192 protein-coding genes, 26 tRNA genes, 1 other RNA gene and 6 pseudogenes (2 of these 225 only partly in view) are annotated in these 230,686 nt (G+C 39.7%); 133 read left to right on the plus strand and 92 right to left on the minus strand.

Annotated elements, in window-relative coordinates; genetic code table 11:
* Together MTP24_RS04630 and MTP24_RS04635 are read left to right on the plus strand one after the other, a co-directional pair.
* Positions 1 to 2,311, plus strand: partial view of a PilC/PilY family type IV pilus protein gene (locus MTP24_RS04630; protein WP_243532996.1) — the 3' portion only. The gene continues 875 nt to the left of window position 1, outside the view; 2,311 of the gene's 3,186 nt are visible here — the last part of the coding sequence; the start codon falls outside the window, past its left edge; its stop codon occupies positions 2,309 to 2,311.
* Positions 2,312 to 2,320: 9 nt separating this feature from the next.
* Positions 2,321 to 2,737, plus strand: coding sequence for a type IV pilin protein (locus MTP24_RS04635; protein ID WP_008132544.1), 417 nt, complete (start codon positions 2,321 to 2,323; stop codon positions 2,735 to 2,737).
* 2 nt (positions 2,738 to 2,739) lie between these two features.
* Here the strand turns inward: MTP24_RS04635 and MTP24_RS04640 are convergent, their stop codons facing one another.
* Both MTP24_RS04640 and MTP24_RS04645 read right to left on the minus strand, forming a co-directional pair.
* Positions 2,740 to 3,267, minus strand: a complete 528-nt coding sequence (locus MTP24_RS04640) for a GspH/FimT family pseudopilin (protein ID WP_033019175.1) — start codon at positions 3,265 to 3,267, stop codon at positions 2,740 to 2,742.
* 78 nt (positions 3,268 to 3,345) lie between these two features.
* The gene (locus MTP24_RS04645; RefSeq protein ID WP_243532999.1) at positions 3,346 to 3,897 is read right to left on the minus strand and encodes a GspH/FimT family pseudopilin; all 552 of its coding nucleotides are present in this window, start codon (positions 3,895 to 3,897) and stop codon (positions 3,346 to 3,348) included.
* 159 nt (positions 3,898 to 4,056) lie between these two features.
* Between MTP24_RS04645 and glnB the strand changes: the two genes are divergently transcribed.
* Positions 4,057 to 4,395: a nitrogen regulatory protein P-II gene (glnB, locus tag MTP24_RS04650; protein WP_006792790.1), complete on the plus strand. Its 339-nt coding sequence runs from the start codon at positions 4,057 to 4,059 to the stop codon at positions 4,393 to 4,395.
* Between the two features lie 56 nt (positions 4,396 to 4,451).
* Here the strand turns inward: glnB and MTP24_RS04655 are convergent, their stop codons facing one another.
* Positions 4,452 to 5,216, minus strand: a complete 765-nt coding sequence (locus MTP24_RS04655; protein ID WP_006792791.1) for an outer membrane protein assembly factor BamD — start codon at positions 5,214 to 5,216, stop codon at positions 4,452 to 4,454.
* Positions 5,217 to 5,357: 141 nt separating this feature from the next.
* Here MTP24_RS04655 and rluD point away from each other — a divergent pair, with 141 nt between their 5' ends.
* The 3 genes from rluD to clpB all read left to right on the plus strand — a co-directional run bounded on the left by rluD (position 5,358) and on the right by clpB (position 9,740).
* A complete protein-coding gene (gene rluD / locus MTP24_RS04660; RefSeq protein WP_006792792.1) occupies positions 5,358 to 6,335 on the plus strand; it encodes a 23S rRNA pseudouridine(1911/1915/1917) synthase RluD in 978 nt (325 codons plus the stop codon).
* On the plus strand, positions 6,335 to 7,066 hold the full coding sequence (pgeF, locus tag MTP24_RS04665) for a peptidoglycan editing factor PgeF (protein ID WP_243533001.1): 732 nt from the start codon (positions 6,335 to 6,337) through the stop codon (positions 7,064 to 7,066). The genes rluD and pgeF overlap by 1 nt, the downstream gene beginning before the upstream one ends.
* Before the next feature lie 97 nt (positions 7,067 to 7,163).
* Positions 7,164 to 9,740, plus strand: coding sequence for an ATP-dependent chaperone ClpB (clpB, locus tag MTP24_RS04670; protein ID WP_006792794.1), 2,577 nt, complete (start codon positions 7,164 to 7,166; stop codon positions 9,738 to 9,740).
* Between the two features lie 64 nt (positions 9,741 to 9,804).
* Here clpB and MTP24_RS04675 read toward each other — a convergent pair whose 3' ends face one another.
* Positions 9,805 to 11,352 carry a PAS domain-containing methyl-accepting chemotaxis protein gene (locus tag MTP24_RS04675; RefSeq protein WP_243533666.1) on the minus strand — a complete coding sequence of 516 codons (1,548 nt, stop codon included), beginning with the start codon at positions 11,350 to 11,352 and terminating at the stop codon, positions 9,805 to 9,807.
* A gap of 441 nt (positions 11,353 to 11,793) precedes the next feature.
* On the opposite strand from MTP24_RS04675, the gene gshA reads away from it, so the two are divergent.
* Positions 11,794 to 13,371, plus strand: coding sequence for a glutamate--cysteine ligase (gene gshA, locus MTP24_RS04680; RefSeq protein WP_243533003.1), 1,578 nt, complete (start codon positions 11,794 to 11,796; stop codon positions 13,369 to 13,371).
* A gap of 135 nt (positions 13,372 to 13,506) precedes the next feature.
* Entirely contained in the window at positions 13,507 to 14,121 is a 615-nt protein-coding gene (locus tag MTP24_RS04685) for a transglycosylase SLT domain-containing protein (RefSeq protein WP_243533005.1), read from the plus strand.
* Positions 14,122 to 14,164: 43 nt separating this feature from the next.
* On the opposite strand, the gene MTP24_RS04690 is transcribed toward MTP24_RS04685, so the two are convergent.
* Both MTP24_RS04690 and ccsA read right to left on the minus strand, forming a co-directional pair.
* Entirely contained in the window at positions 14,165 to 15,436 is a 1,272-nt protein-coding gene (locus MTP24_RS04690; RefSeq protein ID WP_008132535.1) for a CNNM domain-containing protein, read from the minus strand.
* Positions 15,437 to 15,497: 61 nt separating this feature from the next.
* On the minus strand, positions 15,498 to 16,304 hold the full coding sequence (gene ccsA, locus MTP24_RS04695; RefSeq protein ID WP_006792799.1) for a cytochrome c biogenesis protein CcsA: 807 nt from the start codon (positions 16,302 to 16,304) through the stop codon (positions 15,498 to 15,500).
* Between the two features lie 249 nt (positions 16,305 to 16,553).
* Between ccsA and ffh the strand changes: the two genes are divergently transcribed.
* The 6 genes from ffh to tyrA all read left to right on the plus strand — a co-directional run bounded on the left by ffh (position 16,554) and on the right by tyrA (position 21,736).
* Positions 16,554 to 17,933 carry a signal recognition particle protein gene (gene ffh, locus MTP24_RS04700; protein WP_006792800.1) on the plus strand — a complete coding sequence of 460 codons (1,380 nt, stop codon included), beginning with the start codon at positions 16,554 to 16,556 and terminating at the stop codon, positions 17,931 to 17,933.
* Between the two features lie 260 nt (positions 17,934 to 18,193).
* A complete protein-coding gene (gene rpsP, locus MTP24_RS04705; protein ID WP_006792801.1) occupies positions 18,194 to 18,442 on the plus strand; it encodes a 30S ribosomal protein S16 in 249 nt (82 codons plus the stop codon).
* Positions 18,443 to 18,459: 17 nt separating this feature from the next.
* The gene (gene rimM, locus MTP24_RS04710; RefSeq protein WP_006792802.1) at positions 18,460 to 18,996 is read left to right on the plus strand and encodes a ribosome maturation factor RimM; all 537 of its coding nucleotides are present in this window, start codon (positions 18,460 to 18,462) and stop codon (positions 18,994 to 18,996) included.
* Positions 18,996 to 19,763 carry a tRNA (guanosine(37)-N1)-methyltransferase TrmD gene (trmD, locus tag MTP24_RS04715; protein WP_033019178.1) on the plus strand — a complete coding sequence of 256 codons (768 nt, stop codon included), beginning with the start codon at positions 18,996 to 18,998 and terminating at the stop codon, positions 19,761 to 19,763. The genes rimM and trmD overlap by 1 nt, the downstream gene beginning before the upstream one ends.
* Before the next feature lie 33 nt (positions 19,764 to 19,796).
* The gene (rplS, locus tag MTP24_RS04720) at positions 19,797 to 20,156 is read left to right on the plus strand and encodes a 50S ribosomal protein L19 (RefSeq protein WP_008132530.1); all 360 of its coding nucleotides are present in this window, start codon (positions 19,797 to 19,799) and stop codon (positions 20,154 to 20,156) included.
* 446 nt (positions 20,157 to 20,602) lie between these two features.
* The gene (tyrA, locus tag MTP24_RS04725; protein WP_243533007.1) at positions 20,603 to 21,736 is read left to right on the plus strand and encodes a bifunctional chorismate mutase/prephenate dehydrogenase; all 1,134 of its coding nucleotides are present in this window, start codon (positions 20,603 to 20,605) and stop codon (positions 21,734 to 21,736) included.
* A gap of 60 nt (positions 21,737 to 21,796) precedes the next feature.
* On the opposite strand, the gene MTP24_RS04730 is transcribed toward tyrA, so the two are convergent.
* Positions 21,797 to 22,954, minus strand: a complete 1,158-nt coding sequence (locus tag MTP24_RS04730) for a chorismate mutase (RefSeq protein ID WP_243533009.1) — start codon at positions 22,952 to 22,954, stop codon at positions 21,797 to 21,799.
* A 359-nt stretch (positions 22,955 to 23,313) separates the two neighbouring features.
* Here MTP24_RS04730 and MTP24_RS04735 point away from each other — a divergent pair, with 359 nt between their 5' ends.
* Positions 23,314 to 26,325, plus strand: a complete 3,012-nt coding sequence (locus MTP24_RS04735) for an EAL domain-containing protein (protein WP_243533012.1) — start codon at positions 23,314 to 23,316, stop codon at positions 26,323 to 26,325.
* A gap of 15 nt (positions 26,326 to 26,340) precedes the next feature.
* On the opposite strand, the gene MTP24_RS04740 is transcribed toward MTP24_RS04735, so the two are convergent.
* A complete protein-coding gene (locus MTP24_RS04740) occupies positions 26,341 to 26,670 on the minus strand; it encodes a translation initiation factor (RefSeq protein WP_006794680.1) in 330 nt (109 codons plus the stop codon).
* 134 nt (positions 26,671 to 26,804) lie between these two features.
* Here MTP24_RS04740 and MTP24_RS04745 point away from each other — a divergent pair, with 134 nt between their 5' ends.
* The 4 genes from MTP24_RS04745 (at position 26,805) to MTP24_RS04760 (ending at position 30,743) form a co-directional block, all read left to right on the plus strand.
* Entirely contained in the window at positions 26,805 to 27,110 is a 306-nt protein-coding gene (locus tag MTP24_RS04745) for an STAS domain-containing protein (RefSeq protein ID WP_006794681.1), read from the plus strand.
* A complete protein-coding gene (locus MTP24_RS04750) occupies positions 27,110 to 28,762 on the plus strand; it encodes a fused response regulator/phosphatase (protein ID WP_243533014.1) in 1,653 nt (550 codons plus the stop codon). The genes MTP24_RS04745 and MTP24_RS04750 overlap by 1 nt, the downstream gene beginning before the upstream one ends.
* Positions 28,763 to 28,818: 56 nt before the next feature.
* Positions 28,819 to 29,472: a GAF domain-containing protein gene (locus tag MTP24_RS04755; protein ID WP_039036804.1), complete on the plus strand. Its 654-nt coding sequence runs from the start codon at positions 28,819 to 28,821 to the stop codon at positions 29,470 to 29,472.
* Between the two features lie 80 nt (positions 29,473 to 29,552).
* The gene (locus MTP24_RS04760; RefSeq protein ID WP_006794684.1) at positions 29,553 to 30,743 is read left to right on the plus strand and encodes an amino acid aminotransferase; all 1,191 of its coding nucleotides are present in this window, start codon (positions 29,553 to 29,555) and stop codon (positions 30,741 to 30,743) included.
* Between the two features lie 87 nt (positions 30,744 to 30,830).
* Here the strand turns inward: MTP24_RS04760 and MTP24_RS04765 are convergent, their stop codons facing one another.
* Positions 30,831 to 32,036 (minus strand): aromatic amino acid transport family protein, encoded by a 1,206-nt coding sequence (locus tag MTP24_RS04765; protein WP_243533016.1) that lies wholly within the window; start codon positions 32,034 to 32,036, stop codon positions 30,831 to 30,833.
* A gap of 326 nt (positions 32,037 to 32,362) precedes the next feature.
* Between MTP24_RS04765 and MTP24_RS04770 the strand changes: the two genes are divergently transcribed.
* Complete coding sequence (locus tag MTP24_RS04770; RefSeq protein WP_243533019.1) at positions 32,363 to 33,250, plus strand: DMT family transporter; 888 nt, start codon at positions 32,363 to 32,365, stop codon at positions 33,248 to 33,250.
* Positions 33,251 to 33,347: 97 nt separating this feature from the next.
* Here the strand turns inward: MTP24_RS04770 and MTP24_RS04775 are convergent, their stop codons facing one another.
* Positions 33,348 to 34,226 (minus strand): OmpA family protein, encoded by an 879-nt coding sequence (locus MTP24_RS04775; RefSeq protein ID WP_006794687.1) that lies wholly within the window; start codon positions 34,224 to 34,226, stop codon positions 33,348 to 33,350.
* A gap of 205 nt (positions 34,227 to 34,431) precedes the next feature.
* Between MTP24_RS04775 and rnt the strand changes: the two genes are divergently transcribed.
* A complete protein-coding gene (gene rnt, locus MTP24_RS04780; RefSeq protein WP_243533021.1) occupies positions 34,432 to 35,115 on the plus strand; it encodes a ribonuclease T in 684 nt (227 codons plus the stop codon).
* Here the strand turns inward: rnt and MTP24_RS04785 are convergent.
* On the minus strand, positions 35,099 to 36,724 hold the full coding sequence (locus MTP24_RS04785; RefSeq protein WP_243533023.1) for a FapA family protein: 1,626 nt from the start codon (positions 36,722 to 36,724) through the stop codon (positions 35,099 to 35,101). The two genes, rnt and MTP24_RS04785, sit on opposite strands and share 17 nt — an antisense overlap.
* A gap of 267 nt (positions 36,725 to 36,991) precedes the next feature.
* Here MTP24_RS04785 and ssrA point away from each other — a divergent pair.
* Positions 36,992 to 37,348, plus strand: a transfer-messenger RNA (tmRNA) gene (ssrA, locus tag MTP24_RS04790).
* Between the two features lie 95 nt (positions 37,349 to 37,443).
* Here ssrA and MTP24_RS04795 read toward each other — a convergent pair.
* The 4 genes from MTP24_RS04795 to mnmC form a co-directional block, all read right to left on the minus strand.
* Positions 37,444 to 38,502, minus strand: coding sequence for a hypothetical protein (locus MTP24_RS04795; RefSeq protein WP_243533025.1), 1,059 nt, complete (start codon positions 38,500 to 38,502; stop codon positions 37,444 to 37,446).
* A 469-nt stretch (positions 38,503 to 38,971) separates the two neighbouring features.
* On the minus strand, positions 38,972 to 39,607 hold the full coding sequence (locus MTP24_RS04800) for an SDR family oxidoreductase (protein ID WP_138740452.1): 636 nt from the start codon (positions 39,605 to 39,607) through the stop codon (positions 38,972 to 38,974).
* A gap of 173 nt (positions 39,608 to 39,780) precedes the next feature.
* Entirely contained in the window at positions 39,781 to 40,110 is a 330-nt protein-coding gene (locus MTP24_RS04805; protein WP_006793328.1) for a hypothetical protein, read from the minus strand.
* 59 nt (positions 40,111 to 40,169) lie between these two features.
* Positions 40,170 to 42,179, minus strand: a complete 2,010-nt coding sequence (gene mnmC / locus MTP24_RS04810) for a bifunctional tRNA (5-methylaminomethyl-2-thiouridine)(34)-methyltransferase MnmD/FAD-dependent 5-carboxymethylaminomethyl-2-thiouridine(34) oxidoreductase MnmC (RefSeq protein WP_243533027.1) — start codon at positions 42,177 to 42,179, stop codon at positions 40,170 to 40,172.
* A 178-nt stretch (positions 42,180 to 42,357) separates the two neighbouring features.
* Between mnmC and fabB the strand changes: the two genes are divergently transcribed.
* On the plus strand, positions 42,358 to 43,569 hold the full coding sequence (fabB, locus tag MTP24_RS04815) for a beta-ketoacyl-ACP synthase I (protein ID WP_243533029.1): 1,212 nt from the start codon (positions 42,358 to 42,360) through the stop codon (positions 43,567 to 43,569).
* A 71-nt stretch (positions 43,570 to 43,640) separates the two neighbouring features.
* Here the strand turns inward: fabB and MTP24_RS04820 are convergent, their stop codons facing one another.
* A complete protein-coding gene (locus MTP24_RS04820; RefSeq protein WP_006793331.1) occupies positions 43,641 to 44,009 on the minus strand; it encodes a hypothetical protein in 369 nt (122 codons plus the stop codon).
* Between the two features lie 50 nt (positions 44,010 to 44,059).
* On the opposite strand from MTP24_RS04820, the gene MTP24_RS04825 reads away from it, so the two are divergent.
* Together MTP24_RS04825 and ggt are read left to right on the plus strand one after the other, a co-directional pair.
* Complete coding sequence (locus tag MTP24_RS04825; RefSeq protein WP_243533031.1) at positions 44,060 to 44,605, plus strand: GNAT family N-acetyltransferase; 546 nt, start codon at positions 44,060 to 44,062, stop codon at positions 44,603 to 44,605.
* Between the two features lie 139 nt (positions 44,606 to 44,744).
* The gene (gene ggt / locus MTP24_RS04830; protein WP_243533033.1) at positions 44,745 to 46,418 is read left to right on the plus strand and encodes a gamma-glutamyltransferase; all 1,674 of its coding nucleotides are present in this window, start codon (positions 44,745 to 44,747) and stop codon (positions 46,416 to 46,418) included.
* Between the two features lie 64 nt (positions 46,419 to 46,482).
* Here ggt and MTP24_RS04835 read toward each other — a convergent pair whose 3' ends face one another.
* Genes MTP24_RS04835 through MTP24_RS04870 form a run of 8 tightly spaced genes read right to left on the minus strand, consistent with a single transcriptional unit; the run spans position 46,483 to position 54,727 of the window.
* On the minus strand, positions 46,483 to 47,235 hold the full coding sequence (locus MTP24_RS04835; RefSeq protein WP_243533035.1) for a DUF3379 family protein: 753 nt from the start codon (positions 47,233 to 47,235) through the stop codon (positions 46,483 to 46,485).
* Positions 47,235 to 47,792 (minus strand): sigma-70 family RNA polymerase sigma factor, encoded by a 558-nt coding sequence (locus MTP24_RS04840; protein WP_021032391.1) that lies wholly within the window; start codon positions 47,790 to 47,792, stop codon positions 47,235 to 47,237. Before MTP24_RS04840 ends, MTP24_RS04835 begins: the two co-directional genes overlap by 1 nt.
* 60 nt (positions 47,793 to 47,852) lie before the next feature.
* Complete coding sequence (locus MTP24_RS04845; RefSeq protein ID WP_243533037.1) at positions 47,853 to 49,508, minus strand: BatD family protein; 1,656 nt, start codon at positions 49,506 to 49,508, stop codon at positions 47,853 to 47,855.
* Positions 49,502 to 51,406, minus strand: coding sequence for a VWA domain-containing protein (locus MTP24_RS04850; RefSeq protein WP_243533040.1), 1,905 nt, complete (start codon positions 51,404 to 51,406; stop codon positions 49,502 to 49,504). The genes MTP24_RS04845 and MTP24_RS04850 overlap by 7 nt, the downstream gene beginning before the upstream one ends.
* A complete protein-coding gene (locus MTP24_RS04855; protein ID WP_039036625.1) occupies positions 51,406 to 52,392 on the minus strand; it encodes a VWA domain-containing protein in 987 nt (328 codons plus the stop codon). The genes MTP24_RS04850 and MTP24_RS04855 overlap by 1 nt, the downstream gene beginning before the upstream one ends.
* Positions 52,385 to 52,819: a DUF4381 domain-containing protein gene (locus tag MTP24_RS04860; RefSeq protein ID WP_006793339.1), complete on the minus strand. Its 435-nt coding sequence runs from the start codon at positions 52,817 to 52,819 to the stop codon at positions 52,385 to 52,387. Before MTP24_RS04860 ends, MTP24_RS04855 begins: the two co-directional genes overlap by 8 nt.
* A gap of 3 nt (positions 52,820 to 52,822) precedes the next feature.
* On the minus strand, positions 52,823 to 53,767 hold the full coding sequence (locus MTP24_RS04865; protein ID WP_008126933.1) for a DUF58 domain-containing protein: 945 nt from the start codon (positions 53,765 to 53,767) through the stop codon (positions 52,823 to 52,825).
* 3 nt (positions 53,768 to 53,770) lie between these two features.
* Complete coding sequence (locus tag MTP24_RS04870; protein WP_058428589.1) at positions 53,771 to 54,727, minus strand: MoxR family ATPase; 957 nt, start codon at positions 54,725 to 54,727, stop codon at positions 53,771 to 53,773.
* Positions 54,728 to 55,033: 306 nt separating this feature from the next.
* On the opposite strand from MTP24_RS04870, the gene fadI reads away from it, so the two are divergent.
* Positions 55,034 to 56,344: an acetyl-CoA C-acyltransferase FadI gene (fadI, locus tag MTP24_RS04875; protein ID WP_006793342.1), complete on the plus strand. Its 1,311-nt coding sequence runs from the start codon at positions 55,034 to 55,036 to the stop codon at positions 56,342 to 56,344.
* Entirely contained in the window at positions 56,344 to 58,563 is a 2,220-nt protein-coding gene (gene fadJ / locus MTP24_RS04880) for a fatty acid oxidation complex subunit alpha FadJ (RefSeq protein WP_243533041.1), read from the plus strand. Before fadI ends, fadJ begins: the two co-directional genes overlap by 1 nt.
* 83 nt (positions 58,564 to 58,646) lie before the next feature.
* Here fadJ and MTP24_RS04885 read toward each other — a convergent pair whose 3' ends face one another.
* Positions 58,647 to 59,042 (minus strand): MmcQ/YjbR family DNA-binding protein, encoded by a 396-nt coding sequence (locus MTP24_RS04885; protein ID WP_006793344.1) that lies wholly within the window; start codon positions 59,040 to 59,042, stop codon positions 58,647 to 58,649.
* Between the two features lie 193 nt (positions 59,043 to 59,235).
* Here MTP24_RS04885 and yeiP point away from each other — a divergent pair, with 193 nt between their 5' ends.
* Together yeiP and MTP24_RS04895 are read left to right on the plus strand one after the other, a co-directional pair.
* A complete protein-coding gene (gene yeiP, locus MTP24_RS04890; protein ID WP_006793345.1) occupies positions 59,236 to 59,808 on the plus strand; it encodes an elongation factor P-like protein YeiP in 573 nt (190 codons plus the stop codon).
* Positions 59,809 to 60,210: 402 nt separating this feature from the next.
* Positions 60,211 to 60,405, plus strand: coding sequence for a hypothetical protein (locus MTP24_RS04895; protein ID WP_010555963.1), 195 nt, complete (start codon positions 60,211 to 60,213; stop codon positions 60,403 to 60,405).
* Here the strand turns inward: MTP24_RS04895 and MTP24_RS04900 are convergent.
* Positions 60,402 to 62,660 (minus strand): EAL domain-containing protein, encoded by a 2,259-nt coding sequence (locus MTP24_RS04900; RefSeq protein ID WP_006793347.1) that lies wholly within the window; start codon positions 62,658 to 62,660, stop codon positions 60,402 to 60,404. The two genes, MTP24_RS04895 and MTP24_RS04900, sit on opposite strands and share 4 nt — an antisense overlap.
* 53 nt (positions 62,661 to 62,713) lie before the next feature.
* Entirely contained in the window at positions 62,714 to 65,437 is a 2,724-nt protein-coding gene (locus tag MTP24_RS04905; RefSeq protein WP_243533043.1) for an insulinase family protein, read from the minus strand.
* 190 nt (positions 65,438 to 65,627) lie between these two features.
* Here MTP24_RS04905 and sixA point away from each other — a divergent pair, with 190 nt between their 5' ends.
* From sixA to MTP24_RS04920, 3 genes and pseudogenes are all read left to right on the plus strand, one after another.
* Positions 65,628 to 66,098 (plus strand): phosphohistidine phosphatase SixA, encoded by a 471-nt coding sequence (sixA, locus tag MTP24_RS04910; RefSeq protein ID WP_008126942.1) that lies wholly within the window; start codon positions 65,628 to 65,630, stop codon positions 66,096 to 66,098.
* Between the two features lie 14 nt (positions 66,099 to 66,112).
* A pseudogene (locus MTP24_RS04915) lies at positions 66,113 to 66,435 on the plus strand (RidA family protein).
* 36 nt (positions 66,436 to 66,471) lie between these two features.
* Positions 66,472 to 67,210, plus strand: a pseudogene (locus MTP24_RS04920) (SDR family oxidoreductase).
* Between the two features lies 1 nt (position 67,211).
* On the opposite strand, the gene MTP24_RS04925 reads toward MTP24_RS04920, so the two are convergent.
* Positions 67,212 to 68,141, minus strand: coding sequence for an AEC family transporter (locus tag MTP24_RS04925; RefSeq protein ID WP_243533046.1), 930 nt, complete (start codon positions 68,139 to 68,141; stop codon positions 67,212 to 67,214).
* A gap of 27 nt (positions 68,142 to 68,168) precedes the next feature.
* On the minus strand, positions 68,169 to 68,726 hold the full coding sequence (gene smrB, locus MTP24_RS04930; protein WP_006793353.1) for an endonuclease SmrB: 558 nt from the start codon (positions 68,724 to 68,726) through the stop codon (positions 68,169 to 68,171).
* Positions 68,727 to 68,878: 152 nt separating this feature from the next.
* Between smrB and prmB the strand changes: the two genes are divergently transcribed.
* The 8 genes from prmB to MTP24_RS04970 all read left to right on the plus strand — a co-directional run bounded on the left by prmB (position 68,879) and on the right by MTP24_RS04970 (position 76,034).
* Positions 68,879 to 69,814 (plus strand): 50S ribosomal protein L3 N(5)-glutamine methyltransferase, encoded by a 936-nt coding sequence (prmB, locus tag MTP24_RS04935; protein ID WP_243533048.1) that lies wholly within the window; start codon positions 68,879 to 68,881, stop codon positions 69,812 to 69,814.
* A 103-nt stretch (positions 69,815 to 69,917) separates the two neighbouring features.
* A complete protein-coding gene (aroC, locus tag MTP24_RS04940) occupies positions 69,918 to 71,015 on the plus strand; it encodes a chorismate synthase (RefSeq protein WP_010555971.1) in 1,098 nt (365 codons plus the stop codon).
* A gap of 121 nt (positions 71,016 to 71,136) precedes the next feature.
* Complete coding sequence (locus tag MTP24_RS04945) at positions 71,137 to 71,529, plus strand: DUF4112 domain-containing protein (protein ID WP_138740442.1); 393 nt, start codon at positions 71,137 to 71,139, stop codon at positions 71,527 to 71,529.
* A 68-nt stretch (positions 71,530 to 71,597) separates the two neighbouring features.
* Positions 71,598 to 72,245: a glutathione S-transferase family protein gene (locus MTP24_RS04950; RefSeq protein ID WP_243533050.1), complete on the plus strand. Its 648-nt coding sequence runs from the start codon at positions 71,598 to 71,600 to the stop codon at positions 72,243 to 72,245.
* Between the two features lie 107 nt (positions 72,246 to 72,352).
* Positions 72,353 to 72,907, plus strand: a complete 555-nt coding sequence (locus MTP24_RS04955; RefSeq protein ID WP_243533052.1) for an elongation factor P hydroxylase — start codon at positions 72,353 to 72,355, stop codon at positions 72,905 to 72,907.
* On the plus strand, positions 72,897 to 74,060 hold the full coding sequence (locus tag MTP24_RS04960) for an ATP-NAD kinase family protein (protein ID WP_010555974.1): 1,164 nt from the start codon (positions 72,897 to 72,899) through the stop codon (positions 74,058 to 74,060). The genes MTP24_RS04955 and MTP24_RS04960 overlap by 11 nt, the downstream gene beginning before the upstream one ends.
* The gene (locus tag MTP24_RS04965) at positions 74,057 to 74,332 is read left to right on the plus strand and encodes a YfcL family protein (protein ID WP_243533054.1); all 276 of its coding nucleotides are present in this window, start codon (positions 74,057 to 74,059) and stop codon (positions 74,330 to 74,332) included. The genes MTP24_RS04960 and MTP24_RS04965 overlap by 4 nt, the downstream gene beginning before the upstream one ends.
* 145 nt (positions 74,333 to 74,477) lie before the next feature.
* A complete protein-coding gene (locus tag MTP24_RS04970) occupies positions 74,478 to 76,034 on the plus strand; it encodes an AbgT family transporter (protein ID WP_006793363.1) in 1,557 nt (518 codons plus the stop codon).
* Positions 76,035 to 76,263: 229 nt separating this feature from the next.
* Here MTP24_RS04970 and MTP24_RS04975 read toward each other — a convergent pair whose 3' ends face one another.
* The 3 genes from MTP24_RS04975 to MTP24_RS04985 all read right to left on the minus strand — a co-directional run bounded on the left by MTP24_RS04975 (position 76,264) and on the right by MTP24_RS04985 (position 79,111).
* Positions 76,264 to 78,066, minus strand: coding sequence for a DEAD/DEAH box helicase (locus MTP24_RS04975; protein WP_006793364.1), 1,803 nt, complete (start codon positions 78,064 to 78,066; stop codon positions 76,264 to 76,266).
* A 159-nt stretch (positions 78,067 to 78,225) separates the two neighbouring features.
* A complete protein-coding gene (locus MTP24_RS04980; RefSeq protein WP_010555975.1) occupies positions 78,226 to 78,489 on the minus strand; it encodes a GrxA family glutaredoxin in 264 nt (87 codons plus the stop codon).
* Between the two features lie 127 nt (positions 78,490 to 78,616).
* Positions 78,617 to 79,111 (minus strand): TlpA disulfide reductase family protein, encoded by a 495-nt coding sequence (locus MTP24_RS04985; protein ID WP_243533056.1) that lies wholly within the window; start codon positions 79,109 to 79,111, stop codon positions 78,617 to 78,619.
* A gap of 300 nt (positions 79,112 to 79,411) precedes the next feature.
* Here MTP24_RS04985 and MTP24_RS04990 point away from each other — a divergent pair, with 300 nt between their 5' ends.
* Together MTP24_RS04990 and MTP24_RS04995 are read left to right on the plus strand one after the other, a co-directional pair.
* Complete coding sequence (locus MTP24_RS04990; protein ID WP_039036640.1) at positions 79,412 to 79,939, plus strand: redoxin family protein; 528 nt, start codon at positions 79,412 to 79,414, stop codon at positions 79,937 to 79,939.
* A 309-nt stretch (positions 79,940 to 80,248) separates the two neighbouring features.
* Positions 80,249 to 80,695: an Hsp20 family protein gene (locus MTP24_RS04995; protein ID WP_010555978.1), complete on the plus strand. Its 447-nt coding sequence runs from the start codon at positions 80,249 to 80,251 to the stop codon at positions 80,693 to 80,695.
* Between the two features lie 64 nt (positions 80,696 to 80,759).
* Here MTP24_RS04995 and MTP24_RS05000 read toward each other — a convergent pair whose 3' ends face one another.
* Positions 80,760 to 82,316, minus strand: a complete 1,557-nt coding sequence (locus MTP24_RS05000) for a cryptochrome/photolyase family protein (RefSeq protein WP_243533058.1) — start codon at positions 82,314 to 82,316, stop codon at positions 80,760 to 80,762.
* Between the two features lie 167 nt (positions 82,317 to 82,483).
* Positions 82,484 to 82,945 (minus strand): globin, encoded by a 462-nt coding sequence (locus MTP24_RS05005; RefSeq protein WP_008128088.1) that lies wholly within the window; start codon positions 82,943 to 82,945, stop codon positions 82,484 to 82,486.
* A gap of 392 nt (positions 82,946 to 83,337) precedes the next feature.
* Here MTP24_RS05005 and MTP24_RS05010 point away from each other — a divergent pair.
* The 17 genes from MTP24_RS05010 (at position 83,338) to MTP24_RS05090 (ending at position 101,330) form a co-directional block, all read left to right on the plus strand.
* Positions 83,338 to 83,414: transfer RNA gene (locus MTP24_RS05010), tRNA-Met, on the plus strand.
* 282 nt (positions 83,415 to 83,696) lie between these two features.
* Entirely contained in the window at positions 83,697 to 84,152 is a 456-nt protein-coding gene (gene rimP, locus MTP24_RS05015; protein WP_006793371.1) for a ribosome maturation factor RimP, read from the plus strand.
* Between the two features lie 39 nt (positions 84,153 to 84,191).
* Complete coding sequence (nusA, locus tag MTP24_RS05020) at positions 84,192 to 85,691, plus strand: transcription termination factor NusA (RefSeq protein ID WP_006793372.1); 1,500 nt, start codon at positions 84,192 to 84,194, stop codon at positions 85,689 to 85,691.
* Between the two features lie 25 nt (positions 85,692 to 85,716).
* Complete coding sequence (gene infB, locus MTP24_RS05025; protein WP_006793373.1) at positions 85,717 to 88,374, plus strand: translation initiation factor IF-2; 2,658 nt, start codon at positions 85,717 to 85,719, stop codon at positions 88,372 to 88,374.
* 109 nt (positions 88,375 to 88,483) lie between these two features.
* Entirely contained in the window at positions 88,484 to 88,930 is a 447-nt protein-coding gene (gene rbfA, locus MTP24_RS05030; protein ID WP_243533060.1) for a 30S ribosome-binding factor RbfA, read from the plus strand.
* Between the two features lie 14 nt (positions 88,931 to 88,944).
* Complete coding sequence (gene truB, locus MTP24_RS05035) at positions 88,945 to 89,889, plus strand: tRNA pseudouridine(55) synthase TruB (protein WP_010555981.1); 945 nt, start codon at positions 88,945 to 88,947, stop codon at positions 89,887 to 89,889.
* Between the two features lie 109 nt (positions 89,890 to 89,998).
* Positions 89,999 to 90,268 carry a 30S ribosomal protein S15 gene (rpsO, locus tag MTP24_RS05040; protein ID WP_006793376.1) on the plus strand — a complete coding sequence of 90 codons (270 nt, stop codon included), beginning with the start codon at positions 89,999 to 90,001 and terminating at the stop codon, positions 90,266 to 90,268.
* A gap of 330 nt (positions 90,269 to 90,598) precedes the next feature.
* Positions 90,599 to 92,725: a polyribonucleotide nucleotidyltransferase gene (gene pnp / locus MTP24_RS05045; RefSeq protein WP_006793378.1), complete on the plus strand. Its 2,127-nt coding sequence runs from the start codon at positions 90,599 to 90,601 to the stop codon at positions 92,723 to 92,725.
* A 209-nt stretch (positions 92,726 to 92,934) separates the two neighbouring features.
* Entirely contained in the window at positions 92,935 to 93,813 is an 879-nt protein-coding gene (nlpI, locus tag MTP24_RS05050; protein WP_010555983.1) for a lipoprotein NlpI, read from the plus strand.
* Position 93,814: 1 nt separating this feature from the next.
* A complete protein-coding gene (locus tag MTP24_RS05055; RefSeq protein WP_243533062.1) occupies positions 93,815 to 94,924 on the plus strand; it encodes a hypothetical protein in 1,110 nt (369 codons plus the stop codon).
* A gap of 200 nt (positions 94,925 to 95,124) precedes the next feature.
* Positions 95,125 to 97,917 (plus strand): monovalent cation/H+ antiporter subunit A, encoded by a 2,793-nt coding sequence (locus MTP24_RS05060; protein WP_033025209.1) that lies wholly within the window; start codon positions 95,125 to 95,127, stop codon positions 97,915 to 97,917.
* Positions 97,917 to 98,270 (plus strand): Na+/H+ antiporter subunit C, encoded by a 354-nt coding sequence (locus tag MTP24_RS05065; RefSeq protein WP_006793383.1) that lies wholly within the window; start codon positions 97,917 to 97,919, stop codon positions 98,268 to 98,270. The genes MTP24_RS05060 and MTP24_RS05065 overlap by 1 nt, the downstream gene beginning before the upstream one ends.
* The gene (locus MTP24_RS05070) at positions 98,267 to 99,784 is read left to right on the plus strand and encodes a monovalent cation/H+ antiporter subunit D (protein WP_243533064.1); all 1,518 of its coding nucleotides are present in this window, start codon (positions 98,267 to 98,269) and stop codon (positions 99,782 to 99,784) included. Before MTP24_RS05065 ends, MTP24_RS05070 begins: the two co-directional genes overlap by 4 nt.
* Complete coding sequence (locus tag MTP24_RS05075) at positions 99,784 to 100,320, plus strand: Na+/H+ antiporter subunit E (protein ID WP_006793385.1); 537 nt, start codon at positions 99,784 to 99,786, stop codon at positions 100,318 to 100,320. The genes MTP24_RS05070 and MTP24_RS05075 overlap by 1 nt, the downstream gene beginning before the upstream one ends.
* A complete protein-coding gene (locus tag MTP24_RS05080) occupies positions 100,314 to 100,583 on the plus strand; it encodes a K+/H+ antiporter subunit F (protein WP_006793386.1) in 270 nt (89 codons plus the stop codon). The genes MTP24_RS05075 and MTP24_RS05080 overlap by 7 nt, the downstream gene beginning before the upstream one ends.
* 9 nt (positions 100,584 to 100,592) lie before the next feature.
* Positions 100,593 to 100,925, plus strand: coding sequence for a Na+/H+ antiporter subunit G (locus MTP24_RS05085; RefSeq protein WP_006793387.1), 333 nt, complete (start codon positions 100,593 to 100,595; stop codon positions 100,923 to 100,925).
* A 189-nt stretch (positions 100,926 to 101,114) separates the two neighbouring features.
* The gene (locus MTP24_RS05090; protein WP_243533066.1) at positions 101,115 to 101,330 is read left to right on the plus strand and encodes a TIGR02450 family Trp-rich protein; all 216 of its coding nucleotides are present in this window, start codon (positions 101,115 to 101,117) and stop codon (positions 101,328 to 101,330) included.
* Positions 101,331 to 101,486: 156 nt separating this feature from the next.
* Here MTP24_RS05090 and MTP24_RS05095 read toward each other — a convergent pair whose 3' ends face one another.
* Positions 101,487 to 101,729, minus strand: a complete 243-nt coding sequence (locus MTP24_RS05095; RefSeq protein ID WP_006793389.1) for a hypothetical protein — start codon at positions 101,727 to 101,729, stop codon at positions 101,487 to 101,489.
* 220 nt (positions 101,730 to 101,949) lie between these two features.
* Between MTP24_RS05095 and MTP24_RS05100 the strand changes: the two genes are divergently transcribed.
* Positions 101,950 to 103,227: a VCBS domain-containing protein gene (locus tag MTP24_RS05100; RefSeq protein WP_243533068.1), complete on the plus strand. Its 1,278-nt coding sequence runs from the start codon at positions 101,950 to 101,952 to the stop codon at positions 103,225 to 103,227.
* 85 nt (positions 103,228 to 103,312) lie between these two features.
* On the opposite strand, the gene lipA is transcribed toward MTP24_RS05100, so the two are convergent.
* From lipA to leuS, 13 genes are all read right to left on the minus strand, one after another.
* A complete protein-coding gene (gene lipA / locus MTP24_RS05105; RefSeq protein WP_004585911.1) occupies positions 103,313 to 104,278 on the minus strand; it encodes a lipoyl synthase in 966 nt (321 codons plus the stop codon).
* Positions 104,275 to 104,928 carry a lipoyl(octanoyl) transferase LipB gene (lipB, locus tag MTP24_RS05110; protein WP_006793391.1) on the minus strand — a complete coding sequence of 218 codons (654 nt, stop codon included), beginning with the start codon at positions 104,926 to 104,928 and terminating at the stop codon, positions 104,275 to 104,277. The genes lipA and lipB overlap by 4 nt, the downstream gene beginning before the upstream one ends.
* A gap of 19 nt (positions 104,929 to 104,947) precedes the next feature.
* Positions 104,948 to 105,226, minus strand: coding sequence for a DUF493 family protein YbeD (gene ybeD / locus MTP24_RS05115; RefSeq protein WP_006793392.1), 279 nt, complete (start codon positions 105,224 to 105,226; stop codon positions 104,948 to 104,950).
* Positions 105,227 to 105,395: 169 nt separating this feature from the next.
* Positions 105,396 to 106,559: a serine hydrolase gene (locus MTP24_RS05120; RefSeq protein WP_008128128.1), complete on the minus strand. Its 1,164-nt coding sequence runs from the start codon at positions 106,557 to 106,559 to the stop codon at positions 105,396 to 105,398.
* A gap of 100 nt (positions 106,560 to 106,659) precedes the next feature.
* Complete coding sequence (locus MTP24_RS05125) at positions 106,660 to 107,424, minus strand: septal ring lytic transglycosylase RlpA family protein (RefSeq protein WP_243533070.1); 765 nt, start codon at positions 107,422 to 107,424, stop codon at positions 106,660 to 106,662.
* Entirely contained in the window at positions 107,424 to 108,530 is a 1,107-nt protein-coding gene (gene rodA / locus MTP24_RS05130) for a rod shape-determining protein RodA (protein ID WP_243533072.1), read from the minus strand. The genes MTP24_RS05125 and rodA overlap by 1 nt, the downstream gene beginning before the upstream one ends.
* The gene (mrdA, locus tag MTP24_RS05135; RefSeq protein ID WP_243533074.1) at positions 108,527 to 110,407 is read right to left on the minus strand and encodes a penicillin-binding protein 2; all 1,881 of its coding nucleotides are present in this window, start codon (positions 110,405 to 110,407) and stop codon (positions 108,527 to 108,529) included. The genes rodA and mrdA overlap by 4 nt, the downstream gene beginning before the upstream one ends.
* Before the next feature lie 9 nt (positions 110,408 to 110,416).
* The gene (rlmH, locus tag MTP24_RS05140) at positions 110,417 to 110,887 is read right to left on the minus strand and encodes a 23S rRNA (pseudouridine(1915)-N(3))-methyltransferase RlmH (protein WP_002958522.1); all 471 of its coding nucleotides are present in this window, start codon (positions 110,885 to 110,887) and stop codon (positions 110,417 to 110,419) included.
* Positions 110,888 to 110,924: 37 nt separating this feature from the next.
* The gene (gene rsfS, locus MTP24_RS05145) at positions 110,925 to 111,242 is read right to left on the minus strand and encodes a ribosome silencing factor (protein ID WP_006793397.1); all 318 of its coding nucleotides are present in this window, start codon (positions 111,240 to 111,242) and stop codon (positions 110,925 to 110,927) included.
* A 55-nt stretch (positions 111,243 to 111,297) separates the two neighbouring features.
* On the minus strand, positions 111,298 to 111,933 hold the full coding sequence (gene nadD, locus MTP24_RS05150) for a nicotinate-nucleotide adenylyltransferase (RefSeq protein WP_243533076.1): 636 nt from the start codon (positions 111,931 to 111,933) through the stop codon (positions 111,298 to 111,300).
* A gap of 24 nt (positions 111,934 to 111,957) precedes the next feature.
* On the minus strand, positions 111,958 to 112,995 hold the full coding sequence (holA, locus tag MTP24_RS05155) for a DNA polymerase III subunit delta (protein WP_243533078.1): 1,038 nt from the start codon (positions 112,993 to 112,995) through the stop codon (positions 111,958 to 111,960).
* Positions 112,995 to 113,486 (minus strand): LPS assembly lipoprotein LptE, encoded by a 492-nt coding sequence (lptE, locus tag MTP24_RS05160; RefSeq protein ID WP_243533080.1) that lies wholly within the window; start codon positions 113,484 to 113,486, stop codon positions 112,995 to 112,997. Before lptE ends, holA begins: the two co-directional genes overlap by 1 nt.
* 1 nt (position 113,487) lies before the next feature.
* Positions 113,488 to 116,076 carry a leucine--tRNA ligase gene (gene leuS, locus MTP24_RS05165; protein WP_243533082.1) on the minus strand — a complete coding sequence of 863 codons (2,589 nt, stop codon included), beginning with the start codon at positions 116,074 to 116,076 and terminating at the stop codon, positions 113,488 to 113,490.
* A gap of 290 nt (positions 116,077 to 116,366) precedes the next feature.
* On the opposite strand from leuS, the gene MTP24_RS05170 reads away from it, so the two are divergent.
* From MTP24_RS05170 to MTP24_RS05180, 3 genes are all read left to right on the plus strand, one after another.
* Complete coding sequence (locus MTP24_RS05170; RefSeq protein WP_243533084.1) at positions 116,367 to 116,825, plus strand: zinc ribbon-containing protein; 459 nt, start codon at positions 116,367 to 116,369, stop codon at positions 116,823 to 116,825.
* A 77-nt stretch (positions 116,826 to 116,902) separates the two neighbouring features.
* Positions 116,903 to 119,341 carry an ATP-binding protein gene (locus tag MTP24_RS05175; RefSeq protein ID WP_243533086.1) on the plus strand — a complete coding sequence of 813 codons (2,439 nt, stop codon included), beginning with the start codon at positions 116,903 to 116,905 and terminating at the stop codon, positions 119,339 to 119,341.
* Between the two features lie 2 nt (positions 119,342 to 119,343).
* Complete coding sequence (locus tag MTP24_RS05180; RefSeq protein WP_243533088.1) at positions 119,344 to 119,820, plus strand: FKBP-type peptidyl-prolyl cis-trans isomerase; 477 nt, start codon at positions 119,344 to 119,346, stop codon at positions 119,818 to 119,820.
* Positions 119,821 to 119,869: 49 nt separating this feature from the next.
* On the opposite strand, the gene MTP24_RS05185 is transcribed toward MTP24_RS05180, so the two are convergent.
* Complete coding sequence (locus MTP24_RS05185) at positions 119,870 to 120,394, minus strand: CIA30 family protein (RefSeq protein ID WP_243533090.1); 525 nt, start codon at positions 120,392 to 120,394, stop codon at positions 119,870 to 119,872.
* 325 nt (positions 120,395 to 120,719) lie between these two features.
* On the opposite strand from MTP24_RS05185, the gene MTP24_RS05190 reads away from it, so the two are divergent.
* Together MTP24_RS05190 and MTP24_RS05195 are read left to right on the plus strand one after the other, a co-directional pair.
* Positions 120,720 to 121,733, plus strand: a complete 1,014-nt coding sequence (locus tag MTP24_RS05190) for an RDD family protein (RefSeq protein ID WP_243533092.1) — start codon at positions 120,720 to 120,722, stop codon at positions 121,731 to 121,733.
* Between the two features lie 28 nt (positions 121,734 to 121,761).
* Positions 121,762 to 122,634, plus strand: coding sequence for an alpha/beta hydrolase-fold protein (locus tag MTP24_RS05195; RefSeq protein WP_243533094.1), 873 nt, complete (start codon positions 121,762 to 121,764; stop codon positions 122,632 to 122,634).
* A gap of 62 nt (positions 122,635 to 122,696) precedes the next feature.
* On the opposite strand, the gene MTP24_RS05200 is transcribed toward MTP24_RS05195, so the two are convergent.
* From MTP24_RS05200 to miaB, 8 genes are all read right to left on the minus strand, one after another.
* Positions 122,697 to 123,371 carry a hypothetical protein gene (locus tag MTP24_RS05200; RefSeq protein WP_006793408.1) on the minus strand — a complete coding sequence of 225 codons (675 nt, stop codon included), beginning with the start codon at positions 123,369 to 123,371 and terminating at the stop codon, positions 122,697 to 122,699.
* Positions 123,368 to 124,111: a hypothetical protein gene (locus tag MTP24_RS05205; protein WP_235420593.1), complete on the minus strand. Its 744-nt coding sequence runs from the start codon at positions 124,109 to 124,111 to the stop codon at positions 123,368 to 123,370. Before MTP24_RS05205 ends, MTP24_RS05200 begins: the two co-directional genes overlap by 4 nt.
* Before the next feature lie 15 nt (positions 124,112 to 124,126).
* Positions 124,127 to 124,711 carry a MalM family protein gene (locus MTP24_RS05210; RefSeq protein ID WP_039036654.1) on the minus strand — a complete coding sequence of 195 codons (585 nt, stop codon included), beginning with the start codon at positions 124,709 to 124,711 and terminating at the stop codon, positions 124,127 to 124,129.
* A gap of 156 nt (positions 124,712 to 124,867) precedes the next feature.
* The gene (gene lnt, locus MTP24_RS05215; protein ID WP_243533097.1) at positions 124,868 to 126,418 is read right to left on the minus strand and encodes an apolipoprotein N-acyltransferase; all 1,551 of its coding nucleotides are present in this window, start codon (positions 126,416 to 126,418) and stop codon (positions 124,868 to 124,870) included.
* Complete coding sequence (corC, locus tag MTP24_RS05220) at positions 126,399 to 127,283, minus strand: CNNM family magnesium/cobalt transport protein CorC (RefSeq protein WP_006793412.1); 885 nt, start codon at positions 127,281 to 127,283, stop codon at positions 126,399 to 126,401. Before corC ends, lnt begins: the two co-directional genes overlap by 20 nt.
* 22 nt (positions 127,284 to 127,305) lie before the next feature.
* Entirely contained in the window at positions 127,306 to 127,764 is a 459-nt protein-coding gene (ybeY, locus tag MTP24_RS05225; protein ID WP_243533099.1) for an rRNA maturation RNase YbeY, read from the minus strand.
* Positions 127,765 to 127,768: 4 nt separating this feature from the next.
* Complete coding sequence (locus MTP24_RS05230; protein WP_006793414.1) at positions 127,769 to 128,827, minus strand: PhoH family protein; 1,059 nt, start codon at positions 128,825 to 128,827, stop codon at positions 127,769 to 127,771.
* A gap of 51 nt (positions 128,828 to 128,878) precedes the next feature.
* Positions 128,879 to 130,327 carry a tRNA (N6-isopentenyl adenosine(37)-C2)-methylthiotransferase MiaB gene (gene miaB / locus MTP24_RS05235; RefSeq protein WP_010556002.1) on the minus strand — a complete coding sequence of 483 codons (1,449 nt, stop codon included), beginning with the start codon at positions 130,325 to 130,327 and terminating at the stop codon, positions 128,879 to 128,881.
* 244 nt (positions 130,328 to 130,571) lie between these two features.
* Here miaB and MTP24_RS05240 point away from each other — a divergent pair, with 244 nt between their 5' ends.
* Positions 130,572 to 131,753: an FAD-dependent monooxygenase gene (locus MTP24_RS05240; protein ID WP_243533102.1), complete on the plus strand. Its 1,182-nt coding sequence runs from the start codon at positions 130,572 to 130,574 to the stop codon at positions 131,751 to 131,753.
* A gap of 427 nt (positions 131,754 to 132,180) precedes the next feature.
* Positions 132,181 to 133,515 (plus strand): bifunctional diguanylate cyclase/phosphodiesterase, encoded by a 1,335-nt coding sequence (locus tag MTP24_RS05245; protein ID WP_243533104.1) that lies wholly within the window; start codon positions 132,181 to 132,183, stop codon positions 133,513 to 133,515.
* A 303-nt stretch (positions 133,516 to 133,818) separates the two neighbouring features.
* Here the strand turns inward: MTP24_RS05245 and MTP24_RS05250 are convergent.
* The 16 genes from MTP24_RS05250 to lolB form a co-directional block, all read right to left on the minus strand.
* Positions 133,819 to 133,893: transfer RNA gene (locus MTP24_RS05250), tRNA-Gln, on the minus strand.
* A 39-nt stretch (positions 133,894 to 133,932) separates the two neighbouring features.
* Positions 133,933 to 134,017, minus strand: a tRNA-Leu gene (locus MTP24_RS05255).
* 38 nt (positions 134,018 to 134,055) lie between these two features.
* Positions 134,056 to 134,130: transfer RNA gene (locus MTP24_RS05260), tRNA-Gln, on the minus strand.
* A 40-nt stretch (positions 134,131 to 134,170) separates the two neighbouring features.
* Positions 134,171 to 134,255: transfer RNA gene (locus tag MTP24_RS05265), tRNA-Leu, on the minus strand.
* Between the two features lie 66 nt (positions 134,256 to 134,321).
* A tRNA-Gln gene (locus MTP24_RS05270) sits at positions 134,322 to 134,396 on the minus strand.
* 40 nt (positions 134,397 to 134,436) lie between these two features.
* Positions 134,437 to 134,521, minus strand: a tRNA-Leu gene (locus tag MTP24_RS05275).
* 94 nt (positions 134,522 to 134,615) lie between these two features.
* A tRNA-Met gene (locus MTP24_RS05280) sits at positions 134,616 to 134,692 on the minus strand.
* A gap of 5 nt (positions 134,693 to 134,697) precedes the next feature.
* Positions 134,698 to 134,772: transfer RNA gene (locus MTP24_RS05285), tRNA-Gln, on the minus strand.
* 40 nt (positions 134,773 to 134,812) lie between these two features.
* Positions 134,813 to 134,897 (minus strand) — tRNA-Leu (locus tag MTP24_RS05290).
* 47 nt (positions 134,898 to 134,944) lie between these two features.
* A tRNA-Met gene (locus MTP24_RS05295) sits at positions 134,945 to 135,021 on the minus strand.
* 318 nt (positions 135,022 to 135,339) lie between these two features.
* Positions 135,340 to 136,431 (minus strand): redox-regulated ATPase YchF, encoded by a 1,092-nt coding sequence (gene ychF, locus MTP24_RS05300; RefSeq protein WP_243533106.1) that lies wholly within the window; start codon positions 136,429 to 136,431, stop codon positions 135,340 to 135,342.
* Positions 136,432 to 136,484: 53 nt separating this feature from the next.
* Positions 136,485 to 137,069 carry an aminoacyl-tRNA hydrolase gene (gene pth, locus MTP24_RS05305; protein WP_008133146.1) on the minus strand — a complete coding sequence of 195 codons (585 nt, stop codon included), beginning with the start codon at positions 137,067 to 137,069 and terminating at the stop codon, positions 136,485 to 136,487.
* Positions 137,070 to 137,087: 18 nt separating this feature from the next.
* Positions 137,088 to 137,705, minus strand: a complete 618-nt coding sequence (locus MTP24_RS05310; RefSeq protein WP_008133144.1) for a 50S ribosomal protein L25/general stress protein Ctc — start codon at positions 137,703 to 137,705, stop codon at positions 137,088 to 137,090.
* A 150-nt stretch (positions 137,706 to 137,855) separates the two neighbouring features.
* Positions 137,856 to 138,803, minus strand: a complete 948-nt coding sequence (locus MTP24_RS05315; protein WP_008133143.1) for a ribose-phosphate pyrophosphokinase — start codon at positions 138,801 to 138,803, stop codon at positions 137,856 to 137,858.
* Between the two features lie 88 nt (positions 138,804 to 138,891).
* Positions 138,892 to 139,749, minus strand: a complete 858-nt coding sequence (gene ispE / locus MTP24_RS05320; protein ID WP_243533109.1) for a 4-(cytidine 5'-diphospho)-2-C-methyl-D-erythritol kinase — start codon at positions 139,747 to 139,749, stop codon at positions 138,892 to 138,894.
* A 2-nt stretch (positions 139,750 to 139,751) separates the two neighbouring features.
* Complete coding sequence (lolB, locus tag MTP24_RS05325) at positions 139,752 to 140,339, minus strand: lipoprotein insertase outer membrane protein LolB (RefSeq protein WP_243533111.1); 588 nt, start codon at positions 140,337 to 140,339, stop codon at positions 139,752 to 139,754.
* Positions 140,340 to 140,422: 83 nt separating this feature from the next.
* On the opposite strand from lolB, the gene hemA reads away from it, so the two are divergent.
* The 12 genes from hemA (at position 140,423) to rlmM (ending at position 151,840) form a co-directional block, all read left to right on the plus strand.
* The gene (gene hemA / locus MTP24_RS05330; RefSeq protein ID WP_170865573.1) at positions 140,423 to 141,679 is read left to right on the plus strand and encodes a glutamyl-tRNA reductase; all 1,257 of its coding nucleotides are present in this window, start codon (positions 140,423 to 140,425) and stop codon (positions 141,677 to 141,679) included.
* A 7-nt stretch (positions 141,680 to 141,686) separates the two neighbouring features.
* Positions 141,687 to 142,772 (plus strand): peptide chain release factor 1, encoded by a 1,086-nt coding sequence (prfA, locus tag MTP24_RS05335; protein ID WP_006794503.1) that lies wholly within the window; start codon positions 141,687 to 141,689, stop codon positions 142,770 to 142,772.
* 2 nt (positions 142,773 to 142,774) lie between these two features.
* Positions 142,775 to 143,614, plus strand: a complete 840-nt coding sequence (gene prmC, locus MTP24_RS05340) for a peptide chain release factor N(5)-glutamine methyltransferase (protein WP_243533113.1) — start codon at positions 142,775 to 142,777, stop codon at positions 143,612 to 143,614.
* 56 nt (positions 143,615 to 143,670) lie between these two features.
* A complete protein-coding gene (locus MTP24_RS05345; RefSeq protein WP_006794505.1) occupies positions 143,671 to 145,212 on the plus strand; it encodes a DUF3369 domain-containing protein in 1,542 nt (513 codons plus the stop codon).
* Positions 145,213 to 145,240: 28 nt separating this feature from the next.
* The gene (locus MTP24_RS05350; protein WP_243533115.1) at positions 145,241 to 145,615 is read left to right on the plus strand and encodes a SirB2 family protein; all 375 of its coding nucleotides are present in this window, start codon (positions 145,241 to 145,243) and stop codon (positions 145,613 to 145,615) included.
* Positions 145,616 to 145,759: 144 nt separating this feature from the next.
* A complete protein-coding gene (locus MTP24_RS05355) occupies positions 145,760 to 146,587 on the plus strand; it encodes a tetratricopeptide repeat protein (protein ID WP_243533669.1) in 828 nt (275 codons plus the stop codon).
* A 14-nt stretch (positions 146,588 to 146,601) separates the two neighbouring features.
* On the plus strand, positions 146,602 to 147,855 hold the full coding sequence (locus MTP24_RS05360; protein WP_058428627.1) for a DUF819 family protein: 1,254 nt from the start codon (positions 146,602 to 146,604) through the stop codon (positions 147,853 to 147,855).
* A 9-nt stretch (positions 147,856 to 147,864) separates the two neighbouring features.
* Positions 147,865 to 148,719 (plus strand): 3-deoxy-8-phosphooctulonate synthase, encoded by an 855-nt coding sequence (gene kdsA, locus MTP24_RS05365; RefSeq protein WP_006794509.1) that lies wholly within the window; start codon positions 147,865 to 147,867, stop codon positions 148,717 to 148,719.
* A gap of 118 nt (positions 148,720 to 148,837) precedes the next feature.
* The gene (locus MTP24_RS05370) at positions 148,838 to 149,734 is read left to right on the plus strand and encodes a transcriptional regulator GcvA (protein WP_006794510.1); all 897 of its coding nucleotides are present in this window, start codon (positions 148,838 to 148,840) and stop codon (positions 149,732 to 149,734) included.
* A gap of 2 nt (positions 149,735 to 149,736) precedes the next feature.
* Entirely contained in the window at positions 149,737 to 150,369 is a 633-nt protein-coding gene (locus MTP24_RS05375; RefSeq protein ID WP_243533117.1) for an alpha/beta fold hydrolase, read from the plus strand.
* Positions 150,369 to 150,737, plus strand: coding sequence for a DUF423 domain-containing protein (locus MTP24_RS05380; protein WP_243533119.1), 369 nt, complete (start codon positions 150,369 to 150,371; stop codon positions 150,735 to 150,737). The genes MTP24_RS05375 and MTP24_RS05380 overlap by 1 nt, the downstream gene beginning before the upstream one ends.
* Before the next feature lie 17 nt (positions 150,738 to 150,754).
* Positions 150,755 to 151,840, plus strand: coding sequence for a 23S rRNA (cytidine(2498)-2'-O)-methyltransferase RlmM (rlmM, locus tag MTP24_RS05385; RefSeq protein WP_008133126.1), 1,086 nt, complete (start codon positions 150,755 to 150,757; stop codon positions 151,838 to 151,840).
* Between the two features lie 75 nt (positions 151,841 to 151,915).
* Here rlmM and cysZ read toward each other — a convergent pair whose 3' ends face one another.
* On the minus strand, positions 151,916 to 152,644 hold the full coding sequence (gene cysZ, locus MTP24_RS05390) for a sulfate transporter CysZ (RefSeq protein ID WP_039036810.1): 729 nt from the start codon (positions 152,642 to 152,644) through the stop codon (positions 151,916 to 151,918).
* 245 nt (positions 152,645 to 152,889) lie between these two features.
* Here cysZ and MTP24_RS05395 point away from each other — a divergent pair, with 245 nt between their 5' ends.
* The 5 genes from MTP24_RS05395 to speB all read left to right on the plus strand — a co-directional run bounded on the left by MTP24_RS05395 (position 152,890) and on the right by speB (position 160,042).
* Positions 152,890 to 153,351 carry a GNAT family N-acetyltransferase gene (locus MTP24_RS05395; RefSeq protein WP_006794515.1) on the plus strand — a complete coding sequence of 154 codons (462 nt, stop codon included), beginning with the start codon at positions 152,890 to 152,892 and terminating at the stop codon, positions 153,349 to 153,351.
* Positions 153,352 to 153,556: 205 nt separating this feature from the next.
* The gene (locus MTP24_RS05400; RefSeq protein WP_243533121.1) at positions 153,557 to 155,797 is read left to right on the plus strand and encodes an EAL domain-containing protein; all 2,241 of its coding nucleotides are present in this window, start codon (positions 153,557 to 153,559) and stop codon (positions 155,795 to 155,797) included.
* Between the two features lie 200 nt (positions 155,798 to 155,997).
* Complete coding sequence (locus MTP24_RS05405; RefSeq protein ID WP_243533123.1) at positions 155,998 to 156,867, plus strand: MYG1 family protein; 870 nt, start codon at positions 155,998 to 156,000, stop codon at positions 156,865 to 156,867.
* 328 nt (positions 156,868 to 157,195) lie between these two features.
* Positions 157,196 to 159,109 (plus strand): biosynthetic arginine decarboxylase, encoded by a 1,914-nt coding sequence (gene speA / locus MTP24_RS05410; RefSeq protein WP_243533125.1) that lies wholly within the window; start codon positions 157,196 to 157,198, stop codon positions 159,107 to 159,109.
* A gap of 3 nt (positions 159,110 to 159,112) precedes the next feature.
* The gene (gene speB, locus MTP24_RS05415) at positions 159,113 to 160,042 is read left to right on the plus strand and encodes an agmatinase (protein WP_243533127.1); all 930 of its coding nucleotides are present in this window, start codon (positions 159,113 to 159,115) and stop codon (positions 160,040 to 160,042) included.
* 43 nt (positions 160,043 to 160,085) lie between these two features.
* Here speB and MTP24_RS05420 read toward each other — a convergent pair whose 3' ends face one another.
* Genes MTP24_RS05420 through MTP24_RS05430 form a run of 3 tightly spaced genes read right to left on the minus strand, consistent with a single transcriptional unit; the run spans position 160,086 to position 162,612 of the window.
* Positions 160,086 to 160,484, minus strand: a complete 399-nt coding sequence (locus MTP24_RS05420; RefSeq protein WP_243533129.1) for a DoxX-like family protein — start codon at positions 160,482 to 160,484, stop codon at positions 160,086 to 160,088.
* A complete protein-coding gene (locus MTP24_RS05425) occupies positions 160,471 to 161,493 on the minus strand; it encodes a M48 family metallopeptidase (RefSeq protein ID WP_243533131.1) in 1,023 nt (340 codons plus the stop codon). Before MTP24_RS05425 ends, MTP24_RS05420 begins: the two co-directional genes overlap by 14 nt.
* A gap of 9 nt (positions 161,494 to 161,502) precedes the next feature.
* Entirely contained in the window at positions 161,503 to 162,612 is a 1,110-nt protein-coding gene (locus MTP24_RS05430) for a YjgN family protein (RefSeq protein WP_243533133.1), read from the minus strand.
* A gap of 167 nt (positions 162,613 to 162,779) precedes the next feature.
* Here MTP24_RS05430 and MTP24_RS05435 point away from each other — a divergent pair, with 167 nt between their 5' ends.
* From MTP24_RS05435 to msrB, 7 genes are all read left to right on the plus strand, one after another.
* Positions 162,780 to 163,511 carry an RNA methyltransferase gene (locus tag MTP24_RS05435; RefSeq protein WP_203984129.1) on the plus strand — a complete coding sequence of 244 codons (732 nt, stop codon included), beginning with the start codon at positions 162,780 to 162,782 and terminating at the stop codon, positions 163,509 to 163,511.
* A gap of 67 nt (positions 163,512 to 163,578) precedes the next feature.
* Positions 163,579 to 166,983 carry an AAA family ATPase gene (locus tag MTP24_RS05440; protein WP_243533135.1) on the plus strand — a complete coding sequence of 1,135 codons (3,405 nt, stop codon included), beginning with the start codon at positions 163,579 to 163,581 and terminating at the stop codon, positions 166,981 to 166,983.
* Positions 166,984 to 167,057: 74 nt separating this feature from the next.
* Complete coding sequence (gene zipA, locus MTP24_RS05445) at positions 167,058 to 167,825, plus strand: cell division protein ZipA (RefSeq protein ID WP_039036671.1); 768 nt, start codon at positions 167,058 to 167,060, stop codon at positions 167,823 to 167,825.
* A gap of 77 nt (positions 167,826 to 167,902) precedes the next feature.
* The gene (ligA, locus tag MTP24_RS05450) at positions 167,903 to 169,921 is read left to right on the plus strand and encodes an NAD-dependent DNA ligase LigA (RefSeq protein ID WP_243533137.1); all 2,019 of its coding nucleotides are present in this window, start codon (positions 167,903 to 167,905) and stop codon (positions 169,919 to 169,921) included.
* Positions 169,922 to 169,931: 10 nt separating this feature from the next.
* Positions 169,932 to 170,453 carry a DUF2919 domain-containing protein gene (locus tag MTP24_RS05455; RefSeq protein WP_138741031.1) on the plus strand — a complete coding sequence of 174 codons (522 nt, stop codon included), beginning with the start codon at positions 169,932 to 169,934 and terminating at the stop codon, positions 170,451 to 170,453.
* Entirely contained in the window at positions 170,453 to 170,899 is a 447-nt protein-coding gene (locus MTP24_RS05460) for a hypothetical protein (protein ID WP_138741030.1), read from the plus strand. The genes MTP24_RS05455 and MTP24_RS05460 overlap by 1 nt, the downstream gene beginning before the upstream one ends.
* Before the next feature lie 131 nt (positions 170,900 to 171,030).
* Entirely contained in the window at positions 171,031 to 171,471 is a 441-nt protein-coding gene (gene msrB, locus MTP24_RS05465; protein ID WP_243533139.1) for a peptide-methionine (R)-S-oxide reductase MsrB, read from the plus strand.
* Here msrB and MTP24_RS05470 read toward each other — a convergent pair.
* From MTP24_RS05470 to MTP24_RS05505, 8 genes are all read right to left on the minus strand, one after another.
* Positions 171,468 to 173,105 carry a response regulator gene (locus tag MTP24_RS05470; RefSeq protein ID WP_243533141.1) on the minus strand — a complete coding sequence of 546 codons (1,638 nt, stop codon included), beginning with the start codon at positions 173,103 to 173,105 and terminating at the stop codon, positions 171,468 to 171,470. The two genes, msrB and MTP24_RS05470, sit on opposite strands and share 4 nt — an antisense overlap.
* Before the next feature lie 779 nt (positions 173,106 to 173,884).
* Positions 173,885 to 173,960, minus strand: a tRNA-Val gene (locus tag MTP24_RS05475).
* Positions 173,961 to 174,014: 54 nt separating this feature from the next.
* Positions 174,015 to 174,090: transfer RNA gene (locus MTP24_RS05480), tRNA-Val, on the minus strand.
* 33 nt (positions 174,091 to 174,123) lie between these two features.
* Positions 174,124 to 174,199: transfer RNA gene (locus tag MTP24_RS05485), tRNA-Val, on the minus strand.
* A 45-nt stretch (positions 174,200 to 174,244) separates the two neighbouring features.
* A tRNA-Val gene (locus MTP24_RS05490) sits at positions 174,245 to 174,320 on the minus strand.
* Between the two features lie 151 nt (positions 174,321 to 174,471).
* Positions 174,472 to 174,547 (minus strand) — tRNA-Val (locus tag MTP24_RS05495).
* 43 nt (positions 174,548 to 174,590) lie between these two features.
* Positions 174,591 to 174,666: transfer RNA gene (locus MTP24_RS05500), tRNA-Val, on the minus strand.
* A gap of 148 nt (positions 174,667 to 174,814) precedes the next feature.
* A tRNA-Val gene (locus MTP24_RS05505) sits at positions 174,815 to 174,890 on the minus strand.
* 727 nt (positions 174,891 to 175,617) lie between these two features.
* Between MTP24_RS05505 and MTP24_RS05510 the strand changes: the two genes are divergently transcribed.
* The 10 genes from MTP24_RS05510 to MTP24_RS05555 all read left to right on the plus strand — a co-directional run bounded on the left by MTP24_RS05510 (position 175,618) and on the right by MTP24_RS05555 (position 180,310).
* Positions 175,618 to 175,693: transfer RNA gene (locus tag MTP24_RS05510), tRNA-Ala, on the plus strand.
* A gap of 36 nt (positions 175,694 to 175,729) precedes the next feature.
* Positions 175,730 to 175,805, plus strand: a tRNA-Glu gene (locus tag MTP24_RS05515).
* A 141-nt stretch (positions 175,806 to 175,946) separates the two neighbouring features.
* Positions 175,947 to 176,022 (plus strand) — tRNA-Glu (locus tag MTP24_RS05520).
* Between the two features lie 90 nt (positions 176,023 to 176,112).
* A tRNA-Glu gene (locus tag MTP24_RS05525) sits at positions 176,113 to 176,188 on the plus strand.
* A gap of 90 nt (positions 176,189 to 176,278) precedes the next feature.
* Positions 176,279 to 176,354 (plus strand) — tRNA-Glu (locus tag MTP24_RS05530).
* Positions 176,355 to 176,444: 90 nt separating this feature from the next.
* Positions 176,445 to 176,520 (plus strand) — tRNA-Glu (locus tag MTP24_RS05535).
* 90 nt (positions 176,521 to 176,610) lie between these two features.
* Positions 176,611 to 176,686: transfer RNA gene (locus MTP24_RS05540), tRNA-Glu, on the plus strand.
* Between the two features lie 90 nt (positions 176,687 to 176,776).
* Positions 176,777 to 176,852 (plus strand) — tRNA-Glu (locus tag MTP24_RS05545).
* A gap of 194 nt (positions 176,853 to 177,046) precedes the next feature.
* Complete coding sequence (locus tag MTP24_RS05550) at positions 177,047 to 179,914, plus strand: pitrilysin family protein (RefSeq protein WP_243533143.1); 2,868 nt, start codon at positions 177,047 to 177,049, stop codon at positions 179,912 to 179,914.
* A 129-nt stretch (positions 179,915 to 180,043) separates the two neighbouring features.
* Complete coding sequence (locus MTP24_RS05555) at positions 180,044 to 180,310, plus strand: DksA/TraR family C4-type zinc finger protein (RefSeq protein WP_243533145.1); 267 nt, start codon at positions 180,044 to 180,046, stop codon at positions 180,308 to 180,310.
* A gap of 49 nt (positions 180,311 to 180,359) precedes the next feature.
* Here the strand turns inward: MTP24_RS05555 and gloA are convergent, their stop codons facing one another.
* On the minus strand, positions 180,360 to 180,746 hold the full coding sequence (gene gloA, locus MTP24_RS05560; RefSeq protein WP_010558060.1) for a lactoylglutathione lyase: 387 nt from the start codon (positions 180,744 to 180,746) through the stop codon (positions 180,360 to 180,362).
* Between the two features lie 728 nt (positions 180,747 to 181,474).
* Between gloA and MTP24_RS05565 the strand changes: the two genes are divergently transcribed.
* From MTP24_RS05565 to MTP24_RS05625, 13 genes are all read left to right on the plus strand, one after another.
* On the plus strand, positions 181,475 to 182,353 hold the full coding sequence (locus tag MTP24_RS05565) for an NAD(P)-dependent oxidoreductase (protein ID WP_243533147.1): 879 nt from the start codon (positions 181,475 to 181,477) through the stop codon (positions 182,351 to 182,353).
* Positions 182,354 to 182,498: 145 nt separating this feature from the next.
* Complete coding sequence (locus tag MTP24_RS05570; protein WP_243533671.1) at positions 182,499 to 184,757, plus strand: polysaccharide lyase 6 family protein; 2,259 nt, start codon at positions 182,499 to 182,501, stop codon at positions 184,755 to 184,757.
* A 4-nt stretch (positions 184,758 to 184,761) separates the two neighbouring features.
* Entirely contained in the window at positions 184,762 to 186,969 is a 2,208-nt protein-coding gene (locus MTP24_RS05575; protein WP_243533150.1) for a heparinase II/III family protein, read from the plus strand.
* Positions 186,970 to 186,980: 11 nt separating this feature from the next.
* Positions 186,981 to 187,325 (plus strand): cupin domain-containing protein, encoded by a 345-nt coding sequence (locus MTP24_RS05580; RefSeq protein ID WP_006794594.1) that lies wholly within the window; start codon positions 186,981 to 186,983, stop codon positions 187,323 to 187,325.
* A 2-nt stretch (positions 187,326 to 187,327) separates the two neighbouring features.
* On the plus strand, positions 187,328 to 188,635 hold the full coding sequence (locus MTP24_RS05585; RefSeq protein WP_243533152.1) for an MFS transporter: 1,308 nt from the start codon (positions 187,328 to 187,330) through the stop codon (positions 188,633 to 188,635).
* Positions 188,636 to 188,706: 71 nt separating this feature from the next.
* Positions 188,707 to 189,639 (plus strand): sugar kinase, encoded by a 933-nt coding sequence (locus MTP24_RS05590; RefSeq protein WP_243533154.1) that lies wholly within the window; start codon positions 188,707 to 188,709, stop codon positions 189,637 to 189,639.
* 56 nt (positions 189,640 to 189,695) lie between these two features.
* Positions 189,696 to 190,313, plus strand: a complete 618-nt coding sequence (eda, locus tag MTP24_RS05595; protein ID WP_006794597.1) for a bifunctional 4-hydroxy-2-oxoglutarate aldolase/2-dehydro-3-deoxy-phosphogluconate aldolase — start codon at positions 189,696 to 189,698, stop codon at positions 190,311 to 190,313.
* A gap of 14 nt (positions 190,314 to 190,327) precedes the next feature.
* Positions 190,328 to 191,410, plus strand: coding sequence for a class II fructose-bisphosphate aldolase (gene fbaA, locus MTP24_RS05600; protein WP_243533156.1), 1,083 nt, complete (start codon positions 190,328 to 190,330; stop codon positions 191,408 to 191,410).
* Positions 191,407 to 192,372: a class 1 fructose-bisphosphatase gene (locus MTP24_RS05605; protein WP_243533158.1), complete on the plus strand. Its 966-nt coding sequence runs from the start codon at positions 191,407 to 191,409 to the stop codon at positions 192,370 to 192,372. Before fbaA ends, MTP24_RS05605 begins: the two co-directional genes overlap by 4 nt.
* 434 nt (positions 192,373 to 192,806) lie before the next feature.
* Positions 192,807 to 195,542: a poly(beta-D-mannuronate) lyase gene (locus MTP24_RS05610; protein WP_243533160.1), complete on the plus strand. Its 2,736-nt coding sequence runs from the start codon at positions 192,807 to 192,809 to the stop codon at positions 195,540 to 195,542.
* 299 nt (positions 195,543 to 195,841) lie between these two features.
* Positions 195,842 to 198,874 carry a TonB-dependent receptor gene (locus MTP24_RS05615; protein ID WP_243533163.1) on the plus strand — a complete coding sequence of 1,011 codons (3,033 nt, stop codon included), beginning with the start codon at positions 195,842 to 195,844 and terminating at the stop codon, positions 198,872 to 198,874.
* 627 nt (positions 198,875 to 199,501) lie between these two features.
* Positions 199,502 to 202,459: a TonB-dependent receptor gene (locus tag MTP24_RS05620; protein WP_243533165.1), complete on the plus strand. Its 2,958-nt coding sequence runs from the start codon at positions 199,502 to 199,504 to the stop codon at positions 202,457 to 202,459.
* A gap of 315 nt (positions 202,460 to 202,774) precedes the next feature.
* Positions 202,775 to 204,163: a sensor domain-containing diguanylate cyclase gene (locus MTP24_RS05625; RefSeq protein ID WP_243533167.1), complete on the plus strand. Its 1,389-nt coding sequence runs from the start codon at positions 202,775 to 202,777 to the stop codon at positions 204,161 to 204,163.
* Between the two features lie 107 nt (positions 204,164 to 204,270).
* On the opposite strand, the pseudogene MTP24_RS05630 reads toward MTP24_RS05625, so the two are convergent.
* Positions 204,271 to 204,702 (minus strand): annotated as a pseudogene (locus MTP24_RS05630) (AraC family transcriptional regulator); the annotation flags it as partial.
* Here MTP24_RS05630 and MTP24_RS05635 point away from each other — a divergent pair.
* From MTP24_RS05635 to MTP24_RS05650, 4 genes are all read left to right on the plus strand, one after another.
* Positions 204,654 to 204,845 (plus strand): hypothetical protein, encoded by a 192-nt coding sequence (locus MTP24_RS05635; protein ID WP_243533171.1) that lies wholly within the window; start codon positions 204,654 to 204,656, stop codon positions 204,843 to 204,845. The pseudogene MTP24_RS05630 and the gene MTP24_RS05635 sit on opposite strands and share 49 nt — an antisense overlap.
* A 432-nt stretch (positions 204,846 to 205,277) precedes the next feature.
* Positions 205,278 to 205,778, plus strand: coding sequence for an RNA polymerase sigma factor (locus MTP24_RS05640; RefSeq protein ID WP_243533173.1), 501 nt, complete (start codon positions 205,278 to 205,280; stop codon positions 205,776 to 205,778).
* A gap of 1 nt (position 205,779) precedes the next feature.
* The gene (locus MTP24_RS05645) at positions 205,780 to 206,439 is read left to right on the plus strand and encodes a hypothetical protein (protein ID WP_243533175.1); all 660 of its coding nucleotides are present in this window, start codon (positions 205,780 to 205,782) and stop codon (positions 206,437 to 206,439) included.
* A 168-nt stretch (positions 206,440 to 206,607) separates the two neighbouring features.
* The gene (locus MTP24_RS05650; RefSeq protein ID WP_243533178.1) at positions 206,608 to 209,019 is read left to right on the plus strand and encodes a PAS domain-containing hybrid sensor histidine kinase/response regulator; all 2,412 of its coding nucleotides are present in this window, start codon (positions 206,608 to 206,610) and stop codon (positions 209,017 to 209,019) included.
* A gap of 284 nt (positions 209,020 to 209,303) precedes the next feature.
* On the opposite strand, the gene MTP24_RS05655 is transcribed toward MTP24_RS05650, so the two are convergent.
* From MTP24_RS05655 to MTP24_RS05665, 3 genes and pseudogenes are all read right to left on the minus strand, one after another.
* On the minus strand, positions 209,304 to 211,214 hold the full coding sequence (locus MTP24_RS05655) for an aminotransferase class V-fold PLP-dependent enzyme (protein WP_008131420.1): 1,911 nt from the start codon (positions 211,212 to 211,214) through the stop codon (positions 209,304 to 209,306).
* A 205-nt stretch (positions 211,215 to 211,419) separates the two neighbouring features.
* A pseudogene (locus MTP24_RS18980) lies at positions 211,420 to 211,550 on the minus strand (endonuclease III); the annotation flags it as partial.
* A 262-nt stretch (positions 211,551 to 211,812) separates the two neighbouring features.
* Positions 211,813 to 212,052, minus strand: a pseudogene (locus tag MTP24_RS05665) (endonuclease III); the annotation flags it as partial.
* 71 nt (positions 212,053 to 212,123) lie between these two features.
* On the opposite strand from MTP24_RS05665, the gene MTP24_RS05670 reads away from it, so the two are divergent.
* Positions 212,124 to 213,773 carry a recombinase family protein gene (locus MTP24_RS05670; protein ID WP_004589241.1) on the plus strand — a complete coding sequence of 550 codons (1,650 nt, stop codon included), beginning with the start codon at positions 212,124 to 212,126 and terminating at the stop codon, positions 213,771 to 213,773.
* Positions 213,774 to 213,850: 77 nt separating this feature from the next.
* Here MTP24_RS05670 and MTP24_RS05675 read toward each other — a convergent pair whose 3' ends face one another.
* Complete coding sequence (locus MTP24_RS05675; protein WP_004589242.1) at positions 213,851 to 214,054, minus strand: hypothetical protein; 204 nt, start codon at positions 214,052 to 214,054, stop codon at positions 213,851 to 213,853.
* A gap of 578 nt (positions 214,055 to 214,632) precedes the next feature.
* On the opposite strand from MTP24_RS05675, the gene MTP24_RS05680 reads away from it, so the two are divergent.
* The 3 genes from MTP24_RS05680 (at position 214,633) to MTP24_RS05690 (ending at position 217,112) form a co-directional block, all read left to right on the plus strand.
* Entirely contained in the window at positions 214,633 to 215,025 is a 393-nt protein-coding gene (locus MTP24_RS05680; protein ID WP_004589243.1) for a hypothetical protein, read from the plus strand.
* Positions 215,026 to 215,154: 129 nt separating this feature from the next.
* Positions 215,155 to 215,439, plus strand: a complete 285-nt coding sequence (locus MTP24_RS05685; protein WP_004589244.1) for a hypothetical protein — start codon at positions 215,155 to 215,157, stop codon at positions 215,437 to 215,439.
* A 704-nt stretch (positions 215,440 to 216,143) separates the two neighbouring features.
* A complete protein-coding gene (locus MTP24_RS05690; protein WP_243533180.1) occupies positions 216,144 to 217,112 on the plus strand; it encodes a replication initiation protein in 969 nt (322 codons plus the stop codon).
* A 16-nt stretch (positions 217,113 to 217,128) separates the two neighbouring features.
* On the opposite strand, the gene MTP24_RS05695 is transcribed toward MTP24_RS05690, so the two are convergent.
* Positions 217,129 to 218,007, minus strand: coding sequence for a hypothetical protein (locus tag MTP24_RS05695; RefSeq protein ID WP_243533181.1), 879 nt, complete (start codon positions 218,005 to 218,007; stop codon positions 217,129 to 217,131).
* 812 nt (positions 218,008 to 218,819) lie between these two features.
* On the opposite strand from MTP24_RS05695, the gene MTP24_RS05700 reads away from it, so the two are divergent.
* The 11 genes and pseudogenes from MTP24_RS05700 to MTP24_RS05750 form a co-directional block, all read left to right on the plus strand.
* Entirely contained in the window at positions 218,820 to 219,029 is a 210-nt protein-coding gene (locus MTP24_RS05700; RefSeq protein ID WP_064664176.1) for a hypothetical protein, read from the plus strand.
* Positions 219,030 to 219,881: 852 nt separating this feature from the next.
* Positions 219,882 to 221,057, plus strand: a pseudogene (locus MTP24_RS05705) (IS4 family transposase).
* Between the two features lie 119 nt (positions 221,058 to 221,176).
* Positions 221,177 to 221,536 (plus strand): hypothetical protein, encoded by a 360-nt coding sequence (locus MTP24_RS05710; RefSeq protein ID WP_004589251.1) that lies wholly within the window; start codon positions 221,177 to 221,179, stop codon positions 221,534 to 221,536.
* Positions 221,537 to 221,643: 107 nt separating this feature from the next.
* Complete coding sequence (locus MTP24_RS05715; RefSeq protein WP_004589252.1) at positions 221,644 to 222,141, plus strand: DUF411 domain-containing protein; 498 nt, start codon at positions 221,644 to 221,646, stop codon at positions 222,139 to 222,141.
* Positions 222,141 to 223,568, plus strand: a complete 1,428-nt coding sequence (locus tag MTP24_RS05720) for a TolC family protein (protein ID WP_243533183.1) — start codon at positions 222,141 to 222,143, stop codon at positions 223,566 to 223,568. Before MTP24_RS05715 ends, MTP24_RS05720 begins: the two co-directional genes overlap by 1 nt.
* Positions 223,568 to 225,310 carry an efflux RND transporter periplasmic adaptor subunit gene (locus tag MTP24_RS05725; RefSeq protein WP_243533184.1) on the plus strand — a complete coding sequence of 581 codons (1,743 nt, stop codon included), beginning with the start codon at positions 223,568 to 223,570 and terminating at the stop codon, positions 225,308 to 225,310. The genes MTP24_RS05720 and MTP24_RS05725 overlap by 1 nt, the downstream gene beginning before the upstream one ends.
* A gap of 14 nt (positions 225,311 to 225,324) precedes the next feature.
* Positions 225,325 to 228,489 carry an efflux RND transporter permease subunit gene (locus MTP24_RS05730; RefSeq protein WP_243533187.1) on the plus strand — a complete coding sequence of 1,055 codons (3,165 nt, stop codon included), beginning with the start codon at positions 225,325 to 225,327 and terminating at the stop codon, positions 228,487 to 228,489.
* A 53-nt stretch (positions 228,490 to 228,542) separates the two neighbouring features.
* On the plus strand, positions 228,543 to 228,890 hold the full coding sequence (locus MTP24_RS05735) for a copper resistance CopC family protein (RefSeq protein WP_010558032.1): 348 nt from the start codon (positions 228,543 to 228,545) through the stop codon (positions 228,888 to 228,890).
* A gap of 19 nt (positions 228,891 to 228,909) precedes the next feature.
* Positions 228,910 to 229,797 carry a CopD family protein gene (locus MTP24_RS05740; protein ID WP_058552471.1) on the plus strand — a complete coding sequence of 296 codons (888 nt, stop codon included), beginning with the start codon at positions 228,910 to 228,912 and terminating at the stop codon, positions 229,795 to 229,797.
* Between the two features lie 15 nt (positions 229,798 to 229,812).
* Positions 229,813 to 230,283, plus strand: a complete 471-nt coding sequence (locus tag MTP24_RS05745; protein ID WP_008467847.1) for a nuclear transport factor 2 family protein — start codon at positions 229,813 to 229,815, stop codon at positions 230,281 to 230,283.
* A gap of 27 nt (positions 230,284 to 230,310) precedes the next feature.
* A protein-coding gene (locus tag MTP24_RS05750; RefSeq protein ID WP_138529298.1) for a copper resistance system multicopper oxidase crosses the window boundary here: on the plus strand, positions 230,311 to 230,686 show its 5' end (the start). The gene runs 1,448 nt beyond the window's last position; only the first 376 of its 1,824 coding nucleotides appear in the window; the start codon lies at positions 230,311 to 230,313; its stop codon lies beyond the right edge, outside the window.

The following is a 230,686-nucleotide window of genomic DNA, read 5'->3' on the forward strand; positions in this document are numbered from 1 at the left end:
TACCATTGGTTTTGGTACAGGTATGAGTGAAGACGGTATTAAATTACTAGAGGGAGCGGCTTCTGTTGGTGGCGGCCAGTACTTAGAAGCTCGGACATCTGAGGCGTTATCTGAAGCACTCAAAAATACAATTTCTCGTATTAGAGAGGTAAACGACAGCTTTTCATCGCCTTCTGTGGCAAGTAATAACGTGGATCAAACCCGAAGCCGCGACGCAATATATTTTGCTATGTTTTACCCTGAAACCGGTGCCCGTTGGCGCGGTAACCTAAAAAAGTTAAAAGTATCAGGCAGTCAAATTGTTGACTCAACAGGTAACCAAGCTCTTGATGAAAATGGACTTATTGACGAAAGTGCCAAAACGTTTTGGTTACCTAGCGGTGAAGCTGCTGATGGTAATTTGGTGGCCCAAGGTGGAGTAAATCTTCATTTAACTAATCTTGATTCAGACAGCCGTAACTTATACACAGAGAATCAAGGACAAGTTATTACGTTTAATACAAGTACTGTAACAGACATTCTTGATTTGGTTGACGATAACCCAATTAGTTTATCGAGTAATGATATTAAATGGGCAATGGGTATTGACGTAGACGATGAAGATGGCGATGGATCTCGCGTTGATCAGCGAAATGATATATTTGGCGACCCTTTACATTCTAAGCCCGTTGCTATCGATTATGGTAACGATGATATTAGGGTTTTAATTGGCACTAATGCAGGCTTTTTACATATGTTTAAAGATTCTGATACCAGTGTGAGTGAAAGCTGGGCATTTATTCCTTCAGCCTTATACGACATTATTGAGCCGCTTAGGAATAACCAAGCCGATACAAAAGTTTACGGTATGGATGGACCCATTAGTGTTTATTTTAGTAATAAAAACCTAAACAGCGATGGATTAAATGATGGCATTATTGATGCCAGTGGGGACGACAAAGTTTGGGCGTTTGCAGGTATGCGCCGCGGTGGAGAAAACTACTATGCGCTTGATATTACTAACCCTGATGAGCCTAAAAAACTGTGGGATAACCCAATTGAAGGCGGTAAAGGTCAATTTCAAGAGCTGGGGCAAACATGGTCTAAGCCACAGATAGCTTATATCAAAGCATTTGGTGATAAACCATTACTTGTATTTGGAGCTGGCTACGATACAAATAAAGATGAAGCTATTCGAAGTAATGATAGTATTGGCCGAGGTATATATATTGTTGAGGCTGAAACAGGTAAACCAGTGTGGGCATTGACGCCTAACATTAATGGGTTTAAGGGCAAGCACAGCATTGCTGCAGATATTACTACGTTAGATTCTGACTATGACGGCTACATAGACAGAATATACGCAGCCGACACAGGCGGTGATGTGTGGCGTATAGATATGCCAGGCACAAATACCAATGATTTTAGTCATTTTAAACTAGCAGAACTTGGCAGTAACAAAGCAACAGAGGATAGACGCTTTTTTTACAAGCCGCTTGTTGCGCGTACTATTTACAGCAAAGTATCAGAAACGACGGTTAACGGTAAAAAAGTGATTACACGTTTAGATACACCGTATGATGCAATAGTTATTGGTAGTGGTAACCGTTCTAAACCAACGGGTACAAATGAGCAAGACCAACTGTTCATGATAAGAGATGAAAACACAGTTACACAAACGTTTAAAACTAACGCACAAGACACCATTAAACCAGATGATTTGATGCTGATGAATTCAGACCCGTTTGGTAATGCACTTGATGATGTGGACGATTTTGTAGACCTAGAAATAGATTTAGCAAAATTCAATGGTTGGCGCTATGAGTTAGGCACAGGTGAGAAATCGCTTGCCGCTTCGACGGTAGTGGGTGGTGTTGCGTACTTTACTAGCTTTACTCCAGCGTCAGAAACATCAACAGAAAACCAATGTTCGCTTAGTGGCGGGGGGGGCTCATTGTATGCTTTCCACCTGCATTACGGGACAAAAGTGTATGACGACCTGAAATTTTCAACCAGTTACGATGTACCAGATACACCGCAACTTTACTTTGGAGAAGGTCCTTCGTGTGCAGATGGTAATGGCGATGGTAAGTGTGATGACAACCCAACATTATCTGTAACACAAGAAAGCCAATTTTATCTTATTGGACCGGGTATAAAAGGGGAAAATGCACAAAACCCAATGAAGCCAGTTGAGATCACAGGCCCAGGTTTAAATGTGGTTGATGGTAAAGTACAGCTTGTGAACCCTGATAATACATTAGGCTTTGGATTTAGAACGCAGCAAACGTATATCTATAAGCGTGAAGAAAATGATGAAGTTGGAAATTAAGGAATAAAAATGAATAAGCAACGTGGATTTACCTTGATTGAGCTGATGATAGCGGTGGCTATTGTTGGCATTATAGCGGCTGTGGCAGTGCCCAATTACACTGAATATGTAAAGCGGGCATCAAGAGCAGAAGCTGCTGCAGCACTTTTAGATACAGCTAATAAGCAAGAGCAGTTTTTTGTTGATAACCGTGAATATACAGAAACATTTGCAGACTTAGGACTTCAAGATAAAACCGAAAATGGACATTTTGAATTATCCATTGATGTCGTTGATGGCAATGCATTTACAATAAAAGCAAAGCCAATAGCAGGTGCAGTAAAGGGTGATAACGACTGCAAGGAGTTATCTATTACCGATACAGGTCTAAAGGGTGCTAAAGGCGCTAAAGGTAACTCAGATATTGACTATTGCTGGGGCCGTTGAGTTTAATTTTTTTGACACTTATCGGTTGATTTAATTCTTATTCTGCCAGTTTGACTCACTGACAAAGCCAACCCTTCGAGGTTGGCTTTTTCATTTGGGCAGTAAATAAACGTCCCATTTTGAAAACCGTTTAATGAGCCATCAGGGCGAAACGTAATTGCAGTGCGAGGGTATTCAAGCGCATCAGCCTCATTTATTCTTTCAAAGGTACTAAGTAACAATTCATCGTCATCTAATGTTGTTGATTTATCTAGATCGATAAACAAGGACATTTGACCATCCCATTCATCTTTTGAGCATTCGCCTTCGTTTAACGAGCAAAGAGTAACGTAAGTACTATTTTCAATTGCGTAAAGTCGCCCATAATTAATGGTTCGATGCAGAAGATTAACGTGGTTCTCTAGTCGGTTTTTTGCTAGAAATTCTGGGTAGTACCACATAGAAATTTGACTGATAATGCTTACAACAGCGAGTGTAAGCATTAGTTCAAGAAGCGTGATCCCTTTACATTTCGATATTGATAACCTCATCCCTGAAGTCCTAAATTAATTATCTTTTAATTTAGTTTAGTAAATGAATAAAATATGACAAGCTAAATCGGTTGTTTTTTAACCGCAAGTTTTTGCACTATCACCTAAATAAAACGCTGTACCAGATTGAGAAACGCTGAGGGCTTTATTGTTATCTGTGCCGTTGTTAGGACAAAAAACAAACTCTCCTGGGTTTGTTGTAATTCGGCCACTGGTATTAAACCGTAGCCGCCTTGAGTTACCTGTAAATTTAACTTTATCTTCTAGGCTAATTTTTTCCATAACGCGTAATAATGAGTCGGTGGATTTGTTGTAGTGGCCACTGTTATCAGAGTCGATAAAAACAATAATAATTTTATTTATATCCCATTGGTCTTGGCATTGCATATTATCGTTTTGGTTTTTTACTTCACCATGCTCCGCTGCACATATTACAACTATTTCATCGGTGCTTGCAGCTTGAGAACGCGCGTAGCTAATGTTTCTTTTCAGCTCAAGTAAAAAGTTTTCAGCACGGTTTTCTTCTAACATGTCGCTACTATTCCAAAAAGCGATAGATGCTATAATTCCAACAATTGCGACGGTTACCATTAATTCTAAAAGTGTGAATCCTGATTGTTTAATCTTCATAACGATCTCATTTACAGCTAATTTTTATATTACGATTCTTATATGGCCAAAATTATATCATGGCTGATTAATTTATCACCGTAATTCAATTGCTTTGTTTGCTATGAACCTTATGATTGTCTAAAATCGTGGCATCTAAGGCTTTAAAAAGTAATTAATATGAAAAAAATAGAAGCAATTATAAAACCGTTTAAACTTGATGATGTACGCGAGGCTCTGTCAGAGGTAGGCATTAACGGCATGACCGTGAGTGAAGTAAAAGGCTTTGGTCGTCAAAAAGGGCACACTGAACTTTATCGTGGTGCTGAATATATGGTTGATTTTCTGCCAAAAGTGAAGCTTGATATAGTACTTGCTGACGAAAGTGTTGATCGCGCGATTGAAGTTATTGTTAAAACTGCACAAACCGGAAAAATTGGTGATGGTAAAATATTTGTCACTGAGGTTGAGCGTGTAGTTCGTATTCGTACCGCTGAGGAAGATGAAGACGCAATCTAATTTAAGCTTAAATAGCTTAGTCAGTAAAAAGGCGCTTTAAGGCGCCTTTTTTGTATTTACTGTGTTCTTTTATTCAGCGCTTGTGCTTTTTTAGCGTTTTGACTTAATTCGGTTAAACCTAATTTTTCATAGCTTTTTTGCATCATATCAAGGGCTGCATTTAAATAACTACTTTGAGAGTAGTGTTCAACTACAAATTTACCACGGTTAGCAGCTGCTAAGTACGCTTCGCGCTCATAGTAGTATGTAGCTACTTTTAGCTCGTATCGTGCCATACGGTTTAATAACCATACTAAACGACGTTTTGCTTCTGGTGCGTAACCGCTTTGTGGAAAACGTTTTACAAGTGTTGATAAATCAGTAAAAGCAACGCGGGTTCTGTTCGCGTCCCTGTCTGCTCTATCAATACCAAAGTATTCTTGGAACGCGTTTTTGTCTGCTTTAATATTTACCAAACCACGCATGTAATACATGTAATCTAGATCTTTATGATTTGGATTCAAACGGATAAAACGGTCAATGGTTGCTAATGCTTGTTCAGTGTTACCCGACTGGTAATGAGCATACACTAAATCCATTTGCACTTGTTTTGAAAATGGCCCAAATGGGTAGCGCGAATCAATCGCTGATAAAAGCTCAATTGCACGGGCATATAAACCTGAATCTAGTGTTTCTTTTGCATCTTCGTATAAAGCTTGTGCTGATCTATTTGGTACACGTTGAATGTCTTCTTGGTCAGGTGCTGACGAACAGGCACCTAAACTAAGTACCGAAACTGAAAAAACGATGGCAAATGCACGTTTCCCTATTTTATTTATCATTTTATTTGTTACCTTCGATGTCTTCGGCTAGGCCAAGTCGGTAAAACCGAGTAAACTATACGTATTATATTATGCTTTTATTAAAAGCGATTCTAACCCAGTCGAGCAAAGCTTGCACTGGTAAATTGGGTAAAGTTACGAATGACAGAGCAAATTTCTCTTCAAGCCGAGGTTCCAACCGACTTAGGTGGTAAACGTCTAGACCAAGTATTAGCGCAATTGTTCCCTGATTATTCACGTTCACGTATAAAAACTTGGATTTTGGATGATAAAATCACCGTTGATGGCGAAATATTAAACACACCGCGTACAAAACTGTTAGGCGGTGAAGTGTTAAATGTTGAAACAACCATTGAAGCACCGCGTGAATACCTTGCACAAAATATCGACTTAAACATTGTTTATGAAGATGACCATATTTTAGTTATTAATAAACCTATGGGATTAGTGGTTCATCCTGGTGCTGGTAACCCAGATGGCACAGTGCTTAATGCATTATTACACCATTACCCTGACATTATTAATGTGCCACGAGCAGGTATTGTGCACCGCTTAGATAAAGATACAACAGGTTTAATGGTTGTTGCTAAAACAATTCAAGCGCAAACACACCTTGTTAAGGCACTACAAAAGCGTGAAAACTTCACTCGTGAATACGAAGCGCTTTGTAACGGCACTATGACAGCGGGTGGTATGGTCGAAAAACCAATTGGTCGTCATGCAACACAGCGTACTCATATGGCTGTGCATGAAATGGGTAAGCCTGCTATTACTCATTACCGTGTTGCTGAAAAATTTCGTGCGCATACGCGTTTGCGCTTGCGTTTAGAAACAGGCCGTACTCACCAAATTCGTGTACACATGGCTTATTTGAACCACCCATTAATTGGAGACCAGTCATACAACGGTCGTCCTCGTCCACCAAAGGGTGCAACACCGCAATTGTTTGAACTGCTTAGAAGTTTTAAACGCCAAGCGTTACATGCGGTAAAACTAAGTATTGCGCATCCAATCACGGGCGAAATGATGACGTGGCAAGCACCTATTCCAGATGATATGGTAGAAATGACGTTAGCACTTCGTGAAGATACTCAGGCTAACCCAGATATAGATAGATAATGCAGTTGCTATCAGCAACATGGCAAAGCCTTCACAATGTGGGTACTCTCAGTACCACGCGTGAAGGCGGCGTATCAAAGGCACCCTATAACGGTTTAAATTTGGGGCTTCATGTTAATGATAGCCAAGCTGACGTTTTAAAAAATCGCTCAGTATTAAATAACTTCCTTCCAAATCCAGCTATCTGGCTAAATCAAATTCACAGCGCAGATGTAATTACAGTTGATCAGCAGTTTGATTTTAATAAATTACATAATGCCGATGCACTCTATACGCGCCTAGTTGACCAACCTTTGGCTATAATGACTGCCGATTGCCTACCTATATTGCTTGCAAGTAATGATGGGACTGAGGTAGCGGCTATTCATGGTGGCTGGCGAGGGTTAAAGCAAGGCATTATTCAAAATACACTTAAATGTTTTAACGCTAAACCAGAAAATATATATGCTTGGCTTGGTCCGGCAATAGGGCCGGATCAGTTTGAGGTTGGTGTAGAGGTTTTTGAAGCATTTAATAGTCAATCGCCTTTATTCTCAGATGCATTCAAGCCGCACCTCAATAACAAGTATTATGCTGATATATACGGTATAGCGCGTATTTTATTATCACAGCTAGGGGTAATAACTATTGCTGGTGGTGAGTACTGCACAGTTTCTCAATCACATTTATTTTTCTCTTATAGAAGAGATGGGCAAACAGGGCGAATGGCTAGTTTGATCTGGCGCAAGTAATTAATCATTTAGCGAATATATTTTCTTTCGTACCTTGAACAAATCGTGCAACATACCCATTTATTAATCAATTAGATTTTTTAATAGGTAACCCCTCATGCGTTTAGATAGATTTACAAGTAAATTTCAATCTGCGCTTTCTGATGCGCAATCACTGGCCCTTGGCCGCGATCATCAATTTATTGAACCCGTTCACCTAATGTATGCACTCCTCCAACAGAGTGGTTCAAGCGTTCGTGCCTTGTTTGCTCAAACAGGTGTAAGTGCCGATGAGCTTAATACAAAGTTATCCCAAGAAATAGAAAAGCTATTCAAAGTTGAAGGCGTTGGGGGCGATGTACAGTTATCTAATAATATGGCTACGCTTATAAATTTATGTGATAAGTACGCTCAAAAGCGCAAAGATAAATTTATTTCTAGTGAGTTATTTGTTCTTGCTGCGTGCGATGACAAAGGCCCGCTTGGGGATATTTTGAGATCGCTTAATATCACTGCAACAAAAATAGAAAGCGCCATAAAAGCAATCCGTGGGGGTCAAAAAGTTGATGATCCGAATGCGGAAGAAACGCGCCAAGCTTTAGAAAAATATACGATTGATTTAACCGAGCGTGCAGAGCAAGGCAAGCTTGACCCCGTTATAGGTCGAGACGACGAAATACGCCGTACTATCCAGGTATTACAGCGCAGAACTAAAAACAACCCGGTACTTATTGGCGAGCCTGGGGTGGGTAAAACCGCCATAGCAGAAGGCTTAGCGCAGCGTATTATTAATGGTGAAGTACCAGAGGGATTAAAAAATAAACGTGTATTGTCACTTGATTTAGGAGCCTTGGTTGCTGGTGCTAAATTTAGAGGTGAATTTGAAGAGCGTTTAAAATCGGTTTTAAACGAGTTGGCTAAAGAAGAAGGCCAAGTCATCTTATTTATTGATGAAATTCATACCATTGTAGGTGCAGGTAAAAGCGATGGCGCAATGGATGCAGGCAATATGCTTAAGCCAGCGCTCGCACGTGGCGAGCTGCATTGTGTAGGGGCAACCACACTAGACGAATACCGTAAATACATAGAAAAAGATGCAGCCCTTGAGCGCCGTTTTCAAAAAGTATTAATCGAAGAGCCTTCAGTTGAAGACACTATTGCAATATTGCGTGGTTTAAAAGAACGTTATGAACTGCACCACTCAGTTGAAATCACCGACCCTGCAATTGTTGCTGCCGCGCAGTTATCGCATCGTTATATTAGCGACCGCCAGCTTCCCGATAAAGCAATAGATTTAATTGATGAAGCAGGTTCTTCTATTCGTTTGCAAATTGATTCGAAGCCTGAGTCATTGGACAAGCTTGAACGCCGCATTATTCAGTTAAAACTTGAAGATAATGCTCTCGCTAAAGAAAAAGATGAGGCAAGTCAAAAGCGCCGCAGTGAAATGCAAGAGCTTATAACCGATCTTGACGGCCAATACCGCGAACTCGATGAAATTTGGAATGCAGAAAAAGCATCACTGCAAGGTACGCAAGTAATTAAAGCTGAGCTTGAGCAAGCTCGGCTCGACTTAGACGTTGCTCGCAGAGCAAGTGATTTACAGCGCATGTCTGAGTTGCAATATGGTCGTATACCCGAACTTGAACGCAAATTAGACTTAGCGTCACAAGCCGAAATGCAAGACATGACGCTGCTTAAAAACCAAGTAGGCGAAGATGAAATTGCAGAGATACTCTCTCGTTGGACAGGTATTCCAGTGTCACGCATGTTGCAAGGTGAACGTGAAAAACTACTGCAAATGGAAGATAGATTGCACAGTAAAGTAATAGGGCAAGACGAGGCAGTTGTTGCGGTGTCTAACGCTATTCGTCGCTCCCGAGCTGGGCTTGCTGATCCAAACCGACCGATTGGCTCATTTTTGTTTTTAGGGCCAACAGGCGTAGGTAAAACAGAGCTTACTAAAGCCCTTGCTGGGTTTATGTTTGACACAGAAGATGCCATGGTGCGCATTGATATGTCTGAGTTTATGGAAAAACATTCTGTTGCCCGTTTAGTAGGTGCTCCTCCTGGGTACGTAGGGTATGAAGAAGGGGGCTACTTAACAGAAGCTGTTCGCCGTAAGCCATATTCGGTCATATTGCTTGATGAAATAGAAAAAGCACACCCTGACGTGTTTAATATTTTATTACAAGTACTTGATGATGGTAGGTTAACCGACGGACAAGGGCGTACTGTTGATTTTAAAAATACCGTAATCATCATGACCTCAAATTTAGGTTCAGATATTATTCAAGAGCAGGCGGGTAATAATGATTACGCAACACTAAAATCAAAAGTAATGGATGTATTGATCAGTGAATTCAGACCTGAGTTTATAAACCGCATTGACGAAACCGTGGTATTTCATCCGCTAGCGAATCAGCACATTAAAGAGATTGCTGATATTCAGTTAATGAAGTTACGTGAACGTTTAACTGAGATGGGGTACTTACTAGAAATTAGCGATGCGGCGCTCGATACTATTGCTGCAAGTGGGTTTGATCCTGTATACGGCGCACGTCCATTAAAGCGGGCCATTCAACAAACAATTGAAAATCCGTTGGCGCAAAAGTTACTTAATGGTGATTATATTCCGGGATGTGTCATTGTTATTGATGCTGGCAGTGATGGGTTAGTATTTACTAGCCGGTAAATAATTATAAAAACCGCTTAGTTGCCTATCTCCTGAAACTAAGCGGTTTTTTAACCTATAATGTTTATACTTTAAAAGTTAATAGCAAGTCATTTACTTTTCGTGAGCCTTCAACCAGTTCTGCTGCACCTTTAGCTACTTCAAAGCTTAAACTCAAATTGTTATCGCCAAAGGCTTTAATATCAGTCACATTGTTGCTGATATCGTTACTCACCATTTGTTGCTCTTCTGCTGCAGACGATATTTGAATGGCTAAATGCGATATTTCACTAATTTGAGAAAAGATACCTTCTAGCTCCACTTGCGTTTTTTCTGTGGTACTAACGCAATTATCGGCTTGCTCTTTTGTGTCTTGCATCACTTTTGACCAGCTAAATAAAGTATCTTGTATTTCTTTTATTGAGCTGTGAATTTGTGTTGTAGCACTTTGTGTACGAGACGATAAAGTTCTTACTTCATCGGCAACGACAGCAAACCCTCTGCCATGCTCACCCGCTCTAGCTGCTTCTATTGCTGCGTTAAGTGCAAGTAGGTTTGTTTGATCTGCAATGCCTTCTATTTCACTCATTACCTGACCAATCTTATCAGCTTCTGAGGCCAAGCTACTTGCGGTGGTTGCTGCATGCTCAACTTGCACTGCTAGTTCAGAAATCATATTACTATTATCAGCAATGTGTATTTTGATTTCAGAGCAACTGCTATGCGTTGCGTTTACTTTATCTGCCGTTTCAGCTGTGTTTACTGAAATTTCGCCAATGGTCGATCCCATTTGAGTCATCGCAGATGCAATCTGTTCCAAGCGCTCACCCTGAGAAGCAATTCCTTGCTCTGTAAGTGTTGATTGTTTGTCTAAATTAGTCGCAATACTATTAAAATTAAGAGTTGAATCTTTCATTCGCCCAAGTACAGTACGCAACTTGGCATTTAGCAGTTGTTCTTTGAAGTCACTAACGCTGTGGGCTGTGGTACCGCTGTATATATAGCGAGAAACAGAGTCCGATTTAGCTTTATGCTCGCGCAATATTTTAGGGGTTACAACAAGCTCATCGTAATTTAGGGCGATTACTAATATACAAACAATAACATTAAGTAAAGCAATGGCTATTGGAGCAAATACTAAAGAGCTTATTAACCAAAGTAACACACACGCTATGGTGATACTCTGCCTAACTCCAGTTTGTTCGCGAATACTGAACAATGATTTATTAGCATTAAGGGTGTTGTATAAGCTTTGCGCTTTATTTTTGAGTGCTTGACTCGGTTTTGTTCTTACTGATTGGTAGCCAACCAGCTGGCCATGTTCAAAAATTGGCGTAACAAAAGCGTCAACCCAATAGTAACGGCCATCTTTACAGCGATTTTTTACCATGCCGCGCCAAGAGTGACCTTGCTTTAATGTTTCCCACATTTCTTTGAACGCTGCTTTAGGCATATCTGGGTGGCGAACTATATTATGGTTTTTGCCAACAAGCTCTTGTATTGAGTAACCAGCAACTGTACAAAATTCTGTATTAGCGTAGGTAATAACACCGCGTAAATCGGTTGTTGAAACAAGCTCTTGTGACTCATCAAAATGAACTTCTTCATTAATTAATGTTTTATTACTGTGCATTGCATTCACTATCATCCTTTTTAATTAACTGAAGTATATTCAGTTATTTACACAAAGCAAAATTAAAGCTCGATTATGTTTATATTGACGATGAATTGAATGCTTTATTGATCTATATCAAGATTTCTGTGGTTAATAACGTCAGCGAAATAAAATTGAATGCTTTAATCGAAATAACAGGTCTCCTATCCGCATTGGTTTAATGCTTCATTGCATACCGTGTTATTAGTAAATACCTTCGTAAAGCAATTGTATAAAGTAAATAGCAATGGCAAGATTACAACATAATTTTACGAAGATAGTTAAATCAAGCGTATGCTCAAATTAGGGATTTTAAGACTAATTGAAAAAACTAAATGGTTCTTAACAATTTAATCTTGAGTAATTGGTAATTAGCCCCCATAACCGTATGATTACGCCACGTGGCCCGAGGAAATATTTTTGACAACACAAGATCTAACACATGCGCTTAACGCGTTATCGACTGGTGAACACCAAAACGCAATTAAAGGCATTAAACGTGGCATTGAACGAGAGTCGCTAAGAATACAAAGCAACGGTGCTATATCTCCTACAGGTCATCCTAAAGGGGTAGGGAGTGCACTAACCAATGGTCATATAACGACTGACTTTTCTGAATCTTTACTTGAATTTATTACACCGGTTAGCGAGTCATCAACGCAAACATTAAAGCAACTGCGCGATCTTCAAAAGTTCACGCTTGAAAATATGGGTGACGAACTGCTTTGGCCCATCAGTATGCCGTGCTTCATCAACCACCAAGACGATATCGTACTTGCTCAGTTTGGTAGCTCGAATATAGGCAAAATGAAGACGCTTTACCGTGAAGGGCTAAAAAATCGATACGGCAGTATGATGCAGGCTATTGCTGGCGTGCATTTTAATATCTCTTTTCCAGAGTCACTTTGGAAGTCTCTGCATTCGTTAAAGCAAAGTAATACGAGCTTGCAGGATTTTATATCTGATGGTTATTTATCGCTGATAAGAAACTTCAAACGCGAGCTGTGGCTTATTAGTTATATGTTTGGCGCATCGCCTGCCCTGTGTAACTCATTTTTGCAAGGTCGTAAAACAGATTTACCGTTTAAAAAGTTAGGTAAAGGTACCTTGTACTTAGAGGTCGGCACTGCACTGCGTTTAGGTAACTTAGGTTACACAAACAGCGCACAATCGTCCTTGCGTGTCATGTATAACTCGCTTGATGAATATGTTGCTGGTTTGAAAAAGGCCATCAATACGCCATCAGATATATACAGCGACATTGACGACTACACTAGCGAACAGCCAAAACAGTTAAATAAAAATATTCTGCAAATAGAAAATGAATTTTATTCGCCAATTCGCCCTAAACGTAATGCGAACAGTGGTGAGACGCCAACAGATGCACTATTGAGAGCGGGTATAGAATATGTTGAAATTCGTGCATTAGACGTAAACCCATTTAGTGAAGTGGGTATCGATATAGAGCAAATTCACTTTTTAGATGTATTTTTAACGTATTGCTTATTAAAAGATTCACCAAACATGGATTGGAAAGAACAGGCTCGCAGTACTGAAAATTTAGATGCGGTTGTAAATCAGGGGAGAGAGCAAGGGTTGATGCTCAACGATAATAATACTCCGCGTAGCCTGCAATCTTGGGGGAATCAAATATTTGCTCAATTGACTGATGTTGCAAAATGGATGGATAAAGCTTACGGCGTAAGTTATTACTCTGAAACAATTGAGCGAATGAGCACGTGGGTTAATGATCCTTCGCTTACTTACTCTGGACGATATGTAGCAAAATTAAAAGAGTCAGGTTTAGACAATGGTCACTTTGCCTTAGACTTAGCAAACCAGTATAAGCAAAGCCACATAGACACAGATTACAGTGAGTTTTTAAAGCCGTGGCTCGAGCAGCAAGTTGAGCAGTCAAATGAAGCGCAGAGTAATATAGAAAATGCAGATGCGCAGTCGTTTACAGCGTTTTTAGATGAGTATTTTCATAAAAACTGATACCCAACATGCACGCAAAAAAAACGCAGCCTAATATGGCTGCGTAAATAATATTCAGGGATGAAACAATGCTATACAGCTGCATTAATTATTACGACCAACACTTTTTATAAAAGTTCAGTGAGAACACAAAAAATGAACAAAAAATCACTTATTTTATCTCTCACTCTCGCTTTTACTCTTGCCGGGTGTGCTACAGCGCCACCTAAACAGCCAAATGATCTTTGTAAAATTTTTGAAGAAAAGCCTGATTGGTATTTTGATGCAAAAGACGCGCAAGACAAGTGGGGCTCTCCTAAACATGTACTCATGAGTATGATGTATCAAGAAAGTTCGTTTAAGCACGATGCAGCTCCGCCTATGGAATATTTTTTATGGATTATACCAACAGGTAGAGCAAGCTCAGCCTACGGTTATTCACAAGCTAAAACGCCTACTTGGGCTGATTACGTTCGTGAAACAGGTAACAGCGGGGCAGATAGGGATGACTTTGATGATGCAATCGACTTTATGGCGTGGTTTGTTTATAAAACGCATAAAGTAAACGGCATTTCAAAATGGGATGCTTACGCTCAATATCTTAATTATCATGAAGGCTGGGGCGGGTATAAACGTGGCACATATAAGAAGAAAAAATGGTTAATGAGCGTAGCCAACAAAGTAAAAAATAGAGCAAGTCGTTATGGCACGCAATTAAAGCGATGTGAAGATGAGCTTGATAAAGGTTGGTTGGAGCGGTTATTTACTTAATCGCACAACAGCGTAAATAAGGAGCCTTATGGCTCCTTATTTGTTATTGACGAGTACGTTTTTTAGGTTGTATTTTAACCTGTTTAATCATGTTTTCTTTTACTTCGAGTACTTCTAATGGGTATCCCGCAATACGTAAGCTGATATTTGCGTCAGGAATATCTTCTAAATATTCAACAATTAAGCCGCTTAATGTTTTAGGGCCATCAAGAGGAAAGTCCCATTCCATTTCTTTATTTAAGTCACGGACGTTTGCGCCACCATCTACAATAAACGAGCCATCAGGTTGTGTTGTCACTTCTTCACTTGGCGTACGTGTTTGAGTGGTCGTGAAATCGCCCACCACCTCTTCTAAAATGTCTTCAAGGGTTACTAGGCCTTGAATATCGCCGTATTCATCAACAACTATACCAATTCGCTCTTTTGATTGTTGAAACTTAAATAGTTGTGTATTTAATGATGTGCCTTCGGGGATAAAGTAAATTTCGCGAACTGCACGCAACAGTGACGGTTTGTCAAATTGCTCTTTTGTTAAAAGTCGCAGCGCATCACGTGAGTGAATAAAACCGACTGCATCATCAATATTATCGCGATACAATAAAACACGTGTATGTTGCGCATGTGTTAGCTGGCGGCTAATTACTTTCCAATCGTCGTTTATATCAATCGCCACAATTTCGTTACGTGGGATCATAATATCTTCAACGGTAACTTGTTCTAAATCTAAGATAGAAGTCAGCATGCTTTGGTGACGAGCAGGTAATAAAGCACCTGATTCGTTCACGACTGTTTTTAATTCTTCTTTGCTCATGCTGTGCTCATCGATTTGAGCTGCACTGATACCAAATAAACGTAATATGCCGTTAGTTAGCCAGTTAACAACTACAACAAACGGAAACATGATTTTCAGCAAGCCTTTGAGTATCACTGAGCTTGGAAAGGCTACTTTTTCTGGATAAAGGGCTGCGAGTGTTTTAGGTGTTACTTCAGCAAATATAAGCACAACCAAGGTAAGTACACCAGTTGCTATTGCGATACCTAAATCACCGTATAGGCGGATACCTATAATAGTTGCAACTTGAGCTGCGGCTATATTTACTAGGTTGTTACCTATTAAAATGAGGCCAATAAGCCTATCGGGACGGCTAAGTAATTTACTGACTCGTTTAGCTGCACGGTGATCTTGCTTTGCAAGATGTCGCAGGCGTATACGATTGATTGACATAATCCCAGTTTCAGAACCAGAAAAATAAGCAGAAAAAAGTACCAATAATCCTAACGTGATAAACAGGGTACTTGTCGATATGTCGTCCAACGATGGATCCTTTTTTTATAAATCAATGCGTATTAAGCTAGAGTGAGCAACTAGAGTCAAGTTAAAACTTGTTTAGTACGACTTCTTGTACAAAACGGCTGCCAAAATAAGCTAATGTGAGGACAAATGCTGCAACCATGATGGTAATTACCACAGGTTTACCACGCCAGCCTTGTTTAATATGGCCAAGAGCGACTACAACAAAAATAGCCCATGCCACCAACGAAAGTATGGTTTTATGGATAAACTCTTTGGCAAACATGCCATCGAGAAATACAAATCCGCACACGAGTGCAATTGTAAGCAGCGCAGTACCAAGATTAAGCAGTTGATAAAGCTGGCGCTCAACAACCATCAACGGAGGTAAATGGCTATGCACAATGGCGAGGTCTTTGCGCTTAAGGCGTTTATCTATAAAGTAAAATTGCACGCCGTATAAGGTTGCAATTATTAATATACAGTAAGCGAGTAAGGAAAGTGATATATGGGCAACCAAACCAAGCTCAACATCTATACTTTGCAACAATATATGATGGGGTATAAATAAGCTTGCAACAGATAAAAGCGCTGCAAAGCCATACACTACGGGCAATAATAAAGTGGCTGGAAATTTTAAGGAGACAGCTGTTACAGACACAACAATAACCCAACAGGTTAGCAGTGCGACATTTACAATGCTTAGATCTTGACCGTCAGAACGAAACACCGAGTTCACCAATAACAACATATGCGCCAATATAGCGACGGTACTCAAGATAACAGTTACTTTTTGGTTTGGGCCTTGTTTATGAAAAAGCCGTGAAAGCACGTGTGACGTCGCTAACACATAAAATAAACTGGTGATAATAGTTAAACTGATGATCAGCATTTTGCTTGGGCCACTTAATTTGAGTCAAAAAATCCTTGCAAGTACAAACGTATTGTATTTTATAGCAACGCAAATGAATAGACCTTAAAAAAGAAACTTAATTCACTGCACTTGAACACTGTATTGTCCACCACTATTTACGGTATACTGTTTTTAATTCAAATTTAATAATATCAATGTCATTAGTCGAGCTAGTAGCTAAATCGGCTGAGTAATTAAATTGGTATAACGTTTTATCGGAACCGATACATGTTTGAGAATCTCCAAGAACGATTAGGTAAAACCTTAAAAAATATCAGTGGCCGTGGCCGCCTAACAGAAGACAACATTAAAGATACTCTTCGCGAAGTGCGCATGGCCTTTTTGGAAGCCGATGTGGCTTTGCCAGTTGTTCGCGATTTTGTAAAGCAAGTTAAAGAACGTGCAGTGGGTGTTGAGGTAACTAAAAGCTTAACGCCTGGGCAAGTGTTTGTAAAAATTGTGCGTGAAGAGCTTGAAAAAGCGATGGGCGAAGCAAACGAAGAGCTGAGCTTAAACGCACAACCGCCAGCAGTTGTTATGATGGCTGGTTTGCAAGGTGCCGGTAAAACGACCAGTGTTGGTAAACTTGCTAAGTTTTTAAAAGAGCGCAAGAAAAAATCAGTGCTTGTTGTTAGTGCCGATGTTTATCGTCCTGCAGCAATAAAACAGCTTGAAACGTTAGCCACAGAAGTTGATGTAGATTTCTTTCCAAGTGATATTTCACAAAAGCCTGTTGATATTGCTACTGCGGCTATTACACACGCTAAAAAGAAATTTATTGATGTTGTATTAGTTGATACAGCGGGTCGCTTACATGTGGATAGCGACATGATGGATGAGATTAAAGATCTTCATTCAGCTATCAACCCAATTGAAACATTATTTGTTGTTGATGCTATGACGGGTCAAGATGCCGCAAATACTGCAAAAGCATTTGACGAAGCTCTGCCACTTACTGGTGTGATATTAACTAAAACAGATGGTGACGCCCGAGGCGGTGCTGCTTTATCTATTCGTCATATTACAGGTAAACCCATTAAGTTTATGGGTGTGGGTGAACGTACAGACGCACTTGAACCTTTCCACCCTGACCGAATAGCATCGCGAATTTTAGGCATGGGTGATGTACTTTCATTAATCGAAGAAGTCGAAATGAAAGTGGATAAAGAGCAAGCTGCCAAAGTTGCCGAAAAAGTATTTAAAGGCGCAGGCTTTACGCTGGATGACTTTGCTGACCAGTTAAAGCAAATGAAAAATATGGGCGGCATGATGTCGATGCTTGATAAACTTCCTGGTATGTCTAATTTACCTGACGCGGTAAAAGGTCAGATGGGTGATAAAACCTTCATTCAGATGGAGGCTATCATCAGCTCTATGACAAAACAGGAGCGAGCTCGTCCAGAAATCATTAAAGGGTCGCGTAAAAAACGTATTGCAGCAGGTTCTGGTACACAGGTACAAGAGATCAATAAGTTGCTTAAACAATTTACGCAGATGCAAAAAATGATGAAAAAAATGAAAGGCAAAGGCGGGATGCAAAAAATGATGCGCGGTATGAAAGGCATGTTGCCACCGGGCATGATGGGCGGCGGCGGTCCAAAATTTTAGATTTTTAGTAAGCGTTGCATTTAAATTAATCACAACGCATACAAAAAAGGAGCAAATTGCTCCTTTTTTGTTGAATAATTTATGCACTCGGTACTGCATTAACTCTAATTTTTAGCCTAGATCACGGTTTAACCTACTAAACTGGCTTTTTGCTTCACTTCTTACTTGCGTTATTGCTAAAAACTCGTACAATTCACCGGCTCCCCATACTGGGGAGTAAATCTTATTAATGAAAACAGTCAATCTATTTAGAGGACGGTATGGTAACTATTCGTTTGCAACGTGGTGGCGCTAAAAAACGCCCTTTCTATCAAATTGTGGTTGCGGATAGCCGTTTCTCGCGTGACGGTCGCTTCATCGAGAAAGTTGGTTTCTTTAACCCAATCGCTTCGGGTCAGGAAGAAAAACTTCGCTTAGATTTATCTCGTGTAGATCACTGGGTAGGTCAAGGCGCAGGTCTTTCAGATCGTGTAGCTAAATTAGTTAAAGACGCTCGTAAAGCGGCTTAATAGGCGTAAGTGTAACCATGAGTCAAGAGAACACCTCATCAATAATTGTCGTAGGAAAGCTCGGCGCCCCTTATGGTATAAAGGGCTGGCTTAAGGTACATTCATTTACTGATGATCCCGCAGGGATCTTCGATTTCAGCCCGTGGTTGATAGGGCAACAAGGTAAATGGCAGTCCTTAGAAGTGGTCGACTGGCGTCGCCACAACAAAGGCTTTATCGCTAAATTTGCGCAAGTAAACGATCGAGACGAAGCAATGGCTTATACCCATGCAGAAATCTCAATGGATGCAACGCAATTACCAGAACTACCGCAAGGTGAGTTCTATTGGCGAGATCTCATTGGCATGTCGGTTGTAACTGATAAAGGTTATAACTTAGGCACTGTTGATGACTTGATGGAGACAGGGTCGAATGATGTACTGGTTGTGAAAGCAAACAGTAAAGATGCATTTGGTCAATCGGAGCGTTTAATACCTTTTTTAACTGATTCAGTTATCAAAGATGTTAAATACGACGTAAAAGAAATTACCGTAGACTGGGATCCTGGGTTTTAATGACTCAAACTAGTTCATTGTGGGTTGGGGTGATAAGCCTTTTCCCGGACATGTTTGACGCAATTACCCAACAAGGGGTTACTGGTCGCGCAGTAAAAAATGGGTTAATTAATTTTAACTGCTGGAATCCACGTGACTATGCTTTAGATAAGCACAGAACTGTAGATGATCGTCCTTACGGGGGCGGACCAGGTATGTTAATGATGGTTAAACCATTGGAAAAAGCTATTCTTGACGCTAAAAAAGCGGCAGGTGATGGTGCTAAAGTAATTTATATGTCCCCACAAGGGCGCAAACTTGATCAGCAAGGGGCTAGCGAACTCGCTAACTCTGACAAACTGATTTTGATTGCCGGTCGATATGAAGGTATAGATGAGAGAATAATAGAGTCATACGTTGACGAAGAATGGTCAATTGGTGATTTTATTTTGAGTGGTGGTGAACTACCTGCCATGACATTAATTGACGCAGTAGCGCGATTGGTGCCAGGCGTGTTAGGTCATAACCAATCAGCAGAGCAAGATTCATTTTCGGATGGCTTGCTAGATTGCCCTCACTACACACGACCAGAAACATTGGACGACAAACAAGTTCCTGCTGTATTACTCAGTGGTAATCACCAAGCGATAGCAAGGTGGCGGCTTAAGCAGTCATTAGGCAGAACTTGGATACGACGTCCTGACTTGTTGCATAACCTAGCTCTGACTGAGGAGCAAGCGGTATTACTCGCAGAATTTCAGCAAGAGTACCAAAAAGCTTGTGGCTAGAAGACAGTTACACCTAGGAAAGTGAGAAACATAATGGCAAAAGTAAACCAAAATATTATTAAAGCGCTTGAAGAAGAGCAGCTTAAAACAGACGTACCTGCATTTGGCCCTGGTGATACAGTGGTTGTACAGGTAAAAGTAAAAGAAGGTGCTAAAGAGCGTCTACAGGCCTTTGAAGGTGTTGTAATCGCTAAGCGTAATCGTGGTCTTCACTCAGCATTCACAGTTCGTAAAATCTCGAACGGTGAAGGTGTTGAGCGTGTATTCCAAACGCACAGCCCTCTTATCGATAGCGTAACAGTTAAGCGTCGCGGTGCAGTTCGCCGTGCTAAGCTTTACTACTTACGTGAGCGTTCTGGTAAATCTGCACGTATTAGAGAAAAACTTAACTAATACGCGCTGTTTATCAACGCAAAAAACGGGTTGCAGTCTTCGGATTGCAACCCGTTTTCGTTTTTAAGCGGTCTAGATTTTTATTGTAATGTTGAGTGGCGCAGGCAATATTACATATTTGAAATAAATTGGCACAAAGAACGTTTCTCTTTTTTATTTACTGCAGCTTAGGTTTAAAATTTTTTATTGTTTTTACGCAATGGGTTTATCGATATTTAGCTCACTACTAAAAAACTGAAGACTCATTGATCATTCCCTTCAAAAGCTTTTGAAATGTTGCTCATAATCTGACTGATAACATAAATTCACCGTTGGTTTTAACCTTGCTATATGTGATCAGCCCTTTTAACGTCTAACGTATCCTGTTAGTATTTATCGTATTGATTAGTTTACTTTTATGTAAATATTAATTTACAAAATTTGATTTTTGCAAGGTGGGATTGGACGTGGCAAATATAAGTGATTTGGCCCAACTAAGACAAGGTATAGATGAATGCGATGCGCAGCTTGTTGCTTTACTAGCTAAACGTAATGGTATTACCCAAAAAATTGGTGAAATCAAACAGCAAACAGGTGCGCCTTTACATGCACCAGAGCGTGAAGCTGAATTACTAGCGGCTAGGCGCCAAGAAGCAATTAATCAAAATGTAAGTCCTGATCTAGTTGAAGATATTCTCAGGCGGATGATGCGTGAAGCATATCAAAACCAACAGGCTAAATTAGCGTGTGCAGCGCCATCACTTACACCTATTGTTATTGTGGGCGGTCAAGGGGCGATGGGGCAGTTATTTGCCCAACAATTTATTCGCTCAGGTTATGACGTCAAAATATTGGATAAGGAGCAGCAAGATGATGCCCAAAGCATTTTAACTGGTGCAAAACTGGTAATGATCAGTGTACCTATTAATGCTTTAGAGTCTGTAGTTGCTAAACTACCAAAACTAGATGATGACTGTTTGCTCGTAGATATTACATCAGTAAAGCAATCGCCAATTAAAGCATTAAAAGCAGCTCATAGTGGTCCAGTTGTTGGTTTACACCCTATGTTTGGGCCTGATATTTCACATTGGGTAAAACAAACGGTAGTTGTATGTGAGGGCAGAGAACATAAAGCGGCAAAAGGGCTATTAGAGCAGTTACAAGTGTGGGGGTGTCAGCTTGTAGAGCTAGATGCTAAAAAGCACGATGAAGCCATGCAAATAATTCAGGTAATGCGACATTTAACAACGTTTGTTTATGGGCAGTTTTTAGCAAAGCAAAGCCATACTTTAGCAGAGTTACGAAGTTGCTCGTCGCCGATATATCAATTAGAGCTAATGATGGTAGGGCGTTTGTTTGCGCAATCGCCAGAACTTTATTCCGATATAATGTTGGCTCAGTTTGATGACGTTGAAAGTTTGTTAGCACAATACCAAGATACCTTTGCTCAAACGCTTGAAAAGCTTAGGGTAGGTGATAAAGCAGCCTTAATGGAGGCATTTGCAGATGCTAAATCATATTTTTCAGACTCAACTGCGCATTTTTTAACACAAAGCCGCAGTTTACTTAATAAAGCGAATGACGCTAAGGTGCTCGACTAGTTTTACATCAAATAAATGTAAAGGGGGCACATTTTGTGCCCCCTTTTGAATAGCCTATATTTAAGTATTTACACTAACAGCTTGTAATGTTTCACTTTGATAGCAACCTAATATACGCACATATTGGGTATGTTCTTTAAGTTCCTCTAGCGCTTCTTTTACTTGGGTATCAGCCAAGTTTGCTTCTAAATCAACATAAAAGACTTCTTCCCATGGGTTGCCAGGGGTAGGGCGTGATTCCAGTTTTACCAAGTTTATTTTGTGTTGCTTGAAAATCATCAGTGCATCAGCAAGTGAGCCGGCTTGTTGTTTGGTCGACATGATCAAGCTGGTCTTCGTTGGTATTTGATTCGACACATGCAAAGGCTTACGCGCTACGACTATAAAGCGGCTGTGGTTTTCGCTTTGATTAGCTAAGTTTGATTTGATAACTTCAAGGCCTACATTTTTACCAGCTTGAGCTGAGCCAATTGCAGCACTATTTGGTGTACTGAGCGCAGATTGAAGCGCTGAAGATGTTGAGTCACATGTTTCATGTTGCAAATCCCCTAACCCTTGTAAAAAGCGGCTACATTGCGCGAATGGTTGTGGATGAGCAAATACTTTTGTGAGCTGTTCAAGTTGTGTATCAGGTTTAGCTAATAAGCAATGCTCAACACTGTGTGTCACTTCACCAACAATAGATACTTGTGCGTGTTGTAGTAAATCAAATACTTCGTTAATACTGCCTGAGCTGGTATTTTCAATAGGAAGTAATCCAAAGTCTGCTTGGCCGTTTTCTACCTTGGAGGTGATTTCTTCAAACGATGAACACCCAATTTCAACGAGTTTGCCTGGGCGACGGCTAAAGTACTTATGGCAAGCAAGTTGGCTATATGAGCCTTGCCCACCTAAATAGGTAACACGGTGTGTTTCGCTTAACGCATCAGGGTTTAGGTTTTTTTGCAGCATTGCTTGCTGGTGTAATACGGAGTCTTCTAGGATTGTTTGAAAAACATTGTTTACATAATACGCATCTAAGCCAAGCGACTTACCATAACCAATTAATTTTTCTAGTAGTGCTAGTTCACGGGCTTCATCACGAATAGGTTTATTATTTGCAATTTTATATTCAACAACACCATGACTAATACGGCGCCGTTTGGCAAGGAGTACAAGCAAGTCAGAGTCTATTTCGTTTATATCATGTCTTAATGTGTTTAATACATCGTTGGTCATTTTGGGGTTCCTCATTCCAAAAGTCATATGCGTAAATGCAGCATATACAAAAAAGCCTCCCGGTTGGGAGGCTTTACTATTCGATTGATTTATCTCACAAACAGGCCAGCCTCTTTTATTTAAAGAAGCTAAAAAAAGAAAAATTAATGCGAGAATAAAATATGTTCATGCAGTTAATGTATGGAGAGTTAGGGGTAATGTCAATAACATACTTTAATAAGATAGTGCTTAAGTATTGATTATTTCAACTTTTGTAATTTTTTTATAAAGTTTACAAAAAATTTATAATAATGAATTTGAATCTGGTATATTTCATTAACAGCTAAATAATAACAACTATTAATAATTAAGGTTGGCTTGTGCTATATAGACGCCCTCCATCGCGTTTTGGAATAAACTCTTTAAGTGTGAAATTGTCGTTACTCATATCCTCAATTTGTTTAATTGCGGGTGTTTGTGCTGCCTTTTTTATGCTTAAATCTGAGGAAAAGCAGCTGGTTTTTGAAGAGCACGAAGTACTAAAAAGCTCGACCGATTTATTAGTAAGGCAATTTAAAGAACGAATAGAAACAAAAGTTAACATTGCTAAGCAAGCTAACAACATAGTTAATGAGCAGTTATTTCAAAAAAACTCCCCAATTGATCTAACCAGTAAAGCACAATTACAGTTTAATAGTGATGGCACTATTCGAAGCGCTTCATCGGATGGTTTATCTGCCGCGTTTTTACCACAAGAAAAGTTCACACCTTTTTACAAACAGTTATTTAATAACTCTGAAGCACTATGGGATGTTATCTCACCAACATTAGTTTATGACTTCTACAATTTTTACCTTATAACCAATGATGACTTTATCAGAATATCGCCACCTAATTGGGCGTTAAATGCTCCTGCTGATTTTCGAGTAAGCGGTGGTTCAACTTATAAGTATGTTCGCGAAAGTTTAGGCAACTCTGTAGAACCTGAATGGTCAAAGGTTTACTACGATAGAGTATGGCATGATTGGGTGATCAGTTTACTGGTCCCTATTTATTCGAATAATGAATTTATAGGGGTTACAGGCAGTGATATTACGCTTAATAAACTCGTGTCTTTTCTACCTATAGGAGACAAAGAAAAAAACTTACTTGTTTTTGATAGTAAAGGCCAATTATTAGCCCACCCAGATTTGAGTACTTCATTACTTGCTGAATACGGAAAAAATAATAAAAAAGTGGCAATGGACGAGTTTGTAAACCCTCAGCTCAAGTCAATTATTAGTGAGGCAATTGCGACAAAGCTTCCAGAATATGCAAGTTCTTTTTTACAAAATGACGAGGCACACTTAATCAATATTCAAAAAATTGATCAGCTAGATTGGTACATAGGGGTTTATAAAAAGCGTTCTTCTACATTGTCTGCTCTGCAAGATTTGAAACTTAAGTTTTTTGGTCTTTTTATTCTTTACGCTATTTTAGTTGCCTTGTTATTGCATCAAGCCTTGCAGCATCTTGTGTTACGCCGATTGCATTCACTTGTTTATGCGGTATCAAGCTTTGGTCAGGGCAAACTAGATACTCAATTTCCAGAAGAGAACAAAGACGAAATTGGTACGCTTATCGGTTCGTTTAAAGATATGACGGTTGAAATTCGTAAATTAATAGATGGACTTAACCAGCGAATAACTGAAAAAGAAATAGCCGAAAAAGCAGCTAATCGATTATCAAAAGCAGTCGCTTTCTCTGGCACAGGTGTTGTTATAACTGACGAGAACTTTGTTATCGAATACGTTAATCCCAAAATGTTAGAGATGACAGGTTATCCAGAGAGTCATTTCACTCGAGCGCCACTTTTAAACATTATTGCGTCTGATATGGCTATTTTGGTTGAAGATATTGATATAGACCTACGTAGTCGTAACTATTGGCGCGGTGATACGTTAATTGAAAGCAAAGACAAACAGCCTATTTGGGTTTCATTGAGCGTTTCACCGATACGAGAGGAAGGCGGTAATATCACAAGTTATGTTGCTTCCGCACAAGATATCTCGTTTGTTAAAGAAAGCCAGCGCAAAATGGAACAGCTCGCTTATTTTGACACGCTAACAGGTTTAGCAAACAGAACCTTCTTCAGAATGCAGTTACGCAAATCTCTTGCGCTTGCAGAACGTGGTCATTATGCATTTTCACTTTTTTACTTTGATTTAGATGAATTTAAGCGAATTAATGACACCCTTGGACATGACGCAGGCGATCAATTATTAATACAGGTTGCGAATAGACTGAAGAAGCGCCTAAGATCGGAAGATACGATTGCACGTTTAGGCGGCGATGAGTTTGCAGTATTACTCAGTGGAATTGAAAGCCAAGAACACGCAACCGATGTGGCAAATACAATCCAGCAAACGCTTAATATGCCTATTATGCTAGGAAATAACGAGGTAATTATAAGCGCGAGTATTGGTATTACTATGGCGCCATATGACAGCCTCGAAGAAGATCAATTATTAAAGCACGCGGATTTAGCAATGTATGAGGCCAAAGAGAAAGGGCGTAATACGTTCCACTTTTATAGCCAAGAGCTAAATGCAGCCGCAAATGAGCGATTATTTATTGAAAACGAGCTGCGTATTGCGTTAAAAGAAGATCAGTTTGTGGTTTTTTATCAGCCGCAGATAGATAGCCGTACTCAAAAGGTTGTAGGATACGAGTCATTATTGAGATGGTTCCACCCAACAGAAGGTTTAATACCGCCAGATAAGTTTATTCCTATAGCTGAGGCGACAGGACTTATTGTTGAATTAGGTGAGTGGGTATTACAGGAGTCATGTAATTTCGTTGTGAGATTAACAGAGCAAAACCGTGAAAATAACGTATCGATTAACTTATCTGCTCGCCAATTTAAAGATTCGAATCTTGTGCCGACCCTAAGTAAGATGATTATTACATCGGGCGTATCGGCTAAACGATTACATTTAGAGTTAACTGAAAGCATGTTGATGGGGAACGTAGAGGCTGCTATTGCTCAACTTCATGAGCTAAAAGCACTAGGTATTTCTATCTCAATTGATGATTTTGGAACGGGGTATTCTTCGCTTAGTTATTTAAAACGCTTCCCGGTAGATATACTCAAAATAGATCGTTCATTTGTGCAAGATATCCCAGAAGATAGCAATGATATGGAGATTACTGCCGCTATTATAGCAATGGCTCAAAAGCTTAATTTAGATGTGGTTGCTGAAGGGGTAGAAACCATAGAACAAGTTGAGTTTTTACAAAACAACAACTGTTTTATAGTGCAAGGTTATTATTACAGTCGCCCAATCCCTGAGTCTGATTTACCAGATTTATATTTAAAGCTGGGTGAAGTACCATTTAAAAAAGTAATGTAGATTTATAATTGCGGGTTAACCACCCGCAATTTTCACTTTAAACTTTAAGCCCTCTAAAATTGCTTTTAACTTATCTCGGTCATCGCCTTGGACTTCTATAACGCCTTCTTTTACAGCGCCACCTTGGCCCATTTTACTTTTTATTGTTTTAGCTAACTTTTTTAAGTCATGATCTTTGGGGTCTATGCCAACAACAAGCATTACGCCTTTACCTTTACGGCCTTTTGTTTGACGCTCAATACGAACAAAACCATCTTTGAAAAGCTTAATATCAAGCTCTTTTTCTGGTTTTGGCTGGTCAATACGTCCAGTGCTTGTTGAATATACTAAGTGACTATCTGTCATGGTTTACCTTATTCAGTCAAAATGTATTAAGTAATGGCGTAAATGATAGCAAATTTGCTGTTGTGTGTTTTTCTTTTTGCTAAATACTTTTAACAGGTTATATTTAGTCAAAGATACATTTAACGGAGAAATCGATGAATTTAACTACCCGTACATCAGCCGATGGAAAAGCGCTAACAATACAAATAAAGGGAAAGTTTGACTTTAATTTAGTGCAGTCTTTTCGCCAAGCCTATGCTCAGATAGACAGTAGCACTAACAAAGTGATTGTAGATTTAAGAGAAACTGACTATATGGATAGTTCTGCACTAGGCATGCTTTTAAATATGAAAAAAACTTTAGAAGATAAAGTGACTGTGTTTGAAATCACTAATTGCCAGCCACAGCTGAAAAAAATATTACAAATATCGCGCTTCGATAAGAAATTTGATATTAGCTAATGGCAGCACACGTTCTTATTGTCGATGATCAGGCATTAAACCGTATTTTATTAAGTCAAATGCTCAAAGATGAAGGTTATCAAGTATCGATGGCCTTCAACGGCCAAGAAGCAATTAAAGTCCTTGAGCATGAAGCCATAGACATTGTGTTACTCGATGTAATAATGCCGGTTATGGATGGTTTTGAGACAGCCAAAATAATAAAAAATAAATACAGTGAAGTTTATTTACCTATTATTTTTATTACTTCGTTAGACGACAAAGCAAGTTTTGAAAAATGTTTAGAAGTTGGCGGGGATGACTTTATCCACAAGCCATTTGATAAAGTTATTCTTCACGCAAAAATTAAAGCTCATAGAAGAACTCGTGAGCTAAGTAAAAAAGCCAACCAGCAAAAGCAACTGCTCGAGTATCACCACAATCAAATTGAACGTGAACACGAAATAGTTGAGCACATATTTAATAATTCACTCGAATATCAAGATGATTTTAAGCAACATCTAGATTTTAATTTATCGCCAGCATCCATGTTTAATGGTGACATGTTTTTAGTTGCACAAAGTCCCATTGGTAACTTGTATTGCATGCTGGGTGACTTTACTGGGCATGGCTTGGCAGCTGCTATAGGTGCGCTACCTGTCTCTCGCGCATTTTATACAATGGTAAATAAAGGTAAGGCCGTTAATGATATTGCCTTTGAGCTAAATACACTTCTTTACAACCTGTTACCGGGGCATATGTTTTGCGCGGCTACCATTGTGGAGCTCAGTGCGTCAGGAAAAAGTATATCAGCGTGGCTTGGTGGCTTACCCGATGCATATTTGATCGATACTGAAGGTAATATAAAAAAGACATTAGAATCTCAACACATGGCATTGGGTATATTAGACAAACATGAATTTGAGTACGATTTAATACATTTTGAAGTAAATAGTGATACACGTTTAGTTTTTGCAACCGACGGCATAACAGAAACCACTAATAAGCAGGACGAGTTTTTTTCTGAAGAACGCTTTATAGCATCATTAAAAAGTAAGCCCATGATCTCTTGTGAAGATATAATTGCTGATGTGAGTGATTTTGCGCAGGGCTTACAACAACAAGATGATGTAAGCATTGTCTTGCTTAACTGTTTGCCTTTGCAGGTGGAAGAAAAGCCGAGAGAGCCTTTTTCAACGCTTGCCTTCAATTTGTCATTAAGCCTTAATTCAAAGCAAATTAAGCAAACCGATCCTGTCTACGATATTGTCAATATTCTTAGTCGTATTGAGGGATTAAATGACCATCGCTCAAACATTTTTTTACTCCTTTCTGAAGCTTACAATAATTCACTTGATCATGGTGTTTTAGGATTAGACTCCGCAATAAAGCTGCAAGAAGACGGTTTTTTTAAGTTTTATGAAATGCGTGAGAAAGCCATAAGTGAGTTAAAAGATGCCATGATCATTATTGATATACGCTACTGCCCAGAAACACTCAGTTTGTATTTTATCATTTGTGATTCGGGAAGGGGGTTCAGTAGCCAATCAAATGATGAAATGAGTGGCAATAATGAATTTGGGCGTGGTCTTTCACTGCTTGAAGAAATTGCAGAAAAAGTTACATATAACGCCAGTGGTAACCAAGTTGAAATGTCCTATAAGTTGATCTAGCTCTGTGAAAATATCCATGCTATTATTTCTGGAAACTTAGATGTATGGATGGCCAAATGATTTCTTCTTATTTAACGCAAGCGCAGTTGCGCGTTAATGCAAACTTAATTACAGCCGAGCTTGAAAAGCTTGAGCACTATTTAGCGCATACATCTTTACCAGAAACGCGTTGGCAGTATCAAATACCTGAATTAGGTGAAGGCGGGGCGTGTAGCTTATTTGGTTACTTGCAAGATGAGCCTTTTAACCTTGCTGATTTTATAAATAAAGATAGCAATACCAAGCTTGCACAGCTGCAAAGTATTGTTAACTATGTACACGCGCAAACGGGTGTTGACTGGTATGGTATTTATCAATCAACGGACACAGACGAAGGTAAACAACTTTTAAAGCTTGCTTATCATGGTGTACCTAGCCGTCCTCTATTTCCGCTTACAGAGGCCTTTGCTGCAGGAAGCAATAATGTTCAAGTGGCGTTATCACAAAAAGGTCGCATTATTAATAATGTAGAGAAGTATCTAGCACAAGGTGGAGAGTATTATACCTGTGACCCTAAAGTTAAATCTGAAGTATGTTTGCCTTTATTTAATGCCCAAAATGAGTGTGTAGGTATTATTGATGCTGAAGCATTTGATAATGACTTTTTTGATGACAAAGTTTTGGCCATTTTAATTGCGTGTTGTATTAAAATTCCTCACTCACTCGTGTAAATAACACTAGTCAACGTGATGTGCTTTTATGTTAAGCTAAGCTTAATTGCTAACCCATAAATATAGATAAGAGATAGCCCATGTTCTCAGTATTAAAACCATTACCAACCGATCCTATTCTTGGCCTTATGGCGGCCTATAAAAAAGATACAAACCCTAATAAAATTGATTTAGGTGTGGGTGTTTATAAAGATGAGCACGGTAATACACCTGTATTAAACGCAGTGAAGAAAGCAGAAGCATTCCGCTTGGAAAATGAAACAAGCAAATCTTATATTGGCTTAGCAGGTAACTTAGACTACTGTCAAAAAATGGAACAGCTATTACTTGGTGAGCACCAAGCATTATTAGCAAATCGCGTGCGTACAGCACAAGCACCAGGTGGTACAGGTGCACTTCGTGTTGCTGCTGAGTTTATTAAGCGTTGTAATACAGATGCAACTGTATGGGTTACTACACCTACTTGGGCAAACCACATTAGTTTATTTGAAGCTGCGGGTTTAACCGTAAAAGAATACCCGTACTACGACTACGAGAATAAAGACCTGCTATTTGATGAGATGATCAATACCCTTAAGCAAGTACCAAAGGGTGATGTAGTGCTATTACACGCATGCTGTCATAACCCAAGTGGCATGGATTTAAACGAAGCTCAGTGGAACACAGTAGCAGAGCTTGCTAAAGAAGTTGGCTTTACACCATTAGTAGATATAGCTTACCAAGGCTTTGGCTCTTCACTAGAAGAAGATGCACGCGGACTTCGTATTTTAGCTGATGCCGTTGAAGAGTTAATTATTTGCTCATCGTGCTCTAAAAACTTTGGTTTATATCGTGAGCGTATCGGTGCATGTTCATTAATTGCAAAAGACAGTGCGACAGCTGATGTGTCAAACTCAGTAATGTTAAGTGTGGTACGTAGCATTTATTCAATGCCTCCGGCACATGGTGCTGATATTGTTAACACTATTTTAAGCAGTACAGAGCTTACGCAAATGTGGCATGCTGAACTTGATGAAATGCGTACGCGTATTAATGGCCTTCGTAGTTTAATTAAAGAAAGCCTAGCATCAAAAGACATAGCGCAAGACTTTTCATTTATTGAACGTCAACACGGTATGTTTTCGTTCTTGGGTATTAATAAAGAGCAAATTGAGCGATTACAAAAAGAGTACGGCATATACATTGTTGGCTCAAGTCGTGTCAACGTAGCCGGTGTTAGCAAAGCAAACCTTGATTACTTTGCAAATGCAGTTGCTGACGTTTGTAAATAAACGTAGCTAATATAAAAAAAACCGCACTTCATTAATCATGGTGTGCGGTTTTTTATTAACTAAATTTTGGTATTACAAAAGCAAGCTTTAACCAATTGCAGGTATAACCCCACTCATTTGCATAAATTGCGCAGTAATTATTAGCACACCACATAACGCTGCAATCAATAACCCTGTACGACCACTGCGTACTTTATAACCAGTGTTGGTACTGGTTGAGGCACGTTGTTTATAAACCATAGCAACAGGTAAAAATACAGCCAGTACAACTAAAGCAATGGCGGCATAGCCAAGGGCCATTATGAAGCCTTGCGGGTAAAAAAGAGCAAATCCCAAAGGCGGAATAAATGTAATAAGCGCTGTTATAACACGGCCTTGGTTGTTATCTCCTTGTTTAAATGCATCAGCAAAAAAATCAAATAAACCTAGGCTTACACCTAAAAATGAAGTCGCTAACGCTAAATCAGCAAATAATTTCACCGCTATAGATACATTTGAATTATGTGCAATACCTGCAACACTGGCTACAAAACCACTTAAGCCCTCACTATTGAGTAAATCGCTTTGGCTCATAATACCTTGGCTTAATAGTTGCCAAAATATGTAGATGACCAAGGGTAATGCTGCGCCTGCAATCATCACTTTACGCAGAACTTTTACGTCAAGACCTACGTATTTAACAATTGATGGGATAGAGCCGTGAAAACCAAAAGATGTAAATACCACAGGAATTGCCGATAATATTAGCCCCTTCTCAACGGGCATTTCGAGCAAGTGCTTTGATTGTACATAGGGCGTAAGCATATAAAATAGGCTAGCTAAAACAATCACCTTGATTGAAAAGAGTATTCTATTAAATTTATCTACCTTGCTAGTCCCTAGTGTAACCACGCTTGCAATAATGACCGCCAAAATAACGGAGCCAAATTGCGGGGCAATTTCTAATTCAAATCCAAGATTGATTCGCTCTTGAAGCTGAGCACCACCGCCTGCGATATAAGCTGCACATAAAGCATAAAATAAAAACACCATTGAAAAATTAGCAATGTATTGACCGCGCTTCCCAAGCCAGCGTTTAGCAAGTGTATTTAACGTTGCATCACGAGGGGCAAACTGATGTAGCTCTAGCATCAGCAAGGCGGTGTAAGTCATTAATATCCAGCTTGCAACAATGAGTGCAAGTGCAGTCATAAAACCTAAACCAGCAGAAGCGATAGGTAAAGCAAGCATACCAGCACCAATAGTGGTACCAGCTACAATTAACATGCTGCCTGTTGTTTTATTTTTGAGCACTTAATTACCTTAATTATTATTAATTTATACGCACCATATAACTAGAACGGTAAAACTCAAATAGTTTTGTTATAAATGACATTAAATAAAATGTAACTTACATTTTACAGCTGTATATTTAAGCATTTTATAATCTTTAATATGATTAAATATCTATTCATAATCCCTTTACAGCGTATAATTCTATTACTAGTTATTGAGCGTTTATATCTTAAGATTAAACTGACAGTTAAGTATGTGTACTGTAACTAGTGCATTAATACGCTTGGCTGGCTTTTTCCCTCAAAACCCACTCGCCTTATTTTTAACTAACAAAGGAATGGTTCGTGCCTGTTAAAGTTTCATATTTTTTAATGGTTCTTATATGGTCCACCACTCCGCTGGGTATAGTGTGGAGTAGTGAGAGTGTTTCGCCATCACTAGCGGTGTTAATGCGTATGCTCGTTGGGCTATTCATTGGTGCGCTTGTTGTTGCAGTCACTAATGTAAGAGTGCCATGGAGTAAGCAAGCTTGCCTACTCTATGCTTACTCAAGCATTGGTATTTTTGGTGGCATGTTATTGAGTTATATGGCGGCTAGAACAGTGCCTTCTGGCATTATTTCACTTATGTTTGGATTGGCACCTATTTTATCGGGATTGCTTGCTCAACAGCTATTAAACGAGCCTAAATTTAGTTTAATAAAACTCATTGCTTTAGCAAGTGCGTTAGTCGGACTTTATTTTGTAAGCTATAACCAAGTACAAAACTCACAAACTCAGGGACTTGGGCTTGTATATGTATTTATGGCTGTGTGCTTTTTTAGCTTAAGCGGTGTGATGATAAAGCGGGTGAGAATTGCAATTCACCCTATGGCCACAACATTTGGTGCACTAGTATTTGTAACGCCATTATTTTTTATTGCGTGGTGGGTGCTTGATGGTGAGCTTAATATACAAAACTGGAATTTAAGGTCGCTTTGGGCAATTGGTTATTTAGGACTCTTTGGGTCGTTAATAGGGGCATTGGCATATTTTCATGTTTTACAAAACTTAAACGCGAGCACCGTTGCGTTAACAACACTTATTACACCTAGCTTTGCAATAGGGTTAGGTGCGTGGCTTAATAACGAGCCACTAAGTAAAGAGCTAATAATTGGCGCTGCTATTATTGTAATTAGTTTAGGCTTTTTTCAATTTGGTGATAAATACTTAAAAACTAAAAGTAAGCGCTAGGGCGTGTTTAACTTTGCGGCATAAAATGTCTTTAATCGAGAGCGATTAATTAAATTACGGCGCAAAGTTTGTAACCTCGTAAATTAAGTAAAATCCCCTACATTTTAGCTATTTGAATGACCAAACGGCGATTTTTATCGCGGCCTAAAATATTATCATTGGTGTCTACAAAGCGTTTTTCACCAAACCCCGTTGTTTTTACTTTATTTTCATCCACACCTAAGCTAACCATATAATCTTTTATCGCTTTTGCACGCTTACGAGATAGGTCTAAGTTGTTCCAACGACCGCCATAACTGTCGGTATAAGAATCAATACTAATGGACTCAATGGTTGAATCGTTTTTTAGATATTCAGCAATTTTATCAAGGCGTTGCTGGGATGACTTAGTTAACTTACTGCTATTAGATTGATAGTTCATCACTGTAAACGAAATATCCTCAAAGCTGTAAGGTAATAGTTCGTCACGGCATTGCAAAAAGGCCCAATAGGCTTGCTTAAAGTTTACACTTGAAATACCAACGGCAATTTTATCGGCACTATTTTGCCAGTCTTGGTAATAAAAAGTGGGGTAAAACCCTTTTTCAAGTTCTGTAAGCATTTCCCAAGCAGTTTGATTACCGAGTTCACCATCAAACTTTTTAAGTAGCTTCATATTTGCTATGTCGCGTGCTGGCAGCCCAGAGCGCCAAGAAGGAGGAACTGCTTTAAGCCCTGCAATGGCGTAATTTTCAGGGCGAACAACCATATCTAAATTGAAAGTTAGGTTTTTATTTTTACTCGCCGATGCTTTAAAAATAGCCTCGCCATAGTAAGGTACCTCATGGTTCAACTGGCATTGCAAACGTGTTGTTTTAACCACTTCCCAATTTGAACTGTCTTGATTTGCAGAGTAATTACGCATGGCCGCATGTGCACTGACGCTCAATAGCGCAGAGCTAATACTAACGCTCATCAATAATAACTTTAATTTCATCAAAGACTCCCCGTAAACCCGACACGCCAAAAATTTGGCTTTGTTCAGTACTGCCATATTATATAGCAGTTAACACTTAGCTAGTATCACTTAAAGCAAATTGTATGCCTATAATTATAGGCATAAATAATAGGTAAAAGTCCCTAGCCGAACGGCACCTACTTTTGACATAATAGAAGGCTTATACCTACAAACCAAGAATACTATGGCAAATACTGAGCAAACCCTTTTCGCAAAACGCTTTCGTGGCTTTTTTCCTGTTGTTATTGATGTTGAAACTGCTGGTTTTAACAAAGAGACAGATGCATTACTTGAAATTGCAGTCTCTGTTTTAAAAATGGATGATGACGGGTTGCTTAGCATAGATCAAACAGTGCATTTTCACGTTGAGCCGTTTGAAGGCGCAAATATTGAGCAAGCAGCAATTGAATTTAACGGCATTGACCCATTTTCGCCATTACGAGGTGCAGTCGCAGAAGAAGACGCTATCAAAGAGATTTGTAAGGTCGTGCGTAAAGCGCAAAAAGCAGCAGGGTGCCAGCGTTCTGTTATTGTGGCGCATAACGCCGCGTTTGATCATGGCTTTTTAAATGCGGCTATTGAACGCAATAATATAAAGCGCACACCGTTTCATCCATTTGTGAGCTTTGATACAACAACGTTAGCAGGGCTTGCTTTAGGCCAAACAGTATTAGCTAAAGCTTGTCGTGCAGCTGGAATTGAATTTGATAACAGTCAAGCACACTCGGCACTTTACGACACAGAACGCACTGCTGAATTATATTGTTTAATTGTAAACCGTTGGCAAGAGTTAGGCGGTTGGCCGCTTGCGCCACTCGATGAGAGTGACGATGATGAACCCGCCAAGGAACCTAAAACGACTGAGTAATTTTACCCTCAGATAATTTCACGAAGTGGGGGGGATAAATACGCGAAAACTGTTTAGTTTCTTTTGCTATTTTAAGCTCCACACCAGGGTGCATTAACTCGTTCACTTTTAAGCGGCTAGAGGCTAGTAGCTGGGCTATTTTTCTTTTTACGAGTGCTTTTTGTTGCTTAACATGACGAGAGCGGACATTCACTTGCTTTTCGTTAGCCGTAATTTTATCAGTAAATTGCTTGCGCTGAGCAGGGTTAGTTATTTTCTCTGCTTTAGTTCGCGCATTTTTTAATTCCAGTAATTTAGTACTTAATACCTTTTCAAAGTCGTTAATTTGGCTTTGCTTATCACGCAGTTCAAACCAATTTTGTGCTAAAAACACACGCGTTTTAGTACCAGCAGGCGCACCTAATTCACCAGTTTCAATCCGCATTGCATCAAATATATTACCACCAATAATTTTGCCACGAGGGTTATCGGCTTTGCCAACACGTATTAAACGTTTAGCTGTTAGGTCACAATGTAATACTTGGCGCTCTATGAATAAACTTTGTTCAGTCTTAATGTCACAATATTGAGCATAGCCTATAGAAATTGTACGCTTGGCTGAAATACGGCAAGTAAATGCTTCTTCGTTTTCACGGTTTCGGCCTATGGCACCTAATACAATAGTTACAGCACTTTCGCTTTGCACAATTCCTGATTCAACAAAGCCTAAAACAGTAATGTCACCTTTTGCTTTTACTCGCATTCCGTCTTTTATATCGCCACTAATAATTACACTGCCGTCAAAATCAATGTGGCCTGTACTTACATCTACATTATCGAAACATAAAACGTCGTCAACGCGCATTCCACGCGGAAGCGCAACAGGAACGCCTTTGCAATCTGCAATCAGTAAATTAGGGTTTGTTGGGTCTATTTTTGTTCCTTCAAAAGGTTGTAGTTCAAGTTCTTTTCCTGGCGAGGCAGGGATAATATCACCAAACACCGTGTATCCGTCTTCACCCTGGGTGGCGGCTATACGTTGCATAAGAGGAGTGCCCGGTTTAACAGTAATGATAGCCCCAAGATCTTTCATATCAACTTTACCACCAGCAGTTGCTTGCGGGCTTAAAACGCGATCTTGTGCTGTTGAACAAAGGCGAACAAATTTAGCATCGCTACCTTCTTTTGGATTGCAGCCATGGGCTACAATAGCGCTATATGCCACACCTGAAGCTTTTTCAAACTGTTGGCCTAAAAAACTATCAAGCGCACGCGGACTAATCCCTTTTTTTACACCTGCTTGGCTAAGCGCCTCTTGCGCATCTTCCATTGTTAGCAGTGTTCCACCTTTAGCTGTAGTAATAGTGGCCTCTGCAACCATATTCTTTTCATCAATATTAATAGCAATAGTGGCATCCACTGCTTTAGCAATCACTAAAGATACTTCTTTGTGGTTTTTAGAAGGCGCAAAAAGTTTCCCGATATTAGCTGTAATAGTTTCATACTCGCCAAATTCAGATTGTTCAAACATTTCAATTAATTGAGTGCTTGTGACCGGAAAACCGCTATCAATAGGATGTTTAATTAAAGAAACACACCCTGTATTTTTATCTAATGAAAAAACCGACATTTTAAATCCCTACTTCTTATGCCTGTTATTATTCTTAACCTTTACAGTTACAACTAAACCTTTAGCACTAGCTGGCTAATCCCTTATTTGAACACAGGTTTACCATATTGTTAAGTAAATGTTTACTGTAGCTAATACATTATTGCTAATTTGGTTGCTAAATATGCAGTTAGCCTGTGTAAATCAAATAAAGCGTCATTAAGCCTTGAGTATCATCACTTTACTCAGTTATACTGCTTGCACGCTCTGAATGAGTTTACTAATTCAGGGGCTGATTAGGATTCGACGGAATTCAAGAAGCCCAAGGTGCATGTCGAGGTGCGGTTTGCCTCGTAAAAAAGCCGCAATCTAAAGTAATCGCAAACGACGATAACTACTCTCTAGCAGCTTAGGCTGGCTAGCGCTCCTTCCATGTATTCTTGTGGACTGGATTCTGGAGTGTCACCCTAACACCTGATCGCGATGGAAACCCTGGCCGGGGTTGAAGCGTTAAAACTAAGCGGCCTCGCCTTTACTTACCGTGTTTGTCCGGGATTTAAAGGTTAATTAAATGACAATACTAAACATGTAGTACCGACGGTCGAGGCTTTTCGGACGGGGGTTCAAATCCCCCCAGCTCCACCAATAACGGTTTTTAAATTCGTTTGTTTAAAAACCCTAAAAAACCCGCAACTTGAGCAATCAAGTTGCGGGTTTTTTTATGTGGTTAATAAAAGCTATTATGATTCTCTTATTGTGCGTAGCTTCATTTTTATCACAATGATCATTAATATAAGTAGTGATAAAACACTAATTGATAGCGTTAAGTTAATTACGGCGTTGTTGGGCTGATTAACTTTAGGGTGTGCGTTGCCATTTTGCTGCTGCCTAATATAACGCTGGCTTATCCAGTCTACGGCGTTGATCCATTGTACTTTATTTGGATCTGTATTATTGAGTGTACTCATTGTATGTGCGTCATTATTTAAACTATTTGCTAAATTAATTAGTTGCAACCAAAACGCATTTTTCTCACCTAAGTCGTCTATTTCTTGCAGGCGAAGGTTTAATTTTTCGCCTCCCATTTTTTCAATATTAGGCTGCTTTACACTGTCGGCATAGCTATTAATTAATAGAGAAAACCGATTGAATTGCTCACTATCTTGGCTTTGCTGTGCATTATTATTGGCACTCAAATTCGTTTTTTGTTGATTACTAACTGCCTTTTGCTCAGTTATGTACTGTTTGTAATCTTGGTAGGTTAAGCCTGTTAAAGTGTTACTTTGCGATTCACTCATTGTATTTGAAAGCAAATTATAGCTAATAGTAAGGCCCGTAATTGTCATAACTAACAGAGCTATATAGCAAAGATAGAGTAGGCTTTTTAGTGAAGAGCGCTGCAGCTTTACTTTGTCGTTTTTGTATCGCGTAATTATAGTCTGTATAGAATTAGTTTTTTTCTGCAGTAGTGTACGTTTTGAATTAGACGTTTTATGTTCTTCTGCATCATCATGTTTTGTTAATTTTTTTAACGCTATAGGGTACTGCTTTGCTGTAAGAGCGGTAGATTGATGCAGTTCAACTCGTGTTATTAAGCCCATTTTTTTTAGTGACGATTCTGCTTTAACGGCTTCTATACTCGTTAGATCTTTTTTTAATGCGTAGGATTTACCATCAAACAACTTTATAGCAATAGTATGGGGAATATTTAAAAATTGGCTAAGTTGTTTTTGTACCAATGAAATATCGGCATGTTGCTGTAGTTGGCCATTAAAAATAATTTTAAATGTAGCGCTCACTTTAATTCCTTTGTTTTCATTTCCCTTAAGGAGCTTTTTTATCTATATACATAACATAAACTTAACAGATTAAGACTCTGTTTTCTATATTCCTCACTAATGATTTTTTATTAATAATTTAATGTGCTTAAACTTAATACAGTAAATGACTTTACGAGAGGAAAATTTGAAAGAAAGAGGGATAGTAGGTTACGTTTAGGTCACAGAACGCTGCTCACTAGGGGCTTATCGTCAAGGGATTCTATTGCTAATTTGTTAACTCTTATAGGCAATGCTTTGGTTTGCAGTTGTTGACGTGGTTAGAGGGTAAATTGTTTGGGGTCGCCTTATGGCTGTTGTGGCGTATCTAAATGATTTGTTCTTTTTGAATTAAATATTAGCAGCTTGTTTTGAGTGTCAGCTGTTTAGTTAACTTGCTAATAGTTGAAAGTGTTGCCCCATTAACGCTTTTGTTAATGGAGCACTTTGGCTATTTAACCGCAGATTTAATGGCAGTATCACCGTCAAAAAGTTCAAAAATACGGTTCTTTTCAAACGAATTGGTTGCGATATGCAGCAGTGCATTGGCTACATTTTCACGACTAATTTCAGCCTTATCTTGGTCATCAGGGCGCTGTGTTGTCACTTTCATTGATGCGCTTTCATTAGTGAGCGTACCCGGGCGAACAATGGTGTAATTTAAACCACTACTGGCAAGGTGTTCATCGGCCATATGCTTAGCAACTAAGTATGGTTTTAAATCACTTTCTATTGCGTCAGGGTTATCTGCACCTATTGAGCTGACCATAATAAAGTGCTTAACGTTATTGTTTTTTGCGTAATTAGCCGCTTTTGCTGCAGCCCATAGATCAATTAATAGTGTTTTGTCGTCGCCGGTGCTTCCACCAGAACCAGCCGCAAAAATTACTTGATCACAACCTTTAATAGCTTCACTAAAATCACCTTCTAAATCTTGCTCTACAATATTTAAAAACGGGCTTTCTAAATCACTTAGCTTAGTTTTATCACGAACAAGGGCGGTAACATTTTGTTCGTTCTTAAGTAATAACTCCGTTGTCATTTTACCAATTTGACCACTAGCGCCAATAATTAAGGTCTTACTCATAATTAACTCCTTTCACTTGTTAGTAAATGTATTTGCTTACAAGTAGACCTTGGGCTTAAAAATTGTTTTTAAAGGGCAAAAAGAGACATTAACGTATTAATTTTAAAAAACATTTAATATAAAAAGAGTACCTTAACTGAGTATGAAAATGAGTAGTTATATTTGTGTTTTTTTTATAATATTTTTTCAATCATTATACTCACTTCGGTCACATAGTTACGGTGGTATAAGCTAATACGTACTTTACGATTTTGGTAATTGTAATAAAGGGTGCGGTAGTTTTCACTGCCGGTTATCTTCAATGGGTCACCTAATTGTTGCTGATAAAAGTCTGTAATGGAGGAAATAGACTGCGTTAAATACCCAGTTTTAACAAGTGGGTATTCATCTGTTACTTCCATAGTTGTTACAAACTCATCTGGCACTGCAATATCAATAACATTTATGGCAAGTGTTTTAAACGAGGTAAACAATAACAGCGATAGTATAATTAATTTTTTCATTGTGACTCTTTAAGTTCCTTTTATTGAGAACAGTTTACCCAAATAGTGGGCTTTGTCATTTATATTTTATTACGAATTAAATCTCTTACAATAAAGCGAGCGGGGTGTATAGCTTGGCTTACTCGCTCGCTGAGTGGGCGCGGCTCGTTTGCTAAGCAGCTAATAAAATGTTCAGCACACAGTGGTGCGCTGCACAAGGCACGAGCTCCAAAGCCCGTAAAAATATGTAGCCCTTGTTGAGGGTGATTGAGAGGCAAATATTGATAACGCTTACCCAACCTCAGGTTTGCAAATGCATTTGTATAATCGCTTTGTTCACACCATTGCCCAGCCATTGGCAAGTGGTCGATGAATGTGCATCTTACTGCTGCTTTTGCAGAGCTTACTTTTCCTAACGTTGTAGCAAAGTCGCTATGATCGTAAAAGTTTATGAGTTGAGCACGGTTAGTTTGGTTATCCTCATCTGAAACATGGCGGCTTTTACTGTTTTTATCAAATGTAGCGCCCATGCAATGATGGTCTAAATAAGCTGGTGTAAAGTAGCCTTTATGGCAAAGTACCGTTTTAAGCTTTCGAGATTCAGGACTTGCTTGAACATGCGATACTTGCCCGCGCACGCCTACAATAGGAAGTGATTTTGTTTGCTCAAATGTGTCGCTGTGCTCACCAGCGCAAATAATAACATCGCTAAATGGGCCAAACTGTTGATTATTGCTTGTTAAAACCCAGCCGTTTGCTGTTTTTTCTATGTTTACTATATTGCAATTAAAGTGGCTGTTGTGGGGTATTAGCTTATTGGCTGCGCCTAGCATTGCATTAACAAGTTGTGGTGGATTAACCCAGCCACCTTGTTCAAAATAAACACCGGGGTACCCAGTTTTAACGCCGGCTATTTCATCGCCTTGCTCTGCGGTTACGTTTTGCATAAGTTGCTTTGGCCAAAGTTGCTTTTGAGCAAGGTTTTTGTGTTTATCTGCAAGGGGCTTTTTTACAGCATGTTGCAAAACACCACACCATTGGTGATCAAAGCTAAATCCATCATTTAATAATTGCTGATAAACGCGCTTTGCGTATAAAAAACTATGCGCAAAAAGTTCACTATGGGGTGAATCTTTAGCTTGTAAATGAGGATACACCGCGCCTTGCACATTATGTGACGCACCCATGGCAGGCTGCGGGTCTTTGCAGAATAATTCAGCGTTTATACCGCGTTTAGCAAGGCTGTATAAAATACAACTACTGGCTATACCGCCGCCAATAATAGCAACATTATTAAGTTTACTATCGTCTTGATTAAAGTAAGGGGGGGCTGACTGAGCCGTGTTTGCATGAGGTATTTGGCCAATTAGCATGTCTCTTTTTTTGCCAAAGCCTTTGGTTTTAATTGTATCAAACCCGGCTTCTATTAAACCACGACGAACAAAACCTGCTGCTGTAAACGTAGCTAGAGTTGCCTTTGCTTTTGAAATGTCAGCCATGCTATTAAATAAGCTTTGCTGCCACATTTCAGGGTTTTTGCTTGGGGCAAACCCATCTAAATACCAGGCATCTACAATCCCTGTTTGTGGGTAGCTCATTGTATTAATAGACGCGAGTGCATCGCCAAAATGTAAGTCGAGGACAATACGTCCGTTGTCAAATTCAAGTCGCTGACACCCTTGTAAATTAATAGGGTAATTGTTGACGAGTTTTTCACTTAATTTTTGTAATGTAGGCCACGCTTGAAGTGCTTTGCTTAAATCGTTAACTTTTAATGGGTATTTTTCAAACGAAATAAAGTGAAGGCGTTTTACACCTTTATCTAATTGATTTTGTGGTTGTTGACGTGCAATATGATCGTTAAAGTGTTGCCATGTATTTAAAAAATTTAACCCAGTACCAAACCCTGTCTCTGCTATTACAAAATGGGGTTGGTCATGAGTTTGTAATCGAGTTTCTATATTATTTTGCTCATAAAACACATAATGCGATTCGGCAAGACCGTCGTCATTCGAAAAATAAATATCACCAAAGTCATCAGCAAACGGTGTACCTAAATCGTTAAAGTGTATATGTGCGTTTTTAATCATAATGTTTAAATTTACAAAATATATTTTTTATTATTTTACGGGTTTTCTTTGTAATAGTCTGGCGTTATTTATAAGCTAGCAGTTCAGAGTACAAGTGTACGCTAGAAAGCTGACCACTTAAGTGATTAAATTCGCGTAAAATAAAACGCAATTAAGTATTAAGCTAAGGGAATCACCCATGAGAAGAGCCGTAATTACCGGTATCGGTGTTGTATCAAGCATTGGTAACAACAAAGAAGAAGTTTTAGAGTCATTAAAAACAGGTAAAAGTGGTATCGCTTTCAACCAAGAGTTTGCTGACTACAACTTGCGCAGCAACGTATCAGGTAAAATTGATATAAACGTTAAAGACCATGTTGACCGCAAAGCAATGCGCTTTATGGGTGATGCTGCTGCGTACTCTTACATTTCGATGACTCAAGCAATTGAAGACTCAGGGTTATCAGAAGAGCAAGTGTCAAACGAGCGCACGGGTATTATAGTTGGCTCTGGTGGTGGTTCATCTAAATGGCAAGTAGAAGCCGCCGATATTTTGCGTGAAAAAGGCGTAAAGCGTGTAGGCCCTTACATGGTGCCTCGCACTATGGCCAGTACAACTTCAGCATGTTTAGCGACTCCTTTTAAAATAAAAGGGGTTAATTATTCAATTAGTTCTGCATGTGCTACGTCGGCGCATTGTATTGGTAATGCGGTTGAACAAATTCAACTTGGCAAGCAAGACGTTGTGTTTGCTGGTGGCGGTGAAGAACTTCACTGGACGCTTGCTATGGAATTTGACGCAATGGGTGCACTTTCTACTAAATACAACGAAACACCAGAAAAAGCATCGCGTACTTATGATGCTAACCGTGATGGTTTTGTTATTTCTGGCGGTGGTGGCATTGTAGTTGTAGAAGAGCTAGAGCATGCATTAGCACGCGGCGCACATATTTACGCTGAAATAGTAGGGTATGGTGCTACATCTGATGGGTACGATATGGTTGCTCCATCGGGTGAGGGTGCTGCACGTTGTATGCGTCAAGCAATGCAAAATGTAGACAGCATTGATTATCTTAACACGCATGGCACATCAACACCTGTGGGTGATGTTAAAGAGCTTGGTGCAATTCAAGAGGTATTTGGTGGTAACTCACCCATGATCAGTGCGACTAAAGCAATGACGGGTCATGCTCTAGGGGCTGCCGGTGTGCATGAAGCCATTTTCTCTTTGTTAATGCTTGAGCATGGTTTTGTAGCACCGTCTATTAATGTTGATGAATTAGACGAGCAAGCTGAAGGTTTAGATATTGTTACTGAACGCAAAGATGTAGAGCTAAATACAGTGATGTCTAACAGCTTTGGCTTTGGTGGTACAAACGCCACTTTGGTAATGAGCAAATACAAAGCTTAATTACCTGCATTTGTTTTTTACGGTTAAAAAAAGGTAAGCCACAATGGCTTACCTTTTTATTATAAAGGGAGTTATTCCCCCTTACTGTGTTCTTCGCGGGCTTGCTCAATTTCGTCTGCAATCTCTTGGGCTTTTTGCTTGGTTTTTTCTGTTAATTCACCTGCGGCTTCTTTACTTTTTATCCATGCATCGATAGCAATTTCCTTACCATCGTCGTACATGTCTAAGCCCATGGCTTTGCTTTGTTGAAGTAACTCGTTTAACGACTCATCATTTTTAAGATCGTGTGTTGTTTCTTTTACTTCATTCCAGGCATCGCCTAGTTTTTCTTGCATTTGAGCGCTTTTTTCTTTTGTTTCTTCTTTTACTTCTTTAGCGTCTTCACAACCGGTTAAAGTAATTAAAGTGCCTAATAATGCTAAACCTGCTAATTTATTCATATGCTATCTCCTCAAGAGATTAATAGTTAATTCCAGATAATTATAGAGTAATGAAAATGAACGTTCCCGTAACAGAGCGGTTAAAGTTTAAATTAATGAACGAGCATGATTGGCAACAACTATATGAGCTTGATCAAGACCCTGCAGTAATGCAATTTTTAACGCGTGGTGTGCCTACAACTAAAAAACAAATTAGAGAAGAGGGGATACCGCGTATGCTTGCATATCGCAATGCTAAAAAGGGTTGGGGGCTTTGGTCTGTGACAACTAAAGACACCAATACATTTATTGGTTGGGTCCTTTTAAGACCTATAGATTTTTTTAGTGAACAACCAAACTTTAGTGATATTGAAATTGGTTGGCGCTTTAAACAAATAAGCTGGGGGCAAGGGTATGCGACTGAAGCCGCGAGAACATTATGCGCAGAGCTCACCAAACAGCCCGATGTTAATTATATTAGTGCCAGTGCGTTAGCAGATAATATAAGTTCTATAAAAGTAATGAAAAAGCTTGGACTAACGTTTGTCAAATCTTACACGCATACTGATGAGCAGGGTGACTTACCTGCTGTTTTATATTCTAAGCGCCTAAAGTAAGACTAAAATCTGCACCCACAAGGATTGACCTAGCCATAAATGCTGTGCATAAATATGGGAAGGTTATACTGCTTATTATTTTTAACTTAACTTTTAAGTGAAACTTCCAACAACTAAAACAATAATTTAAGGACGTTATATGGGCTTATTTTTTTCGCCAACCAAGCTAGTGATAACGAGTGTACTTGTGTTTCAATTCAGTGCATTTCATGTAGCAGCCAAGCAAGTTGCGCAAAGTGCTGTTGCTATGCCTGACTCGTACAGTGCTGATACGGCTAAAAATATATTAGAGCTGGGCGGAAATGCCGTAGACGCAGCTATAGCAGCACAGTTTGTATTGGCTGTAACCCTGCCTGAAGCGGGTAACATTGGTGGCGGCGGATTTATGCTGATCCAAAAAGATGGCAAAAGTGATTTTATAGATTACCGAGAAACGGCTCCAAGCGATGCACACCGAGACATGTACTTAGACGAACAAGGCAATGTAATACCTAATAGGTCTATTTATGGCATACACGCAAGTGGTGTACCTGGCAGTGTTGCGGGTATGTGGTTAGCTCATAAAAAACACGGTACGGTAGAATGGAAAAAATTAGTACAACCTGCCGTTACTTTAGCTGAGCAAGGTTTTATTGTGCCACCAAAATTGGCGCAAGGGGTTAGTAATTACATAAGCTATTTAAACGAGCAAAAAATAGATGTTAACTTTGAGAAATATTTTGCTGGTTTAAAAGCCAATGAAAAATTTACACAACCTGAGCTGGCAAAAACATTAAAGCGAATTCGCGATGATGGACAAGCTGGGTTTTATGAAGGCGAAACAGCCAATATTATCGAAAAATTTATGCGTAAGCATGGCGGTATTATTACCAAAGCTGATTTAAAAAATTATACGGCTAAGTCGCGCACACCATTAAAAGCAAGTTGGAACGGGTATGAAGTGCTTACTTCGCCGCCACCCAGTTCAGGCGGTATTGCAATTTTACAATGGCTAAAAATGTATGAACTGCAAAAACTAAATAACGAAGTGGCTCATAATTCGTCGTCTTACGTGCATTTGCTTTCTGAAATAGGTAAACGCGTGTTTGCAGATCGAGCAGAGTACTTAGGTGATCCTGACTTTTTTGATGTACCAGTAAACGCATTACTCAATGAATTATATTTAAAAAAGCGTATGGCTGATATCTCATTAACAGCGATTTCAACAACCGAAAAAATAAAGCCTGGACTGAAAGAAAGCGAACAAACCACACATTTTTCTATTGTTGATAAAATGGGGAATGCCGTAGCAAATACCACAACTATAAACTTAGGGTTTGGTAGTGGGGTTGTAGTTGAAGGCGCCGGGTTTATTTTAAATGATGAAATGGACGACTTTAGCGCAAAACCGGGTGTTATGAATGCGTTTGGTGCGTTAGGTGGTAAAGCTAATGAAATACAGCCACATAAACGTATGCTTAGCTCCATGACACCGACCATTTTATTAAAGGATAACACAGTAAAAATGGTAACCGGCTCACCGGGTGGTACAACGATTATTAGCTCGGTTTACCAGTCAATTTTAAATGCAATAGAGTTTAATATGAGTGCAGAGCAGGTGGTTAACGTGCCTCGCTTTCATCATCAGCTGTGGCCTAAAAACGTTATACGTGTTCACGAAGGGTTAAATGATGCGGTAAGAGTAGAGCTTCAAAAAATGGGTTACACAATTGACGAGCGCCACTTTGGTGACATGCATGTGATTATTAATAAAGATGGGGAATTAGATGCTGCGTCTGAAAATTCAGGAAGAGGTAAATCAATCGTTTTTTAACTAATTAAAATTAGATTTATAAAACCGCTCAGTATGTACTAAGCGGTTTTTTATTTACTATGGCTTAGAGCCAACGAATTGCGTTGGTTACTCGCTCGTTATAGGTATCTAGTGGTGCACCCACACTGGCAACCAAAATGGTATCAGCCTGCGACCCGCGATTGATTTGGCCTTCAAAGCGCTCATCTTGGAAATGATCATTTCCCAAACCAAACGATTTATTTTCTGAAGGTACAATAAATACCGTCATTGGACCAAAGTCCGATTCAAAAATTAAATGTAAGCCTCTTTCCCCTTTAAAATCACAAAACATAGCGTAAGTTATATCGCCAGGAAGCTCATCTATGTGACCACCAAGTACGGCCAGTTTGTCATTGACACTTTGAAGGCTGATAGGGGATTTTTTATCAAGGGCATTTATTTCGTAGTACACATGCGCAAGTGCATGCTCGCCCGCTTTGTGGCCAATATGCTGCTCTGAGCTGAAAAAGAACGCACTCACTGCGACCATGAATGATGCCGCTAAGGCAAGGTGCACACGGTCAAACTTAAAACGCGATTTAGCGTCAACAACATTGGTGCCAGCAGCTTGCTCTTCTTGTAAGGCTTTTTCTTTTAACGATGTATTTAAAATAATACGATCAGCTAAGTTATCAGGCACAGGTATATCGAGTGCATCTTGAAGGTGTTTATCAAATTCTTTCATTTCGGTAATAAAACTTTGTCGCTCAGAGTTGCTCTGGGCAAACTCCATAAGTTCCTTATCTATATCGTTTGGTTGCGCAATAGTGCGGCGACGAAACTCAAGTTCATCCATTATTTTGATGCCCCTTTAAGTTGTTCATCATCACGGCTTAAAGCCTCTTTAAGTTGGTTTCTAGCACGGTATAAACGTGTCATCACCGTGTTTTTATTTAAATCGAGTATGTCGGCAATTTCCTCGCCGGTGCACCCCATTACGACCTGTAATAATAGTGGCTCTCTGTATTCGTCAGATAGCAATCCAATTTGTCTTTGAATAACGGTTTGCTCCATTTCATCATCAAGCGAATGGCTGGTTTCATCAACTAGCGTATCGTTTTCTACATCACTGTAATCAAACTGTTTACGTTCAAATCGTCGTGCGTTTTCTCTGCGTAAAATAGTCAGTAACCACGGTTTTGCTGCTTTTTGATCGAGTAAAGAATCAAGTGAGCGCCAAGCGCGCAAAAATGTCTCTTGTACTAAATCATCAGCTATGTGCGGATCACGGCACAACCAGTATGCAAAGCGGTAAAGCTCTTTATTATAAACGTGAACTAAGGCTTCATAACGTTTTTGTTTCTCTGCCATATCGATTAAGACCTGATTATTTGATTTTTTATTTCCCAGCATAAGCACTTTTTTACTACTATATTTTTATTTAATGAAAAAAGACTCATACGTAACTTTATTTTAGCTATAAAGGTCTTTTAATACAGTTTGTTGCGAATTTGATGCTTGAGCTTGCTCACTGTCAAGTATTTTTATAATAGCACCAAGGTCACTGTTTGTAGCTTTATTTCCATACAATTGCGCTTGTAATTGAATTACCTCAGTACTCAACTGTGAGTTATTAATTCGTCGGCATAACTCATCAATAGCGCCGGTATCCTGTTTGGTTATTTGTACTGCGTAATTATTTAGCTCATTGTAAAAGGCCTTAACATCACCTGCTTTTTGTATGTTTAACAGCTTTTTTAAACTTGGCTGGCTGAGCGGAGTAGGTAAAGGCTTCACTTTTTCAATGGTATTTATATTAGAACGGGTAAACCAATAATAAATTGCAGTGCCAATCCATAAAATATAACCCAGTAAAGCAACAGCAATAAGCCATAGTGGCGTGTAGCTGCGAGCAGTTTGCATTTGGGCTGATGTATTAGCGTCAGCTTTAGTTTCATCAACGGGTGTGTTCTCAATACTTTGCTCTGTATTTACAGGGGTATTAACAACGGTGCTGCTTGGCGTTACAGTAATTTTACGCGCTGGGAGCGTGGCAAAACTAATACGGTTAATTTTAGTATTAAACCAAGGTAATTTAATTTCAGGTAAGGTGTAAGTGCCCGGTGTTTGTGGCAATAATGCATACGATGCAGTTTGTTGCGAAACAACACGCCCATTTCTTACTGCGTTGTTGTTCTCTTTTTGATCAGGGTAGCTACGGATCCCATTTATTGTTGGCATTTCTATATCTGGGAGTTGCTCTTTGGTGACGCCAAGCGCTGTAAGTGTAATTGTACGAGTTATAGGTGTACCGACTTCAATGGTGTCATCACTTGGTTGCCATTCTTCACCAAGGTTTACCAGCTCGCTGGGCAACCATGCACCTTTGTAATCACTGGGAATGGGTTTAATTTCTATTTGTTGGTCTTCGCCAATTGCAGATACTTCCAACTGGCGATAATTTTGTTGCACTCGGCCCTGAAATACGGGGGCAGCAATAGTATAAGGACCACTTTTTTGGGGTTGAATCAAATACTCTCGAGTAATAACTAGGTAGCGTTTACCATCAACTAATTCGTAACTTTCTGTCTGTTTACCTAGTTGTGTTAGCTGTGCATCTTCCATGCTCGGTGTACTTAAACTACCATCAAGTAACTCTTTAGCTAAGTATAGTTTTAGTGTGTAAACGCCTGCTTCTTGCACATAGAGTGAATTGCTAGAAAGTGATGTTTTTACAAAAATGTCGTTATTATTGTCAGCGTTTGCAGCACGTTTTGTCACGGTTAAATCAATTGGCTGCGAGCTTAATCCACTTACCGTAAATGAGGGGATAGTGTACTGCCCCTCGGTGCGGGTCATTAATTTAACGCTCCACGTAGTTTGTTTATTAATGCTACCGTTAATGATGTTAGTTCGCGTACTTAAACTTGTTGGGCCGACTACAAAATCTTTCAGCAGTACAGACGTATCGGGTTGTTCACCTTTCACGTTATCGTCTACTGATATATTGAGCATAAAAAACTCCCCCGCCAAAACCGGGTTTTTATCTACGCTCGCTTGAAGTTTTGTCGCTGCGAACGAGGGGATCGCGCATAGTAGCAATAAACAGCAAAATAATCGCATTACCATGATTTTTCTACTCCTGTAGGGCGGCGTTGATATTGTCTTTTTTGGGCTTCTAGTTGCATTTTATTCCGTAGTAAAATTGCCGGGTCGTCCGGTACTTTTCTGAGTAATTGATTAAGCTGCTGGGCTTTTTCTTTTTCTTCATTTGTAAGCTCACTGGCTTGTGCTTGCATTGCCTGTTGTTGCGCTTTTTGTTTTTGCTCGTCGCTAACGGGTTGCTCACTCATTGCTTGCGATTGGGGCTGTCGCTGGTCAGACTGTTCAGCGTTTTTATTTTCGCTTTGTTCGCTTTGTGGTTGTGCTTGCATATCAGGTTTATTTTGCTCCTCTGATTGCTCACCGGTTTGCCCTTGCTGATCTTCAGAGGGTTCAGACTCTTGCTCTGATTTTTCGCTCGCATCGCTCTGGCTTTCACCTTTTGCCGAGTCGTTTTGCTCATTATTTTGTTGCTCTTGCCCAGATTGTTCGTTATTGGGTTGTTGGTTTTGATCGCCTTGTTGCTGGTTTTCTTGATTTTGAGATTCATCACCACTTTGTTCTTGCTGGTTTTGCTGTTCTTGTTGATTCAACAGCTGCTCAACTAAGGCTTGGTTATCTGCGGCTTGACTAAAATTACTTTGCAGCGTTTGAGCTTGCTTATAAGCGTTTATGGCCTCTTCAAGTTTGCCCGCTTTGGCAAGTGCATTGCCATAGTTATAGTAACCTGTGGCCGACTTATCTTGACCAAATGCATCTAAAGCGGCGTTATAATTGCCTTGTTTGTAAAGCGCTGCGCCTTTTAATTGGTTTGACTTCGCGTTAGCGGCTTTGTCGTATTCTTCATTTTTATAGGCGGTGAGAGCCCGTTGGTCTGTATTTTTTAATAGTGTAGGGAGCTCCAATGCATACGCGTTTTGCTGAGGTAAAAAGGTAAGCAACAAAACCGCGCCTAAGAAGGCAGAGCGCCTGAATAAATACAAACTAAATGGTAACAAGAGCAAAAGCCCGTAAATACCGGCGTCGATACGCCACAGTGCTTGGCTTTGTGTTTCATCTTTTAATAACTCACTATTAGCCATTGGCGAAAACGTATTTATGTCGCTATTACTTGGTTGATAGCGCGCAAATTTCCCGCCACTGCGCGTTGCTAAGCTTTTTAGTTGTGAAATATTTATAGTCGGGATGACAATTTGACCGTACCGGTCTTTTAAAAAACCACCTTCAGGTAACTTTATAGGCGCACCTTGCTCTGACCCTACACCATAAATGTTGAGTCTAAATGTTGTGTTATTTATAAAGCTTGTTACATCGCTTTGTTCTTCTTGTTCTATACCATCGGTTATTAAAATAATATCGCCATCAATATAACCTGCCTGATTTAATAATTCTTTTGCCATATCTAGGCCAGCTAAAACATTAGAGCCCTTGTCGGGCATTATGTCGGGGCTTAAGCTTGGAATTAAATTGCTGAGTGTTGTGGCATCATTGGTTAGTGGCGATATGGTATACGCAGTGCCAGCATAAGCAACTAGCGCGGTGTCACCTTCTTTAAAAAGCTCAATCATATCAAGGGATTTAAAACGAGCTTGCGTTAACCTGTTTGGTAAAATGTCGGTGCTGTACATTGAATAAGACATATCCATAACGATGACTCGAGCACTTTTGCTTTGAAAAACGGGTACCTGTTTTTTTTCAAAGCTTGGGCCTGCACTGAATAAAACCCCTAAACTGCAAAATACAGCTATCAGCCAAAGTGGTTGGCTGGCTTTTGTGTTGGTATCACTGATGACAAATTGGGCTAAGTGCGGTGCAATTAATTGCACGTCTGTGGTTTTTTTGTGCTTAATTAACGCTACAAAAAATAGGCCAATTGCAGGTATAAGTAGCCATAAAATGGCTGGGCGAATAAATTCAAAATCCATTAGTTTGGCTCCTTTAATGCGCGCAATGTACTTAGCATCACGTTTAAGCTAATTAGTAAAATGGCAATAAGTAGCGGGTAATAAAATAATGAGCTTTGTGGGCGAAAGGTTTTTTCGTCCGCACTAATGGGCTCTAGCTTATCAAGCTCTGCGTAAATCTGTTTGAGGCCCGCTACATCCTTAGCTCTAAAGTAAAGGCCGCCGGTATCGTCAGCTATATTTTTTAGTAGGCGCTCATCTAAATTACTTCCGCCTGAGCCACCCATATTAAATAGGCTAAAACCACGTGGGTTATCAGAGCCGACACCTATGGTATAGACTTTAATGCCCTCTTCGCGGGCGAGTAATAATGCGTCGTCAGGGTTTAAGTTACCCGCGGTATTTTGACCGTCGGTTAATAGCACAACGATTCGGTTACTGTCGTCTTTACTAGCAAAACGTTTCACTGATAAGCCAAGTGCGTCGCCAATAGCTGTCGCGCGTCCAACTAAACCTATTTGTGCTTCGTTAAGCATTTTAGTTACCGTTTTTAAATCGCGCGTTAAAGGTGTTTGTAAAAACGCCGTATCGCCAAACAAAATAAGTCCAAGTCTGTCGCCAGTGCGTTGTTCTATAAAGTCGCTAAGTACTGCTTTTACCATTGTTAAGCGGTCAACATATTGACCATTGTAGGCCATATCCTGTTCGGTCATCGAGCCAGATAAATCCACCGCAAGCATGATATCTCGGCCTTCATTTGGCAACAAAATAGGCTCGTCTAACCACGTGGGGTTAGCAGCTGCGCTGACAAGTAATAACCAAAGTAGCCATTCAAATAACGATAAACGACGTGATCGAGGTTCAATACTTTGATTACTCAAGCTGTGCTGAGCAAACCCCGGAATTCGTAAGCGAGTATTGTTACTACTTGCTGCTGGCTTTAGTAATAAAAGCAGTAAAGGTAACGGAAGGAGCAAAAAAAGCCATGGCCAACTAAATTCAAACATATAGCGGCTCCTTTACTTTAAAGTTTTTGATTGCTTGTCGAAATTTTTTACTTAAATCGACATTGTTATTTTCGCTACTGTATAAGCTTAAAATTTCTTGCTCAGTAAACGTGAGTCCACTGAGTGTATTAAGCGTTTCACACCACTGCTTTGTAGGTTGTGTGGCAAGGTGCTTACCGTAATATTCAACAACTAGGCGTTTTAAAATAATATGTAAATGCTGAGGGTATTGCTCTTGTTGACTTAATGATACGGCATAACGTTTTGCTTTTTTAAATTGGTACGCTTTATAAATTGCATACACACCGGTTAAAAGTGCAATGCAAAGTAGAGCAATAATAACCCACCAAGCAGGGGCGAGTGGCCACCAATCAACTTGGTTAGGTGCTATTACATCGTGCAGGCCATCGAGTGGATTGGTTTGCATGGTTTATTTTCTCACAAGCTGCAGTTCAAGTGGTTCGGCTGCATTGAACGATATTAAATTAAGACCCGATTTAGTTAAGCGAGTAAGGCGCTTATTGAATGTATCTTCTGCATTTTTAGCAAAGCGCGCTCTAAAGGCATTATCCATTAGTGGCAAAGCAATATCTTGGCCATTTGTACTAACGCTTACAGTATTTTTATAAGCCGGTAATTGATGTTCAAATGGGTCGCTAATATGACACCCAATAAGCTCACAATGGCGGCTAAGTATTTCAAGCTGTTTGAAGCTTGCATCGTCAAGAGAACTAAAATCTGATACCAAATACACCAAGCTACCCGGCTTTGCCAAATGATTAAGGCGCTTTAGGTTATCACTAAAGTTATTGTGGGCTTTTGCATCTATTCCCCCAAGGGCTTGCTGGTGGTTAGCACATAAATTGTGACAAAGCTTTAATACGGCTTTTTCTCGCGCGCTGGGTTTGAGCTCTAAATGAGCGTGCTGATTAAATACAATGCCGCCAATTCTGTCGCCACGCTGGCAGGCAGACCATGCAACTAACGCACTAATGTGCGCAGCTTGCACTGACTTAAGCAGGAGCTTTGAGCCAAATAACATCGAGTTTGAAAAATCGGTAAATACAAATACAGGACGTTCTTTTTCTTCTTGAAAAAGTTTTGTATGGGTTTCGCCTGTACGCGCTGTAACTCGCCAGTCAATTGAACGAATGTCGTCACCTTGCTGGTAATGGCGAACTTCGGCAAATTCCATACCACGGCCTTTATGCGGTGCAAGATATTGCCCTGCTAAAGTATTTTTAATTTTAACCTTAGGAGCAAGCTCAAGCAGTTGCGCTTTGGCTTTGTAATACATCAGCTCTTTTAGTGCTAAATTAACACCGTGGCTATGGCTTTGTTTCAGCCATGCCTGAGGGTCTAATTGTTTATGCATAAATTAAGGTACAGCTACCAGTTCTACAATTCGGCTAATTACTTGATCTTTTGTAATACCATCGGCTTGGGCTTCGTAGCTCAAAATAATGCGATGGCGTAGTACATTATGAACAACCGCTTGTATGTCGTCAGGGGCTACAAAGTCGCGGCCCTGTAACCATGCATGAGCACGTGCACATTTATCGAGCGCGATAGTGGCACGAGGGCTGGCGCCAAATTCAATCCAGCGGCCTAGTTGTTCATCTAATTGCGCGCCTTCTCGCGTAGCAATAATAAGTTGAACCAAATACTGCTCAAGAGGCTCGGCTAAGTACAAACCTAAAATTGCTTGGCGGGCAGCAAATAAATCGCTTTGGCTAATTTTTTGTAAAACAGCTTGTTGCTCTTTTAATGCTTCACCGCGCGTTAGGCGTAAAATGTCTAGCTCGTGCTCGGCGCCCGGATAACCAATACTTAAATGCAGTAAAAAACGGTCAAGCTGTGCTTCTGGCAGCGGGTAGGTGCCTTCTTGCTCTAGCGGATTTTGAGTGGCCATTACTAAAAATAAGTCGCTAAGTGGGTAGGTGTTTTTTCCTACCGTTACTTGGCGCTCAGCCATGGCCTCTAGTAATGCTGATTGTACTTTTGCTGGGGCACGGTTTATTTCATCAGCCAAAATAAGGTTATGAAATAAAGGGCCTTTCTCAAACACAAACTCGCTTGTTTGTTGGCGGTAAATATCGGTGCCAGTTACATCGGCCGGTAATAAATCGGGTGTAAACTGGACACGTTGAAACGAACCTTCAATCCCTTTTGCAAGCGCATTTACAGCGCGTGTCTTTGCAAGCCCTGGTGGGCCTTCAACTAATAAGTGGCCGTCAGCTAAAATAGCAATAAGTAGTGCTTGAGTAAGCTCTGGCTGGCCAATGATTTGTGTATCTAAGTACGTTTTTAATTGTGAAAATGCGTTAGCTGCCATAATAAGTGGACTGTCCTCGTCAGCTGGGTTAGTACCTAAATGGGTTAGGTTGCAAATACTGACCTATTTATAAGGTTTATAATAGGGTAACTCAAGAGTTAGACTGTATTTTTTAAAATAGTTCGTTATTTTTTAACGGTTTTTAGCGTACCACAAATCTTTGTAAATGCGTTTAAAAAAGCCTATTGTGTGATATGTAAACATGACTACTTTGTATAAATTTCAGTTTATCTATTGGCTTTAGCACACGGGTTGTTTAGAATCGAGGAAAACAAACAGGTCAGACCTGTCAGCGGGAGAGCATAAATGTCTGAGCAAAACATACTAAAAACACCAAAGGGTGATCGTATTGCCATTGTAAGTGGCCTTCGTACACCGTTTGCAAAACAAGCAACAGCATTCCACCACGTACCAGCACTTGATATGGGTAAATTAGTGGTTAACGAAATGCTTGAGCGATTAAATTTCGATAAGTCAGAAATCGATCAACTTGTATTTGGTCAAGTAGTACAAATGCCAGAAGCGCCAAATATTGCGCGTGAAATTGTACTTGGTACAGGCATGCCAGTTGGTGTTGATGCTTATTCTGTGTCACGTGCATGTGCTACCAGCTTTCAGGCAATTGCTAACGTGGCTGAGTCTATTATGGCGGGCTCTGTGAGTGTAGGTATTGCCGGTGGTGCCGATTCGTCGTCTGTATTACCTATTGGCGTAAGTAAAAAATTGGCCGGTAGCTTAGTTGATTTAAACAAAGCGCGTACTTTAGGGCAACGCTTACAAATTTTTTCAAAGCTGCGCTTAAAAGATTTAATGCCAGTACCGCCTGCAGTTGCAGAGTACTCAACAGGCCTTTCAATGGGTCAAACTGCTGAGCAAATGGCTAAAACACATAATATTAGCCGTGAAGACCAAGATGCATTAGCACATCGTTCACATTCACTTGCTACCCAAGCATGGGCAGATGGGAAGTTAAAAGATGAAGTTATGACGGCACATTTACCGCCATACAAAAGCTTTATTGAAGAAGATAACAATATTCGTAAAAATTCGACAGTTGAAGGTTACGCAAAGCTTAAGCCTGTGTTTGACCGTCAACATGGTTCGGTTACAGCCGCAAATGCAACACCACTTACAGATGGTGCCGCTGCGGTATTGATGATGAACGAAAGTAAAGCACGCGCGCTTGGTTACGAAATTTTAGGTTACGTACGTAGCTTTGCGTTTTCTGCAATTGGTGTGGAGCAAGACATGTTAATGGGTCCTGCGCATTCAACACCTATCGCATTAGACAGAGCTGGTATTACCCTTGCTGATTTAGATTTAATTGAAATGCATGAGGCATTTGCATCGCAAGCCCTTGCGAACATGAAGATGTTTGCTTCAGACAAGTTTGCGCAAGAAAAGCTAGGTCGTAGTAAAGCAATTGGCGAAATTAACATGGATAAGTTTAACGTGAATGGCGGCTCGCTTGCATATGGTCACCCATTTGCAGCAACAGGTGCTCGCTTAATTACACAAAGCTTAAACGAGCTTAAACGTCGTGGTGGCGGTTTAGCATTAACAACAGCATGTGCTGCTGGTGGTTTAGGTGCAGCCTTTGTATTGGAGAGCGCGTAATGACAGATTCAGTATTTAATTTAGCGGTAGACGAAAATAAAATTGCCGTTGTAACGATTGACGTGCCGGGTGAAAAAATGAATACCCTGCGTGACTCGTTTGCAGACGATTTAAAAGCCTTACTTACGCAAGCACAAGAAAATGCTGTTAAAGGCATGGTTTTTATCAGCGGTAAAAGCGATAACTTTATTGCGGGCGCTGACGTAAAAATGCTTGATAGCGTAGAAAAACGTGAAGATGCACTTGCTATTAGCGAGCTGTGTCATCAAGCTTTTTTTGATATGAAAAAACTACCATACACTACAGTAAGTGCCATTCATGGCGCTGCGCTTGGTGGTGGTTTAGAGTTTGCATTAGCGTGTGATTACCGTGTTGGTACAGATAGCGATTTAACTAAAATTGGCTTACCTGAGGTTCAACTAGGTTTATTACCTGGTGGCGGTGGTACGCAGCGTTTAACTAAAATTGTGGGTATTCAAAAGGCACTTGAATGGATGCTAACTGGTAAGCAAATTCGTCCTAAGCAGGCTAAAAAAGCGGGTGTTTTAGATGATTGCGTACCGCAAAGCGTACTTTTAAAAGTAGCAAAAGAGTTTGCTGCTAAGAAAAAGCCTCAAGCTAAAGAGCCAAAGCTCGATAAAGTAAGCAAGCTATTAGAGTCAAACCCATTTGGTCGTAACTTTATCTTTAAAAAAGCAAAAGAAAACGTACTGAAAAAAACGGGCGGCCATTACCCAGCGCCACTGGCTATTATAAAAGCAGTACGAGCGAGCGTTGAGCTTGATGAGCTTAAAGCATATAAAACCGAGGCAGAAGGGTTTGCAACGCTTGTTATGAGTGAGCAATCTAAAGCGCTTCGTGGTTTATTTTTTGCAACCACCGAAATGAAAAAAGAGTGGCGCAACGATGACGCGCCAGCAGTGACTAAAACTGCCGTGTTAGGTGGCGGGCTGATGGGCGCTGGTATTGCCCATGTAAGTGCTGTAAAAGCGAAAGTGCCTGTTCGTATTAAAGATGTCGCAGAGCAAGGCATTAGCAATGCGATGAACTACACCTACAAAATTCTTGATAAGCGCCTTAAGCGCCGCATTATGTCTAAAGCAGATATGCAGTTAACAATGAACCGTATCACCGGTACAACTGACTACAGTGGCTTTAAACACATTGATTTAGTTATTGAAGCGGTATTTGAAGACTTAGCACTTAAGCAAGGTATGGTTGCAGACGTAGAACAGCAATGCCAAGAGAATACAATTTTTGCGAGTAATACGTCATCGTTGCCTATTTCTCAGATTGCGGCAAATGCTACACGTCCTGAAAACGTAATTGGCTTGCATTATTTCTCTCCAGTAGAAAAAATGCCACTGGTTGAAATTATCCCGCACGAAGGTACGTCTCAAGAGACAATCGCACGTGTTGTTAATTTTGCCCGTAAGCAGGGTAAAACGCCAATAGTTGTTAAAGACATGGCAGGTTTTTACGTAAACCGCATACTTGCACCTTACTTAAATGAAGCGGCTAACTTAATGCTTGCTGGTGAGCCAATTGAAAAAATTGATGCAGCCCTTGTAGAGTTTGGTTTCCCAGTAGGTCCGCTTGCATTACTTGACGAAGTAGGTATTGATATTGGCTCTAAGATCGCACCTATTCTTGAAAAAGAATTGGGAGAGCGCTTTAAAGGACCTGATGCCTTTTCACGTATGATTGATTCAAAACGCCTTGGCCGTAAAACGGGTCGTGGTTTTTATGATTACGAGAAAAAAGGTAAAAAAGTTGACGAGTCAGTTTACGAGTTGCTGGGTGTAACGCCTAATTCACGTTTAAACAAAAGTGAAATTGCTCAGCGTTGTGTAGCGCAAATGCTTAATGAAGCTGCGCGTTGTTTAGATGAGGGCATTATTGCAAGCCCACGTGATGGTGATATTGGCGCTATTTTTGGTATTGGCTTCCCGCCATTCCTAGGTGGTCCATTTAGCTACATGGATAAACTCGGTACGAGCAAAGTAAGTTCGGATATGTCTACGCTTGCTAATAGCAACGCTATATTTGCACCCTGTGAGTCGTTAGTATCAATGGCTGAGTCAGGTGAAACGTTTTATGGCGAAAAGCCAACACAAAACGAAACTGTTGCTGAAGTAGTAAAGCTAGAAACATCAGAGCAAGAAGCAGACGTTGTGCCTGAAGAGCAATCAGACGTTGCTAAAGATGACACTAAATAACGTTTAGCACGTATAAAAAAACCGCATTTTAGATGCGGTTTTTTTGTGTCCTAACTAGGCTAAGTAACAGGCTTATAAGTAGCTTAATCAGCGTTTAAATGTTGCGCTATCATGTTACGGTCTTTTTCAGGCATGTTTTCCACGACTAAATTAAACGAATTATCAATCATGCGTTCAATTTCACCTTGTGGGATTGAACCGTCTAAAATAACCGTATTCCATAAACGCTTATTCATGTGGTAGCCGGGGATAACCGCGGGGAAAATATCGCGTAACGAAAGTGCCTCGTCGGGATCACACTTTAAATTAAGCCACCAAATTACTTCACCGTTTTCGTTTGTTTCACCATCGTTACCAACAGCAAGTGTGGCGAACATTTTATGATTCACTTTATAGACATCAACCTCTTGAGCAAATGGTTTTGTAACCAACACAAGCGGCTTTTTGATTAAATACTCATGTACTTTTATTTGATCCATGATCCATTCCTTGAAGTCATACTAGGTAGATACACCATAGCAGTTTTTTAATGAATTGATTATATGTATTTTAGTATAAATATAGATTTTACAAGTCAATACAAGGTATAAGCCGTTTTAGCTCACTTTATTGTTGAACAAAGTTCAGTTCGTGGTATGTTTCTGGCAATCAAAAAAATAATAGGATTTACACATGCCAAAGGCGAGTGAAGTAAAAAAAGGCACAGCTATTGAGTTTAATGGTCGTGTATTAGTAGTAAAAGATATTGTGCGCTCTGTTCCTCAAGGCCGTGCTGGTGGAAGCTTATACCGTATGCGTTTATACGATGTAGTAACCGGTGGAAAGGTTGATGAAACGTTTAAAGACAGCGATATGCTAACGCTTGCTGACTTAATTCGTCGTGAGGCTATGCTGTCGTACATAGATGGCGACGAATACGTGTTTATGGATAGCGAAGACTACACGCCGTATAACTTGAATAAAGATGCCATTAGTGAAGAAATTTTGTTTATCAATGAAGAAACCCAAGGGGTGCACGTTATTGTCATTGATGGAGCGCCAGTAGGGCTTGATTTACCTTCAAGCGTTGAGCTTGTTGTTGAAGAAACTGATCCGTCTATTAAGGGCGCTTCAGCCAGTGCTCGTTCAAAACCGGCACGCATGTCTACTGGTTTGAATATATCTGTTCCTGAGCATATTTCAACGGGCGATCGCATTCGTATCAATACGGTTGAAAACAAATTTATGGGGCGTGCTGAAAAGTAGCGCTCATCAAATTATTAATTAATTTAAAAAGCTGCGGTTTAGCTAGGGTCTGTTAATCCTTCAAGGTTAAATTTGCAGCTGTCTGTTTGGTATGTAGGTAAGGCAGAGCCTATGTAGTGTGGTTATACCCATCAACTGGCGATAACGTCGCGTTAATACTAAACAGCTGCAGCCCAAAGGGTTCTTCCTAAGGGCTATTGACTCTTTGTTACTCAGTTTTTACTTAATCTACTAGGTTACAAACCTCGCGCCGCGATTAAATAGCCGCTGATTTGAACAAAATTTAATCCCAAAGATCAACAGCCCTAAATACGCTGCCTTTTTGTTAAAGGTGTATTGCTTTAAATTTAATCGCAGAAACGCTAAACTGCGCGCCAATTTATTTAGATAAGGTATGTGGTTTTGTGGTTTGTTTTACTTAGCAGTTTGTTTATCCCGCTTATGTACTTAGACACAATACAAAAAGGAATGCCTGTAAAGCGCTGGCTTGTGCTCAGTGCGCTGCTTGGCCCCTTGGCTTGGTTTTTATTTAACGTGCATTACAGGCGAGCCTGGTTGAGATATGTCGGTGTTAATACCTGCATGTGGCGCGCTTAGCTTATAGACGCCACATTACTTTTTTTAGAGCTAATTAAGCTTGGCGTTGCTTTACTTTGTTGTTGTTTTAAAAACTCAGTAAATTCGTCTTTAGATAACGGTTTTGAGTAATAATAACCTTGTACCGTTTCGCAATTAAGCGTTTTTAAAATGTCTATTTGATGTGCTTGTTCTACGCCTTCGGCAACGACATGTAAGTCAAGGTTGTGAGCAATCGTGACGATTGAATCGACCATATTTCGGCCGCGCTCGTTTTTCATATCATCAATAAACGCTTTGTCTACTTTTAGTGTATTTAGCGGAAACTGTTTTAAATAAGCCAAAGAAGAATACCCAGTACCAAAGTCGTCCATGGCTAAATGAATACCTCGGGCGCTTAACGAGCGCATAATATTAATGGCTTCGTTAGGATCATCCATTACAGTGCCTTCAGTGATCTCTAATTCTAAAAAGTACGATGGCAAAGCATTTTTTTGCAAAATAATATCAATACGCGACGTTAAGTCGGGGAGGCTAAATTGTTTAGCAGACAAGTTAACAGCAACGCGCCCATTAAACAGCCCATCGTCCAGCCATTTTTTTACATCGCGACAGGCTTTGTTTAAAACAACTTCACCAATATCTATTATTTGACCTGTTTCTTCAGCAATAGGGATAAATACGCCCGGACTTATTATTCCTTTTTTAGGAGTAATAAAGCGGACTAACGCTTCCATGCCTGTTAACTTGCCCGTGCGTATATTCATTTTTGGCTGATAGTAGACTTCAAAGTGATCTTCTTTCAAACCAAAACGCATTAGGTTTTCAATTTGTAAGCGTTTAACTGCTTGGCGGTTCATGGTGTCGTTAAAAAACAGGTAGCTGTTACCTTTCTTTTTAGCATGATACATTGCGGTATCTGCATTTTTAAGTAGTACCTCGGGTGTGTTTCCATCTTCAGGAAACAACACAATACCGACACTTGAGGTAATAGCCAGCTCGTGCCCTGCCATTTTAAATGGGGTGGAAATAGCCGCTAAAAACTGTTTTGCAGTGCGAGTGATTACATGAAGGTCGTTCGTATTTGACATTACAAGTGCAAATTCATCGCCTCCCAAGCGATAAAATACATCGTTTTCGCGGGTGAGTTTATTTAATCGCATAGCAAGTTTTGCCAGTAAACTATCACCTAGTTGATGACCTAATGAGTCGTTTATTTTTTTAAAGTTATCTAAATCAAAAACAAGTAATGCATGGTGAGCGTCTTGCTGAACCAGTTTATGTAAGTTAGTAAAAAATAAATTACGGTTAGGCAGGCTTGTGGTGCGATCTCGATTTGATAAATTATGCAGCTGCGATTCTGCTTTTTTTCGCTCTGTTAAATCGGAATAAACAACCACGTAGTTAGTAATTTGGTTTTGCTCGTTTTTAATTTCATCAATTGATATTTCTATTGGCAGCAATACACGCTCATTATTGCGCAGTTTAATTTCTTGCTGAATATGCTCAGTTTGGCGCACTACATCGATAATGTTTTCAACGTAACTTGTATCGTATCCAGGCAAATTAAAATCTTTATTTAGGTATTGTTCGCGCATACCACCAAATAACGTTAAAAAACTGGGATTTATATCGACTAATTTAAAGTTCTTATCGTAAATTGCCAGCGCATCAGTAAACGACTCAACACATTTAGCAAACAGATTTAATCGTTCTTCGGTTGATTTTAACTGTGAAATATCGCGAACAGTGCCTGTCATTCTGAGCGGGGCTAGATTTGCATCTTTTTCGATAACCTTGCCGCGGTCAAGCACCCAATGCCACTTGCCAAATGTATCTTTGACCCGGTATGTGGCCTCAAAAAAAACGCTTTGCTCTGCAAAATGTTTTTTTAGTAGATGCTCAACATGAGGAATATCTTGTGGGTGTATAAGTCCTTTATTTGGTGGGAAACCCATAATAGTGGGGGAGTTCATCATGTATTTATCGTTAATACGAATAACTTCGCCTGTTTTTATATTCCAATCCCACAAGGTGTCACCACTGCCCTCAACGGTACTTTTTAAACGTTTTTCAGAGAGGCGAAGTTGGCGACGAGAGCGCCTAAGCTTGTATATAACAAATAATAGGTATGGCAAAGCGAGCGCAATAATAGCGCTCGATAATAACAGCAGAGTGTCTGAATTGTATTTAAATGAAGACTCAAAGGCGTAAGTATCAAACGAGTAAGCAAGTAATACAGCGAATAGGTTTAGTTTTATTGTTTTTATTATCATTTTTTATTACTACTAATTTACTAATGACAATTTAAAACAAGCACATTCAAGAGTCAAAGAGAATGCGAGTAAACCGCTGTTTTTTGAGATTTATTAACTTTAGCGTTACTTAAAAGCTCGTATCTTGGCCTATCTTCATCAAAAAGTACCAGAGCATAATCTTTAATTTCTTGTAGAGTCAGCATGTTCAGTGCACAAAGTAATCGTTTTTGCATATCAAAATTATGATCTCTATTACCTATAGCAAGCCATAATCGTTGTGAGCGCAAACGTAAGTTTTTGTCTTTTTCTGCAATATGCGTTTTTAAACCATGCTTTTGTTGCTGCCAGCTATACTCGTCTAGCTCATTGATATTACTTAAATATTGATTCACAAAGTGAGTATGGCGATGTAGCAAGGTTTTTGAGTCAAATTTAGGGGACTGTATATAAAAAGCAATGCCTGCCCGGGTGTTAAAAGGCGCGTAACCCGCACCAACCAAATAACCTAATTGTTGTGTTGTGCGCAACTCGTTAAAGTAGTCTTGGTTCATTAAATGATTTAACGCCATCATTTTAACTTTTTCGTTCACGTCATTGGTTTGTGCCTGGTAATACACAACCATGGCATGATCGTTACACGGTAACTCAATTTCATAACGTGTTGCTTTTTTTATTTCAAATAAAGGGCGTCTTAAATCGTCGATAGTTGTGGCATTCTGCAAATGTGCAGCCACCTTTTTTTGAAATTCTAAAGCATGATTTTCTTGCCAGTTACCATGTAAAAAAGACTCTACATGTAACGCCTTAAAAAAGTCTTGTCTAAATTCATTAAATTGCTGGAAGCTTGTTGCTTTTAAAGCGTCTGCTAAATCGTTAGGCTGTGGATTCCAAGGCATTAGTTTTGCACCTAAAATACTAAACAACTCACTAACAGGTTTGTTTTGGTTGCTGTTACGCCAATGCCTAACAAGTTGTTTTTTATACTCGGCAAAGCGCTTTGCACATATATCTACATTAAATAACGCATCTAAAAGTTCATCGACGAGTTCTAATTGGCTCGATGATAACCCTGCAGTATGTAGTGTAAGTCCCCCTTGGTGGGAGGTTAAATGATAACTTAAACCAGCCAGTTCTGCTGGGTAAAACTGCTCGCCAACACTATCCATAAATAAATCGGTAAATAAGCGTGTTAGCGCCATGTGCTTTACGTCTTTTACCGCAAAGTCAGAGTCCATAGCTAAATAAAAATGACCTTTCGCTACTCTAAATGTGCTGTCTTGTTTAAACCAAAAATCAAACCCCGGTTCTTTTACTAAAAGTGTGGGTTGCTCTTGGGGCTTTTCTATTTCGAAAAGCTCAACCTCTTTAGTGAGATATGGGTTTGCAGTGGGTAGGTACATATCTTTAAGTGGTTTATTGATATCACTAAGGGCATCAAGCCAACTAGGTGATACTTTTTCTACTTTATAGGGTGTGTTGTACCACGCAGTTTTATGCTCGGGTTCTACGTCAGGGTGAATGAGTACAATACGCATATTGTTAGGTTTTAACCATTGCATCGCCATTTCGTGCGTTGCTTTATTAAAGCCTTCCATTAGGTAGTCACCTTGTACATAGTTGCATTCGTCATAATGCTGCATATTGATGCTCAAACTACTTACCCAATCAATAAGTCGTGATTTTTCTTGGTTATCAAACGCAATTTGTAAAAGATTTTTTTTGTCTTGATATAAGCGGGGCAGCTTTTCTGTGTTGGCATTAATTAAACATATGTACTCAAAAAGCATTTCGATAATATCTTCAAAATATTCTATACCCTCATCGGTAAGCGCCATGCTGACATTAAAATCTTTAAAGTTACTGCCGTTAATGCCCCCTCCCGCCGAAAGGGCATTTATCCAACCTTGCTCTTTTAAAATAGAATACAGTGAGCCTTGTCCTTCATAACCGAGTAAATGTGCAATAAAACTGACGGTTTTATGTCGGTAAAAGTCATCAATATTAGGCATGGCAAAACTAACGATTAGTTTTTGCATGTGTTTGTGTGGCTCTATGTGTAAAATTTTCCCTAGGTCTTGTTTTCGATAAAGTGGCTCGCTGATCTCAGGCTTTACAGATGCTTTATTTCCTAAAATTTGGCTAAAGTGAGCTTTTACCCAGGTTTGAAGAGTGTCTAGCTTTTCGTTTGCACATACAACTAATGTCATCCATTGTGCTTGGTAATGCTCATTAAAAAAGTCACAAAGTTCGTCGCTAATGCAGCGCTCTCTGTCTGCGAGTGTTTGCAGGTTACCAACAGAAAACTTAGCGAAAGGATGTGCAGGGTTAACCGTTTCTTTATGGGCCTGATAAATGCGACGGGCATCGTCCTTAATTTTTAATTTAAATTCTGCATCAATGGCATTACGTTCTTTTTCTGTTTCATTAGCACTTAACAGAGGGGCAATAAAAAAGCGGCTAAATTGTAATAATGCGTGTTCAAACTCTTGATTGTTTATATCAAAAAAGTAGCAGCTGTGTTCTGTACCGGTCCATGCATTTGTGTTTCCGCCTGATTGAGAAACAAAATTATTAAAGCTTCCAGAGTCTGGAAATTGGTCTGTGCCTAAAAAAAGCATGTGCTCTAAAAAGTGAGCAAGACCTTGCCTGTCAGCAGGATCGTCAAAGTGGCCCGCATTTACAGCCATTGATGCTGCAGCCTTTGTTGAATCTTTATCTTGCACAAGCAATACTTTTAGACCATTGTCCAGTGTAAGGGCGCGGTATGCTCTATTATCATTGCGGCTGATATTCAAATGGTGCTCCTGAAACTAAACGTTTACTTGATAACAACAGAGGATAACTTCAGGGCAGCAAGGGTGTGCTAAAAGATTTACCTGAATGTCGTGAAAGAACTATTTTAGAAAAAATAAGTTTATGTTGTTAATATAGCTGACAAGTGAGCAAACTGGCTACTGTTTATATTCTTTAATCGGTTGATTTTTTATGAAAACAATCTTAATAATGCGCCACGGCGAAGCTGCACCTATGCAGGCCGATGATGCGGCAAGAAATTTAACCCAAGTGGGTCATTTAGAAGCAAAAAAAATGGGGCAGTGGCTTGCCAATACGCAAAAACCGGATGCATTGTTAGTTAGCCCTTACATACGAGCTCAACAAACAGCAAACGGGGTCGCTGAAAGCATCACGTTTAAATATAGCGAAACGTGTGCCGATATTACCCCGGAAGGCAAACCGCATGTTGCAGCTGATTACCTTGAAACACTCATCCAAATGCACCCCGAGTGTAATAGCTGGTTAATTGTAGCGCATATGCCAATAGTGAGCTATTTGGTTGATCAACTTTGCCCAGGAAACATGCCTATATTTAATACAGGCGCTGTGGCTGTCATTCATTACAATGAAAATACGAATCGTAGCGAATATATAAATATAAACGCTCCTGCCGATTTATAAATTAAGAGACTAATATGACCATTGAACGTCTTCAAACCGGTGCGCGAATGAGCCGCATTGTAAAGCACAACGGCACTGTGTATTTGTGTGGACAGGTATGCGCTGATGCTGAAAGGGAATTAAAGAGCAAACGCAAACCATGCTCGATAAAGTAGAAGCATTGCTAGATGAGGCAGGTAGCTCAAAAAAGCATATGTTAAGCGCAACAATTTATGTAAAAAGTATGGAGTATTTTGCCGATATGAATGCTGTGTGGGATGCATGGGTACCAGAAGGTTATGCACCGGCACGCGCTTGTGTAGAAGCCAAAATGGCGCGCGATGCGCTATTGGTCTAAATTTCGGTAGTGGCAGCGCTAAAGGACTAATTTTGTATGAACAAAGCGCGGGTGGTACTCATAACCGGCTCTAGCCGAGGTATAGGGGCAGCCACCGCTGTTTATTTTGCGCGCCACGGATATGATGTATGTATTAACTATAAGACCCATTTAACTTAAGCAGAATACGTTGCCGATAGAGTATGAAGTTATGGTGTACGAGCCGAACCAGTTAGGGCCGATGTATCTCAAGAGATCGATGTTAACGATTTATTTTCACGTATAGATAAAGTATTTGGTCGGCTCGACGTGCTTGTAAATAATGCCGGTGTGCTTAAGCCTCAAATGCCCCTGCTAAACATGGACGCAAAGCGAATTAACGAATTACTCACTACAAACATTACCAGTACATTTATATGTAGCCGAGAAGCCATAAAGCGTATGTTACCCGGTAGCAGTATTATTAATGTGTCATCGGTAGCGGCTAAAACAGGTTCACCTAATGAATACATTGATTATGCAGCGACAAAGGGCGCTATTGATACATTAACCATGGGTCTCGCTAAAGAGGTTGCTTGTAAAGGCGTGCGCGTTAATTGTGTTAGGCCTGGCCTTATTTACACTGATATGCACACAGATGGTGGTGAAGAGGGGCAGGGTAGAACGGCTTAAAAGTAACCTTCCTCTGCGTAGGGGTGGGCAACCTGAAGAAGTGGCTGCTGCAATATACTTTTTAGCCTCACATTCTGCTTCATTTACTACAGGCACTTTTATTGATGTAGCTGGTGGCTTATAAATTAAAGTAAAACCGCTAACCAAAACGTTAAACTCACTACACTTAAAATAGTAGATAGCACCACCGCTCCTGCAAGCGTTGCTTCATGTTGTTTAATTTGACTCGCTATTAAATAGGCGTTTACGCCAACAGGTGAGGCACTTAATAAAACTAGTACGGTTAGTATTTGCGGGTCGAGCTTAAATATATATGACCCAATAAATAGTACGCCTGCCGGCAATATAATAATTTTTAAAATCGAGGCAATTAAAGCAGGTTGCCAGTTTGCTGCTATTTTATAAAACGCTAGGTTTGCGCCCAATACAAATAGCGCACAGGCTATTGCAGGGGTTGCTAATAATGCCAAACTGTCCGTTAAGTTTTTAAATAATACAATGCCCGAAACGTTAATGATTAAGCCGCAACCAATACTTAAAACAATAGGGTTAAGCACCATGCTTTTGCCAAACTGTGACCACGAGAACGAACTGCTATTGCCCTTTGCCCCAATTAAATAGGTCAGTGCAAATAATAAAGTGCTGTGGAAGGTGATGATCATAAAAGCAATGGCTATTTTCTCTTTGCCCAGCGATGCAATAATGATAGGAATACCTACCAACACCATGTTTGAGTAACTAGCCGCAAGGCCAAATACGCCGTGTTTTTGGTAATTTTTACTATTATTTTTATTCAAATAAAATCGGTCGACTAAAATACCTAATCCAAAAATACACAACACCGGGATATAAAAACTTAAAAATGCAGAAAGACTAATGCTTTGCTTTAAGTCTATTTGCGACATATTCAATAATAAAAAAGCCGGCAAACTTATGTAAAAAGTAAATTTACTCAGCCCTGTAATGTGCTGTTTGTTAAAAAAAGAAAGCCGGCAACAGCAATAACCCAATGCGACAATGAATATAAGTGGAAAAATAATAGAAACAATATGCACGTAATTACTTCCTAGTAATATGTTGGGTTAGCGTCTAAATTCATCGCTTTGTGGTAAGTTTATCAAAATAAGTACCGCGCCTTTACCACCGTATTCAAGTGGCGCTTGATGCATTGCAATTACGTCTGGGTGCTGAACTAGGTACTGAGGAATTTTATGTTTAAGTATGCCACCACCAATTCCGTGCACAACACACGCACAATAATAATGTTGTTTTTTACATTCGTGAATGAGTCCTGCTAATTCATCTTTAGCAATTTCTTTGTTTAATCCATGCAAATCAAGCGTTAAATCAGGTGCAAAGTCGCCTCGTCGTAATTGCTTGGGTAAATAAGTGTCGTGCCCCTCTTTTACATAATGGACAGTACCGTGGGTGTCTATATCGGGAATATATTCATCTGAGAAATAAAATTCAGATTGAGCCTGCTTTTTTTGCTGGGCAAATTGCTTTGCTTGTGACACCTTAGGCTTTGTATCAAAACGATGAGTATCTTGTTTAAATACTTTAGCGCCTGTGATCGTTTGGCGAAATAAGTCTATGTCGTCATTGCTTAGGGACGATGGTGATGGAGAGTCTTTTTTCATAACAATTACCTAAACAAAAAAACGTAAAAACGCAGCGCAAAAGGCGGTACAATACTTAAATGAGAGGCAATTGTAATTTGCTAAGCCAATATAGGCAATGCAATCGTCTTAAAGACTCAAAACAGTCAGTAAGCTAATACAGGTAAAAATATATGAGCGATTTACAAATTGAAGAAGCAACACTCGAAGAAGCTGTTGCAGAACTGTCAACTTTACATGACTGGTTACGTTGGACTACAAGCCAATTTGCAAGTAGTAGTATATTTTTTGGACACGGAACAGATAACGCGTGGGATGAAGCTGTGAGCCTGCTTTTACCAGCGCTTAGCTTACCCGTTGATGCACCAAAAGAATTAATGCATGCGCGTTTAACAAGTACAGAAAAAAACCGACTAGCGAGTCTTATTGCTGAGCGTATAAACGACTGCACTCCAGTCCCTTATTTAACTAACATTGCATGGTTTGCAAGCATGCCGTTTTACGTAGATGAACGTGTACTAATTCCTCGTTCACCATTTGCTGAACTTATTAGCAATCGGTTTACGCCTTGGCTTGTTGAGCCAAACTCGGTAAATCGTATTTTAGATTTATGTACAGGGTCGGGCTGTATAGCCATCGCACTTGCACAAGCATTTGAGCAAGCGCAAGTAGACGCTGTGGATATTTCGTATGAAGCGCTTGAAGTAACTGATATTAACATTAATGATTATATGTTAAGTGATCGAGTAATGCCTATACAATCAGATGTATTTAGCGGCGTAGAAGGCCAAAAATACGACTTAATCGTGGCTAATCCACCGTATGTGGATGCTGAAGACATGGCAGACTTACCGCGCGAATTTCACCATGAGCCAGAGCTAGGCCTTGCATCAGGGCACGATGGTCTTGATGTAACGCGAACTATTTTAAGCGAAGCCAGCAATCATCTAACCGATAACGGTTTGTTATTTGTAGAAGTGGGGAACTCTATGGTACATATGGATGCTTTATATCCAGATGCGCCATTTGAATGGATTGAGTTTGAGCAAGGTGGTTTAGGCGTATTTGTTATTAGCAAAAAACAGCTAGATGAGTATTTTTCAAAATAACACGATTTGCTTTAGGTTAATATGAGCTAACTTAAACGTAATTGAATACATGGCTGGGCATATTAGCCCAGCTAATGGTCGTCATTAGGAATGAGGAAAGTTAATGGCAGGTAATAGCATTGGACAGTTATTTAAAGTGTCCACTTTTGGAGAGAGTCATGGCGTTGCTTTAGGCGGCGTTGTTGACGGTACTCCCGCAGGTCTTGAATTAACAGAGGCCGACTTACAAATAGATTTAGATCGCCGCAAACCAGGCCAAAGCCGATATACCACGCAGCGCCGCGAGAGCGATCAAATAAAAATATTAGCAGGCGTTTTTGAAGGTAAAACAACGGGTACAAGTATTGGTTTATTAATCGAAAATACCGATCAACGTTCACAAGATTACGGCAAAATTAAAGACGTGTTTCGCCCAGGCCATGGTGATTACAGCTATTGGCACAAATATGGCCTTCGTGATTATCGCGGAGGTGGCCGTTCGTCTGCACGTGAAACCGCAATACGCGTAGCAGCTGGCGCCATTGCTAAAAAATATTTAAAGCAATTTCATGGTATTGAAGTAAAAGCATGCTTAAGCCAACTAGGTCCTATTAAAGCAGAAAGTTACGATTGGGAAGAAGTTGAAAACAACTTGTTCTTTTTTCCTGATGTAAGCAAGCTAGAAGCGCTCGATGAATATATGCGTGACCTAAAAAAACAAGGTGACTCAGTAGGCGCTAAAGTTAAGGTAATGGCAAGCAATGTACCTGTAGGGTTAGGTGAGCCTGTCTTTGATCGCCTTGATGCGGAGCTTGCGCATTCATTAATGAGCATTAATGCAGTTAAAGGTGTTGAAATTGGTGATGGCTTTGACGTTGTTGAACAAAAAGGCTCAGAGCATCGTGATGAACTAACACCTGAAGGGTTTACTTCAAACCATGCTGGTGGTGTGCTTGCAGGTATTTCTACAGGGCAAGACATAGTAGCGTCTATTGCATTAAAACCGACGTCAAGTATTACTATCCCTGGTAAGAGCATTAATACAAGCAACGAAGCGGTTGAGATGATCACCAAAGGTCGTCACGATCCGTGTGTGGGCATTCGAGCAATACCTATTGCTGAGGCTATGATGGCTATTACATTAATGGACCATTTACTGCGCCAGCGCGGGCAAAACCCGCATGTAAACCACGAACACGGGCCTATTAACGGCTCTGTATAATGGTTTGAATTTAGTCACTATAAAAGCGCGTTTTTCGCGCTTTTTGTTTGTGTAAAATAGTTAATGTAGTTTAAGGCGCAGTTCAACTTTACCGTTATATAATTTTCCATAGAGGTAAATTATGCAGAATTCAATTCAAACACACAGTAAATACGCTAAACAAAAAGCAACCCTTGCGCGCCTTGAGCGTTTTAGCCAATTAACCGACAGTAGTATTCGTTTTCCTTTCACAAACTTTAGGTTTGGTATTGAGGCGGTGATTGGTTTTGTGCCCGTTGTAGGGGATGTGATAGGGCTTATTTTATCTAGTTACGTATTATTTGAGGCTCAAAAGTTAGGTATTAGCTGGCATGTTAAACTGCGGATAATTATTAATATGCTGATAGATTTTTTTATCGGATCTATTCCTATTTTTGGCGATATATTTGATGCGTTTTTTAAAGCTAATACCCGAAATACAAACATACTTAAAAAGCATATTACTAAGCAACTAAATAAAAACAGTAACGGGTAATTTTTAGTATTTATTTTTTGGTTGATTAATGTACAGTTGGAGAGTTCATTTTTAACAAGGAATAGGTAATGGAACTATTTATTGGCAATAAAAACTACTCGAGCTGGTCATTGCGCGCATGGTATTTAATGAGTAAATTTGAATTGGAGTTTGATGAAATTCAGCTTGTACTCGATACTCCAGACTTTTACAGCGAGTTAAAAAAACATTTTACAGTTCAAAAAGTGCCCGCATTAATTGATGGTGATTTACATGTGTGGGACTCACTTGCTATTTGTGAATACATTAATGATGCGTACCTTTCGCAAGTTGCCTGGCCTAAATACATAACGCAGCGTGCAACTGCACGAGCTTTAAGCGCTGAAATGCACTCAGGCTTTATGGCTCTTCGAAGTGAAATGCCAATGAATATAAGGGCAAAGCGAAAAATTACACTTTCAGATGATGCTAAAAAAGACATCGCCCGCATCGACGACATATTTGCTAAACAGCAAGAAATTTACCCAAACCAGTGGATGTTTGGCGATTTTAGTATTGTTGATGCTATGTATGCCCCCATTGTACTGCGATTGAAAACCTATCAGGTAACCTTGTCTAAAGCCGCTAATAGTTATTGCCAACATGTATTAGCATGCCCTGTATTACAAAGCTGGATAACTCAAGCACTGCAAGAAACCGATATTGTTGATGCAGATGAAGCTGGGGTTGATTTATAAATATAGGTCAGTAAGCGACTTTTACTTTAGCTATAAAAGCCCGTACAATTCGTCTCGTTTTTAGTGCGCCAAAAGGCGCTTTAACCGAGACGAATTAGTCGTATTATATGCATCAAATCGCTGATCTTATTTCTATTTTCGAAAACACATTTTACCAAAGCCATAATACAAGGCTGATCAAAGGTGATTGTGAGCCCGTGTACCTTCCCGCAACACAAGACATTCCTTATCATCAAATTGTGTTTGCACATGGTTTTTATGCCAGTGCCTTGCATGAAATAGCCCATTGGCTGGTTGCGGGCATTGATCGTCGACAACAAGAAGATTACGGCTATTGGTATTGCCCCGATGGCCGCGATAAACACCAGCAGGCTGAGTTCGAAAGTGTAGAAGTCAAGCCACAAGCCATTGAATGGCTATTAAGCACCGCAGCGGGTTTTCCCTTTAATGTATCGGTAGATAATTTAAATGGTGAGCAAACATGTCGTTTTGATTTTCAAAAGCGGGTTCACCAGCGCGTGCTTACGTTGATTGAAAGTGGTTTTAATGCACGAACTCAATCATTATTAATCGCACTTACTCGTTTTTATCACACACCATGGCCAATGACTGCAAATCAGTTTGATTGGCAACACCCTCAGGAGTTTTGTGATGCAGTTTAAATTAGGTTTAATTATAAACCCTGTAGCAGGATTAGGCGGAAGTGTCGCCCTCAAGGGAAGCGATGGGGCGCAAACCGCAGCAAAAGCGATTGAGCTAGGTGCACAACCTAAAGCAAATAGCCGTACTAAAGCCGCACTAGAAATACTGTTACCGTATAAAGAGCAGCTTGTTATTTATACCGTAAATGGCGAAATGGGCGAACAAACAGCAAAAGCTTTAGGTTTTAATGTTGAAGTTGTATACAACACAGACGCAGTAACAACGCCGGATGATACCGAGAGTGCCGCACAGGTGTTAAAAAATGCCGATGTAGATTTAGTTCTATTTGCAGGTGGCGATGGCACCGCACGTAATATTTGCCATGCCATTGAAGATACTGTCCCAGTGCTTGGCATTCCTGCTGGCTGTAAAATCCACTCTGGCGTATATGCCATTACACCAAAAGCTGCCGGGCGAGTTGTTGAAATGCTCGTAAAAGGCGAGTTAGTGACGTTAGCTGATGCCGATGTAATGGATATTGACGAAGACGCATTTAGGAAGGGTACAGTAAAAGCTAAACGCTTTGGCGAAATGCAAATACCCAGTGAAGTACGTTATGTGCAAGCTGTAAAAAATGGCGGTAAAGAAACAGACGAATTAGTACTTTCAGATATAGCTGCTTACGTTGTGAGCGAAATGGACGAGGACACACTTTACATTATGGGTAGTGGTTCAACAGTCGAAGCTATAATGGAAGAAATGGGCCTTGAAAATACTTTGTTGGGTGTTGATTTAATAAAAGATCAAACACTTGTAGGCCAAGACCTAACAGCCGCCGACTTACTTGAACTTACCCACAAGAAAAAGACCAAACTTGTGATCACTTTAATTGGTGGGCAGGGTCATATTTTTGGTCGTGGAAATCAGCAGCTAAGCCCTGCGCTTATCCGCGCTATTGGCAAAGAGAATATTATTGTTGTTGCAACAAAAACCAAGCTACAGGCATTGAATAACCGCCCGTTAATTTGCGATACAGGCGACAACGAACTAGACGACGAATTAACAGGTTACATAAAAGTAACCACCGGATTTAACGACCATATTATGTATGCAGTAGGGCACCAATACCAAGATGAAACGGGTGCTATACAAAATCAGGAGATAAACAAGTGACCTTAGTAAACTATATTGACGCGGCTCAACAGTATTATGATGATTTAGTTATCAAAGCAACGGATGACGAATTATTTGCAGGCGGCTACTTACGCGGTCATTTTGATCTTGCTGTAGGCTATGCTGAAGTTGAGCAACTTGCTATCAGTATTGATCAGTTAAACGAAACAGTAGAGCAAAGTCTTGTAAAAGCGTACCGTAACGGAGAACTTAACGAAGAAGACAAGGCACTAGTTGTTCGCTTATGGGAAGAAGTTAAAGCGCTCGCTTAGTAACCAAATGAACAAAAAAAGCACGATTATCTATGGTAATCGTGCTTTTTTTATTTAACGTTCCTAAAATAGCTTTTTACGTTAATTTACTGTTGCGTATTAATGCGATATTGTTACTTAAATAAATTTTAATGAGCGAAATACAATGAGTAATAATCAAGATGCTTTACCTTCAGGAGTTGTTGCGCGCTTCTTGAATGTAGTTGAGCGGGTTGGTAATAAGCTACCTGATCCAGCAATTATATTTTTATTTGCTATGTTATTAATATGGGGTTTGTCGTGGTGGTTTTCTGGCGTAAGTTTTGATGCAATTGATCCGCGTACAGGCGAAGCAATTATTATAAACAACATGCTTGCAAGCGATTCGTTGGCCACTTTTTTATCTTCAATGGTAAAAACATTTACCGGCTTTGCTCCTTTAGGCGTAGTACTTGTTGCTATGTTAGGTGTTGGTGTCGCTGAGCACTCAGGCTTTATTAATACAGGCCTTAAGCTAATGTTAAAAGTAACGCCTAAAAAGCTGTTAACACCGTCTATTATTTTAGTTGCTATTGTAAGCCATACAGCCACGGACGCAGGTTACGTGCTTGTGATACCGTTAGCTGGCGTAATCTTTTATGCAGCAGGAAGGCACCCATTAGCCGGGATTGCAGCGGCATTTGCCGGTGTAAGTGGTGGCTTTGGCGCCAACTTTATTCCATCTGGAATAGACCCACTACTACAAAGCTTTACACAAAGTGCTGCTCATATTATTAATCCTGATATGTCGATAAATCCATTAAATAATTGGGCGTTTGCATCAGCATCAAGCATGTTTATTGTATTACTGGGTTGGTATATTACCGATAAGATTATTGAACCTCGTTTACAAAATACGCCTCTTGATGGAAACAGTGAAGACTTACCTGTTTTTGAAGATGCGCGTAGCGATGAAAAGCGCGCATTCTTCATAGCAAGCAGCGTAATGATTGCAGGCATTGCTTTACTCGCTTACGTGTCTGCGCCGGTAGATTCAGCCATGCGTAGTAGCGATGGCTCCTTAACTAATTTCCGTTCACCTTTGATGCAATCTATTGTGCCGTTGATCTTTTTGTTATTTTGGATCCCAGGCGCAGTATATGGCTTTACAGTAGGTACATTTAAAAGCTCTAAAGATATGATAGATGCCATGAGCAAGGCAATGGGCGGTATGGCTTACTACATTGTTATGGCATTCTTTTGTGCGTTATTTATTGCTGCCTTTAGCAAATCTAACTTAGGGGCATTACTTGCAATCGAAGGGGCGCAGTTATTAAAAGCAATGGCACTTCCAAGTTCGGTAACGGTGGTAGGTATTATATTTTTAACCGCATTTGTTAATTTATTTGTAGGCTCTAGCTCGGCCAAGTGGGCATTACTAGGGCCGGTATTTGTACCTATGTTAATGCAACTGGGTATTTCACCTGATTTAACGCAAGCGGCTTATCGTGTTGGTGATTCTAGCTCTAATATTATTACACCGCTTATGCCTTACTTCCCATTAGTTGTGGTTTATTGTCAAAAGTACGTTAAAAGTACGGGAATTGGTACGCTAATAGCGATGATGCTGCCATACTCGGTTGCATTTTTAATTGGCTGGAGCTTGTTTCTACTCGGTTATTGGGCATTGGGTATTCCGCTAGGGTTAGATGCAAGTTACGTGTATCCAGCAGTAGCGCCTTAACATAGAGCATTCGGTACAATACAGTAAAAGCCTCACTATTAATAAAGTAGTGGGGCTTTTTAGTTTTAATTGAATGATTTACACAGAAGTTTATAGTCGCCTTGCTTAGAAGATAATCATGGTTTGCGGTTGTGAGTTACGCAGAACAGCTTGAACCATTACTTAAATTTTAGACACAAAAAAACCTTGGCACTTTCATACCAAGGTTTTTTTATTAAAGAACTGTTGCTTACTTAGCGGTAAAGCTAACTGGGCGACGTTCTTTACGAGGTCCGCTACGCTTATCACCGCGTGGGCCATCGTTACGTTTTCTATCACCAGATGGGCGTTCGCCACGTGGTTCAGCTGGGCCTTGATCTTGTGTAATTGTCATACCCATTGGGCGTTTACAAATAAACACTTTTTGGAAATGATCTAGTACATCTTTAGGCATGTTTTGTGGTAACTGAACAGTGCTGTGTTGATCGTGTAAACGAATGTCACCAATAAACTTACTTGAGATATCAGCTTCGTTAGCAATTGCGCCAACAATATTCTTAACCTGAACACCATGCTCACGACCTACTTCGATACGGTAAGTATCCATAGGGCCTGCATCACGGCTGTTACGCTCGCGCGGTTTACGTTCAGAACGTTCACCACCACGTTCGTTACGACGTCCGCGATCACCACGGTCATTACGTGAATTGCGTTCGTTACGCTCACGTGGTTGAATCTTAACTTCTTCAACTTTAATTGGCGACTGTTGCTGTGCCAAACACAGTAAAGCACCCGCTAAGTTTTCAAGAGGAAGGTCAAGCTTTTCAGCCATGTTAGTAGCCACTTCGTTAAAGAACGTAATGTCTTTGTTTTCAAGCGCAATACTTAATTTTGCTTGTAACGCAGCAATACGTTTTTCTTCAACAACTTTAGCTGTTGGTAATTCAACCTGAGCAATTTCAGACTTAGTATGACGAATGATATTTTTAAGTAAGTAACGTTCGTTATGCTTAACAAATAAAATTGCTTTACCAGTACGACCTGCACGACCTGTACGACCAATACGGTGAACGTAGGCTTCAGAATCTTGTGGAATGTCGTAGTTGATAACTAAGCTTAAACGGTCTACATCGAGACCACGAGCTGCTACGTCAGTTGCAATAACAACGTTCAGCATGCCACTTTTTAAGCGGTCAACAGTGCGTTCACGTGCTTGCTGGTTCATATCACCATTAAGCGGAGCTGCAGAGAAACCTTCGCGCTCTAATAATTCAGCAAGTTGAACGGTATCGTTACGTGTACGTACGAAAACAATAGCACCTTCGTATTGCTCAGCTTCTAAAAAGCGAACAATCGCTTTGTTTTTATGTACGCTTGCGTTCCAAAACACTTGCTCAACAGACGATACTGTCGAGTTACGCGCAGAAATATGAACCTGTTCAGGGTTATTCATATATTTGCTGCTGATGTTTTGAATTTGCTTAGGCATGGTCGCAGAGAAAAGACATGTTTGCTTTTCGCGCGGTGTTTTTTCCATGATGTTTTCAACATCATCGATAAAGCCCATACGTAACATTTCATCGGCTTCATCAAGTACAAGTGCTTGAAGAGCATCAAACTTGATAGTGCCACGGTTTATATGATCGATTAATCGACCCGGAGTAGCAACAATGATTTGAGCGCCACGACGAAGTGCGCTTAATTGAATGCTGTAGCTTTGGCCACCGTATAGTGCTAATACTTCAACACCACGAGTACCTTTTGCATATTGTTCAAATGCCTCAGCAACTTGGATCGCAAGCTCACGTGTAGGTGTGAGTACAAGGATCTGTGGCTGTTTCACAGACGGGTCAATATTGTTTAGTAACGGCAGTGCAAATGCTGCGGTTTTACCTGTACCCGTTTGTGCTAGTCCCAGTACGTCCTTTCTTTCTAGCAATAACGGTATACATTGAGCTTGGATTTCAGATGGTGTCTTGTAACCCAACTCTTCAACTGCCTTCAAAATTGCAGGAGAAAGATTTAGAGATTCAAACGTGACTGGTTCTGACATTAATACGCCTCAACGAATTTAAAGAGGCGCGCATTATATAGGATTAGCGAGGCAAATGCTTGTATAAATTAAAACTAATTTGTATGTGCTTGATGTTGGTTGAAATTTAACCAGTTCAATTGTGGGATTATTGAACTGGTTAACAAATTTAATACACGACTACTTGTACAAGCCTAGGTTTTCTTTTGCATAAGCTTCAAATTCGGTAAAACCGCCAATGTGGCTTTGATCAACAAAAATTTGCGGGACAGTAGGGCAAGGTTTACCTGCTGACTTTTCTAAATCGGCTTTGCTTATGCCTTCTTTTATGATGTCGATGTAACGAAATTTAAAATCATCGCGCTCGTTGGCAAGTTGCTCTGCAACATCTTTGGCACGAACACAAAATGGGCAGCCTTCACGGCCAAAAATTACTGTAAGCATAGTGCTCTCCTTTATTTGATTGAATTTAGTTTAAATGATTAAAAAATATAATAAAGCGCAAAAAAGTGATTGTGCCATTCTATTATTGCGATGAACATTAATTTGGCCGAGTCATGAACGGCATAATTCACCACGTCCTTGCCGCTATTCCTAATTGGGTTGAATAGCCCATTGCGTGTGCTGTTATCTGTAAATTTGCATTTATTACGTAGTAAGTTGGAAAAGCGCTTACTTTATAATTTGATTGGGTATATTGATTACCAAGAAGTATGGGCATACTTAGGTTTAAGTCATCAATAAATTGAGTAACTTGTTGCTCATTTTTATAATCAAGGGCAATACCAATTACATTAATGTCTGAGTTTATTAAGGTGCTTTGTAAGTTGGGCATGCTGTAGCGGCATATTGTGCACCAAGGAGCAAAGAAATACACAATGGTTGTTCTCCCTTCAAGCTCTGCAATACTAAATCTTTCGTTATTTTTATTTAAAATAGTCAAGTTAAAATAAGGGGCAGGAGTATGGTTTGTTTCAAGTAAATTACGCGTTTGGTAGGCACTTGCTAAGTAAAACACGAGTATTGCTAAACTTAAATTTATTAACGTGCTACGTATTAATGCCATTGATTTTATCTGACCTATTTATAATTAAAAGCCAACCCTAACATAAATGCTAAGCAGCCACTGTTATTTGATAGGCAGAGCTTTAGCGTTTGCTTGAGTATCAAGCCCAGTTGCTAGTAAAGCCTATGTTAAAGTTTCACTGCTTTACACAAATCAGGCCTTTAGCTAATAAGGTCTGCTGATTACGTTAGAAATTTCCTGATTACATTTTAATGGTTGAATTTATAACTTTAACCCTAAGCTCTATATTTGAGACGAACATATAGAATATGTTTTTTAACTGCAAAGGAGATCAAGATCATGAGCAATTATTTACAACCAGCAATGAAAATGCCTTCACTTAAAGTTAAAGATAATGAGAACAACCTTGCTGACGTGTCGGCTCGACAGACAGATTTACCCTGGAAAATGATAGTAATCTACCGCGGAAAGCATTGTCCATTATGTACTAAACAACTTAATGCACTTGCTAAAATGAATGATAAATTTAAAGATGCAGGGGTAGAGATTGCCGCTGTTAGTGGTGACAGTCACGCACAATTAACAGAGCATCTAAACGATTTACACGTTAATTTTCCTCTTTATAGTGGGTTATCATTAGCTCAAATGACTGATTTAGGCCTGTATATTAGTGAACCACGCAGTGAAAAAGAAACCGATCACCCATTTGCTGAACCTGCTATTTTTGTAATTAACGAGCATGATCAAATTCAGATACTAGATAAATCAAATGCACCTTTTTCACGCCCTGATTTAAATGATTTGTTGGCTGGCATTGAATTTATTCGCGAAAACGATTATCCAATTCGTGGCACATTAACACACTAATTAGCGATGAATACTTAGCGCTAATCTACAATACTGAACAACCATTTTGAGGCATTAAAAGCATTTGACTTTTTAATGCCTCAAAATGGGTTACTAATTTCACTAGTTTATAAAATGAGGAATTTTTTTAAATATTTTAATTTATTTACTTGAAAACATTTTTACCGTCCATATATAGTTTAGTAGGACGCCTGATGGGTCCTAAACTAAACCTAAACAATTGAAATTTATATTATTAATTTATATTTGTTAGCGCTTGTTCAAATGAAAAGTGCAAACAAAATATCGCTTAAATATGAGGATATTATTATGCGTACAGTAGACTTATCACCACTTTATCGTTCATTCATTGGGTTTGATCATTTAGCGTCTTTAATGGATGCTGCGGCGAATACAGACAAGCAGCCGAGCTTTCCTCCTTACAACATTGAAGCACTCGATCAAGACAGATACCAAATCACTATGGCTGTTGCCGGATTTAGCGACAACGAGCTAAGCATTGAGTCAGAAAATAACACATTAAAAGTAGCGGGTATAAAAGCTAATAAAGATGAAAACAAAGAACGTAAGTTTATTCATCAAGGAATTGCAGAACGCAATTTCGAGCGAAAGTTTCAGCTAGGAGACCATGTTAAAGTACTTGGCGCCGACTTAGCAAACGGCTTACTTACTATAGAGCTTAAGCGCGAAATACCTGAAGCATTAAAACCGCGCAAAATTGAGATTGGCCAAGGACGCTTACTAGAAGATAGCTAATCTGGTTTTAACAACATTTTTTCCCTTATTATTTGGCCGCCTCTCCTGAGGCGGTTTTTTTGTGTCATAAAGACTCAATGTTATTTATGTAGTGTGTAGCTTGATTAAGTGTGTCTTCGCGTAATTCATCGCTTTGCTTATCCCAATTTCTATAAACCATGCCTATGCGTGGGTTTTTCTCTAGTTTTTCGCGGTGTGTTTGCATAAAACGCCAATATAAACTGTTCAGTGGGCAAGCTTTATCCCCCACTTTTTGTTTCACGTCGTATTGACAATTTTTGCAGTAGTCGCTCATTTTATTAACGTAATTACCACTTGCAGCATAGGGTTTGGTTGCAATAATTCCATCGTCTGCAAATTGACTCATTCCACGTGTGTTGGGCATTTCTACCCACTCGATGGCATCTATGTAGACACCTAAGTACCAGTTATCAACTTCGTCAGGGTTTATTCCGCTGAGTAAACAAAAGTTACCAATGATCATCAAGCGCTGTATATGATGAGCATAGGCAGTATCTAAGCTTTGCTTTAATGAGTGGCTCAAACAGTTCATTTTTGTATTACCATCCCAAAAATATTGAGGGAGCTTATTATTGGCTTTTAGTTGATTTTTAGTCGCGTAGTCGGGCATGTTTACCCAATAAACAGCACGAACGTATTCTCGCCAACCGAGTATTTGTCTGGTAAACCCTTCAACTTGTGAAAGAGATATCTCGTCAGGCCGTTGCTCGAATTCAGATATTACACGTTTGATTACATACAAGGGGTGAAGAAGTTTAGTGTTTAGGGCAAAAGAGAGCCTGCTATGGTAAAGACTGGTATTGTCTTTACTTTGATCTGTCATTGCATCCTGAAACTTACCAAAATTGACAAGTAAATGCTCACAAAAGTATTCAAGAGACTCTTTGGCTTGCTTACGTGACGTAGACCATTCGAGTTTTCCTTCTTTAATTTCTCCAAAGTAAACGATGTTGTGTTTTTTTAAACGAGCGAGGATATGACTTACATCGTTTTTAAATAATTTAGGCTCTGGGATAGATTTTAAGTCTTGCTTAGAGAATTTATTGCGGTTATTACTGTCGAAGTTCCATTTACCGCCAGCTGGCTTATCGTCCTCCATTAATAAATCATATCGTTTACGCATAGCACGATAAAAGTGCTCCATGGTCACGTGCTTATCTTTTTTGAATCGATCTTTAATTTCGCTAAAGGGCAGTAAAAAATGCTCTGAGTCATATGCTGATACATTTATTTCGGATGATTTTTCAAAATCAGCTAATTGCGATTTTAACCTAAATTCGTCTGGGTATAAGTATTCTATGCAGGAGCAGTTATATTCCTTAGCAACACGATTTAGTAGTGCGGGTAGGTGTTTATCTTCGTGTGTGTCGTCTAGGGTTAAGTGCAATACATTAAAACCTGCAGATTTTAACGCAGTTGCAAAGTTTTCCATCGCATTAAAAAAAGCACAAAGCTTTTGCACATGGTGTTTAACGTAATTGGTTTCTTGTTTTAATTCTGCGACAAGATAGAGAACATCGTCTTCTTTACCTTTAAACCAAGAATGAGAAGGATTGAGTTGATCGCCTAAAATGAGTCTTAAGGTTTTGTAAGTCGCCATGATTAAACCAAAAAAAATGAAATTTGTACGAGGGTGTCTGCTTAATCGATCGCTGTAATATTAATAACAAATTGTATAATTTGAGCTTTATTTAAATATTCGTTAATGAGTGTATAAACACTCATCAAGCATCAAATTTGATATGAGTAGGCTCAATTAAAAGCGCCTTAGTTATTATTGCTTTGCTTTTGCTTAGAAAGTTGGGTTAAGCACACCACGTTAGAGACGTTAAACAGCGTATCATTCGTATAGCGTTCAAAGTAAGTAAGCACTTTGCGCCATGCTAAATGACTTTCTTCATTAAAAAACCGACCTAAATGCTCAACTAATGTTACATAAAATATATCAGTCAGAGGTTTAATATCACTCTGCTGAATATTTAATTTTTTTAAAAACTGTAAGTGATGGCTCAGAAATGGCGCAACCGATGATGGATTATCAATATTTTTGATTATGCGCTCTAAGGTACAATATAAAATATAACTTTTTTCGTTAAACTGTTCAGCTGTTAGCGTGTTCATCGAAATATCTGACTCTACAAGCTTTCTATGAAAACGCGCGGTAAATGCATGAAAGTTTGGTTTTATGATGCCAATACTTTTTAATAAAACAGATTTATGTGAATTCATCAGAGCCTCACAGAAGATTAAAAACTTATTTTTATTATTTTTATTATTATAGCTCGCGTAACAAAAATTACACGTTTTTTGATATAAAAGTATTAATTCATTGATAACTTTTTGAGTTCTATTGTTTTTTTAAATAAAAGTGAGAGTAGTTATTAATTCCATTATTGTGATTTTACTAGGCTTAAACAGCAAATGGTTAGCCGTTTAAAATAGGTTTATACCCATAATAGGTATAATGTTTTATTTCCTTATATCTGATTTGAACTGTATTTCCAAAGTTATTGGTTATTATGGTTGCTAATTATCCCCAACATCCTTATAATAGCGACCATTGTTTAGTCTGTTTTAAAACAGCTAACAGCGATGTTAAATCAAGGTTTGATATCTATTGGCGCGGGATGGAGCAGCCTGGTAGCTCGTCGGGCTCATAACCCGAAGGTCGTCGGTTCAAATCCGGCTCCCGCAACCAATTCTACTAATAAGTGAGAACTTATTATTTTATATCGCGCATTCTATGTAATGCGCGTTTTGCGTTTAAGCTAATGTAGTTTAATTTGGTCAGTTACTGACTCGCAACCAAGCTCGGCCCTAGGCCACACAGTTTTATGCTTTATTGGTGTGACGCCCCGCTTGGTTCGGGGCGTTGTTGTATCTGCACCTTTCTTAATTTATGGCGGTTGTCATTAAATTAAAATTTAAACTCAGTATTTTAGGGCTATAAGCCCTTTTTTTGTTTGTATGGAGGATTTTCGTGACAAAACTTGAACAAGATTTAGTAACCATGTTAACGCCTGCGGTAGAAATGTTAGGCTTTGAGTTACATGGTCTTGAATTTGTACAAGCGGGTCGCCATTCTACCTTAAGAGTATATATTGCTCATGAGGATGGGATCTCAGTTGATAACTGTGCGGACGCTAGTCGCCAAATTAGTGCGATTTTAGATGTCGAAGACCCAATTACAAATGAATATGATTTGGAAGTGTCGTCTCCTGGTGTTGATCGTCCATTATTCAAACAAGATCACTACGAGCAGGCGCAAGGAGAGGAAGTACGCGTGCGTACTAAACTTCCACAAGACGGTCGTCGAAATTTTAAAGGCGACTTAATAGCAGTTAGCAGCGATATGATCACACTATCTAGTGATGGTGTAGAGCATTTGATCATGCTTAGTAATATAGAACGTGCGAATTTAATCGCAAAGTTTTAAATTCGAGTGCGAAGGAATAGGGCAAGCGAGGCATTACCCATGGCAAAAGAGATATTATTGGTTGCTGAAGCCGTTTCCAATGAGAAAGCGGTTCCAAAAGAAAAGATTTTTGAAGCATTAGAGTTCGCATTAGCGACTGCGACAAAGAAAAAACACGATGGTGAAATTGAAGTACGTGTATCAATTGACCGTAAAACAGGTGATTACGATACGTTCCGCCGCTGGCAGATTGCTGAAGTATTAGAGGATGGTTCATTAGAAAATCCTTACAGCGAAATAACATTAGAAGCTGCGCAGGTTGAAGAGCCTGACTTACAGCTAGGTGATTTTGTTGAAGAGCAAATTGATTCAATCAAATTTGACCGCATCACAACACAAATGGCTAAACAAGTAATCGTACAAAAAGTACGTGAAGCTGAGCGCGCTTTAGTTGTTGACGCATATAAAGACCAAGTGGGTGAGTTAGTAACAGGTGTTGTTAAAAAAGCAACGCGTGATTCAATCGTACTTGATTTAGGCAACAACGCTGAAGCAGTTATTTACCGTGATGACATGCTACCACGCGAAAACTTCCGTCCAGGCGACCGTATCCGTGGTCTTTTATACGAAGTTAAGCCAGAAGCACGCGGCGCACAGTTATTTGTAACGCGTTCTAAGCCAGAAATGCTGATGGAATTATTCCGCATTGAGGTGCCAGAAATTGGCGAAGAAATGATTGAACTTCGCGCTGCTGCACGTGATCCAGGTTCGCGCGCTAAAATTGCTGTTAAGTCAAACGACAAGCGCATTGATCCAATTGGTGCATGTGTTGGTATGCGTGGAGCTCGTGTTCAAGCTGTTTCGTCTGAACTTGGTGGTGAGCGTGTTGATATCGTTCTTTACGATGACAACCCTGCACAATTTGTTATCAATGCAATGTCGCCAGCTGAGGTTGCTTCAATAGTATTAGATGAAGACACTCATTCGATGGATATCGCTGTAGAAGCCGATAATCTAGCACAAGCGATTGGTCGTAATGGTCAAAATGTTCGTTTAGCAAGCCAGTTAACTGGTTGGGAACTAAACGTTATGACTGTTGACGAGATGCGTACTAAAAATGAAGCGGAATCAGATAAGTTACTTAACTTATTTACTGAAAATTTAGATATCGATGATGAGTTTGCAACCTTACTTATCAACGAAGGTTTCTCAACACTTGAAGAAGTGGCGTACGTGCCAGCCTCTGAGTTTTTAGAAATTGACGGTCTTGACGAAGAAACGGTGGATGTTTTACGTTCACGCGCTAAAGATGCATTAACAACTAAAGCACTTAAAACGGAAGAAAGCTTAGAAGGCGCAGAGCCAGCTGAAGACTTACTTGCGCTTGAAGGCTTAGAGCGTCATCTAGCATTTGTAATGGCAAGTAAAGGTGTTGTAACACTTGAAGACTTGGCTGAGCAAGGTATTGACGAGCTAGTCGATATCACAGAGCTTTCATCTGAACAAGCAGGTGAGCTGATTATGGCTGCACGAAACATTTGTTGGTTTGCAGACGAGTAATTTATTAACGGAGGTATTACACACTATGGCAGAAGTAAATGTTGAAAAACTAGCCGGCGATATAGGTACAACTGTTGATAAATTGCTACAGCAATTTTCGCAAGCGGGTATCACTAAGCAGGCAACTGATAATGTAACTGAAGCTGAAAAAGCAACGTTACTTGATCATTTAAGCAAATCACATGGCGGCACGGGCTCTGAAGGCCCTGCACGCATGACTTTACAGCGTAAGAGCAAAAGCACATTAAATGTGACTGGCTCTACAGGTAAAGCGAAGGCGGTTCAGGTTGAAGTTCGCAAAACACGTACATACGTGAAGAAAAGCGCGATGGAACAAGAGCAAGAGCAGCAACGCTTAGCCGCTGAAGAAAAAGCCCGTCTTGAAGAGCAGCAAAAAGCTGAACAAGCTGCAGCTGAGTTAAAGGCAAAACAAGAGGCAGAACGTAAAGCGAAAGAAGACGCTGATCGTAAAGCCAAAGAAGAAGCTAAACGTAAAGCAGACGCTGAACGTAAAGCGAAACAAAAGCAGATGACCCCAGAGCAAAGTGCTAAGTCTGAGAAAGATCGCATCGAAGCTGAGCGTCTGCAAAAAGAAGCAGAAGAGGCCGCATTGAAGAAAGCTGAAGAAGAAGCGAAACGTCAGGCAGAAGAAGCAAGAAAACTAGCTGAAGAAAACTCGGCTCGTTGGAAGAAAGAAGAAGAAGAGCGTAAGAAGCGTGAAGAAACAGCAGATCACCACCTTACGACTTCAACTTACGCACGTGAAGCAGAAGATGTAGCTGATGCTCGTGAAGAGCAAGGCTCTCGCCGTGCTAAGAAAAAGAAAAAAGCGCCAGCAAAAGATAAGTTTGCAGCGTCTAAGGGTAAAAAAGGTAAGCTAAAAGCACCTGCATCATTACAGCATGGTTTCCAAAAACCAACAGCTGATGTAAAAAATGAAGTACGTATTAGCGAAACAATTACAGTGGCTGAGCTTGCATCACGCATGGCAGTTAAAGGCGCTGAAGTTGTAAAAACAATGATGAAAATGGGTGACATGGTTACAATTAACCAAGTTATTGACCAAGAAACTGCGCAACTTGTAGCAGAAGAAATGGGCCATAAAGTTATCATCGTTAAAGAAAACGAATTAGAGCAAACAGTACTTAACGACCGCCATGAAGATGGTAAGTCAGAGCCTCGTGCGCCAGTTGTTACTGTAATGGGTCACGTTGACCATGGTAAAACATCAACGCTTGATTACATTCGTTCAGCAAAAGTTGCTTCAGGCGAAGCCGGTGGTATTACGCAGCATATTGGTGCATACCATGTTGAAACAAATGGCAACATGATCACATTCTTAGATACTCCGGGTCACGCCGCGTTTACATCAATGCGTGCTCGTGGTGCTAAAGCAACTGATATTGTAATCCTAGTAGTTGCAGCCGATGATGGTGTAATGCCACAGACTAAAGAAGCGGTACAGCATGCTCGCGCAGCGGGTGTTCCTTTAATCATTGCTGTGAACAAAATGGATAAAGAAGGCGCAGATCCAGATCGCGTTAAGAACGAGCTAGCACAGCTTGACGTTATCCCAGAAGAATGGGGCGGCGACACGCAGTACGTTCATATCTCAGCTAAAACAGGCTTGGGTATTGATGAACTACTTGAAGCAGTACTTATGCAATCTGAGCTATTAGAACTAACTGCACCAAGTCAAGGTATGGCTGCAGGTGTTGTAATTGAATCACGTCTTGATAAAGGCCGTGGTCCAGTAGCGTCTATCCTTGTTCAGTCAGGTACACTTAACCAAGGTGACATTGTATTATGTGGTCTTGAGTACGGCCGTGTTCGTGCTATGCGCGATGAGAACGGTAAAGATATCAAGTCTGCAGGTCCTTCTATTCCAGTAGAGATTTTAGGCCTATCTGGTATCCCTGCAGCCGGTGATGAAGCAACGGTAGTTAAAGACGAGCGTAAAGCGCGTGAAGTTGCATTATACCGTCAAGGTAAATTCCGTGATGTTAAATTAGCACGCCAGCAAAAAGCGAAACTTGAAAACATGTTTACTAACATGGCTGAAGGTGACGTTTCTGAAGTTAACGTGGTACTTAAAGCAGACGTTCAAGGTTCTATCGAAGCGATTTCTGATTCACTAACTAAGCTTTCTACTGACGAAGTAAAAGTGAAGATTGTGGGTTCTGGCGTTGGTGGAATCACAGAAACAGATGCAACGCTTGCTGCGGCATCTAACGCGATTGTTGTTGGCTTTAACGTTCGTGCTGATGCATCTGCACGTAAAGTGATTGATTCTGAGAACCTAGACTTACGCTACTACAGCGTTATTTACGCCTTAATTGAAGAAGTTAAGCAAGCGATGTCAGGTATGCTTGCACCAGAATTTAAGCAAGAAATTATTGGTCTTGCTCAGGTTCGTGACGTGTTCAAATCACCAAAAATTGGCGCAATTGCAGGTTGTATGGTGACTGAAGGTGTTATTAAGCGCAGCGCGCCTATCCGTGTATTACGTGATAACGTGGTTATATACGAAGGCGAACTTGAATCACTTCGTCGCTTTAAAGACGATGTGCAAGAAGTGCGTAATGGTATGGAATGTGGTATCGGTGTTAAGAACTACAATGACGTACGTGTTGGTGACCAAATCGAAGTATTTGAAACAGTTGAAGTACAACGTACTTTATAATTGTTAGCTCACTAAACAAATAAATGGGGGCTTAGCCCCCATTTGTGTATCTATTACTTAATTAGCTTATTATTAAATTTCAATAAGTTACATTTTTAGGACAAGTTTCATGAGAGAATTTTCTCGCACTGATCGTGTTGGCCAGCAAATCCAAAAAGAAATTGCTGTGATTTTACAACGCGAAATTAAAGATCCGCGCTTAGGCATGGTGACAGTGTCTGCGGTAGAAGTATCGCGCGATTTATCTTATGCAAAAATTTTCATCACTGTGTTTAACACAAAAGATGAAGATGCAGCAAAGCAAAGCGCAAAAGTACTTAACGAAGCTACGGGCTATATTCGTTCGCTTTTAGGCAAGCGTATTCGTGCTCGTATTATGCCAGAGCTAAAGTTTGTGGTTGATAATTCATTAATGGAAGGGATGCGTATCTCTAACTTAGTGGACACAATCATCAGAGAAGATAACGCAAAACACGTCAATGAAGACGATAGTAGTGTTGATGATGTGTCGAGCTCAGATGACAACATTAAACAAGCAGATGATAAAGATAGCTAAGAAGGCATATAGCGATGGCAAGACGCAGTAAAGGCCGTCCAATAGACGGGATTTTGTTGTTAGATAAACCCAAAGGTATTTCGTCAAACAAGGCATTACAGCAAGCAAAAGGTATATATTTTGCCCAAAAGGCGGGGCACACAGGTGCACTCGATCCGCTTGCTACCGGTATGCTGCCAATCTGTTTTGGTGAAGCGACTAAGTTTACTCAGTTTTTACTTGATACCGATAAAACCTATGTTGTGCGTGCTAAGTTAGGTGAAAGAACAACAACATCTGACTCTGATGGTGAAATAGTTCAGACACGAGATGTAAACGTAACTGTTGATCAATTAAAGCAAGAAATTTCAGCGTTTTTAGGTGAATCTGATCAGTATCCATCGATGTATTCTGCGCTTAAGTATGAAGGGAAACCTTTGTATAAATATGCGCGTGAAGGGATTGAAGTTCCTCGAAAATGCAGAAAGATAAATGTATTTAGCCTAACGCTTGATGAGTTTGATGAAGCGAATAATGAAGTACAAATGACAGCTCACGTTTCTAAAGGGACTTACATTCGTACTATTGTTGATGACTTAGGTGAAAACTTAGGCTGTGGTGCTCATGTAATTATGCTTCACCGCTCGGCTGTTGGCCATTACCCCGCAGATAAAATGGTATCGATAGAGCAGTTAGAATCGTTACTAGCTAAAGCAAAAGACGAAGAAACCGTTCCGTCAACCTACCTTGACGAACTGCTTTTGCCAATGGACACCGCTCTAGTTGATTTACCGGTTGTGGAAATCACTAAAGAGCAGGGTGTTTCATTTAGCCATGGGCAAGCTGTAGTTCTTGGTAAAGAATTACCTGATGGTGCAATAAAGGTATTAGCCGATGGTGTGTTTATAGGCACAGGCGAGAAAAACCCTGATGGCCATTTAAAATCAAAACGCGGTCTATCAAACCAGCAGGCAGAGTAAAGTTTAACTTGTAGTTATTATTATACTTGGTAGAATACGCCCGCTTAATCGTTTTGGCTGAATTAGTGATCGGCTGAGACACCTTTTAAATTTAATTTTTGGAGTTACTATGTCACTAAGCAATCAAGAAAAAATCGATATCATTGCTAAATTCGCACGTGCTGAAGGCGACACTGGTTCACCTGAAGTACAAGTAGCATTACTTACTTTTGATATCAACAAGCTTCAAGGTCACTTTGCTGATCACAAGCATGACTTCCACTCACGTCGTGGTCTGCTTCGTAAAGTAAGCACTCGCCGTAAATTGCTTGATTACCTTAAAGGTAAAGATATCTCGCGTTATACTGCACTAATCAAAGAACTTGGCCTACGTCGCTAAGAACTTGATTACGAGAAAAGGAGCTTTTTAGCTCCTTTTTTTGTGCCTGAAATTTAACAAATTGCATCGCAATGTCACCTTTAAAGCTATCTGTAGTCGCTCTCATTAATTCGAGCCAATTAGATGCCAAACACACCAACTAAAACTGTTTGCTGGACTCGCATTTTTACGTGGCTTTGGTATATACTGTGCGCGTAGATAAAAAGGTTTATCTACGGTTATTAACATCATTGCCAATTGTAGTACTTAATTGATTTCCAACTGAATACAATTATGTACTGTAATTGGTACTTTGATGGAACACTTATTTAGATTTAAAGGATATTTTAAGTGCAAGCAATTATAAAAGAATTTCAACTAGGTCAACACACTGTAACCCTAGAAACAGGTGCAATCGCACGTCAAGCAGACGGCGCAGTACTAGCAAGCATTGGCGATACGTCAGTACTAGTAACGGTTGTTGGTAAGCGTGAAGCACAGCCAGGTCAAGACTTCTTCCCACTAACAGTTAACTACCAAGAGCGTATGTACGCTGCAGGTCGTATCCCAGGTGGTTTCCTTAAGCGTGAAGGTCGTCCTAACGATGGCGAAACACTAATTGCACGTCTTATTGACCGTCCAATTCGTCCACTTTTCCCAAATGGTTTTGTAAACGAAGTACAAGTTATTGCAACTGTTGTATCTGTAAACCCTGAAATCCAACCTGATATGGTTGCGATGATTGGTACATCAGCAGCACTTGCTATCTCTGGCATCCCGTTCAGCGGTCCAATTGGTGCAGCTCGTGTTGGTTACATTGGTGGCGAATACGTTCTTAACCCAACGTTAAAAGAACTTGAAGAGAGCCAACTTGATTTAGTTGTTGCTGGTACTGACAACGCAGTACTTATGGTTGAATCAGAAGCAGACGTACTTGCTGAAGACGTAATGCTAGGCGCGGTTGTATACGGCCATGAGCAATCACAGTCTATCATCAATGCTATTAACGAATTTAAAGCAGAAGCAGGCAAGCCTACTTGGGATTGGACTGCACCTGAGAAAAACGTATCGCTTGAAGAGAAAGTAGCTGAACTTGCTGCTGATAAAGTAGGCGAAGCTTACCGTATTACTGATAAAGTAGCGCGTAAAGAAGCACTTGGCGTAGCTAAAGATGCAGTTATCGAAGCACTTTCAAGCGAGCTTGCTGAAGGCGAAACGCTTGATAAGCAAGAAGTGGGTAAAGTATTCGGTTCACTTGAGAAGAAAATTGTTCGTGGCCGTATCGCTGCAGGCGAAAAACGTATCGATGGTCGCGAACCAGATATGATCCGTGCACTAGACGTAATGACTGGCGTATTACCGCGTACTCACGGTTCTGCTATCTTCACACGTGGTGAAACACAAGCATTAGTAACAGCAACGCTTGGTACAGAACGTGATTCACAGTTAATCGACGATTTAACGGGCACGCACAAAAACCACTTTATGCTTAACTACAACTTCCCTCCATTCTGTGTAGGTGAAACTGGTTTTGTTGGTTCTCCTAAGCGTCGTGAAATTGGCCACGGTAACCTAGCTAAGCGTGGTATCCAAGCAGTAATGCCAACATTGACTGACTTCCCATATTCAATCCGTGTTGTATCTGAAATCACTGAATCAAACGGTTCATCTTCAATGGCGTCTGTGTGTGGTACATCACTAGCACTTATGAACGCGGGTGTTCCAATTAAAGCTTCTGTTGCAGGTATTGCGATGGGTCTAGTTAAAGAAGACGAGAAATTCGTTGTTCTTTCTGACATCTTAGGTGATGAAGATCATTTAGGTGACATGGACTTTAAAGTAGCAGGTACTACTAACGGTATTACTGCATTGCAAATGGATATCAAGATTGAAGGTATCACACAAGAAATCATGCAAATTGCGCTTAAACAAGCAAAAGCAGCACGTTTACACATATTAGAAGTGATGGACGAAGCGATTTCTGCTCCTTCTGAAGAGCTTTCAATGTTTGCTCCGCGCATTTACACAATGAAAATTCCACAGAAGAAAATTGCTGAAGTTATTGGTAAAGGTGGCGCTACTATTCGTCAACTTACTGAAGAAACAGGCACAACAATTGAAATCGGTGATGACGGTACAATTAAAATTGCCGCTACTGACGGTGAAAGCGCTGCAAATGCAATCAGCCGTATTGAGCAATTAACAGCAGAACTTGAAGTAGGTACTATCTACGAAGGTAAAGTTGTACGTATTGTAGACTTCGGTGCGTTTGTAAATATTCTTCCTGGTAAAGATGGTTTAGTGCATATTTCTCAAATTAGCACAGAGCGCGTTAATAACGTTGCTGATCACCTTAGCGAAGGTCAAGAAGTTAAAGTTAAAGTACTAGAAGTAGACCGTCAAGGCCGTGTACGTCTTAGTATTAAAGAAGCAATGGAATCAGCTGCGCCAGCGGCAGATACGTCAACTGACGCTTAATTGCTAATACTCAATCCAGATATTTTCTGGATAATATAAAAGGGGGCTGTTTAGCCCCTTTTTTTATGCTTTAATGAGGGACTTGAATTTAAACAAAGATTATTCAAGGAAGCTAAATTACTTGCGATGATACATAGTGTATGTGCAACTATGAACCAAATCATTCGTCGTCAGTCATAAGGCTACCAACCTTGGTATTAAGGATTTTAATGATTTTCAAACACATTGCTTTGGCGTCTTTTGCTATTTTGTCTTTAAGCGCTTGCCAAACAACAACCCAATCAGAATCAGCACCTGTAGTAAACGTGCCTTTCACTGCGCCCTTAGCGTCTGATTTTCGCAGTGAAATAGCTATTGCACGTTATTCAGAATTGCTTAATAGAGCTGATTTAACACCAGAGCAACAAGCAAAGTTATATTACGATCGCGGAGTGCTGTTTGATAGTTTAGGCATGACCACTTTATCGCGTATTGACTTTAACCGTGCGGTAAAACTTAAGCCTGATTTAGCTGAGGTGTATAATTTTTTAGGTATTCAACACACATTAATGCAGCAATATGAAAAAGCATATGAGCTTTTTGATTCTGCGTTAGAGCTAGATGAAGAACACGAATACGCTTACTTAAACCGCGGTATTGCGCTTTATTATGGTGATAGGCCCAGTATTGCAAAAACAGACTTCAGTCAATTTTTAGCGCGTTCTCCTAACGACCCTTATCGCGTATTGTGGGTGTATTTAGCACAAGCTAAATTAGACAAAGATTCAGCAGTTGCGGAGCTAAAAACTAACTCTAAAGCGCTTGATGACTCGCAATGGGCATATCAGTTAATCTCACTTTTTGCGGGTGATATGAGTGAACATACATTTTTATCTGGTGTAAGCGATGGCGTTAAGTCAGAGCAAGAATATGCCCAACGTTTGTGCGAAGCTTATTTTTACTTAGCAAAGCTACACCAAGCAGCGGGTGATACCTATGTTGCCGCTGATTATTTTAGATTGGCGCTATCTACTAATGTACATGAGTTTATAGAATATAAATATGCTCGCTTAGAGCTTGAACTTTTAATGGAAGCAGACGCAAGTTAGTGTGTTAAAAACAACATTAGCATTACTTTTTAGCTTGTTGGTTGCAGGGTCGAGCAACAGCTATGGTGGTATTGGCTTTTGGCAGGTTTTAAATGCCAAAGCCGAACCGCTACAATTATATTGGCAGTTTCCTCGCTACTTTTTAGCAAATATAAATAAACTGCCTAAAAATACTCTTGGCCTACTTGCTAGGCATCACATACCTTCTGCTCAATATGAGTATTCTTTACACCTGATCAAAAAAGACCAAGCTGAAGCAGCGAAATTATTTTGGCGACTGAGTTTACCAAAAATAAATAATTTTCAGCTGGCCAAGTTAGCCGAGCAATTACTTGTTAATAAGCAGTGGGACGATCTTAAATTTTTAAACACGTTAGGCTACCTAGAGCCTGGTTTTGTATTAAATCACCTTAACTTACACAATGGTGTTATTCACACACAGATCCCCGAACCATTTTTGCACTCATTGGACTTTTTATCGTTAAATTCTACTATTGCGGTAAATAGAAAATGCCAGTTTAATGTTTTAACGATGAGCGATCATCGAAGTGGACTTTATAAGTTATCGGCATTAATCAAAACTTATAATAAAAATCCGGAGCCAAGACAGGACACTTTTTGCTTTAGTAAGCCCGTGTATGTGGGTGGTGCTTTAAAGTGCAATAATAGCATGAGCGAAGCGGCTAATTGTGATTGGCAATCTACTTTAATAAATAAACAATTTTTAAGAAAATTTGATTTTGTTGTAATGATGCCCAAATATGGAAGTGCTAATGTTAGCCGAGGAATTATGCAATTAAATTCAGATGCCAATTATGGGATTTTCTTGCATGAGCTAATGCACTTTAATGGCTTTGAAGATGAGTATGTTTTACCCAAAGCTAAGCAGGCTTGGTTGTGTAAAATGAGAGGCTTAGTTGCTCCTAACTTGTATATTGCACAAAAAGATGAAAAATCACCAAAAGGTTGGCATAGAAGTAAAAGCTGCCAGAGTGGCGGTGTAGCCTACAAACCAAGTAAAGACTGGTCAATTCTAGAATATCAACAGATAAAGCTCTCTGATCAATACAGGGCCCTTTGGTTAGCACATATAGATAAAATTAAGCGTTAATATGTCTATAACCATTGGTTTTTAAGTCCCTATTTTCTCACTTAAAATTAACTCAACATGCTTCGCTTTTTATAGACAAAATATCTGTTATTGAGTATAACTATTACCATTAATGTCGTTTAAAAACAGGCAGTAAAAGCATCACTTAATGTATAAAAGTGGCGCCCTGATAAACTTATGATTATAAAAGGCCCTACATTATGACTTTGCTCTGGATACCCTTGTTATCCTTGATTGGCAGTGTTATTTCTGCATTCACAGGCAAACTTTCTCGCAATCAAAGTACATTTGCTACTGTGCTTGCACCGTTAACCGCTTTGGGGATTACTTTATACCATGCACCTGCGGTTCTTGCCGGTGAAACTATCCGCTATTCCTTAGCGTGGATCCCCTCTATTGGTCTTGATTTATCGCTTCGTATAGACGGTTTAAGCCTCTTGTTTATGTTTATGATATTAGGCATTGGTTTGCTTGTTATTGTATATACACGTTATTACCTCAGCGCCAATGACTCAATGGCTAAGCTTTATAGCTACTTAATGTTATTTATGACAGCAATGCTAGGCATTGTTATGTCTAATAACGTTATACAGCTATGGCTATTCTGGGAATTAACCAGTATCAGTTCTTTTTTATTGATAAGTTATTGGTGGCATAAATCTGAAGCGCGTAAGGGCGCGCGAATGGCTTTAGCCGTAACAGGGGCGGGTGGTTTAGCACTACTTGGCGGGTTAATGTTGCTAGGTGATATTGTTGGCAGTTATGACTTAGATGTTATTTTGGCAAGTAAAGCCATTATTCAATCCCATGATTTATACGAGTTAGCACTTGTTTTAGTATTGCTGGGTGCATTTACTAAATCGGCTCAGTTTCCGTTTCATTTTTGGTTACCTCATGCAATGGCTGCCCCTACGCCCGTTAGCGCTTACTTGCACTCAGCAACGATGGTTAAAGCCGGTATCTTTTTACTTGCGCGCTTTTATCCAGCTTTAGCTGGAACCGAAATGTGGTTTTTATTAGTTGGTTTAACTGGCTTAGCTACATTGTTATTTGGTGCTTACATAGCGTTATTTAAGCACGATTTAAAGGGTTTACTTGCGTATTCGACAATTAGCCATTTAGGTTTGATCACGCTATTGCTTGGCCTTGATACCGAGCTTGCAACGGTTGCAGCCATATTTCATATAATTAACCACGCAACATTTAAAGCGTCGTTATTTATGGCTACCGGTATTATTGACCATGAAACAGGCACGCGTGATATGCGTAAACTTAATGGTATGTGGCGGTTTATGCCTTATACCGCAACTCTTGCAATGGTTGCTGCTGCAGCTATGGCGGGCGTACCTCTACTCAATGGTTTCTTATCGAAAGAAATGTTTTTTGCCGAAACACTACATCAACAAGTACTTGGATCTATGTCATGGTTAATACCGGTACTTGCGACGGTGGCAGGTGCATTTGCAGTAGCCTATTCAGCACGCTTTATTCACGATGTATTTTTTAACGGCGACCCAATAGACTTGCCTAGAACACCGCATGAACCACCACGTTATATGCGTGTGCCAATAGAAATACTGGTTGTGCTATGTATTTTGGTGGGTATTTTCCCAAGCTTTACTGTTGATAGTATTTTATCTGCGGCGTCATTAGCGGTGTTAGGGGAAGCGATGCCAGAGTACAAGTTAACAATTTGGCATGGTTTTAATCTACCGTTACTGATGAGTGCAATGGCCGTTGTAGGTGGTTTGTTTATTTACGTGAATCGCAAATATTTATTTCAATTTCAGGCTTCACTGCCCACATTAAATGCTAAAAAAACCTTTGAACGTGCAGTGCTGAGTGTAGTTGCATGGTGTCAGAGCAAGATTAACAGCACTGAAAATGGTTCTTTACAGCGCTATTTGGTTATTATGCTGGGTGTCGTATTACTTTGTGCCGGTTGGCCATTATTTGAAATGCAACAATTAGCTGGCAGTATGCCGCGCACACCTGTTGATGTGCATAATGCGATTGGTGCTGGTTTATTAATAATTGGCGCAATAGCCACCGTTATTTGGCACAGATCGAGAATGGTCGCATTGTTGATGCTGTCTATTGTAGGCTTAATGGTGTCGGTTTTATTCACTCGTTTTTCTGCGCCAGATTTAGCGTTAACTCAGCTTACTGTTGAGGTGGCCACTATTATATTGCTTATGCTTGCGTTGTTCTTTTTACCTCAACATACGCCTAAAGAGTCTAGCTCGTTGCGAGTACTGCGCGACTTAGGAATTGCCTCTACTATTGGTGTAGTGGTTGCGAGTATTTGTTATGCGATATTAACGCGTCCATTAAATTCTATTTCTGATTACTTTGTCGCTAATGCCAAAACAGGTGGTGGCGGTACAAATGTGGTTAACGTTATTTTGGTCGACTTTAGGGGATTTGACACCCTAGGTGAAATAACGGTACTGGGTATAGCCGCATTAGGGATATTTAAAGTGCTTTCACGTATTCCATTATTTATGCCTGCCAGTGATAGCGAAGGACGTCCATGGGCGCGTGAGCGTTACCCAATATTACTTGCAAGTATTTCACAAAGCTTATTGCCGTTGGCGTTGTTAGTATCAGCGTATATATTCTTGCGTGGTCACAACTTACCAGGCGGTGGTTTTATTGCTGGTTTGGTTACGTCAATTGCTTTCATCTTGCAGTACATGGCACATGGCTCTAACTGGATCACCGAGCGTTTTGACATCAACTACCGTAAAATTATTGCCTCGGGGATAGGTATCGCAATGTTTACTGGTGTAGGCAGCTGGTTCTTCGGTAGGCCATTTTTAACCACGTGGTTTGATTACTTTGATATTCCGTTTGTAGGTAAAACAGAACTTGCTAGTGCAATTGTGTTTGACCTTGGCGTGTACCTCACCGTAGTAGGTGCAACATTAATGATTTTAGCTAGTTTGGGTAATATGACTTCCGATGCCCCTAAAAAAGAGGTGAATATTTAATGGAGCTATTATACGCATCGTGCGTTGGTGTATTAGTTAGCTGCGGTATATTTTTACTGTTGAGAGCACGGACGTTTCCTGTAGTACTGGGTCTTACCATGATTTCGTATGCAGTAAACTTATTTTTATTTTCATCGGGGCGTTTAACTATAAATAAAGCAGTGGTACTTGGTACCGGGGCAGATTACGCAGATCCACTTCCTCAAGCCTTGGTTTTAACCGCAATTGTAATTGGTTTTGCAATGACAGCATTTGTGGTTATTTTGGCTATTCGTGGACGTGCTGATTTAGGGAGCGATCATGTTGATGGAAGCCCAGTTAAATCAGCTGCTGTAGTTAAGGAGCAAAAATGATTCAACATTTAGCATCCTTACCTATTTTATTACCTATGCTTGCAGCGGTTATTTTGTTACTTCCACCGTGTGGTAAAAGTGTAAAAATTCGCCGTTACGCATCAAATGCTATGGCGCTTATTACGTTTGCCGTTAGTGTGTTTTTATTAATGCATATTTACAATACGGGTATCAGTGTTTATGCCATTGGTGATTGGTCGGCCCCTTTTGGGATAGTACTTGTGGCCGACAATTTATCAACATTACTCGTAGCGCTAACCTCGTTTTTAGGGCTTGGGGCCATTTTATATGGCAGTGCGGGCGATGATGAAAAAGGAAGCTTTTATCACCCACTTGTTCATTTTTTAGTATTGGGTGTTAACGGCGCTTTTTTAACGGGTGATTTGTTTAACCTGTTTGTATTTTTTGAAGTTTTACTTATTGCATCGTATGCATTACTTATGCACGGTGGCGACAAACAAAACACACGTGCAGCGCTACAATATGTCATTTTAAATTTAGTGGGCTCAAGTGTATTTTTAATAGGTTTAGGTATTTTATATGGCGTATTAGGTACATTGAATATAGCTGATATGGCGCAAAAGGTATCACAGCTTAATGGTGACGATGTATTTATTGCTAAAGCCGGTGGTTTATTACTACTTATTGTATTTGCTTTAAAAGGTGCATTATTGCCCCTACATTTATGGCTTCCAAATACCTATGCAAGCGCTAAACCTGTTGTTGCAGCCTTATTTGCTATTATGACTAAGGTGGGCGTTTATGCCATGCTGCGTGTTTACACCGTGATATTTGGTGAACAGGCGGGTGCACTTGAGCACATGGTACAACCTTGGCTTTGGGGATTAGCAATTGCCACTATTATCGTCGGAGCTATGGGCGCAATAGCCGCGCAAGACTTGCGTAAGTTAACTGCTAATTTAGTGTTAGTGTCGGTAGGTACATTAGTTGCGTTAGTGGCTTTACAAAATGTAAATGCAACGGCTGCATTATTGTATTACTTAGTGCATTCAACATTAGTGAGTGCCGCGTTATTTTTATTAGCCGACTTAATTGCTAAGCAACGTGGAAAAGTTGCCGACAGGCTTGTTGGTGGGCGTGCAGTTAAACAGCCGCTTTTACTTGGGGCATGTTTTGTTGTTGCCGCTTTAACAGTAGTAGGTATGCCGCCGTTATCTGGCTTTGTTGGTAAAATATGGATACTAAAATCAACTTTAAATAGTGAGCAGGCCTTAGTATTTTGGCCCGTTTATTTAATAACAAGCTTTGCATTGCTAGTTGCACTTTCTCGTGCGGGTACAAGCTTGTTTTGGGAAAGAAAAGATAAACGCAGCGAAAGCCCAGACTGCGCTGATGCAAACCCATTACAAGTTACGGTAATTATAGGGTTACTCGCATGTTCGCCATTATTAGTTATTTTTGGCGGGCCGATTAGCGAATACATGGTAGGTGCTGCTACGCAATTACATGATATTAGCGGTGGCATAAATGCTGTACTAAAAGGAGGCATGTAATGAGACTGCAAGCCCGTTTTCGTTGGTTACCAACACCATTTCGTAGCTTATTTTTGTTTATAGTATGGTTGTTGCTCAATAATAGTGTTTCGGTTGGTCATATTGTACTGGCAACATTTTTTGCTATTTTTATTCCTATTTTAAGCTTCTCGTTTAGAGATCCTCAGCCGCTTATATTAAAGCCAGGGCTAGCTCTAAAACAATTTTTAATTGTACTTTACGATATTATTGTAGCTAACTTACAGGTTGCGTTATTAATTGTTGGGCCTTCCAAAAAATTACGCCCCGCATTTATTAAAGTCCCCTTAGACTTAACACACGATATGCCGATTACAATTTTAGCAAGCAGTGTGTCGTTAACACCCGGTACTGTCAGTGCGGAGGTGTATCCTATTCCTGAATCGTTAGCACAGGGCGAGGAAATGACACAGCGTTATTTGCTCATACATGTACTTGACCTTGATAACGAAGCTGAGCTTATCAAGCATATTAAAAAGCGTTACGAAGCTCCACTAAAGGAGATATTTCAATGTTAGATACCGTATTACTTATCGTTTTTGCCATGATAGGGCTCTCTTTATTACTTAATTTGTGGCGCCTTATTATAGGGCCTTCGATTCCTGATAGAGTTTTAGCCCTTGATACTATGTATATTAATGTTATTGCACTTATTGTTTTATACAGCATAAGTATGGGAACAGGCTTGTATTTTGAGGCTGCATTGTTGATAGCCATGTTAGGGTTTGTGAGTACTGTTGCGGTGTGTAAGTATTTACTACGTGGCGATATAATTGAATAGGGTGGCAAGATGATTAGCGAGTGGGTTGTATCAATTTTATTGTTATTTGGCGGCACGTTTATTTTAATTGGCTCGTTAGGCTTATTAAAACTGCCCGATTTTTTTATGCGTTTACATGGCCCAACAAAGGCCACCACTTTAGGTATGGCAAGTATATTAATTGCCGCCATGGTATTTTTTGCAAACTCTGAAACGGGTTTAAGTGTTAAGGAAATATTGATCACTATATTTCTATTAATTACCGCCCCAATAAGTGGCTATATGTTAATTAAGTCGGCTATTCATCACAAACTTAAGCCAAAAGAGGGAACCAAAGGCCTAGACAACATTGAAGATGATTAAGCTTTATTAATTATTACACTATCTGGGTAGTGTAATACCAATGAGCGTTCTTAAACCGAATAAAGAAATTTATTCGGTTTTTTGTTATTAAAGAAGTCGTTAACGCTTTTATTTAAGAGTGATTAATTGAGCTTGAGAACATAATTGCACGTATTAAGCCTTACAAATTGACAAGAAACTTTAAATTTTATGAATAACATAAACCCAAAAAAATTACTCAATAGTAAATGGACTGCAACGCCCGCTATCAATAAAGAAAAGCACTTTGTAATTGTGGAGGTAGAGTACGATGAAGAAGCTAACGTGATAGCGTGTATTACTGAGTCTGTGTTTTCTAAAAACCAATACCCCATTAGTTGGCGCGATCTCAAAAACACAGAAAAATGGCGTCAAGGCTGGAAATAATTTTAATAAATTTATATAAATCAATGGATTGAACTTTAAATGTATAGTTAAAGTAGTTTAAAACCATCAATTTTAGGGAAGATGAGATTGATAAAAAGTAATACCAACAATAAAAAACCAGCATTTAGCTGGTTTACAAAAGTGTTTAGCTAACAGCTATTTTTCATCTGCGTATTTTACGCGAATCTTACTTTTATCAACGGTTAATTGATTAAGTGCTTTAATAGCGCTTTTGCTTTCAATATCGTTTGGCATTTCTACAAAGGCAAATCCTTTAGATTGGCCAGTTTCTTTATCGAGTACTAAGTTACAGGTAGTCACTTTGCCGTGCGCTGAAAACAGTGTACGAAGATCTTGCTCTGATGTAGTGCGAGATAAGTTACGAACTAATAATTTCATATTTAACCTAAATAATGGTATCGGGTAGATTATCTCAAGTAACTTGGTTTTAACCTAATTATATTTTTAGCATCGTTACTTCTATTAGTTTAAAACACTTAACTAGCCCTTAAAGCGAATAATGAGTTATTGGTAATAAATAACTAGTTATTAAAATCAATAATTGGTAAGTTGTATTTTTAAAAGTTTACTTACCATTAACGTGTTGGGCTGGTTTGTTATGTCGATATTTCGTTTGAGTGTATTAAATATCTATACTGTGTGCTTTTTAAGTTTTTCATTATTGGGCTGTGGGAGTTCAAGTTCGAAAAATGAGTCGGTCAGCTCTGAGCTGTCGGTACAATCTGCCGCAATTATCAGTGGTGAAATATCAGCAAATATAGAAAACAATCGTCAAAGTGCAGTTGTGGGTGAGCTTTCTATAACAGATGAGCAAGCTGGTGAGGCGGTGTTTATTGCTCAGACGAGCAGTCAAACACGTTATGGTATATTTAATCTTTCAAGCAATGGTAGTTGGTCTTACACCTTGGACCTCGCTAACACAAACGTGACCGCTTTAGATATAGGTGACACATTACTTGATGAAATAGTAATTAGCTCTGCGGATGGCACTAAAGCGACAATAAGCATTACTGTTGTTGGCGTAGTACAGCCAGATAATTTTGTAGTAAGCGATAAAACAACCCTAAATGCTGATGGCGTTAATTTAGGGATCAGCGCTTATACCTTGATAGAAAGTGTATTTAGTGAAGGCTCAATTGAATCGCCTGATATGTATAGCGGTAATCATGAAGGTGTTATACATATAGTGGAAGATACAGACGCTATTGTAGGTAATCACTTTGTATTTTTAGCTCATCGCGATGAAGACCAAGATAAAGACAAAGGCCCGAGTGATCGTCAGCGTAACGAAATTAAGTCCTATGATAAATCACCCCCGGCAACGCTTGCTTTTGAAAATGAAACCGTACAATACAACTGGAAGTTTAGAGTAAGTAGTGAGCTTGAGTTAACGAGTAAATTCAGTCACTTTTTTCAAATAAAAGCCCGTAACGATACCAACGACAATACCAATGGCAACGACGATCAACCTATCATTACGCTCTCTGGTGCTCAAAAAAACAGTACAGGGAACCAGTTACAAGTAAGGTATAGCGCAGGTTTTGATGAAAACGGTAACAGTACAGGGCTTGATAAAAACCTTTTAGAAACAGATTGGTCACTTATAACCGATGAGTGGATACAGGTTTTTGTTCAAGCCACATTTAGCGAGGAGGGGCAATTTGAGATGACCCTTACCCGCTTAAGCGACAATGAAGAACTATTGAATATAAACGAGCAAAACATAGATATGTGGCGAGGCGTTAGCGATGATGACTTTGCACGCCCTAAATGGGGAATTTACCGCTCAATAGTAGAGACCGATAGCCTTCGCGCTGAAGAAGAGCAGGTACGATTTGCTGATTTTGTGATTAAGAAAGGTTCTTTAATAAAGTAATCGACATAATACAAATATAAAATCCACAAAACAGCCCTTAGCAATTTAATTGCTAAGGGCTGTTTTAATGCGTTTTAAAAAGTAACTATTTTACTTCTTTACCGGCAGCTTGTTGGTCAGCGTGGTAGCTTGAACGAACGAATGGGCCAGAGGCTGCATGTGTAAAGCCAATTTCATCAGCGTACTCTTTCAACGCGTCAAACTCTGCAGGCGGCACGTAACGTTTAACTGGCAAGTGATGCTTAGAAGGTTGTAAATATTGCCCAACGGTTAGCATGTCAACGTTATGAGCACGTAGATCACGAAGTACTTCTTCTATTTCGCTAATCTCTTCACCCAGACCAACCATTAAGCCAGATTTAGTTTTTACTTCTGGGTGTGCTTCTTTAAAGCGACGAAGTAATTCTAACGACCATTTGTAATCGGCACCTGGGCGCGCAAGCTTGTACAAACGCGGTGCTGTTTCTAGGTTGTGGTTAAACACATCAGGCGGTGTCTCAATTAAAATTTCAAGAGCACGGTCCATACGGCCACGGAAATCGGGTACTAAAATTTCGATGGTAATGGTTGGGTTGTGCTTACGAATTTCACGGATACAATCGGCAAAGTGCTGTGCGCCGCCATCACGAAGATCATCACGGTCAACCGAAGTAATTACAACGTAGCTAAGCTTCATGTCTTTAATTGTTAGTGCAAGCTTTTCAGGCTCTGCTGCATCAGGTTTTAATGGGCGACCATGAGCAACATCACAAAATGGGCAACGACGCGTACAAATAGCACCTAAAATCATAAAGGTTGCTGTACCGTGGTTAAAGCACTCTGATAGGTTTGGGCACGATGCCTCTTCACATACTGAGTGTAAGCCGTGCTTACGCATGGCTTGTTTAATACCGTCAATACGCTCTGTTGACTTTGGTAAGCGAATTTTAAGCCACTCTGGCTTACGCAACATTTCAGTTTTTTCTGTTGGTAAAACTTTAACGGGGATCAACGCCATTTTTTCTGCGTCGCGTAGTTTTACACCTGGTTCCATTTTGACTGGTTTATTCATTCGTTTTCAAACCCTTCAGTATGCTTAACCTGTGCTGCATTAAGCTTTTTAATCATGTGTTTTACGAGTCCTTCACCTGCGCTTTGTAGGTTTTGAGGACCCTCTAATTCTTTTGTTTGCACCATATTCATACCGGCATAACCACACGGGTTGATGCGTAAAAATGGACTTAGGTCCATGTTAACATTTAATGCTAAGCCATGAAATGAGCAGCCGCGGCGAACTCTTAAACCTAATGATGCAATTTTGCTGTCGTTAACGTAAACACCAGGGGCGTCGGCTTTAGCGTATGCTTCAATATTGTATTCAGCAAGCGACTCTATAATGCACTCTTCGAGCCAAGTAACAAGTTCACGCACACCTATCTTTAAACGACGTAGGTTAAATAATACGTACATCATTTGTTGGCCAGGGCCGTGGTAGGTAACTTGGCCACCGCGATCAACTTTAATTACTTCAATGTCGCCAGGGGCAAGTAAATGCTCGTCTTTTCCTGCTTGGCCTTGAGTAAATACACTTTCGTGCTCTACAAGCCAAATTTCATCAGGGGTGTTTTCATCACGTGTATCGGTAAAGTCTTGCATTTTTTGCCAAATAGGCATGTAACGCTGGCGACCTAATTGGCGTACGATTAAAGTGTTTTCGCTCACATCAAATCTCAACTATGGCTTAAAGCATATGGCGTACGTCATCGATATTACTGATCACGTTGTAAATTTCTTCAATGTGTTTACCACTTGTAACCGTAGCTACTAGCGTAACAGACTCATAATTACCTTTACTGCTTGGTTTTACTTTTGGTGCGTAGTCGCCCGGAGCAATAGGTTGTAATTTTGCTAATATTTGATCTGTTAAATTAACGTTGGCTAAACCCATAATTTTAAATGTAAATGGGCAAGGGTACTCTAAGTACTCATCAAATTTAGTATTTTTAACTGGTTGAACCACGTTAGTGACTCCTCATACAAAAGTGTGAACTCTATGTAAAGCACGAAGCTTAATACAGATAGGCGTTTAGCAGTGATGCATATATGGGGCGCATTCTAGCATTTTTCAAGCAAAAAAAAACGCCCCACAATGGAGGCGCTTAAATTATATATACTTAGTCATTTACAATTTATTGCATGATCTGTAAACGTAAGTAGTCATAAATTTTACTAAAGAAGCTGCCTTCTTCCACTTCTTCAAGTGTCACTAGTGGGTATTGCGCAATGTCTTCCCCTTCTAGTTGCAAGAATAAAGTGCCTACTTTAGTGCCTTTAGCTAATGGTGCTTCAAGGGTGTTGTCTAGCTCAAAGTTAGCTTTTAGGTTTTTATGCTGACCACGTGGAATAGTGATAGGTGTGTCTTCTAAAATACCTAACGATACATTTTCTTTGTTACCCATCCAAATGCGCTGCTCTGCAAAGCTGTCGCCCGCTTTGTAAGGTGTAATTGTTTCAAAAAAGCGAAAGCCGTAGTTAAGTAGTTTTTTGCTTTCTACTTTACGTGCACGCTCGCTTGAGGTGCCCATAACAACAGCAATTAAACGCATACCATTTTTAGTGGCTGATGTAACTAAGCTGTAGCCAGCTTCAGATGTGTGGCCTGTTTTTATACCATCTACGTCTAAGCTTTCATCCCATAATAGTGAGTTACGGTTGTATTGCTTAATACCATTGTAGGTGTATGATTTTTCTTTATAAATAGCATACTCTTCAGGTACATCTCTGATAAGTGCGGCGCTTAGCGTGGCCATATCACGTGGTGTAGTATAGTGCTCATCAGTATCAAGGCCATGGCTATTAATAAAGTGGCTGTTAGTCATACCTAATTTAGCAGCGTGAGCATTCATTAAGTCGGCAAAAGCACTTTCACTGCCTGCTATGTGCTCAGACATAGCAACGCAGGCGTCATTCCCTGATTGAATAATAATGCCATGATTGAGCTCATCAACACTAATTTGCTTACCCACTTCGATAAACATTTTTGAAGACTCTGGGAAGTTTTTTGCCCATGCTTTTTCGCTAATTGTAACCATGTCGGTAGGGGCTATGTTACCAACTTTAATTTCTGTACCAATTACATAACTGGTCATCATTTTAGTTAAGCTTGCTGGCGCAAGTTTAGTATCGGCTTCGCCTTCAGCAATAACCTTACCTGTTGTAAAGTCTACTAAAAAATAACCCTTTGCATTAACTTGAGGTGGTGCCGGAATAATTTGGGCGCTGGCTGAAAATACGGCGGCTGAACAAACTAAGCCACATACACCTTTGAGGATTTTATGTTTAATTGATTTCATCATACTCATTAATGGTTAAAGTTAAAAATTCGCGTTACGCCATTCTATACCCAAACACCCCCGAGATGCGAGTGTGGTTAGGCTGGTTTGGGTATTTGTCTTACTGAGTGTAAAGCAAGAACGCGTTTTGAAATTGATTTTTTTTTAATTTTTTTAATACTTTTTCTGCATGTTGGGCGTTTTGTATTGGCCCCAAATGCAATCTGTAAATAGTGTCTTTTTTTACAATGTTTGTTGGTAATTTATATTGTTGGCGTAAGCGTTGTGCAAGGGCTTCAATATTTGCCAATGTACTGCCTGCAGCTACTTGAATATACGTTTTATTAGCAGCAGAATTCGAAAGCGTAACCGCTTCAAGCTTAACCTTTGCTGTACCGTGTGTATAGTAGCCTAGCTTGTATGCAGCCGCATATGACAGGTCAATAATTCTGTCATCATGAAAAGGCCCACGGTCGTTTACGCGTACAATTACTGACTTGCCATTTTGCGTGTTTGTAATGCGAACAAAACTAGGTAAAGGTAATGTTTTATGCGCCGCGGTCATGGCAAACATATCGTATATTTCACCATTTGAAGTGTGGTATCCGTGAAACTTTCTGCCGTACCACGATGCAATGCCTTCTTCTTTGTAACCCGTTTCGTCAAGCATTGGGGTATACCGTTTACCTAGCACCTCGTAGGGGCGAGAAGCACTAGCACTTTTTTGCACCTCAGTAACAATAGCATCCTGCATTTCAAGCGCTGTGGGTGCTCTAAGAGGGGCTGAATCATGGCGCATATGGTAACGCCCACTCGAACCACTACTACAGGCACTGACAGTGATAGCGATTAAGATGATTATTAGAGTCTGAGCGTAACGTTGCATTATTTTAAAAGCATCCTTTTGTCTGTCGCAATCGACATAATAATACCAAAGCCGGCCATTAGCGTAATCATCGATGTGCCACCATAACTTATCAGGGGTAAGGGCACACCAACAACAGGTAGTAGTCCCGATACCATGCCAATATTTACAAATATATAAACAAAAAAAGTTAAAGTCAGTGCGCCAGCTAACAGCTTTCCAAATGCGTCTTGTGCATTTACTGCAATATATAAGCTGCGGCCAATTATAAACAAATACAAGCTAAGTAAAACGCAGACACCAAATAAGCCAAACTCCTCACTTAATACCGAAAAAATAAAATCGGTATGCCGTTCAGGTAAAAACTCAAGTTGTGACTGTGTACCTTGCAACCAGCCTTTACCTTCGACACCGCCAGAACCAATGGCTATTTTAGATTGAATAATATGATAACCCGAGCCAAGAGGGTCGCTCTCCGGATCTAAAAATGTCAGTACGCGTTGTCGTTGATAAGCATGCATGCCGTACTGCCAAAATGGCCATGCAGCTAATGCAACTGCTGCACTTAAAAAGCTAATTAATCGCCAGCTCAACCCTGATAAAAAAAGTACAAATATGCCAGAGCTTGCAATCAGTATTGATGTTCCTAAGTCTGGTTGCTCTTTAATTAATAATGTAGGCATCATTACAATCGCAAAGCCGAAAATTAAGTGTAGTGGTCGTGGTGGTAAATGTTTACGGCCAATATACCAAGCCACCATCATAGGTACTGCAAGCTTCATTAATTCTGAGGGTTGAAAGCGAGTTAACCCTAAATCAAGCCAACGTTGCGCGCCTTTAGAGCTCACACCAAATAACAACACACCAACCAGCATTAATAACCCAACGCAGTACATCGGTATAGTGAGTCTTTTCAGTGTCGCGGGAGGAATTTGTGCAAGTACTACCATGGCAATGATGGCCACACCCATCCGCGTCATGTGTCTTATCATCATCGCTGACTCTTGGCCACTTGCGCTGTACACAACCGTGATGCTTCCAGCCATCATAAGTAAAATGGCAATAAGTAAAGGCAAGTCTAAATGCATGCGCATCCAAATAGAGCGCTTGTCATGCAGGGCGGTCATAGGGTGTTATTCCTTGCCAGTTCAACAGGGTTAGCTGCAAAGTAATAATCCATTAACTGCCTGGCAATAGGTGCGCCAACCGTGCTGCCACCACCATTATTTTCAACAACAATAGACACAACTATTTGAGGATTATTGTAAGGGGCAAACCCCACATAAATGGCATTATCGCGTTGTCGCTCTTTAAGTGATTCTGCATCGTATTTTTCACCTTGTGCAATGCTCACAACTTGTGCCGTGCCCGTTTTACCTGCAGGGTCGTAGTTTACGCCCTTAAACGCTTTGTGGGCGGTGCCTGTGACTTTAGTTACGGTATTATGCATAGCATCTATGGCTATACGCCAATTGTCAGGATTGTTCAGTACTACAGGTGGCTTTTCTTCATTATTTATTTGCGTCACATCGTCCTCTTTTTTAGCCACTTGCGCTAAGTGAGGAGGGTGGTTAACCCCTTTGTTAACAAGTATGTTAGTTGCATTAGCAATTTGAATCGGTGTTGCGGTCCAATACCCTTGGCCAATGCCTACAGAAATTGTATCGCCAGGCCACCAAGACTCTTTAAATCTGTTTTCTTTCCATTCTTTTGAAGGCAATATCGCGGTAGTTTCTTCGTGTATATCTATACCCGATAGGTCGCCAAAACCAAAATGCGCCATAAAATTACTAATTTTTGTAATGCCTAATCGGTACGCGGTATCGTAAAAGTACGTATCGCACGACTCTTCAATGGCTTTGTATACATCCACATGGCCATGCCCCCAACGTTTCCAGTCACGCCATTTGTGCTCTACGTTTCGTATTTCAAAAAAGCCCGGATCCCACATGGTTGTCCCTTCCGTCACCATGTTTTCTTCAAGTGCTAAAATAGCCATATGCGGTTTAATGGTGGATGCTGGTGCGTATCGGCCTTGTGTAGCCCTATTAATGAGTGGGCGATCTGGGTTAAGAAGTGCCTTATAATTTTTACTGCTAATACCGTGTACAAATAAATTGGGGTCGTAGCTTGGGTTCGAATATAGCGCAAGTATTCCGCCATCTTTTGCATCCATTACGACAACCGCACCGCGCATGTCTTTGAGTGCATGTTGGGCTATTTGTTGCAGGCCGATATCGAGCGTTAACACTAAATCACTACCTGGCTGCGGGGGAAGCATACTCAGGGTGCGGATAACACGACCACGGTTATTAACTTCTACACGTTGCGAACCGACTTGACCATGTAAAAGTTGCTCGTAGTATTTTTCAATACCGAGTTTGCCAATATCGTGGGTTGCACGATAGTTTGTGGCTTGGCCTTCTTGTTCGAGCTTGTTCAGCTCTTTTCGGTTTAGCTTTGCAACATAACCTAGGGCATGAGTAAGCGTGTCGCCGAATGGGTAATAACGTGCTAAACGAGCTTCGATACTAAACCCGGGAAATTTATGCTGGTTAACCGAAAATGTAGCAACATCGGCTTCATCAAGGCGCGCTTTAAGTACTTGTGATTTAAAACGGCGCGTGTTTTTTATATCTTTTAAAAAATCTTGTTTTTCTTGTTCTGTAATCGTGATTAGTTGGCTTACTTGTTCAAGTGATTTTTCAAGGTTATCAACGTCCTCGGGGATCACCTCGAGATTATAAACGGGTTTGTTCTCAGCAAGCAGTACACCGTTTCGGTCGTAAATTAAACCGCGATTAGGTGCAATAGGAATAACTTTAATACGGTTGTCGTTGGAGCGGGTTTGATAATCTTGGTGGTCTTTTACCTGAATGTTGTAAAGATTAGTAATTAAAACAGCTACTAACCCTAATACAAAAACAAAACCCACAAATGCACGCCGTGCAAACAAATTTGCTTCTGCGGAGTGATCGCGAATAGTGGGTCTTTGTTTTAGCATAGCAAGGCGTTACTCGCGATGATAGGGATGATTGTTATTTAAGCTCCAGCCTCTATATAGGCTTTCTGCAACAATAATTCGCACCAAAGGGTGTGGTAATGTTAGGTTCGATAACGACCACTTTTGCTCCGATGCAGCAATGCATTCTGGAGCAAGTCCTTCAGGGCCGCCAATAAGTAAACTTACATCGCGGCCATCGAGTTGCCATTTTTCCATGTTTTTAGCAAGTTGGTGAGTATCTAGCGCTTTGCCAGTGACCTCTAGCGTAACAATACGATTGCCTTTAGGAATAGCGGCTAATGTTTTTTCGCCTTCAATATGTAAAATACGCTTTATATCGGCATTTTTGCCACGTTTACCGGCGGGTATTTCAATTAGCTCTAAAGCCATATCCTTGGGGAAACGGCGCTGGTATTCAGCAAATCCCGTTTCTACCCACGCTGGCATTTTTGTACCAACAGCAATCATTTGTATTTTCACGAATAACTTCCAAGCGTTGCTTTTAACAAGTGGGTGGTTAGCCCCACAGTTTTTCTAGATCGTAATAGCTACGTGCTTCAGTTTGCATCACGTGTACAACCACATCGCCTAAATCAACCAGTGCCCATTCGCCGTCATTTTCGCCTTCATAGCCTAATGGCTCTGAATCTGCATGACGTGCTTCTTTTGCTAAGTGGTCGGCGATTGATTGAACGTGGCGTTTAGACGTGCCAGTACAAATTACCATGTAATCGGTAATGTCTGATTTATCAGTTACGTCTATGTCAACGATGTCACGCGCTTTCATATCGTCAATTTTATCCATTGCAAAGGCGAGTAGTTGTTTTGAATCCAAGGTTTTGTCTCAATTTAAAAATTTAATGGCGCGTATTTTAACACGCTAGGCATTTTTAAGCATCAATTTGATATAGCTGATGCATTTGTATGTAATGACTCACGGCATCGGGTAATAGTTCATTCTTTTTGTTACTTTTTTTAAGATCATCACGAATAGAACTAGAAGCTGCATCAAGCATTTTACCCGGTAAAAAGTAAAGTTTACCACCTAAATGCTCTGTAATAAGAGCGGGGTCATCCACGAGGGCATGCTGCATGTAGTGTTTAAGCTCACCTGTTACCTGACAACTCTGCGCTGGTCGTTGATATACCACAATATGGCAAAGCTCAGTAATTGTTTGCCATTCAAACCACTTATTTAGTGAATTAAATGAATCCATTCCAATCAAAAATAATATAGGTGTACTTGGGTACTCTTTACGCAGTTCTTGCAGGCTAAGTAATGAGTATGATGGGCCTGAACGAGCTAGCTCTCTTAAATCGAGTGCAAAATGAGGGTACGGTTTAATAGCCGCATTGAGCATGTTAACACGATGTTCTGTGCTTATACCTGGTGCCGCTTTGTGGGCAGGTAGTGCGCAGGGCATAAAATACAATGTGCTTAAATTAAATGCGCTTACACATTGCTGAGCCATATTAATATGGCCTAAATGAACGGGGTCGAAGGTGCCACCAAAAATAGCAATCATTTTTTTGTCCAACAGGTTAAGCAACTAATTAAGGCTGTGACACGGCATAGGAATATCGAGCGGTTGACAAAACTTAATACAAATATGTGCAAGTGCCTGATAAGGAGCAATTAAGTTGCCTTGTTTATAGCTTGCATCAAATAAAGCAATGTCACTATTAATTTGCTCAAGTACAGTAATATTTAGGCGATTAACGGCATTTTGCACCGGCCCTTGCTGATTTTTCCAAATGGCATTTTGTTTAAATAAGCTGGCGATTGGCTCACCATTTAACAATCCCAATTGCACATTCATCAAGGTGTTGAGCTCTTTTGTAATCGCCCATAATATACTCACAACTTCAGTGTTGTCACTGGCTAGTTTGTTCAAAACTTTAATGGCTTGCTTGGCATGACCATTTAATAAGGCATCGCTTAAATCAAAAATATCAAATTTGGCTTGATTTAATAGCCCTTGCATAACCAATTGCTGGGTAATAAGTGCGTTGCCATGCAGTAAGGAGAGCTTTTCAAGTTCCTGATAACACGCTAGAAGGTTACCTTCTGTAGCATTGATAAGGCTTAATTTGGCATCATTTTGCATGTTAAGAGCCAAGCGTTGACATTGCTCATCAAGCCATCGTTTGACGTGCGAGCCAGTCAGTGGGTAACAAGGTACAAATACACCTTGTTTGTCGAGCGCTTTAAACCAGGCACCGCGTTGTACTTCTTGGCTCGCTTTTGCACCTTTAATAATTAGTATCGTGTCGGGGTTAACAAGCTCAACGACACGCTTAAAGGTATTACTACCAATTACACCGGGCTTTTGCTGGTTTAGATCAAACTCAATAATAGTGCGTGCACTAAATAATGACATACTTTGATATTGCGCTATTATTTCTTGCCAATCAAATCCTTGCATTAAAGTAAATTTAATGACTTCATCAAAGCCTTGTGATTTGGCGGTATCGCGTATCAGCTGAACACACTGTGCTTCTTGAAAAGGCTCTTCACCAAAAACTAGGTAAAAAGGTTTTAAGCCTTTGTTTAACTCGTTAGGTAATTGATTAGCGTAACAGCGCATTACAGTTGCGACAGCTCTCTAACAATACGGCGACTTGCTTGCTTACGAATTTCGTTAATTAGCAGCTCTAGCTCTTTGGCTTTGGCAAGTGCGTTATCGGGGTCGTCTTGATAATTTCTATAAAGCTCAAAGCGTTTTTCTATAGCATCTTTATTGGGGTGTTTTAGAACATATGAAACGCCATAGGCAAGTTCGTATTCAGCAACCTGGCCATTTTTAAATAACAACAACGTTTGGCGTTCTATGGTTTCTTTACGTAAATACAGCTGCGCTACGTTTTTAGATGAAGAGGTAAGTTTAACTTCACTTGCTAACAGCTCTTTTTGTAGCTGTTCAAATAAAGCTGATTTTTCGTCATCACCAATAAGCGTAATGAGTTTTAGATTATCAGGCAGGCTTGACGCTTGCTTTAAGTGAAACCCACAACTAGATAACAAAAAACAGACTAGCGCTAAGGCTAGTCCGTTTTTAATGGCCTTAAATACAGCCATATTAGTTAGCAACCACGTTAAGTAGTTTACCTGGCACGTAAATTATTTTACGAATGGTCTTACCATCAGTAAATTTAGTTACGTTTGCTTCTGCAAAGGCAAGTGTTTCTACTTGTTCTTGTGTTGCATCTGCTGCCACAGTTAGTTTAGCGCGAAGTTTACCGTTTACTTGAACGATGATGAGCTTTTCATCTTCAACCAAGGCTGATTCGTCAACTATTGGCCATGCTGCATCTAAAATATCACCGTCTTTACCTAGTTCTTCCCACAACTCATGAGATAAATGCGGCGTAATAGGGGCAAGCATAATAATTAACGCTTCAAGTGCCTCATTTGCAATGGCAATGTCTTGTGCATCGTTAAGTGGCGCTTTAATTAACTTATTAGACAGCTCCATGATGGCAGCAATCGCCGTGTTAAACGTTTGACGACGTTCAACATCATCACTTACCTTTGCAATGGCTTTGTGTAATTCGCGACGAAGTACTTTTTGTGGGTTAGTAAGCGCAGACTTTTCAAGTGCTTGGTAACCTGCCGCTTTCACGTCTACTGCGTATTTCCATATACGTTTTAAGAATCGGTGTGCGCCTTCAACGCCAGAATCTGACCATTCAAGTGTTTGTTCTGGTGGTGCAGTAAACATCATGAATAAACGCACTGTATCAGCACCGTATTGTGCAATTACTTGTTGTGGGTCTATACCATTATTTTTAGACTTAGACATTTTGCTCATGCCTGAAGAAAATACTGGTTCGCCATCTTCCTTGTGCCATGCTTTAGTAACTCGACCTTTTTCGTCAGTTTCTGTTTCTACATCGCTTGGTGAAATCCAAATATCACCACCTTTCTCATCTTTACGATAGAACGTTTCAGCCAATACCATGCCTTGACATAGTAAGCGGTCAAATGGCTCGTCTGAATTTACTAAACCAAAGTCACGCAATAGTTTATGGAAAAAACGTGAGTACAATAAGTGTAAAATTGCGTGTTCAATACCACCTATGTATTGGTTTACAGGTAACCAATAGTTAGCGGCTGCTGGGTCTAACATGCCTTCGTCGTAACGTGGGCTGCAGTAACGTGCGTAATACCAAGACGATTCCATAAAAGTATCGAAGGTGTCAGTTTCGTGCGTAGCAGGTACGCCGTTAACTGTGGTTTTAGCCCAATTAGGGTCTGCTTTTATTGGTGATGTTACACCATTCATTACCACGTCTTCTGGTAAGCGAACGGGTAACATATCTTCTGTTGCAGCAAGCTCGTTGCCGTTTTCGTCGCTCAGCATTGGAATTGGAGAGCCCCAATAACGTTGGCGGCTAACACCCCAGTCACGTAAACGGAAGTTTACTTTACGCTCACCCACGCCTAGTGCTTCTAGTTTGTCGGCAATCGCATTAAACGCTGCTGAAAAGTCTAATCCGTCAAATTCGCCAGAGTTTACTAATACACCTTTTTCGGTGAATGCTTCTTGCGCTAGGTTTACTTCAAAGTCTGAGCCTTCAACAGGCGCAATAACTTGTTTAATATCTAGGCCGTATGCATTTGCAAACTCAAAGTCACGTTGGTCGTGTGCAGGTACTGCCATTACCGCGCCTGAGCCGTAATGCATAAGTACAAAGTTAGCCACCCAAATAGGCACTTGCTCGCCTGTTAATGGGTGAGTTGCGTAAAAGCCTGTTGCAATGCCTTTTTTCTCCATTGTTGCCATATCTGCTTCGGCTACTTTGGTGTTTTTGCATTCTTCAACAAACATTGCAATCGCATCGCTGTTTTTAGCGGCTTCTTGGGCAATAGGGTGGCCACCGGCAACGGCGAGATAAGTTACACCCATGAAAGTATCTGGGCGAGTGGTGTATACGCTAAACTTTTCGTTGTTATCGGTACGCGTAAATTCAATGTCTAAACCTTCAGAGCGGCCAATCCAATTGCGCTGCATGGTTTTAACTTGCTCAGGCCAGTCTTCTAATTTGTCTAAATCGTCTAAAAGCTCTTGTGCGTAGTCGGTAATCTTAATAAACCACTGTGGAATTTCTTTTTGCTCAACCACAGCGCCAGAGCGCCAACCGCGACCGTCAATAACTTGTTCGTTAGCAAGTACAGTTTGATCAACCGGATCCCAGTTAACCGTAGACATTTTTTTATACACTAGGCCTTTTTCGTAAAGCTTAGTGAAAAACCACTGCTCCCATTTGTAATACTCTGGGTGACAGGTAGCAATTTCGCGATCCCAATCGTAACCAAAACCTAATTGCTTAAGTTGGTCACGCATGTAATCAATGTTTTCGTAAGTCCACTTTGCAGGCGCTGTTTTATTTTTAATAGCGGCGTTTTCTGCTGGTAAACCAAACGCATCCCAACCCATAGGCTGCATTACGTTTTTGCCTTGCAGGCGCTGGAAACGAGAAACAACATCACCAATGGTGTAGTTACGCACATGACCCATATGCAGTCGACCACTCGGATAAGGGAACATAGAAAGACAGTAATATTTTTCTTTGCTCTCATCTTCAGTGACTTTAAATACTTGGTTTTCTTCCCAGTAGCTTTGTACTTTTGACTCTATATCTTGCGGGTTATATTGCTCTTGCATCTACGATTCCAGACTTCTTGCAAACTAATAAAAAATTGCCGATAGGATAACTCAAATAAAGCACTATTCACAGCGTCAAAAACACCGTTTTGCTAAATTGTAACCTTCATGTCAGGTTAACCTATACTTATCTATGTTAAACGTCAGGCGTGTTGACCTGTGTAGATTGAAATTTGCTCAGTTTAGGGTTTTCTAATCACAGTATAAAATGTCACTTAGTGGCCTGAGTAAAGATTCATAAATATTGCGTCAACCCAACTCGTTTATTAGCAATTTTGAAGGAGTACATAATGGCAGATTATAAAGCATGGCTTAGTGATTTAAGCGCGTGGCTAAAAGACATCAAAGATCATGAGGTAAAAGATGCGGTAACTCGTTTTGTTGAATCAGAGCAAGCACTTAAAAATTTAGGTGAGGAAAAGTATCAGCTCTACCGTAACTACTTAAAACGTGACGTAGAGCACCTTAGCGAGAACGATTCCCACTATAATTCGCTTGCATGGCAAGAGCTTAAAGAGTCTTTATGGTTTGAACTTTCACATATAGAAGACAAAACTCAGCTTGAATGGCAATCCTTAAACCAAGATTTTAAACATAATGGGGTGTATCACGCAGGTGAATGGATAGCCATGGGCACATTAGTATGTAAGAATTGCACTCATAGTTACGATGTTTATCACGCCACACAAATTTTACCGTGTATTGAGTGTGATGGAATCTATTTTAGTCGTAAGGCACTGCACCCTTAAGCATATGTATTAAGTGGCTGCTGGCCACTTAATACGCCCAAAAGCCAGCGATTATGCTGGTATATAAAGAAGTTAGAATGACGAAAAAACTGCTGCCACTACCTGTATCAACGCTTGCACCTAGTATTTCTGCTAATCACGTACTGACGTGCATGAATAATCCCTACCCAGAGCAACTCAATTTTATTGGGCAACAACGTGCACAAAGTGCGCTGGACTTTTCGCTGGGGATGGAATTACCTGGTTATAACGTTTACGTTATGGGCGAAGCCGCACATGGGCGTTACACACTCGTAAAGGACAAACTAAAACAACATGCCAAAGGCCGAGTAACCCCAAACGAATGGTTGTATGTTAATAACTACGACGACCATCGCGAGCCAATAGCATTGTTTATGCAGGCAGGACAAAGTAAGCAATTGAGTGACGACATAGACTCTTTTTTAGACGAAGTGCTCGACACGTTTCCAGCCGCATTTGATAACCCTGCTTATCAGCGAAAGAAAAAATCAATTGATCGTGAATTTAATGATGCTTACGACAGCGCAATTACCGCCGTTGAAGTGGCTGCGCTTGAGCAAAGCGTTGCACTTGTTGAAGAAAAAAGCTCAGTGGGCTTTGCACCACTTATAGATGGCAAGCAGTTGAGTGATAGCGAGTTTGCAGAACTTGAAGATGAACTTCGCGAAGCGTTTTTTGAGAAAATAGAAAAACTAGAAGATGCGTTAATTGAAGCTCTGATAGAGTTGCCGCGTTGGAAACGTGAATCAAAAGAAAAACTCCGCAACCTTAAAAAGTCAACCGCTGAGCAAGCAACTAAACCACTGTTAAAAGATTTAGAACATAAATACGCCACACATATTGGCGTGCTTCGCTATTTAAAAGACATACGTGTAGAAATTATAGATGCTGTACTTGAATGGCTAGACGATGAAGACGAAAACGAAGAAAATAAAGAAGACTTTGATCGTAAAGGCATGCTCACTGACTTTTTTGCACCCAATATTTTAGTCGAGTTTAAAGAAGACGATGCAGCTCCTGTGGTGTACGAGCCTAACCCTACCTTTGGTAATTTATTTGGCAAAATAGAGTATGCCACTTCACAAGGTACACTAATCACCAGCTACCGCTCAATTCAGCCCGGTGCATTACACCGTGCAAATGGCGGTTATTTGATAATGGATGCTGAAAAAGTAATGGCTAACCCACAGGTGTGGGATGGGCTAAAGTTATCGCTGAAAATGCACCAAATTAAAAATGACTTACCATATCAAGATAGTACAGTAGGCACGAGCTTTACGCTTCGCCCGCAATTGATCCCACTTGATGTAAAAATTATTTTATTAGGCTCGCGCGATTTGTATTACACCATAGGTGAATACGATGAAGAATTCGCAGAGCTATTCAGAGTTCTAGCTGATTTTGATTACTACTTACCAAGCAGTGATAAGTTACAGTATCAGTTTATTACTAAAGTGACAGAGTACTGCGAAAAAACGCTTAAGTGCACTACAACGCAAGCCGCTATGGTGAGATTGCTTAAATTTAGTTATCGCCAAGCTGAGCATCATAATAAGCTGTCAGCGCGTTTTGCTGATGTGTTAGAGCTGGTGGCTGAGGCAAGTTATTACGCAAAACAAGATAAGCTAACGGTTATTGATGCGCATCATATTGATGAAGCCATTGAGGGTAAGCAATACCGCACCGGTCAAATTAGTGAAAATATGCTTAGTGATATCAAAGAAGGCCATACGTTAATTGCTACAACCGGACAAGCCATTGGTAAAGTAAATGGCTTAACGGTACTGCACATTGGTGATACGTCGTTTGGTACACCGGCGCGAATTACTGCCACGGTATACGCCGGCGCTGATGGCGTAATAGACGTAGAGCGCGAAGCAGAACTGGGTAAAGCTATTCACTCTAAAGGCGTGATGTTACTTACTGGTTATTTAGGTAATAAATATGCTCAGCAATTTAGCCTTACGCTCAGTGCAAACATTGCAATAGAACAAAGCTATGGCTACATAGACGGCGATAGCGCCTCGTTGGCAGAGCTTTGCGCGTTAATTTCGGCTATTACAAGCTTACCAATAAGCCAATCAATTGCGCTTACCGGCTCTATAAACCAACATGGTGATGTACAAGCCATTGGTGGTGTAAACGAAAAAATAGAAGGCTTTTTTAAGCTGTGTAAAATGCGCGGCTTAACGGGTGAGCAAGGCGTCATTATTCCTAAGTCAAACCAAGTTAATTTGGTTTTAGACGACGAAATACTCAATGCAGTAGAGCAAGGTAAATTTAATATTTACGCAGTAGAGACGGTCGATCAGGCGCTAAATTTACTGATGGATATTGAAGCGGGCGAACTCATCGACGATGTATACCCTGAAAGTTCAGTAAACGGCATCGCACTTGCGCGTTTAAAAGAGATTGCTGATATTGTTAATGGCGATAACGACGACGATGCGGATGACGAGCTAGAAAACGAAAAACTAGAAGACGAGAAAAACTAATTATGATCAATATTATTTTGGCGGTTGTGATCGCTATTTTGTGTGTTTTAATATTTAAAAATAGTAAAAAGGCCAAGCAACAGGCGATTTCTAATGCGCAAATTGAAAGCGACTATTTAGTGGCTAACGCTAAAGTAGATGGTGTATTAGAAACTGCATCTGGCCTGCAATATAAAGTAATGCACAAAGGAGAAAACAGCAACACACCTAGCCCAACAAGTATGGTCAATGTGCATTACCACGGTACACTCATCGATGGAACTGTGTTTGATAGCTCAGTAGAGCGCAAGTCACCTATCAGCTTTGGTTTACACCAAGTTATTAAAGGGTGGACCGAGGGGTTACAGTTAATGAGCCCGGGAGACAAATTTCAGTTTTATATACCGCACCAATTGGCTTATGGCGAAAAGCGGGTAGGGAGCATTCCACCGGCATCACTGCTTATTTTTGAAGTAGAATTGCTTGCAATAGAGTCGTAAAGTTACTGTGTTTGCTCACTTTTAACCGATTAAAAGTGAGCATAACGTACTAACCTGCAAATTCAATGTGTGCTATTTCAAGCTTAAATTTTCCCGCCTGTTTTCCTGCAATCATAAAACCAAGTTGTCTAATATCACTAAAATCAATCACCGGTTGCTGCATTAGCGTACGACCACGAAAAGTAAGCGTAAAATCGCTTGCGGTAAAATTAATGTTAGTCCATTCATTTTCTATTGTTTTAAATGAGTATGTATACGCAGGTCCATCAAGGTAGTTAGATGTACGCAGCCTTAGTTGATACGTTTGACCGTCACCTTTAACACGTAAATGAATAGTATTTGCGTTTTGACCCTGTGTGTTGAGCTCAGTGCGGATAGAAGCAAACCCTCCGTTATTTTTAAGCGATACATTACCTTCAAATACCAATGCCTCTTTTGTATGGCTTACTTGGCTATTAGACACGCCCCCCATGACCGAATCGTTTACAACGTACCAACGCTGATTGGCGTTAACCTCTGCGCTTAGCAGCAAAGTATTAAATATAAAAAGAGAGGCTAATTGTTTAGTGGTCATTGGGTTGCTCCTAAAGGCTTTGATTAACTAATACGCTCACACATATAAATTGTTCACTTAACCTAAACTAATTTATTAATAACGCGCAGGGCTTGCTGGCTTTTAAGGATAAAATATGTGGAATCTAGGGTTATTTAGTCGCTGCGCAAAGTTTGTAACCTAGTGGACTAAATAAAAATCGAGTAAAGCTTCTGCGTCCCGCTCACCCTTTAACCTTCACCTTGAAGGCAACAAACAGTAAATAGCGCTTGTTTGAATTAGCTTGAGCAAAAAATAAAAAGCGCGTAAGTTAAACGCGTTACCTATTTTAATAACAAGAATTAAAATGAAAGCAAAAGAAGTAGAACAATTAGAATTATCTAAAACCGAAACTAGAGAAGTCATTACCCCTTATGCATTTAAGATTGATAACGCTCTGTTAGGCATACCTCTAGCAACACCTCTTAAACGAGCTTTAGCAATAGTAATAGATGTTGCCCTAATATTTGTAGCTGCAAAGCTTAGCGCCACCTTAATTGCGTTTGTTGCTGCTATGGCTTTTTATAAAGGCACTGCGCAGCAATACCTTCCTAAAATGTCCAGTGTATGGCGAAGAATATTAAAAATAATGGCAGCGAGTATTTTATTTGTAAGCGCTCTTGCTGTGCTTTCAATTGGCATAGACTACTTAGAAGACGATAACAGTGAAATCGGCTCAGTTATTCAAGGTGTAAAAATAGAAGACGAAATACAGCTTACTGAGTCAGAAAAACACCGAGTAAATGCCTATTTAATTAAAGTAGAAGACGAAAGGTGTGAGCAATCTTGCCAACAAAATGCGCTTGATAATTTAATAAGGCAAGTACCCAAGTTAGCAGAAATGGACGACCTTCAAAGCCCACAACTTGCTAGAGCGCTTTTACAATTATTAGTGCTCAGTGAAAATAACGAAATAAAGTCTGCACAGTTAATAGAAGAAAAACCTGCGCAAACAACTACAAACAGTATTTTGCAGTGGGGCAAAGGTATTATTCAAGACTTAGGCTTAGGTTTTGGGTGGGCTGCTGTTTACTTTACGCTATTTTCATTACTTTGGCGTGGCCAAACTCCCGGTAAGAAGGTGTGTAATATACGTGTTGTTGCCTTAAATGGCGAACCACTTGGTTTGCTTGATTGCTTTGGCCGCTACGGTGGTTATGGCGCGGGTTTTGCCACTGGGTTGCTAGGCTTTTTACAAGTATATTGGGACCCAAACAGGCAAGCCATTCAAGATAAAATATCAGCGACTGTGGTTATACAAGGTAGCGTGAAGCAAATTGTGAATATAGAAACAATAGAAGAAACCGTAAAAGCTAAATAATTAATAGTTATAGGTAATAGGTACGCTAGTGAAGTTTTTAATGTTGACGATTATCACTTTATTTTTTGCAATCAGTGCAAGTGCTTCCGAGTCATTTGTGTTAGCAAAGAATAACCATATTGAGTCTCGAATTTTAAAAGAGAGGCGATTTTATAGCGTTTACTTACCACCTAGTTATAGCCAAAATACTGATAAAACATACCCTGTAGTTTACTTACTTGATGGTGATAGCACACATTTAAAAGCAGTTGCAGGGTTGGTGGAAGCGCTAAGTACAGAGCGTTTAGAGCAGCAAATACAGCAAGCAATTATTGTAGCTATTCCTAACAGCCAAAACGCAATAAGAGAGCGCGACTTTACCCCAACCAATATTGACTGGACGTTTAACGGAAAATTATTAGAAAGGTTTGAAAATATCGGCAATGCCGCAAACTACAGTGCATTTTTTGAAAAAGAACTTATTCCACTGATTAATCAAAATTACCGCACATCAACTAAACGGGTATTAATTGGTGAGTCTTTTGGTGGCTTGTTTGCAAGTTACGTACTGTTGACTAATCACACATTATTTACAGATTACTTAATAATTGATGCTACCTACATTTGGGATAATAATTATTTAAACCGTTACTTTAAAAATAATCAACTTGAAAATAAAGAGATGGCAGGGAATGTGTATTTTACCTTTGCGAATAACGCCACAGCATTTGGTGATATAGGTAAAACAAATTATCAGTGGGGATTAGCGTTTGCAGATAAATTAAGGAATCACCCAAGTAAAAAATTAACAGTGAAACAGCGTTACTTTGAAAACGAAACACACGGTACCGTTGCTGCACTTAGCTGGTATTATGGATTGAGAAAATTACTTCAACAATCAGTTGTAATTGAGAATCGATAAAAACTATAAATTAAAGCCCAATAACTAGCTAAAGTTTTAGTTAATTATTGGGCGATCGAAGACTATTTTACTTTTGTATTTAACAAGACAATAGGAGTTAAAATATGCTTAAGTATTTGCTCATATTTATCGTTATCAGTTAAGTCAGGGGCATGTAGATCTAGGCCAACCTCATGAAAATTATTTTTTTCAACGTCATTATAATATTGTAAGGCGATACTAATTGCAGGCCTGAATTCGACTGAGTCTCTTGATCTTGTCAATACGTGCTGCTCAACACCATTCCAAGTTGCAGTGCCATCTACTATTTTAATTGAATTTTCTTTTGGGTGGATAACCAGCAAATTGCCAATATTTGGATACGTTTGCTTAATGCTGTTAAACGTAAATTGTATAGCTGCTTGCACTCGTTCTGATTCGAGTTTGCCTGTTTTTGTGTTAAAAGCACCGCCTTGTTCAATAATAAAGTTATCAAACATGGGTTGAACTTTAGGGTTTAGGTTAGTTAAGTTATATTTTTTTGAAAAGTTAATTACGTTATTATCAAATGCTTCTCTATAGAGTGCTTTGTTACCGGTATTGGCTGTTGGTAACCATATATAGGCTAGGTTACTATGTGTTGCCGGTTTAGCGATTGTAATTCCATTCGCTATCACTTTAGGGTCGCTATTGTATTGAAATAGTTTGCAACCGACTAAATTGAGTAAAACGATGATGACAACCATGTGTTTAATCATTTTTTCGTCTTCCAAGTGTCGATTGTTTTTAATGCGAACTGTAATGCACTATCCAATTTTGCAGGGTCTTTAAATAATTTATCGGCATCTTTCACAATAATTTCTTCATCACTGTTAAATTGTGCCACTAACTCAATACCCCCAGAGCCCATAGTTAAGAGTGTGTCTTTCTCATCTCTAATTCTGATATACACTCTGCTTCCTGGCACATAACCTTGTTCGTTTTGAAATAACGATACGAATATATCACCCCCATCGGCACCACCTTCAAGGTAAGACTCTTCTTGGCCATACCACTTGGCTACGTGGCCTAATAAAATACTGTTTGTAAAATGTGCGCGTACAGTATCAACACCTGCAAACACAAAAGCATTTACACCGAGGTTTGTTTTTGTAGTGGCAAGCGCTTCTTTCCAGAGTTCATTACGTAGGTTTTCATTTGCTTGTCCTGTAAGCGGGTCGTATAAGTTCTCAGCGTTATCTAATAATTGATTAAATACCGTATAAACTTCGCTGGCGTCTACTACTTTAAAACCACGCGCTTCAAGTGCTTTTTTTATTGGCGCTTTATAATGGTTTTTTAATTGTTTTTCAAAATAAGTGAGATCTTCTTCAACATAAAAACCGCCAAATCCAAGTACCTGATAATTTGCTTTTAGTTGTCCCGTATTCATGTAGTTGGGTGAGGATTTACATCCACTTAATATGACAAGGATAATAATGGTAAAAATATATCTCATAAAAACTCCTGAAAATTAAAGTAATTTGATACCAATTTTAGCGAACGATGTAAGGGTAAGTTGCCTATATTCACTTCCACCAACTTGTGAGCGCCAATTGATTGTTGTTTTTTTATTATTCAAACTGCTATCAGTATAAAAAATTAAGTATTTGGCTTCCTCTGGTAGAGTAAATTGAGTTTTGTAATATAGGTTACCAGCTAAATCTAATGTTGTTGGTAAACCATTTTCCCACGCCTCATAAGGTTTAAGGTGTTTTATAACCTGCTTTGATTTATCTAACAGTATTAACTCAGGGTAAACAAGCGTTGCTGTTTGAACAAATGCGCCATTGGCGTAACTAAAAACTTGAGCGAAGCGACTATTATTTGGTTTTTCAATTGCAATGAATGGGCTTTTGGCTTCATTAAAAATTCTAATAGGCTGGTTTTTCAAATCAAAAGAGGTCAGCTTGTTTATTTGCTGTGTTGCAAATGCAATGTCGCTTAAGTTGGTACAGCAGGCGGGATTACTTTTTAGCCTTGATAGGTCACTTTTAGCTGAATTAGCGCAGCCAAACAATAATATGACTAAGGTTGCTATGCTTATTACTTTTTTCATAAATATTTTAATTATTATTAGTATATTGATAGTAACTAATATGAAATAAGACTAAAACACATAAATTTATAATATGTAACTCAATGTAAATAAAATTAAATATGAATTGTTCACACAAGTTTATTCTCTAATTTGACCCATAAATATTGAGTACTTTTAGTTTTTAAATCGCATTAGAGTCCCACCAATCCCCAATAACGTCACAATTCCCCATACAAACACATTGCCATATTGGCTATACACACTATTACCTTGTATCAATTTTACATCGGCTTTTAATACAGCGGCTTCAAACTGTGGCATGGTTTGTTGTGTATTGCTTAGCGGGTCGTATACGGCGCTTACACCGTTGTTGGTAACACGTACCAGCGGGCGTTGTAACTCAAGGGCACGCATGCGGGCAATTTGCATGTGTTGCAATGGCCCAATTGATTGACCAAACCACGCGTCGTTACTGACAGTAAATAATATATCTGAGTTAGTTTTATAATTGCCACGTACTAAATCGGCAAATACTATTTCGAAACAAATAGCAGGGAGCAGATTAAAGCCATTGGCGCGCAAGTTGTTTTGTATTCTGTCGCCACGCGTAAACGACGACATAGGTAAATCAAACAAAGGCGCGATTGGGCGCAGAATATCTTGAAACGGTACAAATTCTCCAATCGGCAGTAACTGGTGTTTTTGATAGCGATTTTTACTGAGGTATTCATAATGGCCGTGCTCATCGCCGCGCTCTTTGTTACCCAACACTATAAGTGTATTAAATATGGTTTTAGTATCGATTTGGTAGTCAACAATGCCCGTAATAAGGGCGGTTTCATTAAATGAGGCTGCGCTATCTAGCCCAGCTAAGTAGCTGTCGGCAAGGGCTTCTATTTCAGGAACTGCGGCTTCAGGCCAAACAATTAAATCAGCATCCCAATGTGGGCGAGTCATATCTTGGTATTTGCTCATGGTGGTCCAAAACTCGCTAGGCTCAAAGCGAAGGTGCTGCTTTATATTGCCTTGTACTAGTAAAGTCGACATTGATTTACCTGAGTACTCAACGGTGTTTGTTGCACGCGAACCAATACACAAAACAGTAAATACAGTGAGCGTAACCAGCGGGGTCTTTATGTCTTTTTGTGTTATCCGGTACAGTGCAAAGCCAATGGCAATACATACTAAAGTCAATCCAAATTCACCAATGTAAGGGGCCAGTATATTTAATGGTCCATCGGTTTGGGTATACCCAAAACTTAACCACGGAAACCCGGTAAGGACCACCCCCCGTAAATATTCACTAAGAGCAAAAAAGCTAATAAGCAGCAAACCAAAGCTATTTTTGCTGGTGGCAAAACGAGTTGTTAAGTAGAACGCTAAGGCGGGATAAAGCGCTAAGTAGCCGCACAATAGTGCCATTAACGAAAAAGAGGCTACAAGCGGCATACCGCCAAAGGTAGCTATAGACACATGTACCCAACTAATACCTGCACCAAACCAGCCTAAACCAAATATAAAACCATATTTAGCGGCATTCTTCGCATGGGCTTTTCCGGTATTGTTTGGATTAATACAAAAAATGACAGCTGCAATACTAATAAATGCAATTGGCCAAATTTCAAAAGGGGAGTAGCTAAAAGTTAAAATAAGGCCCGCAATAAATGCGAGCCATGATTTTATATCTTTTGCTAATAGGGTCAGTCTAGTTAGCAGTTTCTTCACTGTCGGTGTCATCAGCCTTAGGAACGGTGACTTGCAGTTGCAAGATACGACGATTGTCGGCATTGGTTACTTTAAATTGGTAACCATCTATGTCTATTGTTTCACCACGGCTAGGCATATGGCCAAATGCATGTAAAACGGTGCCACCAATAGTGTCGGCTTCTTCTGTGCTATACCCTGTACTGAAGTGCTCGTTAAAGTCATCTACTGGCGTTAAGGCCTGAACAACATGAACGTGTTTTGCAAGTTGACGAATGTCTTGTTGTTCTTCTTCTTCGTCGTGCTCGTCTTCTATTTCCCCAACAATGGTTTCAAGAATATCTTCAATTGTAACGAGTCCCGATACACCGCCGTATTCATCAATAACGACAGCCATATGATAGCGTTGCTGACGAAATTCATTAAGCAGAGTGTCAACACGTTTGCTCTCAGGTACGACCATGGCAGGGCGTAAGTAATCGCGTATTGAAGGTAAATGCTCGTCTTTATTTAAGATAAGCGGGAGCAAATCTTTAGCAAGTAAAAAACCTTCCACGTGATCTTTGTCTTCAATCACCACTGGGAAGCGTGAGTGAGTTGAGTCAACCATCATGGGTATTAGCTCTTCAAGCGGGCTGTCGATCTCAAGAGTGACCATTTGTGAGCGCGGGATCATTATGTCTCGCACTTTAAGCTCAGATACACTAAGCACACCTTCAATCATTTCTTTTGTTTCTGGATCGATTACGTCTCGTTCTTGCGCATCGGCAATCACTTCGACCAGCTCTTCTCTATTCTGGGGTTCCCCTTGCAGCATTTGGGTTATTCTACCCAACCACGTTTTGCCAGAAGAACCCTGGCTAGATTGCGAGTTACCGTCGCTCATTGCGTCTAATTGCTCCGTTAATTTAAATTTCGTCCCGGTATGGGTCTGCTATATTTAGCTCTGCAAGTAATTGCTTTTCTATGCTTTCCATTTGCAAAGCGTCTTCACTCTTTATATGGTCAAATCCAAGTAAATGCAAGCACCCATGAATGACCATGTGGGCAAAGTGGTCATGAAATGACTTCTCTTGCTCCAATGCTTCAGCCAATACAATGGCTGGGCAAATAACTAAGTCACCAACAAGGGGAAGCTCTATTCCTGGTGGCGCTTCAAATTCAAACGACAATACGTTAGTGGGTTTGTTTTTACCCCGGTAGTCGTTATTAAGCTGTTGTGATTGCGCTTCGTCGCTAATCACTATGGTGAGTTCTGACTCATCACGATATTGGCTTAATGCTTTATCAGCCCATAATGCAAATTGGGCTTCACTAGGGAGGTTGTCAAACTCACAGGCTATTTGTAAATCAAGTTCGGTTGTCAAAGTATTACTCTTTAGTAGTAGAGTTAAGTTGAGCAGCTAGCTCGTCTTTTGCTTTTTGCTTTTCAATTCGCTTCAAGCGCTCGCTCTCATCGTTACGCTCGTATGCTTCAACAATGCGCGCAACAACAGGGTGGCGCACTACATCGTGTGCTTTGAAGTAGTTAAAACTAATTTCATCTACGCTATCGAGCACTTCAATAGCATGGCGTAGGCCAGAGCGTGTGCCGCGCGGTAAATCAACTTGGGTTATATCACCAGTGATCACCGCTTTTGAATTAAACCCTATACGGGTTAAAAACATTTTCATTTGTTCTGCTGTGGTATTTTGACTTTCATCTAAAATAATAAACGCATCGTTTAATGTACGACCACGCATATAGGCAAGGGGCGCAACTTCAATGATGTTTTTTTCTATTAGCTTTTCGACTTTTTCAAAACCGAGCATTTCGAATAGCGCATCGTAAAGCGGGCGCAGATATGGGTCAATTTTTTGGCTTAAATCACCAGGTAAAAACCCGAGCTTTTCACCAGCTTCTACAGCGGGGCGCGTTAACAAAATACGACGGATTTCTTGTCGTTCAAGGGCATCTACTGCGGCAGCTACTGCTAGGTAGGTTTTACCTGTACCAGCAGGGCCTATACCAAAAGTAATGTCGTGATTTAATATATTGGCAACGTAAAGGCCTTGGTTGTCGTTTCGGGGCTTAATAACACCACGGCGCGTTTTTATAACCATTTCTTTGCCGTATGCACTGCTTGAAGCATCTTGCTCTAGGGCTTTAGATTCTGTAATTGCCAAGTGAACATTATCGGGTTCTATTTCACCAATAACACCGCGCACAGGTTGAGTATCAACATATAGATTTTTTAAAATTTCGACCGCAGAGGCACTATTGAGTAGTTTTCCCGTTACTTTAAAAAAGTTGTCACGGTGAATAATTTCAACAGCTAGGCGGCGTTCAATTTGTTTGATGTTTTCGTCAAACGGGCCACATAAAGAAGATAGGCGTTTGTTATCGGCAGGTTCTAAATAAATCTCTAATGTTTTTAACTGATTACTCAAAATTGCTTCCTATAGAACGGCGCCAGTATTTACTGGCGCTAGGTATATTGACTAAGGAACGAAAGTAGCTACGCCAATTTCGTTAACAGTCTCTGGTTTTGGCTCACTGCTTGCTGCTTTGGTTAAAATAGCTGATGGAGCGATATCGCGTCGTAAGTTCATTTCTGATTCTGTACGAATTAAGTCACCACGTAAAGAGTTAGGCAGCGCTTCAGTAATACGTACGTCAACGAACTGGCCGATCACCGAATGTGGACCAACAAAGTTAACAACACGGTTATTTTCGGTACGACCGCGTAATTCCATTGGATTCTTTTTCGATGGACCTTCAACCAAAATACGCTGTTCTGTATCGAACATTTGGCGGCTAATGTGCTGTGCCATTTGTGTAATACGGTTCTGTAACAGGTATAAGCGTTCTTTTTTCTCTTGCTCAGTTACGTCGTCTGGTAAATCCGCCGCAGGGGTACCAGGGCGTGCGCTATAAATAAAGCTAAAGCTCATATCAAACCCAATATCGTTGATAAGGTTCATAGTGGCTTCAAAATCAGCTTTACTCTCACCTGGGAAACCGATGATGAAATCTGAAGACATGCTTAAGTTAGGGCGAATTTTACGCAGCTTTCTAATTGTTGATTTGTATTCAAGTGCTGTATGGCCGCGTTTCATTAGGTTTAGTATACGGTCAGAGCCACTTTGTACCGGTAAGTGTAAGTGATCTACAAGCTCTGGTACGTCAGCATATGCATCAATAATATCTGGTGTAAATTCTACTGGATGCGATGTGGTATAACGAATACGGTCAATACCATCAATTGCAGCAATTAATCGAATTAAATCTGAGAAGTAGCAAATGTCGCCATCGTGAGTATCACCACGGTATGCGTTTACATTTTGCCCCAATAGATTTACTTCACGCACGCCTTGCTCTGCAAGTTGCGCCACTTCAAGGAGCACGTCATCAACTGGGCGGCTAACTTCTTCGCCACGAGTATAAGGTACAACACAAAAGGTACAATACTTAGAACACCCTTCCATTATTGATACAAACGCAGAAGGGCCCTCGGCTTTTGGCTCGGGTAGGCGGTCAAACTTTTCAATTTCTGGGAACGAAATATCAACAACTGACGAACCTTTATTCCCTTGCACTTGCTTAATCATTTCAGGTAAACGGTGCAGTGTTTGTGGGCCAAAAATAACATCTACAAATGGAGCTCGCTGGCGAATAGAATCACCTTCTTGAGAGGCAACACAACCGCCTACACCAATAATTAGCTCTGGCTTGTCGTCTTTTAACAACTTCCAACGGCCTAATTGGTGAAATACTTTTTCTTGTGCTTTTTCACGAATTGAACAGGTGTTAAGTAAGATTACGTCGGCATCTGTTGCATCTTCAGTTAGCTGGTAGCCATTGGTGGCATCTAAAAGTTCAGCCATTTTCTGAGAGTCGTATTCGTTCATCTGACAACCCCAGGTTTTGATATGCAGCTTTTTGCTCATTGAAATTTAGCCTCGTGTTCAATTCGATAATGGCACAAATATGTGCTTGAAACAGAATTAAGGAGCAAGCTTGCTCACTTAAAGGACGCGTATTTTAGCTGGATACCCGCCCAGATCCAAGTATAGTTTTCATGTTTGTGATCTCAAATCAAACTCAGACGAGTTTAATAGCTTGATAGTTATATACTCTCGCACTATAGCGGCGAGTTACGGTACAATTAAAATAGATTAACGTATTAACAAAATGATGAAAAACATGACTCAAAATAATGTGATAGTGGTTGGCGGCGGCATGGTTGGTGCGGCAATGGCAATAAAGTTAGCACAACAGGGAAAGTCAGTGCGCATTATCGAAAAACACCTAATCGATCCGCTTCATGTTTTGAGTAATGACAACGTTGATATAAGAGTATCAGCTATTAATCGTTTTTCTGAAAAGTTACTCGATGGTTTAGGGGCTATGCCCATTTTAAGAAAAGGCCGGATTGCGCCATACCAACAGTTAGAAGCTTTTGAACGCGGCGACGATAAATTGTTATTTGATTGCGCCGACATTAATACCACGCATTTGGGCCACTTAATCGAAAACAGTTTAATACAAGCCAGTTTATGGATGCAGTTTGAGCAATACGATATTGAAGTCATCGAGCAAAAACAGGTTGTTAGTAAAATTGAACAAAATGCCGATTCGATTACCTTGGTATATGGCGAGCAACGTTATACCGCAAGCTTAGTGGTTGCAGCCGATGGCGGACAATCACAATTACGAACTAAAGCAAATATTGGTGTAACCGGTTGGCAGTACCAGCAGCAATGTATGGGCGTACTTATTAAATTGGACGCACCTCAACAAATAAAGACATGGCAGCAATTTACGCCATCAGGCCCATTGGCTTTTTTACCTATGCAAGCACCTTACGCTAATTTAATTTGGTATGACGATGCCAACACATTAAACACATTTAAAGGATTAGATGGAGCACAATTAAAAAGTCATATTTTGGCTAAGTTCCCTGGCCTTGTAGGTGATTTTGAAGTGCAAAGTCATGCTGTGTTTCCAATTACTCGTCAACATGCTAATAATTATTCTTATGGTCGTTTGGTGTTAGTAGGCGATGCTGCGCACACTATTAATCCATTGGCTGGGCAGGGCGTTAACTTGGGTTTCCAGGACGTGGTCGCCTTAGCCACTATATTAAATGATGCAACCGACGTCGGATGCGCGTTAAAGCTGCAAGAGTACGAACGCGCCCGCCGAAAAGCTAACTTATTAATGATGAGTATGATGGATGCCTGCTATTTTGGTTTTTCAAACCAAATAGCGCCACTAAAATGGGCGCGTAGCCAATTTTTAAAAATGGCTAACAATACTGGGGTGGTAAAAAACTGGGTATTAAAGTACGCAATTAGCGGTGAATTTAGCTAAGAATATGCGTCTACATTTAAGATATGCATTTTACTCATTAAACCAATTTGTAATCCTTTGACTATTCAGCCCTTAAAATGAGAGCTTAAAAGTTATTTTAAAGCTCTTAATCCTAATTTTATTTCCCTTTTACGTATATTTGCCATACTCAAGCAATAAGAAGTCTTTAGTTTGAGGGCCTATGGAAAGTTTATTAATTGTAATCTTATTAGGTATTTTGCTTTTAGGTTTTAGCATTCAGCCAATAATAACAATATGCAAAAAGACTAAAAATATGGCATGGAGTTTACTTCTTGCTTTAGTTGTCTTATTTATTTTTGGGTATTGTTGGATATTACATTATTTTGCAAATAACACTTTAGATAACTTGGTCTTAATTAGTATCTCACTCATTTTATTAGGAGGGGGTATTTTTGTATTTCTAATAATGCGCCTCAGCTTAAAAAGTATTTTAGAAATAGAAAAGTCTGAAAATCATCAACGATTCCTAGCAGAGCATGACAGCTTAACAAGCCTCCCTAATCGCAAGTGTTTTTTTAATCTATTGATTCAGCATATTAATAATGAGCAACCATTTAGTTTATTTTTATTTGATTTAAGTAATTTTAAACGTGTAAATGAGCTCTACGGTAATAGCTTAGGAGATGAATTGTTGTGCATATTCTCCAAAACGTTAAATCTAAATTTATTAAAAATAGGTGAACTGCACCGAATTGGCGGTGATGAATTTGCGTTAATTTTAGATTCAGCAAATGAGCAAGATATTTATGATTGTATTGAAGTTATAAAGGGCTCTGTTGAAGAGCCTTTTTTCATTAGTGCGCAAAAAGTATGGTTAAAGCTAAAAGTCGGCGTTAGCTCATATCCTCAAGATGCGTTTTATGCCAATGAGCTATTTAAAAATGCAGATTTAGCTTTACTTGAAGCTAAAAGCACACAGCAGTTATTTGTTAATTATTTTGAAGGGTTGAGTGAAAGGGCTGATAACTTTCTTGATATGACTATAAAAATAAAAAACGCCCTTATAAACCATGAATTTGAGCTTTATTTTCAGCCAATATTTTGCACTCGTTTTGACGAAATACATGGCGCAGAAGTATTAATTAGGTGGCCGCAGAAGGACGGTTCGTTTATTACTCCTGATCAATTTATCAAAGTGGCTGAGCGTACGGGGATGATTCTTAGTATCACTCAATGGGTTGTAATTGAAACAATAAAAAATTTACAGCGTCTAAAATCGTTAGGTTTTACTGGCACCATGCACGTAAATTTATCAACACGAGATCTTGAAAGTGAGAGTTTTGTGGAGTTTATAGAAGAGCTTCTTAAAGAGGACCCTACGTTAAGTAACTACATTGTTTTTGAAATTACAGAAGGTGCAATGATGACTGACTTGGAGGCTGCTCGAGCAATGATGTATAAACTTAACAGTCGTGGATTTGAATTTAGTGAAGATGACTTTGGTACCGGGTTTTCTTCCTTATCTTTACTGCGAGAGCTACCTATAAATCAAATTAAAATAGATCGGTCTTTCATTAATAATATGCTTACTAAAATAGCTGATTATGCAATTGTAGAATCGACGTTATTTTTAGCACATAGGCTCAATTGTAATGTGGTTGCAGAAGGTATAGAAACGAAAGAGTTACAAGAAGCACTTAAATCAATGAATTGTGAATTTCTTCAAGGCTATTATTTTAGCAAGCCACTACCTTTAGAGCGCTTTATAGAGAAATACTTAAACAAAGACGCTAAAGCGTAATGTAGTTATAGCAATGCGCCATAAAATTTATGAGACTAAACTTGATGTTAGTAGTATTGAGATTTTTAATAAAACGACTAAGTAACTCAATTTTCACTATGAATCAGCAGTGTTTTTATTTACAGAATTAAATTATTAAACGTATTATTTTTTCAATCAGCTTCAGTACATTTATATCACGAGATGTTTAGCGACTGATCTTGAACTATGGAATTAGTAAATAATTGGATAATTTTTACAGAAAAATACTTTTTTGCTGATGGAATTGGTTATAAATAATAACATGGAAGAGAAATAGAAAATTGGCTGGGATACCAGGATTTGAACCTGGGAATGCCAGGATCAAAACCTGGTGCCTTACCGCTTGGCGATATCCCAACTTTAAATTTGGATGAGTTTTAGTTCTAATTAAGAACGTGGTGCGGAAGGAGAGACTTGAACTCTCACATCCTAAGATACTGGAACCTAAATCCAGCGCGTCTACCAATTCCGCCACTCCCGCAGTTCTATTCTTTAGCAACATTCTTTGGTAGAAGAAGTTGGCTGGGATACCAGGATTTGAACCTGGGAATGCCAGGATCAAAACCTGGTGCCTTACCGCTTGGCGATATCCCAACAAAGAAATATTTGATTGTTTTAGTTCTAATCAAGAACGTGGTGCGGAAGGAGAGACTTGAACTCTCACATCCTAAGATACTGGAACCTAAATCCAGCGCGTCTACCAATTCCGCCACTCCCGCATATAGTTTTATGTTTATACTCATAACGGAGTTATTCTTTAACAACACTCTTTAGTAGAAGAGTGTTGGCTGGGATACCAGGATTTGAACCTGGGAATGCCAGGATCAAAACCTGGTGCCTTACCGCTTGGCGATATCCCAACAAAGAATTAGCTGATAGTTTTAGTTCTAATCAAGAACATGGTGCGGAAGGAGAGACTTGAACTCTCACATCCTAAGATACTGGAACCTAAATCCAGCGCGTCTACCAATTCCGCCACTCCCGCATTTTTACTTTGAATAATCAAAGAAAGGTAGTTATTTTAAACTCTTCATTGAGTTGCAATTTAACTCTTGCAGAGCCAATTCTTAAAAAAGAAATGGTGGCTAAGACGGGATTTGAACCTGTGACCCCATCATTATGAGTGATGTGCTCTAACCAGCTGAGCTACTTAGCCATTGTTGGCTGGGATACCAGGATTTGAACCTGGGAATGCCAGGATCAAAACCTGGTGCCTTACCGCTTGGCGATATCCCAACAATAAACAACTGATAGTTTTAATTCTTATCAAGAATATTGGTGCGGAAGGAGAGACTTGAACTCTCACATCCTAAGATACTGGAACCTAAATCCAGCGCGTCTACCAATTCCGCCACTCCCGCACACAAGGTAGTTATTTTAAACTCTTCATTGAGCAACAAAAAATAAATGGTGGCTAAGACGGGATTTGAACCTGTGACCCCATCATTATGAGTGATGTGCTCTAACCAGCTGAGCTACTTAGCCATCTTTTTTGTTAGCACTTCATCGCTGAGTGCGGGGCGTATTATGCTGACATGACCCAAATTCGTCAACACCTTTTTTGCAAAAAAACACTTAACTGTGTTTGTTTGCAGGAAAATTAAGCTAACAGGCTAAATTTTAATAAAAACGCCGTTTTTTTAACACCGATTAAAGAGGAAGTATAACAGGTTGCGCTTTTTTAAAATTAACTTAGTGTTATTTATTCCCAAAAGCTGACAGTGTATATACGTTTAAAAAACAAAAAAGGCTCGTAAAAACGAGCCTTTAAAATTTATTTCCCTAAATAGAGGGAATAAATACTTATACGTTAAACAGGAAGTTCATTACATCGCCATCTTTAACAATGTACTCTTTACCTTCTTGGCGCATTTTACCCGCTTCTTTTGCACCACTTTCACCTTTACAGTTAATGTAGTCGTCATAAGCAATGGTTTGTGCACGGATAAATCCACGTTCAAAATCGGTATGAATTTTACCAGCAGCTTGCGGCGCTGTTGCACCTACAGGAATTGTCCAAGCTCGCACTTCTTTTACGCCTGCGGTAAAGTAAGTTTGTAGCTTGAGTAATTCGTAGCCGCCTCGAATTACAAGGTTAAGGCCTGGCTCTTCTAAGCCAAGGTCAGCCATAAATTCGAGTTTGTCTTCATCATCAAGTTCAGATAACTCAGATTCGATTGCTGCGCACACAGGGACAACCACAGCGCCTTCTGATTCAGCTATAGCGCGAACGCGATCAAGTAGTGGGTTATTCTCAAAACCATCCTCTGCTACGTTTGCAATATACATAGTTGGTTTGATAGTTAAGAAGTTAATAGAGCTGATAGCTGCTTTTTCTTCTTTAGTTAATTCTAACGATCGAAGTGTAAGGCCTTCATCAAGGTGTACTTTTACTTTTTCAAGCGCCGCATTTTGTTCTTTTGCCTCTTTATCGCCGCCTTTCGCTTTTTTAGCATTACGGAACATCGCTTTCTCAGCGCTGTCCATATCAGCAAGTACTAACTCAGTATTGATTACGTCAATATCGTCAGCAGGGTCAATTGTTCCTGCAACGTGAATTACGTTTTCGTCTTCAAAACAACGTACTACATGACCAATTGCATCAGTTTCACGAATATTCGCTAGGAACTGATTACCAAGGCCTTCACCTTTTGATGCGCCTTTTACAAGGCCTGCAATATCAACAAACTCCATACTTGTAGTAAGAATACGTTGTGGGTTTACAATTTTAGCAAGCTCGTCCAAGCGAGGATCTGGAACAGGTACCACACCTGTATTAGGCTCAATGGTACAAAAAGGAAAATTAGCGGCTTCAATACCCGCTTTAGTTAATGCATTGAAAAGCGTTGATTTACCTACGTTAGGCAAGCCAACGATGCCACATTTAAAACCCATAGTAAGATACCTTGTTTAGAATTCGTTTAACCGTGCACTTGGACTCAAGTTTATTAGGGTTTAAACGAATGAAGTCTGTTTTGTGCTTTTAGCACGCCGTCTTTTGCAAGTATTTCCATACAACGAACTGCTTCATCTACAGCAGCATCCATTTTTTCTTGGTCAACCTTTGGCGCTTTCCCAAGCACCCAGCCGGTAACCATTTCACGATGTCCTGGATGACCTATGCCAACACGTAAACGCATAAAATCTTTTTGATTTGCCATTTTTGCCATAATGTCTTTTAAGCCATTATGACCACCGTGTCCGCCCCCTTTTTTTAATTTGGCGACACCGGGCTCTAAATCCATCTCGTCATGTGCAACTAAGATATTTTCAACAGGGATTTTGAAAAAGTTGGCTAAACTACTGACCGCTTTACCACTTAAATTCATGTAAGTGGTGGGGATCAATAATTTGAATTCTTGGCCTTGGATTATCACTTTGCCAGTAAGGCCGTGATATTTAGGATCGTGTTTTAGCGTACAGTTGTAGCGTGCTGCGAGTTGCTCGATGAACCAAGCACCTGCATTGTGGCGTGTATTTGCGTATTCGGGGCCTGGATTAGCCAGGCCCACAAGCATTTGAATAGAATTCAAGGTGCGAGACCTTAAATATTATTCTGCAGCGTCTGAAGCTTCTTCGTCTTCAGCTGGAGCTGCTTTGTTTGCTTTGATTGTAACTACTGAAAGGTCATGGCCTTCGCCTTTACCTAATTCAACAGACGCAACGCCTGCAGGTAGTTGTAAATCAGAGATATGGATTGAATCACCAGCTACTAACTCAGAAACATTTACTTCAATGAATTCTGGTAATGCTTTTGGAAGACAAGAAATTTCAACATCAGTTAACTGGTGAACAACAGTTGCGCCAGCTTTAGTTACGATTTCTTCACCGATGAAGTGAAGAGGAACTTTAGTTGTTAATTTATGAGTTGCGTCTACACGTTGGAAATCAAGGTGAGTAAGCTTAGGCTTGAATGGGTGACGTTGAATATCTTTTAAGATAGCTTCAACTTTCTCGCCGCCTACATTAAGTGTAAGAATATGAGTGTAAAAACCTTCGTCTTCTTGTGCTTTGATCATATCTTTATGAGCAAAAGTAAGAGATAAAGCTTCTTTGTCAGCTCCGTAAAGGATTGCAGGAACTTTGTCTTCGCGACGTAGGCGGCGGCTCGCACCAGTACCAGTTTCTACGCGAAGTTCAGCGTCATATGTATAAGTTGTGTTAGACATGATGTCTCCAATTATTTAAAAGTTTAGGGCCTTTGCGACCAAGGTCCCTAGCCAAAAGGCGCGCTATCATACCACTGTGATTCAGTAAAATATACATAGCATACAAAAAAAGCGCCAAAAGGCGCTTTTGTTTTCAGCAAATACCTGAGATTAATGCTCAAACATCGCTGAAATAGATTCTTCGTTGCTAATACGACGAATAGTTTCTGCTAACATATCAGCAAGCGTTAGCACTTTTACTTTATCAAGCGCTTTAAGTTCATCAGATAAGGGAATTGAGTCGGTTACAATAACTTCGTCAATAACAGAATCACGTAAATTTTCAGCTGCTTTACCTGATAAAATAGGGTGAGTTGCATAAGCAAATACGCGTTTAGCACCATGTTCTTTAAGTGCTTCAGCTGCTTTACATAACGTACCACCAGTATCAATCATGTCATCAACAATGATACAGTCACGGCCTTCTACATCACCAATAATATGCATTACCTGAGAAACATTTGCTTGTGGGCGGCGTTTATCAATAATAGCCAAATCAGTATCGTCTAATAGTTTTGCAATTGCACGTGCGCGCACTACACCACCAATATCTGGAGAAACAATAACAACATCATCAAAATGACGTTCTTTCATATCTTCAAGTAATACAGGACTACCAAATACATTGTCTACTGGTACATCAAAGAAGCCTTGAATTTGCTCTGCGTGTAAATCAACCGTAAGTACACGGTCTACACCTACACTCGATAAGAAATCGGCAACAACTTTAGCAGTGATTGGTACACGGGCAGAACGTACGCGACGGTCTTGACGGGCATAACCAAAATAAGGAATGACGGCAGTAATACGACCCGCAGATGCGCGACGAAGAGCATCAACCATAACGATAAGTTCCATAAGGTTATCGTTTGTAGGGGCACAGGTTGATTGCAAGATAAAAACATCCGAGCCACGAACATTTTCATTAATTTGAACACTGATCTCACCGTCGCTAAAACGGCCAACAACAGCATCGCCTAATTCAATATATAAACGTTTTGCAACTTTTTGAGCTAACTCAGGTGTTGCGTTACCAGCGAAGAGCTTCATGTCAGGCACGGTAGGGTTCCTCAGGCACTGAAATTTTGGACTAACGAGCAATGATAAAAATCATTACGAGTTAACTTATGATTACTTTTACGTTACTTCATTGATCGAAAATGGCGGTTAACTCCGTATGAGCAGGAGAGATATTAGCATTTGATGCTACAAACCCCTGCCAAGTATGGGGGAGGTTAGCAAGTACATGGCTAGCTTGAGCTTGTGTATCAAACTCTACAAAACAACATGAACCTGTTCCGGTCATCTTCGACGGAGCGTATTTTAGCAACCACTGGAGGGTTTTTTCAACCTCGGGGCATAGCTTTTTAACTAAAGGCTCACAATCGTTGTGTAAAGTTTGCTGTTTCCAATCACCTGAGATTTTTGGAGTATCGCGTTTTAAGTCGGGGTGAGTGAATATTTTAGCGGTGCTTACATGCTGGTTTGGGTGCACAACACAGTACCATTTTTGCGCAAGTTCAACACGGTGTAGTTTTTCCCCAATGCCTTGCGCAATGGCGCTTTCACCACGTATAAATACAGGCACATCAGCCCCTAATTGTAACCCTAAATTAGCAAGTTTATTAATGTCATAATTAATATTCCACAATCTATTGAGCGCTAATAGTGTTGTTGCCGCATCAGACGACCCCCCTCCAACACCTCCTCCCATAGGCAGTCGTTTTATCAAATTTATTTTTACACCGTGCTTTGTTTTAGTATCAGTTTGTAACATTAAAGCAGCTTTATAGATGAGATTATCTTCAAGTGGTATGCCTTTAGTATCACCAGTGATTGAAATTGATGGTTCATCTGTTAACTCAAAAGAGAGCTCATCGCCGAAATTTAAGAAAGTAAATAAGGTTTCTAATTCGTGATACCCGTCATCTCGGCGCGCATTAATATGTAAAAATAAATTGAGTTTTGCAGGTGCAATAAGTGAAAAAAAGGTTTTGCTATTCATAGTTAATTAAATTGCCAGTCATATAGTTGAATTTTAATTTTAATTTTTTGGTGTTTGAGCGTCAGTTTTGTAGGCAACCAATAACCAGCGGTTTGTATATAATCAGCATAGTTTATTTGCCATTGTTTACTTTCATTATCTAACCAAAGTACTTGTTTCGAACGGCCAAGTTCATCAACTTGCAACGTTTGTGAATCAATAGTGCCTTTAAGCCAGTTATCAGCATTATTAACAGGTAAAGCAAAGCCAGTTAAGCGCTTAAGCAGCGCAGATGCATTGGTATCTACATAAACTTTATCGTCAAATTCAAGCTCAGCAACATTGCGCGACTGTTTTAGTTGTAAAATGCGTGTGCCAATAAATGAAGTCAGTACTAAATTATTGTTATTTTCTTGTTGCTGCCAATTTAAGTTTGCAGATTGGCGCTCATCGGGACTAATAAAAGCAAGTTTCCCCTCTACATGCCAAGTTTTTTGATTGGCGAGTTTACCTTTCCAGTTGTCGTAAACTGCTGTTTTATGGGTTAATTGTTGCGCGCAGCCACTTAAAAACATAAAAGTTATAGCTAATATTAAATAATGTCTAATCAAATGTTGTTCCTTACTTTCCATATTCCGCTGATTTTTGGTAAAATTGCCGCCTTTAAAGTAGGGCTCAGCAATATTTGGCAAACATGACCATAATAGCACTAGGTATAAATCACAAAACTGCTTCCGTAGAACTGCGTGAAAAAGTGGCTTTTTCGCCTGAGCAAATGTCAGAGGCGTTGCAGCAATTAAGTGGCCATGCCGACTTTAATGAAGCTGTGATCGTGTCTACCTGTAACCGAACAGAAATCTATTGTAGCCTTGCTCAGCAAAATTCCCAAACACTGTTAGCATGGCTTGCCAGTTTCCATGGTTTAGATGAACAGGAACTGAGTAATAACATTTATTGCCACGAGGGCAATCAAGCAATTAACCATTTAATGCGCGTTGCCTGCGGTTTAGATTCGCTTGTGTTAGGTGAACCGCAAATTTTAGGGCAAATTAAACAAGCCTATAATAGTGCTAAAACCCATGATGCAGTGGGTGTTACGTTTGATCGTTTGTTTCAAAAGACATTTTCAGTTGCGAAAGAGGTCCGAACTGAAACTAACATAGGCGCCAGTGCAGTTTCGGTAGCGTTTGCGGCTGTTAATTTAGCTAAGCATATTTATGGCAAGCTTGATAAAACCAATGTGTTATTAATAGGTGCAGGCGAAACAATAGAACTGGTTGCTAAGCATTTGTATCAAAATGAGCCACAAAATATTACCGTAGCCAATAGAACGATTGAACGAGCCCGCAATTTAGCCGATGAAGTGTCGGCAGATGTCATTGCATTAGCGCAGTTGCCAGAGCGTTTGCATAACGCAGATATTATAATAAGCTCAACGGCCAGTACACTGCCTATTATTGGTAAAGGGGTTGTGGAGCAAGCACTAAAGCAGCGTCGTAACAAACCGATGTTGTTTATTGATATTGCGGTACCGCGCGACATTGAAAGCCAAGTAGGTGAGCTAGATGCGGCTTATTTATACTCGGTTGACGACTTACAAACGATTGTAAGTGAAAATATGGCAGCGCGAGAACAAGCCGCACAGCAGGCACAGATAATTATTACTGAGCGCACCAAAGAGTTTTGTATGTGGATGCGTTCACTCGATTCTGTGGGGTTAATTCGTCACTATCGAAACGATGTTCAAACAATTAAGTCTGAATTAGTAGAAAGAGCAGTTAGCCAGCTTTCTAGTGGTAAAGACGCAGAAAAAGTAATTTTAGAATTGGCCAATAAGTTAACCAACCGCTTAATGCACGCGCCTACCCGTGCCATTCAAGATGCGGCTAAAAAAGGTGAAGTGGCTCAATTAAATCAGTTGAAAAAAATGTTAGGTATTGATCAGGAATAACCGTTAAATGAAAGAGTCTGTTTATAATAAATTAGAAACGCTAGTAGAGCGCTACGAAGAAGTACAAGCACTGTTGAGCGACCCGTCGGTTATTAGCGATCAAAATCGCTTTCGTGGCCTTTCAAAAGAATACTCAGAGCTTGAAGAAATAGTTAAAACTTTTTTAGCATATCAACAAACAAAAGAAGATTTAGCAAGCGCTGAAGAGATGCTTAAAGACTCAGACCCTGATATGCGAGAAATGGCACAGGAAGAGTATAAAGAAGCAAAAGCACAAATATTAAGTCTTGAAGATGAAATTCAGGTATTAATGCTTCCTAAAGATCCAAAAGATAATAACAATGTATTTTTGGAAGTCCGCGCAGGTACAGGGGGTGATGAAGCCGCTATTTTTGCCGGTGATTTATTTAGAATGTACAGCCGTTTTGCTGAAACGCAAAAGTGGAAATTAGAAGTAGTAACTACCAATGAAGGTGAACACGGTGGTTACAAAGAAGTCATTGCTAACATTAGCGGTGAAGGCGTATACGGTAAGCTTAAATTTGAGTCTGGCGTACACCGTGTACAACGTGTACCAGAGACTGAATCGCAAGGTCGTGTTCATACATCGGCGTGCACCGTAGCGGTAATGGCAGAAATACCAGAAGCTGAAGCAATTGAAATTAACACCGCCGATATAAAAGTAGATACTTTTAGAGCATCGGGTGCAGGTGGCCAGCACGTAAATAAAACTGACTCAGCAATTCGTATTACGCATTTACCTACTGGTGTGGTTGTTGAATGTCAAGATGAGCGTTCGCAACATAAAAACCGTGCTAAAGCGATGTCAGTACTTGCAGCACGTTTACAGCAAGCTGAAGATGAGAAGCGTCATGCAGCAGAAGCCTCTGAGCGTCGTAACTTAGTTGGTAGTGGTGACCGTTCTGAACGTATTCGTACATATAACTATCCGCAGGGACGTATAACCGATCACCGTATCAACTTAACGCTGTACCGCTTAAATGAAGTTGTAGCGGGTGATTTAGGTGCCATCGTAGACCCATTAATGCAAGAGCATCAGGCTGATTTACTTGCCGCAATGGGCGATGAGTAATAGTGAATCAAACTCTCGAGCAAGCTGTTGCTGCTGGCGCTAATTTATTAGCGCAAAGCAGCGAAAGTGCGAAATTAGACGCACAGGTATTACTTCTTCATGTTCTTGATAAACCACGTAGCTATCTTTTTACTTGGCCCGAAAGGTTGCTCAGTACAGAGCAACAACACTCCTTTGATACTCTTTGCGCTCGGCGATTAAGCGGCGAACCTGTAGCGCATATTACAGGGCAACGTGAGTTTTGGAGCTTAACCTTAGAAGTCAATGCAACAACGTTAATTCCGCGGCCAGATACTGAAACATTAGTTGAAGCTGCACTTGGTTTAGGAATTTCGGAAAATGCAAAAGTTCTGGACCTGGGAACAGGTACTGGCGCCATTGCATTGGCATTGGGTAGTGAAATGCCTTTGTGGAATATTACAGCGGTTGATAAAGTGACTGACGCTGTAGCGCTTGCAACTCGGAATCAACAGCGTCTAGGACTTAGTAATGTGCGTGTTAAACAAAGCAATTGGTTTAGCTCACTTGATAATGAATATTTTGATCTTATAGTGACCAACCCACCGTACATAGAAAGTAGTAACGAACATTTGGCTCAAGGCGATGTGCGATTTGAACCTTTATCTGCCTTAGTTGCTGAAGATTCAGGAATGTCTGATATTAAACAAATAATTACACAATCACGTGACTATTTGCTATCTAGTGGCTATCTTCTAATAGAGCACGGTTATGACCAAGGTTTTGCTGTTCGTGAATTTTTTAAAACGATGGCCTTTGTTAATATTAAAACGATAAAAGATCTTGGTGAAAATGACCGTGTAACGCTCGCACAGTGGCCATAATAAGCTTAATTATTACTGCATCCGTGTGTTAAATGTGTCATGTAGGAATTCTAATTATGATGGGTGACTTTTTATTTTCAGATGAGCCAGACACACCGGTGGATAACACCGATTTGGGCACCTGGAAAGTACTAATCGTTGATGACGAACCTGAAGTTCATGCAGTTACTAAATTGGCATTGAGTGATTTTGAGTTTCAAAATAAACGTTTAGAATTTATAAGCGCGTATTCTGGCGCTGAGGCTAAAACTTTAATTGATGAGCATAAAGACGCAGCAATTGTTTTACTTGATGTTGTAATGGAAACAGACGATGCAGGCCTGCAAGTTGTAAAATATATTCGTGAAACCGCAAAAAATAACCACATTCGTATTATTTTACGTACCGGCCAACCTGGTCAGGCACCAGAACGCCAAGTAATAGTTAATTTTGATATTAACGACTACAAATCAAAAACAGAACTCACCGCACAAAAATTGTTTACAGTTATCATGTCGAGCCTTCGTTCGTACCGCGATATTATTTCAATAGAACAATCTCGTGTTGGCCTTGAGAAAATAATAACTGCATCACGCAATATTTTTTCTGCACATTCAATAGAGCATTTTATAGAAGGAGTAATGCAGCAACTTACATCATTGCTTGGTATTTCAGATCAGGCTATGTACGCGACCACGCTTGTTGCACAAAACCCAGCATCTCAGAACAATAAAATGATTATTTGTTCAGGTACCGGTGAGTTTGAAAAAAGTGAAGGTAAAGACCTTGAAGAGGTGCTACACGCAGAGCAACTAAGCGCATGCCAAGAAGCGTTAAATAATCAGTCTATTATCTACAAAGATAATTACCTATTTGCTTATTGCAGCAGTGAATATAACCACAGCTCAATGCTGTTTATCACAGGCATTCCAAATACACTAACCGATACACAACGCAACCTCGTTGAAATTTTTGCTCAAAATGTACAATTAGCCTTTGAAAATGTTCAGTTACAATCAGAGATTGAGGCCACGCAACAAGAGCTTGTTTACAGATTAAGTGAAGCGGTTGAACAACGCTCTACTGAAACAGGTAATCATGTAAAACGTGTTGCACATATTTGCCATGCTTTGGCGCTTGGTTATGGTTTATCTAAACAGCAAGCTGATTTGATTAGATTAGCTGCGCCTTTGCATGATGTAGGCAAAGTAGGTATCCCCGATTCGGTATTAAATAAGCCCGCAAGGCTTGATGCACCAGAGTGGGAAGTAATGAAAACCCACACTGATAAAGGCTATGGGATTTTAAAAGGATCAGCACATGAAATTGTCAGTGCAGGTGCCACTATAGCCAAGGAACATCACGAAAAGTGGGATGGTTCTGGTTACCCTGAAGGTTTAGCAGGGAATAAAATTAATATATTCGGCCGCATTGTGGCATTGGCTGATGTATATGATGCGTTAAGGCACAAACGCTGCTATAAAGATTCATGGACGCTCGAGCGTGTTGTTGAAGAGATAAACGCACAAAAAGGCACGCATTTTGAACCAAAGTTAGTTGATGTTTTTAACGCAAACCTTGATGAACTTGAAATAATTATCAAACGTTACCCAGATTAATTTTATATAAATAGAAGAACAGAGGCATATGGATTATTTAGCAGTAAAGCACTCACACATGGCAATAGCAGCATTGAGTGTAGTTTTATTTTATATTCGATCTTTTTCACGAATGGGCAGTGGCAAAATTGCTCGTAATAAACTTGTATTTATTGGTAGTCATAGCATTGATACATTACTTTTAATTTCTGCATTTACACTCATGTATATGGGGAAGATAAACCCGTTTGAACAACACTGGTTATTAGAAAAAATTATATTAGTGGTTGCTTATATTGCTATTGGAATTATAAGCGCTAAGCAAACTAATTTTTTGGCTAAAGTATCTTACCTTATTGTAAATACGTTTGTTATTTTAGCTATTGGTTATTTGGCAACAGCCAAGTCAGCATTACTACTTTAAGCCTTAAATTAATTTACCGAGCTTTAGTATCTCTAAAGCTCGAATATTCCCTCCATGCATTTGGTCAAGTACATTTCGTTATTGGAATATATGGGTAGAATTAGGTAAACTACGCGTTCGTTTTCTAGAAATGTTGCAGTATTGATGACCACTTTTGGGTTTGATGAACACGATGACTCTTATATTGATGATGCTTACGATGACTTTACCCCTGCGGCAATCTATCGTTGCATTAAGGCTGAATCGAAATGGGATCCACAACTAGACTTAACAGCCGCTTTTGATGTTCTGGCTGATTTTGAAAAACAAGTTAATGCATTATGCATTGTTGTACCCGATTCTCATGAACGCTTAGATAAGTTGCTAGACACCTTTTACAGTACATGGCTATTTAGCGCTTCGAGTTTAAAAGTACCTGAGCATAAATTAAATAGCCTAAGCTACACCCTAACTATGCGTAGCGGCTCGCCAACTACTCTGGCAATTTTACTTTGTCATTTTTTACAACAGGCTAACCTCGATGCCAGTATGAGCCTAAATCAAGGCGATATAGGTGTTCATATTGCTATGAGCGATGAAGAAGGCTATTTGGTTGAACCAAGTAGCGGTCAGCAAAGTTGGTATATTATTCCTGAAAATGCTGATGAAGCTGAAGGGCAAGAACAAGAGCCCTTAGAACTTATTTTTGACGATGAAGTTTATAAGCTTTTCTTAGCGCAGCAAAAGTGGTCTTTCATTAGTGAAAATAAATTTGGCCACGCATTAACATGCGTTGAAATGTTAATGGAATTAATTGGCGACGACCCTTACGAAAGGCGTGACAGAGGGTATTTATTAAATCAGCTCGATTGCCCTAAAATGGCCCGCGATGATCTACAATTTTTTGTAGATGAATGCCCAGATGATCCAGCAATAGAAATCATCCAACACCAAATTGAAGAATTAGAAGATAATAATAAAACTCACCATTAATATTAGGGAATACCATGGTTGAAACACAAAGCGCATTAATCACCAATGATGCAGTTGTGCTTGGTTTACTTGCGGTTATTTTGGGGTTTATATTTAAAACCTCAAACAGCGAGCGCCCAGCATTAAAAACGTTCTATAAATATGTACCGGCTCTATTACTTTGCTACTTTTTACCTTCTTTGCTTAATACGTTTGGTATTGTCGATGGTAATAAATCGAATGTTTATTACGTTGCTTCACGCTATTTATTACCTGCCTGTTTGATACTTTTAACTATTAGCATTGATTTAAAAGCGATTTTAAACTTAGGTCCTAAAGCACTAATTATGTTTTTAGTGGGAACGCTCGGTATTGTTATCGGCGGACCCCTGGCTATATTAGTTGTGAGCGCGGTAGACCCTACAATTGTAGGCGGGCATGGGCCAGATGCTGTATGGCGCGGCATGACCACCGTAGCTGGAAGCTGGATTGGCGGTGGTGCAAACCAAGCCTCAATGAAAGAAATGTTTGAGGTGGGCGGCGATATTTTTTCAGTGATGGTCACCGTTGATGTCATAGTGGCTAATATTTGGATGGCAGTTTTGTTACTAATGGCAGCTAACCATAAGAAAATTGATGCTGCTACAGGAGCAGACACCAGCGCCATTGAAGATTTAAAGCAGCGTGTTGAAAAATACCATGCAGAGCATGCGCGCATGCCAACGCTGAATGACTACATGACATTGCTTGCTATTGCATTTGGTATTACTGGTTTAGCCCATTTTTGCGCAGACTTTTTAGGGCCGTTTTTCGCTAATAATTATGCGTGGGCAAAAGAGTACAGTTTAACCAGTAAGTTTTTCTGGTTAATTGTCATTTCAACTACCATTGGTATTAGTTTGTCTTTTACTAAAGTAAGACAGATTGAAGCATTTGGTGCATCTAAAGTAGCCTCAAGCTTTTTATACATTTTAGTTGCCTCAATTGGCTTACATATGAATGTAACCGCTATTTTTGATAACCCGGGCTTGTTTTTAGTGGGGGCTATTTGGATGCTAGTGCATGCTGGTTTAATGTTGCTTGTTGCAAAATTAATTAAAGCACCGCTTTTTTATATGGCAGTAGGCTCGCAAGCTAATGTCGGAGGCGCAGCGTCTGCGCCTGTTGTTGCGTCAGCATTTCACCCTTCGCTTGCGCCTGTCGGTGTTTTACTGGCTGTATTAGGTTACGGAGTGGGTACATACATGGCTTATATTTGTGGATTAATGTTGCAAGCAGTTGCACCTTAAGGAATTAAAATGAAAGATCAAATTATCAAAATTAATGATATTGAATTAGCAAACAACAAACCGTTTGTTTTATTTGGTGGTATGAACGTTTTAGAATCGCGCGACTTAGCCATGCGCATTGCAGAGCATTATGTAGAAGTGACGACAAAGCTAAACATACCATATGTGTTTAAAGCATCATTTGATAAAGCTAATCGTTCTTCAATCAACTCGTACCGTGGTCCGGGAATGGAGGAAGGGTTAAAAATATTTGAAGAAATTAAAAACACCTTCAACATTCCTCTTATCACTGACGTTCACGAACCGCATCAAGCGGCGCCGGTTGCTGAAGTGGTTGATGTTATTCAGTTGCCTGCTTTTTTAGCCCGTCAAACAGACTTAGTTGTTGCTATGGCAAAAACAGGTGCGATTATCAATGTTAAAAAGCCGCAGTTTTTAGCACCACATGAAATGCGCCACATCATTACTAAATTTAATGAGGCTGGTAATAATAATATTGCACTTTGTGAGCGTGGCTCTAGCTTTGGTTATAATAACCTGGTTGTTGATATGTTAGGAATGGATGACATGAAAGCAATGGCACCTGTAATTTTTGATGCAACGCATGCGTTGCAACGTCCAGGTGGTCGTGCAGATTCAGCTGATGGGCGTCGAGCTCAAGCGGCAGAGCTAGCCAGAAGTGGAATGGCTTTGGGGATCGCTGGTTTATTTATAGAAGCACATCCAAACCCTAATGAAGCAAAGTGTGATGGACCATGTGCATTAGCCCTTAGTAAATTAGAAGGCTACCTATCGCAAATGAAAGCGGTGGATGATTTGGTTAAGAGTTTTGCGCCGTTAGATACCAGCGCTAGCGACTTATAAAAAGTGACCGTATAATAAAAAGCGACATTAGTCGCTTTTTTTACACCTTAAATATACTCTTTCTCGTCATGGGTATATAATTCATGCATAAGAAAAACTAATTCAAAGCTTGGTTATTATGTCAAGACGAGTCCCCCCATTAAACGCACTCAAAGCATTTGAAGCTGCAGCACGGCATTTAAGTTTTACAAAAGCCGCAGAAGAGCTTTATGTAACGCAAGCAGCTGTCAGTCATCAAATAAAAACACTCGAAGAACATTTAGGTTTAAAGCTATTTTTACGAAAAAATCGCTCTTTATTATTAACGGAAGAAGGCCAAGGTTATTTTTTAGATATTAAAGAAATTTTTACGCAACTGATTGATGCCACAGAAAAGTTACTTGCGCGAGGGGCCAAAGGCTCATTAACGGTAAGTTTAACCCCTAGTTTTGCAATTCAATGGTTAGTGCCTCGTTTAAGTTTATTTAATGAGTTACACCCTGAAATTGACGTAAGAATAAAAGCACAAGACCAAGACGAAAATTCGTTAAGTGACGATGTCGATATTGCCATTTACTACGGGCGTGGCCACTGGAATGGAGTGCAAGCTTATAAGTTACATACAGAGTATTTAGTGCCATTGTGCAGCCCTATGTTATTGAGTGGCCCCAAACCACTTGATCAACCCAGTGATTTAGCACAGCACACCTTATTGCATGACACTACACGTAAAAATTGGAAAACGTGGATGAAAACTGCGGGTGTACGTAACGTACAAGTAAATCAAGGGCCTATATTTAGCCACTCTTCTATGGTGCTGCAAGCTGCCGTTCATGGCCAAGGCGTTGCAATTGGGAATAGTGTGTTAGCCAAACCAGATATTGATGCAGGGCGACTAGTTATTCCGTTTAGCCACAGTCTAGAAAGTAAAAACGCTTATTATTTGGTGCTTCGTGAATCACAAACTGAATTGGGAAAAATAGTGTCATTTAAAGAATGGATGCTAAGTTTGGTTGAACAAGAGCAAGAGTATTAATCATGATTGAATGGTTCAAAAGTCAAAGTCAACCCGCAATTGCGCAGTTTATTTTTGCCCATGGTGCTGGTGCTGGCAGTGATTCTGATTTTATGCAGCACGTGGCTGCACTGATCAGTGAGCAGGGTGTTGATGTTGGTTTATTTGATTTTGAATATATGCAAATTGCAAAGCAAACCAGCAAGCGACGCCCACCAGAGCGTGCTCCCAAGTTGCTTGCATACTATGAGCAAGTATTAACGCATGCCCAACCTAAATTACCATTGTTTATTGGCGGTAAATCAATGGGCGGGCGAATGGCGTCAATGCTTGCATGCACAACTAAACAGCCGATCAAAGGCGTTATTGCATTTGGTTACCCATTTCATCCACCAGGTAAACCAGACAAGCTTCGAACAGAACACTTTGCTGATATTCCTTGTCCTTTTTTAGTGTTGCAAGGTGAGCGAGATACATTTGGTACGCGTGAAGAACTAAAAACGCTGGCAATGCCAAAACAGCCCGACTATGTATGGCTGGCTGATGGTGACCATTCATTAAAACCACGTAAAAAAAGTGGCATTACTGAATTAGAAAACCGCCAAATAGCAGCTTCTAGTACAGCGCAATTTATAAACAAAATGTTGGGTAAATAATGACAAAACTATTTTTAATGGCAGGCAGTTTATTTTGTATGTTTTCGGTTATGTTGGGGGCTTTTGCCGCTCACGGACTGAAAAGTCGTCTATCAGAATATTCGATAGGTGTGTTTAAAACAGCCGCTGAGTATCAAATGGTGCACGGTTTAGCATTAATTGCAGTAGCTTTACTCTTAAAATGGGGTATTAACCTAAATTGGGCTGGCCACTTTTTTATAATAGGTACACTGCTTTTTAGTGGCAGCCTATATTTATTAGCACTGACAGGAATGAAGTGGTTAGGGCCAATTACTCCTCTTGGTGGGGTGTGCTTTATTATTGGTTGGATTGTTATTTTAGTGCAAGTTGCACGATTTAAGTTTTAAAAAGTTTAAGGGTTATTATGTCTAGTGTTGTGATTTATTGTCGCAGTGGGTTTGAAAACGATGCAGCTGCTGAAATAACATTTCATGCTGCTGAGCAGGGTTTTGCAGGGTATGTAAAAGCAAAACCTAATACAGGTTACGTTATATATGAATGTTTTGAAGCGCAGCATAGCGACGAAATAATCAAAAAAATCGACTTCAAAAATATGGTGTTTGCTCGCCAGTGGTTTGCCGGCACATTATTAGAAGATATGCCTTTAGAAGACCGTGTAGGCGCAGTTGTGCAAGCAGCTAAAGATTTTCCTTTATGCGCTGAACTACGAGTAGAGACGCCTGATACAAACGAAGGGAAAGAACTACTTACTTTTTGTAAAAAAATATCCACACCGCTTAAAAAAGCACTAGAGAAACAAAACACCGTGTTGCGTGAGTCAAAGGCAAATCGGCCTGTGATGCATGTGTTATTTTTGGAAAATAATACCGCATATGTTGGCTACTCATACAGCTATAACAATTCACCCAACTTTATGGGGATTTTACGTTTGCGTATGCCAAGCGATGGTCCTAGCCGTTCTACACTTAAACTTGATGAAGCGTTTAATGTGTTTATACCAGAGCAACAAAGAGAAACACGTGTTGCTGCAGGTATGCGATGTGTTGACCTAGGCGCATGCCCAGGTGGTTGGACATATCAGTTGGTGCGCAGAGGCATGTTTGTTAATGCAATAGACAATGGACCAATGAATGATAACCTAATGGAAACAGGGCAGGTTAAGCATTTTAGAGAGGATGGCTTTAAATATCGTCCAGAGAAAAGAAACATTACTTGGCTTGTATGTGACATGGTAGAAAAACCAACCAAAGTAACCAGCCTAATGATTGATTGGGCAGTTAATGCCTATGCAAAAGAGCTTATTTTTAATCTTAAATTACCAATGAAAAAGCGCTTTGACAGTGTATATGAGTGCTTAGCAATGATAAAAGAAGAGCTCGCTAAGTACGGTATTAGCTACGAATTACAAGCTAAGCATTTATACCATGATAGAGAAGAGATCACGGTACATTTAAATGTGACTAAAGTCCCTCAAAGCTTATACAGCTGATTGAAGACAAAAAATGGGCCGCTAGGCCCATTTTTATATACACACTGTTACTAAAGTAATAACTTCATTTTAGAGTTAGCTTCGGTATTTTGGTCGGTAATTATCTACCCACAGCCTTGTAGCACCGCATACCGCGACAGGCATAACAATTAGGTTAACAAATGGAATGGCTGTTAATAGCATAACAGCAAAGCCAAACCCATAAGAAAGCCCCTGTTTAGACTTTAAGTCGTTTTTCATTTCTTTAAAACTAATTTTATGGTTATCAAACGCATAATCTTTATACTGCACAGCGTACATCCAACAAGTAAATAAAACCCACAGAATTTGCCCTATTACCGGTAATACCCACAGTAATATAAAAAAGCCAATAGCACGTGGTAAGTAATAGCATAGCTTGGTCCACTCACGGGCAAGCATACGTGGTATATCTTTTATTAAATCAGCAAAGCCATCATCGTTAATTTTTTGACCCGTTAGGTACAATTCTACTTTTTCGCTTAAAAGTGCATTAAATGGGGCTGCAATAAAGTTTGTAATCACGGTAAACACCATACTATAACTAAATAGCACGACTAATACCGCAATTGGCCACATTAACCATTCTAACCAGCTTAGCCATTCGGGAAGCATATTGTTGATATAATTAAAACTGTCACTCAGCCACCCAAATAAGAAAAATAATGAACTACCGAATAATAAAATATTAATCAAAAGCGGAATGAGCACAAAGCGCTTTAATCCTTTTTGGCTTATTAATTTAAACCCTGAAAAAAAATATTCCATACCTTGTATGATCTGCACAACAACCTCAATCAATGTTTACAACTAAAGTTAGTATAAATAGCTTATTAATTTTGAACAGCTATTTTGCGTAACAAAGTGTTTAAAGCAAGGTATACGCATTTTTTATCAGTTCCTTATTTGAAAGTACTGAGTCTGAATCATTTAAAGCTGTAATTGTGTTAAAACACAATGCAGAGGTTGTTCATTTGTTACAATTCGGTATAGTTTCACAACATATAATTAATATAAATTTGAGATACTCAATGCAGTTAGTTGATTTAAAACCGAATGACCAGGATGTGATTAATGTTTTTGCTGATATCGACCGACTTATAAACTCTTTATACCCTGTAGCTACCGCGCAATCACTTACCTTAAGCGAACTAGATAAACCTAACGTTTATGCCATTGGGTTAAAAAATGATGACGGGATTGTTGCTTGTGGGGCAATTGTAATGCAATCAGGGGAACCATCTTACGCAGAAGTAAGACGCCTTTATGTAAACCCTAGTTACCGTGGGAAAGGGTTATCTCGCAGAGTTATGCAAATTCTTTTGCACTACGCAGGCGAAGAAGAAATACCATTAATTAGATTGGAAACCGGCCCTAAACAAATTGAATCGATTAAACTATATGAAAATTTAGGATTTAAACGTTGTGGTTGTTTTGGTTCTTATCAAGATAACCCGCAAAGTGTGTTTATGGAGCTTGGCTTAAGCCAATAACAAGCAGATTTAAAACACCTATATTTTATAGACTAAAGCTATGCTGTTTATTATTGTATAAAAAACAGCAGTTAGCAGTAAAAGTCGTTTATTTAAAGCTATACTTTACGTTACCTAAGCGAATAATTTTATTCGGTACTGAATACGTACTGTTTTTAAAAAACATCTGTAAGCTAAAAACAATAATGAAAGTGTGTGGTGTCAAATGGAAACAGTTAGATTAAATAAGTTGTTATCCCATCAGCAAGATATTTTATCTAAAATAGCGCTTGGACTCCCGTTTGAGGATGTTCTTGATGAAATTTGCTTATCGATAGAAGAACTTATTGATGAAAAATCCGCTAAATGTTCTATTTTGTCACTAAACAAAGGGCAATTGCTGCACTGTGCCGCGCCTAACATTGAGGATGGTTATTGTCAGGCAATCAATGGGGTTCACATAGGTCCAAATGTTGGCTCGTGCGGTACTGCTGCTTATTTAGGCGAGCGCGTTATTGTTGAAGACATAGCTAATTCATCGTTGTGGGCTGATTTTAAAGACGTCGCTTTACAGTTTGGATTGCAGTCGTGTTGGTCTACCCCTGTTATTTCAACTAAATCTAGTATTTTAGGCACGTTTGCCATTTACCACGATAAGCCCAAAAAGCCTTCACCTTTCGAACTTGAATTAATCGACTATTTTGTAAATTTCACAAGTATTGCACTTGAAAAAAACGCTGAGTACATAAAAGTTAACCAGCTCATTACTGATTTAGAAAAAAGTAATGAAAAATTTGCAGCTTTTACAAAGGTTATGCCCGATTTAACACTTATAATTAGTGAAGAGGGTGAGTATATGGATATTTATGGCACCACCGACGCGCTTTTATACAAATCACAATCTGACTTAATAAATAAAAAAATTAATGACGTAATGCCTGCTGAAGATGCCACATCAATAATGGCGGTAATAAATAAAACATTGCTCACAAACGATGTTCAAGTATTTGAATACGAATTAGATATCGACGGCAAAATAATGGTTTTTGAAGGTCGTACATCACCCATTAAAGATTACCAATCAGATAACCCATCTCAGCGTTACATTGTTTGGGTTGCACGCGATATAACAACAAGAAAAAAAGCAGAGCTAGAAGTAGAAAGGCTTGCCTTTTATGACCCATTAACAGGTTTGCCAAATAGACGAATGCTGAATGACAAATTATCAGCCTATGTTGAGAATATAAAGCAAAGCGATGTGATCGGTGCGTTATTATTTCTAGACTTAGATAATTTTAAACGAATAAACGATTCAGTAGGCCACAGCGCGGGTGATGAAGTTCTTGTAGAGCTTTCAAAACGATTTAGTGGTGTTGTTAGTGAAAAAGATACATTAGCGCGTGTTGGTGGCGATGAGTTTATTATATTGCTTGAATATGTTGGTGATAATACAGAAAGTGCAATTTTAGAGTCTGAAAAAATAGCAAAAATAATACAAAGTGTTTTTTATGATAAATTTGAAGTGGGCCGCTTAGCCTTTCAGGTCAGTTGTAGCATTGGTATTTGTTTAATAGATAAAAGCAACCATTTAACCGATAACATTCTTAAATTTGCTGATACGGCTATGTACCGTTCTAAAATGAAAAACGGCAATAGCTGCAGCTTTTATGATCCCGAGTTACAAGCATTGCTTGAAAACCAGGCCGAACTTGAAACCGACATTGTAAGAGCCATTGCACACGATGAGTTTAGTGCGTATTTTCAGCCGCAAATAAATGCAAATGGTAAAATTACGGGTGCTGAGGCTTTAATTAGATGGCATCACCCAAGTAAGGGGCTAATTGCGCCTAATGACTTTATTCCAATCGCTGAGCAAAATGGGGTTATTCAAAAGCTCCAAAACACCGTTCTGCGTGATATTTGTATTTTAATAAATGAGCTTAATAGCAAGCAGCTGATTGATGATTCATTTAAAGTGTCAATCAACATCAGTCAAGTCCAGTTCAATTCAACGACGTTAAAAACGGAATTATTAAATGTTGTTAATGATTATAATGTTAATCCATCGAATATTAAGTTAGAGATCACAGAGTCTATGCTTAGCGGCGATATTGCCAGCGTAATATCGCAAATTGATGAGTTAAAGCAGCAAGGTTTTATTTTCTCAATAGATGACTTTGGTACAGGCTATTCGTGTTTAACGCATTTGAGCTCGTTTTCAGTGAATGAATTAAAAGTAGATAAAAGCTTTATAGATAAAATATTAGATAAAGGCACAGGGTTTAGTATTGTGCAAACCATTATTAATTTAGGTAAAAGCCTTAATTTAACAGTTGTTGCTGAAGGTGTTGAAACCGAAGAACAATTTACCGTACTTAAAACAATGAGCGTTGACATGATTCAAGGCTATTTAATTGCTAAGCCTATGAGCTTCAATGATTATTTATGCTGGCATCAGTCTTATTAAAATTTACACACCTTCAATTTTAAATTAACATGCTCTGGTAATTAGGCTGGAGTCTGTCGTAGTATCAAAACGACTAACAAGAATCCTGTTCTTGTTAATCACATTCGTATAAAATTCACCACTTAACGTCCTATAGTTTTCACAATTAACGCAATACAGAGCGAGACTTCCTTATCCTTTCTAATAAAGACACCAGTTCAGTGACCGATTTAACAGTAGTTACTCATAACGGTAATTTTCATGCCGATGATGTATTTAGCATCGCGGTGCTTAAACATGTCTACCCTTCGTTTAATTTAGTACGTACACGTGATAAAGCGCTTATGGACAGTGCTGATATAGTGATTGATGTAGGTGGGCAATACGATCCAGATGCTGGGCGTTTTGATCACCACCAACGTGGTGGCGCAGGGGAACGTGAAAATGGAATACCGTACTCGTCATTTGGATTGGTGTGGCAAAAGTATGGTTTAGCACTGTGTGACAATAATCAAGCAGTTGCAGACAGAGTTGATGCAGGATTAGTTTCAACCATTGATGCAATTGATTGTGGTCATGTTGAGGGTGTTCAGCAGGGTATAAGTTTAAGTCAAACAATTTCAATGTATAACCCAACATGGGAAGAGAGCCCTGAGTTTGATAAGTGCTTTGATGAAGCTGTCGAATTTGCTTCTCGTATGCTGACTCGATTTATAGCGTCAGCAAGTAGCAGTGTCAATGCAAAAGCAATTGTCGCTAAAGCGATAGAAAGTGCTGAAGATCCTCGCGTTATTGTGCTTGAAAAGTACACGCCATGGAAAAAAACAGTCCATATTTTGTCAAGCGAAGCGTTGTACATGGTTTATCCTTCACATTCAGGTCAATGGATACTTCAAACAGTCCCTGTCGAGCCCGGCTCGTTTGAAGATAGAAAGTCGCTTCCTAAAGCATGGGCTGGTTTGTCTGATGAAGACTTCCAAGCACAAACGGGATTAGACGACGCTGTTTTTTGTCACAATGGGCTATTTATTGCTGGCACTAAATCATTTGAGAGCACAATGAAGCTTGCCGAAGTGGCGTTAGCTGAATAAATGATTTAGCTTCAATAGTTAATTAGCCTGATTCTGAAATCAAATCTCAAAAGCAGACTTCAGGCTAAGTAATTAATTTGCTCCTACGCAGTTGTTTAAACCACACCTAAAATTACCCCTCAATATATGAGTGTGTTACCAATCTGAGCTTTTCTTAAAGCTAGGCCCTATAAAATAAGGTTTTGTTGGTCATGCTGTTTACTATTTATTTTTAATATTAAAAATCACTCGTTACGAGTAAAAATACTTGTTGGACTTAAGGGTCTATTTTTCTTTTAATGCGCGCAATTAGCCGAACCGGCATTCATTAAATAAAAGAGAAAGATAAATGAAAGAGACAACATCACTAGAACAAGCTCGCACGAGTTACAATGTTCGTCATTGGAGCCAAGGTTTTTTTGGTATTAATGATCAAGGTGATGTGTATGTAGCGCCAAAGGCTCAGGCCCCTGAGCAAACTATTGCACTGACAGATATTGCAAAACAACTTCAAGAAAAAGGCTTAAGCTTACCGGCTTTAGTACGCTTTCCACAAATTTTACATCATCGAGTGCACAGTTTATGTGGCGCATTTAATACCGCGATTGAAAACTATGGTTACCCAAAAGACTACTTATTAGTTTACCCAATTAAAGTAAACCAACAACGCGAAGTAGTTGAAGAAATAGTAGCAAGCCAAGCCGAATTAGAAAAAAAACAATTAGGACTTGAGGCGGGCAGCAAACCAGAGCTATTAACTGTTTTGGCAATGGCAGAAAAAACCAGTGCAGTGATTGTATGTAATGGCTACAAAGACAAAGAATATGTGCGCTTAGCACTGATTGGCGAAAAGCTAGGCCACAAAGTATACATAGTGCTTGAAAAGCTCTCTGAGCTCGACATGGTACTTAGCCAAGCAAAGGCGCTAAATGTTAAACCGCGTATTGGTATTCGCGTTCGTTTAGCATCGCAGGGTAAAGGTAAGTGGCAAGCAAGTGGCGGTGAAAAATCTAAATTTGGTTTATCAGCGTCGCAAGTTTTACATGTAGTAAACCGTTTAAAAGAGGCAGGCCAACTTGATTTAATGCAACTTGTGCATTTTCACTTAGGCTCGCAAATGGCAAACATTCGCGATGTGCGTTTAGGTGTTAGCGAAGCCGCGCGTTTTTACTGTGAGCTACGCAAATTAGGTGCAAGCATTGAGTGCTTAGATGTAGGGGGCGGTTTAGCTATTGATTACGATGGTACCCGCAGCCAATCGCATAACTCAATGAATTACAGCTTAGCTGAGTATGCAAATAACATTGTGTACACCATAGGTGATACGTGTAAGCAGTACGCGCAGCCCATGCCGACTATTATTTCTGAGTCGGGGCGTGCACTAACGGCGCATCATGCGGTGCTTATATCAAATGTTATAGGCACAGAAAGCTACGTACCAGAACAGCTAAAAGCGCCTGCTGGCGATGCACCGCTTTTATTAAATAATATGTGGGCCTCGTTTGTGCAATTAACCGATTTAACGGATGACCGCGCACTGATTGAAATTTATCACGACAGCCAAGGGGATTTAGCAGAGGCGCATAACCAGTTTGCTCTTGGGCTTTTAGATTTAACGCAGCGTGCGTGGGCAGAGCAAGTTAACTTACGTATTTGTTATGAGCTTAACAAACACATGGATAACAAAAACCGTTTTCATCGCCCGATTATTGACGAGTTAAATGCGCGTTTAGCCGATAAGTTTTTTGTAAACTTTTCGCTTTTTCAATCATTGCCTGATGCGTGGGGGATTGATCAAGTGTTTCCGGTATTGCCATTAAGTGGCTTAACCGAAGCACCAAAAAAACGCGCTGTATTACTTGATATAACCTGTGATTCAGACGGTGCACTTGAGCATTATGTTGATGGTCAAGGCATTGAAAGCACATTACCCGTGCCTGAGTACAGTGCAGATAAGCCTTACTTAATGGGCTTTTTCTTAGTGGGTGCATACCAAGAAATTTTAGGTGATATGCACAATTTGTTTGGCGATACACACAGCGCCATTATCAATATGGATGAGCAAGGCGTTGCCAGCATCAGCGAAATAAACCAGGGCGATACCGTAGCCGATATGATGCGCTATGTGCATTTAGATGTTGAGAGCTTTCAACATTCGTACGCGCAGTTAGTGTCTGCAAAAATAGATAAAAATGAACAGCAAAGCGTTTTAGACGAGTTGCAAAACGGCCTTAATGGCTACACTTATTTAGAAGAGTTATAAGCAATGTCTAGTTTGTTTGGTCATGTTGACCACTCGTTGTATTCAAACGGGATGACGTTTTTACGTCGTCCTATGGTGCAAAATATTAATGCCATTGATGCAGATGTCGTTGTACTAGGCTTACCGTTTGACTTAGCAACATCGGGCCGTCCCGGTGCTCGCTTAGGACCCGATGCTATTCGCAGAGCGTCAGTACATTTAGCCTGGGAAGACACTAAATACCCGTGGACATTTCCTTTATTTGAGCGTTTAACGGTTGCTGATGCGGGGGACTTTACTTATCCGGTAGGCGATCCTGAGTATTTTACGGCACAGCTAGAAATGGCCGCAGAGCAAATACTTCGCCAAGGGGCAACGCTTTTAGGCCTTGGGGGCGATCACTTTGTAACGCTTCCGCTATTGCGCGCGCATGCAAAGATACATGGCAAAATGGCACTGGTTCATTTTGATGCGCACACTGATACATACAGCAATGGCTCGCGTTTTGATCACGGCACTATGTTTTATCATGCACCCATGGAAGGGCTGATTGATGTTGAGCACAGCATACAAATAGGTATTCGTACCGACTTTGACCAATCAAAGCATGAGTTTGCAGTGATTGATGCAATGCAAGCTAACGATTTGCACGCCAATGAAATAGCAGCGCAAATACAAGAACGGGTAGGCGACTTACCCGTTTACCTAACGTTTGATATAGACTGCCTTGACCCGGCATTTGCACCAGGTACAGGCACACCGGTTTGTGGTGGTTTAACATCAGATAAAGTGCTTAAAATACTGCGCGCGCTTAAAGGTATAAATATGGTGGGAATGGATGTGGTAGAGGTATCACCGTCGTATGACCAAAGTGAGCTTACCGCTATTGCCGCGGCAACAATTGCGAGCGAGTTATTGCATTTGTGGACACATAAAAATAAGTACTCACTCTAAAGTGCCCCAATAATAAAAGAGGATGTAAATCCTCTTTTATTATTTAGAGGTATCGATTACTCAAGAGTTTTATTTCTTTCAGCCATATAAAGCTCAAGGCAATAAGCGGTAAGTTGGTAGTAACTGGATTAAATGCTTCTATTAACAAATTTGGCTGCATGAGCGCAACGGCCCCTAACAGGCCGCATAATAAGAAAATATTTAACCAAACTAGCTGTTTATTTTTATAAAATATAATTAGTAACAGCCCAAAAATAACCTCAGCAATACCGGCACCACGCGTAATCAAATCAGACACTTGTGCAGAATAGCCAGCGCTGCCAGTCATTAACTTTTCAAGAGGGGCAACGTGATAAATCTTTGGAAAAAAGCCATGATACATCCAACTCAACCCCACAATATAGCGTGCAATTTGTATATAACCGCGGTTATTTCCTAGCATTATCTATTCGCTCCTGTGAGCTGGGGTGGCTTGATAAGTATTCGAGTAAGTTATTTACCTTTTTAAGGTGTTCATTTTCAGTGGTATGCGCACTTTGCAAAGCTTCAATTGCATCGGCAAAATCGTTGCTTGAATAGCCTAAGTTTTCTAGTTGAGTTAATGCATAACTGTCGGCTTCTCGTTCCATATCTCGCGAAAAGCCTTGTTGGGCAAACGAGGCACCAGTCCCCAAGGCAACCTCCGCTATTCCCTCTAAATCACCGAATATAACGGCAAGTACAACCGTACTTGCTGCCGACTGTGCTGTTATGCGAACACTATGCTGGTGGACGACATGGCCAATTTCGTGAAGTAACACTGCTTTTAGTGCATTGGGTTTATCGGCCAGTAAATTAGCCAATTCATCAGTGACCACAATTCGGCCATGAGGGAGTGCAAACGCATTAGCACCAAAGCTTTGGGATTTATAAAACGAAAGCCTATACACCGACTTTTCAAGTGCAAGCTCATCAAGCATAGTCTTAAAGTGTCGCTGAACTCTTGCTTGTTGTTCGTCAGGTAACTCTGTTGGGTCGAGTGCTAATTTTTTAATTACAGCAAAACTTTGCTCACCCATTTGTTCAACAACGCTATGCGGTAGAGTATCAACACTGTAAACAGCAATTGCGGGCACAACTTTGTATAGCATTAACCACATAAAAAGAGGTGTAACTACAATTGCTGCAATAATAGCCCACTTATTTTTTTCAAACCGCTCTAGTGAGTGATTATTTTTAGCGTTAAATGCCCACCTAAAATCTACATCAAGCGGAATAAAGCGACCACCATCGTCAAAGCTTAGTTCGTCGGCAAGACCTGCAATCGCCGAACTTAAATTAAGTTCGTTAATTGCATAGCGGACAGGTTCGTCGTTACCGTGATTAATTTCAACGTGTGAGCCACTAATTTTAGCGACACACAGCTGATAATTACTCGAAGCGTTTGGAAAATAATGTCCCTGAACGTTCATAATAAACTCTTATGTTAACGACAAATCAATATCAAATACGTTAGCCGCTTCCTCAGCAAAGGATGATTGCTGCTCTTGCGTTGTATCTATTAAGTTTAATGCGCCAGGGTATATATCAACAGTTGTAGCTTCGGCAAGCATTTTTGATGTACGAATTTGTGTCCAGGGATAAGCAAGCCCTAATGAAAACACAATAGCTAACATGTTGGTTAAAAGTAAAATGGCGTAAGGAATAGGTTTAAGCTGTGATTTAAACGATGCTACATCTTCAAATTGGCTATTATTAAAAATATGATTTCTAATTGCCGCTTTCCATACCGCGGTTACTATGGCAATCATCACGACGTAAGCAATCATTAAACCACCAAACATAACCCCCATTTTTGCAGGGTCTTGAGCTGCTTGTTGGTTTTCTACATTGAGTAAATCAAGTCCAAATAGTCCTAAAATAGCCATAAATATCACCATGGTGATAGAGCTCACTACAAAACAAATAAGGGCTGTTAGGTAGTAGGTTTCACCTTTGAGCTTTACGGCTAATGGCTTATTACCGTAACTAATATTACTGTGAATGTAAGTATCTATGCGCTTTAAAACATAAGGCATTAATAAATAAAGTGTAAATACACTGGCAATAGGTAAAAGAATAAAGTTAATGAAGGCTTCGCCGTAATCCCCTTTAAATGCAAAACGCACATTACGATGACGGGTCATACGCATATTAAAACGTAAGCCTTGGTTAATAATCCACGGCATTAAAAAAATAAAAGCGATGGCAAATACAAAGCCTATCAGTGGAAAAAAGCTGACAGCAAAGGTGTAAATTAAAAATACAATGACCGCTAAAATACGGCCTTTTAAAATTTGCATTGGAGTAGCTAAGTAGTCAAAGCTGTGGCCATCTATACGAGTATGCCCATAAAAATAGCGCATTGTACGCACTTTTGCCCAGGCAGAATAAATGCCCAATGTTAGTACGCTTAGTAAGATATTAACTATCCAAATACCAAAAAACTCACCGCCTTTGCCACTAAATTGCACTTTAGAGCTAGATAACGGGGTGAGTGGATTCGCGCTAGATTCGTTTGATTGTGAAGGGGTTGGGTGTATTGATTCCATTAAAAGCCATTCCATGTTGTTTTTTTGTTAATTTACCGATTTTAAGTGCAAAACTCAATATTTATCCCTGCAATCGGACTTTTAATCTCTAAGGTGAGTTCAAACTAGGTGATACATTTTTTATAATGAACTCTGTTATACTGGGCGGATAATTTTATGGGGCTGTTATGATTTCAAAAAACCAACTCAAACTTATTCGCCAACTTGGCCAAAAAAAGTACCGAAAGCAATATAATCAATACCTTGTACAAGGCGAAAAAAACGTACTTGAGTTGCTTAATAGCACACTAAACGCAGTTGATGTATTTGCAACTTCGGCGTTTATAAATGCTCATCAAAGCTGTTTTCCAAGCACCCATATCATTGAAGCCGACGAGGACGTTCTTACTAAAGCGAGCACGCTAGTAAGTAATAATGCCGCAATTGCAATTGTTGATATGCCAAAAGCCGACTTACCCAAAATAAAAGGGTTAATATTGGCTCTTGATGGCGTGTCTGATCCTGGCAATTTAGGCACAATAATAAGGGTGGCAGACTGGTATGGTATTAAACACATTGTTACCAGCACAGACAGTGCAGATGCCTATAACCCAAAAACAATTAGCGCCACAATGGGGTCATTTGTAAGAGTTTCAGTTAGTCAGGTCGATTTACCTGCTTACCTACAAACACTCAAGTTACCAATTTACGGTGCGTTTTTAGATGGCCAAAGCGTACACAAAACACAGTTTAATGGCGAAGGTGTATTGTTAATGGGGAGCGAATCTCATGGCATACGACAAGCCTGTGCGGGTTTAGTGACCGATAAAATAACAATTCCTGCATTTGGCGAGGCCGAGTCGCTCAATGTTGCTATGGCAACAGGGATTATTTTAGATAATTTTAAGCGACAAGCTTAACAAACGCGTGTTTTTTAAGTTAAATTGCCCATGAATAACAACAATAATAAATTGGTAAAACAACAAGATGCGCTTAAGCACTATTAAATTAGCGGGCTTTAAATCGTTTGTAGAGCCCACTAAAATTCCGTTTCCAGATCAAATGACCTGCGTTGTTGGGCCAAACGGCTGTGGCAAATCTAACGTGATTGATGCGGTAAGATGGGTGCTTGGAGAAAGCTCAGCTAAAAACTTGCGTGGCGATGCCATGACAGATGTTATTTTTAATGGGTCAACTAATCGTAAAGCCATTTCGCAAGCTTCTGTAGAGCTAATTTTTGATAACTCATTAGGCGAGCAAGAATTAAAAAATACCTTTGCCGATAGAAACCAAATAGCGATTAAGCGTTTAGTAACACGTGATGGCCAATCGTTGTACTTTTTAAATGGCAGCAAATGCCGCAAGCGTGACATAACTGATATATTTTTAGGCACTGGGCTTGGTCCTCGCAGTTATGCGATTATTGAGCAAGGGATGATATCGCGCTTAATTGAAAGTAAACCTCATGAACTTCGCGTGTTTTTAGAGGAAGCCGCGGGCGTATCTAAATACAAAGAGCGTCGCCGCGAAACGCAAACGCGGATTAAAAGTACCCGAGAAAATTTAGAACGTTTATTAGATGTTCGTAAAGAGTTGCAAAGCCAACTTGATAAATTGGCTATTCAGTCACTAGATGCTAAAAAATACCGTGAACTTAAAGCAACAGAGCGCACATTAAAAGGTCAAGTAGCTGTTTTAAAATGGCAAAAGCTGCATCAACAACAATTAGACAAAAGCGAGCAAATCAAAAAGCTTAATGAGCAAATAAGCTTTTTTAAAACGGCTCACTCAGGGCACGATGATGTGCTTGCAACACTTGAAGGAGAGGTACAAGCTCAGCAGGATAAATTAAGTGATGCGCAGCACCAGCAACATATTACTCATACCGAGTTAACTCGAGCCGAACAGCAAAAAATTAGTGTTAAACAACAAATACAGTCACTTAAACAAAGCTTAATAAAATTACAACAACGCCAAACAGATAGCCTTGAGCAAAAAGCGCAACAGCAGCACATATGCGAAGAACTTGATGAAGCACTGCAAGAGGCAATAGAAAGCAGTTTAATGTGCGAAGAGCAAGTGAGTGAATTGTCATTTGAGCTTGAGGGATTGCAGGGTACTAAGCAGCGAAGTTATTCGAATTGGCAAACACTCAACGAACAACAGCAACACCTTACCACTCAGGTGCAGTCGCAAAGTAGTGAAATAAAGCACACGCAACAGCAAATAAATCATGTTAATGAGCAACTTAGCCAATTAAATTTACAGCTTGATGAACTAAAAAATAATAATGTAGAACAGCAGCTGGCCGAGCAAAAACAGCAGCGCCAAGCACTCACTGAGGCGCTTGCAAAAAATCAAAGCGCGCTTGCGCAATGTGAAGTTAAATTGACTCAGCAAAATAGGCTGGTTGATGAAACTCAAGACAATCATAAAACACTGACACATAAAGAAAATGAACTAAACGCCCGTATTGCTGGGCTTAAAAGTGCATTGGGGTTAGATGAAGAGGTCACTAACTCAACTGGGGTTTTAAGTCAGCTCATAGTGCAAGATGGTTTTGAGCCACTAATAGAGCAAGCACTTAAGTCGCTCACGCATTTAAGTGTAACAGAGCAGCAATCAACTAATAGTATATGGCCAAGCAGTCAGCCTTCACTTAAGGCAAGCTTGGCAGATTATATTACCGCTGGCGTTTACCCTGACTTACTCACGCGAATTGGCTATAGCGAACACGCCGATTTAACCATGCTAAATGATGACTATTACATTGCGATAATGGATAAAAAAGGCGAATTGCATGGTCGTAATTGGCACGTAAACGCAGACAGTAACACCGACAACTCATTGCTAATAAAGCATAAGCAACTTCACGCGCACACCGATGAGGTAATACAGGTTAAAAGTCAGCTTGAACAGGTCAAAAGTGAGCTTGAACAATACACTGTAATACAAGCAGAACTTAATACCGAGCAAAAAGCACTCAAAGACGTTATTCATCAGCTTGCTCAACAAATTGCTATTTCAAGTACCCGAAGCGATATGCTCACAGAGCAAGTTACTCAACATCAACATCAGCTATCAAAAATAAAAACACAAGAGCAAGCGATAAGTGCGTCACTGGTGCAACTCAATAAGCAGCTTGATGAACAAACCGAGCAATATGAACTATTTGTTGAGCAGCAATTAAATTTAACAGATGAAACTGAGATTGCGAATGATGAGCGCATGCTCAGCGATAAAAATTATAGCCAAGCACTCAGCGCATTGGAGCAATACAAAACGCAGGCTCATCAGGCAAGCTTAAGTCAGCAAAAAGCACGTAGTGAATGGCAGTTAAGTCAAACAAAACTGAGCCATGCAGCGCAAGCCTATGAAGAGGCAAAACAAGGGGCTGAAGAATTAGTTTTGGAAATAGAGGCGTTACTTATTCCAGAAGAAACACTCAGTGAATCAATTTCAACCTTACTAGAAAAGCATCAGCATGGTGAACAACGATTAACGCAATTACAAAACAATTTATCACAAGCTAAAGACGCCTTGCATACAAAGCAAGCTAGTCTTAAAAATTCGCAAGGTGAGCTGCAAGGGCTTCAAGAACAACATCAAAAATTAACACTTGAAGAGCAGAGCTTATTAATAAAGGCACAAGCTGCACTCGAGCCATTAGAAGAGCTTAAACAAAGCTTAAAAGCCGTACTTGAAACATTACCTGACGACTTAACCCTAAATTCAGCGCAAAACCAATTAACAGGTATTACAAATCAGCTAGACAAGCTGGGTGCGGTTAACTTAGCAGCTATAGAAGAGTTTGATGTTGCAAAACAGCGCAGTGAGTATTTAGATAATCAGTTAGAAGATTTAACTAAAGCGTTAAATACCCTTGAAGGGGCTATTCGGAAAATAGATACCGAAACAAAAACACGCTTTAAAGCCACGTTTGATCAAGTTAATGAAGACTTTGCACAGCTGTTTCCTAAAGTTTTTGGTGGAGGGAGTGCGTATTTGGAATTAACCAGTGACGATTTACTTGAAAGTGGTGTTAGTATAATGGCACGGCCGCCAGGTAAGAAAAATTCAACTATTCACTTGTTAAGTGGTGGAGAAAAAGCGCTGACGGCATTATCATTAGTGTTTTCTATATTCAGGCTAAATCCAGCCCCGTTTTGTATGCTGGATGAAGTTGACGCACCATTAGATGACGCAAACGTTGTTCGCTTTTGCCGTTTGGTGGAAGAAATGTCACAATCAGTGCAATTTATTTATATAAGCCATAACAAAATTGCAATGGAGATGGCGGGGCGTTTAACCGGTGTGACTATGGCAGAGCCGGGTGTATCTCGAATGGTCGCAGTAGATATTGAACAAGCGGTGCAACTTGCACACGCATAAATTTTTATAACACGTGTATTAGTTTTTAATTACTATACAGGTTTTAGGCATAACAAATAATAAAAGGTGAGGGGATGGCCGAACAATTAAGATGGGTTTTAATCATTATCAGTGTGATTGTCATTGGTGGCTTATTAGTCCATGGTTTATGGTCTGTAAGAAAAAAAGAGAGCCCAGATACGTCCGTTAATGAACGGGTTGAACCACTCCAAGAAAGCCAAACAGCTTCCTCTCATTCATATAGTCAAAAAGCTGAGCCAAAAGAGCCGGTAATTAGTGAGCGTGACGAACCACAGCTAGGTGAACTTAACTTTGATGCTAATGAGCCTCAAATTGAGCCCAGCGCGCCAGAGGTTCCTATTGAAGATGACCTGAGTGTTGTTGACGATTTAGAGTCGGTTGAGCAAACTAATGAACAACCAAAAGAGCCTGTACCCGATTTTGTTATTGTACATATACAAATGCCAGAAGGGTTAACTATGCAAGGCAGCAAGTTATTACCTGCTGTGAATACGCTTGGTTTTAAATATTCTGAAGAGGGCTTTTTTAATCGTCATTTAGACCCTGCAGGCCAAGGACCAGTGTTGTTTAGATTAGTTAATATGTACAACCCAGGAACGTTCGATATAGACAATATGGAACAGTTTAGCACCGCAGGTGTTAGCTTATTTATGACCTTGCCGTGTGACGGTGACGGACTAGCAGCCTTTAATATGTTGCACAGTGCGGCTAAAAAAATAGCCGACGAATTCGGCGCGCACATATTAGACGCAGAACGCGAAGAAATGAGTGTTGAGCGTGTAAGGCAATATGTTGAGCAGGTTCGTGCTTTTTCAGCGTAACAATTTGTAATATATAATTTTTACAAGCCACTGGGCGATATCGTCAAAGTGGCTTTTTTATGTTTTTTGAGGTTTAAATGTCTAGCAGCATTAGTGAGCAAATTAATCATCTTCGTACCCTATTAGAGCAGCACAATTATAATTATTATGTGCTTGATACCCCAAGCATTCCTGATGCTGAATACGATAGGCTATTACGCGAACTCAGTGCGCTTGAAACACAAAATCCTGAATTTTTATCTGCTGACTCACCGACTCAAAAAGTAGGTGGTGCAGCGCTTAGTAAATTTGAGCAAGTTGCTCATCAAGTGCCAATGCTATCGCTTGATAATGCGTTTAGCGAAGATGAATTTACGGGCTTTAATCGCCGAATAAAAGAGCGCTTAATGAGCACAGATGAGCTCACTTTTTGCTGTGAGCCAAAACTTGATGGGTTAGCGGTATCTATTATTTATCGTGATGGAGTGTTGGTACAAGCTGCAACACGGGGTGATGGCTTTACAGGCGAGAATATTACTCAAAATGTAAAAACAATTCGTAACGTCCCCCTTAAGTTGCGTGGCGACTACCCCAAAGAGCTTGAAGTGCGTGGTGAAGTATTTATGGACAGCGCTGGGTTTGAAAAGCTAAACAATGAAGCGCAAAAGCGTGGCGAAAAAGTATTTGTAAATCCACGTAATGCGGCGGCAGGTAGCCTACGCCAGCTAGACTCTAAAATTACCGCAAAACGCCCACTGATGTTTTATGCATACAGTACTGGTTTGGTTGCTGATGGCTCAATCCCTGAGGATCACTTTCAGCAATTAGAAAAGCTAACTGATTGGGGCTTACCCCTTTGTCCAGAAACAAAGCTGGTGGAAGGGCCACAAGCTGCACTTGATTATTATGATGATATTTTAACGCGTCGCAGTGAGCTTAAATATGAAATTGACGGCGTAGTAATAAAAGTTAATAAAAAAGCCCTACAAGAGCGTTTAGGCTTTGTAGCGCGTGCACCTCGTTGGGCTATTGCCTATAAATTTCCGGCGCAAGAGGAAGTCACTCAACTCCTTGATGTAGAGTTTCAAGTTGGTCGTACAGGTGCAATTACGCCTGTTGCTCGTTTAGAACCTGTGTTTGTAGGCGGTGTAACGGTGTCTAATGCAACGCTTCACAATGGTGATGAAATTGCTCGGTTAGGCGTTAAAGTCGGCGATACAGTGATTATACGCCGTGCTGGTGATGTGATTCCGCAGATAACACAAGTTGTGCTTGAACGCAGGCCCACAGATGCAAGAGACATTGTGTTTCCATCAGCTTGCCCTATTTGTGACTCCCATGTAGAAAAAGTAGAAGGGGAAGCTGTAGCCCGTTGTACTGGTGGCCTAGTATGCCCCGCGCAGCGCAAGCAAGCTATAAAGCACTTTGCCTCGCGTAAAGCACTAGATATAGATGGTCTTGGCGATAAAATTGTTGATCAATTAGTGGACCGTGAGCTTATAAAAACTCCGGCTGATTTATTTATATTAAAGCAAGGTCACTTTGAATCACTTGAACGCATGGGGCCTAAATCGGCTAAAAACTTAGTTACTGCTTTAAATGAAGCAAAAGTCACTACCCTTGCTAAATTTTTATATTCACTGGGTATTCGAGAAGCCGGTGAGGCTACGGCACAGAATTTAGCGAATCACTTTTTAACGCTAGAGAATATTATTAGTGCTAGTGTTGAAAGCCTCACACAAGTAAGCGATGTAGGCGATATTGTGGCATCGCATGTACGAGGCTTTTTTGATGAAGAGCACAATTTAGCGGTGGTCAATGCGCTTATTGAGCAAGGTGTTCATTGGCCTGCGCTAAGTGCACCGTCAGAGGATGAGCAACCGCTGGCGGGGCTTACTTATGTACTTACAGGTACGCTCAATACGCTTAACCGCAATGATGCTAAAGCGCGCTTACAACAGCTAGGTGCAAAGGTGTCAGGTAGTGTATCTGCTAAAACTGATGCTTTAGTAGCGGGTGAAAAAGCCGGTTCTAAACTCACAAAGGCTCAAGATTTGGGGATAGACGTGCTTACAGAGGATGATTTAATCGAGCTCCTTAAAAAGCATAACGGCTAGGAAAATAGTAATGAGCCAATACGGACCTCAATACTGGGATAAATACGGGAGTTATCGCACCCCTGTTGCGTTTCACTTAAGTGTAGTGGTGTTGCTGCGTGCTTATTTTATTTGGGTTATTGCGGCACTGAGCCGACGACCAGAGCTTGACTTAATGTCGTTATTTTTTAGATCTAAAAGCGACTTTTTTATTGCTATTGCCATTGGCAGTATTGCGATATTACCTACGTTGTTATTTTGCTTGCGCCGCCCTCGCGATTCACATAAAGCCACTGACAGATTAGCGAGTATTTGGCGGCATATGCGCTGGCCATTAATTGTATGCGCGCTAATAGATTTAACGTGGCTAATAGTACAAGCGGCACATAGCCATTACCGGTTTTCACTTTTTTTAGCGGTGCAAATGGTTATTGTTTTTTGGGTGCTTTGGTATTTAGTTAAAAGTCGTTATTTAACCGTGTTTTTTAAAGATTGGCCTGAGCCAACAGAAAAAGCATCAGATGACAAAAAAGATCTTAAAAAGGATTCATAGTGGACTCAGTAAACAAAAAAATAGCATTAATCATTGCACTCATCGGTTTTGTGCTTATTGGTTTAATGTTTGCTTTTGAGTTATTTGAAGTTATGTGGTTTAAAGTGTTGATAGGAGTTTGGGTGTTTGTATTTTGTTCAAGCATGTATAGGCTTACACCACTATTTAAAGCGCGAAACCGTTTAGAGCACTTTGTTCAACGCGATGCGCAGCACTTACTAGTGTTTAGCCTAATGGGCTTTTTTGATAAAAAACATGGTCCAAATTGGTTGGTTATACAAAGTATTGAGCGCGTAGTGAGTAAAGATGACGAGCTAATTATTTGTAGCAATAATGACCGGCAACTAAGTGTTAGCTTACCCGTTAAAAAAGCGGAATTAGAGGCGTTTATGCAGCGTATTTTTACTACTGCAGAAAAGCAAACTATTACCTTTGAACAAGCTTGATCGCGGCGTCATTCATCCACGTAACAATAAAAAGATTTAGCCATATAACCTGATCTTTGTTTTATATAAATTAATTATCTAGAGGCCAGATTATACACCCTATTCGTAATACAGGTTTTCATGAGGTTACTATGTTGAAATGGAAAGATGTGATTAACTTTGCCAATAATGGCAACCCTGCACCCAGTAAAAAAGTCATTAAAACCGATGAACAATGGCGTGAACAATTATCAGAAAACGAATACTACGTAACTCGTATGAAGGGGACAGAGCGTCCTGGTATGTCTGGCAGTTGTACATTACTAGAGTCCGGTAAATATGTGTGTGTTTGTTGTGATAATTTATTGTTTGATGCTGACGAAAAATTTGAAAGCGGAACAGGCTGGCCTTCATTTACTCAGCCAGCAACGATAGAAGCAATAGGCTACGTACGCGACGTCAGCCATGGCATGGAGCGTGTAGAGGTTGTATGCAACGTGTGTGATGCGCATTTAGGGCATATATTTCCAGATGGCCCACTACCAACGGGCCTTCGATACTGCGTTAATGGCGCAGCAATGAAAAAGCTTTAGTCTTTGAGGTTTAGCTTCATCTTTTTTGCTTGATCCATTATTTTATCTAAGCGCTGCGCTTGATCTGCTGGCAGGTCAGATTTGTCCAATAAGGCGTAGCATTTTTTAGCAAGTCCTATATTCAATGAGCTGCCACTTTGCTTGGTCGAGTCAAACAAGCATTGTAATAAATTAAGTGCAATGCTTTGATTGCGTGGCATAACTCTAAACGCATGCGTAAATGCTTCAAGTGCTGTGTTTAATTGCCCTTTGTTAAATTGGGTTACCGCATGATTATTAAGTTCTTTCGGCCCCATTTTAATGTCACGTCGTTCGCTTTGTTGTTGCTGTATATAACGTAAGTAGGTGGGTTCGCTGGTATTTGGGTGTCTTTCACAATGATTAATTATTTGCGAAAATAACATTTGCGCCTTTTGATGAAACCCTAGCTCATGAAAGGCTTTTGCTTTATCAAGTGCGCCATCTACTGAGCGTATTATAGAGTCGTCATCTTCTAATTGTTCGATGAGCTTTTTAGCTTTTTGATGCTCATCTTTTAAATAATGAAGCCGCGCATTAAGCACATCAATTTGCGATTGATTCGTACTGTTAGGAAATTGGGTTTTTAAATCGTTTATATACTTATTTGTCTGCCTTGAGATTCGCTGCACTTGATCGGTTTGATCCGTTGTTAACGCAAAATCGATTCCTGCTCGAGCCGCATTTAGGTAAATGTCGGGATGATCGTAAATAGAGTGCTTAGCAAAGTTTGCTATATCTTTTTGTGTGAGGTAGTTTTTTTCGTAGTCGTGATTAATTAACGAGACTGTACTTAACGATTTTTGACGCGATATATTACGTGGTGCAATTGTGGCAGCTTTACTCAAAAAATCTTGTGCCAATTCAAATTGATTGAGTTTTATTTCTAACCGACCTAGTAAGTCTAATGCAACAAGCCGGGTTTCTTGACGTTCTAGCATGGTTTTTAACATGCGCTGCGCCAAAATGTGCTCGTTGTTAGCTATAAGCGCTTCAACTAGCCCCACCTTTGCCCAGGCAAACTTTTGAATGTCGAGCACGGATTTAAAAAAATCTTTGGCCTCTTGAGCCCGCTTTAACCGAAGAAGAGCGTCACCTTTCAGGCGAAGTAAGATAGGGCTGTAATTATTGTCTTTTCTTTCAAGTGCCGCATCAATATATTTTACTGCTTTTGAATCATTGCCATCATCAATAAGCGTGTATACGGTTTGAAGATCGTGTTTACGCTTTAAAATACGTTCAATTCGGGTCTTGAGTTCTTGCCCTGTAAAAGGTTTAACTAAAAAATCATCCGGTTGAAGCTCAAGTACACTGTGTACTAATGAGCCACTTGTTTCAGCTGAAATAAAGATAAAGCCTGTAGAGTTTTTTATAAGCTTTTTTACTCTTAGCTCTTCGTACAATTGGTAACCGTCTTGGTGTTTATTTAAATTAAACGAACAAACAATTAAATCAAACGATTCACTTAAACATTGTTCTTTGGCTGAATTTGCATGATCGGCAAAACTCAACTGCCGAAAGCCGAGTCTTTCTAACGATTGTTTCATATAGCTTTGAGCAAGCGGTTGCTCTTCGACTATTAGTATTTTGGCTTTTGAAAATATCTTAGTTGGCATTGGCTTAAGCGTTATCACTTTTAACACAGACTATAATCAACAGTTTAGCTGCTTACAAGAGAATTTAAATGCTAGCTGTATTTATTAGGTAATTAGGTTTAACTAATACGTTTATATGGTCGTAAAGTGTCATTTTTATCCAGTACTGTAATAACGGGTTATGTACGTATTTAAATAGGTACTAAATAATAGGGCGTGGTTAATCTGTCATTACTAGTAAAGAAAGGCGATGCTCTTTTTTATAATAAATCTAAATATTCAAATAGGAATTTAATAAAAATAGGAAATGAATTAAAAATAGATACAGCAGAGGTAGTTATATGTGGTGGGTGATACTGGACTTGAAGCAGTGTTCTTCGCCATTATTTTTAAAGAAAGGCGATGCTCTTTTTTATAATAAATCTAAATATTCAAATAGGAATTTAATAAAAATAGGAAAGGAATTAAAAATAGATATCGAGGAAGTATTTATATGTGGTGGGTGATACTGGACTTGAGCCAGTGATCTTCGCCATTATTTGTAAAGAAAGGCGATGCTCTTTTTTATAAAAAATCTAAATATTCAAATAGGAATTTAATAAAAATAGGAAAGGAATTAAAAATAGATATCGAGGAAGTGTTTATATGTGGTGGGTGATACTGGACTTGAGCCAGTGATCTTCGCCATTATTTGTAAAGAAAGGCGATGCTCTTTTTTATAAAAAATCTAAATATTCAAATAGGAATTTAATAAAAATAGGAAAGGAATTAAAAATAGATATCGAGGAAGTGTTTATATGTGGTGGGTGATACTGGACTTGAACCAGTGACCCTCGCCTTGTAAGGGCGATGCTCTCCCAACTGAGCTAATCACCCACATATAATAGGTATTACTTTTTTAAAATTATCAATTAATCGCTTAGTATAATTTGGTGGGTGATACTGGACTTGAACCAGTGACCCTCGCCTTGTAAGGGCGATGCTCTCCCAACTGAGCTAATCACCCAAATTATATATTTAATATGCACCATTCTAAGAATGGTGGGTCGTACTGGACTTGAACCAGTGACCCTCGCCTTGTAAGGGCGATGCTCTCCCAACTGAGCTAACGACCCATATTAAATTTTAAAACGCGACTTTCAATATAATAGATTTATATATGGTGGGTGATACTGGACTTGAACCAGTGACCCTCGCCTTGTAAGGGCGATGCTCTCCCAACTGAGCTAATCACCCACATATAAATTAAAACGCTACTATTAAAATAAATAGTACTGGACTTTAACCAGTGAACCTCGCCGTTACTTGGAAGTAGCGGTAATGCTCTCTTTTTTCTAAACTGAGTAATGACCCATTTAGATTTTTGTAATATGCACCATTCTGAGAATGGTGGGTCGTACTGGACTTGAACCAGTGACCCTCGCCTTGTAAGGGCGATGCTCTCCCAACTGAGCTAACGACCCATATTACAATTTAAACTACTATTTTTATAATAGGTTTTATATGTGGTGGGTGATACTGGACTTGAACCAGTGACCCTCGCCTTGTAAGGGCGATGCTCTCCCAACTGAGCTAATCACCCACATATAAATTAAAACACGACTATTAAAATAAATAGTACTGGACTTTAACCAGTGAACTTCTCTGTTACATGTAAGTAGCAGTGATGTTCTCTTTTTCTATATGAACTTAGCGTCCGTATAGAATTTAGATGCGAACACTTTTAAAAGTGGTGGGTGATACTGGACTTGAACCAGTGACCCTCGCCTTGTAAGGGCGATGCTCTCCCAACTGAGCTAATCACCCGCATCTAAACAACATCACATTGCTGCGTTGTTGTGGGGCGCTATTATAGATAGAGTTGAAAATGTGTCAACACTTGAATGACAAAAATGTACTGAATGAAGGTTTTATAAACAACAAGATATGGCGGGCGTCTATTTTATAGGCAAAACATGTTCAGTAACGTAATTGTGTGGTGTATTTGTGGTGTTTATAACTCACATTAGTGGTTAATTTATTTTTTTGGGGGAATATACAAGCGATTACTTTTCATTGTTGAACATTTAAACCTTCTTTAATAAGAATATATATTTTGTTACCTCTCTAAAAAGTCATAACAAATAAAATAGAAAAAGTATTTTAAAGTGCAACTATAAAAAGCATGTGTGTTTTACTACATTTACCCAACTGGCCTGTTGATATGAAAGTGGGATGTTAGGTCGGTAATTTATAAATTATATTTGCAATGTTTAAATTGCATATAAATGTATACCTTTTGAGGGTAGGGTAGTGAACTACAATTCACTGACTAGCAACGCTACATAAAATAAAAGTGTAGGGGAGTCGCATTAGGGCAATGATTTTAATCAAATTGTGTTTTTTAGCATGCTTGATAGCCAGTTTGTTGAAAATTAAACCATTTAAATAAAGCTGGATAAAAAACTGTTGACTTTATTTGGGGTGGTGCATAGAATGCGCCCCGCACTAAGCAATACACGACGTAGTTATTACGGCGAGTGTTGATTAAGTTGGGGCTATAGCTCAGCTGGGAGAGCGCTTCGCTGGCAGTGAAGAGGTCTGCGGTTCGATCCCGCATAGCTCCACCAATTATTAGTGTTTGTCCTAGGGTAGCAGTTTTCTGCGTCCCCATCGTCTAGAGGCCTAGGACACCGCCCTTTCACGGCGGTAACAGGGGTTCGAATCCCCTTGGGGACGCCATCTAGTTTTAAGCTAGAGGTGGTTTTACCAAGAGAATAGCGTAACAATTAAAGCTCGAGTCTTTACTTGTATTATATGCATTACCTTAGCAACTCATGATGTGAGTCAAACTCATCAAATGTCCTAGTGACACATTTATGTGTCCCCATCGTCTAGAGGCCTAGGACACCGCCCTTTCACGGCGGTAACAGGGGTTCGAATCCCCTTGGGGACGCCACTTACTATTTTAACAGTTAGTGTAGTGTTATTAAGAAAGCTCGCCTGAAACGAGTCAAACCATTCAGTTGTCCTAGTGACACATTTATGTGTCCCCATCGTCTAGAGGCCTAGGACACCGCCCTTTCACGGCGGTAACAGGGGTTCGAATCCCCTTGGGGACGCCACTTACTATTTTAATAGTTAGTGTAGTGTTATTAAGAAAGCTCGCCTGAAACGAGTCAAACCATTCAGTTGTCCTAGTGACACATTTATGTGTCCCCATCGTCTAGAGGCCTAGGACACCGCCCTTTCACGGCGGTAACAGGGGTTCGAATCCCCTTGGGGACGCCACTTACTATTTTAATAGTTAGTGTAGTGTTATTAAGAAAGCTCGCCTGAAACGAGTCAAACCATTCAGTTGTCCTAGTGACACATTTATGTGTCCCCATCGTCTAGAGGCCTAGGACACCGCCCTTTCACGGCGGTAACAGGGGTTCGAATCCCCTTGGGGACGCCACTTACTATTTTAATAGTTAGTGTAGTGTTATTAAGAAAGCTCGCCTGAAACGAGTCAAACCATTCAGTTGTCCTAGTGACACATTTATGTGTCCCCATCGTCTAGAGGCCTAGGACACCGCCCTTTCACGGCGGTAACAGGGGTTCGAATCCCCTTGGGGACGCCACTTACTATTTTAATAGTTAGTGTAGTGTTATTAAGAAAGCTCGCCTGAAACGAGTCAAACCATTCAGTTGTCCTAGTGACACATTTATGTGTCCCCATCGTCTAGAGGCCTAGGACACCGCCCTTTCACGGCGGTAACAGGGGTTCGAATCCCCTTGGGGACGCCACTTACTTATTCAATAGGGAAGTGAAGTGTTGTTAAGATATCCACAGATTTTCTTCTAAAATTAGTTATCATTTTCTCTTAAAGATTAAGTGTTTACACTTAGTTACAAAACCATAGTAATTTCACTTCAATACAACTTGTTGTAACTCTACTTAGTCCTTAAACTCATTGAGTTAATTAAAAATGGACTAAAAAATGAAACTCTCAAAAATAGCACTTGCAGTATTATTAGCATCAGGGTTAGCTGCTTGTAATAGCTCAACCCAAGCAATTGATAAAAATACAGTAGCAGAAGTATCAATTCCAGGCGTTACACTCATAGAATCTGTTCAAGCTAATCCTAACGATATCAATATACCTTATAAAAAATATAAACTTGATAATGGTCTAACAGTTATCGTGCATGAAGATCATTCAGATCCACTAGTGCACGTTGATGTTACCTACCATGTTGGATCTGCTCGCGAAGAACTTGGTAAGTCAGGTTTTGCTCATTTTTTTGAGCATATGATGTTTCAAGGATCTGAAAATGTTGCTGACGAAGAGCATTTTAAAATAATCTCAGAGGCAGGTGGTACTTTAAATGGAACTACTAATTCAGATAGAACAAATTATTTTGAAACAGTCCCTGTAAATCAGTTAGAAAAGATGTTGTGGTTAGAGTCTGACAGAATGGGCTTTTTATTAGATGCTGTGACTCAAGAAAAATTTGAAGTACAACGCGAAACTGTAAAAAATGAACGAGGTCAACGAGTCGATAATCGTCCTTATGGTCGTTTAGGTGAGCGCATGGCACAAGCAATGTATCCCGATGGACATCCGTATTCGTGGCCTGTTATTGGATTTATGGACGATCTAAATCGTGTTAATGTTAATGACCTAAAAGCATTCTTTTTGAAATGGTATGGTCCTAATAACGCAACGCTTACCATTGGTGGAGACATCAACGCTAATGAAATATTGCCATTAGTTACTAAATACTTTGCGCCAATCCCAAAAGGCCCTGAAATACCTAAAGTTGAAAAAAAAGCGGTAACACTAAATGCTGATAGATATATATCGATGGAAGATAAAGTTCATTTACCTTTACTGGCAATGAGTTTTCCAACGACTTATGCTCGCTCTGAGGATGAAGCACCACTAGATATACTTGCCGAAATTTTAGGTGGTGGCAATAACTCATTACTTTATAAAAACCTAGTAAAAACTCAACTTGCAGTTCAAGCTAGTGCCAATCACCCATGCCAAGAGTTATCTTGCTCAATTAGTATTTATGCTTTACCAAACCCCACATCAGGTAAAACGTTAGCTGATATGGAAAAAATTGTACGTGATTCATTTACTGAATTTGAAAAGCGCGGTGTTACACAAGACGATTTAGATAAAGTAAAAGCAAAAATAGAATCGGGTGCAATATTTGGCTTACAAAGCGTATCCGGAAAGGTATCTCAACTTGCTGCATCAGAAACATTTACGGGCAATCCAAACTCAACGAAAGCTGAAATTGCACGCTATAACAGTGTGACAAAAGCAGATGTTATGCGTGTATTTAATCAATACATTAAAGGTAAATCTTCAGTTATTATGAGTGTAGTTCCAGAGGGACAAACTCAACTTATAGCCGCTCCAGATAATTTTACTCCTAAAAAGCATGATTTTGGAGGCCCCTCGACAACCTCTGCTGATGATTTAGTCGCCCGAAGAGCTGTTGATACATTTGATCGAAGTGTTCAGCCTGTAGCGGGTGCAAACCCTGCTGTAGACGTACCTGAGCTTTGGCAAACTAAGACCGACAACGGTATTAAAATATTGGGCACTCAAAGCAGTGAAACACCCACTACAGCTGTATTCATTAAAATACCGGGTGGCTTTTATAACGAGCAGACCAGTAAAGTGGGTTTATCGTCGATGACTGCATCGTTAATGAGCGAGTCAACGCAAAACTATACTACAGAGGAAATGAGTAACGCGCTTGAAAAACTGGGTAGCCAAGTAAGCATATACGCTGATAAAACACACACAAATGTATATGTTTCTACCTTGACTAAAAACCTAGACGCAACATTAAAGCTTGTTGAAGAAAAGTTATTTAGACCAGCATTTAATGCCGATGATTTTGAGCGTAATAAAAAGCAAATCATTCAAAATATTCAACATTCAATGAAGGATGCTGGGTATTTAGCATCTAATACATATAGCAAATTACTATATGGCGACAATATAGCTGCACTTCCAAGTTCTGGAACGCTTAATAGTATTGAGGCTATTACATTAGATGACGTTGAAACTTTTTATAAAGCCAACTTTAAACCACAAGGTGCTCAAGTCATTATAGTGTCAGATTTAAGTGAAGCTGCTGTCGAACCAAAAGTTAAATCAGCACTTGCTAACTGGCAAGGGAAAGGCCAAAGTTTTGATTTAGACTTTACCGAGCCTAACGTTCAAACAAACGTAATTTATCTTGTGGATAAACCTGGTGCGCCGCAATCACAAATTCGTATCGGTAAACGCGATATGGTTGAAGATATTACAGGTGAATTTTTTAAAGCTAATTTAATGAACTTTGCGCTTGGTGGTACTTTTAACAGCCGTATCAATCTAAATTTACGAGAGGATAAAGGCTATACATATGGTGCTCGTTCACGTTTTTGGGGTGATAAAACATCAGGTGGTTTTACAGCCTCTGCAGCAGTAAGAGCTGATTCGACTGCTGCGTCTATTACAGAGTTTACTAATGAGCTTAATAACTACGCTCAAAACGGTGTAACAGACGAAGAGCTGATGTTTATGCGTAAGGCAATTAACCAAAAAGATGCGCTTAAATACGAAACCCCTAATGCAAAACTTGGCTTTTTGGCACAAATTTTAGAGTTTGATTTAGAACCTAACTTTGTAAAAGAAAGAAATAAGATTGTTAGCACTATTAGTAAAGAAGAAATTAATGCTTTAGCTAAAAAGCACTTAAATGCTAAAGATATGATTTACCTAGTGGTTGGAGATGCAAAGACATTGCGTCCAGAGCTTGAGAAATTAGGTATGAAGGTTGTTGATTATAGTCTTTAATATTTAATTGAATAATCGGTATGATAAAGCAGCTTTTTAGCTGCTTTAATTTTATCTCTTCTCTATTCAGGGCTTATAAATATTTTACTTGTTAACCTATATAAAACTTCCAGAAAAAGAGGAGGATTTATGGCAAGTGGATGGGCGCGAGATGGCGCGATTCAAGAGCAAATAGATGCAAGTGTTAATGATGCAGTGCAATACGCAAGAAGTAACCTAATTTCAGGAGCGAGTGCTGAGATTTGCGATGAGTGTGACGAGAAAATACCACAAGCAAGAAGGTTGGCATTACCGGGTGTGCGTTACTGTATTTCATGCCAAGCAGAATTAGAAGGACTACCAAGCAATTCTAAGGCGTTTAATCGCCGTGGTAGTAAAGATAGTCAACTACGATAAAGGTGCCAAAGGCACCTTTTTTTATGGGTAAAATACCACGCATTATTATTTACGATTTTTTCTGAATAAGCTCAATTGCATACCCATCAGGGTCTTTAACGAATGCAATTTGGGTTGTCCCACCTTTAACTGGGCCGGGTTCTCGACTTATATTTCCACCTGCCGCTTTTATGTCATCGCACGCTTTATATATGTCTTCAAATTCAATGGCGATGTGCCCGTAGGCGTCTCCTAAGCTGTAACTACTTTGATCCCAGTTGTATGTTAGCTCAAGGACGGTTGTATCTTTTTCGTCGCCATAGCCAATAAAGGCCAATGTGTATCGGTACTCTTCATTTTCAGAGCGACGTAGCTCTTTCATACCAAGAACATGCGTGTAAAACGCAATGGATTTTTCTAAATCTGTAACGCGAAGCATAGTGTGTAATAAGCGCATTTAAGTAACCCTAAACTTTATTTGAATGTCGTCGGCCTTTCATTCAGACGTTTTGAAACACGTTTTTTAGAAAAGGCAAATTGCTTTGTTAGTTTGAGATTATATGAGGGCAGCACATGTTTATTACAACCAATAAAACGTCCATTTAGAATTTAAGTATGAATAAATAAAACATTTATTATTTATATGTGAGTTAACAACTTAAATTAATTACCAATTTTAAATAAAAATGCGACTGGTCAGCCAATTTTTACGCTTATTGGTCAACCTGTCACTGAAAGTTTATTTTAATATTATTTAACAATGCTTTTACACGAAGAGTTAGGCTGTGGTTTTTATCTAGTTGTAATTGTTGGGTATTTTTATTTCTATTAGCATTTGGTTGTAACTAGCTAATTTACAAAAAGTAACTTATTGGTTGACAATAAATGCATTTGGTAATAATGTTTTTGCATACCAATTTGTAACCTCGTTAACGTTGTTACTAAATGGGTTAGCAATTAATCAGAGTTACACTAAATTTTTGAACTTAAATAAGAACTAAAAATGCAAAAACCAATAAAAATTTGGCTCAACATTTTTACTTACACTAAGCACGAAAAACTTATTTATTTAACTTAATAAAGTGGCTCTACTGAATTAAATAAAAGACAGAGCGTACCTATTTTATGGGGTAAATCATTACTCATTATCATAAAAGTTTGCGCCATCATATCTAGGAGTTTTTCATGTCAAAACCTGTAATCGGTTTCATCGGTCTAGGCCTTATGGGCGGCAATATGGCCGAAAATTTACAAAACAAAGGCTATGAGCTGATTGTTATGGATTTAAGCAAAGATGCAGTTGCTGCATGTGTTGCTCGAGGCGCAAAAACAGCAAGCACGGCGAAAGAGCTTGCTTCAGGTGCAGATATTGTAATGCTTTGTCTAACAACTTCAGCTGTAGTTGAAAAAATTGTTTACGCAGATGATGGTATTTTAGCTGGGATCAAAGAAGGCGCAGTGCTTGTGGACTTTGGTACATCGATACCATCTTCAACTAAAAAAATTGGTGCCGACTTAGCTGCTAAGGGTGCTGGTATGATTGACGCGCCATTAGGTCGTACACCTGCACATGCCAAAGATGGTTTATTAAATATTATGGCGTCTGGCGATATGGCTACCTTTAATAAAGTGAAACCAGTATTGGAAGACCAAGGCGAGAACGTTTTTCACTTAGGTGATTTAGGCGCTGGCCACACAACTAAGTTAATCAATAACTTTATGGGAATGACGACTGTATGTGCTATGTCACAAGCGTTTGCTGTTGCAGAGCTTGCTGGTGTAGACCGTCAGCAATTGTTCGACATAATGTCTACTGGCCCGTCAAATTCTCCGTTTATGCATTTTTGTAAAAACTACGCGGTTGATAATGTAAGCGACCTGGGTTTTTCTATCGCCAATGCAAATAAAGACTTAGGCTATTTCTTACAAATGGTTGAAGATTTAGGCACTCAATCAAAAATTGCTGAAGGTTCGTCTGCTAACTTACAAGCAGCATTTGACGCAGGTATGGGTCAAGGCAATGTGCCAGAGATATTTGATTACTTCAAAAAATTAGAAAAGTAATTCTTTTCTAGCTATAAAGCGCTTTAAGTTTATGACTTAAAGCGCTTCAACACACATGACACCAATTGACTTAAGTCTTTATGTATTGTCAGTCTATTTAACCCTGATAGCGCATTTACTTAGTCACAATGAAAAAGAGTTAACTATGCGTTTGATTAATACAATAAAGCTTAGTCTAGTTCTCATCGGTTGCCTATCAACACAAATAGCGGCCAAAGATTATTTTGTAGAGGACCAACAGGCTTTCAACGATATTGCAGCGAACCTACTTGCAGGCGATAAAGTTATTCTTAAAAATGGAACTTGGTCTGATTTTGAAATTTTATTACAGGGCCAGGGTACAAAAAATGCACCTATTACGTTAACTGCTGAAACACACGGCAGCGTTATTTTATCAGGCCAATCTAATCTTCGTCTAGCGGGTCAATACCTTGAAGTGTCGGGTTTAGTTTTTAAAGGTGGCTATACACCCAGTTCTGCAGTAATTGAGTTTCGTCGTGATAAAAAAGAGTTAGCTTACCACTCACGTGTTACCAACGTTGTGATCGACAATTACAATAATCCAGATAAGCGAGAGTCAGATTATTGGGTAGCGCTATACGGCCAACACAATAGATTTGACCACAGTCACCTAGTGGGAAAAAGAAATAAAGGTGTGACAGTCGCTGTTCGATTAAATACTCCTCAAAGCCAACAAAATCATCACAAAATTGATAATAATTATTTTGGCTACCGTCCTACATTTGGATCCAATGGTGGCGAAACACTACGAATAGGTACAAGTCATTATTCTTTAACTGACTCGTATACCTTGGTTGAAAACAACTACTTTGAGCGCACTAATGGTGAAGTTGAAATAATATCTGTTAAGTCAGGTAAAAATACCCTTAAAAATAATGTGTTTTATGAAGCTCGAGGCACATTAACGCTACGCCACGGGAATGGAAATCTAATAGAAGAAAACGTATTTATTGGTAATGGTGTTGATCATACTGGCGGTATTCGCGTAATCAACAAAGACCAAATTATTAAAAATAACTACCTAGAAGGGTTAACTGGCTACCGCTTCGGGAGTGGTTTCACTGTAATGAATGGCGTACCTAATTCGTCAATTAATCGCTACCATCAGGTAGAAAACGCCACAATCGAAAATAATACATTCGTAAATGTACGTCACATACAGCTTGCAGCAGGAAGTGATGCTGAACGCAGTGCAGTCCCAATAAACAGTACAATGAGCAACAATTTGATTGTAAATCAAAGTGGTAATCAGCCGTTTACAACATTTGACGACGTGACTGGTTTAGTCCTTAGTAATAATGCTGCCAATACCAATGCGTTAGATGAGCTAGCTTATGGTGTAGAAAAGCAAGATATAAAGCTAAAAAAAGCTAAAAATGGATTATTTTATCCAGTATCTGAAAAGTTAACTGTAGGCGTAAAACGCGACTTAAAAGTATTACAAAAAGAAGAGGTAGGTGTTAGTTGGTATCCTAAAACACCTGCATTAACAGCATTTGATTCGGGCAAAACAATCAATGTTAAAGCGGGTGCAGATGCTTTATTAAATGCTATTGAAAATGCTAATACAGGTGATGTATTGGTATTGGCACCTGGTCAATACGATATTTCTAAATTAGTAAAAATAAACAAAACACTCACCATAAAGGCAAAGAAAGAAGGCCAATCGAAGCTTACCTTTCAACGTTCTACCTTATTTGAAATTCATGATGGCGGCAGCTTAAAAATCCATGGTTTATCAATTTCAGGTGAGAACGCGCCTGACGCCATTGGTAACAGTGTGGTTCGTACACAAAAGTGGGGAATGATAGAAAATTACCGCCTTGAAATGACAAATACAGCAATCAATGCATTAGATATTAATCATTCATTTCATTTTTTCGTCACTGGTAAAGGGGCTATGGCCGATACCATTGTATTAAATAATAATACATTTAATGAAATTACGGGCGATGTATTACGCCTAAATACAGAAATCGAAGACTTAGGTGTTTACAACGCAGAGTACGTGACGGTTACCGGCAATAGCTTTAAAAATGTAAAAGGCAGTTTAGTAAAACTCTACCGAGGCGGGTCTGACGAAAGTACATTTGGCCCTCATTTTGAGATGAAAAATAATACGCTTAACAATGTTGGCCTTGGTAAACGCAATAAAGAAAAAGCCAGTATTCATGTTCATGGTGTGCAGGTTACTAATATTGAAAATAACGAGTTCACTAACTCTGCACCCATAGTCGTTGAGCATACTGTTGGCGAGCCAATCACAAAAGTATTAAAAAATACATTTAAAGAAACACCCGCCCCAAGTGTAAAAGAACTAAGAGTTGAAGGTCCGCATACCGCAATTCTTGAAAATAACAACGTGATAAATGAGGGGCAGTAAACTGATGATTTTTTTTAAACGAACAACACACATAAAAGCCGCTTTTTTAGGTTTATTTTCATTGTTACTGTCATCAGTAGCCTGTGCTGGGTCGCATCCAAATCTTGTAATCACCATTGACGATGTAAAGCTCATGCGCCAAGCAATAAAGGGTGAGGGGCAGTTTGCAACGGCGTATAACGATTTAAAAGCGCAAGTAGATGAGCAAATAAAGCAGCCTATCACAGTGCCAGTGCCAAAAGATGGTGGGGGCGGCTACACCCACGAACGCCATAAAAAGAACTATCAGGTAATGTACAACGCGGGGATTATTTATCAATTAAGCGAAGATGATAAATATGCTGCTTATGTTCGCGATATGTTGCTTGAATACGCAGCACTTTACCCAACACTTGACGTTCATCCAAAGCGTAAAGTTAAATCACAAAACCCTGGCAAGCTATTTAGGCAAAGCCTGAATGAAGCTATGTGGCTTGTTTATACCATACAAGCTTACGACCTTATTTATGATTCATTAAGCGCCGCACAGGTAAAAGTAATAGAGGATGATTTAATACGCCCTGTTTCATTGTTTACATCAGAGGGTCAACCGTCAACGTTTAATAAAGTACACAATCATGGTACATGGGCCACGGCTGGTGTAGGTATGGCAGGTTATGTATTAGACGAGCCTGAGTGGGTGGAAAAATCGCTATATGACCTAGACAAGTCGGGTAAAGGTGGCTTTATTAAGCAATTAGAAATGCTGTTTTCACCACAAGGCTACTACAACGAAGGGCCGTATTATCAGCGTTTTGCATTATTGCCATTTGTTACGTTTGCTAAAGCAATAGAGAATAACGAGCCGCAACGTAATATTTTTGAATACCGCGATGGTGTGCTACTCAAAGCGATTGATACCACTATTCAACTTAGCTACAACGGTTTATTCTTCCCAATTAATGACGCTATAAAAAGTAAAGGTATCGACACTATTGAGCTGGTTCATGGCGTTACAGCAGCTTATGGGCTAACAAACGACACCGGTTATTTAGATATTGCGAAAAAACAAAACCAAACAATTTTATCTGGCGATGGTTTAAAAGTAGCTCAAGCGCTAGACAATAGAATGCAAACACCTTACGAGTTTAGATCTGTAGCGTTTGGTGATGGTAATGATGGTAAGCAAGGCGCGCTTGTGGTTATGAGAACGCAAGTAGGTGGTGATCAAGCTGTTTTATTTAAACCTGCGGCACAAGGTTTGGGCCATGGCCATTTTGATAAATTGACTTGGCAGTTTTATGATCGAGGTAACGAAATTGTATCTGACTACGGTGCGGCTCGTTTTTTAAACGTTGAAGCTAAGTTTGGTGGTCGTTATCTTCCAGAAAATGAAACCTACGCCAAGCATACCGTTGCACACAATACAGTTGTGGTAGATGAAACATCTCATTTCAATGCTAATGTAAAAGTGGGGAACAACAATCACCCAACACTAAATTACTTCACTACCAATGAGTTTGGTACTGTTGCAAACGGTTCAATTAGCTCGGCTTACAAAAACGTAGAGCTAGAGCGAACCCTTGCTTTAATAAACTTACCAGAGCTTGATAGCACTATTACATTAGATATTTTTAATGCCAATGCTAAGACTAAACATCAATTTGATTTACCCCTTCACTACAAAGGGCAGCTCATTGACACAAGTTTTGACTTAAAAGCGAATGCATCACAGCTATCTGAATTAGGCAGTAATAATGGTTACCAGCATTTATGGCTTAAAGCACAAGCAACACCTCAAACTGGCCTTGCTAAGGTGACATGGCTTAATGATAACGGACGCTTTTATACGCAAACAAGCTTAGTTTCGGGCGATGAAGAATTCTTGTTTACTCAAATTGGTGCAAACGATCCACACTTTAATTTACGTAATGAAAATGGCTTTATTCGTCGCGTAGAAGATCAAAAACAGCATACGTTTGTATCTATTTTAGAGCCTCACGGTGAATATAACCCTAGTAAAGAATATACCCTAGAGGCTGTTAGCCGTGTGTCAGCTGCCAACTATATCGAGCAGGGTAATTTATTGCTCGTGCATTTAATCATTAAGAACAAAGCCTATTTAGTCGCTATTAATAAAGCGCACAGCAAAGCAAGCAACACATTCACATTTAAAAATAAGTCATTCACCTTAAACGACCGACTTGGCGTTTATGCGTTGAAGAATAATTAGGAGTAATTAGGATGCAAAAGCAAAGTGCACATTTTTCATTTGGTGACAAAACTGAAATTGAAGATTTAGGCAATGGTTTAAAGCGTCAAATGTTAGGTTTTAATGAAGAGCTTATGGCCGTTAAAATTTGGTTTGAAAAAGGCGCAATTGGTTATAACCATGCTCATAGACACTCACAAGTAACCTATGTAGTTGAAGGTGAATTTCACTTTAACATTGACGGCGTCACTGAAATTTTAAGACCCGGTGATAGCTGTTTTATTCCCCCGTTTGCAGATCATGGTGCTACATGCCCAACAGGTGGTATTTTAATCGATACTTTTAGTCCAGCTCGTGAAGACTTTCTTGAGGAATAATTATGCAACTTAAAGGCTTACGCTGGTGGGTTATTGCGTTAATCGCGTTAGCAACCATCATTAATTATATCGACCGCCAAGCACTTAGTGTGCTTTGGCCGGATATTGTAGAAGAAATGTTTCCTGATGAATCAGCATTAGAACGTAAACAAATATACGCAAATATTTCCATCGTGTTTGTGTTTGCCTACGCATTTGGCCAAGCTATTTTTGGTAAAATATTTGACTGGGTGGGCACCCGTTTTGGTTTTGTTTTATCAATTGGTGTGTGGTCATTGGCAACCATTGCGCATGCATTTGCACAAGGTGTTTTAAGCCTGAGTATTTTTCGTGCCATTTTAGGGGTAGCTGAAGCCGGTAACTGGCCAGGTGCTGCCAAGGGAAACGCTGAGTGGTTCCCAACTAAAGAACGCGCACTCGCACAGGGTATTTTTAACTCTGGTGCTGCAATTGGTGGCATTATCGCTATTCCTCTAATCGCTTACTTAACAGTGTATTTTAGCTGGCAAATGGTGTTTGTTTTTGTAGGTACCTTGGGTTTTCTATGGTTAGTTCCATGGTTAATTTTAGTAAAAGCGCCACCAGGTTCTCACCCTTGGATAAGCGAAGAAGAGCGCGAGTACATTTTAACAGGTCAAAGACGTGTTGATGACAACGGCGATGTAACAGGCGAAGATGAAGAAGAATATAACCCTTCTACTGGCGAGTTGCTTTCACGTAAACAAAGCTGGGGTGTAATTATAGCTTCTGCGGCGATTGACCCAATCTGGTGGTTATTCGTTTTCTGGATCCCTATTTATCTAAACGAAGTGTATGCCATGGACGTTAAATCTATTGGTATATATGGCTGGGTTCCTTATGTAGGCGCAATGTTTGGTGCATGGTTTGGTGGTCTACTTGCTCAAAATAGACTTAAATCAGGTTGGAATACGGACAAAACACGCAAGCTCACTATTACACTTGGTTGTTTAATTATGCTTCCTGCATTACTGGCTATGGCTAACCCAGGTGGACCAACAACAGCTGTTCTGATCATGGCCGTTATTTTGTTTGGCTTTCAAACTGCTATTGGTAATGTTCAAACTTTACCAAGTGACTTACTGGGCAAAAAAGCGGTAGGTACTTTATCTGGTTTTTCTGGCATGGCTGCAAAACTAGGTGCGGTAGGTCTTACATCACTTGTACCAATATTAACCGCTGATGGTAATTATGCTCCGGCATTCATAATTGGTGCATCACTTGCCATTATAGCAATGGCTGCAGTGTGGATTTTAATCCCTAAAATTGAACCTCTTAAAAAGCCTGATTAATCTGCTTTAACTGCTATGCCAACACGGTAGTGCTTGTGCATAGCAGTTAGTTACAAAGGATACTTTCAAAAATGAATACTATTTATTTTATGGGTGAATGCATGGTAGAACTCAGGGCTATGAGCGCTGCTACGTTACATCAATCTTTTGCAGGCGATGTATATAATTCAGCTGTATATTTGAAACGTTGTTTTCCTGAAGTAAGCACATCTGTAATTACGGCTTTAGGGCAAGACAACCTAAGTAAAAAAATGCGCGAACGCTTTGAAAGTGAACAGCTTGATACACAGTATGTATTTAGCCACGAAAGCAAAGTGCCCGGCATGTACTACATTGAGACAGATGAGCACGGCGAGCGAAGCTTTATTTATTGGCGAAGTGATTCTGCGGCTAAAAAAACAGTTGAGTTTTTAAATGCCGAGTGCGTTGACCAATTATGCCAAGGTGATATGTTTTTCTTCTCAGGGATCTCTTTAGCCATCATAGATGAAACATCGCGTGATCAATTCTGGAAGGTTTTAGAGCAACTAAAAAGTGCTGGGGTTAAAATTGTATTTGATCCTAACTACCGAGCTCGTTTATGGGACAGTGTAGAGGATACTAAAGCGCAGTATCATTTAGCATTTGGCCTTGCAGATATAACTCTACCAGGAGTTGAAGACCTAACAACATTATATGATGTTCACAGCGCTGAAGCGTTAATAGAGTACTTAAAGCCATATCAAATTAATGAGATTGTGGTTAAAAATGGTCCAGAATCTGTTATTACACAACAAAACAACACACTTCAAACCCACACAATAATACCTGTCAAGACGGTGGTGGATACAACGTCAGCGGGCGATGCCTTTAATGGTGTTTATTTAGGCGCTCGACTTTCAGGTAAGTCAATTGCGGCAGCAGTTCAACTTGGCGCTAAAGCAGCCGGAGCTGTGATTCAACAACCGGGTGCAATTGCACCAAAAGATGTTTTTCAACATGCAATGGTTGAAGCTGGTATCTAATAAAATTTAAGGCCTCCATACCCCGGCCAAACTACTTAAAATAAAGGAACAACGTTATGACTCGCTTTTCTGAACTTATGTCAGGGCAAACTCTGCTACCTATAATTCAAGCTGATACCCCAGAGCAGGGTGTTCAAATTGCAAAAGCTATGGCTAAAGCAGGCCTTACTTTGGTTGAAGTTGTGCTAAGAACAGACGCCTCAATTGATGCTTTAAAAGCGATTAAAGAGCAAGTCCCAGAGCTAAAAGTTGGCGCCGGTACCGTTATTAACGAAGCTATTTTACAGCAAGCAATTGAAGCCGGTTCTGATTTTATTGTAACCCCAGCGGTATCTCCTAAATTACTAACTGCACTCACAAAATGTGGTGTTCCTGTTTTACCCGGCGTATCAAATACCGGCGATATTCTTATGGCGCTAGAGTATGGCTTTGAGGAGCAAAAATTATTCCCTGCATCGCTAGCAGGAGGGGCTCCGTTTGTGTCGGCTGTATCGAGTGTATTTAGAGCGGTTAGCTTTTGCCCAACGGGTGGGGTAAGTGAAAGTAACAAAATGGATTATCTTTCTTTAAATAACGTATTTGCTGTAGGTGGTACATGGGTTGCTAAAAAGGAATGGGTTGCACAAGAAAACTGGCAAGCTATTACAGACTCATGTATTCAAGCAATAAAATAGCAGGGAGCGCTAAAATGAACGATTTATCTCAAACTATTTTACCTGGCGTAATAGTGGGTGACGAGGTAAGTGCAATATATAACCATGCGCGTGCTAAACAGTATGCGCTGCCAGCTGTAAATGTAGTTAGCACAACCTCAATTAATGCAACTCTTGAGGCTGCGAAAGAAATGAAGTCACCGGTTATTATTCAGCTTTCAAATGGTGGTGCACAGTTTTTTTGTGGTAAAGGCCTATCATTACCAGAACAACAAGGAGCAGTACTTGGTGCGGTGAGCGCAGCTAGGTATGTACATAGTGTTGCGGCGCACTACGAGATCCCCGTTATGCTTCATACCGATCACGCAGCCAAAAAATTATTACCATGGATTGATGGCTTGTTGGATGAGGGTGAAAGGCATTTTAGATTGACAGGTAAGCCGTTGTTTAGCTCACACATGATCGATTTATCTGAAGAGCCGCTAGAAGAGAACATAGAGATATGTGAGCGCTACTTAGCACGCATGGCTAAAATAGGGATGACACTAGAAATTGAGCTTGGTTGTACAGGCGGAGAAGAAGACGGTGTTGATAATTCTCACCTTGATAGCTCAGCGCTTTATACGCAGCCAGAAGATGTTGCTTACGCTTATGAACGCTTAAGTGCTATTAGTCCTAATTTTATCATTGCCGCTTCTTTTGGCAACGTGCATGGTGTTTATAAACCAGGAAATGTTGTCCTTACGCCTACTATTTTAAAAGACTCACAAGCATATGTAGCGAAAAAATTTAACTTACCGAGTAATTCAATTAACTTTGTATTTCACGGTGGCAGTGGTTCAGAGGAAGAAAAAATTGCAGAGTCATTAACGTATGGTGTAGTTAAAATGAACATTGATACCGATACGCAGTGGGCATGTTGGAACGGTGTTTTAGATTACTACAACAGCAACGAGGCCTACCTACAAGGTCAAATTGGTAACCCTAACGGTGATGATAAACCTAACAAAAAGTACTATGACCCACGCGTGTGGCTTCGTCACTCTGAGCAGCATATGGTAACAAGACTCATCCAGTGCTTTAAAGATCTTAATTGTGTAAATCGGTATAGCTTATGAAAAGACTCAATACAGTATTAAAAGAAGATGGTGTAAGAACGGATCTAATTTTACTTATCCGTACTATTTTAGCCACAAGTAAAGAGATTGCGTTTAGGGTTGGTCAAGGTGAACTTGCAGGTGTTTTGGGTTCCACAATGAATGAAAACGTTCAGGGTGAAGTTCAAAAAAAACTAGACATAATTGCCAACCAATTACTTAAAGATATTCTTCTTGACGACAGCTCTGTAAGAACCGTTGCCTCTGAAGAAGAAGATCATGCGGTTGGTGGCCACCCTGAAGGCACTTTTATTGTTGCTTTTGATCCACTCGATGGCTCTTCTAATATCGATGTAAATGGTCAAATAGGCACAATATTTACTATTTATTTGGCAAGAGACGACGTACCTTTTGACAGTGATGAGCAGTTTAATCAACCGGGTGTAAGCCAAGTGTGTGCAGGCTATGTATTATATGGCCCTTCATCATTGCTCGTAATGACCACCGGTGGGCCAACACGCTGTTATACCCTTGACTCAACACATGGTGGGTATTTACTCACTAATCCACAACTACAAATTCCTTCGCAAAGCCGAGAGTTTGCCGTAAATATGGCAAATTATCGTTACTGGGATGAGCCTACACAAGTGTACTTTGACAAGTTGCTTTACACATCTGAAAGCTTTGAAAAAAGCTCAATCCGATGGAATGCGGCAATGGTAGGTGATGTACACAGAATATTATGTCGCGGTGGCTTATTTTTATACCCGCAGGATAAACGCGTTGGTAATGACAATGGCAAAATTAGGCTTTTATATGAAGCCAACCCGCTTGCAATGCTCGTAGAAAATGCGGGAGGCAAAGCCACATCGCGTGGCGCTCGAATTTTAGATATAACTCCTGACGATTTACATCAACGAGTTCCCGTTACTTTAGGTTCGATTGAACCCGTTGATTATTTTAACAATTCAGCGCTAAGCTAATTCGATATCCTTCACTTCGGTTATTTAGTAACAGAGAAAGCTTTTCTCTGTTACTTTCCTTTTCAACTAATTACTTATCTTCTTGTTCTTGCAATTCTATTAATACGCTCATTAGTTAAATAGTCATTTGTATTTTAGTGTCATTATTGTAAAGCCAATTGGTAAAAATTTATTTTTTGTCAATGCTGATTTTTGTACATTTATGCATCCTTTAAATAGGTTGGTGGGTTACTTATGTGCCTTGTATAGGTAAAAAGGTACATTGAGTTCAGTAAATAAGCTGGAAATATCATTTCTATTGTGGTTATATGACCAAGTTGGTTAACAAATTATTTTCAAATAAAGTAAATTTGGTAACAACTAATATGATTATTTGGTAACACACACAATAGCTGGCCAAATATTTAACCTATAAAATGGAGAATAGAGGCATCATGAATTTAAAACACTTTGCACTATGCGCTATTGCAGCGGCAATAGTTGGTTGTGACACTGACGCAAACAACAATGACAACGAACTGGGCTCTATTGCTCTGTCAGGAACAGCCACAAGCGGTCAAACATTAACAACAAACGTGTCAGATCCTGATGGTATATCAGGAACTGTTTCTTATTTTTGGTATGCAGATAACGAAGTAATAGAAGGCGCTAATAGCGCATCGTTTACACTTACGGACGATCAAATTGGTTTAGCTATCAAAGCTCAAGCTAAATATACTGATGATGGTGGTGTTAACGAGTCACATATTTCAGATCCGACCTCTGACGTAGCAGCCATTGCATTTCCAGCAAGCGTAACAATAACAGGTGATGCACTTATCGGGTCAGAGCTGACCGCGAATGTTGAAGACGAAAATGGTTTTGATAGTTTAACAGTCGTATACGAGTGGTTGGCGGATGACGTAGTAATTGAGGGAGAGGTTCTTTCGTCACTCATGCTTACAGAAGCACAGTTTAATAGCGTGATCACCGTTACAGCATCGTTTGAAGACGATCGTGGGTTTGCAGAGTCAGTGACGTCTGTTGGCACTGCGCCTGTTGCGCGTGTTAATGCGCAAGGTGATGTAGCAATTAGTGGCACACCCACAGTGGGTAATACGCTTAGTGCTGATATTACTGATATGGATGGTGTTTCTGGCGAAGTCACTTATCAATGGTTTGCTGACGATGAAGAAATAGTTGGTGCAACCCAAAGCGAATATATTGTAGAGGCTGCTTTAATTGGGCAAGCTGTATCGGTACAAGTGACTTATACAGATGACAATGGTTTTGTAGAAGATAATACATCAGAAAAAACAATTCCCGTATCGGCTGTTGCGGTTGATGAAGCAGGAAGTATTACAATTATAGGCACATCACCTTACTTAGTTAGCGGTGAATTAACAGCGCAACTAACAGATAATAATGGTATTGAAGAAACAAATGTTATCTACAGCTGGTTTGCCGATGGCGTTGAAGTAGCCGATACAAATAGTAATACGTTTTCACCTGCGGCATATGCGGGTGCAATTATATCTGTGAGTGCTTCTTATACCGATAACGACGGATTTGAGGGTTCTGTAAGTGGCTCACTAGAGACGGTAATTTATTCCCAACTTGTTAGCTCACCAACAGAGCTACTAAGTGCGGTAAGTGGCGGCCTTGCTGATGGTGATGTTGTTGGCCTTAATACCGGTGTTTACGCTGATATGGATGAAGTTTTACTCACCAGTGGTGTAACGCTTCGCGCTGTTGAAGAGCAAACGCCAGTTATTAGTGGCGAAGTATGTATTCACGTTGCTTCAGGTGTAGAAGGTGCAGCGCTAACAGGCCTTACGTTTAAAAATATAGATACAAAATCAGGCTCATTTTGTGAAACCCAAGAAAGTGCAATTATTTATTCTGAAGGGAATAACTTCGAGTTTACTCAAAACACAATGGATGGCGATGAAGCCGAGTTAAATAATTCGACTTACCACTGGTTAATGATCAAAGGCACGGGCGCGCTAATTGAGCGAAATACATTTAGTAATCGTGATAATGCTGAAAATGGCTCCGTTATTAAAATTGCTTCATCAGGCAGCGACCATGTTGTTCAATACAATTTATTTAGTGGCACCAGTGCGAATCCAAATTTTGGTAACTCAAGCCTTCATTTAATTAATGCGGGTAGTACTACCGGTTCAGATGCAGCTGACGATGCAAACTTTACTATTCAATATAACCGAGTAGAAAACTTTGTAACCGGTCGTCGTTTAATGCGTGTGCAAACATCGGGTGCAACTATCAAAGGTAACACTGTGGTTAACCCTAATGGCGGGATTTCACTAGAAGATGGTGGTTTTAATAACGTGACAGACAACGTTATTATTCGTACTACTGATATTGCAAGCTCTAGCGATCGTCCTGCTGGTGTGCTAATTACACCGCTAGGCCACACAGTTAGTAACAACTACATTGCAGGTATTCGTTCTGGTAATAAAGAGGCTGGTGGAATTGTATTTACAGCAAATCCATTCTCTCAAGCTGATGGCGGTATACCAAACTCAGGCAACCAAGCTGTATTAGATGCAGCGGGTGACTTCACATTAACGGTAACTAACAACACTGTTTTGAACTCTCAGCAACCAATCGTGTTTAGTACTGAAATAGGTTCTCGTGCCCCTGTGGGTGATTGTGATGAACTTACAGTTGATAATGCTCCTGTACTCTATGGCTTAACTAAAAATGCATTTGTCATAAACTTTGATGGAAACCTTATTGCTAATGGCTTAGGTGATCAAACTGATGCAGATACCATTGAAAGTAGCGCCTTAACACAAGGATTATTCTATCCAAATACGCTTGATAGCGACCATGCTTTTGAATACGACTGTGATTTAATCAAGCATGATACATCAGTATTAAGCAACAACTTTGGTTACATGGATAGCCGTGTATCTGGTGATACAAGTGGCGATTGGGTTGCAATCAGAAACCTAAATGGTAACGGCTCATTTGATACCGATGGCGCTATTGATCAAGACCCAGCTGCAAACGGTAAAGAAATACTTGAATATGTATTCGCAGCAAGCACATTACTTGAAACCGACCCAGCAGGTTTACAAGCTGTGGCAGGTGCAAAAGGGCTTTACTACATTCAAGCGAGTGATGTAGGTGTTGGCTCAACATGGGTTGCTAATAACGACTAACCTAAGTAAACACTCTTAATTAAAAAGCCCCTTTTTTGGGGTTTTTTTATGCCTGTGAGTAAAATATGACCGAAAAATGCGTTTGCTTTTCTAATTATTTTTCATTATAACGCCGCCTGACCCCTTGGTAATACTGGTTTGTGAAAATTGGTATTTTAATTGGTAATGCTTTGGTTGTAAAATTGGTTGATCATACTTGGTTACTTGAGTATATTAACAACAGTTGTCACATAACTTATACAGATGAATAACAAGCCAACACACAACAATCACACAACAATAACCAACGGAGCATAAAAATGTCGTTGAAGTCTTCAAAAAATAATAAAATGCGTTCAGGTCAATTCGCACTGAGCCCGGTAGCTAAATGGGTACGAACAGCCGCTATTGCCGGTGTAGCAAGCTCATGTGTATTTTCAGCGCACGCACAACAAGAACAAGCCAAAGCGACTGAGGTCGAGCCTGATGTAGAAATCATCAGTGTTACAGGTACACGCAGAACAATTCAAGATCAAATAGCCATAAAGCGCGAAGCCACAACCGTTGTTGATGGTCTTTCTTCTGAAGATATTGGTGATTTACCCGCTTTATCGATAGGTGAAGCACTAGAGTCTATTACAGGCGCAGCATCGCATCGTGAAAATGGCGGTGCGACAGAAATTACCATTCGCGGCCTAGGCCCATTTTTAAGTGCAACACACATAAACGGCCGTGAAGCGACCAATGGTAGCGGTGACCGCTCAGTAAACTTTTCACAATTTCCATCAGAACTTGTAAAAAAAGTAGCTATTTATAAAACCCAAGATGCTTCGATGATTGAAGGTGGGGTTGCGGGTGTTATCGCACTTGAAACGGTTACCCCACTCGATTATGGCAAGCAGCGTTTGCAAGGTGAGGTTAAACTTAACTACAACCCTGACGAGAGTAATGTAGATAACTCACTACAAAGCGATTTAGGTTATCGTGGCACATTTAGCTATGTTGACCAGTTTGAGTTTGATAATGGTCAGGCAGTTGGCTTTTCTTTTGGTGTGCAACGACAAGATATTTCGCAGCCAGAAGCAGAATACCGAAGCTCTAGCCCATCAGGTTCGTCTCTTTGGGCATGTTTAAATGATCCAACAAATACAAATGAAGGTTTTTACCGCAGTAGTGCAGGTGATTGTGAGGATCAAGTAAACGGAAGTAATAACCAAGGTTATGACACAGAAATTGACCCTGACACAGGCAAAGCCGTGAGTGATGGTACTCCATACGCATGGACTGGCAGCAGCCGAAGCTTTCGTCAAAACGAAACGTCAGACGAGCGTGACGCGGTATTTTTTGCCTTTCAGTACCAGCCGTCTGCAGAATGGGATATTAATTTTGATAGCCAAATTTCTGATAGAACGCAACGAGAAGCACGCCATGATTTAATTTTCTTACAAAAGCGCGCAACACCAGGTGTAACCGGCCCATCACTTGTCACTAACGATGTAGGCGGCATTTTACATTGGGAAGGTGAAGAGCGTATTGAGTCTGCTGGTGAGCAATTTTCTCGTGAAGAAAACTACCGTGGTTACGGCTTAAATATCGAACATACTGTAAATGATAGACTGACCATAGATTTAGATTTAGCGTATTCAAAAACTTCGCGTGAAGAACTGCAAATTTCTAACCGAGGCAGAACCGCTGGACGTAATTATTTCTCGTGGGATATGGGCGATAACATTCCACATTTTACGCTTACTGATTTTGACGTAACAGATATATCTAATTTTACAGACAGCTTAAGAACGCGTATTGACCGTGAAAACGTGAGAGATAACAAAGTTGTGTCTGCTCGTTTAGATTTTGACTATTTAGTTGATAGCGGTATGTTCACCACAATTCAAGGTGGCGTCCGTACCTCAGAGCTTAGCTTTACACAATTTGGTGGAACGAACGGTAACGGCTCTCGTAATCAATTTACTCTAGGTTCAGGTGCTGAAGCGCTCGATGTGCTTCAAGGTTGTCAAATTGATTTTCCTGAATCAGGCTTTTTGTCTAGTGTGTCAGATGGAAATATCATCACGCATGTAGATAGCGATGGCAATGTGGTAGAGACAGGGACAGGCTCTTCATGGGCGACTTACGATAATGAGTGTTTTTCTCAAGCCGTTGTCGCGTCTAATGAGGGTGGAGTATTTGAATACCCTGAGGTTGAATACCAAAACGCAGGAACTATTGACGTAACTGAAAAAACAACGGCTGCTTACTTAATGGCTAATTACGATACAGAAATGTTTGGTAAGTTTATTCGTGGTAACTTTGGTTTGCGTATTGTCGATACTGAAGTTACATCAATTGGTTTTAGAAATAGTTTTGACGTTGTTACCAGCGATACAGGGGTTCTTTCTCTTGTTGAATCAGACACTGGCACACTTGATAAAATAAAAGGGGGCGGTGATTACACCAAGTTCTTACCTAGCTTTAACTTAGTGGTCGATTACAGCGAAGATATTTTATTACGTGCGGGTATTTACCGTGGTATGTCGCGTGCAGACCCTTCTGATTTAGGTTATAGCCGCTCTTTTCAAGAAGACACATCTGATACGGCCACTACAATTAGTGACTTGTTAGTGGGTGTAAACGGCTCTGGTAACCCAGATACGCAGCCTCTAATGTCATGGAACTACGATGCAGCATTTGAGTGGTACCCTAATGAAGATTCAATTTTTGCATTAAGCCTATACTACAAACAGTTCCAAGGCGGCTTTCAACAGCGCACAGTTATTGAAGACTTTGTTGTAGGGGGGGAAACCGTTTCATTGCCTATTACAAATTCAGTAACAAACGACGAAGAGAGTGAGATTTTAGGCCTAGAAACATCATTCTCATACCGTTGGGACAATGGCATAGGCGTTAAGTTTGGTTATAACTATGCCGACACTGATTTTGAATTTGAAGACAGCCTATACGGTGATACATTTGTAACAGACGTTGATGGCAATACAACTCAGCTTAAAGAAGGCATTGTTGAGCCAGGTTCTGTACCTGGGTTTTCTAAGCATGTATTTAGCAGCCAACTTTATTACCAAATAGGTGGCTTCGATACTGCGGTTATTTACAAATACCGTAGTGAGTATTTCCAACCTTATACAAGCAATGGCACACGCTTACGTTATGTTGATTCGGTAGGCGTATGGGAAATGCGTGCATCGTACAAAATTAACAAGCACTTTAGAGTTAAAGCAGAGGCAATTAATTTATTTAGTGCTCCTAAATCTCAAGACTTTTTTGTTGAAGATAACTTAGGTGAAGTAAACGATTACGGCCCACGTTTATTCTTAGGTTTAAGTTATAAACTGTAAAAGTTAGTAACTTATAAAAACCCCCAATTGGTTTAACTAATTGGGGGTTTTTTTGTATCTACGTGGATGTGCACACCTTTATCACTGACTTTTCTAAACTAAACCATCTAAACTGATCGCAGATTAAGTTCCATTCAACTTTTACAGCCTTTGTTGTAAGCCAAAAAAACTTCTTTGCATTTTTATAAGCGTAAATACGATTAGTCTGCTTTATGTTTGTACCTTTTTATTCTAGCCAAAAGTCTAACAGATCTTAATTGGTTAACCAATTTCGGGGCTTTTTATACTTTTATAATTAAAAGCTTTCAATTTATAGCTAAATAATATAATGGAATAATGAACTTAAAAATACAACTTAACTACTACTATAGTGCTGCATACCTGATTTGAAAACTATATGTATTACAGGTGGTTGTATTTTTTTCTTACATTGTTGTAGTTGTAAGGTATGGGGAATTTATTTTTGGTAATAACAAATTTGAATTATTTTATAATATTTGACTTACAATATGGTTGACCTTTTTTGTTTTGAGTGTAAATATTCAGTTAATCTTTTGTAATACACTAGTTCACTTTTGTATGAAAAGTAACAAGTAGCATAGCGTTTCACACACACAGGAAAAAACTATGAATTATAATTTATCAAAAATCACACTGGCGGTTATATCTGCAACAGCTATGAATATATCTCTCTCTGTTCATGCGCAAGAAGAGACCAAAAAGGTTAAGGATGATCTGGAGGTAATTGAAGTTTCTGGTATACGTCAGTCTTTAACTAATGCACTTGCTGAAAAACGTTCAGCAGACAGCCTTGTAGAAATTATTCAGTCAGAGGATATTGGTAAGTTACCTGACCAAAATTTAGCTGAAGTACTTGAGAACGTAACGGGTATTCAAATTACACGTCAAGCAGGTGTTGGTACCGGTGTTCAAATTCGTGGTACCGATGCAAACCGTACTGAAATAAACGGTGTATCAACAGTCGGTTCAGGTTCTGGACGCAGCGGCATTAGCTTTGAAGATGTGTCAGCGTCGATCATATCTAGTTTAGAGGTCATCAAATCTCCTGAAGCTAAAACAATTGAAGGTTCTGTAGGTGGAACGATAAATCTTAAAACAATTCGCCCACTTCAACTAGGTGAACAATTAGCCACAATTAGGGTGCAAGGCGAGAATAGTAGCCTAAGCACTGATAGCGGTTTACAACCTCGTTTTTCAGGTACCTTTGCAGATAATTGGGAAGGTGACTTTGGTAAATTTGGTGTTTTAGTCAGTGGCAGTTATGCCGAGCAAGATGTGACTGCATTTCGCCCTCGTGCGGATAGAGATAACATAATTACCGCTGATAGCGGGGTCGCGAGTGCACAGTCTTTCGACTTTTTGCCTATCCAGTTCTTTGTGCAAGATTACGATAACTACGAATACGAAACTAAAAACTTTGTAGGGACATTAGAGTGGGCACCAAACGATAATACTAAGCTATATTTTGATGCGGTTATAAACGATCAGGAACGTCGTCAAGAGAGCTCTCGTGTTCAAGCGTCGGGTGTCAGTGCATTGAATGACATTTCGGTTCCTGATGAATTTGAAACAATTAATCTAGGTTCTTTAGGTGGAACTAATTTAGGTTCAATTCAAGCGGCTTTACGCGGTGTAATCCCAGTTAATTTAGCAAATGATGATGACGATCCAAATTTACGTTTTTCGAGTGATACAAATTCTCGTGTTACCGACAGTAATATTTTTAGGCTTGGCGGTGAATGGCAAGGTGATAAATGGTTTGTAAGCGCTGAGGTTGCGTCGTCATCTTCTGATACAACAACACCAAGCTTTAATACTACACTTAACTTCATTAACCCTAATGCACCTTTAGATGCTGGTGGCGGTAATGATAACAGTGTGCCTTTTGAATACGACCTGTCAGGTGGAGCACTTACTTTTGGTATTGCACAAGGTGCTGAATATGCGCCTACGGTTGAGCAATTACTTGACCCTGCAAATGTACTACTACGCGACGTAAACATTGGTCAAGATACCGTTGAGAACTCTGAAGATGCGTTCCGTATAGATTCAACATATTACACAGACTCAATAGTTACCTCTGTTGATTTTGGTTACCGTTACAGCAAATCGGCGAGTAAGCAAAACGAGATCACGTCGAGTGTGGGTTTGCGTTCAATGGCAGATAGCCCAAGAGGTGATTTATTCGCTGATCTTTTAGTTGCGGGTCCTGATAACTTTAATGAGGCTGATGGCCGCTCGTTATATATTAGCGACTTTTTACTTATTGACCCAGAACTCGTGGCATCAGACCCAGATGCAGTACTTGCAACACTTCAGCAAGCATTACAAACTCATGGTTCTAGCCGCACGCTAAACGCACCAACGTCAAGTTCTTCTGGCTTTTTTGACATAGAAGAAATTACCCACGCTTTTTATGCGCAAGCTAACTTTGAATACGACATGTTCCGCGGTAACTTTGGTTTACGTTATATTCAAACCGATGTTGAATCGACAGGTAACTCAGTAACACAAGATGGCAGTGGTAACGAGCTTGTAACGCGGATTACCAATGAATCAGATTATAGCTTTGTATTACCGCGTTTAAACTTAGTTGCCGATGTGTCAGAAGATGTAGTGGTTCGCTTTGGTGCAGGTAAAGACATTCGTCGTCCAGATTATAACGACTTATCTACTTCTATTACTTATAGCACGAGCCCAAATGATGAAGTTGAATTTGGTAACCCAGCACTAAAACCAGAAGAAGTATTATCTTATGATTTATCAGCAGATTGGTACTTTACTGAAGCGAGCGTATTTAGTGTAGGTATTTTCCACAAAACGCGTAAAGAGCTTCATGTTAATCAGTTAACATCGCCGGTAGAAGACCCAGTAACAGGCTATCGTGATTTAACAGACCCATGTGAAGGGGGTGGCATATTTAACCCAATTGCAGACATTAACGTGTTTGGTCCTGAAAATGGTCGTGGTGTATGTGTAGGTACTGAGACAAAAGTAAACGACACTGGCGAAACAACCCAAAAAGGGATTGAGTTTGCGTTCCAGTATGATCTATCTAGCTTTGAAAAAGATTTAGGATGGGCGTCGGGTTTTGGTGTTTTAGCTAATTACACAATTCAAGAGTTCTCGGGCGGGGAAACAGTCAATAAGGCTACTTCAAGAGCGAGTAACGTATTTGCTGCAAGCACCGGTACACCGGGTATTGAAGTAAGCGAAATACAAGGTTTGCTTAACTTATCAGAAAATGCCTATAACTTTACTCTATACTACGAAAAGTTCGGTTTATCGGCACGTATGCGTTACACATGGCGCGAGGGTTACCGCTCAAACGATTTTGGTAGCACGTCAAGCTTCCCATGGGGGTTCCCTGTAGTGCAAGAGGACCGTGGTCAGCTTAATGCAAGTATTAGCTATGATGTAAACGAGCAGCTTAATATTGGCTTAGAAGCAGTAAATATTACTGAGTCTGAAATTAGTCAGTCATGTGTTAACGAAGGCTCGCTACTATGTTTCCAAGGTCTTACTGACCGTCGTATTACGTTTGGTGCTAGTTACCGTTTTTAAAATTTATGTTGAAAGTGTGTAGCCTTTGAACGGGCGTTAAAAGCAAGCCATTACGGCTTGCTTTTTTTTGCAATTAAATTTGATGTTAACAGTGCTAAAAAATGTATTAAAGAGAGCAGCCGTATAGCAAAGCGTTTGCCTGGATACTGATCAGGTTTAGGTGTCTTAATAATAACTGTTTAATTGAGGAGGGTATTAAAAGTTTAACTTGCGAAGTAACGCATCATTAATTTAGTACGAATAGTTTTTAATTACTTTTATTTTTCTAGTTTTAACCTATCTTTTTATTATGAACTTAATTTTTATGAAAAAATTATGAAAGATATTAGTGATTTAAATTTTAAAAACCTACTTGAATACGCTCAGGTAGGTGTGGTTATTCATAATTGGGATACATCGATTGTTTACATAAACCCGACGGGATTAGCGTTATTGAAATTAGACTACGAGCAAGCAATTGGAAGAGATATCTACGATCCTCATTGGACACTCATCGACGAGCAAGGCAACCTCATGGCCGTTGAGGACTATCCCGTTAATGTTGTTAAATCAACAAGAAAGAATGTGGTCAATAAAGTTTTAGGTGTTGTTGGCGGGTCAAGTAAGGAAATAAGCTGGTTTATGGCCAATGCTTATTTTGAAGGACATGACGATGATAAAAACTTTATTGTTGTAACCATCACTGATATTTCTGATGCTAAGCAGCAAATTTCGTTTCACGATGTAGTAGAAAATACGCAAGATATGGTGGTTATTACCGATGCAAAAAATATTAAGCACCCTGAAGGGCCTAAAATAGTATACGTAAATAAGGCTTTTGAGGCACTTACTGGATACAGTTCGTCAGAGATAATTGGTGAAACACCCAGAATTTTACAAGGCAACTTAACCGACCCCCAAGCTAAGCAAAGAATTTATTCTGCATTAGAGCGTCACGAAGAAGTAACTGAAACACTGCTAAATTATGACGTGAGAGGAAGGCCTTACTGGGTTGAAATGAATATTATCCCGTTGAAAAATAAATTTGACGAAGTCACTCACTTTGCAGCAATTCAACGAGATGTTTCAAAAAGTAAATTTCAAACAGAACAGTTAGAAAAACGAAATAAAGATTTAAAAGAGTTAAAAGTTAACCTAGAAAATTTAGTACAAGAAAGAACGTTTGAATTACAACAAGCTAAGTCTCAACTTGAAAAAATAGCGTTTTTTGACCCATTAACTGGAATTCCTAATCGTCGCTTTTTTTCTGACCAGGTTAATAAACTGGTTAGGTCTAGTATTCGACACGGAGGGCCAGTGGCATTTGGAATATTTGATGTTGATAACTTTAAATTAGTGAATGATACCTATGGCCATAATGTGGGTGACCGTTTACTGGTTGAATTAGCAAATATATTAACGCACATACTCAGAATTGATGATGTTTTTTGTCGCTTTGGTGGTGAAGAGTTTGCTTTTGCTGTTATTTTAAAAAAAGTTGACGATACTGAACGCGTTGCCGAAAAACTTATAAATGCAATTAGAAATCTTAAAGTGCCAGTTGAAGGTGAAAACACAATAAATGTAACCGTAAGTATGGGGCTAAACGTGGTATCACCAAACAATAGCACTGACATAGATGATCACATAAAAAAATCAGATGCGGCAATGTACCAAGTTAAAAAGTCTGGCAAAGATCGTTATAAAATTATTTATGAACCATAAGATAAGTTGGGTTATGCAGTGTTACTAAGCTAATAAGTATAACTTTTCACAAGTTAGGTACTCACTCTTTTACATTTATAAGGCGTTAAAATATCGCTTTTATTGTGCTAATTTTGTTGGCTACATTGCTTGGGCGATAAGCCGTACATTCTTTTAAATTCTCTGCTGAACTGAGAACTGCTTACATAACCCATTTCCATGGCCGCAACGTTGACGTTGGTTCCTTGTGTTATTTTCATGGCAGCATGATTAAGCCTCATTGATTTGACAAATTGAATAGGGGACATGTTAGTTGCTTGTTTAAATTTACGATGGAATACAGCACGGCTCATACCTATTTGGCTAGCCATGTCTTCAATGGTTATGTTTTCATGCAAATGAGAGGATAAAAAGGCAATTGAACGTGCAATCTCGTTACCCACACCAAATGCCCGTTTAAACGCATAGCCTGCTTGACCTTTTAACAGCGCGTAATATAGCTCACGCAAGCGTGCTTTTTTCAATATGGCTAAATCAACAGCATCGTTGCCAAGAAGTATGGCGAGTCGCTTCTCATGAAGACTATAAAACCTTAGAGATAGCTATAGGAATAGATAAAACAGAGATAACTAAACTTGGCTGGCGTGAACAAGACGACGTAGTAATTACGTTGAATGCAAAACAACCCGACACCCTGTTTTAGCGTTTTAACCAGTTGCAAGTAAATAAATTCGTCTTTTCTGCTATACCTGCGGCGCCAAGTTAGGAAATTGGTATATCACTCAGAGTATGTATACTGAGTTTTGGACAAGCACCAATGAATACTATTAAACCCACTTAATAAAGCCTCTTCAGCAATATTTACCCTCGACTAAAAATAGAGAGTTAACAACGCGTTTAACGCTTGAATTGAAAATTTTATTTGAATTTGTGATTTTTTCGCAGTTGCTGCGAATAACTAGGTAATAAATTAAGCAGATATTACTTTAGGGCCGGTGTTTGCATTTAAATAGTATTTAGAGCACATAAAAAAACAAAGCCATAAAAAGGGCTAGAGTGCTTTATGCTATTAGATAAATAAACTTTAACGCCTCAATATTATGAAATTAAGAAAAAGTGATGGATTTACCAGTAAATGAACACAACTAAAAAAACGCTATTTGCTCAGGCAATGGAGCAACATAAAGGCATTATTTATAAAATTGTGAATTCTTACTGCCAAAACAAAGATGACCGACAAGACTTAGCCCAAGAAATATTAACAACAATGTGGCTAGCTTATGATAATTACAACAATGCTTATAAGTTTTCAACGTGGATGTACCGAATTTCGCTGAATGTAGCTATATCTTATTACCGAAAAGACAGTCGGCGAGAAGATAAAGCAAATGAAGAGTGCATAGTGAAGATTGCTGACTTATCGCAAGAAGATGAGAGCAACGAAGTGGTAAAGCAGTTATATGACTTTATTGGCCAACTCGATAAATTAAATAAGGCGATTATGCTCCTTTACTTAGAGAGTGAATCTTACGAAAGCATAGCCAATAGCTTAGGGATCAGTAAAACCAATGTTGCTACGCGAATTAGTCGAATTAAACACACATTAAAACTTCAATTTGAAACACGGGATTCTTAACATGAATTTAGATAACTTTAAAAGCGCTTGGCAACAACAAAGCACGGGTACACATAGTGCTATTGAAATTAATCAAGCAAAGCTTGCTGAAATAAAAATAAATAAACAAATAAAAGTGCTTAATAAAATTAAATGGGCACGAATAATTGAAAGCTGTGTGTTTCTTATTATTATTGTACTGTTGTGGAAGTATATTGCTGCAGGCTTTACTTTTTCAGCGCCAATCATTTCAGGCTTTGTCCTCAACCTGTTTGCCATTATTGGGCTTGCGGGAAATATTGGTCAAATTGCTTTAATTTCAAGCATTGACTATTCAAAACCAGTTAACCAACTACAAAAAGATTTTTACCGTGTTTGTTCTCATAAATTAGAATTGACCAAGTTGCTACTTATGTCAGTTCCCTTTTATCTTGCTTATGTTTTTATTGGGTTTGACCTACTTTTTGGAATTGATTTATATCAGTATTTAGAGCTGCACATGATTTGGTTTTACTCTTTGTCGTCAGTATTGCTTTTTATAGCTACAGCATGGTTATTTGCTAAATTAAATTATAAGAATATTTCTGAGAAATGGGTTAATGCGAGTGTTCAATTTATTGTTGGTAAACGTTTGGTCACTATGGCTGAGTTTTTAAATAGCTCTGAGTTAATAGAAAGTTAGTTATCAAATGCTGTGTTTGTGTAGAAAATAGTTAATGATTTTTTTGCATAAACTCTTTAGATAATTGATTTTTTCTGCAATTAAGCTGCCAAATTTTTACATCGCTTCTATACTATGTAAAACGCGTAGTTAATGAGTTAGAAGTAGTGCCTGCCAGTAAAAATAATCTTGAGCAAGAAAACACAAAACACAAAACTAAAGCGAGCGATTGCTGAGCTTACTTATGAACGAGATAAGTACAAAAAAATCTTTGACGCTTCGGCCGACGCGTATTCAGTTATCGATTTAAGCTCAGGTAAGTTTATAGAATGCAACCAAGCAGCTATTGATATGCACGGTGTTAATAGCATGGACAACTTTTTAAATCTTAGTCCTGCTGACTTGTCACCCGAGTTACAACCCTGTGGTAATCGTTCAGATGTTTTAGCTAAAGCGCATATAAATTGCGCCATAGAACAGGGCTTTCATAGTTTTAAATGGATACATTCGCGTTTAGATGGCACAACGTTTAACTGTTTAGTTAACTTGACTGGATTATTCATAGAGGGCAGTCAATTAATATTGGCGGTTGGTCGAGACATATCCGATATAGAAATAGCCCAAAAACAAATCAGTACCGAAGCTTCAGAAAAGCAGCGATTTAAACAAGCGTTTTTGGGAGAAAAAGAAAAGTTTGAAAAGTTTGTTGATTTGGCACCCGTTGGTATTGCAATTAATTCAATATCTGACGGCAGCTTTGAGTTTGTGAATGAGGAGTTTGTCAGAATCACAGGCTATAGCGTTGATGAGTTAAATCAAATGGACTATTGGCAGCTCACCCCTGAAAAGTATGAGAAGCGAGAACATGAACAGCTAGAATTACTTGCTAAATATGGCCAGTATGGGCCGTATCAAAAAGAATATATACATAAAAACGGCAATGTATATCCCGTATTATTATCGGGTATAAAAATTACAGATAGCAAAGGTGAAACATTTATTTGGTCTGTCGTTCAAGATATAGCTCATCAAAAACAGAGTGAGCAACAAATTAAAACGGCGAAAGAAAAGGTGGATTCTTTTGCTTTGCGTATGCAATTAGCCAATGACTCTGCGGGTATTGGGGTATGGGAGTTAGATTTAAAAACAGAAAAACTAGTATGGGATTCTTGGATGTACAAATTATACGGCATCTCAGAGTTAGAGTTTTCCTGCACATACCAAGCATGGCTAGATAGAGTTCATGTTGATGACGTTGAACATAATGAACGTGTGTTGGATGAAGCAATCAACGGGGTAGGCATTTACGACCCAGAGTTTCGCGTTGTACACCCTGATGGAAATATCCGGACAATTAAAGCAAGTGCAGAGATATTGAGAGATTCGCATGGCGTTGCCATAAAAGTAGTTGGTGTAAATTACGATGTAACCGAAAAAGTAGATGCAATAAGAAAATTGTTTGATGCAAAGTTAGCCGCTGAAAATGCAGCACAATCAAAAAGTGACTTTTTGGCTAATATGAGTCATGAAATTCGCACCCCTATGAATGCAATTCTAGGTGGTTTGCAACTGTTAAAAAATATTAATTTACCTGAGGAATTAAGGGCAGTACTTAAAAATGCCTCTTATTCGGGACAAAGCCTTTTAACTATTATTAACGATATTTTAGATTACTCTAAGATAGAGTCCAACCAACTACAGTTAGAAAAAGCATCATTCTCATTAACTGAGGTATTAAATTCTATAACCTATGACTTAGACTCCTTAGTTAGTGAAAAACGTATCGGCTTTACCGTAAATAAAGATGAAAGTTATAACGAATATTGGGTAGGTGATTTAGTTAGAGTTAAGCAAATAATATTAAATTTAAGCTCTAATGCGGTTAAATTTACAGATAAGGGAAGTGTTAAAATAAACGCGAGCAGTAAAGTTTTTGAAGGTAAAGAGGCTATATACCTAGAGGTTGTAGACTCAGGAATAGGGATGAGCAAGGAAGTTACTGAGCACATTTTTGAGCGGTTTACTCAAGCAGACTCCTCTACAACCAGGAAATATGGTGGAACAGGACTTGGCATGTCTATCACTATTAGTTTAGTTAAAATGATGGGCGGCGAAATCGATATCCAAAGTAAGCAAGGGCTTGGCACAACTGTCACGATTAAATTACCATTACCTAAAGCAAATAACATAGCAGATAAAGCCCCTAAAAAATCGTTTAAAGCGCCTAATTTACAGGGGAAAAAAATTCTTGTTGCCGAAGATAACAGTATTAATCAAGTGTTGATTAAAGCCATGATGGCTAAAACAAATGCCGATATTACAATTGTAGAAAATGGTCAATTAGCATTTGAAGCTGTTGGTTCCGAACGTTTTGACTTAGTACTTATGGATATTCACATGCCAATTATGGATGGGATTGAGGCTAATCAACAGATAAAAACAATACTGCCAAATTTGCCTATTATTGCGTTAACAGCAAATGTAATGGATAAAGACGTAAAACATTACTACCAGCAAGGTTTCATCTTTCATGTACCTAAACCAATCGATATCAACGAGTTATATGGCACACTCAGGCGTTGTTTGTATTTAATCGGTTAATTAATGTTGGCTATATAAAATAAGGCCTGTCCAATAGAAAAGTATTTGGTTTTGAAAATAACATCAGCAGGGTTTAAAAACTGCTGACAAATTTCTCGTAGAATATTGTATGTAATACTAATCCGCAATAATACTTAATCATTTTTCGAGGCTAAACATGTCGCTACCTGCGTTACAAAATGTTCATTTAGAGCAACTAAATAGTGATATTTTTGCCTAGCTATCAACACGTTTTTCCAGCCTCAAAATAGCTCACTTAATTAAGTGAATGGGTAAAATACTGGTTATTTTTCTATTTTACCTTTTAGAACATAAATTTCACCATCAAAGCTACCTTGAATAGTTAACCCTTGACCGGCAAGCTCTTTTAAGTATTCGATATGCTCTTCAGTGATGTGTTGCCCTGGAACTAATAACGGTATGCCTGGAGGATAGGGGGTAACTAAACCAGCACAAATACGATTATTGCTTTTAGCAATAGGCACCGACTCGCGTTCGCCATAAAAAGCATCGCCTGGAATACACGCTAAATCGATGGCTGGTAAGCTTTCTGGCAAGCGAGAGCGCCTTGTTGATTTGGCTAGTTTTACTCTCCCACTATCAAGTTTTTTTAATGCATTGTATAAACGAATAATCTTCGAACGAGTACCACCAAGCGTTAATAATACCAAAATTGTACTGTGAGTGTATTTTTCTATTTCTAGGCCAATTTCATCTAATAAAAACTTATGAATGTCTTTTAATGAGTAGGGTAATTCACTAATATCGATAAGGATTTTTAGTGGATCGTGACCCATATTATCTTCACTAAAGTGTGGAAATATTTCCATAAAATCGTCTTTACCCAGCACTTTAATGTATTTCAACGATGCCATTTGTTGTTTAAATTCGTCGACATGGTTTAACAAGGCATTAAGTAATTTATAGCCTTCCATTTCCAATTGTTTTTGGCATACGTCAAGCGAGGCAATAAGCTGATACTTGGGCGATGTACTGGCGTAAATACTGTAAATTTCTCTAAAAAAATCTGCATCGAAGTCTGGATCATTCACATGAATATAAGACGCCTGTGAAAACGCCGATACCACTTTATGTGCTGAATGAGTGACATAATCGGCTCCAGCATGAATGGCTGAGTAGTAACGCAGGCTCGGGTGAAACAAAGAGTAAGCAAACCAGGCTTCGTCAATGAATACTTTAATGCCGTGTTGATGGGCAAAATCCACAACTTGTTTTAAATCGCTTAATAAACCATCGTAAGTACAACCGGTAAGCACCAGTAGTTTTGCATCGGTATTTTGCTCTATTGTTTGTTTTATATCGGCTAACGAAGGTGGCGCAAAAATACCATATTTAGGGTTTAATATACTCGATAAATAAATGGGTAAACTGGCTGATTGCAAAATGCCATAATGAACAGATTTATGACAATTACGGTCAATAATGACCTTATCACCCTTACGTAACAGGGTTTGTAAAATAATTTTATTTGAAGTAGAAGACCCGTTAGTAACAAAGTAGGTATGCTTTACCTCAAACGTTGCAGCTGCAGATTCTTGAGCACGGCCAATGGTATTGGTGCTATCAGATAAAGAGCCTAACGAATCGACAGATACCGACAGATCGCCAACAAACACATTGCGGCCATAAAACTGATAGAAGTCTTTAATATAAGGCGAGTTTCTAAAGCTAGAGCCACCACTATGGCCCGGTGTGTGCCATGAATCGTTCGACTCGCCAACATAACGGCGATACGCAGTCCAAAACGGGGTTTCTGAACGGTCGTCAAAGTCGTTGATCATATAGCCTAAAATAGCTTCGGGGTCAGAAATAACCTCGTCTTTAAAGAAAAACGATTCAATTTCTTCTGACTCGTTGACTATTTCCAGTCCTTTAGTATCATCGCCAATTACATAAACTGGAAGCTCTAATCGAATGGCTTTTAACTGCTCAATAAAGCGGCTATACGTTCTCTCGCCAACCTTGTTTTGTAAATCCCAACTAAGTACAACAGCCTGAATATCACCATCTTCTTCAACACTTGTTATCGCATCTTTAAGCGTAAAACGCTCAAGAATATCGATATGGATATCGTCTCGCTCAAAATTTGGTATCGCTTTAGAGAGATTTGTAGACAACTCTTTTAAAGTGGCTTGGTCTTGCTCAATTAATAATATACGCAGTAAAGGCAACATAGGGGTTTTCGTAATAAAATCTTATAATACTCAGTAGCATAACCAATGCATTGGCACTTGTGAAATTAATACTTTGTAAATGTGCATTAATTATATTTTATGCACGTCCATGTTTAATGTTTCATTCTCAATAAAAGTTCACGCAAGCGAAAGTCCTACAACTGTTTTAAAGTAAAAAGTTGATCACTATGCGTAAACTTATCTTTTACTCTGTTTTATCTTTAAACTCACACAAGTCTTCAATAATACAGCTGCCACACTCAGGGTTACGGGCGGTACGCACATAACGACCATGTAGAATCAACCAATGGTGCACATCAGCTTTAGCCGAAACTTTAAATCCGCAAATGGTATCAGTTTTAACACTTGGCTAATCAACGCGCCTCTTAACCAGAGTTTGGAATTATTAGAATCAACAAATTTGGCTATCACTGAGGTATCTGAAAAAGCAGGCTTTAGTTCGGAGCAAATTTATCGTAAACACTTTGTACAAAAGTATGGGATCGCCCCGAAAGCGTGGCAAAAAATGTTTAAGAGCAAAAGTACTAGATAAATGCCATGGGATATTGATGCAAATAAGCCGTTTAATTATCTTTAATTATTCGGTTTTTTCTTTAAACTCACACAAGTCTTCAATAATACAGCTGCCGCATTTAGGTTTACGAGCAGTACACACGTAGCGGCCATGCAGAATCAGCCAGTGGTGGACATCAACTTTGAACTCTTTTGGCACTACTTTTTCGAGCTTTTTTTCTACTTCAACAACGTTTTTACCCATAGCAAATTTAGTGCGATTCGATACACGATCGATGTGGGTGTCGACAGCGATTGTCGGCCAGACAATGTATAATTAAACTAGATTGTGATACAGTCCTTTCATAATAGATAACTAACGATTTGAAAAGCCCTATGTCAGAAAAACCTTTGTTGTTCAGCTATGTGAGATTTTCTACTCAAGAGCAAGCCAAGGGACATTCCCTTAAAAGGCAATTAGATTATGCAAATAAAGTAGCTAAGGAAAGAGGATTATTATTGGATGAGTCTCTTACAATGAGAGATCTAGGCCTTAGTGCATATCATGGAAATAATATTAAAAAAGGTGCATTTGGAGTATTTTTAAAAGCGATAGAGGACGGTAATATCCCTTCAGGCTCAGTTTTGCTTATTGAAAGTCTAGATAGAATGTCAAGAAGGAAGGTCTCAGAATGCGCAAGTATTGTAACTCAGATAATCAATGCTGGTATTACAGTAATAACCGCAATAGACAACAAAGAATATAACAGCCAACTTATTGATGAAAACCCGTTTGAGTTACTTGCCATGTTGATGATCTTCATGCGAGCAAATGAAGAGAGTGAAACCAAATCTCAACGTGTACGAGATGTATTGAAACAGCAGTGTGATGATTGGAGTGCGGGCAAGCGTGGATTCAGAGTAAATTGTGGTAAGCCGCCTAGTTGGACTGTGTGGAATGATGATAAAAAAATATTTGAATTTGAGCCACATCATAAAAAAATTATGCTCCGCAAAATAGAGCTTTTTAAAAAAGGATATGGCGGCATAAAAATAGCAATGTTAATTAATAGTGAGTTTGGTGCAGGCACTATTCATCATACTGGTGCCAATGTATATAAAGAGGTTAAGCGTCGTTCACTTATTGGTGAGCTCAATGTAAAAGTAGGGAATGCAGAGTATGGCCTTAAAGGTTATTATCCTCCGCTGATGAGTGAATCTGAATTTAACTTTTTAGTCGCTGATTCATCTAAGCGTGGCGCTACTAAACAATCACAGAAGTTTGTTGGTATTTTATCTGGGGTAGGTGTATTTAAATGCGGCAATTGCGGAAAGTCTGTAGGTTCACATGTTGTTTATCGAAACAAATGTTTGAATGAAGTAAAAAGCAGCCATAAACGATATGGCTGTGTTGAAGCACGGCGAAAAAATAACTGTGAAATGAATTCAACCGTCCAAATTGATGTGATAGAAAAAGCAGTTGTCACTTTTTGCCAAGATAAGGTTAACCTACAGCGTATTTTGTTAAAAGGTGGAGATAGGGAGGCCATTAACAGCCAAGAGGCTAATCTTAGGGCGCGTTTAGTTAAAATTAATGGTGATATAGATTTATTTACTGAGGCTCTTCTGACTTTAAATGGAACTCCGCCACAGGCCATTGCTAACAAAATATCCAAACTTGAGTCTGAGGCACGTGATGTTGAGTCGCAGATTAGTATTAGTAAAAATAAGTTAGCTAGAATTGATAACTCATTTCGTGATGAAGTAACTGATCGGTGGTTATCAATTACTAAAAACCTTATAAAACTTTCCAACGACGAACGTCTAGCTATTCGTCAACTAGTTAAAGACACTTTTAAAAGCATCAGTTTACAATTAAATACATTTAGCGGCGATAAAGGTGGCCTCAATAATGTATTTGAGCGTCTGTTAGGTACCTCAAATGCTGATTACTTTGAGCTTTTACTTGAATTTCATAATGATAAGAGGCGTTTGTTACGTCTGCATAAACATACTGGTGAGCTAGTTAGTGGTTATGACTTTTGACGTAATTACGAAGAGGTCAGTTGCAAGTTTAACCTTGCAACAGGCCATACTTAATATTACTTAGCTAAAGGGCTTAGCTATTGAGGTTCTTTAAAATAATTAGGGTCAATACTTGTAAACTTAGAACAAAAGGTTTCAATAGTGTGGGCCAACATGGCTTCAAAGACCATTGACTCAACAACCATTCCTGACTGAATAATCTTACCTTGATTGGTAATTATCGCTAGCGCAAATCCTTTTTGCATTTGAAGTCCATCATTATTAGAAAAAATAATTTGCATAGAAACCTTTAATTTATTAAAAAAAGAATTGGTTAGCTTGAAGTTTTAATTAATCAAACTAATAGTACTATGATAACTAATTTCAATAAATTTCAAAAGTTTAGTGATTTTTTTGATGAACTTCTGAATACCTCCGCCAAATGGAGATTTACGTTTCATCTTGATTAAAATTCAGAAAAATATACAAAATTTTATTTAATTTTTTTTAGATAAATGGAGGATAAAGTAATTTTATTTGTGTTTTTTTTAAGCGATCGTTAGGGTTGGTTCATTAATTGTTCAATATTTTTATTATCAATAGGTAGGCTTAAGTTATTTTTCACACTGAATTATTTATGCACTTAAAGTGTAGGTTTACTTTCTGGACTTTTTAATAAGCTTGACTAAAACTATTGTTAGTATGGTCGCAGGTAATAGCCAAATATAATCAGTCATATTGTTCTACCTCAAAGTTAGGAACTTTTTTAACCTTAATGATTTTTATTCTTTTTGCAAATTTAGCCTACATAAACGTGATTTTCTATTTTTACCCATCGCATGGCCCTAGTTAATTTCAGGACAATTAACGAGGACAAATCATGAAAAATATTAAATCTCAATTTATTCGCCAATACGTTCGAGCCAGTAGATCTCCGTGGGATGACTGCTCTACAATTTTATTGTTAGCAGATGTAGTTAATGAACAAACATTAGAGTTAAATTTCAATAATTACATCTATTTACATAGAGATAGCGTTGGAAAAATACTTGGCATTAGTATTTCAAATAGTATGTTGGAAAAAAATCCAAGTTTTGAGAATAGGTATTTAGAAGGGCACGACATGACGCTTTTTTTACTTATCTACATAGAGCAAATAACACAGTTTTGTGAGCTGTTCTCTGAAGAGTTCCAGCAAATATTTATGCAAACGCCAACTGCATTTTTTGCAGCAACAGAAAGTGATTGGGTCGATATTATCGACAATGCATAACCCCCTAAGCGAACATTTGTTCGCTTTTTTAAAAATTTTTTTCGTAAACCGTTTTAAATACCCATGTCTGATTTTATTTACTAATACGTTATCGATTTTGATAACAAAACACACAAGGATAGTGAAAAAATGAAACATACATACGTATCAACATTGGATTTTTTAAATTTATTACACTCATTTAGCCGAGTAATCACCGCTAATGACCACCAGATAAACTTATTAGAATTACGCAGTGATAATGCGAATTTAGATGAGCTGTGGGAGGTTATTGGCCCTGAAATTACAGCAAATAGAGCGCTCAACCAGTATGCTATGCGAAAACTCACCTACGAGATTATGCATGCTCTAATTAGCGACCCAATAGAGCGTGTGGAGCTGCCGTGCGACTTTGAAGATGATGTTTTTGCTTAGTGTGAAATTGGAAATAATTAGCAGTTGAACTAGGTCATAATGGTTATTTTCAAATTAAAAAGTAACAGCCTGATCATGTCTCCCAAAATATGCCGTGAATCATTATTTGCTGATTCGTTGCCCTAACTGCAATAGCGTTTAATAGGGCATTTTACTCAGTTACTGAGTATCAAACCTGGGAGGAGGTCCTGCGCAAATACAGGATTTCGTTACGGTGGCTCAAAAGCGCAGTCATTGTAATCATGTTTGGCAGGGCGCATAGGTCAAATGCAAAAGGGAGGTAGATACGTCTACCTCCCTTTTGCGTATTTCAGTAAGGCAGTTAGTTCACTCAGTAGCCTCATTACAAATCATAGTGGCGTGGTAAAAAATTAAAAAAATAATTAATTTATATTTTAACCGCCAGAAATGAATTAATAAATCTATAAAAGTGCCAAATGAGTCTTTATTTTATCTTTTTCTATTTTAATACTTTTAGAGGGTCATAAGCTTGTGAATGAAATGAAATATTTAAGTGTTTGGTGGGCAATTTATATGTTTATTGTGGCACTTTATACGAAATGAGTAGGCAATTTATACGGTTTAGGGGGACACCTTTACCGTGAATAAATAAAAATTTTATTTACCAAAAAACTTACCGAAATTTCTTTTATTGGTTGGGTCGCGGTTAGCATAACACCATCAATTAGAAATGAGGTAGAGAGATGAGCAGTAAAAATTCTCCAAAAATTGTTTTCGCTAATAAATTACTACATGCGGGTTATTCGCTCGATATTAATGAGCAGCGATTAATAAATCTAGCGCTGTCTAAAGTAAATTCAAAAAAGCCTAACCCAGGAAAAATTGTGATTTATCCAACGGAATATGCCAAGTGTTTCGGCCTCAATAAAAGCAGTGTCTATGAGCAGCTGAGCGCAGCTGCAGAGTCACTAAGAGATAAATCTGTCACTATTTTAGACGATAGTGGGACGTCGCTTTCAATCCCCTGGGTGAGCAATGCTAGATATGAAAAGGTGAAAAATCAGGGCTCGTTTATCACATTGGAGTTCTCAAAAGACATCGAGCCCTATATTTTTAATATTGAGGGTGATTTCACAGAGTTATTTTTTCATAACACAGTAAAATTAAACAGTCTGGCATCATTTCGATTATACGCACTCCTTAATCGGGTGCGAAATTACCACAATTACAAACGACGGGGCGCGGTAGTTGTGAATTTTCAATTACCAGAGATGAAACAAAAATTATTTTTATCCGAATCATATGGAGCATGGCGGGATTTTAAGGCTCGCGTACTCATACCCGCTATTGAAAAAATCAATGCTCATACAGATATATGCGTAACGTTTAGGCCAAAAAAAATGGGCAATTGTATTACTGCGATTGAGTTTGCGTACTTCACCCAATGCCCTAGTAAAAGTGAACATATAGCACGGCCGAATCTATTTCGCCGCCCTAAAGTCAAAAAAGGGTCAGCTAAAGAAGGTGTCTGGGCTCGTGAAAACCTCAAGCTATTAAGAACCTATGAGTTGTTAAAACAGAATCAAAACCCTGATTTTAGGTTGGCAAAAGTCGATATTAGGCGCTGTATAACGTATGCAAAAATCCTTGGTGACGATGAAACTAAGATTTTTTACTCTAAACAATTGAACAAAAAAACCATAACGCCTTAATGTTTATACTACTGCATTACGAGTAAAACATTTTCTCAATTTCAGTGCACAGTTTAGTACGGTATATTATTGAGGCACGCAGCAGCTCAGCATCACTTTCACTGAGAAGTGGTGCTCGTGTTTTTTTGTCGTAACGTTCAGGTAGCTCCGTAAGTAGCTGCTCATGTAATCGTTTTATATCATCAAAAATTTTGACCGACTGAGAGAATAAAAAAATCTTACTGTAATCGCTTTTTTTTAACGAGGCCAAATATTTTAGCAAAATGACTTGTCGTGCAGTTTTGTTTTTAAACGAATGCTCAATCTCAATTGCTGCAACAGAGCCATCTAGGAGTCGTACAGCACCATCTACCGTTCGTGTATCAGATAGGTTATTAATACGTTTAAATTCAGGCTCGGTAATGAATCCACTCCACATTGGGGCGTACGTTTCATCACTGTGATAATTGTGTATACCGCGCAGCATGACAAATGCGTTAATTAGATTATGCATTATATTATTTTGATTGAACTGCAAAGAAGGATTTTTGTTGCTCCTAAAATGCACGTCAATGCCCATTAACTCCTCGGCAAATTTGGCTGCAGTATAGGTAGGCACGTAGACACGACCATCTGGACTGCGGTGTGTTTTTACCACACGCAATAGCCCATCTTTTTCTAGCCGGTTTAAATGCTCTAATGCCAACCGATGATTGATGCCATACAACCAACGAACAATGCCTGGGGTAATAATAGAAAACCGAATTGCAATAAGCACCGAGACCTTGGTTCTGTTAACCCCTTTTTGGTGGTTATTTGCGCCTAGATAATACCGCATATCAATATCAAAATAGCGAGGGTAGTGAGTATGAAGAGTGTTGTTCGTTTCTAAATATTTTGTTTGTTGCGACGTCAATTCACAAAATCCTTTTGGTAAGTTAATTATTAAAATTAACTAGTACCGCAACATAAAAATTATCATCTTTTTATAATTATATTGCCGTTTTTCATTCCGAGATGCTTTGACAGCATGCACGGAATCATTGTCGCGATAATTATCGCAACAAAGCCGCTTTCAGCGGATGGCCTCGTCGCTGCGCTACTCAACCATTGGGCCCAAAACGCCCGCCAGCTCTGGTGTTGCTCCGCAACGAGCTGACTCGACGCGCTATCGCGCTAGCGTTGTAGGCCCCGCGCGAATGCACCGAGCTACGCTCTGTACTGACCGCCATACTGCCGCGCCTGACAAGGCTGTGAGTTCCTCACTACTCGCCTTTTTCATCTGCTGTTATTTTCTCCGAAAATAGGTGGTTCGATACAATTTGTGCCAAATTTTAATCGAATTTCGCTGATGCGAAACACTATCGCGGTCAGTACAGACCAGCTGTACATTCGCGCTTTCTCCATGTGTCTACGGCTTCGCCTACACCACATTACGCGCTTGTTGGCCTCATTCTGAGGCGCTATTTTGCAGTTTTTCGTGCCGAAAAATGCGTTTTAAAAAACCTGTCTTGCAGACAAAAGCCGCCTCCAAATTAAACTTACTAATGAATTTTTTAGAAAAGAAAAAGGTTTTTTTTTGCTTAATAAAAATTAGCTTAATTAAGGGGGAGAGATTACTACTTATTCAAACTGTTTGTTGCTGAGCTGCGCAGTCAAACAAGTTTGTTTTTTATCACGAAATCATTAAATTTGATAGCAGAAATTAATGATTAATAAGGTTTAAAAATGAAAAATAATGACGTTACTGATATCGCGATTAATCCAGCCAGCGGTCTGCCTATTACGAATGCGAGTTGTAATATTGTTGATGTTGGCGGCAATGTGGTGGGCCAATCTAATCGAGTAATGACCGTTTATGAAATTGAAGATTCGATAGCCGATTCAAACAATGATGACTGTTTTGATGCTTTTGACCCGCTCGATGACGGTTTTTAATGCTCAAAATATTGAAAGTTTTTATCCAATACCGAATAGAAGTTGTCTATTCGATTATCGCATTTAGTGGCTCAGCTATACTATTTTTTCAATATCAATCAACTCAAAATTTTGCGTGGTTTATTTCGCTCACTTTATTCTGTAGCAAAATGGCTATTGGCATAATTAACTATGAGCAATATTGCCAAAGCAATAAGCGTAGTATGAAGATAGCGCTCAAATATTTGTTATTTAAATTTGTATAAAACCTGTTTATTTGTCCTAAACACAAAGCGCTCCGAGTTAATCAGGCGCTTTTTTAGTTTTATAAGTATTTAAGTTTTTGACCAGTCTGCCTTTAAGCTAGTTAAAATATTTTGATTCGACAAACATCAACGTATAAATTATGAAATATTAGATATCAAGTGTGGGCTTGTGGGTACCATCATTTCAGATGATTTTGAGCCACAGCTTGAGAATAACTACAATTTGAAGTAAAACAGGGCACAAAAATTGATATTTTTGATTAGAGCTTCAATTTTAATTTAGAGTAAAAGTATTTTCAGTTAGTGCCAGAGTAGGTCGGATAAGCTAAGCGCCATCAGACACAGTAAAATACTTTACCAATTATTATGTTGTCGAGTGGCTGGAGAGTGCCAAAAGCGGACACTTCTAGTCAATGGTGAGCAACGAATTTATAGCTTGCACAAATATCAGATGTACCTAAAAGTATTTGTAAGTTTAATTAAAGCAATATAGCTGACGAATCCCCACGAATGGCGTAGATAAAACAAATAGTTAGAGGCGAAGGGAACATTCATGGCAGTTCCCGATCTGATCTTTCGCCAAAAACACCTAACCATGAATGCTGCCATGAATGTAAAAACAATGCTCGCCGATTTCCTCTCATTTGTCACCCCCAAATGTATGCACAAAGCCCGATTTTTAGCTGTGGGGGCGGCAGTACAAAGCTTGATGCAGAATGGCCAATGCACGGTAACGGCTATCGGCCGTAATTTTGACAGTGAAACGTCATAAAAACACGGCATCAAACGAGCTGACCGTTTGCTAAGAAATGAAGCGCTTCAAGCAGAGGCGCCGCTTATTTATGGCGAAATGACCCGCTTGCTACGTCAGGGCAAACAGCCGCTGATTTTAGTGGACTGGAGCAATGCCGACACCGAAAAGCGCCATTTTATCCTGCGTGCCAGCCTGGCGCTGGAAGGTCGCCCACTGACGTTACATCAAGTTGTTGTGCCGATGGACGAGTATACGTGCCCACACGTACACAGGGCGTTTTTATACCGGTTAAAGCAGGTACTGCCGGCAGACTTTAAGCCGGTGATTATTACCGATGCGGGTTTTAAAGTGCCGTGGTTTAAGCAAATACGTAAGCTCGGCTGGCATTACATTGCCAGAGTTCGTGGCAACCAGACACTGCAACTACCCGGCCAGGATGCCTATATCACGGTTGCCAAAGCCTACAAAAAAGCACGCCCTACGCCCCAAGTCTTGGGTGAGGTTAAGCTGACCAAAGCCCAGCAATATCGCACTCAAGCCGTGCTGGTGGGCACCGGTTGGAAGCTGCGAAAATCCGACAAACACAAGCAATATAAAGAGCCGTGGTTGTTGGTCTCATCCTTGCCCAATTGCTTCGATTACGCGACGAAGATTGCCAAATGCTACGGCAAACGCATGCAAATAGAAGAGAGCTTCCGCGACCAGAAAAGCCAGACCTATGGCTTAGGTAGCGAAGCCCACCGTACTTATAAACGCGAACGATTGGAAGTGCTGTTGCTATTGGCGGCACTGGCAAATTGGTTGCATTACATGATAGGGCTGGCGGCAGAGCTGGCCGGGAAGCACTTGCAGTTTCAGGCTAACAGCATCAAACATCGGCGAGTACTCTCATTTAACTACCTGGGAATGCGATTATCAAAGGCCGCCCAGCTGGGCTTAACTGAAGAAGAGATACAAGCGGCAAGACGGCAAGTCACGCTCTGGGCCGCAGAGTTTGACTGGGGTGTCATCAAACTGGAAAAGAGCTGATACTATGGTCAAATTCGAGGGGATCCCTCAGCAAATATTCATAAATGTTTATACAGCATCAATTGACTTAGTCAAAAATTTGCATTAGTATTGGAGATGTATATTTGTAAGAGAATTTTATGTCTAAAGCATTTTCAAAAGTCTTAGTAATGACGCTTATGCTGGTTGCCTTTGTAGGGCAAGCATTTGCGTATTCTGCTATGCCTTGCGAAATGTCATCAGGTTCTCACGAATCACACATGAACATGAACATGAACATGGATCATGGTGATATGAATAAAAGCAGTAATGGTCAATCAGAAGATTGTTGTGACGTTGAATGTATTTGTCCTGCAAATGCTTGCTCATCTACGACAGTCCTAAATTCCAGTATTGATTCGACAGATATTCAAATATTCAGTGAATCTGTAGCTGCTCTGCAATCTAAACAACCTCATTCAATTTCCACTTCCCTTTATCGTCCACCAATTTTTGCCTAATACAGGATTAGTGCGTCCAAATTTCTCGCACATGTAATTAATTTTTCTGTTAGTCAATATAGCGTCGTAGCGCTATAGATATTTTCCAGCGATGTCTGGGGGCAAAAATGATCAATAAGTATTTAAAAATAGCAGTAGTAATGCTGCTTTCACCTGCGTTTGCAAACGCCAACGAACATAACCATGCACACAATAACGACGTAACACCTTTGGAGTTAATCGTTTATAAAACCCCTACTTGTGGGTGTTGTAAAAAATGGATAACTCATATTGAAGACAAAGGGATCGTTGCGCATTCCAAAGATTTCCGAAACATCGGCAACATCAAAACTAAGTATGGTATCAAACCTAATTACCGTTCATGCCACACGGCAGTGAGTAGAAATGGATTTGCCTTTGAAGGTCATATACCTGCTAAATTTATTCAGCAGTTCTTATCAGAAGAACATCCCAATGCGATTGGGCTTTCAGTTCCAGCAATGCCAGTTGGCTCTCCCGGTATGGAAGTCGATGACCGCTTTATGCCATACAACGTGTTAATTCTATTTAAAGATGGAACGAGCAAAGTCTATGCAAAAGTTAAGACATACGAGGAGCAATTCTAATGAAATTGAACTCTTCAAACCTTACTTCACTTTCAACTGCATTAATACTCGGCTTATCTGTATTCTCAGCTCAAGCTGAGAAAGTAGTGTCGCTTGAACAAGCTATCACCTTAGCTCAGCAAAATGATCCTTGGCTTCATGGTAGCCGATTGAAACAAAGTGCAGTTGAAAATAGAAGTATTGCTTCAGGTACTTTGCCTGATCCGAAAGTATCGCTAGGGATAATGAATTTACCAACAGATACTTGGGATTTAGATCAGGAAGGAATGACTCAGCTAAAGGTTGGCGTCTCTCAAATGTTTCCGAGAGGCGACAGTCTAGAGATCAAGAAAGACCAGTTACAAATTGAGTCCACGAAATTTCCACTGTTACGAGAGGATCGTAAAGCTAAGTTGAAAAGCCAAGTGTCACAACTTTGGTTAGATGCTTACTTAGCCCAACAAACTATTAAATTGATTGAAGATGATTGGTCTCTCTTTGAGCAGATGGCGGAAGTGGCTAAAGCTAGCTATTCAAACGTTGTTGGTAAAACTAGACAGCAAGATGTTATTCGTGCTCAGTTGGAAATCGTGCAGTTAGATGACAGATTAACTTCGCAAAAGCAGAAACTAGAAACGACAATCGCTCGTCTCAATGAGTGGCTTCATATTTACGATGCGGATCGTTTGAATGAATCATTCAACTTTGACGCGCAACCATTAGAGTTTAGCGTCTCAAAAGAATTGCCTTCGATTCAATTGAATAATCCAACAGTCCTAAAAGCATCTAATTACTCAAGAAATCTATTGGCTCAGGAGCTTTCGAATCACCCAGCCATACTTGCGATTGATATAAAACGCAAAGCTTCAGAAAAAGGAATTGAGTTAGCCAAACAGCAATATGAGCCGCAATGGGGCGTTAATGCTAGTTATGCCTATCGCGACAATATGCCCTCTGGTGATAGCCGAGCTGATTTATTTTCTGTTGGGGTAACGTTTGATTTACCCTTGTTTACCGAGAACAGACAAGATAAGCAAGTTGCAGCTTCTATTGCAGATTCAGAGGCTGTTAAAACCGAGAAACTATTGCTGACAAAGCAAATGATCAGTGCGGTGGAAAAGGAGCTTAGACAGCTTAAGCGTTTATCTGATAGACAATCTATCTATCAAGAACAACTCCTTAAACAAACTCATGACCAAGCGGAAGCGTCTTTGACGGCTTACACCAATGATGATGGCGATTTTGCCGAAGTTGTTCGAGCAAGAATTGCCGAATTAAATACCAGAATATCAGCTTTAAGAATTGATGTTGATGCACTTAAAACAGTTACTCGCATCAACTATTTCTTTGCGCATTCTCAATCTAACTCAAATGCTGAACATAAGTCGATGCAAACTTCACACAAAACTAATCAGCACTTATCCAATAAGCAATTTGGAGAAAAATAATGTCAACGAATACAAAAACAATTATTGCCATCATCATTGGGGCAGCACTTGGTGCTGGAGCATTGAGTTTATATCAAGGTACTGGCTCAAACAGTAATAGTAATGAAGCAACATCAGGAGAAAAAAAGCCTCTGTATTGGGTTGCACCGATGGATTCTAATTACCGCCGGGACAAGCCCGGTAAGTCGCCTATGGGGATGGATTTAATTCCTGTGTATGAGGAAGGATCATCTGGTGATGACTTTGGCCCCGGAGCAGTAAAAATTGCGCCTCATGTAGTGAATAACCTTGGGGTTCGCACTGCACCTGTTGAACTGAAAAATATGCATACTGAAATCTCAACGGTAGGTTACGTTCAATATGATGAAGATAAGCTAATTCATATCCACCCACGGGTTGATGGCTGGATTGATAAACTTTACATCAAAGCAGCAGGTAACCCTGTAGAGAAAGGGCAGCCTCTTTATACACTATATTCTCCTCAGTTAGTTAATGCTCAGGAAGAGCTGTTAATAGCGTTAAAGCGCAACAATAGTTCTTTAATTTCAGCAGCCAAAGATCGCCTAAAAGCGTTACAGCTTTCAGCAGACTTTGTTCAAAAGCTAGAAAAGACACGAAAGGTTCAGCAAACAATTACCTTTTATTCACCACAAGCAGGTGTTGTCGATGGTTTGAAGGTTAGAGAAGGTTTTTATGTAAAGCCGGGAAACACCTTATTAAGCATTGGCCAGCTAGATCAAGTTTGGGTTGAAGCAGAAGTGTTTGAACGTGACGCAGCCTTAATTAAAAAAGGACTTCCTGTATCAATGACACTGGATTATTTACCCGGTGAGGACTGGGCTGGTGTCGTTGATTATGTTTATCCAACATTGAACAGTAAAACACGCACACTCCGAGTGAGATTGAAATTTGATAACACAGACTATCAATTAAAACCAAATATGTTTGCACAAGTATCTATTCACGCTAATCAAGCTGATAGCACCATCCTCGTGCCTAAAGAAGCCGTTATTAGAACAGGTAAACAGGACAGAGTAGTACTTGCGTTAGGTGATGGGCAATTTAAATCTATTGAAGTGACTATTGGCCGGGTTGATATCGACAGCATCGAAATATTAGACGGCTTAAATGAAGATGACGTTGTGGTGACATCTGCCCAATTCTTGATTGATTCTGAATCAAGTAAAAGCTCTGACTTTAAACGAATGACTCATGATGAAGTGCCTAACTCTGTTTGGATGCAAGGGGATGTTAATAGTGTTATGGCAGGGCACCGCATGGTTAATATTTCACATGGCCCTGCTGAAGCTTGGGATTGGCCTGAAATGGTTATGGATTTTACTGTGGCTGAAAAAGTCGATATTGACTCATTAAAGTCAGGTCAATCTTTGCACTTTGAAGTGAGCAAAACCGAAGACGGTGGATATGAAATTACTGGAATTCATATCATGAGTGAGCCTGAAGTATCATCAGCAACAGTATCTGGTTTGATCAATGCGATTGATATTGATACACGGATTCTAAATATTAGCAGAGGCCCAATAGAGAAATGGGATAGACCTGCTGCGACGATGGATTTTATCATCGCGGACAATATAGAAATGGTTGATTTCAATGTCGGTGATAATGTCACTTTCACTTTTGAGGTTAGAGATGACTTAGTTATCACTGACATTTCTCTTGAATCAGATGAACAACACGGCAAGGAAAATAAAGCTGCTGTTGATCATTCTAATCATTAAGTGGGAGAAAAATAATGATTGAATCAATTATTAGATGGTCTATCGGCAATCGTTTCTTTGTTTTGTTGATTACCTTAATTATCGCGTTTGGTGGTTTGTATTCATTACAAAAAACACCAGTAGATGCACTCCCCGATCTTTCTGATGTGCAGGTGATAATTAAGACGAGCTATCCGGGACAGGCACCACAAGTAGTGCAAGATCAAGTGACGTTTCCCCTTACTACAGCCATGTTGTCAGTACCGGGAGCGCAAACTGTTCGTGGTTACTCATTTTTTGGTGATTCCTACGTCTATATCATTTTTGATGATGATACTGATTTGTATTGGGCTAGAAGCAGAGTACTTGAATACTTAAGCCAAGTAGCATCAAGCCTGCCTGATTCGGCAAAACCACAATTAGGACCTGATGCGACAGGTGTGGGTTGGGTATACATCTACGCTTTAACAGATAAGTCAGGAAACCATGATCTAAGCCAATTAAGAAGTATTCAAGACTGGTTTTTAAAGTATGAACTACAAACTGTTCCGGGCGTGTCTGAGGTTTCCGCCGTTGGCGGTATGGTTAAGCAATATCAGGTACAAGTCGATCCCGACAAGCTCAGAGCTTATAACGTGCCGTTAAGTCATATCCAAATGGCACTTAAACGAGGCAATAAAGAAACTGGCGCATCCGTTGTGGAAATGGCGGAAGCTGAATATATGGTTACTGCTACGGGATATATTCAATCAGTTGGAGACATAGAGAAAATTCCACTTGGTATTAACGAGCAAGGCACGCCATTGCGTATTGGTGATGTTGCTACCGTAAATTTAGGGCCTCAAATGCGCCGTGGTATCGCAGAGCTTAATGGTGAAGGCGAAGTTGTTGGTGGTGTTGTCGTTATGCGCTTTGGTGAAAATGCCCAACAAACCATAAACGGGGTAAAAGAAAAACTTGAATCGCTTAAATCTTCTCTACCAGAGGGGGTGGAGATTGTTCCTGTCTATGACAGATCGAAGTTAATAGCTCGTGCTGTTGATAATCTTTGGAGCAAGTTGCTAGAGGAGCTTGCAGTCGTTGCTATTGTCTGTGTGGCTTTCCTATTTCATCTTCGCTCATCTATTGTGGCAGTTGTTACTCTGCCATTAGGTATCTTGGTGTCGTTCATTATCATGTATATGCAAGGCATCAATGCCAACATTATGTCTTTAGGCGGTATCGCTATTGCGATTGGTGCGATGACTGATGGTGCAATAGTGATGATTGAAAATATGCACAAGCATATGGAGAAAACACCACTAACAGATGAAAATCGCTGGCAAATTGTTGCTAAGGCTGCGAGTGAAGTAGGCCCTGCACTATTTTTTAGCTTACTGATCATTACAGTCTCATTCTTACCTGTATTTATCTTGGAAGCGCAAGAAGGAAGAATGTTCTCTCCGCTCGCCTATACAAAAACCTATGCAATGGCGGCATCAGCAGGTTTGGCGATCACATTGGTGCCTGTTTTGATGGGCTACTTTATTCGAGGCAAAGTTGTTTCTGAAAAGAAAAACCCGTTAAACCGATTATTGATTGCTATCTACATGCCTGTTTTAAAGCAAGTCATGAAGTTTCCAAAATCGACAATAGTAGCAGCAATATTAGTGACTATCGTTGGCTTTTGGCCTGTCGATAAAATTGGTAGTGAATTCATTCCGCCATTGGATGAAGGCGATCTCATGTATATGCCTACTACCTATCCCGGTATTTCAATTGGTAAAGCAAGGGAGTTATTGCAGCAAACAGACAAGCTTATTCGCACTGTGCCAGAAGTTGAAACTGTATTTGGTAAAGTAGGAAGAGCTGAAACTGCAACCGATCCTGCACCTTTAACCATGATTGAAACCTTTATTCAATTGAAGCCACAAGAGCAGTGGCGAGAGGGTGTGACTACTGAATCGTTAAAAGCTGAGTTTGATAAATTGGTTAAGTTTCCGGGCTTAACGAATGCTTGGGTTATGCCAATCAAGACCCGAATCGACATGTTAGCAACAGGCATAAAAACGCCTGTGGGTATTAAAGTCGCCGGACCAGAGCTTGATGTGATTCAGGAAATCGGCCAACAAATAGAGCAAATTTTACCCGAAGTTACAGGCACAGCATCAGTTTACTCAGAGCGAGTTGCAGGTGGACGATATATCAAGGTTGATATTTCACGCGATAAGGCAAGTCGCTTTGGGTTAAACATCGAAGATGTTCAACAAGTGGTTTCTACAGCTATTGGTGGTATGAACGTTACCCAAACGGTAGAAGGTCAAGAGCGTTACCCTGTTAACTTACGCTATCCGCAAGACTATCGAGACTCTCCTGAGCAGCTATCACGATTACCTGTTGTAACACCAAGTGGTCAACGCATTGCACTAGGTGATGTCGCAGATATTCGAGTTGAGAACGGTCCGCCGGGAATTAAGAGTGAAAATGCTCGTTTAAATGGCTGGACGTTTATCGATATAGACGGTGTTGACGTAGGTACTTATGTTGAAAGTGCAAAAATACACTTGGCTAATAATCTAAAACTACCAGCAGGTTATTCAATTACTTGGGCTGGGCAATACGAATATATGGAAAGAGCGAAAGAAAAGCTCACCTATGTATTGCCTTTAACACTCGCCATTATTGTTATTCTACTTTACTTAAACTTCAGAGCGTTTAGTGAGGTGGCTATCATTATCGTTACCTTGCCGATGGCGATGATTGGTGGCTTATGGTTGATGTATCTGGAAGGGTTTAACTTCTCTGTGGCTGTTGGCGTGGGCTTTATTGCTCTAGCTGGGGTAGCGGTTGAGATTGGTGTGATAATGTTGGTTTATCTCAATCAGGCACTTGCTGAGCTTAAGGAAAAAGCTGAAGAGCGAGCTGAACCTATCTCTGATGATGCATATCAAGATGCATTATTGCACGGTGCAGGCTTACGAGTTCGTCCAGTAATGATGACAGTTGCAACAATCATTATCGGCTTGATGCCCATTTTATATGGTACAGGAACAGGTTCGGAGATTATGAGTCGTATTGCTGCACCTATGGTAGGCGGAATGACAAGTGCTGTGCTACTCACTCTTATTGTGCTCCCAGTAATTTACTCAATCGTTAAAAAGCCAGAATTAAACGCCTTTAACAAGGAGCTTTCTAAGGCGGAGCTAAAAAGTAATGCTTAGCGAAGTTAAGAAACCATAAATAGCAATTTCAATAAACTAAAATAGAGGTAAATATGAAAAAACTAATTAAATTTTTAACCGTAATCAGTGTCGTTTTTAGTAGTGCGGTATTTGCGCATGTGCATCTTGAAAAAAGTGTGCCTGCTGATAATGCAATGCTAATGAATCCTCCAGAAGAGTTAACTTTGGTGTTCACCAAAGAGGTACGGGTTGTAAAAGTTTCATTGGCCAATAAACAAGGCGAAGAATTTAAATTTGGATTCGAGCCTTCTAAAGTCGCTACTAGCAAATTTACATGGAAACTACCTAAATTAGCTCCTGCAAACTACGCTGTGGATGTAACCTTCTTAGGTAACGATGGTCATAAAATGAAACATAGCTTCGGCTTTATGGTTCACTAAAATAGGCGGTGTGATTGATATGGAAATGTATATCTGGAATACAGTCATTGTACTGTCAAAAATTGTATTTTACGTCGGCTTTGCCTGTATTGCAGGTTATACATTTTTCAGGCAAATATTTGAGAATAATGAATCTCATACTAATGCTGTAATAGCGAATTTAACGTGGACAAGAACTTATATAGTTATGGCTTTGATCGCTAATATTACTTGGTTCTTTGCCAGTACTGGTGCAATGGCAGAAGAGGGAATTCAGGGGGCGATAGACGCTGATATATTGGCTATTATGTGGGACTCCTCTGTCGGCACTGGAGCTTTGCTTCGAGCGCTTGGGCTAGTTACCGCAATAATCGCTTTAGCTTTAAGGTTCAAACTCGCTGTGAACTCGTACTTAAAACAAAGCGCTTTAATGTTGAGTTTATTAATCCTTGCATACTCATTCACGTTACTGGGTCATATTTCTGAGTTAGGCACAATTGAAAAAGGCTTGCTTATTTTGCATGTGCTCGTTATGGCATGGTGGTTTGGGGCGTTATTGCCATTAAAACAGGCTTGCCATCAGCTAAGTTATGCAGAACTTCATTTGCTGATGGAAAGCTTTGGCAAACAAGCAAGTTTTACATTGAGCCTATTGTTGGTAGCAGGCCTCTGGCTCGTGATTCAATTGGTCGGAAGTCTTGATGCACTAATAAGCTCAAGTTACGGACAAATACTGTTGTTTAAATTGGCCCTTGTAGTGTCTATTTTGGCACTTGCTGCTAAACATAAACTAATACTCGTTCCACAACTTAAAAATAGTCAAGGCAGAGAGGCTTTATCTAAATCTATCTCGATAGAAATGGTAGTAGCTTTTGCCATTTTATCTGTAACGGCTGGGCTTACTAGTGTTGTTGGCCCTGCAAATTAAAACCTAAAAGAGAGAATGAAAATGAAAACAATAAATATATTACTCGTTTTATTAATGACGTTTAGTTTCGCAGCAAACGCTCATGGTGATAAGAACAAAGACAAAGGTTTGTTTAAAGGTATAGATACCCCTGCCGCAAAAGTTGTTTTGGCATTTCATCAAGCACTTGAAACTGGCAATCAAAAACAGGCTAGAGCGCAGTTAGCGGATGATGTCACCATTTTCGAGGGAGGCCGCGTTGAAAGGAGCGCTGATGAATATGCTCATCATCATATGTTGTCGGATATGAAGTATTTAGCAGCGATGAAGAGCGACACACTTGAACATCAAGTGACGATACTTGGAAATACCGCTATCTCTGCGTCGCGTAGTCAAACTACAGGTACTCATAAAGGTGTTGAACGCGATTATCAAGGCATGGAAACGATGGTGCTGGAAAAACAAAATGGTGAATGGAAGATTAAGCACATTCATTGGTCACATTAATTTATTGGTTAAATAACGGAGTACAAAATGAGAATTAAAAGTCCATTACATCAAGTTTCTACGCCACGTAGACGCTTTGTACAAGGTGTAATTGCTGGCGGTGTATTAGCTGCTTTTCCAAGTGTTCTTCATGCAGCTTCATCTTTGATTGCTGGAACTTCAACAGGTACTGCGCCCGAACTAAGTGGAGAAGTAATAGATTTAGTGATAGATGAGTCACCCGTAAACTTCACAGGTGTTGTAAGAATGGCTACAACAATCAATGGCTCAATACCAGCTCCTACCTTGCGCCTCAGAGAAGGTGATGACGTTACTATCAGGGTAACTAATAAATTATCAGTGCCGAGTTCAATTCATTGGCATGGGATCATTCTTCCGTATCAAATGGATGGCGTACCGGGTA

It is taken from the genome of Pseudoalteromonas sp. APM04 (assembly GCF_022809815.1).
GTDB classification, from domain to species: Bacteria; Pseudomonadota; Gammaproteobacteria; order Enterobacterales; family Alteromonadaceae; genus Pseudoalteromonas; species Pseudoalteromonas marina.

Excerpts from the sequence above, each read along its gene's own strand:
- MTP24_RS04635 (WP_008132544.1), top strand. The coding sequence starts at position 2,321 with ATGAATAAGCAACGTGGATTTACCTTGATTGAGCTGATGATAGCGGTG.
- MTP24_RS04640 (WP_033019175.1), bottom strand. The coding sequence starts at position 3,267 with ATGAGGTTATCAATATCGAAATGTAAAGGGATCACGCTTCTTGAACTA.
- MTP24_RS04645 (WP_243532999.1), bottom strand. The coding sequence starts at position 3,897 with ATGAAGATTAAACAATCAGGATTCACACTTTTAGAATTAATGGTAACC.
- glnB (WP_006792790.1), top strand. The coding sequence starts at position 4,057 with ATGAAAAAAATAGAAGCAATTATAAAACCGTTTAAACTTGATGATGTA.
- MTP24_RS04655 (WP_006792791.1), bottom strand. The coding sequence starts at position 5,216 with ATGATAAATAAAATAGGGAAACGTGCATTTGCCATCGTTTTTTCAGTT.
- rluD (WP_006792792.1), top strand. The coding sequence starts at position 5,358 with ATGACAGAGCAAATTTCTCTTCAAGCCGAGGTTCCAACCGACTTAGGT.
- pgeF (WP_243533001.1), top strand. The coding sequence starts at position 6,335 with ATGCAGTTGCTATCAGCAACATGGCAAAGCCTTCACAATGTGGGTACT.
- clpB (WP_006792794.1), top strand. The coding sequence starts at position 7,164 with ATGCGTTTAGATAGATTTACAAGTAAATTTCAATCTGCGCTTTCTGAT.
- MTP24_RS04675 (WP_243533666.1), bottom strand. The coding sequence starts at position 11,352 with ATGCACAGTAATAAAACATTAATTAATGAAGAAGTTCATTTTGATGAG.
- MTP24_RS04685 (WP_243533005.1), top strand. The coding sequence starts at position 13,507 with ATGAACAAAAAATCACTTATTTTATCTCTCACTCTCGCTTTTACTCTT.
- ccsA (WP_006792799.1), bottom strand. The coding sequence starts at position 16,304 with ATGCTGATCATCAGTTTAACTATTATCACCAGTTTATTTTATGTGTTA.
- ffh (WP_006792800.1), top strand. The coding sequence starts at position 16,554 with ATGTTTGAGAATCTCCAAGAACGATTAGGTAAAACCTTAAAAAATATC.
- rpsP (WP_006792801.1), top strand. The coding sequence starts at position 18,194 with ATGGTAACTATTCGTTTGCAACGTGGTGGCGCTAAAAAACGCCCTTTC.
- rimM (WP_006792802.1), top strand. The coding sequence starts at position 18,460 with ATGAGTCAAGAGAACACCTCATCAATAATTGTCGTAGGAAAGCTCGGC.
- trmD (WP_033019178.1), top strand. The coding sequence starts at position 18,996 with ATGACTCAAACTAGTTCATTGTGGGTTGGGGTGATAAGCCTTTTCCCG.
- rplS (WP_008132530.1), top strand. The coding sequence starts at position 19,797 with ATGGCAAAAGTAAACCAAAATATTATTAAAGCGCTTGAAGAAGAGCAG.
- MTP24_RS04730 (WP_243533009.1), bottom strand. The coding sequence starts at position 22,954 with ATGACCAACGATGTATTAAACACATTAAGACATGATATAAACGAAATA.
- MTP24_RS04740 (WP_006794680.1), bottom strand. The coding sequence starts at position 26,670 with ATGACAGATAGTCACTTAGTATATTCAACAAGCACTGGACGTATTGAC.
- MTP24_RS04745 (WP_006794681.1), top strand. The coding sequence starts at position 26,805 with ATGAATTTAACTACCCGTACATCAGCCGATGGAAAAGCGCTAACAATA.
- MTP24_RS04750 (WP_243533014.1), top strand. The coding sequence starts at position 27,110 with ATGGCAGCACACGTTCTTATTGTCGATGATCAGGCATTAAACCGTATT.
- MTP24_RS04755 (WP_039036804.1), top strand. The coding sequence starts at position 28,819 with ATGATTTCTTCTTATTTAACGCAAGCGCAGTTGCGCGTTAATGCAAAC.
- MTP24_RS04760 (WP_006794684.1), top strand. The coding sequence starts at position 29,553 with ATGTTCTCAGTATTAAAACCATTACCAACCGATCCTATTCTTGGCCTT.
- MTP24_RS04775 (WP_006794687.1), bottom strand. The coding sequence starts at position 34,226 with ATGAAATTAAAGTTATTATTGATGAGCGTTAGTATTAGCTCTGCGCTA.
- rnt (WP_243533021.1), top strand. The coding sequence starts at position 34,432 with ATGGCAAATACTGAGCAAACCCTTTTCGCAAAACGCTTTCGTGGCTTT.
- MTP24_RS04785 (WP_243533023.1), bottom strand. The coding sequence starts at position 36,724 with ATGTCGGTTTTTTCATTAGATAAAAATACAGGGTGTGTTTCTTTAATT.
- MTP24_RS04800 (WP_138740452.1), bottom strand. The coding sequence starts at position 39,607 with ATGAGTAAGACCTTAATTATTGGCGCTAGTGGTCAAATTGGTAAAATG.
- MTP24_RS04805 (WP_006793328.1), bottom strand. The coding sequence starts at position 40,110 with ATGAAAAAATTAATTATACTATCGCTGTTATTGTTTACCTCGTTTAAA.
- mnmC (WP_243533027.1), bottom strand. The coding sequence starts at position 42,179 with ATGATTAAAAACGCACATATACACTTTAACGATTTAGGTACACCGTTT.
- fabB (WP_243533029.1), top strand. The coding sequence starts at position 42,358 with ATGAGAAGAGCCGTAATTACCGGTATCGGTGTTGTATCAAGCATTGGT.
- MTP24_RS04820 (WP_006793331.1), bottom strand. The coding sequence starts at position 44,009 with ATGAATAAATTAGCAGGTTTAGCATTATTAGGCACTTTAATTACTTTA.
- MTP24_RS04825 (WP_243533031.1), top strand. The coding sequence starts at position 44,060 with ATGAAAATGAACGTTCCCGTAACAGAGCGGTTAAAGTTTAAATTAATG.
- ggt (WP_243533033.1), top strand. The coding sequence starts at position 44,745 with ATGGGCTTATTTTTTTCGCCAACCAAGCTAGTGATAACGAGTGTACTT.
- MTP24_RS04835 (WP_243533035.1), bottom strand. The coding sequence starts at position 47,235 with ATGGATGAACTTGAGTTTCGTCGCCGCACTATTGCGCAACCAAACGAT.
- MTP24_RS04840 (WP_021032391.1), bottom strand. The coding sequence starts at position 47,792 with ATGCTGGGAAATAAAAAATCAAATAATCAGGTCTTAATCGATATGGCA.
- MTP24_RS04845 (WP_243533037.1), bottom strand. The coding sequence starts at position 49,508 with ATGGTAATGCGATTATTTTGCTGTTTATTGCTACTATGCGCGATCCCC.
- MTP24_RS04850 (WP_243533040.1), bottom strand. The coding sequence starts at position 51,406 with ATGGATTTTGAATTTATTCGCCCAGCCATTTTATGGCTACTTATACCT.
- MTP24_RS04855 (WP_039036625.1), bottom strand. The coding sequence starts at position 52,392 with ATGTTTGAATTTAGTTGGCCATGGCTTTTTTTGCTCCTTCCGTTACCT.
- MTP24_RS04860 (WP_006793339.1), bottom strand. The coding sequence starts at position 52,819 with ATGCAAACCAATCCACTCGATGGCCTGCACGATGTAATAGCACCTAAC.
- MTP24_RS04865 (WP_008126933.1), bottom strand. The coding sequence starts at position 53,767 with ATGCATAAACAATTAGACCCTCAGGCATGGCTGAAACAAAGCCATAGC.
- MTP24_RS04870 (WP_058428589.1), bottom strand. The coding sequence starts at position 54,727 with ATGGCAGCTAACGCATTTTCACAATTAAAAACGTACTTAGATACACAA.
- fadI (WP_006793342.1), top strand. The coding sequence starts at position 55,034 with ATGTCTGAGCAAAACATACTAAAAACACCAAAGGGTGATCGTATTGCC.
- fadJ (WP_243533041.1), top strand. The coding sequence starts at position 56,344 with ATGACAGATTCAGTATTTAATTTAGCGGTAGACGAAAATAAAATTGCC.
- MTP24_RS04885 (WP_006793344.1), bottom strand. The coding sequence starts at position 59,042 with ATGGATCAAATAAAAGTACATGAGTATTTAATCAAAAAGCCGCTTGTG.
- yeiP (WP_006793345.1), top strand. The coding sequence starts at position 59,236 with ATGCCAAAGGCGAGTGAAGTAAAAAAAGGCACAGCTATTGAGTTTAAT.
- MTP24_RS04900 (WP_006793347.1), bottom strand. The coding sequence starts at position 62,660 with ATGATAATAAAAACAATAAAACTAAACCTATTCGCTGTATTACTTGCT.
- sixA (WP_008126942.1), top strand. The coding sequence starts at position 65,628 with ATGAAAACAATCTTAATAATGCGCCACGGCGAAGCTGCACCTATGCAG.
- smrB (WP_006793353.1), bottom strand. The coding sequence starts at position 68,726 with ATGAAAAAAGACTCTCCATCACCATCGTCCCTAAGCAATGACGACATA.
- prmB (WP_243533048.1), top strand. The coding sequence starts at position 68,879 with ATGAGCGATTTACAAATTGAAGAAGCAACACTCGAAGAAGCTGTTGCA.
- aroC (WP_010555971.1), top strand. The coding sequence starts at position 69,918 with ATGGCAGGTAATAGCATTGGACAGTTATTTAAAGTGTCCACTTTTGGA.
- MTP24_RS04945 (WP_138740442.1), top strand. The coding sequence starts at position 71,137 with ATGCAGAATTCAATTCAAACACACAGTAAATACGCTAAACAAAAAGCA.
- MTP24_RS04950 (WP_243533050.1), top strand. The coding sequence starts at position 71,598 with ATGGAACTATTTATTGGCAATAAAAACTACTCGAGCTGGTCATTGCGC.
- MTP24_RS04955 (WP_243533052.1), top strand. The coding sequence starts at position 72,353 with ATGCATCAAATCGCTGATCTTATTTCTATTTTCGAAAACACATTTTAC.
- MTP24_RS04960 (WP_010555974.1), top strand. The coding sequence starts at position 72,897 with ATGCAGTTTAAATTAGGTTTAATTATAAACCCTGTAGCAGGATTAGGC.
- MTP24_RS04970 (WP_006793363.1), top strand. The coding sequence starts at position 74,478 with ATGAGTAATAATCAAGATGCTTTACCTTCAGGAGTTGTTGCGCGCTTC.
- MTP24_RS04975 (WP_006793364.1), bottom strand. The coding sequence starts at position 78,066 with ATGTCAGAACCAGTCACGTTTGAATCTCTAAATCTTTCTCCTGCAATT.
- MTP24_RS04980 (WP_010555975.1), bottom strand. The coding sequence starts at position 78,489 with ATGCTTACAGTAATTTTTGGCCGTGAAGGCTGCCCATTTTGTGTTCGT.
- MTP24_RS04985 (WP_243533056.1), bottom strand. The coding sequence starts at position 79,111 with ATGGCATTAATACGTAGCACGTTAATAAATTTAAGTTTAGCAATACTC.
- MTP24_RS04990 (WP_039036640.1), top strand. The coding sequence starts at position 79,412 with ATGAGCAATTATTTACAACCAGCAATGAAAATGCCTTCACTTAAAGTT.
- MTP24_RS04995 (WP_010555978.1), top strand. The coding sequence starts at position 80,249 with ATGCGTACAGTAGACTTATCACCACTTTATCGTTCATTCATTGGGTTT.
- MTP24_RS05000 (WP_243533058.1), bottom strand. The coding sequence starts at position 82,316 with ATGGCGACTTACAAAACCTTAAGACTCATTTTAGGCGATCAACTCAAT.
- MTP24_RS05005 (WP_008128088.1), bottom strand. The coding sequence starts at position 82,945 with ATGAATTCACATAAATCTGTTTTATTAAAAAGTATTGGCATCATAAAA.
- nusA (WP_006793372.1), top strand. The coding sequence starts at position 84,192 with ATGGCAAAAGAGATATTATTGGTTGCTGAAGCCGTTTCCAATGAGAAA.
- infB (WP_006793373.1), top strand. The coding sequence starts at position 85,717 with ATGGCAGAAGTAAATGTTGAAAAACTAGCCGGCGATATAGGTACAACT.
- rbfA (WP_243533060.1), top strand. The coding sequence starts at position 88,484 with ATGAGAGAATTTTCTCGCACTGATCGTGTTGGCCAGCAAATCCAAAAA.
- truB (WP_010555981.1), top strand. The coding sequence starts at position 88,945 with ATGGCAAGACGCAGTAAAGGCCGTCCAATAGACGGGATTTTGTTGTTA.
- rpsO (WP_006793376.1), top strand. The coding sequence starts at position 89,999 with ATGTCACTAAGCAATCAAGAAAAAATCGATATCATTGCTAAATTCGCA.
- nlpI (WP_010555983.1), top strand. The coding sequence starts at position 92,935 with ATGATTTTCAAACACATTGCTTTGGCGTCTTTTGCTATTTTGTCTTTA.
- MTP24_RS05060 (WP_033025209.1), top strand. The coding sequence starts at position 95,125 with ATGACTTTGCTCTGGATACCCTTGTTATCCTTGATTGGCAGTGTTATT.
- MTP24_RS05065 (WP_006793383.1), top strand. The coding sequence starts at position 97,917 with ATGGAGCTATTATACGCATCGTGCGTTGGTGTATTAGTTAGCTGCGGT.
- MTP24_RS05070 (WP_243533064.1), top strand. The coding sequence starts at position 98,267 with ATGATTCAACATTTAGCATCCTTACCTATTTTATTACCTATGCTTGCA.
- MTP24_RS05075 (WP_006793385.1), top strand. The coding sequence starts at position 99,784 with ATGAGACTGCAAGCCCGTTTTCGTTGGTTACCAACACCATTTCGTAGC.
- MTP24_RS05080 (WP_006793386.1), top strand. The coding sequence starts at position 100,314 with ATGTTAGATACCGTATTACTTATCGTTTTTGCCATGATAGGGCTCTCT.
- MTP24_RS05085 (WP_006793387.1), top strand. The coding sequence starts at position 100,593 with ATGATTAGCGAGTGGGTTGTATCAATTTTATTGTTATTTGGCGGCACG.
- MTP24_RS05090 (WP_243533066.1), top strand. The coding sequence starts at position 101,115 with ATGAATAACATAAACCCAAAAAAATTACTCAATAGTAAATGGACTGCA.
- MTP24_RS05095 (WP_006793389.1), bottom strand. The coding sequence starts at position 101,729 with ATGAAATTATTAGTTCGTAACTTATCTCGCACTACATCAGAGCAAGAT.
- MTP24_RS05100 (WP_243533068.1), top strand. The coding sequence starts at position 101,950 with ATGTCGATATTTCGTTTGAGTGTATTAAATATCTATACTGTGTGCTTT.
- lipA (WP_004585911.1), bottom strand. The coding sequence starts at position 104,278 with ATGAATAAACCAGTCAAAATGGAACCAGGTGTAAAACTACGCGACGCA.
- MTP24_RS05120 (WP_008128128.1), bottom strand. The coding sequence starts at position 106,559 with ATGAAATCAATTAAACATAAAATCCTCAAAGGTGTATGTGGCTTAGTT.
- MTP24_RS05125 (WP_243533070.1), bottom strand. The coding sequence starts at position 107,424 with ATGCAACGTTACGCTCAGACTCTAATAATCATCTTAATCGCTATCACT.
- rodA (WP_243533072.1), bottom strand. The coding sequence starts at position 108,530 with ATGACCGCCCTGCATGACAAGCGCTCTATTTGGATGCGCATGCATTTA.
- mrdA (WP_243533074.1), bottom strand. The coding sequence starts at position 110,407 with ATGCTAAAACAAAGACCCACTATTCGCGATCACTCCGCAGAAGCAAAT.
- nadD (WP_243533076.1), bottom strand. The coding sequence starts at position 111,933 with ATGATTGCTATTTTTGGTGGCACCTTCGACCCCGTTCATTTAGGCCAT.
- holA (WP_243533078.1), bottom strand. The coding sequence starts at position 112,995 with ATGCGCTGTTACGCTAATCAATTACCTAACGAGTTAAACAAAGGCTTA.
- lptE (WP_243533080.1), bottom strand. The coding sequence starts at position 113,486 with ATGGCTGTATTTAAGGCCATTAAAAACGGACTAGCCTTAGCGCTAGTC.
- leuS (WP_243533082.1), bottom strand. The coding sequence starts at position 116,076 with ATGCAAGAGCAATATAACCCGCAAGATATAGAGTCAAAAGTACAAAGC.
- MTP24_RS05170 (WP_243533084.1), top strand. The coding sequence starts at position 116,367 with ATGGCAGATTATAAAGCATGGCTTAGTGATTTAAGCGCGTGGCTAAAA.
- MTP24_RS05175 (WP_243533086.1), top strand. The coding sequence starts at position 116,903 with ATGACGAAAAAACTGCTGCCACTACCTGTATCAACGCTTGCACCTAGT.
- MTP24_RS05180 (WP_243533088.1), top strand. The coding sequence starts at position 119,344 with ATGATCAATATTATTTTGGCGGTTGTGATCGCTATTTTGTGTGTTTTA.
- MTP24_RS05185 (WP_243533090.1), bottom strand. The coding sequence starts at position 120,394 with ATGACCACTAAACAATTAGCCTCTCTTTTTATATTTAATACTTTGCTG.
- MTP24_RS05190 (WP_243533092.1), top strand. The coding sequence starts at position 120,720 with ATGAAAGCAAAAGAAGTAGAACAATTAGAATTATCTAAAACCGAAACT.
- MTP24_RS05200 (WP_006793408.1), bottom strand. The coding sequence starts at position 123,371 with ATGATTAAACACATGGTTGTCATCATCGTTTTACTCAATTTAGTCGGT.
- MTP24_RS05205 (WP_235420593.1), bottom strand. The coding sequence starts at position 124,111 with ATGAGATATATTTTTACCATTATTATCCTTGTCATATTAAGTGGATGT.
- MTP24_RS05210 (WP_039036654.1), bottom strand. The coding sequence starts at position 124,711 with ATGAAAAAAGTAATAAGCATAGCAACCTTAGTCATATTATTGTTTGGC.
- corC (WP_006793412.1), bottom strand. The coding sequence starts at position 127,283 with ATGAGCGACGGTAACTCGCAATCTAGCCAGGGTTCTTCTGGCAAAACG.
- miaB (WP_010556002.1), bottom strand. The coding sequence starts at position 130,327 with ATGAGCAAAAAGCTGCATATCAAAACCTGGGGTTGTCAGATGAACGAA.
- MTP24_RS05240 (WP_243533102.1), top strand. The coding sequence starts at position 130,572 with ATGATGAAAAACATGACTCAAAATAATGTGATAGTGGTTGGCGGCGGC.
- MTP24_RS05245 (WP_243533104.1), top strand. The coding sequence starts at position 132,181 with ATGCGCCTCAGCTTAAAAAGTATTTTAGAAATAGAAAAGTCTGAAAAT.
- ychF (WP_243533106.1), bottom strand. The coding sequence starts at position 136,431 with ATGGGTTTTAAATGTGGCATCGTTGGCTTGCCTAACGTAGGTAAATCA.
- MTP24_RS05310 (WP_008133144.1), bottom strand. The coding sequence starts at position 137,705 with ATGTCTAACACAACTTATACATATGACGCTGAACTTCGCGTAGAAACT.
- ispE (WP_243533109.1), bottom strand. The coding sequence starts at position 139,749 with ATGAATAGCAAAACCTTTTTTTCACTTATTGCACCTGCAAAACTCAAT.
- hemA (WP_170865573.1), top strand. The coding sequence starts at position 140,423 with ATGACCATAATAGCACTAGGTATAAATCACAAAACTGCTTCCGTAGAA.
- prfA (WP_006794503.1), top strand. The coding sequence starts at position 141,687 with ATGAAAGAGTCTGTTTATAATAAATTAGAAACGCTAGTAGAGCGCTAC.
- MTP24_RS05345 (WP_006794505.1), top strand. The coding sequence starts at position 143,671 with ATGATGGGTGACTTTTTATTTTCAGATGAGCCAGACACACCGGTGGAT.
- MTP24_RS05350 (WP_243533115.1), top strand. The coding sequence starts at position 145,241 with ATGGATTATTTAGCAGTAAAGCACTCACACATGGCAATAGCAGCATTG.
- MTP24_RS05355 (WP_243533669.1), top strand. The coding sequence starts at position 145,760 with ATGACCACTTTTGGGTTTGATGAACACGATGACTCTTATATTGATGAT.
- MTP24_RS05360 (WP_058428627.1), top strand. The coding sequence starts at position 146,602 with ATGGTTGAAACACAAAGCGCATTAATCACCAATGATGCAGTTGTGCTT.
- kdsA (WP_006794509.1), top strand. The coding sequence starts at position 147,865 with ATGAAAGATCAAATTATCAAAATTAATGATATTGAATTAGCAAACAAC.
- MTP24_RS05370 (WP_006794510.1), top strand. The coding sequence starts at position 148,838 with ATGTCAAGACGAGTCCCCCCATTAAACGCACTCAAAGCATTTGAAGCT.
- MTP24_RS05375 (WP_243533117.1), top strand. The coding sequence starts at position 149,737 with ATGATTGAATGGTTCAAAAGTCAAAGTCAACCCGCAATTGCGCAGTTT.
- MTP24_RS05380 (WP_243533119.1), top strand. The coding sequence starts at position 150,369 with ATGACAAAACTATTTTTAATGGCAGGCAGTTTATTTTGTATGTTTTCG.
- rlmM (WP_008133126.1), top strand. The coding sequence starts at position 150,755 with ATGTCTAGTGTTGTGATTTATTGTCGCAGTGGGTTTGAAAACGATGCA.
- MTP24_RS05395 (WP_006794515.1), top strand. The coding sequence starts at position 152,890 with ATGCAGTTAGTTGATTTAAAACCGAATGACCAGGATGTGATTAATGTT.
- MTP24_RS05400 (WP_243533121.1), top strand. The coding sequence starts at position 153,557 with ATGGAAACAGTTAGATTAAATAAGTTGTTATCCCATCAGCAAGATATT.
- speA (WP_243533125.1), top strand. The coding sequence starts at position 157,196 with ATGAAAGAGACAACATCACTAGAACAAGCTCGCACGAGTTACAATGTT.
- speB (WP_243533127.1), top strand. The coding sequence starts at position 159,113 with ATGTCTAGTTTGTTTGGTCATGTTGACCACTCGTTGTATTCAAACGGG.
- MTP24_RS05420 (WP_243533129.1), bottom strand. The coding sequence starts at position 160,484 with ATGCTAGGAAATAACCGCGGTTATATACAAATTGCACGCTATATTGTG.
- MTP24_RS05425 (WP_243533131.1), bottom strand. The coding sequence starts at position 161,493 with ATGAACGTTCAGGGACATTATTTTCCAAACGCTTCGAGTAATTATCAG.
- MTP24_RS05430 (WP_243533133.1), bottom strand. The coding sequence starts at position 162,612 with ATGGAATCAATACACCCAACCCCTTCACAATCAAACGAATCTAGCGCG.
- MTP24_RS05435 (WP_203984129.1), top strand. The coding sequence starts at position 162,780 with ATGATTTCAAAAAACCAACTCAAACTTATTCGCCAACTTGGCCAAAAA.
- MTP24_RS05440 (WP_243533135.1), top strand. The coding sequence starts at position 163,579 with ATGCGCTTAAGCACTATTAAATTAGCGGGCTTTAAATCGTTTGTAGAG.
- zipA (WP_039036671.1), top strand. The coding sequence starts at position 167,058 with ATGGCCGAACAATTAAGATGGGTTTTAATCATTATCAGTGTGATTGTC.
- ligA (WP_243533137.1), top strand. The coding sequence starts at position 167,903 with ATGTCTAGCAGCATTAGTGAGCAAATTAATCATCTTCGTACCCTATTA.
- MTP24_RS05455 (WP_138741031.1), top strand. The coding sequence starts at position 169,932 with ATGAGCCAATACGGACCTCAATACTGGGATAAATACGGGAGTTATCGC.
- msrB (WP_243533139.1), top strand. The coding sequence starts at position 171,031 with ATGTTGAAATGGAAAGATGTGATTAACTTTGCCAATAATGGCAACCCT.
- MTP24_RS05470 (WP_243533141.1), bottom strand. The coding sequence starts at position 173,105 with ATGCCAACTAAGATATTTTCAAAAGCCAAAATACTAATAGTCGAAGAG.
- MTP24_RS05550 (WP_243533143.1), top strand. The coding sequence starts at position 177,047 with ATGAAACTCTCAAAAATAGCACTTGCAGTATTATTAGCATCAGGGTTA.
- MTP24_RS05555 (WP_243533145.1), top strand. The coding sequence starts at position 180,044 with ATGGCAAGTGGATGGGCGCGAGATGGCGCGATTCAAGAGCAAATAGAT.
- gloA (WP_010558060.1), bottom strand. The coding sequence starts at position 180,746 with ATGCGCTTATTACACACTATGCTTCGCGTTACAGATTTAGAAAAATCC.
- MTP24_RS05565 (WP_243533147.1), top strand. The coding sequence starts at position 181,475 with ATGTCAAAACCTGTAATCGGTTTCATCGGTCTAGGCCTTATGGGCGGC.
- MTP24_RS05570 (WP_243533671.1), top strand. The coding sequence starts at position 182,499 with ATGCGTTTGATTAATACAATAAAGCTTAGTCTAGTTCTCATCGGTTGC.
- MTP24_RS05575 (WP_243533150.1), top strand. The coding sequence starts at position 184,762 with ATGATTTTTTTTAAACGAACAACACACATAAAAGCCGCTTTTTTAGGT.
- MTP24_RS05580 (WP_006794594.1), top strand. The coding sequence starts at position 186,981 with ATGCAAAAGCAAAGTGCACATTTTTCATTTGGTGACAAAACTGAAATT.
- MTP24_RS05585 (WP_243533152.1), top strand. The coding sequence starts at position 187,328 with ATGCAACTTAAAGGCTTACGCTGGTGGGTTATTGCGTTAATCGCGTTA.
- MTP24_RS05590 (WP_243533154.1), top strand. The coding sequence starts at position 188,707 with ATGAATACTATTTATTTTATGGGTGAATGCATGGTAGAACTCAGGGCT.
- eda (WP_006794597.1), top strand. The coding sequence starts at position 189,696 with ATGACTCGCTTTTCTGAACTTATGTCAGGGCAAACTCTGCTACCTATA.
- fbaA (WP_243533156.1), top strand. The coding sequence starts at position 190,328 with ATGAACGATTTATCTCAAACTATTTTACCTGGCGTAATAGTGGGTGAC.
- MTP24_RS05605 (WP_243533158.1), top strand. The coding sequence starts at position 191,407 with ATGAAAAGACTCAATACAGTATTAAAAGAAGATGGTGTAAGAACGGAT.
- MTP24_RS05610 (WP_243533160.1), top strand. The coding sequence starts at position 192,807 with ATGAATTTAAAACACTTTGCACTATGCGCTATTGCAGCGGCAATAGTT.
- MTP24_RS05615 (WP_243533163.1), top strand. The coding sequence starts at position 195,842 with ATGTCGTTGAAGTCTTCAAAAAATAATAAAATGCGTTCAGGTCAATTC.
- MTP24_RS05620 (WP_243533165.1), top strand. The coding sequence starts at position 199,502 with ATGAATTATAATTTATCAAAAATCACACTGGCGGTTATATCTGCAACA.
- MTP24_RS05625 (WP_243533167.1), top strand. The coding sequence starts at position 202,775 with ATGAAAGATATTAGTGATTTAAATTTTAAAAACCTACTTGAATACGCT.
- MTP24_RS05640 (WP_243533173.1), top strand. The coding sequence starts at position 205,278 with ATGAACACAACTAAAAAAACGCTATTTGCTCAGGCAATGGAGCAACAT.
- MTP24_RS05645 (WP_243533175.1), top strand. The coding sequence starts at position 205,780 with ATGAATTTAGATAACTTTAAAAGCGCTTGGCAACAACAAAGCACGGGT.
- MTP24_RS05655 (WP_008131420.1), bottom strand. The coding sequence starts at position 211,214 with ATGTTGCCTTTACTGCGTATATTATTAATTGAGCAAGACCAAGCCACT.
- MTP24_RS05670 (WP_004589241.1), top strand. The coding sequence starts at position 212,124 with ATGTCAGAAAAACCTTTGTTGTTCAGCTATGTGAGATTTTCTACTCAA.
- MTP24_RS05675 (WP_004589242.1), bottom strand. The coding sequence starts at position 214,054 with ATGCAAATTATTTTTTCTAATAATGATGGACTTCAAATGCAAAAAGGA.
- MTP24_RS05680 (WP_004589243.1), top strand. The coding sequence starts at position 214,633 with ATGAAAAATATTAAATCTCAATTTATTCGCCAATACGTTCGAGCCAGT.
- MTP24_RS05685 (WP_004589244.1), top strand. The coding sequence starts at position 215,155 with ATGAAACATACATACGTATCAACATTGGATTTTTTAAATTTATTACAC.
- MTP24_RS05690 (WP_243533180.1), top strand. The coding sequence starts at position 216,144 with ATGAGCAGTAAAAATTCTCCAAAAATTGTTTTCGCTAATAAATTACTA.
- MTP24_RS05700 (WP_064664176.1), top strand. The coding sequence starts at position 218,820 with ATGAAAAATAATGACGTTACTGATATCGCGATTAATCCAGCCAGCGGT.
- MTP24_RS05710 (WP_004589251.1), top strand. The coding sequence starts at position 221,177 with ATGTCTAAAGCATTTTCAAAAGTCTTAGTAATGACGCTTATGCTGGTT.
- MTP24_RS05715 (WP_004589252.1), top strand. The coding sequence starts at position 221,644 with ATGATCAATAAGTATTTAAAAATAGCAGTAGTAATGCTGCTTTCACCT.
- MTP24_RS05720 (WP_243533183.1), top strand. The coding sequence starts at position 222,141 with ATGAAATTGAACTCTTCAAACCTTACTTCACTTTCAACTGCATTAATA.
- MTP24_RS05725 (WP_243533184.1), top strand. The coding sequence starts at position 223,568 with ATGTCAACGAATACAAAAACAATTATTGCCATCATCATTGGGGCAGCA.
- MTP24_RS05730 (WP_243533187.1), top strand. The coding sequence starts at position 225,325 with ATGATTGAATCAATTATTAGATGGTCTATCGGCAATCGTTTCTTTGTT.
- MTP24_RS05735 (WP_010558032.1), top strand. The coding sequence starts at position 228,543 with ATGAAAAAACTAATTAAATTTTTAACCGTAATCAGTGTCGTTTTTAGT.
- MTP24_RS05740 (WP_058552471.1), top strand. The coding sequence starts at position 228,910 with ATGGAAATGTATATCTGGAATACAGTCATTGTACTGTCAAAAATTGTA.
- MTP24_RS05745 (WP_008467847.1), top strand. The coding sequence starts at position 229,813 with ATGAAAATGAAAACAATAAATATATTACTCGTTTTATTAATGACGTTT.